This is a genomic window from Loigolactobacillus coryniformis subsp. coryniformis KCTC 3167 = DSM 20001, from assembly GCF_002706425.1.
Classification (GTDB): Bacteria; Bacillota; Bacilli; order Lactobacillales; family Lactobacillaceae; genus Loigolactobacillus; species Loigolactobacillus coryniformis.
Window position 1 is genome coordinate 865072 of the sequence record NZ_CP017713.1, and the last position, 230686, is coordinate 1095757.

At 42.8% G+C, this 230686-nt stretch carries 227 protein-coding genes, 1 other RNA gene, 2 pseudogenes, 2 riboswitches and 4 other annotated features (2 of these 236 running past the window's edge); of the genes and pseudogenes, 182 read left to right on the forward strand and 48 right to left on the reverse strand.

What is annotated here, in order from left to right; genetic code table 11:
- The 37 genes from LC20001_RS04295 to LC20001_RS04475 form a co-directional block, all read left to right on the forward strand.
- Positions 1-722 carry the 3' portion of an aldehyde dehydrogenase family protein gene (locus LC20001_RS04295; protein ID WP_003677110.1) on the forward strand. It extends 694 nt beyond the left edge of the window, so 722 of the gene's 1416 nt are visible here — the last part of the coding sequence; its start codon lies beyond the left edge, outside the window; it ends in the stop codon at positions 720-722.
- A 1-nt stretch (position 723) separates the two neighbouring features.
- Positions 724-1848 (forward strand): 1-propanol dehydrogenase PduQ, encoded by a 1125-nt coding sequence (locus LC20001_RS04300; protein WP_003677109.1) that lies wholly within the window; start codon positions 724-726, stop codon positions 1846-1848.
- A gap of 18 nt (positions 1849-1866) precedes the next feature.
- Entirely contained in the window at positions 1867-2571 is a 705-nt protein-coding gene (locus LC20001_RS04305) for an MIP/aquaporin family protein (protein WP_010010194.1), read from the forward strand.
- A 142-nt stretch (positions 2572-2713) separates the two neighbouring features.
- Entirely contained in the window at positions 2714-3907 is a 1194-nt protein-coding gene (locus tag LC20001_RS04310) for an acetate/propionate family kinase (RefSeq protein ID WP_010010193.1), read from the forward strand.
- A gap of 199 nt (positions 3908-4106) precedes the next feature.
- Positions 4107-4556 (forward strand): EutP/PduV family microcompartment system protein, encoded by a 450-nt coding sequence (locus tag LC20001_RS04315; RefSeq protein WP_003677106.1) that lies wholly within the window; start codon positions 4107-4109, stop codon positions 4554-4556.
- A 219-nt stretch (positions 4557-4775) separates the two neighbouring features.
- Positions 4776-5342 (forward strand): cob(I)yrinic acid a,c-diamide adenosyltransferase, encoded by a 567-nt coding sequence (locus LC20001_RS04320; RefSeq protein WP_003677105.1) that lies wholly within the window; start codon positions 4776-4778, stop codon positions 5340-5342.
- A gap of 131 nt (positions 5343-5473) precedes the next feature.
- The gene (locus tag LC20001_RS04325) at positions 5474-5974 is read left to right on the forward strand and encodes an ECF transporter S component (RefSeq protein WP_003677104.1); all 501 of its coding nucleotides are present in this window, start codon (positions 5474-5476) and stop codon (positions 5972-5974) included.
- On the forward strand, positions 5971-7053 hold the full coding sequence (cobD, locus tag LC20001_RS04330; RefSeq protein ID WP_010010190.1) for a threonine-phosphate decarboxylase CobD: 1083 nt from the start codon (positions 5971-5973) through the stop codon (positions 7051-7053). The genes LC20001_RS04325 and cobD overlap by 4 nt, the downstream gene beginning before the upstream one ends.
- A complete protein-coding gene (locus LC20001_RS14375; RefSeq protein ID WP_010010189.1) occupies positions 7050-7916 on the forward strand; it encodes a GHMP family kinase ATP-binding protein in 867 nt (288 codons plus the stop codon). The genes cobD and LC20001_RS14375 overlap by 4 nt, the downstream gene beginning before the upstream one ends.
- Positions 7886-8073, forward strand: a riboswitch (cobalamin riboswitch). Its footprint overlaps the gene before it by 31 nt.
- A 131-nt stretch (positions 8074-8204) precedes the next feature.
- On the forward strand, positions 8205-9575 hold the full coding sequence (locus LC20001_RS04340; protein ID WP_003677102.1) for a cobyrinic acid a,c-diamide synthase CobB: 1371 nt from the start codon (positions 8205-8207) through the stop codon (positions 9573-9575).
- The gene (gene cbiB / locus LC20001_RS04345) at positions 9562-10515 is read left to right on the forward strand and encodes an adenosylcobinamide-phosphate synthase CbiB (RefSeq protein WP_010010188.1); all 954 of its coding nucleotides are present in this window, start codon (positions 9562-9564) and stop codon (positions 10513-10515) included. Before LC20001_RS04340 ends, cbiB begins: the two co-directional genes overlap by 14 nt.
- 38 nt (positions 10516-10553) lie before the next feature.
- The gene (locus LC20001_RS04350; RefSeq protein WP_010010187.1) at positions 10554-11207 is read left to right on the forward strand and encodes a cobalt-precorrin-8 methylmutase; all 654 of its coding nucleotides are present in this window, start codon (positions 10554-10556) and stop codon (positions 11205-11207) included.
- A 1-nt stretch (position 11208) separates the two neighbouring features.
- On the forward strand, positions 11209-12339 hold the full coding sequence (gene cbiD / locus LC20001_RS04355; protein ID WP_003677097.1) for a cobalt-precorrin-5B (C(1))-methyltransferase CbiD: 1131 nt from the start codon (positions 11209-11211) through the stop codon (positions 12337-12339).
- Positions 12336-12935: a cobalt-precorrin-7 (C(5))-methyltransferase gene (locus tag LC20001_RS04360; protein ID WP_010010186.1), complete on the forward strand. Its 600-nt coding sequence runs from the start codon at positions 12336-12338 to the stop codon at positions 12933-12935. Before cbiD ends, LC20001_RS04360 begins: the two co-directional genes overlap by 4 nt.
- On the forward strand, positions 12928-13482 hold the full coding sequence (locus LC20001_RS04365) for a decarboxylating cobalt-precorrin-6B (C(15))-methyltransferase (RefSeq protein WP_010010185.1): 555 nt from the start codon (positions 12928-12930) through the stop codon (positions 13480-13482). The genes LC20001_RS04360 and LC20001_RS04365 overlap by 8 nt, the downstream gene beginning before the upstream one ends.
- Positions 13483-13512: 30 nt before the next feature.
- Positions 13513-14277, forward strand: a complete 765-nt coding sequence (locus LC20001_RS04370; RefSeq protein WP_003677092.1) for a cobalt-precorrin-4 methyltransferase — start codon at positions 13513-13515, stop codon at positions 14275-14277.
- On the forward strand, positions 14274-15329 hold the full coding sequence (locus LC20001_RS04375; protein ID WP_010010183.1) for a cobalt-precorrin 5A hydrolase: 1056 nt from the start codon (positions 14274-14276) through the stop codon (positions 15327-15329). Before LC20001_RS04370 ends, LC20001_RS04375 begins: the two co-directional genes overlap by 4 nt.
- A gap of 9 nt (positions 15330-15338) precedes the next feature.
- Complete coding sequence (gene cobJ, locus LC20001_RS04380) at positions 15339-16064, forward strand: precorrin-3B C(17)-methyltransferase (RefSeq protein WP_003677089.1); 726 nt, start codon at positions 15339-15341, stop codon at positions 16062-16064.
- A complete protein-coding gene (gene cobK, locus LC20001_RS04385) occupies positions 16061-16810 on the forward strand; it encodes a precorrin-6A reductase (RefSeq protein ID WP_010010182.1) in 750 nt (249 codons plus the stop codon). Before cobJ ends, cobK begins: the two co-directional genes overlap by 4 nt.
- 16 nt (positions 16811-16826) lie before the next feature.
- Entirely contained in the window at positions 16827-18227 is a 1401-nt protein-coding gene (gene cobA / locus LC20001_RS04390; RefSeq protein WP_010010181.1) for a uroporphyrinogen-III C-methyltransferase, read from the forward strand.
- Entirely contained in the window at positions 18224-19012 is a 789-nt protein-coding gene (locus LC20001_RS04395; RefSeq protein WP_010010178.1) for a sirohydrochlorin cobaltochelatase, read from the forward strand. Before cobA ends, LC20001_RS04395 begins: the two co-directional genes overlap by 4 nt.
- Before the next feature lie 4 nt (positions 19013-19016).
- Positions 19017-19724, forward strand: a complete 708-nt coding sequence (locus tag LC20001_RS04400; RefSeq protein ID WP_003677085.1) for a cobalt-factor II C(20)-methyltransferase — start codon at positions 19017-19019, stop codon at positions 19722-19724.
- A gap of 36 nt (positions 19725-19760) precedes the next feature.
- The gene (locus tag LC20001_RS04405) at positions 19761-20507 is read left to right on the forward strand and encodes an energy-coupling factor ABC transporter permease (protein WP_003677083.1); all 747 of its coding nucleotides are present in this window, start codon (positions 19761-19763) and stop codon (positions 20505-20507) included.
- Positions 20504-20818 (forward strand): energy-coupling factor ABC transporter substrate-binding protein, encoded by a 315-nt coding sequence (locus tag LC20001_RS04410; RefSeq protein WP_010010177.1) that lies wholly within the window; start codon positions 20504-20506, stop codon positions 20816-20818. Before LC20001_RS04405 ends, LC20001_RS04410 begins: the two co-directional genes overlap by 4 nt.
- Before the next feature lie 67 nt (positions 20819-20885).
- Complete coding sequence (gene cbiQ / locus LC20001_RS04415) at positions 20886-21593, forward strand: cobalt ECF transporter T component CbiQ (protein ID WP_003677080.1); 708 nt, start codon at positions 20886-20888, stop codon at positions 21591-21593.
- Positions 21586-22416 carry an energy-coupling factor ABC transporter ATP-binding protein gene (locus LC20001_RS04420; protein WP_003677079.1) on the forward strand — a complete coding sequence of 277 codons (831 nt, stop codon included), beginning with the start codon at positions 21586-21588 and terminating at the stop codon, positions 22414-22416. Before cbiQ ends, LC20001_RS04420 begins: the two co-directional genes overlap by 8 nt.
- A 79-nt stretch (positions 22417-22495) precedes the next feature.
- Positions 22496-23995 (forward strand): cobyric acid synthase, encoded by a 1500-nt coding sequence (locus LC20001_RS04425; RefSeq protein WP_010010175.1) that lies wholly within the window; start codon positions 22496-22498, stop codon positions 23993-23995.
- A gap of 75 nt (positions 23996-24070) precedes the next feature.
- Positions 24071-24532 carry a precorrin-2 dehydrogenase/sirohydrochlorin ferrochelatase family protein gene (locus LC20001_RS04430; RefSeq protein ID WP_003677074.1) on the forward strand — a complete coding sequence of 154 codons (462 nt, stop codon included), beginning with the start codon at positions 24071-24073 and terminating at the stop codon, positions 24530-24532.
- Positions 24532-25821: a glutamyl-tRNA reductase gene (gene hemA / locus LC20001_RS04435; RefSeq protein ID WP_010010173.1), complete on the forward strand. Its 1290-nt coding sequence runs from the start codon at positions 24532-24534 to the stop codon at positions 25819-25821. The genes LC20001_RS04430 and hemA overlap by 1 nt, the downstream gene beginning before the upstream one ends.
- Positions 25818-26735, forward strand: coding sequence for a hydroxymethylbilane synthase (gene hemC / locus LC20001_RS04440; RefSeq protein ID WP_010010172.1), 918 nt, complete (start codon positions 25818-25820; stop codon positions 26733-26735). The genes hemA and hemC overlap by 4 nt, the downstream gene beginning before the upstream one ends.
- A 124-nt stretch (positions 26736-26859) precedes the next feature.
- Positions 26860-27834 (forward strand): porphobilinogen synthase, encoded by a 975-nt coding sequence (gene hemB / locus LC20001_RS04445; protein WP_003677068.1) that lies wholly within the window; start codon positions 26860-26862, stop codon positions 27832-27834.
- A 57-nt stretch (positions 27835-27891) separates the two neighbouring features.
- A complete protein-coding gene (hemL, locus tag LC20001_RS04450) occupies positions 27892-29184 on the forward strand; it encodes a glutamate-1-semialdehyde 2,1-aminomutase (RefSeq protein WP_003677066.1) in 1293 nt (430 codons plus the stop codon).
- A 6-nt stretch (positions 29185-29190) separates the two neighbouring features.
- Complete coding sequence (locus LC20001_RS04455; protein ID WP_010010171.1) at positions 29191-29919, forward strand: hypothetical protein; 729 nt, start codon at positions 29191-29193, stop codon at positions 29917-29919.
- A complete protein-coding gene (gene cobU / locus LC20001_RS04460; RefSeq protein WP_003677060.1) occupies positions 29919-30509 on the forward strand; it encodes a bifunctional adenosylcobinamide kinase/adenosylcobinamide-phosphate guanylyltransferase in 591 nt (196 codons plus the stop codon). Before LC20001_RS04455 ends, cobU begins: the two co-directional genes overlap by 1 nt.
- A gap of 14 nt (positions 30510-30523) precedes the next feature.
- Positions 30524-31285, forward strand: coding sequence for an adenosylcobinamide-GDP ribazoletransferase (locus LC20001_RS04465; protein WP_010010170.1), 762 nt, complete (start codon positions 30524-30526; stop codon positions 31283-31285).
- The gene (locus LC20001_RS04470) at positions 31282-31866 is read left to right on the forward strand and encodes a histidine phosphatase family protein (protein ID WP_003677055.1); all 585 of its coding nucleotides are present in this window, start codon (positions 31282-31284) and stop codon (positions 31864-31866) included. The genes LC20001_RS04465 and LC20001_RS04470 overlap by 4 nt, the downstream gene beginning before the upstream one ends.
- Before the next feature lie 16 nt (positions 31867-31882).
- Positions 31883-32581 (forward strand): uroporphyrinogen-III synthase, encoded by a 699-nt coding sequence (locus LC20001_RS04475; RefSeq protein ID WP_010010169.1) that lies wholly within the window; start codon positions 31883-31885, stop codon positions 32579-32581.
- Positions 32582-33026: 445 nt separating this feature from the next.
- Here LC20001_RS04475 and LC20001_RS04480 read toward each other — a convergent pair whose 3' ends face one another.
- On the reverse strand, positions 33027-33353 hold the full coding sequence (locus LC20001_RS04480) for a DUF3899 domain-containing protein (RefSeq protein ID WP_157769834.1): 327 nt from the start codon (positions 33351-33353) through the stop codon (positions 33027-33029).
- Between the two features lie 257 nt (positions 33354-33610).
- Between LC20001_RS04480 and LC20001_RS04485 the strand changes: the two genes are divergently transcribed.
- Entirely contained in the window at positions 33611-35086 is a 1476-nt protein-coding gene (locus tag LC20001_RS04485) for an ABC transporter substrate-binding protein/permease (protein WP_010010165.1), read from the forward strand.
- Between the two features lie 44 nt (positions 35087-35130).
- Here the strand turns inward: LC20001_RS04485 and LC20001_RS04490 are convergent, their stop codons facing one another.
- A complete protein-coding gene (locus LC20001_RS04490) occupies positions 35131-36291 on the reverse strand; it encodes a M20 family metallopeptidase (RefSeq protein WP_056943246.1) in 1161 nt (386 codons plus the stop codon).
- Positions 36292-36636: 345 nt separating this feature from the next.
- Here LC20001_RS04490 and LC20001_RS04495 point away from each other — a divergent pair, with 345 nt between their 5' ends.
- Positions 36637-37929, forward strand: coding sequence for an IS4 family transposase (locus LC20001_RS04495; protein ID WP_099267119.1), 1293 nt, complete (start codon positions 36637-36639; stop codon positions 37927-37929).
- 107 nt (positions 37930-38036) lie between these two features.
- Positions 38037-39065, forward strand: a complete 1029-nt coding sequence (locus LC20001_RS04500) for an IS30 family transposase (RefSeq protein WP_169925060.1) — start codon at positions 38037-38039, stop codon at positions 39063-39065.
- A gap of 296 nt (positions 39066-39361) precedes the next feature.
- On the opposite strand, the gene LC20001_RS04505 is transcribed toward LC20001_RS04500, so the two are convergent.
- Positions 39362-40003, reverse strand: a complete 642-nt coding sequence (locus LC20001_RS04505) for a helix-turn-helix transcriptional regulator (protein WP_035457968.1) — start codon at positions 40001-40003, stop codon at positions 39362-39364.
- Positions 40004-40202: 199 nt separating this feature from the next.
- Here LC20001_RS04505 and LC20001_RS04510 point away from each other — a divergent pair, with 199 nt between their 5' ends.
- From LC20001_RS04510 to LC20001_RS04545, 9 genes are all read left to right on the forward strand, one after another.
- Positions 40203-41126, forward strand: coding sequence for an IS30 family transposase (locus tag LC20001_RS04510; protein ID WP_099267120.1), 924 nt, complete (start codon positions 40203-40205; stop codon positions 41124-41126).
- Positions 41127-41128: 2 nt separating this feature from the next.
- Positions 41129-42655, forward strand: a complete 1527-nt coding sequence (locus tag LC20001_RS04515; protein WP_225351583.1) for a molybdopterin cofactor-binding domain-containing protein — start codon at positions 41129-41131, stop codon at positions 42653-42655.
- Positions 42648-43523 (forward strand): xanthine dehydrogenase subunit XdhB, encoded by an 876-nt coding sequence (gene xdhB, locus LC20001_RS04520; protein WP_010009069.1) that lies wholly within the window; start codon positions 42648-42650, stop codon positions 43521-43523. The genes LC20001_RS04515 and xdhB overlap by 8 nt, the downstream gene beginning before the upstream one ends.
- Positions 43524-43525: 2 nt before the next feature.
- Entirely contained in the window at positions 43526-43993 is a 468-nt protein-coding gene (xdhC, locus tag LC20001_RS04525) for a xanthine dehydrogenase subunit XdhC (RefSeq protein ID WP_010009067.1), read from the forward strand.
- Between the two features lie 38 nt (positions 43994-44031).
- Positions 44032-45366 (forward strand): uracil-xanthine permease family protein, encoded by a 1335-nt coding sequence (locus LC20001_RS04530; protein ID WP_010009065.1) that lies wholly within the window; start codon positions 44032-44034, stop codon positions 45364-45366.
- A gap of 18 nt (positions 45367-45384) precedes the next feature.
- The gene (locus LC20001_RS04535; protein WP_010009063.1) at positions 45385-45855 is read left to right on the forward strand and encodes a nucleoside deaminase; all 471 of its coding nucleotides are present in this window, start codon (positions 45385-45387) and stop codon (positions 45853-45855) included.
- A 358-nt stretch (positions 45856-46213) separates the two neighbouring features.
- Positions 46214-47599, forward strand: coding sequence for a uracil-xanthine permease family protein (locus LC20001_RS04540; protein WP_010009060.1), 1386 nt, complete (start codon positions 46214-46216; stop codon positions 47597-47599).
- A 93-nt stretch (positions 47600-47692) separates the two neighbouring features.
- Positions 47693-48067 carry a rhodanese-like domain-containing protein gene (locus tag LC20001_RS14575; protein ID WP_069700396.1) on the forward strand — a complete coding sequence of 125 codons (375 nt, stop codon included), beginning with the start codon at positions 47693-47695 and terminating at the stop codon, positions 48065-48067.
- Positions 47982-48740, forward strand: coding sequence for a sulfurtransferase (locus tag LC20001_RS04545; protein ID WP_081455882.1), 759 nt, complete (start codon positions 47982-47984; stop codon positions 48738-48740). Before LC20001_RS14575 ends, LC20001_RS04545 begins: the two co-directional genes overlap by 86 nt.
- Positions 48741-48843: 103 nt before the next feature.
- Here LC20001_RS04545 and LC20001_RS04550 read toward each other — a convergent pair whose 3' ends face one another.
- Complete coding sequence (locus LC20001_RS04550; protein ID WP_003678580.1) at positions 48844-49554, reverse strand: glucosamine-6-phosphate deaminase; 711 nt, start codon at positions 49552-49554, stop codon at positions 48844-48846.
- A gap of 224 nt (positions 49555-49778) precedes the next feature.
- Here LC20001_RS04550 and LC20001_RS04555 point away from each other — a divergent pair, with 224 nt between their 5' ends.
- From LC20001_RS04555 to LC20001_RS04580, 6 genes are all read left to right on the forward strand, one after another.
- The gene (locus LC20001_RS04555; RefSeq protein ID WP_003678579.1) at positions 49779-51569 is read left to right on the forward strand and encodes a PTS mannitol transporter subunit IIBC; all 1791 of its coding nucleotides are present in this window, start codon (positions 49779-49781) and stop codon (positions 51567-51569) included.
- A gap of 62 nt (positions 51570-51631) precedes the next feature.
- A complete protein-coding gene (locus LC20001_RS04560) occupies positions 51632-53737 on the forward strand; it encodes a BglG family transcription antiterminator (protein ID WP_003678578.1) in 2106 nt (701 codons plus the stop codon).
- Positions 53734-54177, forward strand: coding sequence for a PTS mannitol transporter subunit IIA (locus LC20001_RS04565; protein ID WP_003678576.1), 444 nt, complete (start codon positions 53734-53736; stop codon positions 54175-54177). Before LC20001_RS04560 ends, LC20001_RS04565 begins: the two co-directional genes overlap by 4 nt.
- A 1-nt stretch (position 54178) precedes the next feature.
- Complete coding sequence (locus LC20001_RS04570) at positions 54179-55333, forward strand: mannitol-1-phosphate 5-dehydrogenase (protein WP_003678574.1); 1155 nt, start codon at positions 54179-54181, stop codon at positions 55331-55333.
- 195 nt (positions 55334-55528) lie between these two features.
- Positions 55529-56218, forward strand: a complete 690-nt coding sequence (gene croR, locus LC20001_RS04575) for a response regulator transcription factor CroR (protein ID WP_003678573.1) — start codon at positions 55529-55531, stop codon at positions 56216-56218.
- A gap of 26 nt (positions 56219-56244) precedes the next feature.
- A complete protein-coding gene (locus LC20001_RS04580; protein WP_010009056.1) occupies positions 56245-57396 on the forward strand; it encodes a sensor histidine kinase in 1152 nt (383 codons plus the stop codon).
- Between the two features lie 232 nt (positions 57397-57628).
- Here the strand turns inward: LC20001_RS04580 and LC20001_RS04585 are convergent, their stop codons facing one another.
- A complete protein-coding gene (locus tag LC20001_RS04585) occupies positions 57629-59074 on the reverse strand; it encodes a DDE-type integrase/transposase/recombinase (RefSeq protein ID WP_169925063.1) in 1446 nt (481 codons plus the stop codon).
- Between the two features lie 143 nt (positions 59075-59217).
- Between LC20001_RS04585 and LC20001_RS04590 the strand changes: the two genes are divergently transcribed.
- The 7 genes and pseudogenes from LC20001_RS04590 to LC20001_RS04620 form a co-directional block, all read left to right on the forward strand.
- Positions 59218-60474: a serine hydrolase gene (locus LC20001_RS04590; RefSeq protein WP_069700339.1), complete on the forward strand. Its 1257-nt coding sequence runs from the start codon at positions 59218-59220 to the stop codon at positions 60472-60474.
- Positions 60475-60742: 268 nt separating this feature from the next.
- Entirely contained in the window at positions 60743-62290 is a 1548-nt protein-coding gene (locus LC20001_RS04595; RefSeq protein ID WP_010009054.1) for a UDP-N-acetylmuramoyl-L-alanyl-D-glutamate--2,6-diaminopimelate ligase, read from the forward strand.
- Positions 62290-63552: a carboxylate--amine ligase gene (locus LC20001_RS04600; RefSeq protein WP_010009053.1), complete on the forward strand. Its 1263-nt coding sequence runs from the start codon at positions 62290-62292 to the stop codon at positions 63550-63552. Before LC20001_RS04595 ends, LC20001_RS04600 begins: the two co-directional genes overlap by 1 nt.
- Positions 63552-64265 (forward strand): amino acid racemase, encoded by a 714-nt coding sequence (locus tag LC20001_RS04605; protein WP_003678568.1) that lies wholly within the window; start codon positions 63552-63554, stop codon positions 64263-64265. The genes LC20001_RS04600 and LC20001_RS04605 overlap by 1 nt, the downstream gene beginning before the upstream one ends.
- Positions 64266-64469: 204 nt before the next feature.
- Positions 64470-65264 (forward strand): annotated as a pseudogene (locus LC20001_RS04610) (IS4 family transposase); the annotation flags it as partial.
- 105 nt (positions 65265-65369) lie between these two features.
- A complete protein-coding gene (locus tag LC20001_RS04615; protein ID WP_145955953.1) occupies positions 65370-66743 on the forward strand; it encodes an IS701 family transposase in 1374 nt (457 codons plus the stop codon).
- Between the two features lie 9 nt (positions 66744-66752).
- A pseudogene (locus LC20001_RS04620) lies at positions 66753-67310 on the forward strand (transposase); the annotation flags it as partial.
- Between the two features lie 112 nt (positions 67311-67422).
- On the opposite strand, the gene LC20001_RS04625 reads toward LC20001_RS04620, so the two are convergent.
- Together LC20001_RS04625 and LC20001_RS04630 are read right to left on the reverse strand one after the other, a co-directional pair.
- Positions 67423-68220 carry a 2-keto-4-pentenoate hydratase gene (locus LC20001_RS04625; RefSeq protein WP_010011938.1) on the reverse strand — a complete coding sequence of 266 codons (798 nt, stop codon included), beginning with the start codon at positions 68218-68220 and terminating at the stop codon, positions 67423-67425.
- A 68-nt stretch (positions 68221-68288) separates the two neighbouring features.
- Positions 68289-68525 (reverse strand) — a binding site (T-box leader).
- 95 nt (positions 68526-68620) lie between these two features.
- On the reverse strand, positions 68621-69814 hold the full coding sequence (locus tag LC20001_RS04630) for an SAM-dependent methyltransferase (protein WP_010011936.1): 1194 nt from the start codon (positions 69812-69814) through the stop codon (positions 68621-68623).
- A gap of 558 nt (positions 69815-70372) precedes the next feature.
- Between LC20001_RS04630 and LC20001_RS04635 the strand changes: the two genes are divergently transcribed.
- The 3 genes from LC20001_RS04635 (at position 70373) to LC20001_RS04645 (ending at position 73179) form a co-directional block, all read left to right on the forward strand.
- A complete protein-coding gene (locus LC20001_RS04635) occupies positions 70373-71644 on the forward strand; it encodes a pyrimidine-nucleoside phosphorylase (protein ID WP_235804473.1) in 1272 nt (423 codons plus the stop codon).
- A 135-nt stretch (positions 71645-71779) separates the two neighbouring features.
- The gene (locus tag LC20001_RS04640; RefSeq protein ID WP_010011933.1) at positions 71780-72427 is read left to right on the forward strand and encodes an ABC transporter ATP-binding protein; all 648 of its coding nucleotides are present in this window, start codon (positions 71780-71782) and stop codon (positions 72425-72427) included.
- Positions 72424-73179, forward strand: coding sequence for an ABC transporter permease (locus tag LC20001_RS04645; protein ID WP_003678562.1), 756 nt, complete (start codon positions 72424-72426; stop codon positions 73177-73179). The genes LC20001_RS04640 and LC20001_RS04645 overlap by 4 nt, the downstream gene beginning before the upstream one ends.
- 696 nt (positions 73180-73875) lie before the next feature.
- Here the strand turns inward: LC20001_RS04645 and LC20001_RS04650 are convergent.
- Positions 73876-75324 carry a DDE-type integrase/transposase/recombinase gene (locus LC20001_RS04650; RefSeq protein ID WP_056943358.1) on the reverse strand — a complete coding sequence of 483 codons (1449 nt, stop codon included), beginning with the start codon at positions 75322-75324 and terminating at the stop codon, positions 73876-73878.
- A 175-nt stretch (positions 75325-75499) separates the two neighbouring features.
- On the opposite strand from LC20001_RS04650, the gene LC20001_RS04655 reads away from it, so the two are divergent.
- Genes LC20001_RS04655 through LC20001_RS04680 form a run of 6 tightly spaced genes read left to right on the forward strand, consistent with a single transcriptional unit; the run spans position 75500 to position 80701 of the window.
- Positions 75500-76303 carry an SDR family oxidoreductase gene (locus LC20001_RS04655; protein ID WP_010011932.1) on the forward strand — a complete coding sequence of 268 codons (804 nt, stop codon included), beginning with the start codon at positions 75500-75502 and terminating at the stop codon, positions 76301-76303.
- Positions 76304-76355: 52 nt separating this feature from the next.
- Complete coding sequence (locus LC20001_RS04660; RefSeq protein ID WP_010011931.1) at positions 76356-78215, forward strand: BglG family transcription antiterminator; 1860 nt, start codon at positions 76356-76358, stop codon at positions 78213-78215.
- Entirely contained in the window at positions 78215-78703 is a 489-nt protein-coding gene (locus LC20001_RS04665; RefSeq protein WP_010011930.1) for a transcriptional regulator GutM, read from the forward strand. The genes LC20001_RS04660 and LC20001_RS04665 overlap by 1 nt, the downstream gene beginning before the upstream one ends.
- 1 nt (position 78704) lies before the next feature.
- Positions 78705-79268, forward strand: a complete 564-nt coding sequence (srlA, locus tag LC20001_RS04670) for a PTS glucitol/sorbitol transporter subunit IIC (RefSeq protein WP_003680535.1) — start codon at positions 78705-78707, stop codon at positions 79266-79268.
- A 26-nt stretch (positions 79269-79294) separates the two neighbouring features.
- Positions 79295-80302: a PTS glucitol/sorbitol transporter subunit IIB gene (gene srlE / locus LC20001_RS04675; RefSeq protein WP_010011929.1), complete on the forward strand. Its 1008-nt coding sequence runs from the start codon at positions 79295-79297 to the stop codon at positions 80300-80302.
- Positions 80303-80326: 24 nt separating this feature from the next.
- Positions 80327-80701, forward strand: coding sequence for a PTS glucitol/sorbitol transporter subunit IIA (locus LC20001_RS04680; RefSeq protein WP_010011928.1), 375 nt, complete (start codon positions 80327-80329; stop codon positions 80699-80701).
- Between the two features lie 29 nt (positions 80702-80730).
- Here LC20001_RS04680 and LC20001_RS04685 read toward each other — a convergent pair whose 3' ends face one another.
- The gene (locus LC20001_RS04685; RefSeq protein ID WP_010011926.1) at positions 80731-81870 is read right to left on the reverse strand and encodes a helix-turn-helix domain-containing protein; all 1140 of its coding nucleotides are present in this window, start codon (positions 81868-81870) and stop codon (positions 80731-80733) included.
- A 355-nt stretch (positions 81871-82225) separates the two neighbouring features.
- On the opposite strand from LC20001_RS04685, the gene nagE reads away from it, so the two are divergent.
- The 6 genes from nagE (at position 82226) to ltrA (LC20001_RS04715) (ending at position 89712) form a co-directional block, all read left to right on the forward strand.
- Entirely contained in the window at positions 82226-84202 is a 1977-nt protein-coding gene (nagE, locus tag LC20001_RS04690) for an N-acetylglucosamine-specific PTS transporter subunit IIBC (RefSeq protein WP_010011925.1), read from the forward strand.
- A gap of 482 nt (positions 84203-84684) precedes the next feature.
- On the forward strand, positions 84685-86067 hold the full coding sequence (ltrA, locus tag LC20001_RS04695; protein ID WP_099267123.1) for a group II intron reverse transcriptase/maturase: 1383 nt from the start codon (positions 84685-84687) through the stop codon (positions 86065-86067).
- A 187-nt stretch (positions 86068-86254) separates the two neighbouring features.
- Positions 86255-87244, forward strand: coding sequence for a zinc-binding alcohol dehydrogenase family protein (locus LC20001_RS04700; protein ID WP_010011924.1), 990 nt, complete (start codon positions 86255-86257; stop codon positions 87242-87244).
- Between the two features lie 149 nt (positions 87245-87393).
- Positions 87394-87588 carry a hypothetical protein gene (locus LC20001_RS04705; protein WP_010011923.1) on the forward strand — a complete coding sequence of 65 codons (195 nt, stop codon included), beginning with the start codon at positions 87394-87396 and terminating at the stop codon, positions 87586-87588.
- A gap of 27 nt (positions 87589-87615) precedes the next feature.
- Entirely contained in the window at positions 87616-87846 is a 231-nt protein-coding gene (locus LC20001_RS04710; protein WP_010011921.1) for a hypothetical protein, read from the forward strand.
- A gap of 477 nt (positions 87847-88323) precedes the next feature.
- On the forward strand, positions 88324-89712 hold the full coding sequence (gene ltrA / locus LC20001_RS04715; protein WP_010011919.1) for a group II intron reverse transcriptase/maturase: 1389 nt from the start codon (positions 88324-88326) through the stop codon (positions 89710-89712).
- A 102-nt stretch (positions 89713-89814) separates the two neighbouring features.
- On the opposite strand, the gene LC20001_RS04720 is transcribed toward ltrA (LC20001_RS04715), so the two are convergent.
- Together LC20001_RS04720 and LC20001_RS04725 are read right to left on the reverse strand one after the other, a co-directional pair.
- A complete protein-coding gene (locus LC20001_RS04720; protein ID WP_010011918.1) occupies positions 89815-90936 on the reverse strand; it encodes an NAD(P)-dependent alcohol dehydrogenase in 1122 nt (373 codons plus the stop codon).
- A gap of 207 nt (positions 90937-91143) precedes the next feature.
- Positions 91144-92136 (reverse strand): AraC family transcriptional regulator, encoded by a 993-nt coding sequence (locus LC20001_RS04725; protein WP_010011917.1) that lies wholly within the window; start codon positions 92134-92136, stop codon positions 91144-91146.
- 130 nt (positions 92137-92266) lie between these two features.
- On the opposite strand from LC20001_RS04725, the gene LC20001_RS04730 reads away from it, so the two are divergent.
- The 7 genes from LC20001_RS04730 to LC20001_RS04760 all read left to right on the forward strand — a co-directional run bounded on the left by LC20001_RS04730 (position 92267) and on the right by LC20001_RS04760 (position 98977).
- Positions 92267-93571, forward strand: a complete 1305-nt coding sequence (locus LC20001_RS04730) for an MFS transporter (RefSeq protein ID WP_010011916.1) — start codon at positions 92267-92269, stop codon at positions 93569-93571.
- A gap of 20 nt (positions 93572-93591) precedes the next feature.
- On the forward strand, positions 93592-95046 hold the full coding sequence (gene rhaB, locus LC20001_RS04735; protein WP_010011914.1) for a rhamnulokinase: 1455 nt from the start codon (positions 93592-93594) through the stop codon (positions 95044-95046).
- Between the two features lie 43 nt (positions 95047-95089).
- Entirely contained in the window at positions 95090-95404 is a 315-nt protein-coding gene (rhaM, locus tag LC20001_RS04740) for an L-rhamnose mutarotase (protein ID WP_010011913.1), read from the forward strand.
- Positions 95405-95478: 74 nt separating this feature from the next.
- On the forward strand, positions 95479-96744 hold the full coding sequence (locus tag LC20001_RS04745) for an L-rhamnose isomerase (protein WP_010011911.1): 1266 nt from the start codon (positions 95479-95481) through the stop codon (positions 96742-96744).
- A 287-nt stretch (positions 96745-97031) separates the two neighbouring features.
- Positions 97032-97883: a rhamnulose-1-phosphate aldolase gene (gene rhaD, locus LC20001_RS04750; RefSeq protein WP_010011909.1), complete on the forward strand. Its 852-nt coding sequence runs from the start codon at positions 97032-97034 to the stop codon at positions 97881-97883.
- Positions 97884-98033: 150 nt separating this feature from the next.
- Entirely contained in the window at positions 98034-98750 is a 717-nt protein-coding gene (locus LC20001_RS04755; protein WP_050781709.1) for a YczE/YyaS/YitT family protein, read from the forward strand.
- A gap of 35 nt (positions 98751-98785) precedes the next feature.
- The gene (locus tag LC20001_RS04760) at positions 98786-98977 is read left to right on the forward strand and encodes a hypothetical protein (RefSeq protein WP_010011907.1); all 192 of its coding nucleotides are present in this window, start codon (positions 98786-98788) and stop codon (positions 98975-98977) included.
- 90 nt (positions 98978-99067) lie between these two features.
- On the opposite strand, the gene LC20001_RS04765 is transcribed toward LC20001_RS04760, so the two are convergent.
- The gene (locus LC20001_RS04765; protein ID WP_010011906.1) at positions 99068-99256 is read right to left on the reverse strand and encodes a hypothetical protein; all 189 of its coding nucleotides are present in this window, start codon (positions 99254-99256) and stop codon (positions 99068-99070) included.
- A 12-nt stretch (positions 99257-99268) separates the two neighbouring features.
- On the opposite strand from LC20001_RS04765, the gene LC20001_RS14580 reads away from it, so the two are divergent.
- Positions 99269-99493, forward strand: a complete 225-nt coding sequence (locus LC20001_RS14580) for a group II intron maturase-specific domain-containing protein (RefSeq protein WP_225358755.1) — start codon at positions 99269-99271, stop codon at positions 99491-99493.
- A gap of 249 nt (positions 99494-99742) precedes the next feature.
- On the opposite strand, the gene LC20001_RS04775 is transcribed toward LC20001_RS14580, so the two are convergent.
- The 5 genes from LC20001_RS04775 to LC20001_RS04795 all read right to left on the reverse strand — a co-directional run bounded on the left by LC20001_RS04775 (position 99743) and on the right by LC20001_RS04795 (position 102620).
- On the reverse strand, positions 99743-100501 hold the full coding sequence (locus LC20001_RS04775) for an ABC transporter permease (RefSeq protein WP_010011903.1): 759 nt from the start codon (positions 100499-100501) through the stop codon (positions 99743-99745).
- Between the two features lie 3 nt (positions 100502-100504).
- On the reverse strand, positions 100505-101422 hold the full coding sequence (locus LC20001_RS04780) for an ABC transporter ATP-binding protein (protein WP_010011901.1): 918 nt from the start codon (positions 101420-101422) through the stop codon (positions 100505-100507).
- An 11-nt stretch (positions 101423-101433) separates the two neighbouring features.
- On the reverse strand, positions 101434-101766 hold the full coding sequence (locus LC20001_RS04785) for a DUF1048 domain-containing protein (protein WP_010011900.1): 333 nt from the start codon (positions 101764-101766) through the stop codon (positions 101434-101436).
- Between the two features lies 1 nt (position 101767).
- Complete coding sequence (locus LC20001_RS04790; protein WP_010011899.1) at positions 101768-102094, reverse strand: PadR family transcriptional regulator; 327 nt, start codon at positions 102092-102094, stop codon at positions 101768-101770.
- Between the two features lie 121 nt (positions 102095-102215).
- Complete coding sequence (locus LC20001_RS04795) at positions 102216-102620, reverse strand: VOC family protein (RefSeq protein WP_010011897.1); 405 nt, start codon at positions 102618-102620, stop codon at positions 102216-102218.
- Positions 102621-102790: 170 nt separating this feature from the next.
- Here LC20001_RS04795 and LC20001_RS04800 point away from each other — a divergent pair, with 170 nt between their 5' ends.
- The gene (locus LC20001_RS04800) at positions 102791-103549 is read left to right on the forward strand and encodes a MerR family transcriptional regulator (protein ID WP_010011895.1); all 759 of its coding nucleotides are present in this window, start codon (positions 102791-102793) and stop codon (positions 103547-103549) included.
- Between the two features lie 68 nt (positions 103550-103617).
- Here the strand turns inward: LC20001_RS04800 and LC20001_RS04805 are convergent, their stop codons facing one another.
- Complete coding sequence (locus LC20001_RS04805) at positions 103618-104439, reverse strand: LysR family transcriptional regulator (protein WP_056943282.1); 822 nt, start codon at positions 104437-104439, stop codon at positions 103618-103620.
- Positions 104440-104784: 345 nt separating this feature from the next.
- On the opposite strand from LC20001_RS04805, the gene LC20001_RS04810 reads away from it, so the two are divergent.
- From LC20001_RS04810 to LC20001_RS04820, 3 genes are all read left to right on the forward strand, one after another.
- Positions 104785-105360, forward strand: a complete 576-nt coding sequence (locus LC20001_RS04810; protein WP_010011892.1) for a UbiX family flavin prenyltransferase — start codon at positions 104785-104787, stop codon at positions 105358-105360.
- The gene (gene lpdD, locus LC20001_RS04815; protein WP_010011891.1) at positions 105357-105773 is read left to right on the forward strand and encodes a prenylated flavin chaperone LpdD; all 417 of its coding nucleotides are present in this window, start codon (positions 105357-105359) and stop codon (positions 105771-105773) included. Before LC20001_RS04810 ends, lpdD begins: the two co-directional genes overlap by 4 nt.
- A gap of 39 nt (positions 105774-105812) precedes the next feature.
- Positions 105813-106042 (forward strand) — a binding site (T-box leader).
- Positions 106043-106096: 54 nt separating this feature from the next.
- Entirely contained in the window at positions 106097-107212 is a 1116-nt protein-coding gene (locus tag LC20001_RS04820; protein WP_010011890.1) for a vitamin B12 independent methionine synthase, read from the forward strand.
- A gap of 102 nt (positions 107213-107314) precedes the next feature.
- Here LC20001_RS04820 and rsgA read toward each other — a convergent pair whose 3' ends face one another.
- The 4 genes from rsgA to LC20001_RS04840 form a co-directional block, all read right to left on the reverse strand.
- A complete protein-coding gene (rsgA, locus tag LC20001_RS04825; protein ID WP_010011889.1) occupies positions 107315-108307 on the reverse strand; it encodes a ribosome small subunit-dependent GTPase A in 993 nt (330 codons plus the stop codon).
- A 241-nt stretch (positions 108308-108548) separates the two neighbouring features.
- Entirely contained in the window at positions 108549-109115 is a 567-nt protein-coding gene (locus LC20001_RS04830) for a PepSY domain-containing protein (RefSeq protein WP_010011887.1), read from the reverse strand.
- Positions 109116-109141: 26 nt separating this feature from the next.
- A complete protein-coding gene (locus tag LC20001_RS04835) occupies positions 109142-110980 on the reverse strand; it encodes a monovalent cation:proton antiporter family protein (RefSeq protein WP_010011886.1) in 1839 nt (612 codons plus the stop codon).
- A gap of 89 nt (positions 110981-111069) precedes the next feature.
- Positions 111070-111708: a VTT domain-containing protein gene (locus tag LC20001_RS04840; RefSeq protein ID WP_010011885.1), complete on the reverse strand. Its 639-nt coding sequence runs from the start codon at positions 111706-111708 to the stop codon at positions 111070-111072.
- A gap of 472 nt (positions 111709-112180) precedes the next feature.
- Between LC20001_RS04840 and helD the strand changes: the two genes are divergently transcribed.
- From helD to LC20001_RS04875, 7 genes are all read left to right on the forward strand, one after another.
- Entirely contained in the window at positions 112181-114484 is a 2304-nt protein-coding gene (gene helD, locus LC20001_RS04845) for an RNA polymerase recycling motor HelD (protein WP_010011884.1), read from the forward strand.
- A 41-nt stretch (positions 114485-114525) separates the two neighbouring features.
- Positions 114526-114631: riboswitch (TPP riboswitch) on the forward strand.
- Between the two features lie 480 nt (positions 114632-115111).
- Entirely contained in the window at positions 115112-116494 is a 1383-nt protein-coding gene (ltrA, locus tag LC20001_RS04850; RefSeq protein WP_099267123.1) for a group II intron reverse transcriptase/maturase, read from the forward strand.
- A 110-nt stretch (positions 116495-116604) separates the two neighbouring features.
- Positions 116605-117411 carry a hydroxyethylthiazole kinase gene (thiM, locus tag LC20001_RS04855; protein ID WP_010011883.1) on the forward strand — a complete coding sequence of 269 codons (807 nt, stop codon included), beginning with the start codon at positions 116605-116607 and terminating at the stop codon, positions 117409-117411.
- Position 117412: 1 nt separating this feature from the next.
- Positions 117413-118234, forward strand: a complete 822-nt coding sequence (gene thiD / locus LC20001_RS04860; protein ID WP_010011881.1) for a bifunctional hydroxymethylpyrimidine kinase/phosphomethylpyrimidine kinase — start codon at positions 117413-117415, stop codon at positions 118232-118234.
- Positions 118225-118869, forward strand: coding sequence for a thiamine phosphate synthase (thiE, locus tag LC20001_RS04865; protein WP_010011880.1), 645 nt, complete (start codon positions 118225-118227; stop codon positions 118867-118869). The genes thiD and thiE overlap by 10 nt, the downstream gene beginning before the upstream one ends.
- A gap of 59 nt (positions 118870-118928) precedes the next feature.
- Positions 118929-120104, forward strand: a complete 1176-nt coding sequence (cytX, locus tag LC20001_RS04870; protein WP_010011879.1) for a putative hydroxymethylpyrimidine transporter CytX — start codon at positions 118929-118931, stop codon at positions 120102-120104.
- A 102-nt stretch (positions 120105-120206) separates the two neighbouring features.
- Positions 120207-120605: a hypothetical protein gene (locus tag LC20001_RS04875; protein WP_010011877.1), complete on the forward strand. Its 399-nt coding sequence runs from the start codon at positions 120207-120209 to the stop codon at positions 120603-120605.
- A 44-nt stretch (positions 120606-120649) separates the two neighbouring features.
- Here the strand turns inward: LC20001_RS04875 and LC20001_RS04880 are convergent, their stop codons facing one another.
- A complete protein-coding gene (locus LC20001_RS04880) occupies positions 120650-121516 on the reverse strand; it encodes a DegV family protein (protein WP_003678668.1) in 867 nt (288 codons plus the stop codon).
- 444 nt (positions 121517-121960) lie between these two features.
- On the opposite strand from LC20001_RS04880, the gene LC20001_RS04885 reads away from it, so the two are divergent.
- From LC20001_RS04885 to LC20001_RS04910, 6 genes are all read left to right on the forward strand, one after another.
- Positions 121961-122428 carry a hotdog domain-containing protein gene (locus tag LC20001_RS04885; RefSeq protein ID WP_010011876.1) on the forward strand — a complete coding sequence of 156 codons (468 nt, stop codon included), beginning with the start codon at positions 121961-121963 and terminating at the stop codon, positions 122426-122428.
- Between the two features lie 111 nt (positions 122429-122539).
- Positions 122540-123463 (forward strand): type I pantothenate kinase, encoded by a 924-nt coding sequence (coaA, locus tag LC20001_RS04890; protein WP_003678667.1) that lies wholly within the window; start codon positions 122540-122542, stop codon positions 123461-123463.
- Between the two features lie 125 nt (positions 123464-123588).
- Entirely contained in the window at positions 123589-125145 is a 1557-nt protein-coding gene (gene guaA / locus LC20001_RS04895; RefSeq protein WP_010011875.1) for a glutamine-hydrolyzing GMP synthase, read from the forward strand.
- Positions 125146-125476: 331 nt separating this feature from the next.
- Complete coding sequence (locus LC20001_RS04900; protein WP_002816285.1) at positions 125477-125728, forward strand: IS3 family transposase; 252 nt, start codon at positions 125477-125479, stop codon at positions 125726-125728.
- Between the two features lie 17 nt (positions 125729-125745).
- A complete protein-coding gene (locus tag LC20001_RS04905; RefSeq protein WP_268871832.1) occupies positions 125746-126624 on the forward strand; it encodes an IS3 family transposase in 879 nt (292 codons plus the stop codon).
- Between the two features lie 468 nt (positions 126625-127092).
- Positions 127093-129627: a M1 family metallopeptidase gene (locus tag LC20001_RS04910; protein ID WP_010011874.1), complete on the forward strand. Its 2535-nt coding sequence runs from the start codon at positions 127093-127095 to the stop codon at positions 129625-129627.
- Positions 129628-129734: 107 nt separating this feature from the next.
- On the opposite strand, the gene LC20001_RS04915 is transcribed toward LC20001_RS04910, so the two are convergent.
- On the reverse strand, positions 129735-129956 hold the full coding sequence (locus LC20001_RS04915) for a hypothetical protein (protein WP_010011872.1): 222 nt from the start codon (positions 129954-129956) through the stop codon (positions 129735-129737).
- A gap of 245 nt (positions 129957-130201) precedes the next feature.
- On the opposite strand from LC20001_RS04915, the gene rpmG reads away from it, so the two are divergent.
- The 8 genes from rpmG to rplL all read left to right on the forward strand — a co-directional run bounded on the left by rpmG (position 130202) and on the right by rplL (position 134490).
- Positions 130202-130351 carry a 50S ribosomal protein L33 gene (rpmG, locus tag LC20001_RS04920; protein ID WP_010011871.1) on the forward strand — a complete coding sequence of 50 codons (150 nt, stop codon included), beginning with the start codon at positions 130202-130204 and terminating at the stop codon, positions 130349-130351.
- 9 nt (positions 130352-130360) lie between these two features.
- Positions 130361-130543, forward strand: coding sequence for a preprotein translocase subunit SecE (gene secE, locus LC20001_RS04925; protein ID WP_010011870.1), 183 nt, complete (start codon positions 130361-130363; stop codon positions 130541-130543).
- Between the two features lie 146 nt (positions 130544-130689).
- Positions 130690-131238 carry a transcription termination/antitermination protein NusG gene (gene nusG / locus LC20001_RS04930; RefSeq protein WP_003678663.1) on the forward strand — a complete coding sequence of 183 codons (549 nt, stop codon included), beginning with the start codon at positions 130690-130692 and terminating at the stop codon, positions 131236-131238.
- Positions 131239-131255: 17 nt separating this feature from the next.
- The gene (locus LC20001_RS04935; protein ID WP_010011869.1) at positions 131256-131774 is read left to right on the forward strand and encodes a hypothetical protein; all 519 of its coding nucleotides are present in this window, start codon (positions 131256-131258) and stop codon (positions 131772-131774) included.
- 190 nt (positions 131775-131964) lie between these two features.
- Complete coding sequence (gene rplK, locus LC20001_RS04940; RefSeq protein WP_003678662.1) at positions 131965-132390, forward strand: 50S ribosomal protein L11; 426 nt, start codon at positions 131965-131967, stop codon at positions 132388-132390.
- Between the two features lie 87 nt (positions 132391-132477).
- Positions 132478-133167, forward strand: a complete 690-nt coding sequence (gene rplA / locus LC20001_RS04945; protein ID WP_003678661.1) for a 50S ribosomal protein L1 — start codon at positions 132478-132480, stop codon at positions 133165-133167.
- 212 nt (positions 133168-133379) lie between these two features.
- Positions 133380-133528 (forward strand) — a sequence feature (ribosomal protein L10 leader region).
- 52 nt (positions 133529-133580) lie between these two features.
- Positions 133581-134090: a 50S ribosomal protein L10 gene (rplJ, locus tag LC20001_RS04950; RefSeq protein ID WP_003678660.1), complete on the forward strand. Its 510-nt coding sequence runs from the start codon at positions 133581-133583 to the stop codon at positions 134088-134090.
- Positions 134091-134121: 31 nt separating this feature from the next.
- Entirely contained in the window at positions 134122-134490 is a 369-nt protein-coding gene (gene rplL / locus LC20001_RS04955) for a 50S ribosomal protein L7/L12 (RefSeq protein ID WP_003678659.1), read from the forward strand.
- A 77-nt stretch (positions 134491-134567) separates the two neighbouring features.
- Here rplL and LC20001_RS04960 read toward each other — a convergent pair whose 3' ends face one another.
- Positions 134568-135272, reverse strand: coding sequence for an EAL domain-containing protein (locus LC20001_RS04960; protein ID WP_010011867.1), 705 nt, complete (start codon positions 135270-135272; stop codon positions 134568-134570).
- Between the two features lie 234 nt (positions 135273-135506).
- Between LC20001_RS04960 and LC20001_RS04965 the strand changes: the two genes are divergently transcribed.
- The gene (locus LC20001_RS04965; RefSeq protein WP_145955954.1) at positions 135507-136880 is read left to right on the forward strand and encodes an IS701 family transposase; all 1374 of its coding nucleotides are present in this window, start codon (positions 135507-135509) and stop codon (positions 136878-136880) included.
- Between the two features lie 68 nt (positions 136881-136948).
- On the opposite strand, the gene LC20001_RS04970 is transcribed toward LC20001_RS04965, so the two are convergent.
- Positions 136949-137686, reverse strand: a complete 738-nt coding sequence (locus tag LC20001_RS04970) for an EAL domain-containing protein (protein ID WP_010009402.1) — start codon at positions 137684-137686, stop codon at positions 136949-136951.
- Positions 137687-137896: 210 nt separating this feature from the next.
- On the opposite strand from LC20001_RS04970, the gene LC20001_RS04975 reads away from it, so the two are divergent.
- The 8 genes from LC20001_RS04975 to LC20001_RS05010 all read left to right on the forward strand — a co-directional run bounded on the left by LC20001_RS04975 (position 137897) and on the right by LC20001_RS05010 (position 146426).
- Positions 137897-138988, forward strand: coding sequence for a competence protein CoiA (locus LC20001_RS04975; protein ID WP_010009403.1), 1092 nt, complete (start codon positions 137897-137899; stop codon positions 138986-138988).
- A gap of 287 nt (positions 138989-139275) precedes the next feature.
- Complete coding sequence (locus LC20001_RS04980) at positions 139276-140925, forward strand: peptide ABC transporter substrate-binding protein (RefSeq protein ID WP_010009404.1); 1650 nt, start codon at positions 139276-139278, stop codon at positions 140923-140925.
- Between the two features lie 197 nt (positions 140926-141122).
- Positions 141123-142058, forward strand: coding sequence for an oligopeptide ABC transporter permease (opp3b, locus tag LC20001_RS04985; RefSeq protein WP_003677853.1), 936 nt, complete (start codon positions 141123-141125; stop codon positions 142056-142058).
- Complete coding sequence (gene opp3C / locus LC20001_RS04990; protein ID WP_003677855.1) at positions 142058-143080, forward strand: oligopeptide ABC transporter permease; 1023 nt, start codon at positions 142058-142060, stop codon at positions 143078-143080. Before opp3b ends, opp3C begins: the two co-directional genes overlap by 1 nt.
- Positions 143081-143085: 5 nt before the next feature.
- A complete protein-coding gene (locus LC20001_RS04995) occupies positions 143086-144177 on the forward strand; it encodes an ABC transporter ATP-binding protein (RefSeq protein ID WP_010009405.1) in 1092 nt (363 codons plus the stop codon).
- Between the two features lie 18 nt (positions 144178-144195).
- A complete protein-coding gene (locus LC20001_RS05000) occupies positions 144196-145152 on the forward strand; it encodes an ABC transporter ATP-binding protein (RefSeq protein WP_003677859.1) in 957 nt (318 codons plus the stop codon).
- Between the two features lie 129 nt (positions 145153-145281).
- Entirely contained in the window at positions 145282-146061 is a 780-nt protein-coding gene (gene aroD, locus LC20001_RS05005) for a type I 3-dehydroquinate dehydratase (RefSeq protein ID WP_244901113.1), read from the forward strand.
- Positions 146058-146426 (forward strand): PTS sugar transporter subunit IIA domain-containing protein, encoded by a 369-nt coding sequence (locus LC20001_RS05010; RefSeq protein WP_010009410.1) that lies wholly within the window; start codon positions 146058-146060, stop codon positions 146424-146426. Before aroD ends, LC20001_RS05010 begins: the two co-directional genes overlap by 4 nt.
- 54 nt (positions 146427-146480) lie before the next feature.
- On the opposite strand, the gene LC20001_RS05015 is transcribed toward LC20001_RS05010, so the two are convergent.
- Positions 146481-147230, reverse strand: coding sequence for an amino acid ABC transporter ATP-binding protein (locus tag LC20001_RS05015; RefSeq protein WP_010009412.1), 750 nt, complete (start codon positions 147228-147230; stop codon positions 146481-146483).
- The gene (locus tag LC20001_RS05020; RefSeq protein WP_010009414.1) at positions 147227-148675 is read right to left on the reverse strand and encodes an amino acid ABC transporter substrate-binding protein/permease; all 1449 of its coding nucleotides are present in this window, start codon (positions 148673-148675) and stop codon (positions 147227-147229) included. The genes LC20001_RS05015 and LC20001_RS05020 overlap by 4 nt, the downstream gene beginning before the upstream one ends.
- 178 nt (positions 148676-148853) lie before the next feature.
- On the opposite strand from LC20001_RS05020, the gene LC20001_RS05025 reads away from it, so the two are divergent.
- Positions 148854-149417, forward strand: a complete 564-nt coding sequence (locus tag LC20001_RS05025) for a GNAT family N-acetyltransferase (protein WP_010009416.1) — start codon at positions 148854-148856, stop codon at positions 149415-149417.
- Between the two features lie 76 nt (positions 149418-149493).
- Here LC20001_RS05025 and LC20001_RS05030 read toward each other — a convergent pair whose 3' ends face one another.
- From LC20001_RS05030 to LC20001_RS05045, 3 genes are all read right to left on the reverse strand, one after another.
- Complete coding sequence (locus LC20001_RS05030; protein WP_010009417.1) at positions 149494-149868, reverse strand: hypothetical protein; 375 nt, start codon at positions 149866-149868, stop codon at positions 149494-149496.
- Positions 149869-150033: 165 nt separating this feature from the next.
- Complete coding sequence (locus LC20001_RS05035) at positions 150034-150555, reverse strand: LURP-one-related/scramblase family protein (RefSeq protein ID WP_010009418.1); 522 nt, start codon at positions 150553-150555, stop codon at positions 150034-150036.
- Between the two features lie 240 nt (positions 150556-150795).
- Complete coding sequence (locus LC20001_RS05045) at positions 150796-151668, reverse strand: Cof-type HAD-IIB family hydrolase (protein ID WP_010009419.1); 873 nt, start codon at positions 151666-151668, stop codon at positions 150796-150798.
- A gap of 249 nt (positions 151669-151917) precedes the next feature.
- On the opposite strand from LC20001_RS05045, the gene LC20001_RS05050 reads away from it, so the two are divergent.
- The 4 genes from LC20001_RS05050 (at position 151918) to LC20001_RS05065 (ending at position 155009) form a co-directional block, all read left to right on the forward strand.
- The gene (locus LC20001_RS05050; protein WP_010009420.1) at positions 151918-152616 is read left to right on the forward strand and encodes a uracil-DNA glycosylase; all 699 of its coding nucleotides are present in this window, start codon (positions 151918-151920) and stop codon (positions 152614-152616) included.
- A 68-nt stretch (positions 152617-152684) separates the two neighbouring features.
- Positions 152685-153659 (forward strand): phosphate acetyltransferase, encoded by a 975-nt coding sequence (gene pta, locus LC20001_RS05055; RefSeq protein WP_003677876.1) that lies wholly within the window; start codon positions 152685-152687, stop codon positions 153657-153659.
- A 355-nt stretch (positions 153660-154014) separates the two neighbouring features.
- Complete coding sequence (gene tsaE / locus LC20001_RS05060; protein WP_010009422.1) at positions 154015-154482, forward strand: tRNA (adenosine(37)-N6)-threonylcarbamoyltransferase complex ATPase subunit type 1 TsaE; 468 nt, start codon at positions 154015-154017, stop codon at positions 154480-154482.
- A complete protein-coding gene (locus LC20001_RS05065; RefSeq protein WP_010009424.1) occupies positions 154479-155009 on the forward strand; it encodes a GNAT family N-acetyltransferase in 531 nt (176 codons plus the stop codon). Before tsaE ends, LC20001_RS05065 begins: the two co-directional genes overlap by 4 nt.
- Before the next feature lie 37 nt (positions 155010-155046).
- Here the strand turns inward: LC20001_RS05065 and LC20001_RS05070 are convergent, their stop codons facing one another.
- Complete coding sequence (locus LC20001_RS05070; RefSeq protein ID WP_010009426.1) at positions 155047-155583, reverse strand: 3'-5' exonuclease; 537 nt, start codon at positions 155581-155583, stop codon at positions 155047-155049.
- An 81-nt stretch (positions 155584-155664) separates the two neighbouring features.
- Positions 155665-156429 (reverse strand): exodeoxyribonuclease III, encoded by a 765-nt coding sequence (locus LC20001_RS05075; RefSeq protein WP_029507957.1) that lies wholly within the window; start codon positions 156427-156429, stop codon positions 155665-155667.
- 260 nt (positions 156430-156689) lie between these two features.
- Here LC20001_RS05075 and murB point away from each other — a divergent pair, with 260 nt between their 5' ends.
- Together murB and LC20001_RS05085 are read left to right on the forward strand one after the other, a co-directional pair.
- Positions 156690-157604 (forward strand): UDP-N-acetylmuramate dehydrogenase, encoded by a 915-nt coding sequence (gene murB, locus LC20001_RS05080; protein WP_010009428.1) that lies wholly within the window; start codon positions 156690-156692, stop codon positions 157602-157604.
- A 254-nt stretch (positions 157605-157858) separates the two neighbouring features.
- Positions 157859-159985 carry a cation:proton antiporter gene (locus LC20001_RS05085; RefSeq protein ID WP_010009430.1) on the forward strand — a complete coding sequence of 709 codons (2127 nt, stop codon included), beginning with the start codon at positions 157859-157861 and terminating at the stop codon, positions 159983-159985.
- A gap of 40 nt (positions 159986-160025) precedes the next feature.
- On the opposite strand, the gene LC20001_RS05090 is transcribed toward LC20001_RS05085, so the two are convergent.
- Complete coding sequence (locus tag LC20001_RS05090) at positions 160026-161012, reverse strand: YhdH/YhfP family quinone oxidoreductase (RefSeq protein ID WP_010009431.1); 987 nt, start codon at positions 161010-161012, stop codon at positions 160026-160028.
- 280 nt (positions 161013-161292) lie between these two features.
- On the opposite strand from LC20001_RS05090, the gene LC20001_RS05095 reads away from it, so the two are divergent.
- The 4 genes from LC20001_RS05095 to LC20001_RS05110 are packed head-to-tail and all read left to right on the forward strand — an operon-like array spanning position 161293 to position 165089.
- Positions 161293-162396 carry an ABC transporter ATP-binding protein gene (locus LC20001_RS05095; protein WP_003677891.1) on the forward strand — a complete coding sequence of 368 codons (1104 nt, stop codon included), beginning with the start codon at positions 161293-161295 and terminating at the stop codon, positions 162394-162396.
- The gene (locus LC20001_RS05100) at positions 162383-163195 is read left to right on the forward strand and encodes an ABC transporter permease (protein ID WP_010009432.1); all 813 of its coding nucleotides are present in this window, start codon (positions 162383-162385) and stop codon (positions 163193-163195) included. Before LC20001_RS05095 ends, LC20001_RS05100 begins: the two co-directional genes overlap by 14 nt.
- Positions 163192-164019, forward strand: coding sequence for an ABC transporter permease (locus LC20001_RS05105; protein ID WP_003677894.1), 828 nt, complete (start codon positions 163192-163194; stop codon positions 164017-164019). The genes LC20001_RS05100 and LC20001_RS05105 overlap by 4 nt, the downstream gene beginning before the upstream one ends.
- Positions 164016-165089, forward strand: coding sequence for an ABC transporter substrate-binding protein (locus tag LC20001_RS05110; protein WP_003677896.1), 1074 nt, complete (start codon positions 164016-164018; stop codon positions 165087-165089). Before LC20001_RS05105 ends, LC20001_RS05110 begins: the two co-directional genes overlap by 4 nt.
- 497 nt (positions 165090-165586) lie before the next feature.
- Here LC20001_RS05110 and LC20001_RS05120 read toward each other — a convergent pair whose 3' ends face one another.
- Positions 165587-166279 carry a DUF1361 domain-containing protein gene (locus LC20001_RS05120; protein WP_010009435.1) on the reverse strand — a complete coding sequence of 231 codons (693 nt, stop codon included), beginning with the start codon at positions 166277-166279 and terminating at the stop codon, positions 165587-165589.
- 206 nt (positions 166280-166485) lie between these two features.
- On the opposite strand from LC20001_RS05120, the gene cdaA reads away from it, so the two are divergent.
- From cdaA to glmM, 3 genes are read left to right on the forward strand one after another with little or no spacing between them, the layout of a single operon-like run.
- Positions 166486-167325 (forward strand): diadenylate cyclase CdaA, encoded by an 840-nt coding sequence (gene cdaA, locus LC20001_RS05125; protein ID WP_010009436.1) that lies wholly within the window; start codon positions 166486-166488, stop codon positions 167323-167325.
- Positions 167322-168443, forward strand: a complete 1122-nt coding sequence (locus LC20001_RS05130) for a CdaR family protein (RefSeq protein WP_010009437.1) — start codon at positions 167322-167324, stop codon at positions 168441-168443. Before cdaA ends, LC20001_RS05130 begins: the two co-directional genes overlap by 4 nt.
- 29 nt (positions 168444-168472) lie before the next feature.
- Positions 168473-169834 carry a phosphoglucosamine mutase gene (glmM, locus tag LC20001_RS05135; protein WP_003677903.1) on the forward strand — a complete coding sequence of 454 codons (1362 nt, stop codon included), beginning with the start codon at positions 168473-168475 and terminating at the stop codon, positions 169832-169834.
- Between the two features lie 97 nt (positions 169835-169931).
- On the opposite strand, the gene LC20001_RS05140 is transcribed toward glmM, so the two are convergent.
- Positions 169932-170957, reverse strand: coding sequence for an IS30 family transposase (locus tag LC20001_RS05140; RefSeq protein ID WP_056943364.1), 1026 nt, complete (start codon positions 170955-170957; stop codon positions 169932-169934).
- A 286-nt stretch (positions 170958-171243) separates the two neighbouring features.
- Between LC20001_RS05140 and LC20001_RS05145 the strand changes: the two genes are divergently transcribed.
- From LC20001_RS05145 to LC20001_RS05220, 16 genes are all read left to right on the forward strand, one after another.
- Positions 171244-171645 (forward strand): pyridoxamine 5'-phosphate oxidase family protein, encoded by a 402-nt coding sequence (locus LC20001_RS05145; protein WP_003677904.1) that lies wholly within the window; start codon positions 171244-171246, stop codon positions 171643-171645.
- Between the two features lie 587 nt (positions 171646-172232).
- Positions 172233-174047, forward strand: coding sequence for a glutamine--fructose-6-phosphate transaminase (isomerizing) (gene glmS, locus LC20001_RS05150; RefSeq protein WP_003677905.1), 1815 nt, complete (start codon positions 172233-172235; stop codon positions 174045-174047).
- A gap of 145 nt (positions 174048-174192) precedes the next feature.
- Positions 174193-174711: a VanZ family protein gene (locus LC20001_RS05155; RefSeq protein ID WP_003677907.1), complete on the forward strand. Its 519-nt coding sequence runs from the start codon at positions 174193-174195 to the stop codon at positions 174709-174711.
- 93 nt (positions 174712-174804) lie between these two features.
- The gene (locus LC20001_RS05160; RefSeq protein ID WP_003677909.1) at positions 174805-175545 is read left to right on the forward strand and encodes a YebC/PmpR family DNA-binding transcriptional regulator; all 741 of its coding nucleotides are present in this window, start codon (positions 174805-174807) and stop codon (positions 175543-175545) included.
- Between the two features lie 107 nt (positions 175546-175652).
- Complete coding sequence (gene comGA / locus LC20001_RS05165; RefSeq protein WP_003677910.1) at positions 175653-176609, forward strand: competence type IV pilus ATPase ComGA; 957 nt, start codon at positions 175653-175655, stop codon at positions 176607-176609.
- Entirely contained in the window at positions 176521-177600 is a 1080-nt protein-coding gene (comGB, locus tag LC20001_RS05170; protein WP_225358909.1) for a competence type IV pilus assembly protein ComGB, read from the forward strand. Before comGA ends, comGB begins: the two co-directional genes overlap by 89 nt.
- A complete protein-coding gene (comGC, locus tag LC20001_RS05175) occupies positions 177600-177890 on the forward strand; it encodes a competence type IV pilus major pilin ComGC (RefSeq protein WP_010009442.1) in 291 nt (96 codons plus the stop codon). The genes comGB and comGC overlap by 1 nt, the downstream gene beginning before the upstream one ends.
- Positions 177887-178300, forward strand: a complete 414-nt coding sequence (locus tag LC20001_RS05180; RefSeq protein WP_010009444.1) for a hypothetical protein — start codon at positions 177887-177889, stop codon at positions 178298-178300. The genes comGC and LC20001_RS05180 overlap by 4 nt, the downstream gene beginning before the upstream one ends.
- Positions 178293-178580 carry a type II secretion system protein gene (locus LC20001_RS05185; RefSeq protein ID WP_010009446.1) on the forward strand — a complete coding sequence of 96 codons (288 nt, stop codon included), beginning with the start codon at positions 178293-178295 and terminating at the stop codon, positions 178578-178580. The genes LC20001_RS05180 and LC20001_RS05185 overlap by 8 nt, the downstream gene beginning before the upstream one ends.
- Positions 178561-179013, forward strand: coding sequence for a competence type IV pilus minor pilin ComGF (gene comGF, locus LC20001_RS05190; RefSeq protein WP_010009447.1), 453 nt, complete (start codon positions 178561-178563; stop codon positions 179011-179013). The genes LC20001_RS05185 and comGF overlap by 20 nt, the downstream gene beginning before the upstream one ends.
- Positions 179010-179303, forward strand: a complete 294-nt coding sequence (gene comGG, locus LC20001_RS05195) for a competence type IV pilus minor pilin ComGG (protein ID WP_010009448.1) — start codon at positions 179010-179012, stop codon at positions 179301-179303. Before comGF ends, comGG begins: the two co-directional genes overlap by 4 nt.
- A gap of 101 nt (positions 179304-179404) precedes the next feature.
- Entirely contained in the window at positions 179405-180415 is a 1011-nt protein-coding gene (locus LC20001_RS05200; RefSeq protein WP_010009450.1) for a class I SAM-dependent methyltransferase, read from the forward strand.
- A gap of 125 nt (positions 180416-180540) precedes the next feature.
- Positions 180541-181743, forward strand: a complete 1203-nt coding sequence (locus tag LC20001_RS05205; RefSeq protein WP_003679478.1) for an acetate/propionate family kinase — start codon at positions 180541-180543, stop codon at positions 181741-181743.
- A gap of 247 nt (positions 181744-181990) precedes the next feature.
- The gene (locus LC20001_RS05210; RefSeq protein ID WP_010009451.1) at positions 181991-183367 is read left to right on the forward strand and encodes an amino acid permease; all 1377 of its coding nucleotides are present in this window, start codon (positions 181991-181993) and stop codon (positions 183365-183367) included.
- 102 nt (positions 183368-183469) lie between these two features.
- Positions 183470-184921 carry an ABC transporter permease gene (locus LC20001_RS05215; RefSeq protein ID WP_010009452.1) on the forward strand — a complete coding sequence of 484 codons (1452 nt, stop codon included), beginning with the start codon at positions 183470-183472 and terminating at the stop codon, positions 184919-184921.
- A gap of 52 nt (positions 184922-184973) precedes the next feature.
- Positions 184974-185630, forward strand: coding sequence for an ABC transporter ATP-binding protein (locus LC20001_RS05220; protein WP_010009453.1), 657 nt, complete (start codon positions 184974-184976; stop codon positions 185628-185630).
- A 107-nt stretch (positions 185631-185737) separates the two neighbouring features.
- Here the strand turns inward: LC20001_RS05220 and ssrA are convergent.
- Both ssrA and LC20001_RS05230 read right to left on the reverse strand, forming a co-directional pair.
- Positions 185738-186108, reverse strand: a transfer-messenger RNA (tmRNA) gene (gene ssrA / locus LC20001_RS05225).
- Positions 186109-186161: 53 nt separating this feature from the next.
- Entirely contained in the window at positions 186162-186608 is a 447-nt protein-coding gene (locus tag LC20001_RS05230; protein WP_010009456.1) for a nucleoside 2-deoxyribosyltransferase, read from the reverse strand.
- 199 nt (positions 186609-186807) lie between these two features.
- On the opposite strand from LC20001_RS05230, the gene LC20001_RS05235 reads away from it, so the two are divergent.
- The gene (locus tag LC20001_RS05235; protein ID WP_010009458.1) at positions 186808-187719 is read left to right on the forward strand and encodes an N-acetylmuramoyl-L-alanine amidase family protein; all 912 of its coding nucleotides are present in this window, start codon (positions 186808-186810) and stop codon (positions 187717-187719) included.
- 45 nt (positions 187720-187764) lie between these two features.
- On the opposite strand, the gene LC20001_RS05240 is transcribed toward LC20001_RS05235, so the two are convergent.
- On the reverse strand, positions 187765-188646 hold the full coding sequence (locus LC20001_RS05240; protein ID WP_010009459.1) for a LysR family transcriptional regulator: 882 nt from the start codon (positions 188644-188646) through the stop codon (positions 187765-187767).
- A gap of 360 nt (positions 188647-189006) precedes the next feature.
- On the opposite strand from LC20001_RS05240, the gene LC20001_RS05245 reads away from it, so the two are divergent.
- The 9 genes from LC20001_RS05245 (at position 189007) to accA (ending at position 199165) form a co-directional block, all read left to right on the forward strand.
- Entirely contained in the window at positions 189007-190638 is a 1632-nt protein-coding gene (locus LC20001_RS05245) for a malolactic enzyme (RefSeq protein ID WP_010009460.1), read from the forward strand.
- A 149-nt stretch (positions 190639-190787) separates the two neighbouring features.
- Complete coding sequence (locus LC20001_RS05250; RefSeq protein ID WP_164512712.1) at positions 190788-191816, forward strand: IS30 family transposase; 1029 nt, start codon at positions 190788-190790, stop codon at positions 191814-191816.
- 166 nt (positions 191817-191982) lie between these two features.
- Positions 191983-192945 (forward strand): AEC family transporter, encoded by a 963-nt coding sequence (locus LC20001_RS05255; protein ID WP_003679484.1) that lies wholly within the window; start codon positions 191983-191985, stop codon positions 192943-192945.
- 215 nt (positions 192946-193160) lie between these two features.
- A complete protein-coding gene (locus tag LC20001_RS05260) occupies positions 193161-194579 on the forward strand; it encodes an APC family permease (protein WP_010009462.1) in 1419 nt (472 codons plus the stop codon).
- Between the two features lie 288 nt (positions 194580-194867).
- Positions 194868-195842 carry a beta-ketoacyl-ACP synthase III gene (locus LC20001_RS05265; RefSeq protein WP_010009464.1) on the forward strand — a complete coding sequence of 325 codons (975 nt, stop codon included), beginning with the start codon at positions 194868-194870 and terminating at the stop codon, positions 195840-195842.
- Between the two features lie 56 nt (positions 195843-195898).
- The gene (locus LC20001_RS05270; protein WP_010009466.1) at positions 195899-196297 is read left to right on the forward strand and encodes an acetyl-CoA carboxylase biotin carboxyl carrier protein; all 399 of its coding nucleotides are present in this window, start codon (positions 195899-195901) and stop codon (positions 196295-196297) included.
- Positions 196297-197622 (forward strand): acetyl-CoA carboxylase biotin carboxylase subunit, encoded by a 1326-nt coding sequence (locus tag LC20001_RS05275; protein WP_010009468.1) that lies wholly within the window; start codon positions 196297-196299, stop codon positions 197620-197622. Before LC20001_RS05270 ends, LC20001_RS05275 begins: the two co-directional genes overlap by 1 nt.
- On the forward strand, positions 197619-198398 hold the full coding sequence (locus LC20001_RS05280; protein ID WP_010009470.1) for an acetyl-CoA carboxylase carboxyltransferase subunit beta: 780 nt from the start codon (positions 197619-197621) through the stop codon (positions 198396-198398). The genes LC20001_RS05275 and LC20001_RS05280 overlap by 4 nt, the downstream gene beginning before the upstream one ends.
- Before the next feature lie 8 nt (positions 198399-198406).
- Positions 198407-199165, forward strand: coding sequence for a carboxyltransferase subunit alpha (gene accA, locus LC20001_RS05285; RefSeq protein ID WP_003679489.1), 759 nt, complete (start codon positions 198407-198409; stop codon positions 199163-199165).
- Between the two features lie 361 nt (positions 199166-199526).
- Here accA and LC20001_RS05290 read toward each other — a convergent pair whose 3' ends face one another.
- Positions 199527-199814 carry a hypothetical protein gene (locus tag LC20001_RS05290; protein ID WP_010009471.1) on the reverse strand — a complete coding sequence of 96 codons (288 nt, stop codon included), beginning with the start codon at positions 199812-199814 and terminating at the stop codon, positions 199527-199529.
- A 331-nt stretch (positions 199815-200145) separates the two neighbouring features.
- Between LC20001_RS05290 and LC20001_RS05295 the strand changes: the two genes are divergently transcribed.
- Complete coding sequence (locus LC20001_RS05295; protein WP_010009473.1) at positions 200146-201087, forward strand: AEC family transporter; 942 nt, start codon at positions 200146-200148, stop codon at positions 201085-201087.
- 38 nt (positions 201088-201125) lie between these two features.
- Here the strand turns inward: LC20001_RS05295 and thrB are convergent, their stop codons facing one another.
- Positions 201126-201995 carry a homoserine kinase gene (gene thrB / locus LC20001_RS05300; protein ID WP_010009476.1) on the reverse strand — a complete coding sequence of 290 codons (870 nt, stop codon included), beginning with the start codon at positions 201993-201995 and terminating at the stop codon, positions 201126-201128.
- A 231-nt stretch (positions 201996-202226) separates the two neighbouring features.
- On the opposite strand from thrB, the gene LC20001_RS05305 reads away from it, so the two are divergent.
- Positions 202227-202907, forward strand: coding sequence for a 2,3-bisphosphoglycerate-dependent phosphoglycerate mutase (locus LC20001_RS05305; RefSeq protein ID WP_010009477.1), 681 nt, complete (start codon positions 202227-202229; stop codon positions 202905-202907).
- 57 nt (positions 202908-202964) lie between these two features.
- On the opposite strand, the gene LC20001_RS05310 is transcribed toward LC20001_RS05305, so the two are convergent.
- On the reverse strand, positions 202965-204302 hold the full coding sequence (locus LC20001_RS05310) for a C1 family peptidase (protein WP_010009478.1): 1338 nt from the start codon (positions 204300-204302) through the stop codon (positions 202965-202967).
- Positions 204303-204411: 109 nt separating this feature from the next.
- Positions 204412-204720 (reverse strand): GNAT family N-acetyltransferase, encoded by a 309-nt coding sequence (locus LC20001_RS05315; protein WP_333782715.1) that lies wholly within the window; start codon positions 204718-204720, stop codon positions 204412-204414.
- Positions 204721-205021: 301 nt separating this feature from the next.
- Here LC20001_RS05315 and LC20001_RS05320 point away from each other — a divergent pair, with 301 nt between their 5' ends.
- The 9 genes from LC20001_RS05320 to LC20001_RS05360 all read left to right on the forward strand — a co-directional run bounded on the left by LC20001_RS05320 (position 205022) and on the right by LC20001_RS05360 (position 213887).
- On the forward strand, positions 205022-205558 hold the full coding sequence (locus LC20001_RS05320; RefSeq protein ID WP_003679328.1) for a dCTP deaminase/dUTPase family protein: 537 nt from the start codon (positions 205022-205024) through the stop codon (positions 205556-205558).
- 112 nt (positions 205559-205670) lie between these two features.
- Complete coding sequence (radA, locus tag LC20001_RS05325; RefSeq protein WP_010009481.1) at positions 205671-207041, forward strand: DNA repair protein RadA; 1371 nt, start codon at positions 205671-205673, stop codon at positions 207039-207041.
- 15 nt (positions 207042-207056) lie between these two features.
- A complete protein-coding gene (locus tag LC20001_RS05330; protein WP_003679331.1) occupies positions 207057-208196 on the forward strand; it encodes a PIN/TRAM domain-containing protein in 1140 nt (379 codons plus the stop codon).
- Positions 208197-208316: 120 nt separating this feature from the next.
- Complete coding sequence (gltX, locus tag LC20001_RS05335; protein ID WP_003679332.1) at positions 208317-209807, forward strand: glutamate--tRNA ligase; 1491 nt, start codon at positions 208317-208319, stop codon at positions 209805-209807.
- Positions 209803-210011, forward strand: a binding site (T-box leader). (Overlaps the previous gene by 5 nt.)
- 90 nt (positions 210012-210101) lie before the next feature.
- On the forward strand, positions 210102-211508 hold the full coding sequence (gene cysS, locus LC20001_RS05340) for a cysteine--tRNA ligase (RefSeq protein ID WP_010009484.1): 1407 nt from the start codon (positions 210102-210104) through the stop codon (positions 211506-211508).
- The gene (locus LC20001_RS05345; RefSeq protein ID WP_010009486.1) at positions 211508-211927 is read left to right on the forward strand and encodes a Mini-ribonuclease 3; all 420 of its coding nucleotides are present in this window, start codon (positions 211508-211510) and stop codon (positions 211925-211927) included. The genes cysS and LC20001_RS05345 overlap by 1 nt, the downstream gene beginning before the upstream one ends.
- Positions 211911-212693 carry a 23S rRNA (guanosine(2251)-2'-O)-methyltransferase RlmB gene (gene rlmB, locus LC20001_RS05350; protein WP_010009487.1) on the forward strand — a complete coding sequence of 261 codons (783 nt, stop codon included), beginning with the start codon at positions 211911-211913 and terminating at the stop codon, positions 212691-212693. The genes LC20001_RS05345 and rlmB overlap by 17 nt, the downstream gene beginning before the upstream one ends.
- Positions 212690-213217: an NYN domain-containing protein gene (locus LC20001_RS05355; protein ID WP_010009489.1), complete on the forward strand. Its 528-nt coding sequence runs from the start codon at positions 212690-212692 to the stop codon at positions 213215-213217. Before rlmB ends, LC20001_RS05355 begins: the two co-directional genes overlap by 4 nt.
- 91 nt (positions 213218-213308) lie before the next feature.
- Positions 213309-213887: a DNA-directed RNA polymerase sigma-70 factor gene (locus LC20001_RS05360; protein WP_010009490.1), complete on the forward strand. Its 579-nt coding sequence runs from the start codon at positions 213309-213311 to the stop codon at positions 213885-213887.
- Positions 213888-213991: 104 nt separating this feature from the next.
- On the opposite strand, the gene LC20001_RS05365 is transcribed toward LC20001_RS05360, so the two are convergent.
- The gene (locus LC20001_RS05365) at positions 213992-214198 is read right to left on the reverse strand and encodes a hypothetical protein (RefSeq protein WP_010009493.1); all 207 of its coding nucleotides are present in this window, start codon (positions 214196-214198) and stop codon (positions 213992-213994) included.
- 188 nt (positions 214199-214386) lie between these two features.
- Here LC20001_RS05365 and LC20001_RS05370 point away from each other — a divergent pair, with 188 nt between their 5' ends.
- The 6 genes from LC20001_RS05370 (at position 214387) to LC20001_RS05395 (ending at position 222051) form a co-directional block, all read left to right on the forward strand.
- Positions 214387-214839, forward strand: coding sequence for a CopY/TcrY family copper transport repressor (locus LC20001_RS05370; RefSeq protein WP_010009494.1), 453 nt, complete (start codon positions 214387-214389; stop codon positions 214837-214839).
- Positions 214840-215096: 257 nt separating this feature from the next.
- Positions 215097-217142 carry a heavy metal translocating P-type ATPase gene (locus LC20001_RS05375; RefSeq protein WP_010009495.1) on the forward strand — a complete coding sequence of 682 codons (2046 nt, stop codon included), beginning with the start codon at positions 215097-215099 and terminating at the stop codon, positions 217140-217142.
- A gap of 218 nt (positions 217143-217360) precedes the next feature.
- On the forward strand, positions 217361-219577 hold the full coding sequence (gene nrdD, locus LC20001_RS05380; RefSeq protein ID WP_010009497.1) for an anaerobic ribonucleoside-triphosphate reductase: 2217 nt from the start codon (positions 217361-217363) through the stop codon (positions 219575-219577).
- A 104-nt stretch (positions 219578-219681) separates the two neighbouring features.
- Positions 219682-220263, forward strand: coding sequence for an anaerobic ribonucleoside-triphosphate reductase activating protein (gene nrdG, locus LC20001_RS05385; protein WP_010009498.1), 582 nt, complete (start codon positions 219682-219684; stop codon positions 220261-220263).
- A 339-nt stretch (positions 220264-220602) separates the two neighbouring features.
- A complete protein-coding gene (locus LC20001_RS05390; protein ID WP_164512712.1) occupies positions 220603-221631 on the forward strand; it encodes an IS30 family transposase in 1029 nt (342 codons plus the stop codon).
- Between the two features lie 120 nt (positions 221632-221751).
- Positions 221752-222051, forward strand: coding sequence for an FtsX-like permease family protein (locus LC20001_RS05395; protein ID WP_145955955.1), 300 nt, complete (start codon positions 221752-221754; stop codon positions 222049-222051).
- Between the two features lie 280 nt (positions 222052-222331).
- Here the strand turns inward: LC20001_RS05395 and LC20001_RS05400 are convergent, their stop codons facing one another.
- Positions 222332-222835: a monooxygenase gene (locus tag LC20001_RS05400; protein ID WP_010009500.1), complete on the reverse strand. Its 504-nt coding sequence runs from the start codon at positions 222833-222835 to the stop codon at positions 222332-222334.
- A 193-nt stretch (positions 222836-223028) separates the two neighbouring features.
- On the opposite strand from LC20001_RS05400, the gene LC20001_RS05405 reads away from it, so the two are divergent.
- From LC20001_RS05405 to LC20001_RS05415, 3 genes are all read left to right on the forward strand, one after another.
- Positions 223029-223772, forward strand: coding sequence for an MBL fold metallo-hydrolase (locus LC20001_RS05405; RefSeq protein ID WP_003680740.1), 744 nt, complete (start codon positions 223029-223031; stop codon positions 223770-223772).
- Between the two features lie 382 nt (positions 223773-224154).
- Complete coding sequence (gene spxA / locus LC20001_RS05410; RefSeq protein ID WP_010009501.1) at positions 224155-224553, forward strand: transcriptional regulator SpxA; 399 nt, start codon at positions 224155-224157, stop codon at positions 224551-224553.
- A gap of 208 nt (positions 224554-224761) precedes the next feature.
- On the forward strand, positions 224762-225475 hold the full coding sequence (locus tag LC20001_RS05415; protein WP_010009502.1) for an adaptor protein MecA: 714 nt from the start codon (positions 224762-224764) through the stop codon (positions 225473-225475).
- A gap of 92 nt (positions 225476-225567) precedes the next feature.
- On the opposite strand, the gene nrdF is transcribed toward LC20001_RS05415, so the two are convergent.
- The 3 genes from nrdF to nrdH form a co-directional block, all read right to left on the reverse strand.
- A complete protein-coding gene (nrdF, locus tag LC20001_RS05420) occupies positions 225568-226554 on the reverse strand; it encodes a class 1b ribonucleoside-diphosphate reductase subunit beta (protein ID WP_003678413.1) in 987 nt (328 codons plus the stop codon).
- A gap of 57 nt (positions 226555-226611) precedes the next feature.
- On the reverse strand, positions 226612-228783 hold the full coding sequence (nrdE, locus tag LC20001_RS05425) for a class 1b ribonucleoside-diphosphate reductase subunit alpha (protein ID WP_010009504.1): 2172 nt from the start codon (positions 228781-228783) through the stop codon (positions 226612-226614).
- A gap of 134 nt (positions 228784-228917) precedes the next feature.
- Complete coding sequence (nrdH, locus tag LC20001_RS05430) at positions 228918-229145, reverse strand: glutaredoxin-like protein NrdH (protein WP_010009506.1); 228 nt, start codon at positions 229143-229145, stop codon at positions 228918-228920.
- A gap of 274 nt (positions 229146-229419) precedes the next feature.
- On the opposite strand from nrdH, the gene LC20001_RS05435 reads away from it, so the two are divergent.
- The 3 genes from LC20001_RS05435 to LC20001_RS05445 all read left to right on the forward strand — a co-directional run.
- Positions 229420-230028 (forward strand): class I SAM-dependent methyltransferase, encoded by a 609-nt coding sequence (locus LC20001_RS05435; RefSeq protein ID WP_010009507.1) that lies wholly within the window; start codon positions 229420-229422, stop codon positions 230026-230028.
- Between the two features lie 71 nt (positions 230029-230099).
- The gene (locus LC20001_RS05440) at positions 230100-230444 is read left to right on the forward strand and encodes a hypothetical protein (RefSeq protein WP_010009508.1); all 345 of its coding nucleotides are present in this window, start codon (positions 230100-230102) and stop codon (positions 230442-230444) included.
- Positions 230445-230509: 65 nt separating this feature from the next.
- Positions 230510-230686, forward strand: partial view of an aldo/keto reductase gene (locus LC20001_RS05445; protein WP_010009509.1) — the 5' portion only. Its footprint extends 663 nt past the window's final position; the window shows 177 of its 840 coding nt (coding positions 1-177); its start codon is at positions 230510-230512; the stop codon falls past the right edge of the window.

A 230686-nucleotide genomic window follows, 5' to 3' on the forward strand; every position in this document is an offset into this window, starting at 1 on the left:
GTGGCAAGAAGACGATCGGTGCCGGTGCTGGTAACCCACCTGCAATGGTTGATGCAACGGCTAATATTGATTTGGCTGCACATAACATCATTGATTCAGCTTCATTTGATAATGATATTTTATGTACTGCTGAAAAAGAAGTTGTCGTTGAAGCTTCGGTTAAGGATGAATTAGTTCGTAAAATGCAGGCTGAAGGTGGCTATTTAGTTACTGACCCAGCAGCAATTCAGAAGTTAGTCGATATGACGATCACTGATAAAGGTACACCTGATCGTAAATACGTTGGTAAAGATGCCACTTATATCATGGACGCTGCTGGCATCAGCTATACCGGCAAGCCAAAAGAAATTTTGCTTGAAGCTAAAGCTGATCATCCATTGGTTACAACTGAAATGTTGATGCCAATTCTACCAGTTGTGACTTGCCCTGATTTTGATAGTGTCTTGAAGACAGCCGTCATTGTTGAAGGCGGCAATCATCATACGGCTTCGATCCATTCAGAAAACTTACCACACATCAACCAAGCAGCACATCGGATGAATACATCGATCTTCGTTGTAAATGGTCCTACGTACTCTGGTACTGGTGTTGGTCATACTGGTGCCTCGGCCTTAACAATTGCAACACCAACTGGTGAAGGTACGACTACAGCTAAGTCATTCACTCGTCGTCGTCGTTTGAATTCACCGGAAGGATTTTCATTGAGAAGCTGGAGGGATTAGTATGGAAAAAATTTCAATTCCAACAACGATCTACTCTGGTGACGATAGCCTAAACGTTTTAGAAACAATCAAGCAAACTGCAGTTTTGTTGGTTTGTGATCCATTTCTACCAGGGACACCTGGTTTGAAATCGATTGAAAGCAAATTGGACAGCAGCAACCAAGTCACGATCTTTTCTGACGTTAAACCAAATCCGCCATTAACGAATATTATGGCTGGCGTTGAAGTCTTCAATCAAGTCAAACCACAAGTTATGATCGGTGTTGGCGGCGGTTCTGCGATCGATACTGCTAAAGCGATTCGTTTCTTTGGTGAAAAGCTAAATAAATGTGAAGTTAAGTGCTTTATTGCCATTCCAACGACTAGTGGGACTGGTTCTGAAGTGACGAATACAGCCGTGGTTTCTGATGAAAAGAATGCGACTAAGATGCCGATCATCAAGGATCACCTGACACCAGATATCGCGTTACTTGATCCACGATTGGTCATGAGTGCACCGGCTAGCGTCACTGCTTTTTCTGGCTTGGACGTTTTGACCCACGCACTAGAGTCCTTAGTTGCGGTTGATCCAGGTGCTAATGTTATTTCAACTGCGCTTTCTGAAGAAGCAGTGGATATCATTGTGCATAACTTGGTTCAGTGTTATCAACATCCAGATGATTATGCAGCTCGTAAAATCGTTCATGAAGCTTCTAATGCAGCTGGGATCGCCTTTAACACAGCCGGTTTAGGGATTGCCCATTCGATCGCCCATCAATTAGGTGCGCAATTCCATATGCCGCATGGCTTAGCTTGTGCCATGATGTTGCCATTAGTGATCGAATTTAATGCACAAGATCCTAAGGTGCGGGCGAAGTACTGTAAAGCTGCCGTTAAAGCTGGTATTGGTAATGCTAACTTAAGTCCACGCTTAGAAGTAAAACGGCTACAAAACACGATCTACAAAATGATGGATCAAATGAAGTGCCCGCATAATTTACGTGCCTTCGGTGTTGATCCAGCAGAAGCCAAAGCAAAGACAGATGTCGTTGTTAAGGCTGCACGTGCGGATGGCACCTTCCCAGGTAATCCAATCGTGCCAACTGATGAACAGTTAGCGGCCGTTTATCAAGCGGTGATCGGCTAGCAAGAGGAGGGTAATGTTATGGATGCTTACCTAGGTGAGTTTGTCGGCACGATGATCTTGATCATTTTAGGTGCCGGTGCTGGTGCAAGTATCAACTTGAATAAAGCTTATGCTAAAGGGCAAGGTTGGTTGTATGTGGCCTTTGCCTGGGGTATGGCGGTGGCATTTGGTGTCTATGTGGCTGCATCGTTTGGTGCGCCTGGGCATTTGAACCCAGCCTTTACCATTGCTGCAGCAATTTCAGGTATGATAAAATGGTCGCAAGTTGTTGGTTTTATTATTGCGCAAATGTTGGGGGCTTTTGTGGGTGCAGCGATCGTTGTCATTCACTTCTATCCTCATTTCAAAGCAAGTAAAAGCGAAGCAGAAGGCAATACAGTTGGAATCTTCGCAACAAAACCGGCGATCAACAGTCCAGTATTTAACTTTCTAAGTGAAGTCATTGCGACATTCACATTTACTTACATTACGTTTAATTTAGGTAACTTTACTGAGGGTCTAAAACCATTTATCGTTGGTTTCGTTATCTTTGCGATCGGTGCCAGTTTAGGATCGACAACTGGGTATGCACTAAACCCAGCGCGTGATTGGGGTCCGCGGTTTGCTTACACGGTATTGCCAATTCCACACAAAACAGCGGCCCATTGGGAATATGCATGGGTACCAATGTGTGGTCCAATCGTTGGTGCAGCTATTGCAGCATTATTATTCAATCTACAGTAATTAAAATGTGGGGTACCAGGGAATCACAGCTCAAATCTAGTCTAGATTGGTAGCAACCAATCCTCGCTTAATGGGCAGCCTGGGCCCCACTTTTTTGTTTGGCGCAGTCATGCGTCACGTGATTAAAATTTGAGGTGATTCGATGTCAAAAAAAGTTATGGCAATCAATTGTGGTAGCTCATCATTAAAGTTTAAATTATATGAAATGCCTGCAGAGACCGTAATGATCGAAGGCGCGGTTGAACGTGTCGGTAAGGATGATGCTATTTTTAGTTATGATTATCAGGGAAAAAAGCACCAAACCGTACAGCCAGTTGCTGATCATGATGTGGCAGTGCACTTAGTGTTAGATACATTATTGGCAGAGCAGATCATTGCTGATTATAGTGAGATCGCTGGTGTCGGCCATCGAGTTTCTAATGGTGGTCGTTATTATAGTGATGCGACGTTGATCAATGCCGATGTTGAAAAAAGGATCGATCAATTAAGCGTATTATCACCATTGCATAATCCGGTTAATTTAACTGGGATCCAGGCAGTATCAGCGGCGTTGCCAGATGCAAAAGAAGTGGCAGTATTTGATACCGCCTACCATCACACCATGCCAGTCGTTGATAAGATCTATGGCATTCCGTATAAGTATTATGAAAAAGATGGCATTCGGCGGTACGGTTTTCATGGACCTAGCCACCAATATATTGCCTTGAAAACCGCGGAGTTATTTCCGAACAACAGTCAACGAATCATTTCGTGTCACATTGGTAATGGCGCTAGTATCACGGCGATCAAGGATGGTAAGTCAGTGGTCAATTCCATGGGCTTTACTCCCTTGGCTGGGTTAGTGATGGGTACCCGCAGTGGGGATGTTGATCCGCAGATCATTCCTTACTTAGAACAACAAGAAGGCATGTCGGCACAAGATGTCAAAGATATGTTGAACAAAAAATCCGGCTTACTTGGCTTGTCAGGCATTTCTAATGATGTCCGTGACTTAGCCAAAATTGCCGGCGACCAATCTGATGAACGGCATGAGCGGGCGGACCTAGCGTTAAAAGTCTTTGCTCATCAAATTCAGTTTTACATTGGGGCTTACGCTGCTGAGCTAAACGGCGTGGACAGCATTGTCTTTACAGCTGGGGTCGGCGAGCATTCAGCATTAGTCCGGCAACTGGCTTGCCAAAACTTAGGCTATTTAGGTGTTAAAATCGATACGGCCAAGAATGCGGCTAATGCTTTGTCGATCGAAACCGCCGACAGCACGACCAAAGTTTTAGTCATTCCAACGGATGAAGAATTAATGATCGCTCGCGATGTTGTACGGGTGGCACAACTTTAATTTGATTTAAAAGATCCTGCACGGTGAAATAGTGCAGGATCTTTTTGTATTATTTTGTGATTAACACTATTTTGTGCTTTTAGATACTAGATGGAAGCGCTATAAAATGGCGTGTTTTTTCTAAGCGAGATAGTGTATGATAAATGTGTCCGCTAATTATGAAAGTGAGGTGGGCGATCGAATCAATGATCGCCAAACGATGAAAAAACCAATTTTTGTTGGGGCAATTGGCTGCGGTAAAACAACACTTTGCCAACGTCTGCAAGGAGCGGCCCTTGATTATCGGAAGACACAAGCGGTAGAATTCTATCAGGACATGATCGATACGCCCGGTGAATTTGTTGAACACCACCAGCTCTATAATGCGTTGACGGTCACGGCTGCAGAAGCTGATGTGATCGTCTTATTGCAAAGTGTTAGTGACCGCCGGCAAACCTTTTCGCCTGGCTTTGGCAGCATGTTTCCTAAACCAAAGATCGGCATTGTGACCAAGATCGACTTAGCCAGGGATCAGAAGGATATTGATTGGGCAGCAACGCAACTTGAATTAGCTGGTGCCAAGAAGATTTTTTCGATTTCTGCAGAAGATGACGAGGGTATTCAAGCTATCGTCGATTATCTAGGTATAAGTCAATCACAAACGGCATAATGCATTATATAAACCATATTTCTTGTGGTATGATTTTTGCCACAAGCATGGTTATTGTTCGTAGCATCGGAAGCTTTTGATGCAAAAATTATCCACTATTGTGGAGTAGGGCCATGTTTCTTGCGGTACGGTCTTGGCCACAAGAATGGTCATCGACCGAAACATCAGAAATTTTTGATGCAAAAATTATCCACTATTGTGGAGTAGGAGGTACCCTTTATGGTACGAATTTATACAAAAACAGGTGACAAAGGGCAGACGCGGATCATTGGCAAGCAAGTTGTTGATAAGGATAATGTTCGGGTCAATGCTTATGGCTCAGTTGATGAGCTAAATTCCTGGGTCGGTTATGCAGACAGTCAATTGACTGAGAAAACGGTGGAACTGCACGCTGAATTACAAGAAATTCAGCAATTATTATTTGACGCAGGGACCGATTTAGCCACACCAGCTGACGATCCGAAGCATGATTTTATTTTTGATGCTAAATCAACTAAATGGCTGGAAGGTAAAATTGATCATTATACGGAAGTGGCACCACCAGTCCAAAAATTTATTTTACCTGGAGGCTCACAAGTTGCCAGTGCCTTACATGTTGCTCGGACGATCACACGGCGGGCTGAACGTGAAGTCGTTACATTGCAAGGCACTGCTGAGATCAATAAGGACGTTTTGGTCTTCATTAATCGATTATCCGATTATTTCTTCGCCGTTGCTCGTTACGCCAACGTTTTAGAAGGTACTGAAGACGTCTTGTATCGTAATAGTCGGCCTGTTTTCCGTTGATTTATCTTATTTTGTGGTCAGCGGTAATATATTGAATATTGTTCAATCACTCACTAGTAAGCACAAGGCTAGTGGGATGCAGTATAATGAAAGCGTCATAGTTTTAATGATCGGAAAGGAGAAATAAGCAAATGAAGATTCGTAAACTGACTACCGTGGCTGTTTTGCTAGCCTTATGTGTTGTTGGGGCTAACGTTAAGCTAATGGGCTCAATTGCCTTAGATTCCTTTCCCGCCTTTTTAGGCGCGTTATTATTTGGTCCTTGGGTAGGTGCCTTTTTAGGGGCATTTGGTCATCTGATCTCATCGATGTTATCTGGTTTTCCGTTAACGTTGCCAATTCATTTGATCATTGCGGCGTTGATGGCACTTTGCATGGGTGTATTTGGTTTTATTCGTCAGCGCCTAGGCAAGTCACGTTGGTATAGTGTTTTGTTAGCGGATGTCTGTGGTTACTTGATCAATGTGCCACTGGATCTGTTGATCTTATATCCAATTATGCATCAAGCCGTTATTGCACTATTTGTACCGTTGACGGTGGCGACTGTGGCTAACCTAGTTTTAACTGAAGTTGTCTACGTGGCCTTACCACAACGGATCAAATCGTTAAGCTTTCTTGGGGTGACAAGATGAGAGTTGCACATCATGGCGGTAATTTAGCTGCGATCAGACGTACGCAGACAGTGGCACCGCAACAATTACTTGATTTTAGTGCGAACATCAACCCTTTAGGTTTAGCGCCTGAGCTACGCCAACTTTTAACTGCAGGGTTAGATGAATTGACCCGCTACCCAGATACCACTTATTTAGCACTGCGGCAGCAATTAAGTCAGCATTTTCAAGTGCCGGTGGATTGGGTATTTGTTGGCAACGGTGCAGTACAACTATTGTTTGACGTTGCTGCGACCTTGGCCGTCAAAAACGTTTTACTATTAGCGCCGGCGTTTGCGGAGTATGAGCGCGCGTTTACGCGGATCAATGCCAAAATTACTTATTTTGATTTAGCGCCAGCCCAACAATTTCAGATCGATGTGCCTGCGCTGATCGCAACCTTGCAGCAACACCCGGAAATCGAAGCGGTTTGCTTAGGTAATCCGAATAATCCAACTGGGCAAGTATTAGCACGCGAACAAATGCAGCAGTTACAATCATATTGCCAGCAACAACATATTTGGTTGTTGTTGGATGAAGCGTTTATGGACTTTTTGCCAAATGAAGCGGCGATCAGTTTAGTGCCTAGTTTGCAGACGGATGATCAGGTGGTGATCGTGCGCTCAGCCACTAAGTTTTTTGCGATCCCGGGGTTGCGTTTAGGTTATGCGATCGTGCCTCATGTGCAATTAGGCCAACGGCTGCTGGCTTTTAGTGAGCCGTGGGCGTTGAATAGTTTAGCGGCGATCGCGGGGCAGCATATTTATCAATTAACTGATTATATTCAGGCGACGGAACAATGGTTTGCTCAGGAACAGCCGTGGTTGCAGCAACAATTAGCGCAAATACCACAACTAACCGTTTTTCCTAGTCAGGTCAATTACATTCTTTTGCGGGCAGCGCCAACTGATTTAGCTGAGCGGCTGCTGCAATTCGGTATCGTGATTCGGACTTGTGCGGATTATCGGCAATTAGACGCCCATTATTATCGGGTGGCGGTTAAGGATCGTGCGGCTGATCAACGTTTATTGGTGGCTTTAAAGCAGGTGCTTAGTCAGTGAGTTTGCAATCGGCGGTGGCTAGTTGTCCAGCAACTTGTGGTGAATTATTGCAAGGCTGGTTAGCCGGCTCGGAAAAATTAGTTGCTTATGGTATTGATTTATCCAGTCGCGTGACGGCAGTTTTGGTACCCAGCTGGCCAGCCATACCGGCGACGCAAGTCAAAATGTATCAGTTGTGTCGTTTGTTGCTAACGCACTTTGGTCAGCCACAAGTTAAAATTAAATTAAGTCGGCAAAGTGAGATTCCGTTAGGCAAAGGCATGGCTAGTAGTACGGCAGATCTAGTGGCAACTTGTCGTGCGGTTGCACGGTTGTTTGGTCGTTCATTGTCGGCTGCGGAGATCACTCGGTTTTGTGTTCAAGTTGAGGCCAGTGATGCCTCGGCGTATCTGGCGCAAGGATTGACTGTGATCGATGCACGGACTGGGCAGGTTTATTGGCAGACCAAGTGGCGGCCACAATTTGCCAGTTTGGTTTTGGAACCAGCCACACAATTATCAACTGCATTGGTTCATCGGCAGTTGACCGTGTTACAATTAAAACAGCAAGCGACCGAATTTGCACAAGTCTATCAGGCTTTTATGACCGCGGTGCAGACGCAGTCATTAACATTATTAGGCGCAGCTGCGACGCAAAGTGCCTGTTTACGGCAGCAATTATTACCGAAGCCGTATTTTACGGCGATCCAGCAATTTATGCAGACACAACCGTTTTTAGGCTTAAATGTGGCCCATTCAGGCACGGTGATCGGGCTAATGTTTGACCCGCAACGATTGGCGGCAAATGATTTATTGCAACAGATACGCCAACAGCCATTTAGTGCTTACTATCGTGCTTATATTCAAGCAACAGAATTTAAATAAATGTTGATCAGAACCGGGAAAAAGGTGCAAAGCCTTTACAGACCCTAGCTACTGTGATGTGGACGAACGCAATAAGACCCACTGATAATTCTTATCGGGAAGGGCTGCTAGTAGGATGAAACTAAGTCAGAAGACCGGCTGATCAACTACATGTTCGGGAAAACTTCTGAGGGTATTAGTTTTGCTATTTCTGGCGTACAGTCAAAAACTGTCATGCTAGCTAAAGCGCTTATCTCTCAACAGATAAGCGCTTTTAATTTTAGAAATTTTTGATGGGTGGTGGCTAATTTGCGTAAATTAATGATTGCTGGCGTAACCAGTGGTGCTGGTAAAACCAGTGTCACACTTGGGTTATTGAAATTATTAGTCCAACAAGGCTTAAATGTTCAACCCTACAAAGTTGGACCAGATTACGTTGATACTAAATTTCATACACGGATCACTGGCCGGCCGTCGCGTAACTTAGATAGTTTTTTAACGCCGCAACGGGCGACACTCGCTTATTTATTCAAGCAAAATACGGCACTGATCGATTATGCCGTTGTTGAGGGCGTCATGGGGCTATATGACGGTTTAGGTACCGACAAGGATTGTGCTTCGAGTTCAGCGATCGCTAAGCTACTTGATCTCCCAGTAGTTTTGGTGCTGGATGGCAAAGCGACTTCCACCTCTACGGCCGCAATTGTCATGGGCTATGTCAATTTTGATCCGGCAGTCAATATTGTTGGGGTGATCATCAATAATGTGCTTAGTGCGAATCATTTTCAATTGATCAAAGGCGCGATCGAACGTTATACCACTGTACCAGTACTGGGTTACTTGCCGCGTGATCCGGCAATTAGTTTACCGTCACGGCAGCTAGGCTTAGTGCCCGATTCAGAGTTACCACAGATCGACCAAAAGATTGAACGCATCGCCGAATTATTAGGTGCACATTTAGATTTGCCCCAGCTATTAAGCTTAGCTGTGCCGGACCAGACACCGGCTAAGTTGCCGTTTAAATTACCGCAATATCAGTTGCGCTTGGGTATTGCGCAAGATGATGCGTTTAACTTTTATTATCAGGATAATTTGGAGTTACTTAAACGCTGTGGGGTGACATTGGTGCCCTTTAGTCCGCTGCATGACGCCCAATTACCAGCTGTTGATGCCTTGTATCTTGGGGGTGGCTACCCTGAAGAGTTTGCCGCAGAATTAGCGGCCAATCAGTCGATGCGGCAAGATATTGCTAGCTTTTCTAAGCAAAATCGGCCGATCTATGCTGAATGTGGTGGCCTAATGTACCTAGGTGAAACGTTAAAAACGGCCGCTGGCGAATTTCCGATGGTCGGCGTGCTAGCTGGTACAAGTGAAATGACACCGCGCTTGAAAAGATTTGGTTATTGTTATGCCACGGCGCAACAAGATACCTTGTTGGTGGCGCAAGGCCAACGAATTGCTGGCCATGAATTTCATCATTCAATTTTTAAAGCCACCGGGGCGCAACCGTTGCTTAAGTTGACTAAGGAGCGCGACGGTCAGATCGTTGATCAGTGGACTGGCGGCTATCAAGTTCGCCGGACTTTTGCCGGTTACGTGCACGTTCATTTTTACCAAAATCCACAGCTACTGCAGCATTTGTTGCAGGAAATGGGGGCGGTGACCCGTGGTGCTGATTAGTATGATCGGCTTGGCTTTTGTGTTGGACTTATTGCTAGGCGATCCGTATAGTTGGCCGCATCCGGTCAAGGTTATGGGCCAGGCGATCGCCGCTTATGTGAAAAAATTTGACCAAACCACGCGCTCGGCGCGGCAATTATTTTGGTTGGGCGTACTGTTATGGTTTGTGATCGTCGGTGGAACGGCAATTATTGCTGGCGCCATTATGGGTCTAACACAACGGTGGTTCTGGTTACATTACGTGGTAGGGGTCTACTTGTGTTACACCACCTTATCCATTCGCGGCCTGGCGCATGAAGGCCGCAAGATCCAAAAAAGTTTGCAGGCGCAGCGGTTAACCCAGGCGCGACAACAGGTAGGGATGATCGTTGGTCGCGATACCCAGCAGTTATCCGCGGAAGCCGTGTGCAAGGCGACCATTGAGACGATCGCGGAAAATACCAGTGACGGGGTGATCGCACCATTATTTTACTTATTTATCGGTGGTCCGGTGCTGGGCTTAGTTTATAAGGCCGTCAATACATTGGATTCAATGGTTGGTTACCGCAATCAGAAGTACCGCAATATTGGTCGCTTTTCCGCCCAATTAGATGATATTTTCAATTGGCTTCCAGCGCGGCTAACGTGGTTATTTTTACTTGCAGCTAGCTGGTTATTGCGACTCAATAGCCGCGGCGCCTGGCAAATTGGTCGGCGCGATCGGCGGCAGCATTTAAGCCCTAACAGTGCGCTATCGGAATCGGTGGTTGCTGGCGCGCTTGATCTGCGCCTCGGTGGCCCGCACCAATACTTTGGTGAGCGTGTCGATAAGCCTTTTATTGGCCGCACCGATGCCCGACCAGCCAGCAGCGCGGATATCGGCACAACCAACCGCATGTTGTACGTAAGTGCGATTTTAGGCCTATTGTTTTTTGCCGGTTGCCGCTGGTTGCTCATTTAAACAGTCCCTTAATCGTGAAATATAAGGAGGAATTTCCTTTGGCAGAATATATTACGACACCTAACTTAATTACCGAAAAAAGTTTTCGGATGATCCATGAAGAAATCGCGGCAACCCGCCCCGATTATAAATTTAATGATCCTGTAGAAAAAGCGATCATTACACGGGCAATACATACGACTGCTGACTTTGAGTACCTTGACAGTTTAACTTTTACCCATGACGTGATCCGGCAAATCAAAGACGTGATGACCCAAGGTGGCACAATTTATACCGACACACACATGGCCTTGTCAGGAATTAATAAGCGAAAATTAGATGAACTAGGTTGCCACTATCATTGCTACGTCAGTGATCCAGAGATTTTCACTTACGCTAAGGCCCACGATATTACCCGGTCAATGGCTAGTATTGAAGTGGCCGCGCAAGGCGATACTAAAAAGTTATTCGTGGTTGGTAACGCACCGACTGCCTTGTATAAAATTCTGGAAATGCAGGCAGCGGGTCAACTACACGCTGACGCGGTGATTGGCGTACCAGTGGGCTTCGTTGAGGCCAAGGAAAGTAAGGAAGCTTTGTTTGAAAGTGATATTCCGGCAATTGTTGCCCATGGACGTAAGGGTGGCAGTAACTTAGCGGCGGCGTTGACTAATGCGGTTTTATACAATTTAGATCAGATTGCTGGTGATTAAATTGGCTAAAGAAGAAGATTACGTTTATTACAATGGTCGAGCATTGCGCAAAGGTTTTACCACCGGGACTACAGCAACTGCAGCCGCCGTGGCGGCAACCAAAGCGTTACTTGATCAAACCGCACAGGATACCGTGCGGGTGACCGCCGCTAATGGTCAACAAGTTGATTTTGAAATTAAGGAATGTCACTTTGATGAACACGAAGCCAGCATCGCGATCCAAAAAGATGGTGGTGATGATCAAGATGCCACTGATGGCATGCTGATCTACGCCACCGTGACGTTGCGGGATGATGATCAGATCGTGCTTGATGGCGGGAAAGGTGTCGGCCGCGTGACTCAAGCCGGTCTAGCCAATCCGGTGGGCATGGCGGCGATCAACCCAACGCCACGGAAAATGATCAAGCAAAGCGTTCGCGCAACGTTAGGGCCTGACCGCGGCGCTAATGTGATCATTTCCGCGCCAGAAGGTGAAAAGGTCGCGAAGCTGACTTACAATCCTAAATTAGGCATTGTCGGCGGCATTTCGATCCTCGGCACCAGCGGTATCGTCACGCCAATGTCAGAAGAAAGCTGGAAACATTCGATCACCATCGAAATGAATATTCACCGCAAACGCGGCGACAAGGATTTGATTTTAACGCCGGGTAATTATGGTGAAGATTTTCTGAAAGATCAAATGCACATTCCAGTTACGAAGCAGGTCCAAATGAGTAACTTTGTCGGCTATGTACTACATGAAGTGCAGCGGTTGGAATTTGAAAAGTTATTGATCGTCGGTGATCTAGGTAAGCTGATCAAAGTTTCGGCTGGTATTTTTTCGACCCATAGTAAGGACGCCGATGCGCGGGCTGAGATCATGGTGGCTAATTTGGCTTTAATGGGCGCACCAACTGAATTATTGCAAAAGGTTTATAAGTGCCTGACCACGATCTCGATGATCGAAGTGATCAACGCGGCCGGTTATCAAGGCGTGTACCAAATGATCGTTGATAAGATCAAATTGCGGGCAGACAAATTATTAGCTCACCGTAAGCCACACGTTGATATTGACGTGGTGATCTTTTCCAATAAAACCGGCTTTTTGGCGGCGACTAAGCCGTTGGCTGAAATTGAGGGGCAATGGCAATGATCAATATCGTGGGGATCGGCCCCGGTGCGGCTAAATTAATGGTGGCGGAAGTGGCAACGGTGGTCGCACGGGCTGAGGTGGTCGTTGGTAGCCAGCGCCAATTAGCCTTGTTTGATCTACCAGCCGCAAAACGCTATGTCTTACCTAAATTAAGTGAATTAAAAGTATTTTTGCAAAATAATCAGCAACGGGAGATCGCGGTGTTAGCTTCTGGTGATCCATTACTTTATGGCATCGGCAATTGGGCGCTGCATCAATTTCCCCGTGAACAGATCCATATCGTACCCGGAATCAGCGCAATCCAATATTGTTTCCATCAGATCGGTTTGCCAATGAATGATAGCTATTTGACCAGCAGTCATGGCCGGGTGCCGGATTTTGATTTTCTATTACAACATCAAACGGTGGCCATGGTTACCGATACGCAAATCGGGCCGTACCAAATTGCCCAAGAAGTTTTACAACGTGGTCAGCAGCGGCTAATGTATATTGGCGAAATGCTCAGCTATCCCGAAGAAAAAATAACTTGCTTACCGGCGGATCAAGTCGTTAAGCGCGAATATGCCTTGAATGTGGTGGTGATCACGAATGCGTGATGAAGAATTTTTACGGAGTAAAGTACCGATGACCAAAGCCGAAGTACGCGCGATCAGTATTACGGCGTTACAACTAAGTGACAAACACACGTTGCTCGACGTTGGCGCTGGTACTGGTAGTATCAGCGTGCAAGCGGCCCATGATTTCCCACAGTTGCAAGTGACGGCGATCGAACAAAAGCCAGCCGCCATTGCGATCATGCAACAAAATATTGAAAAATTTCAGTTGACTAACGTTGAGTTGATCAACGGTGCCGCACCGACGGCCATTCCGCAACAGACTTACGACGCTATTTTTGTTGGTGGCAGTGGGCAGCAGTTGGCGGGGATCGTTGATTTTGCTGCGGCCCAGCTGACTACTGGTGGGCAACTGGTGCTGAATTTCATTTTATTCGAAAATGCCTTGGTGGCTTATCAATTAGTTGAGCAGGCCGGGTTTAAGCAGGTCGAAATGATTCGCGCGGAGATCTCTAAATGGCACGCCTTGGGCCCAGGTCATTATTTTAAGCCCCAGAATCCGACGATGATCCTCACCGCGACTAAGTAACATCAAATCAAAGAAAAGAGACGAGCAAATATGGCAATTGTAAGTTTTGTTGGCGCCGGTCCTGGCGATAAAGAATTGATCACGTTGAAAGGGTACCGTTTGTTGGCGGCGGCCGACGTTGTGATCTACGCTGGTTCGCTGATCAATTTAGATTTATTGGATTACTGCAAGCCGGACGCTGAAAAGTTCAATAGCGCTGGCATGACTTTAGGCGAGATCGTTGAGCAAATGGCAAAAGCAGTTAAGGCTGATAAAAATGTGGTCCGGCTACAAACCGGCGATTTTTCGATCTACGGGTCGATTCGTGAACAAATCGAAGAACTGAAAAAGCGCGACATTCAGTATGACTGCATTCCTGGTGTTAGCTCATTCTTAGGTGCGGCTTCCAGCCTAGGCGTGGAATATACCGTGCCCGAAGTCTCCCAAAGTGTGATCATTACCCGGATGGCTGGCCGGACGCCAGTTCCTGATCGTGAATCGTTGCAATCATTTGCTGCGCACCAAACCTCGATGGTGATCTTCTTATCCGTGCAGGGCATGCGTAAGGTGGTCAAAGAATTGATTGCTGGTGGCTATCCTGAAACCACACCAGCAACGGTTATTTACAAAGCCACTTGGCCGGATGAACAAAGTGTTTCTGGGACTTTGGCCGATATTGCTGGCAAAGTTAAGGACGCTGGTATCCGGAAGACGGCCTTGATCATGGTCGGCGAATTCTTAGGCGAGCAGTACCATTATTCGCATTTGTACGATGCCCATTTCACCCATGAATACCGCAAGGCCAGCGAAAAATGAAGCAACGCTTTGCAATCGTGACCGTGACCGCAACTGGTCAAAAATTGGCCCAGCAGATCGCAGCGGTTTGGCCACAACCAGTTACAATTTATGCGCCGGCCAAAATTGCGCTAGCACCGACGCAATCAATTGCCCGTGGCGAATTTAGCACGGTGTTGCAACGGCTATTTAAACAAGTCGATTGTTTGATCTGTATTATGGCTAGTGGCATTGTTGTGCGAACGTTGGCGCCGGTGATCGAAGATAAAACCACTGATCCGGCGGTGTTAGTTTTGGATGAACAAGGCCAACACGTGATCAGTTTATTGTCCGGCCATATTGGTGGTGCCAACCAGTGGACCAACGAACTAGCAACATTGCTAGTTGCTGATCCAGTGGTGACTACGGCAACTGACACTGAGCAAGTGCAAGCGCTGGATCTACTCATGAAGCAATTAAATGGTTGGTATCCGGAGTTTAAACGCAACACTAAATGGATCAACGGTTTATTGGCGGCCAAGGCACCCGTTTACTTGTACATCGAGCCGTATTTACGCGGGTATGTCGATCATTTGCGGGGCTTTACGGAAGTTGCCGACTGGCATGCGCTACCAACGGCTGGACCGGCGGTGATCATTTCCGATCGGACGGTTTTCCCCAAGCGAGCGCAGACGGTGCAATTGATTCCCCGCTGCAACGTGCTGGGCATTGGTTGCCGCAAAAATGTGACCATTGCGCAAGCGCAGCAGGCCTGGTTAGAATTTTGCCAACAAGAACAGTTGGCGTGGCAGTCGGTAGCCCAAATTGCCAGTATTGATAAAAAAGCGCATGAACCGGCGCTGCATTATTTGGCGGCGACCTTTAACTGTGAGCTCACTTTTTATTCTGCCGCTGAATTGGCTACCGCCGCCGAGCATTACCCGCAATCGGCGTTTGTTAAAAAAACGGTCGGTGTTGGCAATGTGGCTGCGGCTAGTGCTGAAGTGGCTAGTGGTCAACTAGCGCTTACGCCACGCTTTGCTAGCCAGGAAATGACCTTTACGTTAGCGCGTTTAAAACAATTACAGAAATGAGGAAATTACATGTTATATATTGTCGGAATTGGACCAGGTTCACGTGACCTGATGACCCAGGAAGCCCTAGATGTGATCGCAAAAACGGATATTATTGTCGGCTATTCTACCTATATCCGCATCATTCGTGATTTGATCAAGGATAAGGAGATCGTGTCGACCGGGATGCGTGGTGAAGTGGCGCGTTGTCAAAAGGCCATTGAGATCGCTCAAACCGGTAAAGATGTTGCCATCGTTTCTAGTGGCGATGCTGGGATTTACGGCATGGCCGGCTTGGCCTTAGAATTAGCGGCCAAGGCTAAAGCGAAGATCGATATCAAAGTTGTCCCAGGGGTAACGGCTAGTATTGGGGCCGCTGCTGCTTTAGGCGCACCGTTAATGAACGATTTCTGCCACATCAGCCTAAGCGACTTGATGACACCGTGGGAAGTGATCACGAAACGAGTTGACGCTGCGGCCAGCGCTGATTTTGTCATTTGCTTGTACAATCCTCGTAGTAAAGGGCGGCCTAATAACTTACGTGAAGCCTTAGACATTATTTTGAAATATAAATCACCAGAAACCGTGGTTGGCATTGGCAAAGATGTGGCGCGGCCAAAAGAAATTGAAAAAATAACCACGATCAAAGACTTGGACGAAGAAGACGTTGATATGACGACGATCGTTATTATTGGTAACAAGAATACCTACGTCGCTGATGGCCATATGATCACACCAAGAGGGTATACACTATGATTTTATTGATGGGTGGTACGACGGAAAGTCTGACCATTGCCGATTTTCTCACCCAGCAACAACGGCCATTTATTTTGTCGGTGGTCAGTCAGTATGGCGCAGAGTTGGCGCATGAACACGCCGCGATGGTTTCTGAACAAGCTTTAGATGCGGAACAGTTACCGGCGTTTTTACGGCAGCAAAAAATTACGTTAGTGATCGACGCGACGCACCCCTTTGCTAAGGTTGCTTCTGAAAACACGATTGCTGCGACTAAAATAGTCGGCATTCCGTATGTACGCTTTGAGCGGGAGCAAGTTGCCGAGGCCGGCCAAGATCTGCGTTTTGTCGATGATTTGGAGCAGGCCTGTGCCATTCTAAAGCAGCTTGACGGAACCGTCTATCTGTCAACTGGTAGTAAAACCGTTGGTGATTACATTGCTGCCTTAGGGCTCGAACGTATTCACGTTCGCGTCTTGCCGGTTACCCGGGTGTTTGAAAAGTTGACCGCGTTAGGCTTACGAGCAGAACAGGTCGATGGTATTCGCGGACCGTTCACTACGGCGTTGAACGTTGAATTATTTAAGCGTGTCAACGCCTGTGCAGTGGTGACTAAGGAAAGTGGTCGCCAAGGCGGTATTCAGGAAAAAGTCGCCGCGTGTGCAGCGCTAAATATTCCCTGCATTATTATCAAGCGGCCAGCGGTTGATTATCCAGCAGTGGTCAAAACGATTCCTGAACTAGCAACAACGTTAGCACAACTTTAAAGAGGGGAGTGGCAGCATGAGTGGTTTAGTTTCATTAATTGGTGCCGGTCCCGGCGCACCAGAATATTTGACTCGGCTAGGGGCGCGGCGTTTGCATGAAGCCGATGTGGTTTTTTATGATCGCTTAGTCGATCCAGAATTGCTACACTTAGCGCCACAAGCTGAGCTGATCGACGTCGGTAAGTTGCCCCGTTTTCATAAGGTCAAACAGGGACGGATCGAGCAACTATTGATCGAATACGCCCAGCAAAATAAACGGGTAGTCCGCTTAAAAGCAGGTGATCCGTATGTCTTTGGTCGTGGTGGCGAAGAAGGCGAACGGTTGGCGGCGGCTGGTATTGATTTTGAGGTCGTACCGGGAATCACCAGTGCAATCGCTGGTCTAGCGGCTGCTGGCATTCCGATCACACATCGGGACTATGCCTCCAGCTTTCACATTATTACCGGTCACCGGCAGAAAACAAATGGCGGCTTGAATTGGGCAAACATTGCGCAACAAGAAGGCACGTTGGTTTTTCTGATGGGGATGAGTCAGTTACCACGAATTGTGGCCGAATTACGTCAACATGGTAAAGCAGCAACGACACCGGTAGCCATTATTCAATGGGCGACACATTGGAATCAGCGTGTGGTCACGGCGCCATTAGCTAAAATCGTCAGTACGGTGCGGCAACAAAAAATTGGTGCGCCTAGTCTGATCGTTGTCGGTGATGTGGTTAAATTGCGTACGGTTTTACAAGCGCCAGCGACACCGTTGACCGGCAAACATATTTTGATTCCTGCCGCACAACCATCACGCTTAGCTCAATTATTAACTGATCGGGGAGCTTTTGTCGGTCGTTTTGAACGTAGCACCCCGCAGCCACTGCCCATAAAATCACCTAATTTTACGGCTTATCAAACACTAGTCGTGACCGATATTGTTGCTTTCGCAGAATTACAGCAGCAATTGTTAGCAGCTGGACAAGATCTGCGTGTATTGGCACATTTACGCTTGATTGCAACTAGTCAACGCGTTGCTAAAGGGCTACAAAAATATGGTCTGTTAGTTGATGATTGTATGCCATTAGCGCAGCTTGATTTAACGGCACCGTCCCTATTGATCATCAGTGCTGCACCAGCACAATCAACTCAGGGGGCAACTTGGTTAGCAACCTATCAACATCGCTTGCCGACCCAAGATCAGCTACGGCTGCGGCAATATCAGGCGGCTATTTTTCCCAGCACACAAGCGGTCGCTGACCTATTTAATAGTGTTCGACCGAGTCAGCGCCAGCAGTTACAACAGTTGCCTAGTTTTGCTATGGGCGAGCAAGTGGCGGCAGCGTTGATCGCCCAAGGCGTGCAACGGGTTTATGGCAGCCAACCCAGCTATACCGCAGTTTTAGATAAAATTGAAGGATGGTGTCAAGCATGACCAAAACAGCTATTTTAGTTGTTAGTTTTGGAACGACTTTTCCGGAAACGCGACAGAAAACAATTGCAGCAACCGAAACGGCGATTCAGCAGGCTTATCCTGATGCCACTGTTTTCCGGGCGTTTACTTCTAACGTTGTAATCAAACGGATCCGCGAAAAAGAACAAATTAAAATCGATACGCCTAGCCAGGCTTTGCACAAGATTCAGCAGGCCGGCTTCACCCGCGTGCTCGTTCAATCATTGCATATTATTCCCGGCATCGAATATCAGCGGTTATTAAGTCAACTAGCGGGTTATCGTGATCAGTTTGCGGAATTGATCGTGGGCCAGCCGTTGTTAAGCGACTACAGCGATTATCAATGGTTAGTGGCCCAGCTGCCTAAGTTGACGCCTAATTTGGCGGCCGATGAAGGGGTCTTATTTATGGGCCACGGTACCGCGGATAACCAATTCACGGCTTATGCGTGCTTGGATCACATGTTAATGGGCACGCGCCATTATGTGGGGGCAGTGGAAAGTTATCCTGATTTAACCCTGGAGCTTAAGCGAATGCAGCAAGATGGCATTAAAAAAGTGCATCTATGGCCGTTAATGTTAGTTGCGGGCAACCATGCGACTAATGATATGTCATCGACTGAGCCGGCTTCGTGGCGGTCACAACTAGAGGCACAAGGGTTTAAGACTGAAAGTCACTTAGTTGGTTTAGGTGAGCTTCCGGCGGTCCAACAGCGGTTCACGCAACATTTACAACAGGCGCTCGACAAGAGTAATGAAGGGAAGTAAACAAATGGCGAAATTTTATGGTATTGGCGTTGGTCCTGGCGATCCTGATCTATTGACCGTCAAGGCAACTAAGCTGATTCAACAGTTAGACGTTTTATATACACCTAAGGCGCATCACGGTGGGGTCAGTGTGGCCGAAAAAATTGCCCAGCCGTATTTGCCAGCTGATCTAGAAATCAAGCAGCGTCATTTTCCAATGGTTAAAGATTTGGCGACCAAGGAAAAAAGCTGGACCGCGATCGCTAGTGAGATCGTTAGTGACGTCCAAGCTGGGCGCGACGTTGGTTTTCTGACCTTAGGTGATCCGTCCGTTTATAGTACTTATAGTTATATTTTAGCGCGGGTCCAGGATCAAATCGCGGTGGAAACGATCGCCGGGATCTCGTCCTTCTCACAAATTGCCGCTAGTTTATCGATCCCGTTAGTATTAGATGATGAATTATTAACGGTGGTACCGGCAACAACCGATGAAGCAACGTTAAAAAGTGCCTTAGCTTTAAACGATAATTTAGTGATTATGAAAGTCGCCACACATTGGCAAATGGTGTATCAACTTTTAGCGGCTGCTGGGTTATTAGATCAAGCGATCGTGGTTGCCAATGCGTCAATGGCCGGCCAGGAGATCACGCCAGTTCAACAGTTAACGGCCGACAGTAAGTTGCCTTATTTTGCCACGATGTTGGTTAAAAAACATCAACGTTTGGTTGAATGAGTTGGCTAAAAATATTTTATGAGTGGGAGGTACAGTATGTTATCAGCAAAAAAGTTTAAACGTTTATTGATCATCGTCGGGGTGGCGGTGTTGCTGGTCAGTCTGAATTATCCGATCACCGTTCACGCCATGCATATTATGGAAGGCATGCTGCCGCCAGGCTGGTGTATTTTCTGGTTTGCCATCGCCACGCCGTTCTTCATTTATGGTCTATACCGGATGCGGCAGATCGTACGTGATTCTAATCAAAATGCGAAAATTATGTTGGCGCTATGCGGTGCATTCGTTTTCGTTTTATCATCATTAAAGATTCCTTCAGTTACTGGGTCGTCATCGCATCCAACTGGGGTAGGTTTAGGAACCGTGTTGTTTGGTCCCGGAGTGCTCAGTGTGCTAGGCGCGATCGTGTTGTTATTTCAGGCCTTGCTTTTAGCTCATGGCGGTTTAACAACGTTAGGGGCCAACATGGTTTCGATGGTGATCGTCGGTCCGTTTGTCGGTTATGCGGTTTGGCGGCTTTGTCGCGCATTGCGGATGAATCGGGCAATTTCAATTTTTCTCTGTGCGGTTTTCGCTGATTGGATCACTTACGTCACGACTTCTATTCAGTTAGCAGTGGTGTATCCGGACCCGAATAATGGGGTGCTCGGCGCTGCGATCAAGTTTTTGAGTATTTATGCGGTCACGCAAATTCCGTTGGCGATTGCCGAAGGACTACTGACAGTGCTGGTTTATAACTTAGTGATCAGTAATCATTTATGGGAGGAGTCAGCCTTACGATGAAACGAAAAACAGTGCAGAACTTAATTTTAGTCGCTTTAGTCATTGTCTTGTGCGTGATTCCGTTTTTCGTTGCCAAAGGTGGCAGCTTTACTGGTAGTGATGACCAAGGTACCGCGCAGATTCGTAAAAATGATCCCAGCTATAAAGTATGGATCCATCCGTTATGGACGCCGCCTTCTGCTGAAGTGGAAAGCTTCTTGTTTACCGTACAAGGCAGTATCGGTACAGGGATCATCGCGTACATCATCGGCAATGCTCATGGCAAGCGTAAGGCACGGCAGGAAATGCAGGCGCAAAAACACCAAGAATAGCGTGTCGGCGATAAAATTCAGCAAAATACTGAACGATCGTTTTTCAGTGAGATAGGAGGAACGCATTATGTTAGTGATCGATAAATATGCTTACCAAAATAAAATCGTTCACTGGTCACCGGTTTTAAAAGGCTGGTTGTGGTTACTAGGAATGGTTTTAGCGTTCCAGCCGATCATTTGGTTAAAGGTTTTATTATTGGTCGGCGTCATTGGTGCCACATTATACGTGACCGGAGTCGGTTTACATCAATATTTGCGTTGGTATTATGGCATATTGCCGTTCCTGCTGTTAAGTATTTTGGGAATTATTTTGACTGTTGGGCCGACACAACGGACCTTGTATTGGTCGATTCCAGTTTTTGGCCAATATTTTGGCATCTCAAAGACGATGCTGCCACAAGGATTAACGATCGGTTTGCGGGCACTAAGTGCGATCACGTGTACGTATTTTTTGGCCTTAACAACGCCGTTTCAACAAATTGTTTATTTGTTAGTTAAGCTACATCTACCGCGCTTATTGATCGAAGAAACCATGTTGATGTACCGCTTTATATTTATTTTTATTGCGGCGTGGGAACAGATCTATCATGCACAGCAATTGCGGTTTGGCTACCGTAATTTTCATACCAGCATTCATTCGCTTAGTTTGTTGATCAAGTTGCTATTCGAACAGATCATCTATAATTATCGGGAAATGGATAATGCGCTGGCAGTCAAACTTTATCATGGCGAATTTCCAATTATGACAAAAGAACGGAGCGGCAATAATGCTTGAACTACAACATGTGAATTTTAGTTATGAACCTGGCAAAGAAGTGCTGCATGACATCAACTTAAAATTAGATCAGGCGCAGGTTATCGGCATCATTGGACCAAATGGGTCAGGAAAGTCGACTTTGTTTTTAAACTTGGTTGGCATTCAGCGACCAGATAGCGGGCAAATTTTGCTAGACGGACAACCATTACGCTATGATAAAAAGTCTTTATTGGCTTTGCGCAAACGGATCGGCATTGTTTTTCAAAATTCGGAGCAACAAATTTTTTATTCATTGGTAGAGGACGATGTGGCCTTTGCCTTACATAATCTTGGGCTACCACAGGCTGAGATCGATGCACGGGTGGATCGCGCCTTAGCTAAGCTGGATATTAGTGACTTACGCCAACGGCCGATCCAATATTTAAGTGGCGGTCAGAAAAAGCGGGTCGCCATTGCCGGTATCTTAGTTTTAGATTCAGAGTGGCTATTGCTGGACGAACCAACGGCGGGGCTCGATCCTGATGGCCGGCGGCGGATGGTGATATTGATCCAACAGTTGATCGCTAACGGACAGAAAATAATTTTGTCTAGTCATGATATGGATTTTATGTATGAAGTCGGGCAATATTTTTATATTTTACAAGATGGGCGTATCGTTAAAAGTGGGGATAAGCAGACCGTATTCAAGGAACGGGCAGTTATTGAACAAGCTAAGCTAGAGCAGCCCTGGTTGGTACGTTTGCATGAAGATCTACATTTGCCGTTATACAACACACCGGCTGACTTATTTGCCGATCAGGATCTGCAGGAAAAATTAAAGCAACTGCATCTGCCGGACTAGCGGGGCCTGGTGTGCATAATTATGTGAGTGAACTGGTTAGACAAGGTTCCATTGTTAGCTATGAGGGAGGAAAAATAAAATGACGCAAGCAATTATGTTTCAGGGAACGGCTTCTGACTCAGGTAAAAGTTGGTTGGCTGCCGGGCTCTGCCGAATTTTACGCGATGATGGCCTACGGGTGGCACCGTTTAAATCGCAAAATATGGCGTTAAATTCTTTTATTACTAAGGAAGGTAATGAAATGGGCCGCGCGCAAGTATTTCAGGCCGAAGCCGCTGGGGTGGCACCGGATGTGCGAATGAACCCGATTTTATTAAAACCCTCCACCGATAAAGCCTCACAAGTGGTATTCTTGGGTAAAGTCCTCACTGATATGGACGCAGTCGATTATCAAGCATTCAAACCGCAATTAAAGGATAAAGTGAATCAAGTTTATCAAGAGTTGGCGGCGGAAAATGATGTGGTCGTGCTGGAAGGGGCCGGCAGCCCAGCAGAAATTAATCTTAATGAAAATGATTTGGTCAACATGGGGATGGCGCGGATGGCTGATGCGCCGGTTATTTTAGTGGCCGATATTGATAAAGGCGGTGTATTTGCCGCAATTTACGGTACAATTAAGTTAATGCCGCCGGCCGATCAAAAGCGGGTCAAAGGCATTGTGATCAATAAATTCCGTGGCGATGAAACTTTGTTAACGCCGGGTAATAAAATGATCGAGGATCTGACCGGGGTACCGGTGCTAGGTGTGATTCCAATGAGTGACGTCGATCTGGATGAAGAAGATAGTGTGGCCTTGACCGGTAAATCGCGGCAAATGGATACCAACAAAGCTTTGGATGTGGCGGTGATCAGCTTAACTAAGATCTCTAACTTTACCGACTTTCATAGTTTAGAATTGCAGCCTGACGTTTCAGTACGCTATGTGCTTAAAGCGGATGAACTAGGCCAACCGGATCTATTGATCATTCCAGGTAGTAAAAATACCAATGAGGATATGGCTTATTTAAATCAAACTGGGTTGGCGGCAGCAATCAAGCAGGCCCATCAACAAGGCAGTATGGTCTGTGGCATTTGTGGGGGCTATCAAATCATTGGTCGTCAGTTGCACGACGAACAACAAGTTGAATCACCGATCAAGCATCAGGCCGGCTTAGGTTTGATCGATGCCGCGACTTATTTTAATCCAACTAAAACGACCACCCAAGCGGAGGCCTGGCATGATGGGTTTAAACTAACCGGCTATGAGATCCATATGGGCACGACTAAATTAGGCCCAGCGGCACGGCCGTACACCAAGATTGTTGCCAATAATGGGGTTAAAACGGCGCGGGATGATGGTGCGATCAACGATGATGGAACTGTTTTTGGAACGTACCTACATGGTATTTTCGATAATCAATTATGGACGCGCCATTTGTTGAACCAATTGCGGGAGCGTAAAGGCTTGGCACCGATTTATACGCCAGGCGTGTCACTGAATGCCTATAAGGAGCAGCAGTATGACAAATTAGCAGCAACCTTGCGCCAACATCTTGATATGGCCGCGATCTATCAGATTTTAGCTGATAGTGCACATTAAAATATTTTCAGTTATGTTGTCGTGAAGCGCTGCTGTAATCTTTGGTGGCGAACTTTTTAAGAAGTGGGGAATTTCATGTATCCAGTTATGTTGAACTTACAGGATAAACAGGTGATCGTTGTGGGTGGCGGTCGTGTGGCTGCACGTAAAATCAAAATGCTGCAAGCAACTGGCGCGGTGATCACAGTGATCAGTCCGACGTTGGCGCCAACAATCGACCGTCAACAACTTAATTGGGTGGCACGCGCGTATCAAACAGGTGATTTAGCGCAAGCTGATTTAATCATTGCCTGTACCGATGATTTGGCCGTGAATGCGCAAGTGCGTCAAGACGCCGGGCCAGGTCAATTGGTCAATAATACCAGCAATAAATATGCTTCTGATTTTTATAATATGGCGATGGTGTCACAAGATGATGTTGCGCTAGCGGTCTCGACTCATGGCAGTTCCCCTAAGCTAGCTAAAAAAATCCGGCAACTTTTAACGATTTGGCTGCAGGCCAAGCCGTGGCAAAAAGGAAGGAATGAAACCAAATAATGTTTATTATTTATGTCAATCTGGACTATCATCGTTTGCCGCTGGCACTTCGTGAGCAATTTTCATTTGCGGCGGAGCAACTGGCGCAAGCCGATCAAAAATTAAATCAGGAAAAAAGTATCCTGGAAAATGTCATTTTATCAACCTGTAATCGTACCGAAATTTATGCGGTCGTTGATCAGATCCACACGGGCCGTTATTATTTGAAGCGTTTCTTGGCCAACTGGTTTAATGTCGACTTAGCGACGATCAATACCTATGTTATGATTGAAGAACAGGACGCTGCAGTGACCCATTTATTCCGGGTTGCTAGTGGTTTGGAATCATTGATCGTTGGTGAACCACAAATCTTAGGTCAAGTTAAACGGGCTTTCTTTGCGGCTCAAGCCAATGCAACGACTGGCGCAATTTTCAATCATTTATTCCAAGAAGTGATTACTTTTGCCAAACGGATGCATACAGAATATAAGATCAGTGAACATTCAATTTCATCGAGTCAGGCCGGCTTACATCAGATTAAATCCCATCTACAAGCTTTACAGGGTAAACAATTGGCAATTGTTGGCTTAGGTGAAATTGGTCGCCAAGCGTTGGATAATGCCTACAATATGGGCTTTAGTCATATTGTTTTAGTCAACCGAACTTTAAGTAAAGCGCAACATTTAGCGGCTAATTTTGGTCAGCAAGTCAGCGCTGCGCCGTTGACTAACTTAACTGAGGTTTTAGCCGATTCTGATGCGGTGATCACTGCGGTGGCGGCACGTGAACCGGTGATTACTGAACAAACGTTGACAAAACGGCGGCCAAATTTGGTATTGATTGATCTGGGAGTTCCGCGCAATATTCGTTTAACCCCACAATTAGCGGATCAATTGCATTATTACAATATTGATCAACTGACAGAGATCGTTCAATCCAATAATGAATTACGCCAGCAGTTAGTCAAAAAGATTGCCGCGGAAATTCCCGTTGCGGTACAGGATTACTATACCTGGCAACGCCAATTACATATCGTTCCGGTGATCAAGGAATTACGTGAATCAGCTTTAGCGGTGCAGGGTACCGCCTTGACTAGTCTGCAGCGTAAGTTACCTGAGTTAGACGAACATGAGCTAAAAGTGATCCGTAAGCATATGAAGAGCATTGTGAATCAGTTGATCAAGCAACCGATCAAAACGATCAAAGAGTTATCGGTCACAACCGATGCAGAGGTCGACATTGATTTCTTTAAACAGATTTTCGGTTTAGATGAAGATGAAGCGACTGCTAAGAAGGAGGTTGCTAAATGAAAACAACGTTTATTATTGGCACACGTAAAAGTAAACTAGCTTTATGCCAATCCCAATTAGTGCAAAAACAATTACAAACACGATTTCCGCAACTGGAATTTAAGCTCCAGCCGATTGTAACTGAAGGCGACCGTAACTTACATGACAGTCTACAAAAAATCGGTGGTAAAGGTGTTTTTGTTAAAGAAATTGAACACGAACTATTATCCGCAAAAATTGATTTTGCAGTGCATAGTTTGAAAGATGTACCACCGGTTTTACCGCAGGGTTTAACGATTGGCGCAGTGCCAAAACGAGCTTCAGCATTTGATTGCCTGATCACGGTGGCACCCATCAAATCGTTAGCTGATTTACCCCAAAATGCGCGTATCGGCACCAATAGTTTACGTCGTGAAGGGCAGTTATTGCACGCACGGCCGGATTTAGTGATCGTACCAATTCGCGGTAATGTCGATACTCGCTTAGCTAAAATTGCTAGTGAAAACTTGGCCGGCATTGTTTTGGCTGAGGCTGGTTTAGATCGTTTGGCCGTTGATATTGCGCCTTATTATCGTTACTCCTTACAAGACGTAATTTTGCCAGCCACTGGTCAAGGTGCATTGGCAATCGAATGCCGGCAAGCGGATACCGATACTTTGGGACTATTAGCAGCGATTCATGATGCCCAAACTGCTAGCTGTGTCCAAATTGAGCGCGCCTTTTTAAAGGCACTAGGCGGAAGTTGTAATTTTCCAATTGGAGCTTACGCCACGCAAAATGCACTTGGGTATGAGTTTAAAGGTTTAGTCGCAGCGCAAGATGGGACCGCATGGTATCCAATTGAGAATCGCGGTCCCTTAACCGCTAAATTAGGTAAAACGGCGGCTGATACATTGATCGCTCAAGGTGCATTGGCAGCATTAGCAGTGGATTAGTAAGTGTTGTTTATTGTTAATTTAGCGGAAAATATTGTGCTTGCTTAACTAGGTATACGTCATAATTCAGGCGTTTTTTCAACGCAGGTTACAAAATTAATTTAAGGAAAGAAGTTAGATATTTATGATTCAATTTGATCGTCATCGTCGTTTACGCACAACTCCAGCATTACGGGACCTCGTTCGGGAAAATCGGGTGACTCGCGATGATTTGATCATGCCGGTTTTTGTCGTTGAGGATTTTAATGGCAAAAAAGAAATCAGCTCGATGCCAGGGGTTTATCAATTTGGCTTAGATACGATTTTGACTGAGATCAAGGCTATCACTGATTTAGGTATTAAAGCAATTATCTTATTTGGCCTACCTAGCCATAAGGATGATGTTGGTACTGGTGCTTGGTCAGACGATGGTATCGTGCAACAAGCAACACGCAAGATCAAAGCCGCTTATCCTGATTTGATCGTTATTGCGGATACTTGTTTGTGTGAGTATACGTCTACTGGTCATTGTGGTGTCGTGGATGAAAATGGCTACGTCTTAAATGATGAATCATTGAAGTTGTTGGCTAAAACTGCGGTCAGCCAGACTAAGGCGGGGGCTGATATTATTGCGCCATCTAATGCAATGGACGGCTTTGTTGCGGCAATCCGTCAGGGCTTGGATGAAGCGGGTTACGTTAATACACCGATCATGTCCTACGCCGTTAAATACGCTTCTAGCTTCTATGGCCCATTCCGCGATGCGGCCAATAGTGCACCAGCTTTTGGTGACCGTAAAACTTACCAAATGGACCCAGCTAACCGCTTAGATGCATTGCGCGAAGTTGCTAGTGATGAAAAAGAAGGCGCCGATATGGTGATGGTCAAACCGTCAATGGCTTTTGGGGACATTATGCGTGACGTTCGTGAACAAACATTGTTGCCATTAGTGGCCTACAATGTTTCTGGTGAATATTCAATGGTTAAAGCTGCCGCCGCTAATGGGTGGATCGATGAAGCCAAAATCGTGGATGAAATTTTAACTGGGATGAAGCGTGCTGGTGCCGACTTGATCATCACTTATTTTGCCAAGGATGTTGCGGCCCGGCTGGTCAAATAACGGAAAACTTTAATATTAAATTAACCACGATTGTGAAGTAGGGGGAATTAGGATAGTATGCGTGATTTTACAAAATCAAAACAGGCTTTTGCTGAATCTAGTCAATTAATGCCTGGCGGGGTCAATAGCCCAGTTCGTGCTTTTAAAAATGTCGGTGGTGATCCATTATTTATCGATCATGGTAAAGGATCACATATCTATGATATTGATGGTAATGATTATATCGATTACGTCATGTCATGGGGGCCATTGATTCTTGGACACGCTGATGATCAAGTGGTTGCTGATTTACAGGCAGCTGTGACTAAAGGAACCAGTTACGGTGCACCGACTTTGTTGGAAAGCCAATTGGCGAAAATGATTCAAAAAGTGGTGCCGTCGATCGAAATGATGCGGATGGTTTCTTCAGGGACGGAAGCCACGATGAGTGCGATTCGTTTGGCTCGTGGCTACACGAAACGTGATAAGATCGTTAAATTCATTGGGAACTATCATGGCCATAGTGATTCATTATTGGTCGATGCTGGTTCTGGATTGGCAACGTTTAATATTACCAAGTCTCCTGGTGTACCTGAAGCTTTAGCGTATGATACTTTAACTGTGGCTTATAATGATGAAGCGGCGATCAAAAAAGTCTTTGCGGCGCATGGTGATGAAATTGCCTGTGTGATCGTTGAACCCGTTGCCGGTAATATGGGCGTTATTCCAGCTAAGAAGTCATTTTTGCAGACGCTACGCCAAGTCACTAGTGATCATGGCGCTTTATTGATCTTTGATGAAGTTATGACTGGTTTCCGTGCAGCCTTCCATGGTGCTCAGGCTTTATATGGTATTACACCAGATCTAACGACTTTAGGTAAAGTTGTTGGTGGTGGCTTACCGGTTGGCGTCTTTGGTGGTCGGCGGGAGATCATGCATGAGATCACGCCTGATGGTCCAATCTATCATGCTGGGACTTTATCTGGTAATCCATTAGCGATGACGGGCGGTATTAGCACAATCAAGCAATTAAATGAAGACTTGTATACTGCGATGGATCAAAAAGTGACGCGCTTGATGGCTGGAATTGCGGCTGCTGCAAAGCAATATCAAGTGCCAATAGTCACGCATCATGTTGGCACGATGTGGAGTTACTTCTTTAATGAACATGAAGTTGAAAATTTTGCGGACGTTCAAAAAAGTGATCAGGCATACTTTGCCAAGTTCTATAAGGCGTTATTGCAAGAAGGTATTTACACTGCGCCATCGCAATTTGAAACGAATTTCATTTCCACTAAACACACTGATGCTGAGATCGACCAAACGATTGCAGCATTTGAACGTGCCTTTGCTGCCGTTAGTCAGGGGTGAGTGGCGATGAGTCAATTTCGTGATTTAACATTACTGCCATTATCGACAACTGAACAATTGGTAATTGCCTGTGACAGTAGTGCAGGAATTGGCGCTAAACAAGCAGACATGGTTTCGGTTCCCACCGAAGTTATGTCTGCTTATTGTTTACGCGTCCCATTATTAGAGCTGTTGTGCTTTGGTGCACAGCCATTAATGGTGATCGATACCGTTGGAAATGAAATGCAGCCTACTGGTGAAAAGGTGATCACCGGGTTGCGGCAAGAATTAGCTAAAGCTGATTTAGCGACGTTGCCATTAAATGGCAGTACCGAGGATAACATGACGACGATCACAACCTCAGTCGGTGTAACCGTGATCGGTAAAAGTGCGCTAAAACAACGTAAACAGTACTCGTCGCTGCTAGTTTATCAGCTGGGTACACCATATGTTGGTGAACAGGTCGTGGCGCACCTAGATACGATTTTTGCTTACCAAGAAGTGCGACGGTTGCAGCAAATTGTTGGCGTTGTCGATTTATTACCGGTGGGTTCAAAAGGAATTCGTGATGAAATGGGTCAACTAGCGACCACGCAAAAATTAACGCCTAAATGGGTGGTGACTGATGATGCAGAATTTAGTCAGTCAGCTGGACCGGCGACAGTCTTATTGATTGCAATCGTCCCGGCAGCACAAGCAGAACTACAATGCGCATTTCCTACCGTGCGCTTGATCGCAGAATTGGAGGCGAAATGATGGCACAACTTGAGTTGATCACTGGCGGTGCACGTAGTGGTAAGTCAGCATTTGCGGAGCAGCGCTTTACAGCAGCTGAAGCGATTTGTTACATCGCCACTGGAGTGATGTTGGCACCTGATCAGGAGATGGCTTTGCGGATCGAACGTCATCAAGCTCGCCGTTCAGCTAATTGGCAAACGGAAGAACGTTATTTGGATGTAGCGCTTTTTATTCAGCAGCATCATTTTGCTGGTTATTTATTGGATGATGTGACTATGTTGACGACTAATCTGTTTTATCATTTAGTTGCGCAACAAGGTCAAGTTCAACCGGCAGCTTATGATGATTATATTGAGCAAATGACTAACCCGCAGATCAAAGAAATCGAACAGCAGATTTTAACCCAGTGGCATGACATTGTGAACGCCGTTCGTACCACGAAACAGCGTTTATTGGCGGTGACGAATGAAGTTGGTTTAGGCGTCGTACCCGCCACGCGGCAAGCACGATTATTGCGTGATATTTATGGCGATGTCAATCAATATTTAGCTCAAGCGGCTGATCAGGTTTATTTCGTGATCAGTGGTTTGCCACAACAAATTAAATGATCGGGGGTAGCAGTTTGGGACAAGCGTTAATTTTATTTATTCAGTTTTTTACCCGGATCAATGTTCCAATGATGATCGATGACGTAGAAGAAAAGTTCCGGCGTAATATTCAATACTTAACTGTTTTTGGTTTATTGTTGGGTATTTTAGAAGCGGTGATTTTTTGGTTATTGCAATTAATATTGCCAGTTTGGTTGGCGTGGGGATTATTTTTAGTCAGTGATGGTCTGCTGACTGGCGGATTTCATTTGGATGCCTTAGCGGACAGTGCTGATGGTTTGTTTTCTTCACGAACACCCGATAAAATGCATGAGATCATGAAGGATAGCCGGATCGGTACCATGGGCACTCTAGCGTTGCTCTATTATTATGGAATAATGATCGGTGGTGGCGTGGCCCTCAGTCAGCAGGTAACACCATTGCAATTAGCATTTATTGCTGCCATTACAACGATGTTGGCTAAAACCGGCTTATCATTATTGTTCTATAAAATGGTTTATGCAGGTGCACCCCATGGCTTAGCCAGTATCTGGGTCAAAGTAAAAACGTGGCAGATCGTTGTTGCTCAATTATTCTCATTGGTCGTTATGGCGCTAGCACTAGGGCTTAGTGGTATTTTAAGCTATTTAGCGATTTTGGTAGTAGCCTATGGTTATCGGCGGCGGATCATCCATATTCTCGGTGGCTTTTCCGGCGACACGATTGGTGCTTTTGCTGAATTAGCTCAAGTTACTTTTTTACTAGCTTATTTGATCTTTAGTCGGTGGTTAGGATGAAGATTTATTTAGCTCGTCACGGTGAAACGCCGTTGAATCAGCAGCGGAAGTTTTATGGTTCGTTAGACGTTGCTTTAACGGCTAAGGGGATCGCTCAGGCACAGCAATTAGCGGACCACATCGTGTTAATTGGCACCACAACGTTTTGGTGCAGTGGTCAACGTCGCGCTCGGCAGACGTTAGAACCACTGGCTACTAGATATCAGCAGCCACTGCATCAGCAAGCAGCATTTAATGAGAAAGGATTTGGGGCTTGGGAGGGATTAGATGCTGATGAGATTCAGGCTGCTTATCCCCAGGCCTGGCAGGCGTGGTTAGCAGCCCCATTGAGTTATACACCGCCGGCAGCTGAGTCGTTTGCAGCTTTTCGTCAGCGCGTACTTACCGGTTGGCAGCAAATAATTACCAATACAACAACAACTAATTTGGTTTTGATCGCACATTTAGGCACCTTACGCGTATTAGATCAGTATTTATTTGCCAGTGACCGAGTTTTTTGGGATATTCGTTTTAATGCCGGAAAATATACCGTGCTTGATTGGCAAGCGGGACAGGTCAAACTATTAGCGCGGAATTTGTAGAAATGAGGTAATTATGATGGCGATTTTGATCACTTATCCACAGGCTAAAATAGCGGAGAAGTGGCAGCAGCGCTTAGCAACGATTGCACCGGTGATTTATTATCCGTTGCGTAAACTGACTTTTTGCCCATTAAGTCCAGCACAGCAACACGAATTACAGCGAGCCGATTACGTTGTGTTGACAAGTGCCTTTGCGGCAAAAAGTTTGGTGGCGCATTATGCAGAATTAGTGCAAACCACCACGCTAGTCGTGCTTAGTGATAAAATAGCGCAGTTAGTGGCTGGTTGTGGGCAAAGAATTTTAGTTGCACCAGAACCGCATCAGCAAGCTTTAATTGACTATTTAAAGTTGCTACGTCAACCACAAGAGCAGGTTGTTGCTTTAGTGGGAAATTTGACTAAATTGACCGTGCAAGAAGGCTGGACATTAATACCGTTGTATCGAAATCAATGGACTGCAGCTGATGTTGCCTGTGCACAAGCTAAATTAGCGCAACTACCGATCAGTCGAGCGCTAGTTACTAGTCCATCCAACTTTAACCGTTTTTGGCAAATTTATCAGCAAACGACGATTCCTAAATTTGTTGCACTAGGTGAAACAACCGCTAAAGTAGTACGTCAAAACGGGTTGACCGTTCAAGTACCTGCGCCGCAACCGCAATTATTAAATGCCGCTTTGGCCATACTAGCGGCACCAGAATTTGCAGCAAACTAAAAATGTGCTACAATGCAGGTATAATAAATAAATCCTAAACGAAAAGGAATGAAGGACGATGAAATCTGACCAACCCAGACCGCCCCACATACGCATCACAATATCGATTTTACAGCTGTTTATACTTTTAGCTAGCCTTTACGGGATCTTAGCGTTTCAGTCTCCGATGATCTTTGTACTTAGTGCAATCGTAATGGCGGGATCGATATTGTTATTGATGAATACCTTAGGATTTTATTCGCATGCTCGGCACAGACGTAATTTAAAAATTAATCGAGAATAAATAAAGAGTGTAACATAAGGTGCTCAGCTACTACGCCGCTAATAAGGTTGAGCTATTTGCAAAAGCTACCTTATGGTTACGCGTTTTAGCTATGTTGTTCGGAAGTACAAAGAAAGAGTTGTGACATAAATGTCTTATGTCACAACTCTTTTTTGTGTACATTTATAAAAATGAGATCACAATACTAGCAACGATCTCGCCTAAGCCGATCCATAGAAAACTACGCCGTAATTCAGTATAGAACACTGGCTGATCAGTTGCGACAGATTCATTATCATCGTCCGTTTGGTGATGGCGAAAGAACAGATGACGAAATAAATGAGCATCATATAAATAAAGAATGATGGCAATAATCAAAATGAACAAACCAATCAAAAATAAATTATTGGAAAGATTCAATAGTGGTGTTCCTTTGTTGGATAAGAAGGCGAGCATTAAGGCGAAAGCAAGTGAAATAACCAGACTAACAATATTAATTTTTTTGACCACCATGATCACTCCCCTCTACGGCCACTGAGCAGTTATTTTTTAATGAACGTAATCACGCACATCTAAAAATGATTTTGTCCCAGTTATCGCTGCACTTATTTTACCAGTGTCTTCAGAAAATGCCAAATATACATTTTTAATGAATAAAAAGAATTAATAAAGCTTATATTATGAAAATACTTGCATAAATATTTTTAAATGCGTATAATATGGCTAATCATTAAAAAAAGATGAAGAAATTACGGAGGACTTTACGCATGAAAAGTAAACTGGGGCGGCTGTTGATGGTATTGTTTGTTGTCCTGTCGGTTGTATTGCCAATAGCAAGTACAGCTAATGCAGCCACAACACAAAATACCACATTAACTGATAAACATTTAAGCGCAATCAAGAAAAAAGGGTACATTACGGTTGGTCTTTCAGCGGATTATCCACCGTATGAATTTCATCAAACGATCAAAGGTCAAGATAAAATCGTTGGTTTCGATATTAGTATTGCTGAGAAAATTGCGAAGGATCTCGGTGTTAAATTGAAAATTAATGAGATGGGCTTCGATGCGTTACTTGGCGCTTTAAAAACTGGTAAAATCGATATGATCATTTCTGGGATGTCAAAAACACCAGAGCGGGAAAAAGAAGTTACATTTTCTAAATCATACCTTGATGTTAAGCAAGTCGTTATGGCGAAAAAGGAAGACGCCGCTAAGCTTAAATCATCCAGTGATTATGAAGGTGTCAAAGTTGGGGTACAAAAACAATCATTTCAAGAAGAACTAGCTCAGAAAGAATTATTTGGCGCTAAAGTTACTTCATTACAGAAAATGACTGATTTGGTGTTGAATTTACAGAATAATAAAATCAAGGCAATCGTAATCGAAAAGCCAGTGGCTGATGCTTATATTGCTCAAAATAAAGACTTTGTTTTAACCAAAACAACGTTTGCGCAAGCAACTAAAGAAACAGCCGTTGCATTACCTAAAGACGCACCAGCACTAACTGCAGCAGTTAATCGGTCGATCACTCAGATCAATAAGCAAGGTCTGCTGAAGGGTTATCAAGCTAAAGCCAATAAATTAATGTTCCAGAAAAATAGCTTTTTCAGTCAGTACGGTAGTTACTTTGTCAAAGGCACATTGTATACGATCGAGTTAGCCGTTATTGGCGTTTTCTTTGGGGTTGTATTGGGGACTTTATTAGCTTTCATGAAACGGTCGCGTAACTGGCTCCTTAAGGCAATTGCGATCGTCTATATTGAATTTATCCGTGGGACACCTTTACTGATCCAAGTCTTCATTGCTTTCTTCGGGGCGCAAATGTTAGGATTGGGGTTGTCGGCATTGATTTCCAGTATGATCGCAGTTTCATTGAATTCAGCGGCCTATGTCGCTGAAATTATCCGTTCAGGGATCAACTCAGTTAAACCGGGACAGATGGAAGCAGCACGTTCATTAGGACTAACGCAAACTGCTAGTATGCGTTATGTGGTGTTACCGCAGGCAATTAAAAATATTTTACCAGCCTTAGGTAATGAGTTTATCACGATCTTAAAGGATTCCTCAGTGGTTTCAGTAATCGGGGTCAGTGAATTGATGTTTGAAACTGGAGTTGTTCAGGGGGCTAGTTTTAAGCCATTTTATCCATTGATTATTGCTTCATTGATTTACTTTGTATTAACATTCGGTATTTCACGCGCGTTAGCCGTCTTTGAAAAACGGTTAGCCGCTTCAAATTAAACTAGGGCACCACCAACTTAAATTGTTCAGTTGGTGGTGCCTTTTTAAGCGGTTAAATTTTGTTCAGCCAGTTTTAATAAAACCTGATAACAACGAGCAATATCGGCAAGGTCAACGTATTCATCGGGTTTGTGGGCCAACTCTAAATTACCGGGACCGTATGACAGGCAATTGTGGTTATTTAATTGCCCGGCGATCACGGCCGTATCGGTATAACCGGTGAACACACCAACTTGAGCTGTTGTCTTTGTGACAGCAGTGATCGCTTTTTTCAGATTCAACAAAAGCGGACTGGCTAGATTTTCTTCAATTGGTGGTCGATCACCATCAATTGTTAACTCAACGTTTAAACCTGGATATTGTTGTTTAGTGGTTGCAATGATTTGTTTGAAAATAGTCAGTACCTGTTGCGTATTTAGCGGTGGGACTAAACGTAGGTCGATCCAGACTTGTGCATGATCTGGAACAACATAAGGTCGATAGCCACCTTTGATCAGTCCAAATGTGATCGTCGACCTACCAAGCTTAGTGTGCGTTGGTAACGCCGCAATCGCGTCACGGGCCTTAGTGATGATTGCCGCCAGTGCTGCCACAGCATCAATTCCTTTCTCGGGGGTACTAGCGTGTGCGGTGATTCCCTGCGTGGTCAATTTAAGCCAAGTACGACCTTTGTGAGCCATGCGAATTTGGCCGTTAGTCGGTTCACCATCTAAAACCCAGTCTGTGGCAGTGACCCAATTAGTGGCAATTGCCTGTTCGACGCCGCGCATATAGTCTTCTTCATCAACTGTAGCAATCAAAACTAAATTACGCATTAATTGTTTACCAGCAGCCACTTGTTTGGCGATTGCAGCAAAAGCACTCAGCGCACAAGCTAGGCCGCTTTTCATATCACACGCACCACGACCGTATAAGCGTTCAGCGTTTATTTTACCTGCCAGTGGTGTACTTTTTTGCCAATCACTGCCCAGTACAACTGTATCCAGGTGACAAATGTAGACTAGTGCCGGGTGCGCGATTTTTCCTGGTAGAACTGCTCGAATATTATAGCGTTGGGGTAAAACGGCGTCTTGTTCAATCGTTGCTGTTGGCGCATTAACGCGCAACCATTTAGTGACAAAGTCACCAATGGTACCTTCATAAGCGCCAGGATCAGAACTATTTATTTTGACTAATTGACTGGTTAGAAGTGTAACTGGATCCATACTGGAGGCCTGCTTTCATATAAAATTAAAAAAATTTTGTTCAAAATAATTTTAATTTTAGAATAGACGGATACTTGAAGTAAGTCAACCTAGTAGTAATGAAAAACCTTCAGGATAGAGAGCTTCCTGAAGGTTTACAAATTGGTTTATTTTTTTGCAATCAAAAAGACTGACTGTTCCGCGTAGCCCAAAATAATAAATTCACTATCTAAAGGTTGAAAGTTAATATTTCCACTTAAGCCCTGATCTGTTAGGACTTTTTTGCTACAAAAATAGACATGAAACCATCCACATCTGTATACTTAAAGCGTCTAAACAAAAACCATACAGAGGAGTTTCATGCCTATGTCTACTATACAATACAATGACACTGATATTCATCATTCTTTTGCTCATTTTTCAAAATTGGTCCATCTCTCCGCTATTTTGCGTCGTGTCAATATCCATAAATCGCGCGGTATTAAAACTGAACGCTTATTTGAATGGTTATTGACCACCATCTTTAATCGCTACTCCATTTTTAGAGCAGAAAAGGCTAACGATTTTTCAAAACGAACTGTTCGCAATTGTCTAAATGATCCACATATTAATTGGCAACGACTGGTTCAGCTATTAGCGATCCATTTGATCCAATACGTGCAACATTTTACCGATCCAAGACGGCGACAAGCTTTGATCATTGATGATTCATTGTTTAAACGTGAATTTTCACGCAAAACTGAATTATTAGCTCGTGTTTTTGACCACGACAAACAGCAGTATTTTAAAGGCTTTAGGACACTAACTTTAGGCTGGAGTGACGGCAATACTTTTTTACCGCTGAACTTTGCCTTGATGTCATCAAGCCACGTCAAAAATCGGTTTGGGCACCTTAAGTCCAGTGATCAACGATCACTGGCCGCGAAACGACGTACACAGGCAACCCGTAAAATGACCGATGTCGCTTTAGAATTAGTAGATGATGCAATCAAATCCGGCATCAAGGCCAAGTACGTCTTATTCGATAGCTGGTATGCATCACCGCGTATGTTTGCGGCATTGCTAAAACGTCATTGTCATGGGATTGGTATGTTGAAAAAAACTAAAAAAGTCTATTTTCGTTATCGTGGCCGAGAAATGGATATTAAGACTTTATACACTAACTTACGGCGCAGTAAATGGCCAATTAAGGATAGCTATCTATACAGTCCAATCGTCACATTTGAAGTTGATGGCGAAAAAATCCCAATGAAGTTAGTCTTCGTAACCAAACGTGGCCAGGCTGATCAATATCTTGTGTTGGCGACCACAATGACTGACCTAAGACCAGAAGCAATCATTCAGATGTACGGTCGGCGTTGGCAGATCGAATGTTATTTTAAAGTCGCTAAACAATACCTGCAATTTGATCAGACTCAAGTCCAAAGCTATGATGGGCTTTGCGGTCACCTAGCAATGGTCATGTTAAGCTATGACGTCCTTGCATTGGCGCAACGTGAAAATACGGACGACAGGACGCTGGGTGACTTATTCTTCGATTATGGACGACCGTTGCCTGATATTAAGTTAGTAAGTGCGTTGAATTGGCTGATACAAACAATTACTGGTCTAGGTGAAAAACTCGACATGGCGGTTGAAACATTAACGCGCGTTTTATAATCAAGTTAGCCAATTAGATCCAGCTAATTGAAAAAATAAAAAACACCAAGACAAATCTCTGTTATCATTGATGTTCCAACACAAAAATGAAAGAGGTTATTGTCTTGATGCAAGAACAGAATACCACAGTCCGAGAAAAAGGTCACCACCTAACTTCATTTGAGCGCGGCAGAATCGCCACGCTACACAGCCAAGGATACTCTAACCGCGCAATTGCTAGAGTTATCGGCGTTTGTCATCAAACAATCAGTAATGAACTACGCCGTGGTGAGATCGACCAAGTTAAAAAAGTGAACGGTCAACGGCAATATCACCGCGAATACTCGCCAGAAGCGGCACAGGCCAAATACGAAGCTAACCGAATGTCCTGTCATCGACCTTTGAAACTCGCTGGTGTCGCTGACTTTATCCACTACTTTACGGCCCATTTGCACCAAGACGGTTGGTCGCCTGATGCCGCGGTGGGCCGTGCTAAACTTGAAGGCTTATATCAACCTGAGGAGATGGTTTCGACCAAGACGTTATACCACTATATCGATGCGCAACTACTTGAAGTCCGTAATCTTGATCTGCTCGAAAAAAACCGGCGCCGCACCAAACACCACCATTCACCCAAGCATAAGCGTCTGGCCGGACGAAGTATCGAAGAGCGACCTAAAAGTATTGATCAGCGCCAAGAGTTCGGTCACTTTGAGTTGGATACCGTAGTCGGTAAACGTAACGGCCAAGAAAGTGTTATTCTAACGCTGATCGAGCGCCAATCTCGCTGTCAGATCCTGCGTTTGATTGATGGCCGTGACACCGATTCAGTCAACTACGAACTGGCTAAGATCTGCCAAGAATACGGGCACATCATGAAGTCCGTTACCGCTGACAACGGGGCAGAGTTCGCAGCGGCGGGGACGGTGCTTGACGGCGTTGCCGACCTTTATTATGCCCACCCTTACCGCTCTTCAGAACGAGGCACAAATGAGGCGCATAATCGAATGATCCGTCGTGATGTGCCTAAGGGCCTGTCCATGGATACTTTAGGCCCTAGTGATATCCAAGCAGTGGAAGCCAAGCTAAACAACTTACCACGCCGGCAGTCAGGTTACCAAACCCCAAAAGAGCTTTTCTCCGCTGCCGCTGGCTAAAGATTGAATCTTTAAAATATGAATATCAATGAAAATACTGTCTTGCCGGGATTTATTGCGTGGCTAATTTGTTCTTGCAATTTGGGGTTGAAACATTAACTATTATTTTTGACGAATTTATAAAAGCATTACCGAATAGCCTGGCCAGGCTACTCGGTAATGCTCAATGAAGTGGAAACTAGTAATATACCGTGCCATAACCGTTTGACATCAATGGTTACGGTCTATTTGATACTTTCAACCTTTAGTTCACTATTTATTAGCTTAGGTTAGGCTCAGAATCAGGGGATTGATTGCTATTTTTTCGCATCAATATAGCTATACAAGGTATATTTTGAGATGTTGAAGTATTGTGAAACCTTGTCACCTGACTTAGTAACGAGAAAAGCGCCTTTACTGTTCAGGAATTGGATACTTTTGACTTTGTCTTCTTTAGTCATCAATGAAACTGGCTTACCCACTAATTTTACTGACTCTTGGATCAAATCGTCCAATAATTCATTGACGTTTTGGGGAATGAAGTTTGGTTCGTTAGGGTCTTCTTTTGTTTCAACAGCTGTGAATGAATGTAACACGTTTTCTGCCATGATCAGATTAGAAACATCATAATTGATGGCAAAGATGGCTTCCAGTTCACCCTTTTCGTTTTTTAAATAGAGTGTACTGGACTTAAGTACACGACCGTCATGGGTGTGCGTAATATAGTTGATATGATCATGCAATTCTGCTGGATCTTTTTTTAATGTTTCTAAAACGATTTGTGAAGGACCATCGCCTAATTGGCGCGAAGAGACTTGGCCATTTTCAATCGAAACGATCGTATGATTCATATCATTAGGATCAATACGATGGATCACGATTTCACAATTTTCGCCAAATTGTCCGGCTAGAGCTTTACCAACTTGACTTAGAAAATTAAGCTTTTCGTCTGTTAACATTGTGAATACCTTCTTTTTTTATGAATGTAGAGTCACCAATAAAATTTATTGGTGATTTCGTACTTATAAATTCTATTATAGCAATAATCTTAGAAATCGGTAGATTGTAAAATTTAAGTTGAACATATTAGTGGACAGAAAAACCCATAAAGGTCTTTAATGGTGTCACCACAACATTCCACTAGAAAGAAGGACCTTTATGGGCACCACTATTTTATCATTTGAAGACCGCGTTGTCATCGAAACACTTCATCATGAAAAGCACTCACTTCAATATATTGCCGATTATTTAGGCTTTAGTAAAACCACTATCTTTAATGAGGTTCATCGCTTAGCTGGTGAGTATCACGCAGTTAAGGCTCAAACTGACCATGCAGTTAAACTTAGTCATCGTGGTCGTAAAACCATCTTAACGACTAACCTAAAGCGATTGATTGAAGAAAAAATCAAGATCCAAAAATGGTCAATTGAACAAGTGGCTCATGTAGTTAGAATTGCCTACAAAACCATCTATAACTGGATTGATCAGGGACTACTGGATATTAATGTGACTGATTTACCTGACCATGGTATTCGTCGCAAACGATCTAAAGAAACCCGTGGTAGTTTTAGTCATGGACGTTCCATCGAAGATCGTCCAGCTGAAATTTCTGATCGTAATACTTCAGGTCACTTCGAAGTTGATACAGTTTTATCTGGAAAACGTAAAGGTCAAGCAGTAGCTACGTTTGTCGAGCGTAAGAGTCGGCTTACCATCGTTAAACGGCTTAATGGACGAGATAGTACTTCAATGACCAAGGCTATTTTAGAATTGGCTAACCAGTTAGGAGATAATCTCAAGACCCTTACTGTTGACCATGGGAAAGAATTCGCCAACTACAATTTGATTGAAGAACAGGCCGGTGTTCCGCTGTACTTTGCGCACGCTTATTTGCCACATGAACGAGGCAGTAATGAAAATCGCAACCGAGTACTACGCCGCTTCATTCCCCAAGGTCAACCGATTGATGAGATTACCGATGATGAATTGATTCAAATTAACTGGTATTTGAATTCCCGACCACTCAAATGTTTAAATTGGCGAACACCGATTGAGATCTTTTTGCGTAATCTGCGTTACTAAATTTGTTCAAGTTATTTCTTGCAATCTGCCATGGCCAACCGATCCAATTAGCTTTGACGCGGGAAGAATCAATTGGTAATACGCGGACGCGCCACGCAATTGACTACAATTTCTCGATTGGTGTTAAAAAAGATGGTACGATAACAGCAATTGATTGTGAAGTCTTCTCTAATCAGGGTGGCTACGCTTCACACGGGCATGCCATCGGTGGTAAAGGTGGAACTTTTATTAACGCAATCTATAAAATGGATAGTTTACATTATGCTGCTAAAACTGTGTACACCAATATTGCGACGGCTGGTGCAATGCGGGCCTACGGAATGCCGCAAGTAGTCTTTGCGTTGGAGTCGGTGATTGATGATGCTGCTGAAAAGATTGGCATGGATCCGATTGAGTTTCGGTACAAGAATCGGCGTCCTGATGGCTTTTACAATGAAATGAGCCACGTTAAGCAAATTAACTTTAAGGTTGGAGAATGCCTAGAAAAAGGGCGTAAAGAATTCGCCTGGGATAAAAAATTAGCTGCCAGCCAGGCATATAAAACAGGGACTAAACGGCGTGGGGTAGGGATTGCTGCCTTTTCGTTTGGCACTGCAGTTTATCCGTTTGGGCTTGAAGTTTCCGGTGCACGCTTGATTTTAATGCCGGATGGTTGCTTTAAATTGATGTTAGGATCCACTGAGATCGGGCAGGGTGCCGATACGGCAATGAGTCAGATGGCTGCTGAGACGATTGGGGTTCCCTTTAAGAATATTATTCGCGATTCTTTCACGGATACTGATATTGATCCTTATGATACTGGTGCTTATGCATCACGGCAAAGTTATGTAACTGGTTTTGCCGTAAAGGAAGCGGCCGAGAAGATGAAGACGAAGATTTTAGCGCGTGCTGCCCAAACTTATGATGTTCGTGCCGAATATATCGATATAATTAACGGTGAAATCATCTATATTCCTAATGGAGAGCGGTTAGCTACCTTAGAAGAGGTGGCGATGGCTTCATATTTTGATATGAAAGATGGTAAAACGATTACTGCTGATTCAGCGGTCAATATTCATCAAACCACCTATGCTTCTGGCTGTACTTTAGCAGAAGTAGAAGTTGATATTGAAACGGGCCGAGTAAAACTGTTGAGCATTATGAATGTTCATGACTCTGGTAAAATTATTAATCCACTATTGGCCACTGGTCAAGTTGAAGGTGGGATGGCAATGGGCATTGGCTATGGTTTGAGCGAAGGCTTGCGCTATGATAAAACGGGTCGGCCATTAAATAATAATTTGTTGGATTACAAGTTGCCGACCACGATGGACTTACCTGAACTCAAACACACCTTTGTTGAGACCGATGATCCATTAGGGCCGTTTGGCAATAAATCATTAGGTGAGAATCCGACTGTTTCACCAGCACCGGCGATTCGTAATGCAGTTAAGAATGCGATCGGTATCGGCATTAACAATTTACCATTGTCACCAGAAAATGTTTATGAACATTTACAAGTGTTGAAAGAAGGTGGTCAACATGTTTGATATTACTGGCTATTACGAGGCACAGGATTTGGCCAATCTTTTTGAACTACTAGCCAAGGAACCGACGGCTAGAATAATTGCTGGAGGAACCGATGTTTTAGTTAAAACGCGAGCGCGACTCAAAGGATTCGTAGATACACCTTTAATCGGCATCAGTCGAATTACCGCAATGAAAGGAATTACGAGCGACGATACAGGTACGATCAGTATTGGGGCTTTAAGTACTTTTGATGAGATTGAACATAATTTAATCATTCAGCAGAATATGCCATTACTGAGTCAAGCGGTATCATTGGTTGGTGGACCGCAAACACGTCGTATGGGCACATTAGGTGGTAATGTTTGTAATGCAGGACCGGCTGCAGATGGCGCTCCAGCTTTATTTACTTATAATGCGATTTGTGAGATTCATTCAGCAACGACGATTAGAAATATACCGATTACTGAATTTTATCAAGGAGTCGGTAAAGTGAGATTACGGCCGGGCGAAGTCTTAGTTAAGTTTAAAATAGCTCAAGCCGATTATCAGGATTATCGTGGCTATTACATCAAATTTGCACAGCGGGCAGCTTTAGATATTGCTAATTTAAGTTGCGCTGCGTTGATCAAACTTGATTCAACTAAACAAATTCAAGCGTTGCGGATTTGTTTTGGTGCTGCTGCAGCTACACCGATTCGCATGCCAGCAGCCGAAACGTATGCAGTTGGTAAAATAGTAACGAACGAGACGCTGCAAGCTATTGGTAAATTATGCTTGAGGGATACGCAAACCATTGCTGATTGGCGAGCTTCCAAGGAATATCGTGATCATTTGGTGACTGTTTTGCCAGTCAGAGCTTTGGCCTTGGCTTTAAAGGATGGTGAATAGCGATGCAACAAGAAGTACAGTTCACATTGAATGGTGAAGCAGTCACCTGTATAGTTGACGTTCGTAAAAGCTTATTGGAAATGTTACGAGAAGATTTTGCGCTGATCGGACCCAAAGAAGGTTGTGATGTTGGCGAATGTGGGGCTTGTTCTGTTTTAATTGATGGGCAGGCAATTGATTCCTGTATTTATCTGGCTGCTTGGGTAGATGGTAAAACAGTGACGACGATTGAAGGTATCACAAACGCGGATGGTTCCTTGGCTGATATTCAGCAAGCCTTTGTTGATGCCGGTGCGGTACAATGCGGCTTTTGCATTCCCGGCATGATTATTTCTAGTCAGCAGTTCCTTAAAGAAAATCCTCACCCTTCACGAACAGAAGTGCGGCGTGCATTATCCGGAAATATGTGTCGCTGTACAGGGTATCAGAAAATAATTGAGGCGGTTGAATTGGCGGCTAGCGAAAAATAAATTGACTGAAACAGAAACCAACGAAAGTGGGTAGGCAAATGGCAAAAGAACCATTATCGCAGGTTGATAAAAAATTACCCTTAGTTCAGAATTTATCGTTAGGTTTTCAACATGCAGTTATTGCTATTCTAGCGGCGATTCCTGTGCCATTGATTGTCGCGGTTAGTACAGGAATGTCACTGGGCCAAACAAGATTCTTTATTAGTGCAGTTATTTTTACGGCTGGTTTGTCGTCAATTTTGGCAGCGTTAGATCTGGTCCCCCGTATAAGTCCCAAGTTACCAATGATCATGGGAGCCAGCTTTGCGGTGGTGCCAGTGGCAATTGCAACTTTAAAAGCAGCCTCATCGATCTCAGTTGGCTTTCAAATTATGGCTGGGGCAACGATGGTGTCGGGATTTTTATGTTTTTTAGCAGCGCCGTTTTGGGCGAAGTTGCAACGATTTTTCCCGCCAATTGTGATTGGGACTAATTTAATGGTGCTGGGGACAGCCTTATTACCCAATACGTTTCATTGGATGATGGCCGATCAAGCCTATCATTTAACTGCTAGTGTGGTACCCAAGGCTTTTTATTTAACCGTTGGCGTTTTTCTCTTTTATGTTGTTATTAGTAAATATTTGAAGGGCATGTTGGGCAATATTACGATTTTGCTTTCTTTAATTGTAGGAACAATTGCCGCAGCATTTATGGGAATGATGAATTTTGCAACGGTTAAAGCAGCGCCCTGGTTTGCAATCAACATGCCACTTAACTTTGGTTTACCCAAGTTTGATTCTGAGGCAATTTTAACTTTTTTGATCGTAATGGTGCTGGGAATGGTTGAAGTATCGGGAACGGCGACTGGAATTCATAATATTGTCCATAAACCGATCAATCGGGTGCAATTTGGTAAGATTCTGAAGACACTAGGCTTAGGAACCTTGCTCTCCGGTTTATTTAATTCAGTTCAACCGACCTCATTTGTGCCGAGTGTCGGTGTACTAGATCTGTCAAAGGTGCATAGTCGCTTTCCAATAGCAACTGCTGGTGGTATGTTGATGGTAATTGGCTTCATTCCTAAATTTTCCGCATTGATCGCAGTGATCCCGAAACCAGTTTTAGGTGGTATTGGTTTTGCAATTTTTGGTGTTATCATTGGTAGTGCCGTTGATATTCTGAAGCAAGTCGATTTTAATGGTAATCAGAATAAGCTAATTATTGGTTTAAGTATGGGGATTACGATGATTCCAGCGACTTATCCTAATTTTTACGCGCATTTCCCGTCACTAGTCCAGAATATTATGGGTAGTGGTATTTTGTCGGGGGCGTTGACGGCGATTTTATTAAATATCTTCTTTAACTTCAGTGATTTACGGTCAAAAATTAATTGATGAAAGGTGTGCGACAAAATGAATGCGGATTTTATGAAAATAGCTGCGGCTGAGGCGACAAGTAATCTAACTTCAAAAGCTGGCGGTCCCTTTGGTTGTGTTATTGTTCGCGCTGGAAAAATTATTGCGCAAGCACATAACCAAGTATTGTTAGACCATGATCCTACCGCCCATGCAGAGATCACTTGTATTCGTAAAGCAACTAAAAAGTTGGGGACCCATGATCTAAGTGGTTGTGTCCTGTATACGTCATGCTATCCGTGTCCAATGTGTCTTGGGGCGATCATTTGGGCAAATATTAAACAAGTCTACTATGGTAATACTGCTAAAGATGCGGCGGCAATCGGTTTCCGCGATGACTATATTTATGATTTTATTAAACAAGGTGGCCAGGATCAACGGGTTTTAGCTCTGAAACAAATTGCGCGGGATGAGACGTTACCAAGCTTTACCGCCTTTGCGGCACAGCAAGATAAAGAATTATATTAGCATACTAAAATTTAAACACAGCCAGTGTACTTGATGGTTGTGTTTTATTTATAAACAATTTTGGGTGATTCATAATTGAAAATTAATTATTATTCTAGCCAATCGATTACAGCAGTTGTGATTGTTTTTAGTAGACGGTCATGCTAAAATTTAGGCATCTAATAAAACGCTTACATTAAAAATGTGCTTAAATGCACATATTATTTTGCAGTCGCGTAGAATAATTTTTTTTTGAAGGAAAAAATATTATTAAAAGCTTGACGCTCAACTGTTGTGAAGGAGGGGATATGGTGGCTTTGATAACACAAATTATTGTCCGTCAGTCTAGTTCAAGTGCATAGAAACGGAGGATTTTTTCATGAAGACTGTGAAAAATAACAAAGATGATGGCGTATCAGATATGGAACTTATTTATCAATTAGAAGGACGACCGAAATTTTCCGTGGCTTTTCCGTTGGGGTTACAACATGTGCTAGCAATGTTTGCAGGCAATCTAGCGCCAATGTTGATTATTGCAGCAGTTGCTAAAGCTAGTCCGCTGGATACGGTCGTTATGGTGCAGGCGGGTATGTTGATCTCTGGTTTAACAACATTCATTCAGCTTTATCCGATTAAAATTGGTCGTTTCCAGATTGGCTCAGGCTTGCCAATTGTGATGGGAACTAGCTTTGCGTTTGTACCGACTGCTTCGGCGGCCGCCGCTTTAGGTGGGATTCCGTTAGTGTTAGGTGGTGCTTTGGTTGGCAGTCTTGCTGAAGGTTTTATCGGTTTGTTTTATAAATACTTAAAGTACTTTTTTACGCCATTGGTTATTGGTAGCACATTGATCGCAATCGGAATTAATTTATTAGGTGTTGGGCGTGATTATTTTGCTGGTGGTGCTGGTGCTAAAGATTATGGTTCTTGGCAGAATTTGACGATTGCCTTTGCTACTTTTTTGTTTGTGATTATTTTGCAGCGTTTCGGTAAGGGCGTCATCAAAACAGCAGCCTTATTATTTGGCTTACTATTTGGTTACATTATTGCTTTACTTTTCGGAAAAGTTGACCTGAGTGCTGTCGGAACTGCTGCATGGGCCACTGTACCGTTACCATTACACTTTGTACCGACTTTTCGTGCACAGACAATTATCAGTTTTGTGATCATTTACATCACCGTTGCGATGGAGACAATTGGGAATACTTCGGGAATCACCATTGCAGCATTCGATCGCCCAGCCACTGAAAAAGAAACCGCGGGGTCCGTTTTAGCTGATGCAATTGGTTGTGCGGTGGCTTCAATTTTTGGTTCAATGCCTAATACTGCCTTTGGTCAAAATGTTGGGATCGTTTCAATGACTAAGGTTGTTAACAAATGGTGTATTGCTTTAGGTGCAAGTGTTTTAGTCATTTGTGGTTTCTTGCCTAAATTAGGCTCAGTATTTGCTTCGATTCCTGCACCGGTACTAGGCGGTGCTTTGATCTCTGTTTTTGCAATGATCACGTTAAATGGCATTAAAATGTTGGCGCAGGCGGGTTTTAGTGGGCGAAATGTTACAGTCTTAGGAATTACATTTGCCTTGGGAATCGGCTTTGCTGGTCACGCTGATGCGATTGCTGGAATGCCGACTTGGTTGAAGTTTATTTTTGAAGACAGCATTGCGGCAACAACTTTAGTCGGCATTGTGACTAACTTAGTTTTCCCCAAGCCTAAGCAAATTGAAGTTATCACAAAAGACACCGCCGCTGTGCATATCGCAAAGTAGTTTTCACACTTGGGGTGGGTTGATTACGAAAACAATATTGGGTTAAGTAAAATAGACTAACAATAATACGATATTTTTATGGGGATGATTCTAATGTTAAGAAAAATTATGCAACGAAATTTAATTGGGTACCTATTACTAGCAGTGAGTTTTTTCTTATTTGGTGGGGTGTTTACATCTAAAGTAAATGCTGCTTACTATGCACAAAAGGACGATACGACAAAAACTGAAGGGCCACGGATTTTTGTTAGTCCGCATTGGGTCAATCAAGTGATCCATAACAAAACCGCAGTTAAAGATTATCGTATTATTGAAGCTTCTTACGGCAATGATAAGAACTTTCGCAAGGGCCATATTCCCGGGGCAACGCATTTAAATACCAATGCAGTTGAATCTGAAGCCAATCAATGGAACTTATTATCGGCGCAACAGATCAAAAAAGTACTATCTAAAACGTGGTGTAACTAGCAAAACAACTTTGATCGTCTATTCAACGGACATTAATGCAGCTTCACGTGTGGCGTTTGCTGCGCTATGGACGGGCGTCAATAATATTAAAATTATTGATGGTGGATATAAAGGCTGGACAAAGAGTGATTATCAGGTGAAAACGGGCAGGGCAACGTTGCCAAAAACCGCAACTGACTTTGGTGTCGAAGTGCCGGCTAATCCACAATATGAAATTAAAACACCGGCTGAAGTGGTGGCACAACAAAAGCAAGATCCAGATTTAGTTTTGGCTAGCACCCGTTCATGGCAAGAATTTACCGGTGTTGTTAGTGGTTATTCCTATATTAAAGATAAAGGTGAACCTAAAGGCGCTGTATACGCTAAATCTAGTTTGACCAGTGCTGATGTTGCCTACCTATTAAATAAAGATGGCACGATAAAAGACGTCAGTCAAATTGCGCCGGCTTGGGAAAAATGGGGCATAAAGTCTACCAGTAATATTGATTTTTATTGTGGCACTGGTTGGCGAGCTGCAACTGCTTTCTTCATAGCTTACCAAGGTGGTTGGAAGAATATCCATCTTTATGATGGTGGTTGGTACGCTTGGGATAAGGCCAATAAGAAAGATGCTGCAACTTACCCAGTTCAAGTCGGTGATCCGCACTCTGATAAGGTTAAATATTTAGATTAGTAAAACAAGGATCGTGTCATAAATATATTTATGACACGATCCTTGTTTTGTCACCGACTAAAAAAGCAACCCACTATGGAGTTGCTTCAGTAATTATTTTAATTTATTTGTTGCTTAATTTGGATGCAGCAGCTTCGTCAACGATAACTGTTACATTGTCTTTCTTTTGTAAGATACTTGCTGGGCAATCTGGTGTTACGGGGCCTTCGATCATACCTTTAACGGCATCAGCTTTTTCAGTACCCCAAGCCATCAAGATGATGTTGTGTGACTTCATGATTGAACCGATCCCCATTGAATAAGCAAACTTAGGAACATCTTCTTCATGTTCAAAGTTACGGGAGTTAGCTTCAATAGTAGATTCAGTCAAAGCAACTTTACGAGTTTGAGCATCAATTGGGGAACCTGGTTCGTTAAAACCAATATGACCGTTACGGCCTAATCCTAATACTTGTAGGTCGATTGGGTTATCAGCGATAACTTTATTGTAACGTTCAGTTTCTGCATCAGCATCTTTAGCTAAACCGTTAGGCACATAGCTCTTAGCAAATGGCTTAGCATCGAATAAATGTTTTGCCATGAAGTAATGGTAGCTTTGGTCATCATCTGGTGCAAGGCCAACGTATTCGTCCAAGTTGATTGAAGTCATTTTAGTAAAGTCAACATCACTGGCGATTAAGTCCTTATACATGGTTTCTGGTGTGCTACCAGTTGCTAAGCCTAATACCTTAGCACCATTTTTAACGGCATCGATTACCATATCTGCTGCTTTACGGCCGCCTTCAACTTGATCTTTAACAATAATTACGTTCATTACGTTAGAACCCCTTTTCATAAGTTATCTTGCCTTTATTGGTATAGTCCAATTATAAATCGTATTCTGAATTAGTCAAGTCATTTGCGAACTTTTTTCAGAAAAGTCGGTTAAAACCAAGTTTTTTAGAAATGGCACAGAATAGTGTGCCAAAGTTCTAGTTGATGTGTTTTTTGTGTAAGCGCTACAATGGATTTATACAAAAGAGAGGAGCGTTTTAAGTTATGGAAGCGACAGCAAATAATTCAAAAAAGAAAACTTCACTTAAAACGAGAGTCCAGCGTTTAGGTAGTGCCTTATCGAATATGGTCTTACCTAATATCGGAGCGTTTATCGCTTGGGGACTAATGACAGCTTTATTTATTCCAACTGGTTGGTTACCTAATGCAGATTTAGCGAAGATTGGGACACCAATGGTTACGTATTTATTGCCATTATTAATTGCATATTCTGGTGGTAAAGCAATTGCTGGACATCGTGGTGGTGTTGTTGGTGCAATCGCAACAATGGGGGTCATCGTTGGTGCGAACATTCCAATGTTTATTGGTGCGATGGCCTTAGGTCCTTTAGGGGGCTGGTGTATTAAGAAGTGGGACGACAAAGTTCAGCCACATATCCGTCAAGGCTTCGAAATGTTAGTTAATAATTTCTCAGCTGGTATTATTGGGATGATCTTGGCGATTATTGGTTTTTATGCGATTGGCCCAGTCGTTTCAACCGTTAGTGGTTGGTTAGCAACAGGTGTTGATTACATCATTTCAATTCATTTGATTCCGTTGGCTAATATCTTCATTGAACCAGCAAAAATCTTGTTCTTGAATAATGCAATCAACCAAGGTATTTTAACGCCATTAGGGATTCAAGCTGCTGCTAAAGCGGGTAAATCAATTTTATTCTTGCTTGAACCTAATCCAGGTCCTGGTCTTGGTGTTTTGTTGGCCTTTGCATTATTTGGTAAGGGCAACGCCAAGTCATCTGCACCGGGTGCGATTATCATTCAGTTCCTAGGTGGGATTCACGAAATCTACTTCCCATACATTTTAATGAAACCGATGTTATTCTTATCCGTTATCGCTGGTGGTGTTACTGGTACATTTACCTTCAATATGTTAGGTGCTGGGTTAAAAGCTTCACCATCACCTGGTTCAATTATTTCAATTTTATTGATGACACCAAAAGGCTTAGGCAATTTTGTAAGCGTGTTACTTGGTGTTACAGCCGCTGCAGTGGTTTCGTTCTTGATCTCAATGGTTATTTTACGTCGTGATAAGACGCCAGAAGTCAGTTTGGAAGATAGCCAAGCACAATTACAATCGATGAAGAGCGATGCTAAAGGCACAAGTACTAAAGATGCCAAAGCAATTTTAGCTGGCGGCGAAGTTAACAAGATTATCTTTGCTTGTGATGCCGGAATGGGTTCATCGGCAATGGGTGCTTCAATTTTGCGGGATAAAGTTAAAAAAGCTGGTTTAGATCAATCAGTTACTAATACGGCTATCAGCAATTTGAAGGACGAACCTGGTTTATTAGTTGTTACACAAGAAGAATTAGCTGATCGGGCGTTGAAACAAACACCAAATGCGGTTCACGTTGCAGTTGAAAACTTCTTGAATAGTCCAAAGTATGATGAAATCATCACTAGTTTGAAGACTAAAGACGTCACAACAACTGAACAAACAGCAGCTGCTAAAGCGCAAACTACAGATGGTACCACTGATTATGCAGTTGATTTCAGTCAGGTTGAAGAAGTTAACTTTGTTCATCATGATCAAAATGTTGGTTCCGCAACGATGGCAATGGCAACTTTCCGTAGCGCTTTACGTAAAGCTGGTAAAGAAATCACTGTTCGTAACGTTGCTGTTAACGAATTAAATGATCAGCCACAAGTACTAGTTCTTGCTAGCAAGGAAACTGCTAAACGGATCAAGAGTCAATTTGGTAATTTACAAATTATTGTCGTAGCAAACCTGTTAGATGACGCAGAATATGCTAAAATTATCTCGAAATTAAAATAAGCACATTTAAAAGCGGTGGTGATTAAACCGCTTTTAAACGTTGCCAGAAGGGTTGGTTAGTCGTGTACTTCTCCAATCGTGAAGCAGAGATAATTTTCCTTTTACTAAGGCATGAAGCGGGTTTGACTCGTGAAGATCTATCCAAAAACTTAAATGTTAGTCGGCGGACGATCTATCGTGAGTTATCCAGTCTGGAATCTACATTAGCTCGGGTACAAATACAATTGATCAAACAGCAGAATCGTTATCGTTTAGTTGGTGAACCATCAGCGCTAAAGAAGTTGCAACAGCAGATCACAACAGCTGAACATCCTGAATATTTTGATGTTCATCGGCGGCAAAGCGCTGAAACTTGTCGTTTGTTGTTGCGTGATCAAGTGATCACCATGAAGCAACTGGCTACTGAGTTTGGCGTCAGCGTGCCGACGATTTCACAAGATTTGACGGCGATCGAAACGATTTTGACTGATTATCGTTTACAGTTATTACGTAAAAAAGCGCAGGGCGTTCAGGTTACTGGCAAAGAAAGTAACTTGCGTCGAGTGTTAAGTGGGGTGCTTAACAGTGAAATCAACGAGTATGAGTTCTTTGAGTATTTAGAACAACATTCTTTATCGGTGACCGAGACGGAATACAGTTCCCGTTATTTCATTAATTTATTAGATCCCAATTTGTTAGCCACTAGTTATCAGGCGATTCAAAAGTATCAGCGGCAATCCTTTAGTCAGTTTTCTGACAGTCAGTTGCAGCAGTTAGTCATTGTATTAACGATTTCCGCTATGCGGATCGCTGCACATCAAACACTGAACGAACTAAAGCATGTTGATAAGAATGAGCTATTTAAATACCAACAAGTGGCAATCGACATTTTTAATCAATTTCCGGCACCGATCCGGGATCACGTTAATCTGTTAGAGCTAGAATTTCTAGCGTTACAAATTCAAGGTATGAGTTTTGCGTTACCAAAGAATGTCTTGCTGGAGAATTATGATTTAGCGTTGTCTTATCAGATTCGTGAGTTGGTGCAAAATGTTTCTACTGCTTTCAAATGGGATTTTCGCCAAGATGATCAGCTATTCACTGATTTAATGGCTCATTTGGCGGCAGCGTTGAAACGGTCACATTCACAGTTACCAGAATTGAATAATCCGGTATTACAGCGGATCAAGACTGAATATGCGCAATTGTATAAAATAGTGGCGCAGGCGCTAGCAACAGTATTTCCACAAGTTGAATTTATAGATAGTGAAGTTGCTTATGTTGTGATCCACTTTGCATCATCGTATGAAAAGCGAGTCAAACGTTCCAGCCTGTCAGCACTGGTTGTTTGTGCTAACGGAATCGGTACCGCCAAAATTTTGGAAACACGTTTACGTAAGAACATACCGGAGTTAACCAAGATCCACGTATCGCGAGTGGCTGATTTGAACCATTTAGATCCTAATCAATACGATATCGTGCTATCAACGATTGTACTGCCAGGCTTTCCGTTGAACTATAAAATGATCAGCCCGTTATTGCTAGGTAGTGAGATCAAGGAAATCACTGAGTATTTGCAGACTTATTATGGCAAGGTCGAGACTAAGCCAGCACCGCCGCAGCCACAACTAAATGAACGGGCGCATGATTTTAAAGCAGCTTATGAAGCAATGAAGACGGCTAATGATATTTTGGAACGGATCACGGTTCAAAGTATCGATAATCAAACGCAAGATTTACTGGGGACCTTAGGGCAGATCACAACGAGCTTAACTGGGGTGATTTTGACTGAACCTCAGCGTATCGCAGAAAAGTTATTGGCGCGGATGCAGCAGGCACCGGTGGGAATTCCTAACTCACCGTTGGCGTTGATCCATACCACGGATAGCAGTATCAAACGACCATTTTTCTCGATTTATGACTTAAGTACGACTCTAACGATCACTGCGATGGATGGCCAAACGATTGGCCTAAGTCGGGTGTTGTTAATGCTAGGACCGGAAAAAATGACCTTTGCGGAAAATAGTTTGATGGGGAAAATTAGCGGCTCAATTATTGAAAGCGATTTGAATTTAGCAATTTATAAAACTGGCAGTCAACAGATCGTTTATCAGTTGATCAGCAGTTTATTCTTAGATGAAATTAAATACCTTAACCAACAATCGATAGAAAAGGGTGACCTTGAATGAAGGGACTAGACGAAAAACTGATTCGCATCAATCAGTCGGTGAAGACCAAAGAAGATGCAATTCGGATGGCCGGCCAACTGCTGGTTGATAATGGAAACGTTGATGCGCCATATATTGATTCAATGCTGGCGCGTAACCGCGATGTTTCCGTGTATATGGGTAACTTTATTGCCATTCCGCACGGGACTGAGGATGGCAAGCAGTATATCAAAGAAACTGGGATCTCAGTGGTTCAATTGCCATGGGGCGTCGATTTTGCTGACGATCCAGCCGATGAAAAATTGGTCACAGTGGTTTTTGGTATTGCTGGTTTGAACGGGGAACATTTGCAATTATTATCGCAAATTGCATTATTCTGTAGTGACATTCATAATGTAGAGAAGTTAGCTGATGCCCAATCAGCAGCAGAAATTATAGATTTATTGAAAGAGGTTGAGTAGTGTGAAAGCAGTACATTTTGGTGCAGGTAATATTGGTCGTGGCTTTATTGGTGAAACATTAGCCGCAAATGGATTTAGTATTGATTTTGTTGATGTCAACAGTACGATCATTGATGCGTTGAATCAACGTCATGAATATGATATTGAACTAGCCGCAGCTAGTCATGAAAAGATTCATGTTGCCAACGTTGATGGCTTAAATAACAAAGATCATCCGGAAGCAGTCGTTGCAGCAATTGAAAAAACTGATTTAGTTACGACTGCGATCGGTCCGAAAATTTTGCCATTTATCGCACCATTGATTGCTGATGGGATCAAGGCACGGGCTAAAGCAAATGATGAAACTAAACTTGATGTGATTGCTTGCGAAAACATGATCGGTGGTAGCCAGTTCTTAAAGTCTGAAGTCTACAAGCATTTAGCTGGTGCTGATAAAGATTATGCCGATACCCATGTTGGTTTTCCTAATGCCGCTGTTGATCGGATCGTACCATTACAACATCATGACGATCCTTTAGCCGTTTCCGTTGAACCATTTAAAGAATGGGTCGTTGATGAATCACAAATGGCACGGCCAGAAATTAAATTAGATACCGTTGTTTATGTACCTGATTTGGAACCATACATCGAACGTAAGTTGTTCTCCGTTAACACTGGTCACGCTACTGTTGCCTACACTGGTAAGTACAAAGGCTACAAGACAATCGGTGAAGCAATCGCCGACCCTGATATCTTCAAACAATTGGAAGGTGCGCTAGCCGAAACGCGGGACTTACTTAGTCACAAGTGGGACTTTACCGTTGAAGAATTAAAGGCTTATCAAGATAAAGTTGCTAGTCGTTTCCAAAATACGTATATTTCTGATGATATTTCTCGAGTTGCCCGGACACCAATTCGTAAATTAGGCTTCGACGAACGTTTCATTCGTCCAATTCGTGAATTGAAAGCACGCAACTTAAACTATGATGTCTTGTTAGACACGGTTGGCATGATCTTCACCTATGACGAACCAAGTGATGAAGAAAGTGTTAAATTGCAACAGTTGTTAAAAGATAATGACTTGACAACTGTGATCAAGCAAGTCACTAAATTAACTGACGATGAATTGATCGCAGCGATCGCTAAAAGTTATCAAGCCAAATTAGCGGCTAAATAAAAATAGCGGATTGAAGAATTGCACTGTAACGGTGCAATTCTTTTTTTATGCGCCGATTTTAAAGAAAAATCAAGATTAATTTGCTACACTTAAAAGAGTTAGACACGTATTATTGAGTGTGACGTCAAATAATAAAATAGATGCTGAACAAATAATTATATTAATTAACTCGCCGAATTTAGGAGGCCGAATTTGATGAAGATTTTAGTCGTTGATGATGATAAAGATATTGTTGAATTATTAAGTATTTACATTCAAAACGAAGGTTATACCCCATTAAAAGCTTATGATGGCAAGGAAGCATTAACCAAATTAGCCACCAATCCGGATACCGGTTTGATGATACTAGATATTATGATGCCCAATATGGATGGGATGGAAGTTGTGCGCGAAGTCCGCAAAGATTCGCAGATCCCGATTTTGATGTTGTCCGCTAAAACGGCCGATATGGATAAAATCCAAGGTTTGATCAGTGGCGCTGACGATTATGTTTCAAAACCATTTAATCCATTGGAAGTTATGGCGCGGGTCAAGTCATTACTGCGCCGTAGCCAGCAGCAAGTGACCAATGATACTCCTGACGTGTTAGAAGTTGGACCATTAGAGATCAAAAAAGATTCGCATGAAGTGACCACCTTAACTGGTCGGCAAATTCAATTAACGGCGCTGGAATTTGGTATTTTATACTTGTTGGCTAGTCACCCTAATCGTGTCTTTTCTGCGGATGAGATTTTTGAACGGGTTTGGCAACAGGAAAGTATCGTTTCAGCGAAAACGGTCATGGTCCATGTCAGTCATTTGCGCGATAAGATCGAAGAAGCAACTGATGGGGAAAAAGTGATCCAAACAGTTTGGGGCGTCGGCTATAAAGTCGTAGCCCATTAGGTTTGTCAGTGGAGGCGGAACATAAATTGAAGTTAACCGGCCGAGAAAAAAGTGCCTTATTTATTGAAGGCGTCGTGACAGTGATTTTGTTATTATTGCTTAACTTATCGGTGATCGTGATTTTGAATCAGGCGATTCAAACTAATCAGGCTTTAAATGATGGTATTTTTCAGATCAAAAACGCCATTGCAATTGGTCCTAACGGTTTTCATTTAATGAGTTGGCAAAATATCTTTACCTTTTTGATGCTGTTATTTGATGCGGCGGTCGTTTATTGGCGTTTGATCCGGCGTTATCATCAAATGCAATTAAGCCACGTTATTGCGGAGCTGCATTATATTGCCGATGGTCATTTTGAGCACCGCATCTCGTTTAAGTTAAGTGGTGATCTGCAACGAGTGATTTTAAGTATTAATGCACTGGTTGCTTCAACCGTTCAATCAATGGAAGAAGAACGCAAAATCGAAAACTCGAAGGATGAACTGATCACCAATGTGAGTCACGATATTCGGACACCGTTGACTTCGATCATCGGTTATCTTGGTTTGATCGAGGAACATCAATATAAAAATGAAAAGCAATTGCTGCAGTATTCGCATATTGCTTTTGAAAAAGCGAAACAAATGCAAAGTTTAGTTGAGGATCTATTTGAATACACTAAAGTGCGGCAAACAACAACGCCGTTGACGATCACCAAGCTGGATATGGGCCAGATGTTGGAACAGGTTGCGGCTAGTTTTGAACTAGAAGCAACTAAAAAGCAAATGCAGATCAGTGTGACTTATCGGCCTGATCCACTGATCATGATGGCCGATGCGGAAAAGCTCAGTCGAGTGTTTAATAATTTGATCAGTAATGCGCTGAAATACGGTAGCGGTGGTCACCATATTTATTTATCAGCTATTGCTCATGGTCAAGAAGTGGTGATCAAGGTCGCTAATGATGGTAAACCAATTCCGCAAGCGGCGCTAAAGCAATTGTTTGATCGGTTTTATCGGGTTGAAGAATCACGTTCGACTGCGACTGGCGGAACTGGCTTGGGTTTGGCGATTGCTCAAAGTATTGTTGCTTTACATGATGGCGAGATTTATGCGACCTCAGAGCAAAAGCTGACTAGTTTCATTATTCGGCTGCCGTTAAAACACGGGGAAAAGTTACCGGCGCGCACAGAGGCTTGATTATCACGCCGAGATCATTAATTGATCAATTACCGATTTGGTAACGTCTAAAGTTCCATGAAACCCAAGTTCAAAACCGGATGTTCAAGGGGGGATGACGATTAATATATGGAATCACCGTTCACGGATGAATCGAACTTAATTCAGGTGTTGCTTCTCACTGGATCTTGCCTATTTTATGTGTTCTAGGGTACACAAATTAAGCCTTAGTTAGTCTGATTTTTCAGAATATCTAGGCTGCTGTTGGTAATTGAGACTGCGCTAGTTCAATTAGCGCCAGCCATTTGTCCGGCATTCGTTCAAACGGTTTGAGTTGTGGTAACTCAACAGGAATGCGGTAATGCAGTGCTTCATGAGGCCGCAAGAAGTTATAGGCCGCTGAATAAAGTGCCGTGTAACTCGCTGAACCTGTGGCAGAGCCAAAGCCGGTACTGGAACGATAATTTTCTTTGTAGGAACGATTCAAGCGCTCAATGGTTTGCTTTAAGAAGCGGTACTCACGACTGATCTCATCTTTGTTTTCAAGACCAACAACCTGGTGAATGCCAAACTTGATGCCCTGTTGTGCAAAATAGATCTGGGCAACTTGGTAGATCGGATTCGCGTCAACGACGAAATTAAGCTTCTCAGGGATCTGAGGCATCTTTTGGAGGACTTGGTTGATCGCAATGACCGCTGATTCGGTTGTGCGATTAGGGGTCACGTAGTCGGCGAGAATGAGCTTACACTTGGCGTCGTAGAAGTAGAAGATATAGTGCCACTTGCCTTTCACGCGCACGTAAGTCTCGTCACCAACAATCTGATCGGACAGTGCGTAAGGATAATTCGCCCAGAAAGGCCGGACAACAGCGGCTACCGCCATTTCGTAGTTATGGATTGTCTGGTGTGAGATTTTAACGCCATGGATATCGTACATGATCGCCGCGGTTCGCCGCGCTGACAGACCATAGTTGGTGTGATAGGTCAGCACCAAGCCCAGCACTTCAGGGCTGGCTTGAATCCGATCGAGGTCTACCGGTGCTTGGATCGGCGATTCTGGCGCAATGCCTTTAAGTTCAAAGTTGTAGGTTCGCCAAGTGTAGCGCACCTTGTGGGCAGTTGGATGGACGTTGAAGTCAGCGACTTCAGCGGGTGACATTGCGGCGATCGCACCAAGGCGAAATGCGCACTTATCGTTGTAACAACACCAGACGTCGAACTTGGTCCGACGGTTGTGAATACTCAGGCGATTCTGGCAATAAGGACAACGTAAAGCGACCGTCTTATTCTTCTCGGCGTGACCATCTTGAAACTTGAACTGACAGACCTTGCACCGTAGCTGACCGCCAGCACCGTTATTGGCGTAAAGATAGTCCTGTGGTGCCGAGCACCGCGGACAGTCTTGCGCCGCAAAGCTGATTGGTTTACGCCGCCTGACTGGCAGTATCGGCTTACCGTTCTTTTCAAGCGACTCAGCGATCAACTGCTGGTAGTCGAGGGCTTCAGAACCGATATCAGCTTGAAGTAGTGGGACTTTCTCATCGACCTGAAATTGGTTAAAACGCTTGAATACCGGTTTATCAGCGCTTGGCAGCCGTGAATGATCAAAGATCTCAGCCAACTGAGCTAAAAGGATCAAAATAATTTGTCTTTGGAGCTTGATTATTAGAACTAAATAGGCTATTAATGGTGTATGCACTCGAATCCTTCTTTCTGGATTTTCTTGTTGGTGGCACACCAAGAATACCAGAAAAAGACGTTCGGGTGTTTTTTAATATTCGGAAATTAATAACAAAAACGAGGTACGTTTGACAGTACCACCGATTTAGTGAAGGAGAAATTATGTTTAAAAAAGTTATTATACGTGTCACTTTGATTTTTGGGATGTTGCTGGGTAGCGCTGTACCCACTTTGGCAGCAGACACAGTCGATGCCACAGCTGGATTAGCAGTGGACGCACAAAGCGGTCAAATTCTTTTTGATCAGAATAGTAAACAGGTGCTGCCAATTGGCTCAATGACCAAGCTATTGACCGTTTATCTAACGTTAAGCGCAATCAAGCAAGGCAAAATCAGTTGGGACACACAGGTACCGGTAAGCGCATTGGCTTACAAATTGACCCAAAATAAGGAACTGACCAATGTACCGCTGACTGAAAACAGTAAGTACTCGGTACGTGATCTGTATGATGCGTCCTTGATCCAGTCGGCGAACTCGGCGGCAATGATGCTTGGTGATGCGTTTGCTGGTTCACAAACAGCAGCAGTTGAGCAAATGCGTGTGCAGTTGCAAAAATGGGGCATCACTGATGCTCATATCGTTAATTTAAGTGGATTGAATAATAGCTACCTAGATGGCGAAGTTTATCCTGGTTCCAGCACTACTGATGAAAATAAAATGTCCGCACAAGATATGGCCATCGTGGCCCAACACTTGTTAAAAGATTTTCCTGAAGTGTTGAATACTACAAAAAATGCGAGCATGGAATTTGCCAGTGGAACTAGTTCAGCTACGACTTTGAAAACTTGGAATTATATGTTGGCTGGTCAAGCTGCGGCTGATTCTAACTTACCGGTAGACGGTTTAAAAACGGGGACTACCGATTTAGCTGGTGCGTGCTTTGCAGGGACAGTCAAAAAGAATGGCCGACGAATCATTACGGTTGTGATGCATGCTAACCAAAATGATACCAATGCTAATGCACGGTTTATTGAAACGGCTAAAATCATGAATTCAGTTTATGACACACAAAGCTATCAAACTTTGGCTAAGGGAACGGCACCAAATAAGCAGGACCGCTTGACCGTTAAGTTTGGAACCCAACTTCAAGTGCCTGTTGGCTTGGCGCAAACAATTGGTTTCTGGTTACCAAAGAATCAAACTAATACGCAAATTACGTATAATAAGAGTGCAAAAACGCCGTTGACTGCGCCAATCACAGTTGGTCAAACGGTTGGTACGGCACAAATTAAAACGCCGGTAACCTTGAACTACTTGCCTGGACAAACTCCGCAAGCAACTAAGATAACCACACAAAAAGCAGTTGCAAAATTAACTGGTTTTTCATTATTTAAGGCGCAAGTGGCCGATTTCTTTTAAGCCGTGGTAATAAGCAATAACTATCAATGTACGGTGGAAAAGTGACTTTTTGAACTACGCTTGGACTACATTAACGCTAAAAATTAACATTGTATTCTTTTCGAAACACACCCTAGTATGCAGCGTCATTGCATGCTAAACTGGAAACCGGTGGTCGTATTTAAGGCCATCGGTTTTGTGCTATAATTAAGAAGCTAATTTTGTGTACTTAGTTACATTCAAGCCGACTTAATTTAATGAAAAAAGCAAGAAAGAGGCAGTTAATCGTATGCAGTTACAATTTGCCGAAATAACTAACTTACTGAACGAACATCAATTACTGGTCAAGTCAGTGATCCCGGATGCGGTTACGCCGCAAGTGAGCGCCATTGCGTATGATTCTCGTAAAAGTAGTGCTAACTCACTTTTCTTCTGTAAAGGTGCCTTCAAGCCGGAATACTTAACGGCAGCACGACAAAAAGGTGCTAGCGCCTATATGGCGGAGCAAGAATTTACCGAAGGAGCAGGCTTAGCTGCGTTTGTGGTTACGGATATCCAAAAAGCGATGGCACTGATCAGTGCGGCGTTTTATGGTTTCCCACAAAATGACTTGTTCATCATTGCTTACACTGGAACTAAAGGGAAGACAACCTCGAGTTATTTTACCCATAACATTTTAAAAACCGCGACTAATAATCAAACCGCATTGTTTTCAACGATTGATCGGATCGTTGGACCGCGTCCAGAACAGGAATTTAAGTCACACTTGACGACGCCGGAGTCATTAGATCTATTTCACGATATGCGTACCGCGGTTGATTCTGGCATGACTCATTTGGTGATGGAGGTCTCTTCACAGGCCTATAAAAAGAATCGAGTGTATGGCTTACATTTTGATGTTGGGGTCTTTTTAAACATTACCCCTGATCATATTGGACCAACTGAACACCCTAATTTTGCCGACTACTTACATTGTAAATTACAATTGTTAGTCAATTCGCGTATCTGTGTGCTTAACGCGGAAACCGACCATTTAAATGAAATTTATCGTGCGGCGCAAGCAACTAGTCAACCTGAAGATATCTATTTGTTTGCTAAGCAAGATTTTCAACCGAATCAGGCGTTGCCGACCATCGATTTTCGCTATCAAAGCGAGGAAGCTGATTTGACGGCGAGCCAATTTAAATTATATGCGCGCACCGATAAGGCCCGTGCTTTAGCGGCTAATGGTCAATATGAGTTAAGCTTGCCCGGTAATTTTAACGAAAGTAATGCGGTGGCTGCAGCCATTACGGCTAGTCTAGCTGGCGCAACGACGCCAGCGATTGCGACAGGCTTAGCCACTGCTTATGTTCCTGGACGGATGGAGTCTTTGCAGACGGCTGATCATGGCACGATCTATGCTGACTACGCGCATAACTATGCCAGCATGAAAGCTTTGTTGAGTTTTCTTGAGGGCCAACAGCCGGATGCAAAGGTTATTGTAGTTGTTGGTAGTCCTGGTAACAAAGGGGTATCGCGCCGTGCTGGCTTTGGTAAAGTCTTAACTGAGTACGCTGACGTGGCCTTTTTGACTGCGGATGATCCGGGGTTTGAGGATCCCTTAAAAATTGCTCAAGAAATCGATGCACATATTGACCATAGCAAAGTAAAGGTTACGATTGAAGTTGATCGGAAAAAAGCAATTGCTGCGGCAATTGCGGCTAGCACTACTAATGATATTGTCGTATTAGCAGGTAAGGGCGACGATGCTTTCCAGAAGGTTAATGGTGTTGATACACCGTATCCAACTGATATGGTCGTTGCGAAAGAAATAGTGAGAGGATTGCAAGCATAATGGATAGTGAGATGGATTTTATTCCTGTACTTTTAGGGAGCGATATTAACGTTTACGGGATGGCACGGGCGTTTTATGAGCGTTATGGCATTAAATCGACCGCGTACGCCAGTGTACAATTCGCACCAACTAAATACAGTAAGATCGTTAATGTGGAGACATTCCCTGGTTTTAGCGAAGATCCTGGTTTTATTGAGAACATGACTAAGATCGCTAAACGTTACGAAAACGTTAATAAGAAAGTCGTATTGATTGCTTGTGGTGATGGTTACGTTGAATTAGTCTCTAAGCACAAGGCCTTTTTGGAGAAAACTTTCGTTGTCCCATACATTGACTATGACTTAGTTGAACAATTGATCAGTAAAGAAGCTTTTTATGAAATGGCTGATTGGTATGATCTACCGCATCCGTTGACTAAAATTATCAGTAAGGCCGACTATGAAAATGGCGTTGCTAAAATTGAAGTACCTTACGAATATCCAGTTGCCTTAAAACCATCAAACGCGGTGGAATGGTTGGATATTAAATTTGAAGGACGTAAAAAAGCTTTCCGGATCAAAGATCGGGCTGAATTTGACGATATCGTCAGCAAGATTTACGATCATGGTTATACGGCTGATCTGATTTTACAGGACTTTATTCCAGGTGACGACAGTAATATGCGGACCTTGAATTGTTATGTGGATCAATATCATCACGTCAAGCTGATGTGTTTAGGTCATCCACTATTGGAAGATCCAACCCCAGCTGACATTGGGAACTATGTTGCGATTTTACCTGAATACAACCAACAAGTTTACGATCAGATCCAGCATTTCCTTGAAGCTATCAAGTTTACTGGCTTTTGTAACTTTGATATGAAGTATGATCGTCGTGACCAAACGTTTAAACTGTTTGAAATCAATTTACGCCAAGGCCGTAGTAGCTTCTTTGTTACATTGAACGGGTATAACTTAGCTGAATATGTCGTTGAGGATCGTGTTACCGGTGCGTTGAAAGACAAGCCAACGGTCTACGGTAACCAAAACGAAAGCCAACAGAAACTTTGGTTAGGCGTGCCAGTTAAGGTCTTTAAAGAATATGCACGGGATAATGCGGATAAACAACGGGCCCTAGAATTGTTGGCCGCTAAACGTTATGGCACCACTGTTTTCTATAAACAAGATATGAATTTGAAACGTTATGTTTTGCAAAAATACGCCTTTTACCTTTATAATGGTCGTTTCAAGAACTATTTTAAAGAAAATAAGGGGGACATGTAATGCGCCATTTCTTTTCTGTATTAGGTGGCATGGGCACAATGGCCACCGAAAGTTATATTCGTATTTTAAATCAACGCACACCAGCGAAAAAAGACCAAGATTACTTAAATTATATTTTAGTTAATCACGCTACTGTACCTGATCGCACGACTTATTTGCTAGATCATAGTCAGCCCAATTTTTTACCTGACCTATTGGAAGACGTGCAACAACAGAATTTATTGAAGCCTGATTTTATGGTCATGGTTTGCAATACCGCACATTATTTCTATGATGAATTAGCGGCCGCTAGCGATGTGCCATTTTTGAATATGCCCCAAGAAACTGTACGGGCACTCCAAAAACGGTATCCACAAGCTAAACGCATCGGTTTAGCAGCAACTTCTGGTACGATCAACAGCCAGGTTTATCATAAATATATCGCTGATGCCGGCTTAACTGAGGTTGATCCAACACCAGCAATCCAGGAAAAAATCAATCGGTTGATCTATCAATCGATCAAAGAAGAACAAGGTGCAGTCGATGCGACCCTGTATCACGAAATTCTGGCTGATATGATGCATGATTTGAATGTGGATGTGATTATCCTCGGTTGTACGGAATTATCATTAGCACAGGAAAAAGCACCTAATCATCAATATCCAGTTGCTGACTCACAATCGATCATTGCTGATCGGAGTTTAGAATTAGCGTTGGAACTGCGGAAAAAATAAAATAGTATGACCTAAAAAGCTACCTAAATGGGCGATCATCGCCATTTAGGTAGCTTTTTGTAATATACTAAAGGTTGAAAGTTAATATTTCCACTTAAGCCCTGATCTGTTAGGACTTTTTTGCTACAAAAATAGACATGAAACCATTCACATCTGTATACTTAAAGCGTCTAAACAAAAACCATACAGAGGAGTTTCATGCCTATGTCTACTATACAATACAATGACACTGATATTCATCATTCTTTTGCTCATTTTTCAAAATTGGTCCATCTCTCCGCTATTTTGCGTCGTGTCAATATCCATAAATCGCGCGGTATTAAAACTGAACGCTTATTTGAATGGTTATTGACCACCATCTTTAATCGCTACTCCATTTTTAGAGCAGAAAAGGCTAACGATTTTTCAAAACGAACTGTTCGCAATTGTCTAAATGATCCACATATTAATTGGCAACGGCTGGTTCAGCTATTAGCGATCCATTTGATCCAATACGTGCAACATTTTACCGATCCAAGACGGCGACAAGCCTTGATCATTGATGATTCATTGTTTAAACGTGAATTTTCACGCAAAACTGAATTATTAGCTCGTGTTTTTGACCACGACAAACAGCAGTATTTTAAAGGCTTTAGGACACTAACTTTAGGCTGGAGTGACGGCAATACTTTTTTACCGCTGAACTTTGCCTTGATGTCATCAAGCCACGCCAAAAATCGGTTTGGGCACCTTAAGTCCAGTGATCAACGATCACTGGCCGCGAAACGACGTACACAGGCAACCCGTAAAATGACCGATGTCGCTTTAGAATTAGTAGATGATGCAATCAAATCCGGCATCAAGGCCAAGTACGTCTTATTCGATAGCTGGTATGCATCACCGCGTATGTTTGCGGCATTGCTAAAACGTCATTGTCATGGGATTGGTATGTTGAAAAAAACTAAAAAAGTCTATTTTCGTTATCGTGGCCGAGAAATGGATATTAAGACTTTATACACTAACAGCACTTTACAGCTTTTTAAAAAAATTTGGATATAAAAAGGCACGAATGCCTATTCTTTGCTAAAATGAGTTCGACAAAAAACCATTTAGAAAGAAGGATTCGTGTTGAACTCATTTTATCAAAAATCATCACTTTTAACCACCCTCCACGCCTATTTTTCTGATTTAAAAGCGGCTGGCTTGTCTAAGCCAATGGGCCTTAACTATTTTTGGTTGTGTCTAGCGTTGTTAGTGATCGGTGACCGCCACTCGATCCGCCACTTATTTGAACAATTTCTGGGCCGGGTGACGAAGCATTCTTTGAACACGTTTTATCGGGCTTTGGCAGTGATCGGTAACCACTTGCCACAGTTAGAAGTGCGCAACTTGACGTATTTACTGACCTTGATTCCCACTACTTGTCAGGACTTGCCCTTATTATTGGTTCTGGATGACACGGTCCAACCCAAGTTCGGCCACAAATTTACCGGCGTCAAATATCTATTCGATCACGCCGCACATACGGGTAAGCGGCTCGTCAATGCCCATGATTTCGTTACTTTAGGTCTGATGATCCCAACACAGCGGGACCAAGATGACCAGCCAGTTTATACGTTCTTGCCGTTAGCCACGCACCTTTATCAGGCGGAACAGGCGACCAAATACCAGCAAGCGGCGCAAATGATCAAGACGACTTTGAAATCGATCGCCAGCGACCAACAAGTGTTCCTACTGTGTGACAGTTGGTATCCCAAAGCTGAGATCAACCAACTGGTCATGACGCAACCTAATCTAGCTATGATCGCCAATGTGCGTAAAGATACCGCCATGTTTGGCTTACCCAAACGCACCGGTAAGCGCGGTCGGCCGCGGAAATATGGTGACCAGATCCATTTGGGAAATATTGCATTAAATCTTTGTTCGGCCGGAGATCAGATCGGTATAGTGCGGTGTCTGACACGCTTGATGCCCCAGCCAGTTTACATGATCCGCGTACAACGCAAGACGACTTGTCGTCTGTTCATGGCGACGAGCGCGCCCGAAGAATTAGCGGCGATCACAACCGAAACCCTAGCCGTTGATCCGACCCAGCTCACCTATCGGACGCCGGAGACCAGCGCCCCTGCGCCAGCGCTACGAGCGTTGGCCTACTATCAAAAACGTTGGGCGATCGAGACCTATTTTTATGAAATGAAAACATTCTGGCACTTCGGTGATTACGCCGTGCGTTCAGTAGCCAAGATTGAAGCCGATCATCATTTATTGAATACGGCGTATACCTTGATGATCGTATTGCCATTGACCCAACCTAGTTTAGCTTTTTTGGTAACCAAAAGTTTGCGTGAACGCAAACTCTGGTTAAGTCGGCAAATTCAAGCGGCGCTGTTTTTGGCTAGTTTAGCGCGGCAAGTGCAAAGGCGGTTAAAAACAACACCGGCCAAAGTGGTGATTCAGTGGTTGGCTTCTTGTTGGTCGGGGGTCAGTGAAAAGCTGTAAAGTGCTGACACTAACTTACGGCGCAGTAAATGGCCAATTAAGGATAGCTATCTATACAGTCCAATCGTCACATTTGAAGTTGATGGCGAAAAAATCCCAATGAAGTTAGTCTTCGTAACCAAACGTGGCCAGGCTGATCAATATCTTGTGTTGGCGACCACAATGACTGACCTAAGACCAGAAGCAATCATTCAGATGTACGGTCGGCGTTGGCAGATCGAATGTTATTTTAAAGTCGCTAAACAATACCTGCAATTTGATCAGACTCAAGTCCAAAGCTATGATGGGCTTTGCGGTCACCTAGCAATGGTCATGTTAAGCTATGACGTCCTTGCATTGGCGCAACGTGAAAATACGGACGACAGGACGCTGGGTGACTTATTCTTCGATTATGGACGACCGTTGCCTGATATTAAGTTAGTAAGTGCGTTGAATTGGCTGATACAAACAATTACTGGTCTAGGTGAAAAACTCGACATGGCGGTTGAAACATTAACTATTATTTTTGACGAATTTATAAAAGCATTACCGAATAGCCTGGCCAGGCTACTCGGTAATGCTCAATGAAGTGGAAACTAGTAATATATCGTGCCATAACCGTTTGACATCAATGGTTACGGTCTATTTGATACTTTCAACCTTTAGTAATATATTTTAGTAGCGTTGAAGCATCCGGTAATTATTTAACCTCGACTTCTACATCCGCAAAGTACTTGCTAAAGTGAGCAACGTAATGACCCTTTTGTAAATGTGGTGGCAAGAGGAAGGTACCGCTAGAAACTTTAGTACCGGCGGGATAAGCAACGCCTTGTTCAGCCAATTTACCAACTAGCCATTTTAGTGAGTTTAAAGGGTTGCCTAAAACTTCGGATGATTTACCAGTGCCTAATTCTTTGCCGTCTAAAGTTAGGGTACAATCAACGGTTGCTAAATCGGCAACTGTAACTTTTTCGGTCGTATCAGCTCCGTAAACAACGCGGCCACCAACAGCGCCATCGGCCACGACCAAGTATTTAGAAAGGGCTGGGAACCAATCACTGAAACGAGAATCAGGTAATTCAACACCAGCAGCGACGCCAACTTTAGCTAGTAATTGTTCCAGTGTATCACTAGGTAAAAGGGCTTCTTTAGCAGTGAAAACCATTTCGACTTCTAACAATGGATCCATTAAATCACTGAGTGGCAACTGGGCTGGGCTACTGAGCCAAGCTGATTTAGTTTCAGCACCGTAAAAAGGTGAGTCAGAGTCGAACATTTTTTGCGTTTCCTCAGAAGTTAGACTGACTTTATAACCAGCTACTGGTTCTTTTTTGAGTTCAGTAAAGGCATGTTGGACACGATAAGCAGTATCAAAGTCAGGAACAGAAGCTTCCCAGTCACTGGCCTTTAGGGGCTTTTGTGTGGTTAAGGCCTGATGTAAAGCGTTAGCGACCTTAGTTTCAGTTGCGGATTGAACAGTTAATGTATTTTCACTCATAAAAAAGATCTCCCTAAAGATAGATTTAAACTTGTTACTAAAAAAGCGCCCCAGAAATACAATTGTATTTCCGGGACGCTACGGCGCGGTACCACCCAAATTCTTACTGTTATTACTAACAATAACTTAGTCACGTACGGTTATTCACGATACGCTAGCAGGGTAATGGCTGCAGCCAATGGGCGTTACTTAAATTCGACCCATAACTCAGAGGTGATTTTCATTGATTGATGACTAATTCCCTTTCACCTAACGGAACTCGCTGCTAGTCGAAATCAACTACTCTTCCTCTTCTTAGTAACTCATTTATTTTTAATTTAAATCTAATATAGTCGCCTTTAATCGATCTGTCAAGCATAAAAAAATAACTGACGTAGAAGCTCACGTCAGTTATTACTTGTTATTTAATTTCTTTTTCGTAAATATAATCACGGGTCATCGGTAAGTATTTACCAGAAGCACCTTTTGAAATTAAGAACTGAATGACATCGATATTACCGGATTCGAATGAAGCAGCAGCCGCTTGGAGATAAACATCCCACATGCGGATAAAGCGTTCATCTTGTAATTTGGCAATTTCATCACGGTGTTCGTTGAAATTCTTGTCCCAAATTTCTAGCGTGTGTTGGTAGTGCCGGCGTAAAGGCTCAACATCATCAATTTGTAAACCAGCATCAATGATATGTTGCGTATTTTCAACTAAGCCAGGAACGTAGCCACCAGGGAAGATATACTTAGTTAGCCAAGCGTTAGTGGCACCACCTTGTTGCCGCGTGATACCGTGGATCAAAGCGACACCATCGTCTTTAAGGTATTTGGCAACTGTTTTAAAGTAAAGTTCCAAATTTTCTTGACCAACGTGTTCGAACATCCCAACTGAAGTGACGTAATCAAATGGTTCGTGCTTCAATTCGCGATAGTCGACTAATTGGACATCAGCCACATCCTCTAAACCACGATCAGCAATTTGTTTAGTGACGTAGTTGTATTGTTCTTGGCTCAATGTGATCCCAGTAACTTTTAAACCATATTCTTCAGCAGCCGTTAACATCAAAGTTCCCCAGCCACAGCCAATATCTAATAATGTCCGACCAGCTTGTGGGTCTAACTTGTTGATGATATGGCGAACTTTATTCATTTGAGCTTGCTCTAATGTGTCTTCAGGTGTTTGGAAATAGGCACAAGAGTAGGTCATGGTTGAATCCAACCATAATTGGTAGAAGTCATTACCGACATCATAGTGGCTCTGCACGTCTTCTTTACTGTGCTTTTCGTTATGTGATTGTTTTGGTAAGAAACGAATGTACTTCGAGTTGCGCATAAAACTATCTGCGTTCTCGTAAGCTGCGGTTAGTAATTTTTGAATACTATATGGGCCGCCAGTGATTTCGATCTTTCCATCCATATAACCTTCACCTAAAGCCAGCGAAGCGTTGTTCAAGATCTCTTTCATCGGGATTGCTTCTTTAAGCGTGATCGTAACTTCGGGCTCACCATCGCCGTAAACCGTGCTCTTACCATCCCAATAATTAACTTTAACTGGAATGTTGAATGAATGACCGAAAAGAGTCTTATAGAACGTTTTTTCAAGCATTGAAACTATCCTTCCTCTCGTAAAAAATGCTTATAAAACATAAGCATAAAAACAGTATACGCTTATTTTTTAGCGCTGATAAGTAAGTTGCAGAAATTATTGTGCGAAAATGGTATACTTGCTAGCAGAATAGTAAACGAATTATCGCTGGCTAATAAGAAGAAACTAAATTTTGTGTGGCTATAATTTGCCATAAGAGTGAATGCTATCGATTAGACTAGGCCAAAGAGCGGCAAGTCTAAGTCGCATCGGCCGTAACAACAAATTTATTAGCGCACTTGGCTAATAAATTACCTTAATTGTGAAGTAGAGCCATGTTTCTTGCGGTAAGTATTTTGCCACAAGAATGGCCATCGTCCGTAACAACAAAATTTATTAGCGCACTTGGCTAATAAATTACCTTAATTGTGAAGTAGAGCCATGTTTCTTGCGGTAAGTATTTTGCCACAAGAATGGCCATCGTCCGTAACAACAAAATTTATTAGCGCACTTGGCTAATAAATTACCTTAATTGTGAAGTAGAAAGGTAGGCTAATTAATTTGCAAGTGCTTGATTTAATGAATAAACGTCGTCGTGGTGAAAAACTAACTACGGCAGAAATTACTTTTATTACGAAAGCAATTGTCGCCAAAGAGATGACGACTGCGCAGGTGGGGGCCTTTTTAGATACGTTTAGTTATCACGATATGGAAACTACGGCGGAGCTGACTGATTTAACGATGGCGTTGGCATATTCTGGTGGAATCTATGATCTTAGTGATTTGCCGGGGATCAAAGTTGCGCCGTTAACAACTGATGGTTTAGGCGACAAAACTAGTTTAGTTTTATTACCGTTGGTTGCTAGCTTAGGCGTACCGATTTTGCAAGTTGTGACACCTTTGGCTGAAGAAATGACTAGTCCTTTGGCGCGCTTAGCTGCAGTGCCGCAGTTACGGACTAAATTGGCCGCTGATGAATTTGTGACGACTTTGAAAAAAGTTAACGCAGTAGCTGCGGCACCAGTGGCTGAATTAGCGCCGTTACAGCAACAACTTGCTAAACTAGAAATAGAAACAGACACGACTGCGGTACCGGCATTACTGACGAGTCACTTACTTAGCCTAGCAATCGCTGCTGGTGTCGATGCATTGGTCGTTGATATTAAGACCGGCAATAACGGCTTGTCACTGAAACAAGCGCAACAAGTCGCAAAATTAGCGGTTGCGGTTGGTGCTGAAGTGGGCCGGCGAACTTTAGCGGTGATTTCCGATCTTAATCAACCGATCGGTGATGCTGTGGGTGCCAGTTGGGAAATTCGTGAAGTGATCGCTACCTTAAAAGGTGGTGGTCCAGCTGACCTACGTGAGTTAGTGCTTTCACTTGGAGCACAATTAGCTGTCTTAGGAGGCTATCTTGGGACCGTTGCTGATGCACGTGAAGCTTTGAGTGCCAATTTAGAAAACGGTCAAGCACTAGCTAAATTCCATGAGTGGCTAGTTGCCCAAGACGGCGATGCCAGTATTGTGGAGCAACCTGATTTATTAGCAACTGCAGAATTTACGGCAACAGCGCGAGCACCACGCTCAGGCTATATAGCAGCATGGGATATGGCACAATTAAAGCAGTTGCGGCAATTACTTGGGCAAACCGCTGGTGTTGGTTTTGTTTTGAATAAGAAAATCGGCGACTCAGTTGAAGCCGGTGAAACCTTGGCAACTGTTTATAGTGCGGCGGCTGATATTCAACCGGTATTAAAATTAGCACAGCAGGCGGCCACGATTGCGGATAAGGCGCCGGAACATCGTTTATTGTACGATGTGATCGATAGTGCCTTGGAACAAACTGATTAAACTGAAGCTCGGCAAATTTTGCTGGGCTTTTTTATATTTATTAATAGATGATAACGGTTACAGGCTGTGCTATAATGGGGCATCATCAAGTGCTGTGTTTTATAGATCAAATAGCTTTGAAATAGGGGTGGGGGAATGACATTATTAGAATTACAAGATATTGGTTATCAGGTTGCGGGGCAAAATGTGTTGCAGCACATTGAACTCACTGTAGCAGCACAGGATTATATTACGATCACAGGTCCGTCAGGTAGTGGTAAAAGCACGTTATTACGCGTAATTGCCGGACTTTTAACTAGAACTAGCGGCCAGTTATTGTTGGCTGGTAAAGAGTGGGCGGAATATGATCCGATTTTGTATCGACGCGAGGTTTCATATGCGGTACAACAGCCGCAATTATTTGGACAAACTGTAGCCGATAATCTCCGGTTTCCGTTTCAAATCCGGCAGCAGGATTTTGATCAAAAACGAGCCGTTGCGGCGCTGGCCAGTGTGAACTTACCAGCCGCTTATCTAGATAAGCCGATCAATGATCTGTCCGGTGGGGAGCGCCAGCGGGTCGCTATTTTACGCAATCTACTTTTTCCACCACAAATCTTGTTATTAGATGAGATCAGTACAGGACTAGATAATGAGAATAAAGCGATCCTGCATCAGGAAATTATGCGCGTCAATCAGGAAAATGGGGTAACGATTTTGGCGGTGACCCACGATAATGAGGAGATCAGTGGTGCCAATCGATTGATCAAAATCGTGGCTGGAAAAATGGAGGCGAATCAATGAATTTAGCGGTCAGTAATACTACTTTGATTTTTGCCGCTTTACTCGTTTTTGTGGCGTTGTATATCGGCTATCGTGAAAAGTTAGGCGTCGATAAAGACATTATAATCGGCGTCGTGCGGGCAATTATTCAACTGGTTGTGGTTGGTTACTTATTGAAATACGTTTTTCGCATCAATAATGTGTGGCTGACTTTGATTTTGATCTTGATTATTATTTTTAACGCCGCATATAATGCCAATAAACGGGCTGCTGGTATTCGGCATGCATTGCCAATTTCATTGTTGGCGATTTTATCAAGTACCGGATTAACCTTAGCGGTGCTGGTTTTTTCGGGTTCAATTCGTTTCATTCCATCACAAATGATTCCCATCTCTGGTATGATCGCCAGTAATTCAATGGTGGCGATCGGCCTTTGTTACCGTAACATGAATAGTAGCTTTCGTGATCGGCGTCAACAGGTGCTAGAACGTTTGGCCCTAGGTGCTGATTTACGACTAGCTTCGATCGATATCGTTCGTGAAAGTATTCGTACTGGGATGGCACCAACAATTGATTCAGCTAAAACTGTAGGTATTGTGAGCTTGCCAGGGATGATGTCCGGTTTGATTTTTGCTGGCGTCGATCCTGTACACGCAATTAAATACCAAATTTTAGTGACGTTCATGTTATTGTCGGCGACCAGTATTGGGTCGGTGATTGCTTGTTACTTGGCGTATAAGCAATTTTATAATGAACAGAAGCAGTTGTTGTAGGCATAAAAGATTGAATGGTTCAGCGGTAAGCTTTGCGGCTTACGCTGGACTTTTTTAATTGAACATGAATCAGAAAATTAAAATTGGTTAAGCTAGGGGTTGTGACATAAGTAATTTATGTTCAACTCCTTTTTGCACTTATGAATAATATTGTTAAAACTATGCCACAAGGCAAATTTTTTCGTTTAGCTACGGCCAACCAATAATCCACTGTGTGCATTTGTACGCCGCCTTAGGCTAATTTCTAAAAAATGGACGCTTGATGGCACACGTTTATTTTTGTTCTACTTTCTATATTTTTATTCTATTAAATCGTATTGAGACTCACTATACTATAACTGTAGTAAAGCTAGACCAGTTAACTTTAATTGCGATTAAAATAATATTTCTACTATATACCAATTGTATCTGATACTATTCCAATGCTTTTTTTAAACTTGACCAGTAAATAACGAGCTTAATCAATGTTAGCGTTTTCGTTATGCTATAAGTATAGAAAGCGGTAACGTCAAAAGTTCTATGAAAACCGTGGTTCAGAAGGTGGTGTAGATGCAACTGTAGAAATCGACTTAAGGATTGAGTGGTCTAGTTGGTTAGTTCTGTACGCGCACAGTATTAATCCGGCCAATCGCCCGTTTCGAGGCAACACAAAGTCAGCTTAGACAAGTTTGATTCTAGTCCTAAACTAATGCTTGCTTATGCAGTTGGTAATTGGCTTTGTGCTAGATCAATCAAGGCCAACCATTTATCGTACATGCGCGGTTTATTGTCCAGCTCTGGTAGGTGTACCGGCACCTTATAATCTAGCGCTTCGTGCGGGCGTAAAAAGTTATAAGCCGCTGAATATAAGGCGGTATAACTGGCTGAACCGGTTGGTGAGTTAAAACCAGTGGCCGACCGATAATTGCCCTTAAAACTACGGTTTAAACGCTCAATTGTTTGTTTCAAGAAACGATACTCTTTACTGATTGGATCTTTGTTGGTCAACCCTACTACTTGCTTGATTTTAAAATTGATCCCTTGTTGAGCAAAATAAAGTTGTGCTACTTGATAAATGGGATTGGCGTCGACTACGAACTGTAGGTCGGCTGGACGTTCGGACATCTTCTGTAGGACTTGATTGATGGCAACGACCGCTGATTCAGTTGTGCGGTTGGGCGTTATATAGTCGGCTAGAATTAGCTTTTTAACCGCGTCGTAAAAGTAAAAGATATAGTTCCACTTACCTTTGACCTTGACGTAAGTCTCATCACCAACTAATTGGTTGGAAAGTTCGTAAGGATAGTTAGCCCAGAATGGTCGAATAACGGTCGCTACCGCCTCTTCGTAGTTGTGAATGGTTTGGTGGGAGATCTTAACGCCGTGAACGTCGTACATGATGGCTGCGGTACGACGGGCCGACAGGCCATAGTTAATGTGATAGGTCAGGACAAGCCCTAAAACCTCAGGGCTGGCTTGGATCTTACTCAAATCGACCTTGGCTTGAACTGGCGAACTAGCCGCTAAGCCTTTGAGATCGAATTTAAAGTTACGGAAAGTGTAGCGTACTTTGAAGCTAGATGGCTGTTCCTTGAATTGTTTGGCTTCAGCTACGGATAACTGCTTGATTTGTTTTAAACGAAATGAACATTGGTCATTAGGACAACGTAACACATCGAAGTTACTACGGTGGTGATGAGCTTCCAATCGATGTTGGCAGTATGGGCAACGAAGTACCACCGCTTTCTTCTTCTGCGCATCACCATTTTGGAAGCTAAAAGCGCAGATCTTACACTTAAGCTGATTACCTTTACCGTTATTAGCGTATAGATAGTCGCTTGGGGCATTACAGCGTGGGCAACGTTGGTTCTGGAACGTGATCACGGTGCCTTGTCGGCGCCGAATTGGTTTTAGATCTTTGCCGGTTTTGGTCATGTAGTCAATGATCAGTTGCTCATAATTAAGTGATTCTGGACCAATATCGGCTGCTAAAATTGGTAATTTATCGTCAACTTGAAATTGATTAAAGCGTTTATAGGTTGGTTTATCGGTGCTGGGCAAGCGCGAATGGTCAAAAATATCAATCAGCTGGGCCAACAAAAAGATGATCAATGCACGTTGGAACTTGATTATTTGGACTAAATAAGTTAATAATGGTGTAAGCACTCGGATCTCCTTCTTTCTTGGAATTCTTGTTGGTTGCACACCAAGGATAACAGAAGAATTGGTCCGGGTGTTTTTTAATTTCACTTAGATAATACAAAACCATTAGAAACAATAATTAAAACTAGACAAAATCGGGTACGTTTGACAGTACCTAGAAAGCAAGGAGGTAATTAGTATGTTAGCAAATTGGTTAGAATTACAAGGTAAAACGGTGGTCGTAACGGGTGGCTCTTCTGGTATTGGTGATGCGATCGTGCGTGAGTTAGTCACACAAAATGTAAACGTTGTTAATGCTGATTTAAAAGAAGGCAAATTTCAGGCTAAGAACCTAATGTTTGTCCAAACAGATGTCACTTCACCTGCAGCAGTTGAATCTTTAGTTGAACAAGTTGTGGCTAAATATGGAACAATCGATGGATTGGTCAATAATGCTGGTATTAATTTGCCACGGCTATTGGTAGACGATAAACAACCAAAGGGACAATATGAATTAACTGAAGCTGCCTTCAATAAGATGTTTGCGGTCAATGTTAAAAGCGTTTTCTTAATGAGCCAAGCAGTTGGGCGGATTTTAGTGCACAAGCACGAGGGCGTCATTGTTAATATGTCATCTGAAGCAGGACTTGAAGGCTCGATTGGTCAAAGTGTTTATTCAGCTACTAAGGGCGCGATTAATAGCTTTACGCGGTCATGGGCAAAGGAACTTGGCCAGTATAATGTGCGCGTAGTTGGGATTGCACCAGGAATCATGGAAGCAACTGGTTTGCGCACACCGGCTTATGAAGAAGCTTTAGCCTATACACGGCATAAAACGGTTGAACAATTACGTGCTGGCTATAAGAGTACAAGTACGACACCACTTGGCCGTAGTGGGCATTTGTCAGAAGTTGCTGATTTAGTTTGTTACTATTTATCCAATCGTTCCAGCTATATTACTGGGGTAACGACAAATATTGCTGGCGGGAAATCGCGTGGTTAGATGGTTGATTTAAGCTAGCAATATTAATTTATAGAAATGAGGCGTAGCGCGAATGGACAATCAAGATTATCGTTTATTGAAGCGATTTATCACTCGTGAGTCAATTCCCGTGGCTGAATTGATTGCTAGTGAAAATATTTCGCAGAAAACTTTACAGAAACGTTTGGCAAAGTTAAATGAGAATATACATGGTATTGGCCAAATTAAGGAACGGCATGGTCGCTATTTTCTTCAAGTTATTGATTATCATGGCTTGAGTCGACTGCAATCCGGTTATTTACGTGAATCACTAGACTTTAACGATAGTGAAAAACGGCAGGCCTATATTATTCAGCAATTAGTAACGACAACCGGCTATGTTGTTCAAGATGATTTAGCTGATACATTAATGATCAGTCGCAGTACCTTAAGCAAGGATTTAGACAAATTACGGCGTACGTTACGTGTTTACGATGCAGAAATTGTGGCGCAATCTAATCATGGTATTAAGTTAGTTCTAGACCAGGCTTATCAATTGCCATTACTATTACTCAATGAGGTCTATGATTATTTTGCGGCTAATTATCCGTTAACGCCTGCGGTGCAGCAAGCGTTAGCCGCTGTTTCAAACCAGATCAATGATCAAACGACCGCCACACGTTTACAGAAGTTGACCGCTATTATGTCGTTTTTGTGGCGGGATGATCGGCAAATTGATTTACATGTAGCCCATTATCAAAATTTAGTAAGATTAACGCCAGAGTGGCAGCAATTATTTCGCGCTTTATCGGCGCAACGCCAAACTAATTTGACGGCAACTGAACAGGACTTTATTTGTTTTCCTGTTAATTTAAAGTACTCCTCGTTGTTATCTCATTCCTTAGTCGCGCAACAATTAGATAAGAATCAAGCTTTATTACAGCAAATCAAGCGCCAGATCGAGGTACATGTTCAAGTTGAATTAGATTATGCTGAATTTTATACGCAAGTCAAATATCATTTACTTTTTCTGTGTTATCGTAGTTTGTTTAACATGCCTGCTAGCGAAATTTTTACCAACGAGATCATTAAGAATTATCCCGTTGCGGCCGAATTGGCATTGATTGCACTGAATACATTAGAGCAGGGATTAGGTGCCATTATTCCGACCACAGAAGCGACTTATTTAACGGTATATTTTCAGTTAGCTTTGGATGCGGTTCAAGATCAACAGCATGTCGCACAGCAAGTTGGAATCGTCGGTAACATTGGCTTAGGTGCTCAGCACTTTTTGAAAAAGCAGCTAGCGGAGGTCTTTGCTGATCAAATTAAGGTAGTTGCCATAACCGATAAAGCGCAATTGAAGCAACCTGATTTACCTTTCTTATTAATTTTTTCTGATCAACCATTGGATTTAGGGGATAATCGGATTCCAGTGATTCGAATCGATGATTTATTTAGAACTGAAGAGTTGACCACTAAAATCACTTTATCGCTAGTCCATAAAGCAATTATGGCGCAAGCATGTCATTTGCAAATAACTTATTTGACACCGCAAGCTGATTATCAAGCAACCGTTGATCAAATGATTGAACAGGCCACACTTAAAGGCGAATTGGCTCCTAGTTTTAAGCAGATGTGGCATCAACGCGAACTTCAGGGCAGTAGTGTTTTCGAAAATGGGATTGCATTGCCCCATACGATCAATGAAATCGCCAAACCAGTCATTTTTCTACAAATTGGTATCTTACAAAAGCCATTGCTGGTAAATAAGCGCAAAGTACATTTGATTTTCTTACTAGGTATTCCGCAACAGTTAAATCAACAGCTGAATCGAGTATTGGATACGTTGTATGATTTCATTTTTAGTGTGGTCCGTCAGGAAAATGTCTTACAAAATCTGTTGCATTATCGTCTGGATCAACCGATTGAACAACTAACGGAGGGGATTTAATGCTGATTATTATTTTGATTATTTTCGTTGCCTTTATTCTACAGGCCGGACTGGGATTTTTACAGTTACGAAATTTTACTCACCATTATCAGGCTCTTCGGCGGCAAGGACGAGTGTTGATTGGACGCAATCCTAAACGATTGCAAGCGGGCACGTTACTTTTGATTGCTTTAGATCAAGATGGCGTGATTCGCGCTTGCCAATTAATGAAAGGGGTTACTATTTTTGCTCGTTTTCAAACGGTGACTCGCTTCAATGGGCAGTCCTTTCTGGAAGTAGCTACAGATTATAAGCAGCTAGCACGTGAGTCCAGATTATTAAGACAATGTTTATTGAATGCTTATCAAACGTTGATCAAATATCACAGTGGTCAGTTAAACGAGCATGATTTTAGCGGTCAAACGAACTTTTTTGATTTGCCACTAATCACTTATATTCGTAATCAACTACAACACTTTGGCCATTATCTAAAGAAAGTAGGCAGTTAATATGCATTATATTACAGATTTTGCATCAGGTTTTATGAACTTATTCCAGACTGGTGCTAAGACTTTTATTAGTTGGATGTCAACGATCGTACCAGTGGTTTTGTTATTGTTGGTTTTAATGAATACGATCATTGCCTTTTTAGGCGAAGAGCGAATGGAAAAAATCGCTAAGGCATCGTCAAGAAATGTTTTGACTCGTTATATGTTATTACCATTTCTAGCGGCATTCATGCTAGGCAATCCAATGTCGTTTACGCTAGGTCGATTTATGCCAGAGTTTTACAAGCCCAGCTATTATGCGGCAATGGCGCAGTTTAACCATACCAGTAATGGGGTTTTCCCGCATATTAATCCAGGTGAATTATTCATTTGGATGGGCATTGCACAGGGGGTCCAAAAATTAGGCTTGAATACGATGGATCTAGCCATACGTTACTTGTTAGTTGGTTTGATTATGAACTTCATTGGCGGCTGGGTCACCGACTTGACGACTGCATATGTTTGCAAGTCAAGCGGCGTGACCTTATCCAAACAAGTTGCACTTAATTCTAAAGCCACTGAATAATTTCGAACATCAAGGAGGTTTGCATCATGAGTTGGCATAGTATTCGTATTGTAAAAGGTAGTGGCGGCTACGGCGGACCACTAACCATTACCCCAACTGAACAGAAGCATAAATTTATCTATGTTACCGGCGGCGAACGCCCAAGCATCGTGGATAAAATTGAAAAATTAACCGGTATGAAAGCAGTCGACGGCTTTAAAACCGCAATTCCTGACGAAGAAACTGCGCTGGCTGTTATTGACTGTGGTGGTACCTTGCGCTGTGGTATTTATCCCAAGAAGGGAATCTTGACGGTGAATGTATTGCCTACTGGTAAAAGCGGTCCCTTGCAACAATTTATTCATCCCGAAATTTATGTTTCAGCAGTTGGCGATAAACAAATTACGTTAGTTGATGAGACTACTACTGAACCAGCCACTGCTGAAACTGAAACCGAAAAGGCGGCCGTAACTGAGACTCCTAAATACGAAACCGGTAAAAATATTACTGACCAACTACAACATAAAAGTATTATCGCCAAAATTGGGATCGGTGCTGGTAAAGTCGTTGCAACGTTTAATCAGGCCGCAAAGGATTCTGTCCAAACTGTGATCAATACAATTATTCCTTTTATGGCATTTGTTGCCCTATTAATTGGTATTATTCAAGGATCTGGGATCGGCAAGATCTTTGCTAAGCTAATGTCGCCTTTAGCTGGTAATGTGATTGGTTTATGTGTGATCGGATTCATTTGTTCCTTACCGTTCTTGTCACCATTGTTAGGTCCTGGTGCAGTTATTGGTCAAGTTGTGGGTACATTAATTGGTTTGGAAATTGGTAAAGGCAATATTCCACCGCAATATGCTTTACCAGCACTATTCGCAATCAATACGCAAAACGCTTGTGATTTTATTCCAGTTGGTTTGGGGTTAGAGGAAGCAGAAGCTAAAACGGTTGAAGTCGGTGTGCCGTCAGTGCTTTATTCCCGCTTTATCAATGGGGTGCCACGGGTGATCGTTGCTTGGTTAGCTAGTTTTGGCTTATACGCGAAGTAATAAATTAATCGGGAGGAATTCAATATGGATCAGACTAAAACAGTTGTTTTTGAAACGCACGTGAATGAGATTGGGACTGAAGCTAAAGACTTTGCTGCAATTAACATGATGATTTTCTTCGGTAATGAAGCACCAGCAGCTTTGCGTCCTTCGTGCTATTTAATTGATGTGGTGCCAGTACAACAGACCATTGTCCCTGGCATGGTGTTGTTAATTGATCAGCAAGCTTACAAAGTAACCGCGGTTGGCGGCGAAGTTCAGACTAATTTAAGCAATTTAGGTCATATCTCTGTTGTTTTTAATGGCGCAACTAAACCAGAGCTAGCAGGGACAATGTATGTGGAAGCTAAGGATTATCCTGTTGTCAGTGTTGGCAGTCAAGTCCAATTATTAGCCTAATAAAAATGAGCCGCTTTTGGGCTCATTTTTTAGTGGCGAAATTTAGAAGGAGTAGTACCAGTATAGTGACGAAAAACCCGGGTGAAGTGGCTTGGATCAGCAAAATTTAACATAGTGGCGATTTCTTGAATTGGGCGGTTGGAAAACTTTAAGAGATAACGGCCTTCGACTACCTTACGTTGTAAAATAAATTGTTTTAGTGATAAGCCAGTGGCTTGTTTGATCGTGTGTGATAAAGTCGCCGGTGCACAGTTTAATGCCGCAGCCACTTGTTCAACGCTTAGTGGCTGATAAATATGTTGTTGCAGGTACTGTTCTACTTGGTAGACAGTAGTGGGTAGTTGTTGGCGTTGATAACGTTGTACCAAGTGTGTGTAGTAAGCGATGATTTGTCGAGTAAAATCTTTGTAATTTTTTAAATCAACTGATTTTTCTGCTTCGCGAATCAACTTATCGCCTTTGAAATAAGATTCGCCAGCTGGGACACCACCAGCATTAGCAGCACGAGAAACGATAACGACTGTGACAATAATAAATTCCTTAATGCGTCTAAGCGGATCATTGCTTAACATACCAATATATTCCGGGATCGCTAATAATTGATCACCTAAACTGGTTGCACGATTTAAATTACCGGCAGTAATTGCGGCGAGTAATAACTTTTCGCGCTCATAAATACTGTTCATTTCTTGATAATGCGTGACTTCGTTAGTTTTTAATTCCTCTAATAGTAAATCACGTAATGAATAATCGGCGATCAATTTATCTAATTTTGGTGTTAAATGGATTTTTGGCGTGGCTGCCTTATGATATAGCGCTAAATAAATCGTTGTGGCTAATTTGCGGACATAATCTTTATCAATGGCAGTATGACTAATACTTGGTGCGTCCAATGAAATAAAACACAGCCAAAAGCCATTCCAATGGTGTTCTGTTAATTTAGGCATACATAAAATTAGTAGTTGCCAATGCGTCACTGTGAATAACTGTGGTTGGGCTGATTTAAATAATGGCAGTCGCTGCACCACTTGGGTTGGGTGTAAGGTGACGGCCATATCGCGTTGCACTTGGGTGATCAATTGTCCAGAGCTAGTAAATTCACAAAACGAAAAATTTAATAACTGGCTAAATTGTTGCATTAAACTAAGCTGTGGATTTGTTTGTACCATGAATGTACTCCTTTGTTCGTTAAGTAGTATAAACTTATTATAACGGTTTCAGCCGTTTTGTTTTCAATAAAGTCGGTTGTAACTTTTTTATAATAAACAGAAATGCTTTCTGCAAATAGTTTTATTTAATAAGTTTTTCATGAAAGTAATCGTTTTCTGAAAAATATACCAAAAAACTCTGTTATACTTAATGTACACACTAGATTAGATAAGCATTGACTTTTAGCGATTAGCTTTGATATATACCAATTTCAATAGTGGTATTTATGCTACTTAATTTTAATAGCTTATTTCAGGAATACAGGTGTGCAATTTTGGCTAGAACGTGATTCGTGAGTATATTGGAGGTCTTTGGATGAAAACTTATTTTCAGCGTATGGGTCGCTCGCTAATGCTGCCTGTTGCAACTTTACCGGCGGCAGCGATCTTAGTTGGTATTGGTCATTGGTTACCAGAAAATTGGGCCGCAGCGCAGTTTTTACAAGCTGGTGGTAACGCAATTTTGACTAATTTGGCGTTGTTATTTGCCGTTGGGTTAGGTTTAGGAATGTCGCAAGATAAAGATGGTTCAGCTGCTTTAGCTGGTGTCGTAGCGTTTATTGTTCCTACATATGTCTTGGCTCCAGCGCAAGTATCAACTTTATTAGGCATTACAACAGCGAAGGTTGATCCGGCGTTTGCGGCGATTTCTTCTAACGTATTTATCGGTATTATTGCCGGATTAGTTGCGGCGACGATGTATAATCGTTTCCATGAAGTTAAGCTGCCAATGGCGATCTCATTTTTCAGTGGGAAACGTTTGGTGCCGATCATGGCTGCTTTAACGATGTTGGTTATTTCGTTAGTCTTACTATTTGTTTGGCCGCCGATTTATCAGGCGTTAGTTGCCTTCGGTAAATTTATTGTTGGTTTAGGCGCAATTGGCGCTGGTTTATATGGTTTCTTCAATCGTTTGTTGATTCCAACCGGCTTACATCAAGCATTAAACTCAGTTTTCTGGTTTAATGTTGCCGGAATCAACGATATTGGCAATTTCTGGGCTAGTAAAGGAACGCGTGGCATTACCGGGATGTACATGGCTGGTTTTTTCCCAGTGATGATGTTTGGTTTGCCTGCCGGCGCGTACGCAATTTATCGCAATGCACGGCCAGAACGGAAAAAGGAAACCGCGTCATTAATGTTGGCCGCGGGCTTTGCTTCCTTCTTTACTGGGGTCACTGAACCGCTAGAGTTTTCCTTTATGTTTGTGGCTTGGCCGCTATATGTGATCCACGCAGTTTTCACTGGTTTATCATTAGCTTTCGCGGCTGCCATGCACTGGACCGCTGGTTTCACTTTTAGTGGCGGCTTGGTCGACTTTATCTTGAGTTTGAAAGTACCGATTGCCAATCAACCATTGATGTTGTTGGTACAAGGTGTTGTGATGGCAGTGATCTACTACTTTGGTTTTGATTTTGCCATTAAGAAATTTAATTTAATGACGCCGGGACGCGAAGCGATAGCTACCAATAATGATGCCACTGTGGGCGTCGCTATTGGGGATGACGATGACAAATATTCGATTGCCGCCAAGAAAATTTACGCAGCGATTGGTGGCACCGATAATATTAAGGTAGTCGATAACTGCACGACTCGCTTGCGCTTACAGCTAAATGATACGGCGAAAATCGATCAAAATGCGATCAAGGCTGCAGGCGTTGCTGGCTTAAACGTTTTAGATAAAACTAATCTGCAGATTGTTGTGGGGACGGAAGTTCAGTTTGTTGCCGCTGCTTTGGCTAAAATAAATCAAGCCAAGGTACCACTTGATCAAATTGAATCAACAGCAGCTCCGGTGGCAATGCCAGTCACTGGTGATGTAACTGTTGGGGCGACCGAAACTTTGTACAGTGTGGCTAACGGACAATACGTTGCAATCGAGGATGTGAATGATTCAACGTTTGCACAGAAAATGTTAGGTGATGGTTTTGCCATTGAGCCGGATAGTGGTGAAATTGTGGCTCCAGTTGACGCTAAAGTGATGTCGGTTTTTCCAACTAAACACGCGATTGGTTTTAAAACTGCAGCGGGCTTGGAGATCTTGCTACACATGGGCATTGATACGGTACAACTAAACGGTGAACCATTTGAAGTAACTGTTGCAGCAGACCAAGAAGTTAAGCACGGGGATGTTGTGGCTCACGTTGATTTAGATGCCATCAAAGCTGCCGGAAAGCAGACAACGATGATCGTGATCATTACCAATATGGCGCATGTCGGCTATCTAAAGGTAGCACCAGTGACTGCAAAATTAGTAACGAATACAGCAGTAGCCCAGGTGACAACTAAATAAGGTTTAAGCACACTCAGATCTGAGTGTGCTTTTTTGGTGCGCCCGGCATGGGCGTCAACTAGGTGGTGAAAGTCCACTGCGGGCCGTAGTAGTCGGAACCGCTAGCCAAAGGCAAGGCCTTTATCGTGAGGTGAAGACTGAAGGAAGCCTGATGAGCAAAGTACTGCACCGATGAACAAGAAGCAGCTATAAGGCCGGAAGTAACTGGATAAGGTGGCCAAACACACTGAAGTCCGATACTACCCGAAGTTACGACAGTAAAGCTGACGGTGACATGGTACGAAAGTTGACGTTCTTACCCGGGGAGACCTGTACACACAATCCTGATTTTCTTAGGGAATACCCAAATGACAAGGAAATATGAGTTCAAAGCAAGTCAGAAATGGCTGGTTAAGTGTACAGGAGTCAGCCGAGGTCATAGTAGTGGGTAACCATGAAGGACCAAACAATAATAACTCATATTGCGACTGGAAGTGAAGACGATGCGAAAATCGCAGAAAACAGAACAAGCTGACCGCCAGCGGATGATAGGTCTGGAAGACCAAAGACAAACTGGGGCGCGTAGTATCGCCTCCGGTGAAGGAGAAAAGATGAGTGGCACTCAGTTTCAAGCATTAGTTTTGGCCCGCAACAACCTGAATTTGGCTTATCAACGTGTGGTTAGGAACAAAGGGGCGGCCGGAGTTGACGGTATGACCGTTGATGAATTGAAACCGTACCTGAAAGTACATCGCGAAGAATTACTCGCAGAATTGGCCAATGGGACTTATAAACCGGCACCAGTCAAGCAAGTCTCAATTCCAAAGCCCAACGGTGGAACGCGTAAGCTTGGCATTCCGACCGTGATCGACCGGCTAGTCCAGCAGGCCGTGGCCCAGGTCCTTTCGCCGATATATGAACAGATCTTCGCCAACAATAGTTTTGGTTTTCGACCCCAACGCAGTGCACATGACGCAGTTCAACAGGTCGTTCAGCTAGATAATGCGGGTTATCACTATGTGGTTGATCTGGATTTGAAGGCCTACTTCGATACGGTTAATCATGACATGCTTATGAAGTTTCTCAAGCAGCGAATTAGTGACCGCTGGGTACTACGGCTCATTCGCCGTTTTCTGACTAGTGGCACCATGAATGGGCAATTGTTTGAACGCAGTGAGAAAGGCACACCGCAAGGCGGGCCGATCTCGCCACTGTTAGCGAATATTTATCTCAACGAATTCGACCAAGAACTAGCTAGGCGCGGTCATGAATTTGTCCGTTACGCCGATGACTGCAATATCTTTGTTAAAAGTCCACGCGCGGGCCAACGAGTCCTCGCTAGTGTGACTCGTTTTCTCGAGCATGAGTTAAAACTCATGCTCAATCAGGAAAAGACACAAGTGGTCGCCACCAACAGAATGAAGTTCTTAGGGTTTACGTTGGGCCACACTAAAGGTAGGGCTTTTCCCTATCCGGTGTGGTCAGCGAAGCAGCGAGTTAAACAAGCATTGAGGCGGCTGACTAAGCGTAATCGTGGTGTATCCGAAGACCAAATAATGGCAGAGATTCGTCAAAAGATGCGCGGTTGGTTGCAGTATTACAGCTTGGGTAGAATGAAGCGGTTCATCACGGAATTAGATGCGTGGCTGCGGTCACGTATTCGCCAGTACATTTGGAAACAATGGAAGAAAGCCAAAACTAGAGAGAACAACTTGAGCGGATTAGGATTTACGAAAGATGAAGCTAAGCTATCCGCTAACACGCGTAAAGGGTACTGGCGGACAGCGCATAGTAAAACGCTGTGCCGTACCCTAACTAACAAAGAGCTGGAACGTCGTGGACTCATTAACTTGAGTCAGACGCTCCAGCAAATTCAGAGTGCTTAAATTATTGAACCGCCGTATACGGAACCGTACGTACGGTGGTGTGAGAGGACGGTAACTTACAATTACCTCCTACTCGATTGTTAATGCTTGACCTAAAGGCAGCACCAGCCTATATTACTTTAGTATAAGGGGCTAAGCTGTATTTAACGCTTTTTACCTTGATTACGGAATAGGAGCGATTATATAGATGACAACAATTAAAACCATTGAAATTGATCAGGGTCAGTTTATTGACGGACAAAAAGAAAGTGAGTTAGCGCAAGGCCACGATTTACTCGTAAAGGTTGCGGCAGTTTCACTTAATCCAGTTGATCTAAAGCATGTAGCGACTTTTAAAGCTGGTGATCTGCGCATCGTTGGTTATGATAGTGTGGGTACGGTGATCGGTGTCGGTGAGCAGGTGACTGATTTTCAAATTGGTGATCAAGTTTACTATGCCGGGACGACCACGCGTGATGGCAGTTTTCAGGAAGCACAATTGATCGATGAACGGTTAGTTGCCAAAAAGCCGGCACAACTGGCGGTTGCGGAAGCGGCGGCTTTTCCGCTAGTTAGTTTAACAGCGTACGAATTATTGTTTGAAAAATTTAATTTTATTGCTCAAGCTGGTGCGAATAAAGGTAAATCAATCCTACTCGTCAACGGTGCTGGTGGCGTTGGTTCGGTGGCTAGTCAATTGGCTAAATGGGCAGGGTTAACCGTATATGCGACTGCTAGTCCGCGTAATTTTGATTGGTTGACCCAGCATGGCGTGGATGTTCCAGTTGATTATCATGCGGGACAACCGAATAGTTTAGAGCAATTTGCTGATAACCAATTCGATGCCATTGCGGTATTTTATAGCATTGAAAGTTATCTACCGCGGATGGTCGAGCTGGCTAAACCTTTTGGACATATTGGTACGATCGTCGGCACACAAAAGCCGATTGATATCGCACTATTGAAAAATAAGGCGTTATCCTTTGATTGGGAGTTTATGTTTACCAAAGCACGCGAGCAATACCGCATGGCTAGTCAAGGCCAGATTCTCAGTCAAATAACTGATCTACTAGCTGCTGGTGATTTAAAATCGATCACAACTAAAACTTATCAAGGCTTAAATGCTGCTAATTTAAATGCCGCCAGTGAATTACTTGCTGCTGGCCATACGGTTGGTAAAATCACCTTGATTGTATAGTAGAGATGCTCACCTTAGGGCTTATCCTAGGTGAGCATTTTTTAGACTTGATCATAAGCATAACATGCTGCAAAGTTTAGTTGCTGATAGCGAGATGCTACTATTAGGGTAGGAATGAGAGTCCCCTTATTGGAAGGAGTCGATCAAACATGGTATTAGAAATAATCACGCTACCGGCACAGATCATTATTGGGTTAGAAGCGGTGGTTCCGGTGACTGATTTAGCAGGGATGAGTGAAGCTAAGACTGAGTTGATTGCCAAATTAAAGGCGGAACAGGCAGCTTTGACTTCCACTGCAGTTGATGATGAGTTTTATGGGGTTAATTTTGCAACGGATGAGTAGAATTATTTAGTTGGTGTCAAAGTAGCGATGACTGATCCATTGGAGACCAATTATTTGGTGGCTGCTGGTTTGTATGCTGTATTTACAACTACAATTAAGCAGCGAGCAGCGGCTGATCAATTTATTGCTGATGCCTATGGGATTTTAGCACAGTCAGCCGAATATGTAGTGGCGGCCAATCATAATTTAGAGGTGATCACGCCACTGATCACTGGAACGGGCGCTTTTCGTCTCTATATTCCGGTTGCCGCTAAATAGCAGCAAACAAAAAAGTCACCGACTATTTTGTGGATGGCTTTTTCGCGGTGCGCTCGGCATGGGCGTCAGCTAGACGGTGAAAGTCCGTTGCGGGCCGTAGTAGTCGGAACCGCTAGCCAAGGGCAAGGGTGTCCATCGCGAGGTGGAATCTGAAGGAAGCCTGATGAGCAAAGTACCGCACCGATGAACAAGAAGCAGCTATAAGGCCGAAGATGACTGGATAAGGTGGCTACACACACTAAAGTCCAATACTACTCGAAGTCATGACGGTAAAGCTGACGGTGACATGTTACGAAAGTTGACGTTCTTATCCGGGGAGGCCTGCTAGTCAAGTTATAGCGCGACGGAATATGGCAAACCCAGCAGTGATGGTGGGCTGAGATTAGCAGGAGTCAGCCGAGGTCATAGTAAGTCTATCTTTGGTAGACCGAAGGGCTGAACAATAGTAAATCAACTGAGATTATGGAGGTGACAATAGTGCGAAAATCGCAGAAAACAGAATTAGCTGACTACCGACAGAGGAATAGGCTGGAAGCCAAAGGTTATGCCGGAGCGCGTAGTACTATTGGCGGTGAAGTAAATCAGTTGGTTGGTGAAACCAAATTAATGGACGCTATCTTGAAACGTAACAACCTGAATGACGCCTATCTGCGGATTAAGCGAAATAAAGGTGTTGCGGGAATTGATGGTATGTCGATTAAGGCGATGTTACCTTACCTAAAGGAACACCGCGAGTCGCTAATTGAAGCAGTTAGAACGGGCCATTATCAGCCTAAGCCAGTCAAACGGGTACGAATCCCGAAACCGAATGGTGGGCAGCGTAAGCTGGGCATTCCTACGGTTATTGATCGGTTACGGCAACAAGCGGTGGCGCAAGTTTTGAATCGAATCTACGAACCAAAGTTTATCGATAATAGTTATGGCTTTCGCCCACAACGCAGTGCGCATCAGGCGCTATTACGTGCCTGTCGGTACTACAATGAGGGCTACAAAGTAGTCGTGGACTTGGATATGAAACAATACTTTGACACGGTGAATCACGATAAGTTAATGGCAATTCTAGCACGAGATATTCATGAATCAATGGTTCTACGGCTCATTCGCCGCTTTCTGACCAGCGGTATCATGGTCAACCAACTGCTCATTGCCAATGAACAAGGTACACCACAAGGTGGCAATTTGTCGCCGTTGTTAGCGAATATTTACCTAAATGAATTTGACCAACTGCTTAAAGCGCGGGGCCATAAATTTGTGCGTTACGCCGATGACTGTAATATTTATGTCAAAAGTAAACGTGCGGGTACGCGCGTGTTAGCCAGTTGTACCAAGTACCTAGAGGGCAAACTGAAACTAACCGTCAACCAAGTAAAGAGTATCGTTGGCAGTCCAACTAAACAGAAGTTTTTAGGTTTCTGTATTTCACCGACTAAGCAGGGAGCGCGGTTGCGCCCCCATCGCCAAGCCAAGTTACGAATCAAGGCTAAACTAAAGCAAATCACCAAACGTAATCGCGGTCGTAGTCTTGACTTGATTATGCACGAAGTTCGCCAAGTAATGACTGGCTGGCTCAACTATTATGGCATTGGTCGCATGAAGGAGTTTATCCATGGGCTGAATCAGTGGCTCAAGCACCGATTGCGCCAATATGCTTGGAAACAGTGGAAGAAGATTGGTACGAAAATTGTCAATTTGATCAAACTAGGTATTTCCAGACACGATGCCTGGATTTGGGCCAATACCCGTAAGGGCTACTGGGCCATAAGTGGTCACGGTGTCGTCAACTATTCGATGAAAAACGAAGTGCTCGCCCGTTGGGGATATCAAGATATCGCCCAACAGTACGAGCACATTCACTCAAACTATTGAACCGCCGTATACGGAACCGTACGTACGATGGTGTGAGAGGACGGTAATTGAACTAATCAATTACTTCCTACTCGATTCTATAGACTATGAAGAAAATTTAAGTTATTTACCTGGTTGGTAGTCAGGATCAATGACCAAAATTGGCTTGATCGTTTTGCCGCTGATGGAATCAGCGTTAGCTTGGTTGATTTCTGCAAACTTGTAGAACTTTTCAGTTTTATCGAAGTCAAACATTCCTTGACGATAAAATTCAAGTAAACGTGGGATATCAATTTGTGGAATTGAATCGCCCATGTTAACACCAATCACAGATTTGTCATCAACACAAAGATCATTCCAAGTGTCAACATCAATGTGGTGTGCAGTAACGGCGATACATGCAGAGACACCGCCTTGTGCCAATGCTTTAATAGAAGATTCCATTACGGCAGTGACCCCAGTTGTATCAACTGCATAAGTGACCCCATGACCGTTTGTCAGTGCTTTGATAGCTGCAACTGGATCTTCATTTTTACTGTTGATCGTGTTAGTTGCGCCTAATTCCTTAGCCAAGGCCAAACGTTCGTCAACGATATCAACGGCGATAACGCGAGTACAACCAGAGATCCGGCCGGCCATCATGGCAGCCAAACCGACGGCACCAGTACCGAAGACCGCGATCGTATCACCAGGACGTGGTTGTAGTGTGTTCAAAACGGTACCACTACCAGTGACGTAACCACAGCCTAAAGGTCCTAATTTCCGTAGGTCTAGATCCTTAGGAACTTTGACTGCATTACGTTCCCGAACAACCGTGGTCGTGGTGAATGAAGACTGATCGAACATATCAGCAATTTTTTCACCATTTTCAGTAAAGTGTGCAGTTCCATCAGGGCGGACACCGGAAAGGTTGTTATCCGCATAATGTAAACATTGAGTTGGGATACCTTTTAGACAATTTTCACAATTGCCGCAAGCATAAAACGACATGATCACATGATCACCAGGCTTGAAGTTTTGTACATGGGAGCCGACTTTTTCAACGATCCCAGAACCTTCATGGCCGAGAATGATCGGGTAACCAATTGTAGCATCACCTTTACGCAATGCTTCATCAGAATGGCAAACACCACTTGCTACCATGTGGACTTGAATATCGTCGTCTTGCATTTCCGCAAGTTCGATATCATTCTTCATTGTGAATTGTGCACCTTGTTTATCAACAACAGCTGCCTGAATTTTCAATATATGTCACTCCTTGATGGACTAAATTTGTTTTCATTGAGAATTATTTCACATAAATATTACGAATGCAATCACTCAAGGACTGATTAAGCTAAGTGGTGAAGATATGATAACGTTATCTAATTTATAAAGCGCTTTATAATAGCTGCTTCATGAAACTGACAGCATCTATTCATAATTTTTAGTATCATATATACATATTAACAGTTATTTGCTGGCCTGTTTGCGTGCAGCACTGGGCATGATATGGTATTGCTTTTTATATTTATCATAGAAAAAATTTTTGTTTGAAATCCCAACTTTCTCAATAATATCAGTGATCGGTAGGGTCGTTGAAGTGATCAAAGTATGGGCTTGGATCATGCGTTCTTGTGTTAATGCTTCAGAAAAGGTTTTGCCAACCTCTTGTTTAAAGATATTGCTCAAATAGTTCTTATTATAATTATATTTCCGAGCAATTTTATCTAAAGTAATATTTTGGTAGTTCTGAATGATGTCACGTAGGATCTTGATCATTAACTGTTGGCTGGACGAGGCCTGTTTTGTTTGAATGGTATAGTTACGAACCAATTGTGTCAATAAAATCGAGAGGTAACTCTTAATGATTGAATCGGAAAATTCGCGATTGGAAAAATATTCCTCAATGATTGTATCTAAAGTCACGCGAACTTCACTATTTTCGGCCTGTTTATGGAAGATCAAATAATTGTTTTGTGGATCACCATCCTTATTAGTTACCCGATTAATTAGAAATTCATAAAGAATACTTTTATTGCGGCGCAGATCGTTTAACAAGTTGATGCTGATATTTTGATCTCTAAATAGCAGGTTGATCAAAATATCATTGTCGCCAAGATAACCGATCGAATGCTGGCTACCAACATCTAATAACACTAAATCACCAGCTTTTAAATGGACCTTCTTACCATTGATTATTTCATCGGCCTTACCAGACAACATATAATTCATTTCGAGAAAAGTGTGGGTGTGCGTCGGGTAAGGGGCGTAGCGATTATGCTTGCTAATATAAATATCTTTATTGCGGAAAAAATAATTATTTAAAACTGGTATATGTCGTGTTGCAGATAAACCGGTATTAATGGCCGAGGTTGGAATGTCATCGTGAAAAATATCACTATTTTTTTGCTCTTGTTCAATTAACGTGGGTTCTTTAAGTAAATCAAGGATACTTTGCTTCAAAACGAGGTGCCTCCTGTAAATATGATATTTTTGTTCAGACTTTATGATATTGCCATCATATCATGAAAGCGGTTAATATGAAATTGCAATTAAGTCATTATTATTTATTATTCTTTTAGGAGGTTAAGGCATGGCTGAAGGATCATTAAAGTCCACGGTACGTGTTTCAATCACAAATTTCCTTGATTCGGGTTGTATTGTTGCCGGATCAGTTGGGATGGCGTCTTGGAGCTCACACTTTGGTCTTAGCACATTTCAAATAGGTATTTTAGGTGCCTTGTCGGCTAACGCATTTGGGGCCGCTTTAGGCGCACTGATCGGGGGACCTTTATCTGATAAGTATGGCCGTCGTTTCATTTATGTTTATGACATGTTAGTTTATATGGTCGGTTGCTTGATGTGCGTATTTGCTAATAGTTTTGCGTTCCTGTTAGCAGGTTTCATCATCACTGGGATCGCCGTTGGTGCTGGGGTTCCAGCATCCTGGTCATATATTGGTGAAACAGCTGCAGGTAATGAACGGGCAAAAAATATTGGGGTTTCCCAGTTTGCTTGGTCACTTGGTCCAGCAGTGATTTTCATTGCGGCATTATTGGTCGCACCATTAGGCTTGTTAGGTTACCGCTTGATTTTTGTTGGTTTGGCTATCGTTGCTTTTATCGCTTGGAACTTGCAGCGGACATTGCCAGAATCACAAGATTGGTTGGATCAGAAGGCGGAAGAAAAGAAGACTGGACATAAGAGCAAGGCAGATGCCCATCCGTACCGCACCTTATTCTCCAACAAAACTTCCATCAAATGGTTATTCTTCCTGATCGGTGTTTACGCTTTATGGAATTTAGTTGCTGGTTCTCAAGGTATGTTTTTACCGTATATTTTTGAAAGTGTTGTTAAGCTTGATGCAACACAATCTAGTTTGTTGAATATTGTGATCTGGGTATTGACCGCTTGTGGCACTTACTTTGGTTTTGCCAAGTATGGCGATAAAGTTAATCATCGTTTGTTCTTCGCAATCGGTGCAACAATGGCATTACTTTCCTGGATTATCTTGACCCTCTTTGGGATGAGTCAATCATGGGCATTATGGATTTTCGCCGCACTTTGGGGGATCTCAGCCGGGATCGGTGCTCAAGCTTGGTATGCGCTATGGGCAACTGAGCTTTTCCCGACCCAGTTCCGGGCTGGTTCTCAAGGTATTATGTTCTTTATTGTTCGTGCTTCTGCCGGTGCTTATACGATTTTTGTTCCAACTATTATGGAAAAACTTGGTTTCAGTGTTGGTGGTTATATTATGATCGCAATTCTGATCGTATCCTTGCTAGTTGGGATCATTTGGACACCGAAGACCCGCGGCAAGAGCTTGGAAGAGATCACCAAGGAACAATATGGGGAAGACTTCCTGACACAAAGTCAACGCGATACACTGAATAAATAATGAATTTGAGGTGTTAACGAATGAATACGTATGTAGCAGTTGATATCGGTGCTTCAAGTGGTCGCTTGATCCTCGGCACGGTTGCTGAAGGTCGGTTGAAACTTGAAGAAGTGCATCGGTTTAAAAATGGATTTAATAGTGAAGATGGCCATGATTGTTGGCAGATCGACCATCTTGTTGATGAAATATTAGCCGGTTTAGTCAAAATCAAAGCCCGCGGCATTAATCGCGTTAACTTAGGTATTGATACTTGGGCAGTTGATTACGTGCTAGTTGATGAAGATGGCAATAAATTACATGATCCGATTGCCTATCGTGATTCGCGAACTAATTCAGCGATCACTAATTTAACTTCAACCTTACCAAAAGAATATATTTATGAAAAAACGGGTATTCAGTTCCAGAATTTCAATACCTTATATCAGCTTTATACCGAAGATAAGGCCGTTCTTGAAAAGACGGATAAGATCATGATGATCCCAGACTATTTAGGCTATATTCTGACCGGTAATGCAGTTACTGAAGTCACTAATGCGTCAACCACGCAGATGTTGAATTTACGGCAAGGGCTGTTTGACAAAGATCTGATGAGTGAAGTTAATGTTGAAGCTGATCAGTTCCCGCATTTAGTTGAAGCGGGCACCTTATTAGGGGCTGTCCGGCGTAAATGGCGTAAACGTTATGATATTCCGGAAACTGATGTGATTACGACCGCGACCCATGATACGGCCAGCGCAGTTGTTGGTACGCCAGGCTTTGGCGATAACTGGGCCTTTCTAAGTTCAGGTACTTGGTCATTGCTGGGGGCCGAACTTAATACGCCAGAAAATGGGTTGGCTGCTTTTCGTGAGAATTACACCAATGAGTGGGGTGCTTACGGGACTTACCGTTTCCTGAAAAATATTATGGGCCTGTGGATCATCCAAAAGGTAAAAGAAGAACTGAACGATCAGTATTCCTTTGCTGAATTGGCGGCACTTGCGGAAAAGGAGGAATCGTTTAAAGTCTTCATTGACGTTAACGATCTGCGTTTCCAAAATCCGGAGAATATGATCCAAGAATTACAGGCTTATGCTAAGGAAACTAACCAATTTGTACCCAAAACACCAGGTGAAATTGCGCGGGCGATCTACGATAATTTGTCCTTATATTATGCGGATTCAGTCCATAAACTGAGTACGATCATCGGGCATCCGATCACGACCTTGAACATTGTCGGTGGCGGCTCTAATGTTGCTTTGATGAATCAGTTGACCGCGGATCTTGGTGGCGTGACGGTGGTTGCTGGGCCAGGTGAAGCAACTGCTATCGGTAACATTATCGTACAGATGATCACCAGTGGTGAGCTTAAGGATGTGGTTGCCGGGCGGCATTTGATCGCCGATTCATTCAACTTAAAGACCTTTGTGCCCCAGGCAGATGCCTATCAAGGTGTTTTAGCTAAATACCAAGCATTCTTGGCCAGTAACCAATAATTTAGGTCATAAATCAAAACTTGTAAGGAGAGGTGTGTAATTGATGAAGCGGATCGCACAAGTGATGTACATTAATCCAGATTCTTATGACGAATACGCTAAGCGGCATGCAGAACTTTGGCCAGAAATGAAAACTGCGCTTAAGGAACATGGGGCTACCAACTATTCGATCTATCTCAATCGCGCTAACGGTCAGACTTTGGCGTACTTGGAAGTACCTGATGTTGCTGCTTATAATGCCATTGCTAATACTGATATTTGTAAGAAGTGGTGGCACTATATGGCGCCGATCATGAAGACAAACCCTGATGAAAGTCCGGTAGCCGATGATCTTGAAGAAGTCTTTCATTTAGATTAATGCCGGCGTAAGTTGTATTAATTAAGGATTTAAATTTTAAAAAACTAATCTTAGCAAAAAGAGGAGCTATTATAATGGTTCAAAAACAATCAGTTGATCAAGCTTATGAAATTGCCAAGGCACGTTATGCTGAACTTGGTGTTGATACCGAAGCAGTTATGGCAGAATTAAAGAAAGTTAAATTGTCACTTCATTGCTGGCAAGGCGATGATATCCATGGTTTCCTATTCCCAGGTCAAGCCTTAACTGGTGGGATCGGTGTCAGTGGTAACTACCCTGGTATTGCCCGCACCCCAGATGAATTATCTGGCGATCTACACGAAGCATTGTCATTGATTCCTGGTAGTCATAAAGTTCAATTACATGCTATTTATGCAGTTACTAATAAAAAGAAGGACTTAGACGAAATCGAACCAGAAGATTTCAAGTATTGGGTCGACTGGGCTAAACAAGAAAGAATTGGCTTGGATATGAACGGCACCTTCTTCTCTCATCCTAAGGTCAAGGAAAACTTTACTTTAGCTAGCCCTGAAGCAGGTATCCGTGATTTCTGGATCGAACATGGTAAACGGACTCGTGCAGTTGCTAATTACTTCGGTGAACAATTAGGCCAACAATCAGTTAATAACTTGTGGATTCCAGATGGCTTTAAAGACAATCCAGTTGATAAAGCAACACCGCGTTTGCGCTTAATCAAGTCATTAGACGCGATTGACGAAAAACAATATGACGAAAAGAACACGATTGAAGCCTTCGAAGGTAAATTATTCGGGACAGGGATCGAATCTTACACGGTTGGTTCACATTTATTCTACAATAACTATGCCATCACCCGGAACAAGTTATGGACGATCGACGCTGGACACTGGCATCCAACCGAAGATGTTTCGGATAAGTTCTCTGCCTTCTTACCATTTGGTAAAGGGTTGATGTTACATGTTTCTCGTCCTGTTCGTTGGGATAGTGATCATGTTGTTATCTTCGATGAAGCATTGGTTCGGATCACACGTTCATTGGTTCGGGACAACGAATTAAGCAAGACTAATATCGGCCTTGATTTCTTCGATGCAACGATCAACCGGGTTGCAGCTTGGGTCATTGGTGCGCGCGCAACACAAAAGGCTTTATTACAAGCTATGCTCGAACCAATTGATCAATTGAAGAAAGCCGAATTGAACTACGACTTCACCCAACGTTTAGTTGAAACTGAAGAATTGAAATCTTATCCATTTGCCGCTGTTTGGGATAAATTCTGCCAAGACAATGGCACACCTGTTGGCATGGACTGGATGAAGAATATTCGTCAATATGAAAAAGACGTTCAATTCAAGCGTGACTAAACTAAGAAGGTGTCTGGAAAAGCGTTCAGATTTTGCGTACTAGCTTACTACTACGCAATAGCTCCCTCTATTGTGAAGGAGTAGGCTAGGCGACAAAGGGCTCTGGTTTGCGAATTAGTAACCCTGTCTGGTATTTGTTAGATAGAGTTGTTAAGAACAAACGACAATGCTTTTTCAACCTCGTTTTAACCTAAAAGATTATTGCTCCGTGTAAAGACGGAGCAATTTTCGCTGAAACAGATTTAAAAAATACAAATCCTTAAGTAACGAAAAGGAGATCATTGATCTTGACTAAAGAAAAATTTATTAATTCACCATATGCTGACGAAATGCGTAAAATCACCCTCGGTTTGTACACTCACGGCTGGGACGAACGGAATGGCGGTAATGTTAGTTATCGTTTGACCAAAGAAGAAGTCAGCCAATATGCTGATGTTGACACAGTATTGCGTAACGTAAAAATTGATTTTGATGCTAGTGAATTAGCGGGTCAATACTTCTTAGTTACTGGTACTGGTCGCTACTTCAAGAATGTTTATGATCATTGTGAACGCGATGCTGGCTTGGTTCAGATCGCCGCAGATGGCCATAGTGTCGACATTCATTGGGGCTTCAACGATGGCGGCCAACCCACCAGTGAATTCCCAGCACATTTGATGACCCATATCAATCGTCTAAAAGTAGATTCTGACCAACGCATCGTTATGCATTGCCACCCAACTAATTTAGTTGGCATGAGTTTCACGGTACCGTTAGATGAAAAAACATTTAGCCGTATTTTATGGAAAATGCAAGCAGAATCAATCGTTGTCTTCCCTGAAGGTCTTGGTGTGATTCCTTATATGACACCTGGTACTAATGATATTGGTGCAGCAACTGCGGCTAAAATGAAAGACTTCCGGGTTGTTTTGTGGCCACATCACGGGATCTTTGCCGCTGGTGATTCGATGGATGAAACCTTTGGCTTGATCGAAACAGTTGAAAAAGCTGCTTTGATCTATACAACTGTTCAAGCACAAGGCGGCCATTTCTTACAAGAAATTACGGATAAAGACTTGGCTGATTTGGCGGCTCGTTTCAGTATCAAACCAAATCCTGATTTCTTAACTGGGAAATCGTTGGTAGAAGGTAAAAAATAGTCTACTTTCAATGGTAAGTGAGTTTTATAAAGTGGTTAAAATTACTTTATGGAACATGCTTCAACGCTAATGTTCGAAAAACAAAGAGGTTGTGACATATGTAATGTATGTTGCGACCTCTTTGTTATTTAAAGCTCAATTGGTTAGGGGATGAGCAACATCGATGAGCGACGATCAAATGATTTAATGATGCGCTGGGGGTATCTTGGTTTATCACTATTGATCAATGCGACTGGCCATTCATTGACCATTGCAACTAATTTAGGAAGCGCCGTTTGGACTGCTTCGGCGGTGAATTTATATCATTTATGGCCCTTAAGTTTGCGGCTGACCTTATTTATTTGCGGTGTTTTAGTGGCCTTAGCAAATATGGTTTTGACCCGCAAACTTTCGTGGCGGCGTTTTTTAGGTAATTTACTTTTTATCACGCCGTTTAGTTATTTAATTCAATTATTTACGCAGGCTATTGTGCATTTAGGTATTAATCAGCTACCATTAGGATTAAGAGTTGTTGTGGATATTTTTGGTATTCTTTGTGTTGCTTTAGCAACGTCGATTTATCAACGGGCCAATATTGTGTTGCATCCCAATGATGATTTCATGCAAATATTACGCTTCCGCTACTTAAAAGGCAGTGCGACGATTGCCCAAATGGTCCATTATATTCCGCCAGTATTGATCATGCTCATAACTTTCCTTGTGTCCGGACATTTATTTGCTGTCAATATTGGCACTGTGGTTTGTTTGTTTTTTCAGGGGACGTTCATTGGCTTCTTTGATGGACATACTTTTAAGCGTTTAAAGCATTATGGTATTAGCGGGCTGTCACGGGTCACTGCAGTTCAATCGGTTACCGGACATAAGTAGATAAGGACAGTCGCTTGAGCAGGGAGGTCAAGCAAGTGCGAAGTTTTAGTTACAAAGGTCTAAAAAGTTACTTAACAACGTTAGGCGATTTTAGTGAAATCGATGTTTATGTGATGGAAACGCCTAGTCGGTGCTACCATGTGTATGTCCATCAGTTACAAGATCTAGAGCAACTGACACGACAAGCTATTTTTAATGTTGATAATAATAAAATTGAGCATGGTTGACAAAAAAACTAGTAGCGCTGAGGTTTAATTCAGCGCCACTAGTTTTTTACTTTTATTATTTTTAGATTAAAGGGTAGCACCACCAGCGTATTATTTACCGGTGTACTCTTGATCCTTAGTTGCGACGGTTAAACCGACAATGTTTTTGTGATAGCCAGGTGTGAAGAGACTGACGACATAGCTGATAACAAAGGCCGAGATAAAGGAAACACAACTAACAATAAAAGGTGAAACCGCGGCTGCCTGAACAAAATAAGTGATGATCGCAGCTGCGATCAAGCCAAATTACGAATCAAGGCTAAACTAAAGCAAATCACCAAACGTAATCGCGGTCGTAGTCTTGACCTGATTATGCACGAAATTCGCCAAGTAATGACTGGCTGGCTCAACTATTATGGCATTGGTCACATGAAGAAGTTTATCCATGAGCTGAATCAGTGGCTCAAGCACCGATTGCGTCAATATGTCTGGAAACAGTGGAAGAAGATTGGCACGAAAATCGTCAATTTGATCTAGATATTTCCAGACACGATACCTGGATTTGGGCCAATACCCGTAAGGGCTACTTGGGCCATAAGTGGTCACGGTGTCGTCAACTATTCGATGAAAAACGAAGTGCTCGCCCGTTGGGGATATCAAGATATCGCCCAACAGTACGAGCACATTTACTCAAACTATTGAACCGCCGTATACGGAACCGTACGTACGATGGTGTGAGAGGACGGTAATTGAACTAATCAATTACTTCCTACTCGCGTTTTAAAGTTATGCGTGGCGGTAGATTCGTGTACCAAGCAAGTAAGAAACAATAGTGATACCGACTAACCAAGCTAATGCAATCCAGCCATGATCACCGATCGGCTGGGCCGCCAGTAATTGCCGGAGTGCTTGGATCACATGGGTCATTGGTTGGTTTTCCGCAAAAATACGGACGAACTTGGGCATCCCCGTCACGGGTACAAAGGCCGAACTGATAAATAACAGTAACAACACTAAGTAAGAGAAGGCACTGGCGCCGTCAATACTGTTGGCTGCCAAGGCAAAGGGGACTGATAACCAAGTGACAGCAATTGCAAAACCAATTAGCAGTAATAGTACCAGCAGCCATTCACCTAAGGAAGCATCGCTACGAAAGCCGACTATGAACCCAACTGCTAAAACAATCAAAGTTGAAGTCATCATAAAAACGACTGAAGCTACTGCTTGACCGTTGAGCACAGCTGATTTTGAGATTGGTAGTGTTTTGAAGCGGTCAAACATACCGGAAGTTTTGTCCATATTGATCCGTAGTGCAGTATAAGCAGAGCCAGTGGCGACTGTCATTAGCAAGATGCCCGGTAATACATAGTTGACGTATTGCGCGTGGCTGATGCCATCGATCTGAATTGCGCCACCAAAAATATAAACCATTAATAGCAATAAAGCGATTGGCATCAAAACAACGGTGATGATCGTATCCAGACTGCGTAGATTATGTTTGATCAGCCGTCCAGCCAGTGTGAAAGTATCGCTAATAAAAGTCATCACTTAAGCCTCCTTGGTTAATTGCAAGAAAACATCATCCAATGTTGGTGCGGTGACTTGGAAGTTTGTCGGTTGCAAATCGTTTTTTGTTAAAAGAGAAAGAACTTCTAATGCAGTGGTAACACTATCGGGCAGCACCACTGTCATTGTGACCTCGTCAGTCGTTTGTGGTTGGGAATTTTTGAGTAGCGGTAACGCTAATTGTAATTTGTCCGGTGTTACAAAGGTCAGTAGCATTTTTTCTGGTCCCGCTAAATGTTTCATTTCTGTTGGTGTGCCGGTAGCAATGATCGTACCTTGACCAAGAAAACCAATTTCATCAGCCAATTGGTCAGCTTCCTCTAGATATTGTGTGGTCAAGAAAATCGTTTTGCCTTGCTGTTTTAGACCACGAATTGCTTGCCATAGATCGTTGCGACTAGTCGGATCCAGGCCGGTGGTTGGTTCATCGAGAAAAAGAATCTCCGGATCGCCGACTAAACTCATCGCCAGATCTAGTCGCCGCCGCATTCCGCCAGAATAATCAGCAACTCGTTTATTAGCCGCAGCGGTCAATTTAAATTGTGCTAAAAGATCGTTAGCAACTTGTTGCGGCTGTTTGATATGCCGTAGCTTGGCAATCAAAACTAAATTTTCGCTACCGGTCAAAACATCGTCGACCGTTGAATTTTGTGCACTAAAACTGAATAAACGTTGGATCTTACGTAAATCTGTTTTGACATCTAGTTGGTTAACAGTGACTGCACCCGCATCTGCATCAAGTAATCCTGTAATGATTTTTAGTAAAGTGCTTTTACCACTCCCGTTGGCACCAAGTAAGGCGTAGATACTGCCACGAGTGACATCGAGGCTGACCCCAGTTAAGACTTTTTGTTCTTTGAACTGTTTTTGAATTCGTTCAATGGTGATGATTTTAGGCATGGTGGGTCCTCCTAACTATTTTTTTTATAACTTTTACGCAATTGATTACGTTTTTTATCGATCCAAGTTTCTTCAGGGTATTCGCTGAGTAGATTATCAGCAAAGTCGGCGATATCAGCACCGACGACATCTTCAACGCTGGAGCCATCAGCAGCTGCCGCTTCGAACATTTCCAGGACTGAGCCTAATATATCGTAAATACCACTGCCTTTAGCCCAATTCATTAGATACTTTTCTAAAGCATCCTGTGCTTGTTTGAACTCTGGTGGTAAAGCGTTGACTCGTTTGCGATAATCACGATAAGTTTTCTTTTCTGCCCGCATTTTTTTTAAATAATTGATCATATTAATCATCCTCCCCTTGTAATTTAGCCATTTGCGCGGATAGAAAAGCCCAATGCTGCCAAAAAGTGGCTAGGGTAGTTTCACCAGCGGCATTTAAGCGATAAAACTTACGTGCAGGCCCTAGACTAGACTTTTTCTTTTCGACTGTGACCAGTTGATGTTTTTCCAAACGCATTAAAATAGTATAAACAGTTCCTTCGACGACATCTTCAAAGCCGTGATCATTAAGGTATTTGGTGATCTCGTAGCCGTAGGTTTCGCCGGTGCTGATTTTTTGCAGAACGATACCTTCGAGAACACCTTTTAGCATTTCCGTCGAAATTTTCATCTTTTGATAACCCCCACTACTTTGTATTAATGAGTACTGCTACATAGTATAACGAGGTAGCTATGTTGTCAACTCATTTAAATAAAAAAATATCGTAGTCAAATTGACTACGATAAGAAGATTATGCAGCGCGATGAACTAATTGCCACGTAATGCCGAATTGATCAGTGACCCAGGCGGCTTTATCAAATTGAGCGATTGGTTCAGGTCCCATCAAAACGTGACCAGAACTAGCCAATGTTGTGAAAATGCGGTCAAATAGGTGAGTGTCACTAAATTCAATGAATTGTGACGTCTGCCAGCTGGCAGGCGGCGCTTCTTTTGGAGTGAAGTCGAGGGCGTAAAATGATTGCCCCATGAGTGTAAAGCTGGCGTTGTAAACTTTACCGGTCAATTCTGGTTGCTCGTCACCGAAATAAGTTAGTTCGATCAATTCGCTATTGGGAAAAAGTTGCACATAAAAATTCACAGCGGCTGCAGCGGTGCCGGGGAAACTAAAAAATGAAATTGGCCGATCTTGTTCCATGCAAATACACTTCCTTAAATAACTTATTTTATTTTTAGTTTATCATGGTAACGCTAACATAAAAACTTTTTTGCGTAACTGGAAAAAGCCTTGACCTTGACGTTACGTTAACCTGTAAGCTAACTTATAAGCAAGTGATTTACGGAATAAATACAAATGGAGGTGTTCAAGTGTATACGATTCAACAATTAGCACAGTTAGCTGGGGTCAGCACGCGAACCTTACGTTACTATGATCAAATTGGCTTGCTCAAAGCACCGCGTGATACAAACGGCTACCGGTTATATGGTGAAACCGAGGTTGATCGTCTACAGGAGATCTGTTTTCTCCGTTTGTTTGAACTGAAATTAGACCAGATCCAGCAGATCATTCAGCAGCCAGCAGCGACGCGCATGCAAGCCCTGCGGCAACAGCGTACCAAAATTGTGCATGAGCAAGCGCGTTTAGCACGTTTACTGCAGACGCTGGATCAGGTATTGGACACAGAGAAAGGAGTCACCACAATGACTGATCAAGAAAAATTTGCGGCTTTTAAAGCCGAACAGGTCGCAACAAATGAAAATAACTATGGTAAAGAAATTAGAGCTAAGTATGGTGAAGAAGCGGTCGCGCAAAGTAATCAGCGATATTTGAACTTAACCGCCGCTGAAATGGGCGCGATGGAACGCATTGATGCGGAACTAATGGTAACGTTGGCTGAAGTGATCGCTAGTCAGCAGCTTAATAGTCCAGCAGCAAGGCGTGTTTTTACGCGCCATAAAAAATGGCTCAGCTACTCTTGGTCCACTTATTCTGCTGCAGCTCATCGGGGATTGGGCGAAATGTATATCAATGATCCACGGTTTGCAAAATACTATAATGAGGGCGCTCATTCACCGGAAGCGGCAAACTGGCTCAACCGAATTATTCAACAATATGCTCACGACTAACATCATTGGATTGCCGCGCGTAGGTAGCGTAGGAACTGATTGATGGCCGCATTTTGCGGCTGGCGTGGTTAGATCAATTGTAGTTCGCTAAAAATAGGTGTCGTTAACGGCCGCAAATTTAGCTTAGTCGTCATGAAAGGTGCAGCTGAACGTTGAAATAGTAGCGTGACTTGTTGCAAATTTTCAACGACACTTAGGATCGTTTCAATATGAGTGCTTTCAAAGCGCACATTGGGTGTGAAACCAGCGTGCTCGCACAAACTGATCACTTGCTCATAAACACCAGAACCAGGCGGTAATAAAGTAAACTCGAAATCAGCTAATTCAGTCATGCTGATTTCTTTTTTTTGCGCTAAGGGATGAGTGACCGGTAAAATAACCATCAACTGGTCGCGATAAAGATTTTCACTTTGGTAGGACTTATTTAAGTGTTCCGTTTGCAGGTCGCGAACAATGGCGATATCAAAGCTGTTCGTTTGTAATTTTTCGACCAACTGATCACCCTCTAATTCTTGTAAGCGTAAATTGATCTGGGGATAATCAGCCATGAATTTCGTTAATGCCTGCATTAGCCCGTATTGCGAGAGAATAGGGACTGTGCCGATCAGTAAACTACCTCGCTTAAGTGTTTGATATTCCTGCAATTCAGTTTGCATCAGGCTGTACTGTGTCGTGATCAGCTTGGCATAGCGATAAAAGGATTCGCCTGCCTCCGTGATCTCAAGCTGACGCCGATTTTGTGTGCTGACCAAAGTGACCCCAACGATATTTTGAATGGTGTGCAAACGCTTGGATAACGCTGATTGAGTCATATTTAGTTGCTCAGCGGCGCGGGAAATATTTTTCGTTTGGTAAATCTGGATGAAAGCTTGTAGGTCTGCGAGATTCATCGTCTTGTTCCTCCTGTTCTACAAATAAAATTTCACGATTATTTGTTCTTGATTTAGTAGGTGTAGGTCATTAAGGATAACTAACTTGTCTAAACGCGAACTGTTTTGGTCAGCGTTGAAGATATGTGCTAATAGTCCATTTAGGAATAATAATAAGCCTAACCCGATTTGTTCGCAATTATTGACGCTGGTAAACTAGAGAGTGTTGAAGAAGCGCCAATCATGCTTTTTTAACATGTTTGCGCAAATTCAGTTATGGCTTACAATAAACAGTAAGCAATAGACAACTTTTTTAAACGCAATTAGACTAACGAAACGATAAAAATAAAAAACGGAGGCTTTAACATGCGGCGTATTATTATTGGTGTTACGGGTGCTTCAGGGACAATTTATGCGATCGATCTATTGCAAAAACTAGCGCAGATCCCGGATGTTGAAACGCATTTAGTTTTAAGCCAGTGGGCGAAACAAAATTTGGCTTTAGAAACTGATTTTTCTTTAAAAGAAGTTCAGGCAATGGCCGATGTGACTTATAACATTAATGATCAAGGGGCGGCTATTGCTAGTGGCTCGTTTCTTAACGACGGCATGGTGATCGTGCCGGCCAGTATGAAAACTGTTGCGGGAATTGCCACCGGTTTTGGGGATAATTTGATTTCGCGGGCGGCCGATGTCGCTTTAAAGGAACAACGTAAATTGGTGATCGTACCACGGGAAACGCCTTTAAGTGTGATCCATTTAGAGAATTTAACTAAATTGGCACGATTAGGCGTCCAAATTATTCCACCGATTCCAGCTTTTTACGATCATCCACAAACGATACAAGATCTAGTTAATCATCAAACAATGAAATTATTGGATGCACTGGCGATCCCCAATCATGCGGCACCACGTTGGCAAGGGGATGGGGTGACCAAATGAGTCAAGCTACCTTTAGTGTTACCACAAGTGAGTATACAATGGCTGCCCAGGTGCAGCAGATTGGCCCTGACGTTATGATCAATATTACTGGTGGTGATCATCCCCATATTGGCACGGTGACTACCTTTGGCGTGACCACCGCTTTAGCCACGGTACGTTTTCCTAGCCACGATGGGCGTGTGCACAAGGATGATGTGCTGGCAACAATGGTCGCACAACAGATCAAACCGCAAATTACCGGCAGTTGTACGATCACAGCTGGTGTACACGTTGATCAGATCAGCCAGGAGCAGATCAATGCCGCCGCGGGGATGGCGCAAAAGCTGGGTCAGCAAATCAGCGCGTGGCTGGTGGCCCATCCAGTGATTGGCAGTGGACCACAATACTACAGTGATAACGAACAGCCAAAATAAACGACGGTTGACAGTTCTACTTTTCCGCGGTAATCTTTAAATATTGATTAGAAAAAGATGAGTAGATTGTGACGTCGTTTAGTGAGCTTCTGGCAAGTGGGAAGAAGTCGACTTAGCAGTTGAAGATGGTCTTTGGATCGAATCAGTGGTGAGCGTAAGGTAAGCCACTGACGGAATGCGTTCGTTATTACGCAGAGCTAAGTAAGCTCACTGAGGAAATAATTATTATTTCGTATTTAAGGTGGTACCGCGATTTCGTCGCCCTTGACATTTAGTCAGGGGCGTTTTTTTATTTTAAACGTTATTAAGGGGAGGAATTTTTTATGGCAACAGCACCATATCGTTTTGATCAGGTTGGGAGTTTATTACGGACAGCACCACTTAAGCAGGCTCACGAGCAGTTTAAAGTAGGTGACATTGACGCAGCGGAATTACAAAAAGTTCAGCAAGCAGAGATCAAAAAAATTGTCGCTAAACAGGTAGAACTAGGCTTGCATGCAGTTACTGATGGTGAGTTTAGCCGTTCGTGGTGGCACCTTGACTTTTTATGGGGATTAACCGGCGTCGATAAATATGATTATGAAAAAAGTTACAAGTTCCACGGTAGTAAAACGCGGACGGATAACGTCACCTTGACTGGTAAAGTGGCTTACAATCCGGATCATCCGTTTTTTGCCGCATTTAGTTATTTGCAGTCATTAGTTCCTGATGGCGTAGTGGCTAAACAAACGATTCCGTCACCAAGCATGTTGTTCCGTGACAACCGCAGTGATAACGCGGAAAAATTCTATGCCAATCATACCGACTATTTAGATGATCTGGCTACCGCTTATCATAAAACTTTATTGCGTTTTTATTCATTAGGTTGTCAGTACATTCAATTAGATGACACCACCTGGGCCTTTTTGATCGATCGATTAAACGCCACTAAAGATGACCCGGCAGCACATAAGGAATATGAACAAATGGCAGAAGATATCGTGTACGTTGTCAATAAATTATTAACCAATTTGCCAACTGATTTAACGGTTACAACGCATATTTGTCGCGGTAATTTCCGTTCAACCTTCCTGTTTTCTGGCGGTTACGATGTTGTTGCCGATTATTTAGGCGAATTAAACTACGATGGTTTGTTCCTTGAATACGATAACGATCGTGCCGGTGACTTTGCGCCTTTGGCAAAAATCTGGAATCATGAACCGAAGAAACGGATCGTATTGGGCTTGGTGACTTCTAAATTTCCTGAATTAGAAGATCAAGCAACGTTGATCAAACGAATTCATGAAGCGGCACACCACGTACCGTTAGCTAATTTAGCGTTGTCGACGCAATGTGGTTTTGCCTCTACTGAAGAAGGTAATCAACTGACTGCAGAGCAACAGTGGGCTAAATTAAAGCTAGTTATCACGACCGCAAAACAAGTTTGGCCCGAAGCCTAACTAGCACTGTCTGTGTGCACTAAGCCATAGGGCAGAAAGAATTGCAAAAGAAGCTCCTACGTCACTGAATTATGGCGTGGGAGCTTCTTTATATTGATAAGTTTAACGACGGCGTAAGTTTTTCTTGTTACCGACCATCCGCTTAATTTTAGCGGCCGTTATCTGGCGGCTATTCATCGTTGAATATTCAGTTTCACGCAATAATCGCCGATAATCAGCTAAACGCTGGGCACTTAATTCACCGTTGGCGATCGCAGCCTGTACTGCGCAACCAGGTTCTTGTTCGTGCTGGCAATCGTTGAAGCGACATTGCTGCGCTAAACTAGTAATGTCAGGAAAACTTTGCGCGGTGGCAGTGGTAGTACTGCTGGCGACACCAACACCACGGATTCCTGGTGAATCGATCAACGCCGCACCGTTAGGCAAATAGAAAAGCTGCCGTGCAGTCGTTGTGTGCCGACCTTTGTCATCGCCACCACGGACTGCTTTGGTACTTTGTAGCTGTTGCGCGGCGAGGATATTGAGCAGGGTCGATTTACCAACACCAGAAGAACCAACAAAAACGGCGGTGGTCGTTGGTTGTAGATAGGCATTCAATTGTTCACGTGCTACTAATGGTGTCGTACTAGTCGTGGTAATGATTGGTACACCAAAAGCAATCGCTTCTAATTCGAGCTGACGTTGGACCAATAATTCAGGTTCTAAATCAGCTTTAGTCAAGACGATCACTGGCGTTGCCCCACTATCCCAGACTAAGGTCAGGTAACGTTCGACACGGTTAGTACTGAAGTCGGCGTTGAGCGACATTGTAATAAAAACCGTCGTCACGTTGGCAGCAATCGCTTGATCTTGTTGGTTACTCGCTCGTGTTAGTAAGGTTTGTCGTGGCAGTAAAGTAGTGATCAAAAATTTATCTTGATCATAGACTTGACCGCTGACAAAATCACCAATTAGCGGTAACGTATCAGCGAGCTGCATCCGTCCAGCTAAGGTGGCTTGGTGCACACTACGGTCAGCAAAAATCACTTGATATTGATCGTGACTTTGAAAAATAATTTGGGCAGTATTTAATGAATCGTTGGGAAAATTAAGCATGTTTAGTCCTCCAATGTTTTTTTAGTTCGACGTATTGGAGGCGTCACTACGACTATTTGTGCGCAGTGTCCTCCCTAAACATAACTTCTTCTGGCTTTAACATATTGCATTGCTCGCTTTCTGATTAAGATGGATTTAGTATAACAAATTTGGGGGCAAATAGCAGGGCTTTGAATGGCTAAAAATTAAACCTATAGAAAAAGTGAGCCATCCAAATGAATGACTTGGATGGCTCACTTTTTCATTCGTCAACTTGTTGCCGTTCTAAAATGTTGCCTCGTTTAGCATCGATACGCATACGTACTGTATGGTGCGCGCGACTATGAATCAGCAGTTCATAATAGGTGATCTGCCGTTGGCGGGCTAAAGTATAACCAACAATGTGACCATCGTTGATCTCACTAATAGCGATCTGCTTGATCGTAGTCAATGATTTCAAGCCGTTTAAGTTGAGTGTTGCGCGTTCAGCGTTTTGCTTGGTCAATTTAGTGTGTGTTTTCTTGGTGATGATCGGCTGCATTGCGTTGACCGCTAAGTGGTAATAGCGCTGATGCTGTCGTGCTTGGACGTGGTACTGATAAAAGCGTCCATGCTTGGTCAAACTAATTTGTAACAACTGGGCGTGGGGAAGTTCTTTGTGAACTAGCCGCGCGACTTGTTTGCCAGAAACTTTGGCGGTGAAGATCCCCTGACTAGGATCTTGGCGATAAGGTGCTGCCGCTTTTTTAGCGGTGTTAGGTTGGACGATACCGCAACCGCTGAGTAGCAGTAAAACTAAAAACAGCGGCCATAAACGTTTGAATTTCACAAATGAATTCCTTCCTGATCGTTAATTTAATTACGAATGCCGAGCAAACGGCGAATCTCTGGCACTGCACTTTTATCGCCAGTGAAAATTAAGTGATCGTCTTGTTCGATAAAAGTATCACCGTGTGGAGCGATAAAATGGCCGTTGCGGTAAATCCGACTGATCGTGATATTTTCAATGAAAGGTAATGATTGTAGTTCGCGACCGGCGAAGCGACGGTTGTGCACAGTCACTTCATACAAGCCGGCGTCGTTATCGGTCAATAATTTCAGTGTTGATGGTGATTCGATCATTTCACGCAGCATACTGATGTTGATGTCAAAACTATTATAGATCTCAACCCCTTGTTCGGCGAGTACATCGTAACGATCATCAGCGACGTCACGGGCTTCAAAGCGAGCAATGACCCGCGGCACTTGTTGTTTGATGGCCGTCGTGGCTAGCCGAACGTTGACGTCATGATCGAGGTGACCGAGTACTAAAATATCGGTAGTAAAGGCATCGGCTTTTTGTAGCGTAGCTTCAGTTAGATCTGGTAGTAAAGTTACGTTGTTAGCTTCACTATTATAGGTCCGGTAATTTTTGGGCTGATCGGTCAGCATGCGAATATCGTACCAACCTTGCGATAAACGTTGTGCAACCGGGATCGTTAGGATATTTGTGCCAATAAAGGTAACTCGTGTTTTGACCAAGTCTTCCTTTTCTGGCTGGTAAAGTTGGTTAAAAATAATTGGTGAAAAAATACAAGTTAATACGGCGGCTAAAACAAAAGCACCTGATTGTTGCGTGGTAATCACATGTAAGTTTTGTGCTACCTGCAAGGTTGGTAAAACTAAGGTAATCGTAGTTGAGGTCAAAAACCCACTCGCAATCGCATTCTTCATGGTAAAGCGTTGCCGGAAGATCAGCACAGGGACTGCTTTGGCCAGTAAGAAACAAATGAAAAAAATTGGGATCAGAATCAGCGAGTCACGATCAGCCAGCAAGGTGCGTAGATTTAATTTGGCACCTGTAGTAATGAAGAAAATCGGAATGAAGAAGCCATAACCGATCGAAGTTAATTTATCCCGCGTGACTTTGCTTGGTTGTAATAATTTCATTACGATACCTGCTAGAAAGGCACCGAGAATATTTTCAGCACCGACCTGTTCGGCAATCGTCACTAAGGTGAAAATCAGGAAAAAGGCCAAACGAATATCTAATTGCGTGGTCGTTTTATCAATTTTAGCAAAGAAACGATAGATACTGCGAAAACGCATTAACAGAATAATTGCGGCAAGAAAGATCAATAAAACTAACCATAGACGTGCAGAATGGCCACCGTTTAACGCAGCATATGCCGTCAAAGCTAGTAATGGAATGATTTCACCTAGCGCAGCAGTTAGTAGAATCGTTTGTCCCAGCGCCTTGCTGAGTAATTCCTTTTCGGTTAACGCCGCGATCACAACACCTAGTGCAACAGTGGAAAATAGAATTGTGGCTAATAAAATATCGCTGAACAGACCGGTAAGCTGTAACAACCAACCAAGTAGACCGGCGACCAGTAAAATACTAGCGTAACTACTGATCGCTAATTTTAAGGGAGACCACTTTGCCGGTGGGGCACCATTTAAGCTTTTTTGCGGTTTAAATAGATCAAAGTCGATCTCCATACCGGAGAGGAAGATCAAAATGATCACACCTAAAGTTGATAGTTGGTTCAAACTGGCGGTCAGTGAAACCCAATTAAGTAGACTTTTACCTAAAATAATACCGACGATAATTTCGGCAACCGCAGTCGGGACGACAGAAATTTTAAAACGTGCCATGACTAGTGGCGTCATTAGCGCCGCCAATAAAACGATCAATAATGATAATTGGACCATGAAGCGGCCTCCTTTAGCTTATATGTGAAAATTAATTGTTGCGATGAAAAGCACTGTCGCTGGTTTTCACAATACCTTTGTAACTCACGCTAAATAAATTTACTTTTGATGAAATTATATAAACCAACACTAACACTTGGCAAGAGGGCTACGATAACGATACTTAATAAAATCAACGAAAAATGGGCTTGAACAAATGGTAACGCACCAAGGTAATAGCCTAGTAAGCTACCAGCACTGACCCATAGCGCAACGCCGAGAAAGTTGTAAAGCGCAAACCGCGGATGCGTCATTTTAAACATGCCTGCGATCAAAGGGACGAATGTGCGAATCATTGGGACGAAACGGCCAAAAATCACTGTTTTACCACCATGACGCACAAAAAAATCGGTTGCGTTTTGCAAACGATCGACCCGAATGTGACGTTTGAAAAACTTCCAGCGACCTAAATGACGACCAATTTCAAAATTAACCGTGTCGCCGATCAAAGCAGCAAAGAAAAAAGTTAGGCTCAACAACCAGATATCCAGAAAAAAACCATGTCGTGCCGCTAGCGTGCTGCTAATAAAAATAATTGATTCACCAGGTAAAAAGGGGAAAATTACTAAGCCAGTTTCGGCGAAGATCATTAAGAATAAAATAGCGTAACTCCAGCGACCAAAATATTGAAAAATCGGTAATAATAACACTTCTAAATGGGTTAGCCCATAAAGGATGGTGTGCAACATCTGTGATCCCTCGCTTATTTGTTACTCGTAATACTCTTAGAGCGTGATTGAAAAAGCATCCAGATTTTAAGCACTAGCCTAGCAAGACACAGAAATCTGCCTTTTCAACCACGTTTATACCAAATTATTGGTAAAAACTAATCTAGCATTAAGTTATAAACAGTTCTTAGTTTACGCTTTGCCATTGCTTACTGCTAGTATTGACTTTTGAGCTTTACGTGAATTTAAAAAACACCATGTAGCCGCTTAGTTGTATCGCTTTCGTTGAAGTGCTAAAATGGTTTATCCGAAATTATTTAATTTGGTTAATAACGAGATAGAAAACAGTGAATTGTTTTCAGACTTAGCGACAAACTAAGATTTTCCTATTTTGGTATAAAGGTGTTTTTGTAACGAGCTTTGCAGCAATGACACAATTCACGATTATGGAGTGGAAACTTGTTTTTAATTGAGAGAGAGGTTGGCAGGACTTATGGCTGATACGGAAAAACAACGAGAACAAGCGCGTGTTGACGATGTGATCACGAAAATCAAACGAACGGAAGCGGAGTTAGAAAGTAAAATTGCCGCTGCTAAGACTGATGAAAAACGAATCAATGACAATTTTTACAACGATGTGCGGTTGAACGTTGGTTCATATGAATCGATGATGGATACCGCGTTATCCATTCGCCAGCAACAACAAATGCTGAATGAACGGAATAATAGTTGGCGCCACTCGACTCAACAATTGGACGTCTTACAACGATTAGAGAAGACCCCTTATTTTGCGCGGATCGACTTTAAGGAGACCAGTGCTAAGGCAGCAGAAACAATCTATATTGGCTTAAGTTCCTTTACCGATAAGCAGGATCATTTTCTGGTTTATGATTGGCGAGCACCGATCTCCTCGATCTACTACGATGGTAATTTAGGCCGCGTTACTTACCAAACACCGGATGGTGAACAGGCAGTTGATATCACCTTGAAGCGGCAATTTCTGATTGCTGATGGTGAGATCAAAACGATGTTTGATACTCAAGAAACCATTGGCGATCAAATGCTGATGGAAGTGTTAGGTGAGCAAGCGGACACGAAGATGAAGAGTATCGTGACTACGATCCAACGGGAACAGAACCAAATTATTCGTGATACCAGTGCGCGGCTATTATTTGTGCAGGGGGCTGCCGGTTCCGGTAAAACGTCAGCCATCATGCAACGGGTGGCGTATTTACTCTATCGTTATCGTGGCAATCTAAATTCTAGTCAAGTGATCATGTTCTCGCCGAACCAGTTATTTAATGATTATGTGTCCAACGTCTTGCCTGAACTCGGCGAACAGAACATGGTGCAGTTGACTTACTATCAATACGCGGCGCGGCGGATTCCTAATTTAAAAGTCGAGGACCTGTTCACCCAATTTGAAAAAAATGAATCAGCGGTCGATAGGCGGATCAATCAACTTAAAGGTAGCTTAGCCTTTTTCCGGGCAACTAAAAAGTATGCTAACAGTTTAGGTAAAAGTGGCATGCGTTTCCGCGATGTTAAGTTGCGCAATGAAGTGTTCATTGATCATAAACGGATCGAAAAAACTTACTACAAATACAATAGTAATTACCGCCTGGGCAATCGGTTGAATGCTACCAAAGAAGAGTTACTGCGTTATTTTGGTCATCGGATCGACACCGAAATGAAGGCTAAATGGGTCAGTGAATTCATTCAGAACTTGGATGAAGAAGGCATGCGCAAATGGTATGGCAATCATCCCCGCAATTTTGAAAACGGGGATAAAGAATTTCGTTTCTTGGCGCGGCGTGTGGTGACATCTGCTTTCGATAGTGTCCGGCGTGGCGTAATCCGCAATCGTTTCTTAAATATTAAAGCGCAGTATATTGACTTCTTGCGGCAAATTCCACAAATCATTAATTTGAAGCAATTCGGGTTGACTGAAGAAGAATGGCAACTAAATGTAAATCAAGTTTTAGCGCAGTTACGCCAAAAACAATTGGCAACCGCTGATGTTACACCATACCTTTATCTGTACGATTTAATGACGGGCAAACACGGTGATCGCGAGATTCGCTATCTGTTTATTGATGAAATTCAGGATTACACACCTTATCAATTAAGTTTCTTGAAATTCAGCTTCCCGAACGCGCGCTTTACTTTGTTAGGTGATCTGAATCAGGCTATTTTCACACAAGAAAGTAGTCACAGTTTACTGAAGGAGTTAGCAACGATGTTCAAACCGGAGGAAACGCGAGTCGTTCAGTTGACCCAATCTTATCGGTCAACACAGCAGATCACCGATTTTACCAAAGCCATTTTACGCAATGGTGAGGCAGTCACGGCCTTCAATCGCCAAGATGCTTTGCCGAATGTGCTGATCGCACAAACCGAGGAAAGATTACTCGCTGCAGTACAAAAACAATTAGCCGAGAATACTGCGGCTAAGCGTGTTACGGCAATCATTACCAAAACTTTACCTGAAAGCAAAGACCTATACGAAAAATTGCGGGCGCAAGGTGAAAAGGTAACTTTGATTCGTTCAGAAAATCAGCGTTTAGCTGCTGGAACGATTATCGTGCCTTCATATTTAGCCAAAGGTTTGGAATTTGATGCGATCATTGCTTGGCAAGTGACGGCTGCAAATTACGGTGCTGATGATCAACGGCAATTGCTGTACACGATTGCTTCACGCGCGATGCATCGCTTGACAATTCTGGCACAAGGTGAACTTTCGCCGCTATTGGCAGAAGTACCTACCGCTGCCTATACGTTGACCAAGTTAGACTGAGCTAAGTTGCTTTTCTAGTGAAAACGGTTATAATTTAAATTAATTGAAAGCAGGGGAGCTGTTGTGAACAGCTGAGAGGAAAATAAATTTTCGACCCTTTAAACCTGATTGGTTAAGACCAGCGTAGGGAGCTATTTAGACGGTAGAAGCACATCCTAGGCAATGGGATGTGCTTTTTTTGGTGCGCCCGGCATGGGCGTCAACTAGGTGGTGAAAGTCCACTGCGGGCCGTAGTAGTCGGAACCGCTAGCCAAAGGCAAGGCCTTTATCGTGAGGTGAAGACTGAAGGAAGCCTGATGAGCAAAGTACTGCACCGATGAACAAGAAGCAGCTATAAGGCCGGAAGTAACTGGATAAGGTGGCCAAACACACTGAAGTCCGATACTACCCGAAGTTACGACAGTAAAGCTGACGGTGACATGGTACGAAAGTTGACGTTCTTACCCGGGGAGACCTGTACACACAATCCTGATTTTCTTAGGGAATACCCAAATGACAAGGAAATATGAGTTCAAAGCAAGTCAGAAATGGCTGGTTAAGTGTACAGGAGTCAGCCGAGGTCATAGTAGTGGGTAACCATGAAGGACCAAACAATAATAACTCATATTGAGACTGGAAGTGAAGACGATGCGAAAATCGCAGAAAACAGAACAAGCTGACCGCCAGCGGATGATAGGTCTGGAAGACCAAAGACAAACTGGGGCGCGTAGTATCGCCTCCGGTGAAGGAGAAAAGATGAGTGGCACTCAGTTTCAAGCATTAGTTTTGGCCCGCAACAACCTGAATTTGGCTTATCAACGTGTGGTTAGGAACAAAGGGGCGGCCGGAGTTGACGGTATGACCGTTGATGAATTGAAACCGTACCTGAAAGTACATCGCGAAGAATTACTCGCAGAATTGGCCAATGGGACTTATAAACCGGCACCAGTCAAGCAAGTCTCAATTCCAAAGCCCAACGGTGGAACGCGTAAGCTTGGCATTCCGACCGTGATCGACCGGCTAGTCCAGCAGGCCGTGGCCCAGGTCCTTTCGCCGATATATGAACAGATCTTCGCCAACAATAGTTTTGGTTTTCGACCCCAACGCAGTGCACATGACGCAGTTCAACAGGTCGTTCAGCTAGATAATGCGGGTTATCACTATGTGGTTGATCTGGATTTGAAGGCCTACTTCGATACGGTTAATCATGACATGCTTATGAAGTTTCTCAAGCAGCGAATTAGTGACCGCTGGGTACTACGGCTCATTCGCCGTTTTCTGACTAGTGGCACCATGAATGGGCAATTGTTTGAACGCAGTGAGAAAGGCACACCGCAAGGCGGGCCGATCTCGCCACTGTTAGCGAATATTTATCTCAACGAATTCGACCAAGAACTAGCTAGGCGCGGTCATGAATTTGTCCGTTACGCCGATGACTGCAATATCTTTGTTAAAAGTCCACGCGCGGGCCAACGAGTCCTCGCTAGTGTGACTCGTTTTCTCGAGCATGAGTTAAAACTCATGCTCAATCAGGAAAAGACACAAGTGGTCGCCACCAACAGAATGAAGTTCTTAGGGTTTACGTTGGGCCACACTAAAGGCAGGGCTTTTCCCTATCCGGTGTGGTCAGCGAAGCAGCGAGTTAAACAAGCATTGAGGCGGCTGACTAAGCGTAATCGTGGTGTATCCGAAGACCAAATAATGGCAGAGATTCGTCAAAAGATGCGCGGTTGGTTGCAGTATTACAGCTTGGGTAGAATGAAGCGGTTCATCACGGAATTAGATGCGTGGCTGCGGTCACGTATTCGCCAGTACATTTGGAAACAATGGAAGAAAGCCAAAACTAGAGAGAACAACTTGAGCGGATTAGGATTTACGAAAGATGAAGCTAAGCTATCCGCTAACACGCGTAAAGGGTACTGGCGGACAGCGCATAGTAAAACGCTGTGCCGTACCCTAACTAACAAAGAGCTGGAACGTCGTGGACTCATTAACTTGAGTCAGACGCTCCAGCAAATTCAGAGTGCTTAAATTATTGAACCGCCGTATACGGAACCGTACGTACGGTGGTGTGAGAGGACGGTAACTTACAATTACCTCCTACTCGATTTGGGCTTTCAAGAAAAATAAGGAGGTAGAGTATGCAACTTTCATTATTAACACAATTGCGTCAGCAAAATCCAGTGGTGCTGAATATTTCTAACTTTGTGACTGTACAGGATGTCGCTAATGGATTGAATGCAATTGGCGCTTCACCGATCATGTCCGAGGAGGTCGCAGAGGCTGAGGCTTTGGTGCAAATGAGCGGCGCAGTAGCATTAAATTTAGGTGCTTTTACGCAGCAACAATTAACCCAGATACGGCAAACGGGTAAGTTGGCTAATCAATATCATAAGCCACTGATCGTGGATCCCGTTGCGATCGGCGCAGTGGCTTATCGGCGCACGATTGCCACCCAGTTATTGCAGGATTTTCAAGTCGATATTATTCGTGGTAATGCTGGTGAGATTGCAGCTCTTGCTGATGTAACGTGGCAGGCCAAAGGAATCGATGCTGGAGCCGGTGACGGTGATTTAGTTGCGATCGCGCAAGCAGCTGCACAGAAACAGCATTGTGTCGTGATCTTAAGTGGACCGACTGACGTGATAACGGATGGTCAGCGAGTCGTTCAAATTCAAAATGGCACGCCGTTATTTCAACTGCACGTGGGTTCCGGGGATATGCTGTCTAGCATTGTTGCTGCATTTGCGGCGGTAAGTGCTGGTGATTACTTTACAGCGGCGCAAACGGCTTGCTTAGTTTTTGCGAGTGCCGGTGAGCGTGTGGCGGCGCAGTTATCTCAGGAGCGACCAGGTACTTTTGCAGCGCAATTGATCGATGAACTACATTTGATCACCACGGAAGCGGTGGTGCAGATTGCACGCTATACGGTGAGAAAGGATGAATAGAATGACAGAAATTAATGCATTTCCACAAACCTTGACGATCGCCGGGACTGATTCCGGTGGTGGTGCGGGTATTATGGCGGATATCAAAACAATGCAAGAACGGCATACATTTGCGGCAGCAGTTGTGGTCGCAGTTACGGCGCAGAATACTTTAGGTGTACAGGACTTTATGGCGTTACCTACTAAATTGATCGATGAACAATTTGCTTCATTGGCGGCGGATTTAAAAATTAGTGCATGCAAAACAGGCATGCTGGCTGATGCTGAACACGTTAAAATTGTCGCTGCTAATTTGCGTAAGTATGATTTTGGTCCGTTGACGGTTGATCCAGTGATGATTGCTAAAGGCGGGGCACCACTATTAGCAGCGGATGCAATTGACAGTGTTAAGCAATTATTATTGCCGTTGGCGACATTAGTAACGCCCAACCTACCGGAAGCACAACGTTTGACGGGGATGACGATCTCTAACGCGGCCGAAACGGAAGCAGCAGCGCACTATTTACAACAATTAGGCGCTAAAAATGTTTTGATCAAAGGTGGTCACGCTGACCAAAGTGAAGTTCGTGATTTTGCATTATTGGCGTCAGGGGATTCGTTCTGGGTCAGCGCACCACGTGTGGCGACAAAGCGAACGCATGGTACTGGTGATACGTTATCATCCTGCATTACTGCGGAATTGGCAAAAGGAAAAACAATGGCACAAGCAATTCGGCTGGCAAAAAAATTTGTGGCTGCGGCAATTGCAGAGACAATTCAAGTTGGCCATGGTCACGGGCCGCTTAATCATTGGGCTTATCGGGGGGCAGAAGCATGGGATTAACTTTTAAAACGACACAATTACAAGCCTATTTTGTTTGTGGTAGTCAGGATGTACCTGGCCGCGATTTAGTTATGGTAGTTAAGAACGCAATCGCAGCTGGAATCACGGCATTTCAATTTCGGGACAAAGGAGCTGGTTCACAATTAACCGCCGCACAACGATTGGTGACTGCACGGCAGTTAAGAACAATGTGCCAAGCAGCGCAAATTCCATTTATTGTGGATGATGATGTTGAGCTTGCTCTAGCGGTAGCGGCTGATGGTATTCATGTTGGCCAATCAGATGAGCAAATTCAACGAGTCGTGCAACAAGTTCAGGGGCAATTATTTATCGGTTACTCCTGCTCAAATCTAGCCGAGATCACAGCAGCTAATCAAATTGTTGGGATCGATTATTATGGTAGTGGACCAGTGTTTCAAACTGGATCAAAAGCAGATGCGAGCCCAGTAATTGGTTTAGATGGTTTAACTCAATTGGTGGCTGCGGCTAAGCGGCCGGTGGTTGCCATTGGCGGTATTACTGAATCACAATTAACGCCAATCCGCCAAACCGGTGCTGCCGGCTCAGCAGTGATCTCCATGATTGCACAAAGTACTGACTTGAAACGAACTGTAAAAGCAATGCGCCAGGCTTGAATATAGCCACGTAATTGCGCGTATTTTAATGGTCATCACTTTAAAATAGGGGGAGACAGATGACAGAAGGGGAAATTTTACGTAGTCAATTTTTATTGTGGGTCGGGGCAGCTATTTCGATTGCCGAAATGGTTACGGGAACGTTGCTGGCACCTTTAGGATTAGCTAAAGGTGTGGCGGCAATTTTAGTTGGTCACGCCATCGGCTGTTTATTATTTTTGTTACCAGCAGGCTATATTGGTGCGAAAAAACAGCAAACGGCGATCCAATCAACTGCCGACACCTTTGGTCAACAGGGCGTATGGGCCTTTTCACTGCTAAATGCTTTGCAGCTTTTGGGATGGACGGCAGTAATGATCGTCAATGCTGCACAGGCAATGAATGGGGTCGCACGTCAATTGTTTAATTTTCATAGTTTTTTAGCAATGAGTCTTGTGGTGGCCGCCTTTATCGTACTTTGGCTATTAATGGATACACAGTTATTGTTGCGAATCAATAATTTAGTGGTCAGTCTGTTGTTTTTAGGGACATTATTGATTCTCTTTATTATTCTACGTGCACCAACAATGGCTATTCATTTAAGTGGGACAACAATGTCATTTGGTGCGGCGGTTGAGCTAAATGTAACAATGGCATTGTCTTGGTTACCATTAATTGGCGATTATACGCGCGCTACTAAGCAAGCATTGCCCATTGCTTTGACCAGTTCGCTGGGTTATTTTTTAGGTAGTTCCTTTATGTTCTTGATCGGTTTACTGATAGTTACATGCACTGGGGCGACTGACGTAACTAAGCTATTAGCAACTAGTGGTCTTGGATTAGTGGCATTATTGATCATTATTTTTTCGACAGTGACAACGACTTTTATGGACGCATATTCGGCGGCAACTAATATTGGTCAACTAGTGCATATTCAGCACACTAATTTACTTGCTATTGGGGTGACCTTAGTTGGTCTAGTAATTGCGCTGGTGATTTCAATGACTCGTTACGAAAATTTCTTATATTTCATCGGTTCAGTGTTCACGCCGCTATATGCGATTGTGTTCACGACTTACTTTGTGACTAAGAAGAGTTTGCCTAAGGTGGTCAATTTAATATTATGGTTGCTAGGTGTATGGGGCTATTATCAGTTGCAAAAAGTTGATCTGGAGCTAGGTACGACCTTCTTATTGTTAGTGGTCATGGCGGTGTTAGTTGTCATTTGTAGTCGAATTCAACAATACTGGGCATAACACGCGCATATCGTCGAATAAGTTGCCCCCAATCAAACGTAAAATTGTGCTAGAATATCTGTAAGGTATACAGGCACTATTATGGTTGGGGGGATGATATGGATGGAAAATTATCAAATCAGCTTCAATAATAAGATCAAACCTGATACGGTGACGGTGGCTTACACGGCGACACATAAAGAGTTGGATGGTCGGCAACGGGTTTTATATCGTGGAGAAGCAGTTTTTCAACGCGACGTGGTACCGCCGTTATTACTTAAAACTGGGGAAGTTGCGATCCATGCGATCGAGCAAGTAATGATCGGTTTGAAAAAGAATTATCAATTAGTTAAAGTAACGTTTGCGCAACCACAGAATTCAACGTTACTAGGTGTACCTAATTTTGAAACGTTTAGTCGTTATCTAGTTGAGCGTAAGTTACTGCATTGTGTACCGACACATACGGTTTCTGGAGAGACCGTAGTTGATATAAAATTTGAACAAGAATTACGAATTGGGTAAATAAAAACGAGTTTAGCGTGAATAAACGCCGAACTCGTTTTTATTTAGTCAATATTTTCAAAGTCACGTGACCACACAACACCCATGACTTTGCGGCCGGTGTGGACGCCGAGTACTGGGCCTAAGCTGCTGGTATCAATGGTTGCTTCCGGAAAAGTTTGCTTGAGGTCAGCGACCCATTCATCACTTGTTGCTTGATTATCACCGTCGATCACATCAATGCGGACAGGGTAATCGACCGTATTGATAAAATCATTGATGTCTGCTTTAATGTGGCTGAATGCCCGCCGCATGGTCCGTTCCTTGGCCGCCGCGATGATTTGACCAGCATCGTTAAACCGTAGGATTGGTTTGATTCGCAGCATATTACCGAGAATTGCCGAAGCATTACTTAAGCGGCCAGTACGGACTAAATGACTAAGATCGTCAACCACGAAGTCAACGTGCTGGGTCGCCCGTAATTCTGCTAGTGCGGCCATGATCGTTTCAACTGACTTACCTTCACGAACTAACTTGGCGGCTAGCATCGCTTGATTGGCTTCTGCAGCAGTAGTCAATTTAGAATCGAAGGGGTAGACCTTGATATTGGTAATATTAGGCAAATAAGCTTCAAGATTATTGATAAAGCTAGTGATACCACTGGAAAGGTGAATACTGATCACTGCTTCATAGCCTTGGGCAGCCAGATCGTCGTAGACGGCTTGAATCTGACCCATGGAGATCTGTGCAGTTGTGGGCAATTCTTTCTCATTAGCGAGTTTTTCGTAAAATTCTTTATTGGTAATATCAACATTTTCTTTATAAGTATGTTGGCCAAAAATGACAGTAATGGGAACAACAGTAATGTTATTGGCAGCAGCTTGTTCTTTAGTTAAATAACTGGCACTATCAGTAACAACAGCAATTTTCATTTTAAACTCCTTTTGACGTAAACATTAAATTTAAGTTTAGTGGACTGCTATATTTATATAGCCTAATTATTTTTATTGTAGATTATAAAAAGTGTGTAGCCTTATTTTACGCTAGTTGTTAAAGTATTGCGACTATGTTTTCTGGGTAAACGTGATGGTACCGTTTTAAATCTTAAAAAGAGGCTATATATTTTAACATGGTATATTTTAATAGTGAAAAGTGCCTAGTTTGAAAAGAACTTTTACAGGATTTTGTAACTGTTTAGGTTGAGATAAAATCAAGTGGTGTATCGATTCGTTGGGGATTATTACCACTGAGTTTTGTTTTAGTATGCAGCACTGATTTGCGATTAAATTTAATGAAAACCTGTGCTATAATTCTGGTAATGCTTACACGACATAAAAACTCGTTACGCGGGTAAAATTCTGTATGGGGGTAGTCAAATGTCTACGAAAAGTTGTCAATCATCGCTGGTAACGCACCAACATCGTGTTCGCTACCAAGATCTGAATTCACATCAGACTTTGCATGGTGGGCAATTACTCCATTTTGTGGATGATCAAGTCGCAGAATCAGCGCGTCGTTTTGGCCATCACCGCGTTGTTACTGGTAGTGTTGATCGTTTTGATTTTATTCTACCGCTACAGTACGGGGAACAATTTACAATCAGCAGTTTTGTCAGCGGTGGTACTCAGCGTTCGCTGGAAGTGTATGCGTATGTGCTCAATGCACAACATGAGTTAGCTGCGGAGGCTTTTTTGTCATTGATCAGTATGGTGCAGCAGCCAGATTGGCCGCAAGTGCGCCCGGAAAGTCAATTAGAGCAGGTTGTTTGCGCGGGCTATGCTCAACGCTATGCAGCTAACCTTGCACAGCGCCAAGCAATCGCTGCTAGGCAAGCTTTATTGTAAGTCGTGTTTGGAAAATGATGCAAGGTTAGCATTTACCGTGGATTCAACCTGAACATGGTTGAAAATTCTGAGCGCTTTTCCCAACACACTCTATTTTCGGAGGAACTTGGTTTGCAAAATGAAATGAATTATTACAAGATTGAACGCCATGAATGGAAAAAGTTTTATCGCAATGGTATGGCGCCATTATCGCAAGCGGATTTGGATCAGGCTAAGTCGCTGAATGATCGGATCTCTTTAGCTGACGTTAAGGAAATTTATATGCCACTACGCCATTTGATCCACGTTTACTACAATCAATATCAAAGCCAACAGCAGGATCGAGCGGACTTTCTCAGATTACGCTCACACAAAGCACCATTTATTGTTGGTATTGCCGGTAGTGTCGCTGTTGGTAAAAGTACGACGGCGCGTTTGTTGGAGATCTTATTGACGCGGGCTTATCCGACTAAGAAAATTCAAAATATTACAACGGATGGCTTTTTGTATTCAAACGCGGAATTAAAAAAGCGTGGTTTGTTAGCGCGCAAAGGTTTTCCAGAAAGTTACAACATGAAACGATTGATTGCGTTCATGAATGCAGTCAAAAATAATTTAGGGCCAGTAAAAGCACCGAAATATTCGCATCAAAGTTACGATATTATTGCGAACAAGTACGATTTGATCGATTCGCCGGATATTTTGATCGTTGAAGGCATCAACGTTTTACAATTGCCCAGCAATCAACAAATCTATGTCAGTGACTTTTTTGATTTTTCGATCTATGTGGACGCCGATCCAGTGTTGATTGAGCAGTGGTATTTGGATCGTTTCAAGGTATTGTTGGATACCGCTTTTACTGATCCGACGAATTACTATTACCCATACGCGATCGGTGACCGTAAGGCTGCGATCGATATGGCGAAGAATGTGTGGATGACCAACGATCTACCGAATTTGCGTGATTATATCTTACCGACCCGTAGCCGTGCTGATGTGATTCTACATAAAACGAATAATCATCGGATCAACGAGATCTATTTACGCAAGTTTTAATTTTTTGAAACGATTATTGAAAATGAGAGTCTTCTTCAAACAGTTGACCTAGAGCGTTGCAATCAGTAGAATAGGTTTATTGAAAAAAGTTATGAAAGTCAATATATTATAATGAGGTGAATTTGTTGGCAACGACGAACATGCAAGATTTTGATAAAATTATCGTGCTCGATTTCGGTAGTCAGTACAACCAATTAATCACCCGGCGGATTCGTGAATTCGGGATCTATTCCGAATTAATGTCGCATAAAATAACTGCGGCGGAGATCAAGACACTGAATCCAAAAGGCATTATCTTTTCTGGTGGACCCAATAGTGTTTATGATGAAGGGGCCTTCCAAGTTGATCCAGAAATCTACCAATTGGGTATTCCAATCTTAGGTATCTGTTATGGTATGCAATTAATGGCTCAGGACCTTCCTGGTGGTGTGGTCGAAAATGCTAACAATAGTGAATATGGTCGCGCCGATATTCATGTGACTGATCCAGATGCCGTTATGTTCAAGGATTTGCCAACAGATCAATACGTTTGGATGAGCCACGGCGACTTAGTGACTAAGGTACCTGATGGTTTTGTGCAGACAGCAACTAGCAAGAACTGCCCAATCGCAGCAATGGCTGATGATAAGCGTAAGTTCTACGGTTTACAGTTCCATACTGAAGTGCAAAACACAGAATTTGGTTCTGAAATTTTACGTCACTTTGCCTTTGATGTAGTAGGTGCGCGCGATAATTGGTCAATGGATGATTTTATCGACTTGCAGATTGAAAAAATTCGCAAACAAGTCGGTGACCGTAAAGTCTTATTAGGCTTATCTGGTGGGGTTGATAGCTCCGTTGTCGGCGTATTATTGCACAAAGCAATCGGCGACCAATTGACCAGCATTTTTGTTGATCATGGCTTGTTGCGTAAAGGTGAAGCCAAACAAGTGATGGACAGTTTAGCCGGCAAATTCGGTTTAAACATCATCAAGGTTGACGCCCAAAAACGCTTCTTGGATAAATTAACTGGCGTTTCTGATCCAGAAAAGAAACGTAAGATCATCGGTAATGAATTTATCCAAGTCTTCAATGATGAAGCCACTAAGTTAAAAGGCATCGACTTCTTAGCTCAAGGCACGTTGTATACTGATGTCATCGAAAGTGGTACTGATACGGCCCAAACAATCAAGTCACATCATAACGTTGGTGGCTTGCCCGAAGACATGCATTTCCAATTGATCGAACCATTGCGGACTTTATTTAAAGATGAAGCCCGTGAATTAGGTGAAAAATTAGGTATGCCTGAAGATTTAGTTTGGCGTCAACCATTCCCTGGCCCTGGCTTAGGGATTCGTGTGATCGGTGAGATTACTGAAGATAAGTTAGAAATCGTGCGCGATAGTGATTTGATTCTCCGCGAAGAAATCAAAAATGCTGGCTTAGACCGCGATATTTGGCAATACTTTACTGTCTTGCCAGGTATCCGCAGCGTTGGCGTCATGGGTGATGGCCGGACCTATGACTATACAGTTGGTATCCGCGCCGTTAACTCGATCGACGGGATGACCGCAGACTTTGCTCGCATTCCATGGGATGTGTTACAGAAAATCTCTGTGCGGATCGTTAACGAGGTCGATCACGTTAACCGTATCGTGTATGATATTACCTCCAAGCCGCCGGCGACTGTAGAATGGGAATAAAAGGTACATGTAAATTGAACCCAGAATGTTGATTTAACGGCATTTTCGGAAGATACAAAGGATACGATTGGCGGGGTAATTGTTAGGTTCCCCGCCAAAATCCCCGCCAAGTTTTGGCCGAATGAGGGCTGAGCTGGCGGGGATTTTTCGTAAATTATAAAGCTATAATTCGTGGTAAAATTAGTGAAACTGATTGATGGCGGTGACGATTGGGATGTCCTCTGAAAGAAAAAGTGTACTTGAAATGACGTGGATGTAAGCTGATTCCTGAGACAACTTTTAAGAGAGGGTATAATGAATAAATCATCTCTCAAAAGGAAGGAATTTTTACATGCCAACTCGTTACGACAAAGAATTCAAACAAAACATTATCAACCTATATAAGCAAGGCGAATCAGCCGCCCAACTGGCCAGAGAATATGGCATTGGCTATTCAACCGTTCATAAGTGGATCCAGGGCCAAGCCAAAACTCAATCCGGTAAATCGCCAGACGAAATTAAAGCGATGGAAAAGCGGCTGGCTTCCCTGTCTGAGGAGAACGAAATCCTAAAAAAAGCCCTGGGCTTCCTTGCGCAGAAGTAACCAATATTTTTGATTACATTCACCAAGAAAGCCATAACCACCAGGTAACTAAGATGTGCCGAATCCTCGGTGTTTCCAGAGCTCAGTATTATCGTTATCGATCCCCAAAGCCTTCAAAACGCCGGGCCGAAGATGCGGACTTAAAACAACGGATTCTGCGGATCTTTGCGGAATTCAAGCAGCGATACGGCGTTATGAAGATCCACCATGAATTGAATCTGGAACTTCAACCACTGCAGCGTCGGTGCAGCCCAAGACGGATTTCCCGGCTCATGAAGGAACTGGATATCCACTCCGTTACCGTCAATAAATGGAAAGCGGCTTCGGCTTCCAAAACCAAGGTTGAACAGCGTCCCAACTTGCTTAAGCAGGATTTCTCGACCACTGGTTTAAATCAAAAATGGACCGCTGATATGACCTATATTCAAACGAAGCGTAATGGCTGGTGTTACTTATCAACCATCATGGATCTGCACTCAAGACGAATTATCGACTATTCATTCTCAAAAAAGATGGCTACTGATTTAGTCTTAAAGACCCTGGAAAGCGCGGTTAAAAATCGAACCATTACTGGGGACCTGATTATCCACACAGACTTAGGATCACAGTACACCAGCGATGATTACAACCAACGGTTAACAGAACTACATATCCGCCACTCTTACAGCCGTAAGGAGTGTCCATACGATAATGCACCAATGGAATCTTTTCATGCTTCCCTCAAAAAGGAATGTGTTTATCCAGTGCCGGTCTTTGAGAATTATGAAACTGCCGCTGCTGTCCTTTTTGAATATGTGCATGCTTTCTACAATAGGAAGAGAATTCATAGTTCACTGGGCTACCAGACCCCTTTACAAGTTGAAATCGCAACACTTACGAGCCAAATGGCCGCCTGATTTAATGCTTTCCAGGGTTCAAATAAGTTATTAATCGCGATTAATGATTTATTTGAGCTGTGGAAGGTAAACGCGGTTCTGAATGTCTCTTAAAATCTGTCTCAAATATTGACTTCAATCCAGTATTTAAGTATTAATGGGATTTACACTACTTAGAAAAACATAAGTTATCTATTTTTTCCAACATTTTGGCTTATACGGCGGTCATTAGAAAAATCCAAAGATTTGCTTGAATATACACTATTAACCTTATGTTATTTGTTGAAAATGACAAGATGGCTGTTCGTGACAGTAATAAATTACAAATTCAACTTTAACCAATGTGATAACAATTGCTTATCACGTCCTAGCACAGAAGTTAACGATGATAATCTGTTGGTTAACGACTATTTTTGGTACTTTGGTCGCGACAGACATCCAGGGAAAGTCGTATAATGAAATTATGCTTACAAAATCGGAGGTAACCTTATGGCAGAATTGACGCATTTTTATCAGACTTTCCAGCCAACACATTATGATGTTTATTTAGATATTGATCGGGCTGCAAAAACAATCACCGGTAAGACAACGATTACTGGGTCAGCACAAACCTCAGCAATTGCGATCCATCAAAAAGATTTAGCGGTTGCGGCGGTGCAAGCTGACGGTCAGGCTGTACCGTTTACGATCGATGCCGCTGCAGAAGCCATTCGTATTGAACTAGCTAAGGTGGGACAAACCACTTTGACGATCGAGTACACGGCACCGCTAACTGATAGTATGATGGGCATCTATCCGTCTTATTACGAAGTCGCCGGAGTTAAAAAGCAAATCATTGGCACGCAGTTTGAAACGACTGCGGCGCGCCAAGCTTTTCCTTGTGTCGATGAACCAGAAGCCAAGGCGACCTTTGATTTGGCCATTAAATTTGACGAACGTCCTGGTGAAACGATCTTAGCGAACATGCCTGAAAATCGTGTGGCTGATGGTGTTCACTATTTTGATACGACTGTGCGGATGTCCACTTATTTAGTTGCGTTTGCCTTTGGCGAATTACAAAGTAAAATCACGACCACTAAAAGTGGCGTCAAGGTCGGCGTTTTTGGCACCAAGGCACATCAAGCTAATGAACTAGATTTTGCATTAGATATCGCTAAACGTTCGATCGAGTTCTACGAAGATTTTTACCAAACACCTTATCCCTTGCCACATTCTTGGCAGTTAGCCTTGCCTGATTTTTCGGCTGGGGCGATGGAAAATTGGGGCTTAGTCACTTATCGGGAAGCTTATTTATTGTTAGATCCGGATAACACAGCCTTGGATACGAAGCAACGGGTGGCAACTGTGATCGCCCATGAGTTAGCGCATCAATGGTTCGGCGATTTGGTGACGATGAAGTGGTGGGATGATCTTTGGTTGAATGAAAGTTTTGCCAATATGATGGAATATGTTGCTACCGATGCCTTAGAGCCTGATTGGCATATTTGGGAATCCTTCCAGACGTCTGAAGCCGCTGCGGCTTTGCAACGGGATGCTACCGATGGGGTACAGTCCGTTCACGTGCAGGTGGAAGATCCTGCTGAAATCGATGCCTTATTTGATAGTGCGATCGTTTACGCTAAAGGCGCACGGATGTTGGTTATGGCGCGTGCTTTGGTTGGCGATGACGCCTTACGGGCTGGCTTGAAGAATTATTTTGCGGCACACCAATTTGGTAATGCCACTGGGGCTGATTTGTGGGCGGCTTTAGGCGCCGCTGCACAGCTCGATGTTGGGGCGATCATGAATTCTTGGCTGGAACAGCCAGGCTACCCAGTCGTTACGGCAGCAGTCGTGGATGGACAATTAACCTTGACGCAACAACAATTCTTTGTTGGTGAGGGTCAGGAAGTCGGCCGGCAATGGCAGATTCCATTGAATAGTAATTACGCGGCCGCACCTGCTATTTTCAAGGATAAAACGGTCACGCTAGGTAATTATACGGAGCTACGTGCGGCCAACGGTAAGCCATTCCGCTTAAATGTTGGCAATGAATCGCATTTTATCGTTAAATACGATCAAACTTTGTTGGCTGATATTTTGGCTAATGTGACTGATTTAACGGCAATCGATCAACTACAATTATTGCAGGATCTACGCTTATTAGCCGAAAGTGGTCAGATCTCGTATGCAACGGTAGTGCCATTGTTACCAAGATTTGCCAATAGCCATTCGAAAGTGGTTAACGAAGCTTTGTATCAAGTCGCTGGCAATTTGAAAAAATTCGTTGTGCCCGATTCAGCGGAAGAGAAAAGCTTAAAAGCGTTCTTTGATCAATTAAGTGCTGAACAGGTAGCTCGTTTAGGTTGGGTCGCTCAAGCTAACGAGAGTAATGATGACCAATTGACACGTCCTTACGTTTTGAATGCTGCATTGTATGCAGAAAATAAAGCCACAATTACGGCAGCACATGAGCTATTTACAACGAATCGAGATCATTTGGCGGCTTTATCGGCAGCAGTGCGCGTGTTTGTTTTGACTAATGAAGTGAAGCACTTTGGTAGTGCGGAATTATTTACCGAATTGTTACAGGCTTACCGGCAATCAGCTGATGCGAGTTATAAAGCTGACATTTGCGCTGCCTTGACCAGCACACCTGATGCAGCATTGATCGCACAATTGATTGAAAAGTTCGAAGATGCAACTACGATCAAACCGCAGGACTTGCGTGCTTGGTTCCGGGGCGTTTTGGCTAATCATGACGGACAACAAGCTGCCTGGGATTGGATTCGCAACGAGTGGGGTTGGCTTGAAGCAACGGTTGGCGGTGACATGGAATTTACCACTTACATCACGGTGATCGCGGGTATCTTCCGGACACCAGCACGTTTAGCTGAATTTAAGGCGTTCTTTGAACCGAAAATCAACACTCCTGGCTTGACGCGTGAGATTACTATGGATATTAAAGTGATTACAAGCCGGGTTAATTTGATTGCACAAGAACAAGCAGCCGTTAATACGGCTATCGCTGAAGTAATCAAATAAAGCTGACAATGGTGGTTAGTTTTTGGATATAGTTCGACCTTAATTGTTTAGAAAAATAAAGCAGGAGTTTGCGACATGTAGTCCATGTCACAGCTCCTGCTTTATTATTACTTTTCAACAACATCTGCACTAGCAATATCTTCAGCAGCAAAAACTTTGTGTTGGCTGCCTTCATAGGTAATATCATATTTGACGGCTCGACCGATGTTGAGAAAGTCATGGCTGGTGGTTTCGATCACTGCATCATTAGTCGTGACAGCAACGGTGGAGACTTCGTTAAGCGTGATCGTTTGGCCGTTGGTTAATTTGATCGTTAAAATGTTATCCATAATAATATCCCTTCTATTAATTATTTACTCACTGTAAATTGTAGCACCGGAATGAAAGTACGACGTATGAGTTGCTAAAATTAGCTAAATTACATTAAAATTGGACTAATTAAAATATATTTAACCGTATAGTTGATTTGACGCCAGCGGTTGCACATGCTAAAGTTATGAACGTAAAGTGCAGTTATTCTGCGGTGCGATCTAATTTGAGATCACGGCGCTGACGTTTAAAAGGGGTGCGGTTGATGGCAAGTGTCAAAGTAAGCTTAGCCTGCACAGTCTGTGGCGCACGTAACTATACAGTTCGGGTTAAAGCACAACACACAGAACGTTTGACCTTAAATAAATATTGCAAACATTGTCAAAAGGAAACTCAGCATCAAGAAACGAGGTAAGTTACTTTAATGAAATTATTCCGTTACTTAGGTTCGGTTCGCCAGGAAATGCGCGATACAACTTGGCCCACACGTAAAGAATTACGCCATGATACTAGTACTGTTGTTTGGTTATCGATCCTGTTCGCTGCTTATTTTGCAATCATCGATAATGGCATCCAATGGTTACTGAATCTGTTCATTTTTAAATAATGACGTGTATCTAGGCTTATTTTCTGGTATACTTTTAACCAGAGACGAAAACTTCGCGTGGCGAGGTTTTTTTATTTGTCGTTAATTTTAGGCGCAGTATTTTTGCGTTATCAGAACACTATCAAGATAGATGGAGGAGCAATAAAATGGAAACTGAATCAGCAGAAAAACAATGGTATGTTTTACACACCTATTCAGGTTATGAAAATAAGGTTAGAGGCAATCTGGAATCACGGGCCCAATCTATGGGTATGGAAAATAATATTTTCCGTGTCGTCGTTCCAGAACAGGAATCACGGGAGATCAAGGATGGTAAAGAAAAAGTTACCATGCAAAAAGAATTCCCTGGCTATGTTTTAGTTGAAATGATCATGTCTGATCAGGCTTGGTTCATTGTACGGAATACCCCCGGTGTTACTGGCTTCGTTGGTAGCCACGGTGCTGGGAGTAAGCCAGCACCACTTTTACCCGAAGAAGTTGAACGGATCTTACGTCAATTAGGGATGAGTGCTCGACATACCGATGTTGACTTTAACGTTGATGATACAGTAACAATCGTTGATGGTGCCTTTTCTGGTCTTTCTGGTAAAATCACCGAAGTTGATGCTGAAAAACTGAAGTTGAAAGTTAACATTGATATGTTTGGTCGCGAAACCAGTACCGAATTAGATTACGACCAAGTCGATAAGATTTAAGCTTTGGGGTGAGTGGTGTGGCGCAGCAGCTTAAAATATCGCGGCATTACACTCAATCAGTTAGTTTTACTAATGAATTAACGGTGGTCGTTACACTATCAGGTTCAGCGTATTTTATGGCGGCACGGCAAGTGCATCGTTTAGCCAAACAGGGGCTAGCTGGTTGGCAGCGAACGGTTTATCTTGGTCGGTCAACTGAAATTATTACAACGGCGAATTTAGATAATCCACTGGTTTTAGTGGTCGTGCCACGATGGTGGTCACAGGCTAAAAAAGTTCAGCGATTGCAACAACTGATTGCTCAATTGCTACAGCAGCAAGCCACTATAAAATTAGTTTGTGCGCTACCCTTGAAGTTTACGCCCAACCAGCGGCAACAAATAAGTTGTTGGTTGGCAATTACTATGCACACCAAATCGTGGCTGACTGAATATTTTTGGTCGCCGCGGCACACCCGAGTGAGTCGTGATTCAACTGGGCGGATTACGCATGCTAGTTATCAACGATTATGGCGTGCCGATATCTTTTCTAGCTGACACGTTCCGAGAACTGCCTTTTTAATGAGGCAGTTCTTTTTGTTAAGCACGGCTTGCTTCTATTAAGGGAGCGTGCTATACTACTTGGGTGCGAATTTTCGCATCGTGGCACATTGGTGTCGCGTTAAGTGGGAGGCCAAAATCAGCTTGGCCAAATTACCACAGCACGGACTTAAGGAGGTTTTGTCTCGTGGCAAAAAATGTCGTAAATGTCGTTAAGTTACAAATTCCTGCCGGTAAAGCAACTCCAGCTCCACCAGTTGGCCCAGCATTAGGGCAAGCAGGTATCAATATCATGGGCTTCACTAAGGAATTCAACGCACGTACTGCTGATCAAGCAGGCATGTTGATTCCAGTTGTGATCAGTGTTTATGAAGATCGTTCATTCGATTTCGTAACTAAGACCCCACCTGCTGCAGTTTTACTCAAAAAAGCTGCTGGTGTTGAACATGGTTCCGGCGAACCTAACACGAAAAAAGTTGCTACTGTAACCAGCGACCAAGTACGTCAAATCGCTGAAACTAAAATGCAAGACCTAAACGCTGCAGACGTTGAAGCTGCAATGCGCATGGTTGAAGGTACTGCACGTTCAATGGGCTTCACTGTCGAAGGCTAAAGCGCGCACGGATTTTCAATGAAAATTGTCTAATCAAGTGGGAGGAATTGCTTCCTGTGACCACATTTGCAAGGAGGAAAAACACAAATGGCTAAAAAGAGTAAAAAATACGCAGCAGCTTTAAAGCAGGTTGACGCTGACAAGAAATACAGTGTTAACGATGCAGTTGCTTTAGTTAAAAAAGTCGACTTCGCAAAATTCGATGCAACGGTTGAAGTTGCCTACAATTTAAATGTCGATCCTAAACAAGCAGACCAACAGATCCGTGGGGCAGTTGTTTTGCCAAACGGTACTGGTAAAACACAAAAAGTGATCGTTTTTGCCCAAGGCCCACAAGCCGAAGCCGCAAAAGCAGCCGGTGCTGACATCGTCGGTGCTGAAGACTTAGTGCAAAAAATCCAAGATGGCTGGTTGGACTTTGATGTTGCCGTTGCAACACCACCAATGATGGCCCAAGTAGGTCGTTTAGGCCGTGTCTTAGGTCCTAAAGGCTTAATGCCTAACCCTAAGACAGGTACAGTAACGATGGATGTTACTAAGGCTGTTAACGATATCAAAGCTGGTCAAGTTGCTTACCGTGTTGATAAGGCTGGTATTGTCCATGCCCCAATCGGTAAAGTATCATTTGATGACGCTAAATTAGTTGAAAACTTCCAGACGATGCAAGATACCATTACTAAAGCTCGTCCAGCTTCAACTAAAGGAACTTACATCAAGAGCTTAACGGTTACTTCAACCTTTGGCCCTGGTGTTAAAGTTGATCTTGCTTCTTTCTAAGCAATTGAGGACACAGTCAGTTATACTGACTGTGTTTTTTTTGTAATTTGCGTTGAAAAGACATTAGGTTTTTGAATATTAGCCTAGCAAGACAGCAAGTTACTTTTGCAACCAGATGTATGCTAGTTCGGTTGTTAAATTCAGCTTTTCTTGAAAAAAGCAATTTTAGTTACGAAGCTGCTTGACGGGTGCCGTTATTCATGATATATTAGTTCTCGGTTATATTTCTACCTAAGACTCAGGTGGCTTTGCCTTAAACGTTTAGTTTCACTAAACGGCCCGCCGAGGAGAAAGTTTGTACGGTTTAAACAGACTCTCTGCGGCGTTGTGTCTTTGGACACAGCGTTTTTTTATTAGGAGAAATCCACCAACAGGGTGTTCGCACTCTGATTCTAACAGGAGGTGAGATTCTCGTGAGTGAAGCAGTTATTGCACAAAAAGCGAAAGTTGTTGAAAGCGTCACTGAACAGTTCAAAAATGCAGCATCAGCTGTCATTGTTGACTCTCGTGGCTTAACAGTTGCGCAAGATACAGATTTACGTAAGCAATTACGTGAAGCTGGTGTTGAATTACACGTCATCAAAAACACGATTTTACGTCGTGCCGCTGATAAAGCTGGGTTTGAAGGTTTAGACGATACATTCGTTGGCCCTACAGCCGTTGCTTTTTCAAACGAAGACGTTGTTGCACCTGCACGTATCTTGGCTAAATTTGCCGAAACAGCAGACGCACTTGAAATTAAAGGTGGCCTGATCGAAGGTAAAGTTGCTACTTTGGATCAAATTAATGATTTATCGAAGTTACCAGACCGCGACGGTTTACTTTCAATGTTACTTTCTGTATTACAAGCACCAGTACGCAACGTTGCGTATGCAGTTAAGGCTGTTGCTGATGCAAAACCAGCTGAAGAAGCTGAAGCATAATAATAATTACCTATTCTAGGAGGAACTTAAAATGGCATTAGATAAAGATGCAATCATCGCACAATTAAAAGAAGCAACAATTCTTGAATTAAGCGACTTAGTTAAAGGAATCGAAGACGAATTTGGCGTAAGCGCTGCTGCTCCTGTAGCTGCTGCTGGTGCTGCTGGCGGCGACGCTGCAGCTGCTAAGACTGAATTTGACGTTGAATTAACTGGCGCTGGCTCAGCTAAAATCAAAGTCATCAAAGCCGTACGTGAAATCACAGGTGCTGGCTTGAAAGACGCTAAAGACATGGTCGACGGTGCACCTACTGTCATCAAAGAAGGCGTTTCTGAAGACGAAGCTAACGAACTTAAAGCTAAGCTTGAAGAAGCTGGCGCAGAAGTTACTGTTAAATAGTCATTCATCTATTTTAAAGGAGCTAAATGCTGTTAGATCAGCGTTTAGCTCCTTTTTTACAACCAAAAACGACGGACTTAGTGGAATTTATTCACTTTGTCCGTCTTTTTTTGAGTTTGAGTGCAGCCGATTGAAATCAATTGTGGTCGACCAAGATAGTAACCTTGCATGACATCAGCATGATAATGGGAACCAATACTTAACTCAGCTTTAGTTTCAAAGCCTTCGATTGCAAAAAATTTATGATGAATCTGGGCATATTGGCGCCAGAATTGTAACAACGGACTAATGATAGAACTAAAATCCGTATATTGGCGGAAATTTTGTAATGCAAATTTATATTCAGTCACATATGGATCTAGTGCATTAGCTAGTCTGATCGTATTATCACCGGTGCCGACATCATCCAAACAAACCCATAGTTGGTTTGCTTGATATTGTCGTGCGGCGTCGATAAGGTCAGAGAGGGGCACCTTTTGTGGGCGTTCGGTCAACTCAATGACGACTTCTACGGGATAGCAGGCTTTCTGAACTTGGGTCATGCCAGCGATAAAATCAGGACGAATAAACTGAATTTGATCAAGGTTGATTGATACTAAGGCAACGTTTTTAGGTAAAGCTTTGATTGAAGCAATCGCCAAATCTCGAATCTGTTGGGCTGAGAATTGATTAAAGTTTTGCGGAAAGACCCAATTACCTTGATGATATTGACGAATAAAGAATTCATATCCCAAAGTGTCATTAGCGGTCGAATATTTAGGTTGACCGAAGAAGCGGATCATAAACTAGCCTCCTAATACTACTAAAGTAAAAAGGCCCGTACTCGAAGCTGATGAGTGTGGGTCAGTTATTTATTCATGTGTATTCACTACTAATATTAGCTTAAATAAATACTGATATCTTTAGTAATCATCAGCACTTTACAGCTTTTTAAAAAAATTTGGATATAAAAAGGCACGAATGCCTATTCTTTGCTAAAATGAGTTCGTCTAAAAACCACTCAGAAAGAAGGATTCGTGTTGAACTCATTTTATCAAAAATCATCACTTTTAACCACCCTCCACGCCTATTTTTTTGATTTAAAAGCGGCTGGCTTGTCTAAGCCAATGGGCCTTAACTGTTTTTGGTTGTGTCTAGCGTTGTTAGTGATCGGTGACCGCCACTCGATCCGCCACTTATTTGAACAATTTCTGGGCCGGGTGACGAAGCATTCTTTGAACACGTTTTATCGGGCTTTGGCAGTGATCGGTGACCACTTGCCACAGTTAGAAGTGCGCAACTTGACGTATTTACTGACCTTGATTCCCACTACTTGTCAGGACTTGCCCTTATTATTGGTTCTGGATGACACGGTCCAACCCAAGTTCGGCCACAAATTTACCGGCGTCAAATATCTATTCGATCACGCCGCACATACGGGTAAGCGGCTCGTCAATGCCCATGATTTCGTTACTTTAGGTCTGATGATCCCAACACAGCGGGACCAAGATGACCAGCCAGTTTATACGTTCTTGCCGTTAGCCACGCACCTTTATCAGGCGGAACAGGCGACCAAATACCAGCAAGCGGCGCAAATGATCAAGACGACTTTGAAATCGATCGCCAGCGACCAACAAGTGTTCCTACTGTGTGACAGTTGGTATCCCAAAGCTGAGATCAACCAACTGGTCATGACGCAACCTAATCTAGCTATGATCGCCAATGTGCGTAAAGATACCGCCATGTTTGGCTTACCCAAACGCACCGGTAAGCGCGGTCGGCCGCGGAAATATGGTGACCAGATCCATTTGGGAAATATTGCATTAAATCTTTGTTCGGCCGGAGATCAGATCGGTATAGTGCGGTGTCTGACACGCTTGATGCCCCAGCCAGTTTACATGATCCGCGTACAACGCAAGACGACTTGTCGTCTGTTCATGGCGACGAGCGCGCCCGAAGAATTAGCGGCGATCACAACCGAAACCCTAGCCGTTGATCCGACCCAGCTCACCTATCGGACGCCGGAGACCAGCGCCCCTGCGCCAGCGCTACGAGCGTTGGCCTACTATCAAAAACGTTGGGCGATCGAGACCTATTTTTATGAAATGAAAACATTCTGGCACTTCGGTGATTACGCCGTGCGTTCAGTAGCCAAGATTGAAGCCGATCATCATTTATTGAATACGGCGTATACCTTGATGATCGTATTGCCATTGACCCAACCTAGTTTAGCTTTTTTGGTAACCAAAAGTTTGCGTGAACGCAAACTCTGGTTAAGTCGGCAAATTCAAGCGGCGCTGTTTTTGGCTAGTTTAGCGCGGCAAGTGCAAAGGCGGTTAAAAACAACACCGGCCAAAGTGGTGATTCAGTGGTTGGCTTCTTGTTGGTCGGGGGTCAGTGAAAAGCTGTAAAGTGCTGTAATCATTTTAATACTTATTTTAGTAATTTGGTATACCTAGGATTGTTATATTTTAAGTTTCTATTGTAAGTTACGCCGACGATCTTCATGCGAATGAAAATCGATAATTTTATGCGTGCCACTATTATTAAGGGCGGTGGCATCGATTTGAACGAGTTCAGGATAACCCAAATAATAACCTTGCAATAAATTGGCATGATAATGTTGACCAATCGCAATTTCGGTAGCGTTTTCAAATCCTTCAATAGCAAAAAATTTATGATGGATCTCGGCAAACTTGTGCCAGAACTGCAATAAGGGGCTGATGATCGTACTGAAATCAGTGTGTTGGCGGAAGTTCTGTAGTGCAAACTTATATTCAGTGATATAAGGATCTAATTGTTCAGCTAAGGTTGCTATATTATCACCAGTTCCTACGTCATCTAGGCAGACCCACAAATGGGCGTTTTGGTATTGTTGTGCGGCTACGGCTAGTTTAGCGATAGATATATTGTGGTGATGTTCTGTTAACTCGATGACCACCTCAACTGGTTCGCATTGTTTCTGAACTTGTTGCATACTGGCAATAAATGTATCATCAACAAATTGATCTTGATCTAAATTAATTGAAACCATATTGGTTCCTTTAGGTAATGCTGTTATCGTTGCAATTGCTAGTTTTTCAAGTTGAAGGGCGGTGAATTGGGCGAAGTTTTTGGGGAAGATCCAATTACCATTGCAGTATTGACGAATAAAAAATTCATAACCAAGTTTTTCGTGATCGAGAGAATATTTGGGCTGAGCAAAGAAACGAATCATAAGGCTGCCTCCTAACTGGCAAACTATAAAAAAAGCCCCTACTTGTCTGGCACAAGTACGGGTCGTATCCACAGATCGTGGTTGAGCAATCTTTGCATTAATTTACCTTAAGTATAACATTTTCAAGCTTAAATAAAAGGAAACAGCTTATTTTTACGTAGTTTAAAGATGGAACCTGTGAGTTAAATCAATAGTTATGAGGTGAGTGAAATGTTGATTGCACAAACACGGCAGCAGATATATATAAATAGTTTGGATTATTCGCGAACGCAATTAAAAAAATGGCGCCAGCAAGTTTTTTACTGTCCCGTTTGTCATGAACAGGTCACTTTAAAAATTGGGACCACCATTCAGCCACACTTTGCCCACTTGGCGCATTCAAAGTGCACAGTAACAACAGAAGGCGAAACGGCTGAACATTTAGCTGGTAAAGCCTTGCTTGGTGAATTTTGTCGTCACTGGCAGGTCAATTTTGAGTATGAGGTTTATTTGCCATCGATCAAGCAGCGACCAGATTTACTGGTTAGTACTGGTGTCCGTCATATTGCAATCGAATTTCAATGTAGTCCCTTATCTATTGAGCGGTTACGGGAACGAACGAGTGGTTATCGGCGCATTGGTTATGAAGTGGTGTGGATCTTGGGACAACGTTACCAGAGACAACATTGGACGGCCAGCAACCACGCTTTTCTACAATATTCGCGGCAGTGGGGGTGGTATCAATGGCAGCTTGATGTGAGTCAGCACAAACTATGGTTATTACATCATATTGTGCATTATGGTTACCCACAGCAAGTTGGTTATCAGCGCTGTTCAGTCGAGCAGATAAAATCACTTTATAAAACACAGCACCAGCAGTTAACGCCAACTAAATTGTTAGCAGAAGCACAGCAGTTATATCGATGTTTAGTTCAGTCAGCTCCAGAATTGTTATCGCTGCAAAAGTCTTGTTATTTAGCGGGACACCATTTGGCCGGCGCACCGCTTTGTTGTCATCAAGCTAGCACATTACCGATAAATCAGCAGGCTAGTATTTTACTAGCAGTACGTTTGCTATTATTTTGCGAAAAACAAGGTTGTGTGACTGCTGCACAGTTGGAACAATTCTGCTGGACATATGCGACCGCATTTTATCAACTACCTTTGGTCAATGAGCATTCATGGCAATTACAGTGGTGTCGGAAGATTTTACAACAATGGCAATGTCAGGATGTGCTGCGGTTACAGGGTGCTGTTCTGCACTATCATGAGGCCAAATGGTATCCAGATTATTTTTCTAAGCAAAAAGCGATCAAAAAATAAGAAAAATGATGAGATAATACTCATTTGCTTCGAAAGTTAAGTAGATATTGTGAAGTTATGAGTGGTGCTTTTCATGTAAATTACGCAGAAAGTTCATAATATATGGTGATTAATTAGTGAAAGCACATTATTATTTAATTGAATTTTAATAAAAAAACGATATTTAGCTTAAAATGAGATTTTAACGTTTACTTTAATTTATTTTTAATATAGAATGACAACAAGTTAAAAAGTAGTGATACTTTTCAGTGAAAGCCATAATAAATGATCAAGGTGGGGATTTTATGATGTGGAAGCAAGCAAAACGTATCGGCTTAGTTGCTGCAGCAGGTTTAATGGTCGTACCATTAGCTGGTAATGCTGGAACAGCTAAAGCAGCAACATTGGCAAAAAACCAAACGTTCAAAATGATGGTGCCATCTGAATTAACAACAATGGATAATTCTAAGATGACTGATATTTATGCCGCTACCGTATTAAACAATACCAACGAGGGGTTGTATCGTTTAACCAGTAAAAACAAAGCGGTACCAGCTTTGGCAACATCAGTCGTTAAGTCAACAAACAATGGCTTGGAATATACTTTCCATTTACGTCATTCTAAGTGGAGCAACGGGGATCCAGTAACGGCTAAAGATTTCGTTTATTCTTGGCAACGGACGGTTAATCCTAAGACGGCTTCACAGTATGCATTCTTGTTCGAGGGGATCAAAAATGCAACGGCAATCGCTGATGGTAAGAAACAACCTAGTGAATTAGGTGTTAAGGCAGTCGATGACTATACCTTGCAAGTTACCATGGAAAAGCCAGTTCCTTACTTTGATTTATTGATGGCTAATCCAACTTTCTACCCACAAAATCAAAAAGTGGTTGAAAAGTATGGTTCAAAATACGGGACAACTTCAGCTAAACAAGTTTATAACGGACCATTTAAGTTAACTAAATGGAACGGGACCAGCTTGAAGTGGACCTTAGTTAAGAACAAGGACTATTGGGATAAGAGTAAGGTCAAGTTGAATAAGATCGAGTATCAGGCAGTCAAAGATCCTTCAACCGCGTTGAACTTATACCAAAGCAAGGACTTAGATGATGTCACATTATCTAGTGAAATGGCTAAGCAATCAGCTAATAACAAGGATAAAGTGATCCGCAAGATGGCTTCGACATTCTATTTGGAATATAACCAGAAGAAAGTTAAAGCCTTCCAGAATAAGAAGATTCGTCAAGCAATCTCTTTGACCGTTGATCGGCAGAAGTTAGCTAAAAACGTCTTAGCTGATGGTTCTACAGCGGCTAAGGGCTATGTGCCAGATGGTTTAGCTAATGATCCAAAGAATGGCAAAGATTTTGCTTCTGAAGCCCAAGGTGCTACAGAAAAAGCCGCAGTTGATTATAACATGAAGAAAGCCAAGAAGTTATGGGCTGAAGGTAAGAAAGAAGTCGGCATCAAGAAACTTAACGTTGAGTTAATGGGTGACGATACTGATGCTTCTAAGAAGATTTTGGAATACTTACAAAATGGGATGGAAAAATTGCCTGGTTTGAAAGTTACTAACCAAAACTTACCATTTAAGACACGGTTATCACGTTCTGAAAGCGGCAAGTTCGATATGGTCATGACAGCTTGGAACGGGGACTTTGGGGATCCAATCACGTTCATGGACTTATTGACCAGCACCAACTCTTACAATAACGGTAAATGGAGCAATGCTAGCTACGATAAGGACGTTTCTGCTTCCAAGAACGAAAACGCTGCTAATCCAGATGCACGTTGGCAGAACTTGCTTGATGCCGAAAATACTTTGATGAGTGATGAAGGGGTCGCACCAATTTATCAGAAGAACGAATTCCATTTAGTTAATTCTAAAGTTAAGGGTATCGTTTATCATCAAACTGGCGCAAGCTATGATTACAAGACGGCTTATATCGCTAAATAAGTTGTTTATCGAAACAAGTAGGGTTAGGTTAAGGTTAGGGGGAGATCAGCTAATCGCGGCCAGCCTTACTTGTTTTTTGTGCTAAAGTCATTAATTGAGCTGATTGCCTAATTCGATGTTTTGGTGTAATAAATTAGGTTTATCAGAAGTACGTTTTCGGTTCAGAAACTAACTTATATTGAATAGGAGCATTGCCCATGCGTAAGTATATTGTGAAGCGGGTGCTGTATATGATCTTGACGTTATTCTTGATCGCCACCATCACCTTCTTCTTAATGAAACTCCTGCCCGGCACACCGTACCAAAATCAGGATAAAATGAGTGCGTCACAGATTCATATGATGAATGAACAGTATGGCTTGAATAAGCCAGTGTGGCAGCAATATTTGATCTATATTTTTGGGATGGTCCATGGTGATCTAGGAATTTCTTTCCAATTTTCAAGCCAGCCAGTTTCGTATTTGATTGCCACTCGGATCGGGCCATCATTACAATTAGGCCTTCAAGCAATGATCGTCGGTTCTGTTCTAGGGATTTTACTAGGAGCAGTGGCCGCAATTCGTCGAAATACGTGGGCCGATACTTTGGCGACGTTATTAGCGATTTTAGGGATGTCGATTCCTAACTTCGTCTTTGCCGTCTTGCTGCAGTATATTCTCGGCTTTAAGTTGAAATTATTCCCGATCGCATTGTGGAGTAATTTTAGCTCGAGTATTTTACCGACAATTGCCTTGGCGATGATGCCATTGGCTGAAACAGCGCGGTTTATGCGGACCGAAATGATCGATGTTTTGAGCAGCGATTATATTATGTTGGCTCGTGCCAAAGGTTTAACGCAGTCAGGGGTGGTTTGGCATCATGCGTTGCGTAATAGCTTGATTCCAGTCATCACGCTAGCTGGCCCGTTGGCAGTCAACTTGATGACTGGCTCAATGGTTGTCGAAAATATTTTCTCGATCCCAGGGATTGGGGAACAATTCGTTAAGTCGATCACGACTAACGATTATCCGACGATCATGGGTGTAACGATGGTTTATTCCTTTATGTTAGTCGTAGTAATTTTAATTGTGGATATTCTCTACGGAATTATCGATCCGCGGATCAGACTTAGTGGAAGCGAGGTTAGTGCATAATGGCAGATGAAAAAATGAATTTACCTAAAGATGCCTTTGAGCCACTAAAAGCGGACGAACAGCTAAATAATGAACGAATTGCGGCACCGTCATTAACCTTCTTACAGGATGCTTGGCGCCGGCTAAAGAAAAATAAGGCTGCTGTGATCTCTTTGTGGGTCCTAATTATTATAATTGTTTTAGCCATCGGTTCGATTTGGTTCTCACCGCGTAACCCAAACGCGCAAAATGCGTCCTATGCCAATTTACCGCCTAAGATCGGTAATGGTTTCTGGGGTTTTGATGGTAAGGCGAAGGTTGCCGGGACACTTGTTGATTCCTACAAACAAGCTGGTGTTCCTAAAGGCACTTATTATGTGTTAGGTACTGATTATTTAGGCCGTGATCTATTATCCCGGATTTTATTTGGGACGCGGATCTCGTTATTGGTTGCTTTTGTTGCCACATTCTTTGATTTGGTGATCGGGGTCGCTTACGGTATGTTTTCTGGCTGGTACGGTGGCCGCGTTGATAATATCATGCAGCGGGTGCTGGAAGTTATTTCCTCCGTGCCTAACTTAGTTGTTGTTATCTTGATGATCGTCGTCTTCAAGCCAGGTATTTTCTCGATCAGTATGGCGATCGCCATCACTGGTTGGATCACCATGGCGCGCTTAGTTCGAGCGCAGACCTTGAAAATGAAGGATCAGGAATTTATTTTGGCGGCGCGTACTTTAGGCGAGTCGACTAAGAAAATTGCCTTGAAACATTTATTGCCTAACTTATCGAGTACGATCATCATTCAATTGATGTTCACGATCCCAACGGCAATCTTCTTTGAAGCCTTTCTAAGTTTTATCGGTATCGGGATCAGTGCACCAAACGCTTCGTTAGGGACGTTGTTAAATGATGGTTACAAGACCTTCCGCTTCTTACCTTATCAAATGTGGTATCCAGCGGCAGTACTGTCGATCATTATGATCGCCTTCAACTTATTAGCTGATGGTTTACGTGACGCATTCGATCCACGGACAAGGGGGTAACCAAATTGGATAATATTTTAGAAGTTAAAGATCTAGCCGTCAATTTTGGCACCTTTGCCGGGGATGTTCAAGCAGTACGTGGCGTCAGTTTTAATCTGCGTAAAGGTGAAACTCTAGCTATTGTTGGTGAAACTGGTTCAGGTAAAAGTGTCACCACCAAGGCAATCATGGGCTTGCTGGATAGTAACGCAAAAATTAAAAGTGGATCGATCATGTTTGCTGGTCAAGACTTGTTAAAAGCATCAGCGCACGAAATGGCTGAAGTTAATGGGAATAATATTGCCGAGATCATTCAGGACCCCATGACATCGTTGGACCCAACGATGTCGATCGGTAAGCAAGTCTCGGAACCGCTACGGATTCATAAAAGTATGTCGAAGGAAAAAGCAATCGCGCGGACCAAAGAAGTTTTGGAATTGGTTGGGATTCAGAATGCTGAGGCACGGATGAAAGATTATCCACATCAGTTTTCTGGTGGGCAACGCCAGCGGATCGTAATCGCGATGGCCTTAGTTAACTATCCGAAAATTCTGATTGCTGATGAACCAACGACTGCCCTGGATGTAACGATCCAAGCTCAGATTCTGAATTTAATGAAGGAATTACAGCAAAAAATCGATACATCGATCATTTTTATCACTCATGATCTGGGTGTCGTTGCCGGAATGGCTGATCGGGTAGCAGTGATGTATGCGGGTAAGATTATTGAAGTTGGTACCGTCGATGAAATCTTTTATGATCCCAAGCATCCATACACCTGGGGCTTGATCAACTCGATGCCAACGTTAGATACTAAGGCTGATCGGCTGTACGCGATTCCTGGAACGCCTCCTGACTTACTCGATCCACCTAAGGGTGATGCTTTTGCGCCCCGAAATGAATATGCGTTAAAGATCGATACAGAAATGGAACCCCCATTTTTCCCGATTACAGCGACCCATGCGGCAGCCACTTGGCTATTGCATCCTGATGCACCGAAAGTCACACCGCCACCAGAAATCGTTCGGCGGCAGAAGATTTACCAAGATATGGTCGCTAAGGGGCTAGATCAACCAAATAATCCTGCTGTGAAATTAAATACGCCGGCAACGGACTAAAGATAAGGGGATAAAATATTGGCTGAACGTAAGAAGATATTACAAATCAAAAATCTAAAACAATATTTTAATATTGGTAAGCCGGATGAAGTTAAAGCAGTTGACGATGTTTCGTTTGATATTTATGAAGGCGAGACGTTTGGTTTAGTCGGTGAATCAGGTTCCGGTAAAACGACTGTCGGCCGGAGTGTTATCCATTTATACAATCCCACTGCTGGTGAGATCATGTTCAACGGTCGTAATATTCGCCAATTGAAATCGACTAAAGATCAGTTGGAGTTTCGGCGCGAAATGCAGATGATCTTTCAAGATCCATACGCATCATTAAATCCGCGGATGAAGGTCAAGGATATTATTGCTGAAGGCATCGATATCCATCATTTAGCTAAGGATAGTCAAGACCGTGATGCGCAAGTTGCTCACTTATTGGAAGTTGTTGGCTTGAACGCTGATCATTCGACTCGTTACCCGTATGAATTTTCCGGTGGTCAACGGCAGCGAATCGGGATTGCCCGGGCTTTGGCCGTTCAACCAAAATTCATCATTGCGGATGAACCCATCTCAGCATTGGATGTTTCGATTCAGGCACAAGTGGTTAACTTGTTACAGGATCTACAAGAGCAGCATAATCTGACTTATTTGTTCATCGCCCATGATCTTTCGATGGTCAAATATATTTCTGATCGAATCGGCGTTATTCATTACGGTCGTTTGATGGAAATTGCTACCTCTGACGAAATTTACGCTAATCCGTTGCATCCATACACGGAAAGCTTACTTTCGGCAGTGCCGGTGCCAGATCCGCAGTATGAGCGCAGTCGGAAGCCAATTCCGTACGACGCTGCAGCTCATGAAGGCGACGATAAAGAGCGGCACTTGGTTGAAGTGGTGCCAGGACATTTTGTTCGCGCCAGTGAAGACGAATTACCAGCTTATCGTGAAAAAGCTGAGCAGTACCGCGCACAATTAGTTTAGACTGAATTTAGAGTGTCGTCATATTAATTTATGGCGGCATTTTTGTTATAAAAATACCAATGTTAGCGTAAACTTTGCTAAAATAGAGCAGATGGGATCATGATCGTATAGTAGAGAAGGAGGGGTTTGTTGTTGCCAAAAGTAACTTATATCCGCCGGTTACCGCTCGGGGATGGGGTTCCGAAGACGTGCGTGCCGTTGACCGCGACTAGATTAGCTGATGTGTTGCCGCAATTGGCGCCAATATTAGCAGCGCAACCAGATTTGATTGAGTGGCGCTTGGATTATTTAGCTGATTTTACAGCGAAGACAGCATTGCTTGCAACTTTGAAACAAGTGCGTCAGCAGTTGGGTGAAGTCCCATTATTAGTGACTTTTCGTAGTCAGGCCGAGGGCGGTAATGCAGTCTTAAGTTCAACTGATTATCAGATGTTATTGCAACAGTTGATCAATAGTGGGCACGTCGATGCTGTGGATATTGAATTAAGCCGTGGTGAGTGCGTTGCGGCTCTGTGTGCACAGGCACGTGCCGCTCAGGTGCAGTCGGTAGTCAGTGCCCACTTCTTCCAAAAAACGCCGCCAGTTGACGATATGGTGGCATTATTAGCGCAAATGGGGCAGCAGGGGGCAGCGATTACTAAAATTGCGGTCATGCCAAGTTCAGCGCAGGATGTACTGAACTTATTGCAGGCGACCTTAACTGCCACTCAGCAGCAAACACAGCCGGTGATCACGATGGCGATGGGGCAGTTAGGTCAGATCACGCGGTTGGCAGGTGGTACCTTTGGTTCAGCAGTTACTTTTGCAACTGTCGCTGCCGCATCGGCACCAGGGCAGTTGCCATTAGCAACATTACAACAGATACTACCGCTTTTGAATGGCGATTCAGGAAAGGAATTAGACAAATGAGTTTAGGTATAGTGGTTGTCGCGCATGTACCCGAAATGGCGACTGGGTTGGCTAAGTTATTACAAAATATTGCACCAACGGTGAGTACAACAGCTGCTGGTGGTAATAGTGTTGGCGCAGTTGGTACTAGTATGGATCGTATTGAACAAGCTTTTAAAGCTAATCAAGCAACTGAGTTGTTGGTTTTTTATGATTTTGGTGGTGCGCGGCGCAATATTGAATTAGCTGCGGCGTTTGGGGATAAAAATACATATATTTATGATACTGCCTTTACCGAAGGCGCGTTTACAGCAGCAACGATGTTAGAAGCTGGGCAAGATCGTGCTGCGATTAACGAAGCGATTCAACGGTTAGTCATTAAATAGAACACAAAAACAGCCCTAACGATATTTTTACCGTTAGAGCTGTTTTTATTATAGTTAAGCGTTAAGTACTTTACGTAAGAAGTCTTGGGTCCGTGGATTTTGCGGATGGTCAAAAATCTGTTGCGGATCGCCTTCTTCCATGATGTGACCGTCAGCCATGAAGACAACGCGATCAGCGACTTCTTTGGCGAAGCCCATCTCATGGGTGACAACGATCATGGTCATACCTTGTTCGGCTAATTTTTTCATAACGTCTAAGACATCACCGACCATTTCGGGATCAAGTGCTGAGGTTGGTTCGTCGAACAACATGATGTCCGGGTGCATGGCTAGTGCGCGGGCAATCGCCACTCGTTGTTCTTGCCCACCAGATAAGGAAGTTGGGTAAGCGTCAGCTTTTTCAGCTAAACCAACTTCAGCTAATAGGGATCGTGCTTCTTTTGCGGCCGCTTCTTTAGTTGCTTTTTTAAGCTCAATTGGTGCCAACATGACGTTTTCTAACACAGTTAGGTTTGGGAAAAGGTTGAAGTGTTGGAATACCATGCCAATACCTTCGCGCACCTTATTCATATCGGTTTTAGAATCAGAAATATCATAACCGTCAACGACAACTTTGCCAGAAGTAGGGTCTTCCAACTTATTGAGGCAACGGAGAAAGGTACTTTTACCGGAGCCAGAAGGACCAATCATACAAACAACTTCATTATTTTTAACGGTTAAATTTAAGCCTTTGAGAACTTCGTTACTACCATAACTTTTGACTAGATCAGTAACGACAACACGATTATTTTCTGCAGCGCTCATTTGTTGATTCTCCTTTCAACGGCTTTAGACAGCCAGGTCAATAGGGTGATGATAACGATATACATGATCGCGACGATCGTCCAAACTTTAAAGCCTTGGAGGTTACGGGCGATGATGATTTTACCGGTTTGGGTCAATTCGAGGATACCAATAACAGATAAGATCGAAGTATCCTTTAAGGTAATAATAAATTGATTGATAAATGATGGAATCATGATCTTGATCCCTTGTGGTAAAATGACGCGCCGCATAGCTTTGCCATAAGGGAGGCCTAAACTACGCGCGGCTTCCATTTGACCACGATCAACGGCTTGAATCCCACCACTGACAAAAGCTGCAGTATACGCGCCTTCGTTTAGTGTTAAGGTAATGATACCCGCGAGAAATGCAGAGATCTTGTTACCCGTTAAATTAGGGACACCAATGTAAATAAATAAGGCCAACACCAGTAATGGCATACCACGGAAAATATAGATCAATGTACTGGAAGTCCAGTTAGCCCATTTTGCAGGGACGACTTGCATTAAGCCGATGATGACCCCAAAAATTGTCGCAAGAATAATTGAAATAACAGTAAGGTACAAGGTTTGTAACAAGCCACTACCTAAAGCACTTTTATTTTGCTTTACTAAGCCCCATAAACTATTGTCTTGTTTCTTAGCAGTTGCGGTGGCTTTAGCAACACTAGCTTTGCCTAAATATTTGGCGATGATCTTGTCGTACTGCCCATTCTTCTTTAATGCTTTTAAACCGTGGTTGAATTTGGCCAGTAACTCAGGATTTTCACCTTTTTTAACGGCAAAGCCATAATTACCACCGGCCGCTGGTTTGGTCACGATTTTCAGATCAATACCATTCTGAATCCCGTAAGCCATAACTGGATAATCTTCAAAAGCAGCAACAGAATTGCCGGTGACAACATCATTATACATATCATTTGATTGATCAAATTCAGTGATCTTAAAACCGTACTTCTTTTGCAACGACTTGGCGTAGACCGCGCCTTGCGTCCCAACTTTTAAGGCGACGTTTTTGCCGCGGAGATCTTTTAGTGACTTGATGTTACTATTTTTAGCAACGGCCATGACTTCACCGGCGTAGTAATAAGGATCAGAGAAGTCAAATTGTTGCTTGCGTTCGCTGGTGATCGTCATGCCGGCAATGACACCATCCATCTGATTGGCTTCGACGGCTTGGACAGCAGCATTAAAGCCGACTGGTTTAAGCTGGATCTTGATATTTTCTTCCTTAGCGATCGCTTTGATCAAATCAATGTCGATCCCAGTATATTTACCATTAGAACCCTGAAAATCGAATGGGGCGTATGTAATATCCGTTCCAATGGTATATGTTTTTTCTGCGGCTTGGCTGGAAGTGGTGGTCGCCAATATCGCGCCGAATACGGTGGAACATAACAGCGCGAACCAAATTAACTTTTTACGCATAATGGACCCTCCATAAATGATGTTATATTTAATAACACAGATTCATGTTATTAAATATAACATAAAAAAGGAAGGCTGACCATGAAATCGACATAAAAAATGACCATTTTTTGACAGTAGCGCTTAGGTAACGTAGACTTTTAATATGCACAACTGTACTGAAAGGAAGTTATTAGTTATGATTCGACCAGCTGAAAAAAAGGATGCCGCAGCGGTAGTCCCGATTATTAACATTGTCTTAGAAGAAATGGAATTACCATTTTTAGACCACGTTGACCAAGCAACGTTTTTTAAAGTGTTGGCGCAAGCCTTTCAAACTGAAGATTATCGTTATAGTTACCGTCACGGTTTGGTCAATGAACGTGAAGGCAAAGTTGTTGGAGTGGCTTTTGGATATCCAGAGACTGCAGAAGCGCATATTGATGATGCGTTACAGCCATTTTTACCGCAGCTAGGAGTTGCTGCTGATGACAAAGTGTTCGCTGACAAAGAAGCGTTTCCTGGTGAATGGTATTTAGATACGCTATCAGTCGCCAGTGAGCATCAGCATCAAGGTGTTGGTAGTGAATTATTAAAGGCTATACCAGCGGTAGCACGCCAACAAGGGCTGACTAAGGTGGGCCTAAATGTCGACGTGGCTAATCCGAATGCCCGTAAATTATACGATAAAATGGGTTTTCAAGTAGTCGGTCAGGTTAAGTTGGCCGGGCATGATTACGAACATATGCAATTGAACGTTTAAACGGTGAACAAAAAATACTCGTCAGGCAAAACTTGACGGGTATTTTTTGATTCTATCTCTTAAAGTAACTGCCTTGTTAATTAGGCGTTCTAAACTCTTTACCGAATTTTTTTAGATACATTTTTTCTAACGAATCTTCCAATAAATATAATTTCTTTTGCGGTATATAAGCTTTATCCCATTTCCAATCATTTAAGTCATATTTATCAATATTTACAATATCTCGTACTTCCTCAATTGATAAACCTAATGTTTTGCTCAGTCTATCAATTTTTTTTCGACGTAAAATCGCAGGTAAGTTAGTGAAACTAAAGAACATCAATAGAAAAGTAGCAGTCCATTCAAAGTGTAAATTGAAAAGCTTACATATGAGTAGGAAAATAAGCCATATTAAAACTAAAATAATTGAATAGAGAATATCTATTTTTTCATTTATAAATATTTTATTCATCAATCATTCCTCCTAAGATTGCCTGTTGTGTAGGCAACTGGTCATTTCCTATAGTTTGCTTCTTTCTCCAATTTCTGGCGATTTATTGAGCTTTTTAAAGTGATCATTCCACTAACGATTTAGCGCAATATTTGACTAACTATAAAAAACGCGTGCTTTTTGTCGTTAAACATCATAAATTGGATTGGTTACACCACGTTTTAGTGGTGATTTATCACGTCGAATGGACCAATGATCTAAGACCAAACTGAGTAGCAGGCAGATTGGTGCGTCCTCGGGATGGGTAATTGCCAATTCATAGTAATCACCATCGGCTAAAATTACTTTATCCAATACCAGTAACGTTTCGGTGCGGTGATAGATTTTGTAATGATGATTGGTCAGATCACCCATAATGATCCAATTCAGTTCGCTGACGAACTGAAATTGATGCCAGACACCATACATTTTCTTGACTGCACCGACTTTTTCTTTACCCAGATAAAGGTCGAAACGAGGGAATAGGCCTAAGGTCGTTTGTTTGATTTCAGCGACGTAACGACCGCCGATCGTATACAAAGTAAAGGCGTCTTGGCGTAAGCCCCAACGACCAGTGATCAAGTACACGGGATTATTTTTTTCATCGCGAACGATCAACGGTACACCTTTAGTGGCCATCAATTGTTCTTTGATGTATAAACGCAACAAGCAACCTCACCTCTATCTCACTGCTTCGGTTATTTTGGTAATAACAAAAATTTTGATGTTCGTGGCGCTACAACCTGGATTCACTGCACTTGGACTTACTATTTTCTTGGCGCACATGATTGCCACTACAAAAATGGTCAACGTCCGAAACATCAGGGATTTTCAGTATGAAAATCAACTGCAACTGTGAAGTAGTAGCTGGGCGCTTTATGTCACACTCTCATTGTCAGATTACGCGTACTAGCTTAAATTCTCGGTGATCGCCCGTTCGATGGCTTTGCCGACACCATGATTAACGTTAGTATCTGTCAGGTAGCGGGCAACTTCTTTGATTTCTTCAGTTGCATTACCCATAGCAAAACTCACGCTGGCTGCTTCCAGCATTGAAGCATCATTTAAATTATCACCGATCGACATCACTTGCGTCATCGGAATGTTTAGACTTTTAGCGTAAGTTTCTAAGGCAATACCTTTTTGTGCGTTGCTGTGATTGATTTCGATATTGCTGGCTGAGCTAGCAGCAATTGCTAAATTACCTAGGGTCATTAACTCTTTAGTGACCGGCTGTAGTACCTTTTGTTTCTCTGCGCTGAAGGCAATTACCTTCAGAATCGTCACTTTAGGGTCGTCCAATAGTTTTTCGTAGGAATCAACGTAAGTGATATTCATTAACTCCAAGCGCGCTGAGGCCAGTGAGACCGCAATCTTAAAGCTATCGGTTGTTTGCAGATCGACTAACAGTGATGCAACGTTTTGAATGCGGCGCATTTTACTGTCAGAGACAGTGCCTTGATTGGTCATCACTTCAAAGTATAAGCCCTTTGATTTGAGCAAATGAAAGATCTTGCGAATAACGGTTTTATTGATGCTAACGGTGCTAATAACCTTGCCTTGTTCATCAAAAACTTGTGCACCATTCATGGCAATGATTGGTGCCTCGATACCAACGCTCTCGATCAAAGGTTTTGCTTCACCATAGCTACGGCCAGTGGCAACAATAAATTTGATCCCCCGTTGGGCTGCTTTTTTGATTGCAGCGGCATTTTCTGGTGGGACGGTCATTTTTTCGTTAAGTAGGGTACCATCCATATCGGATGCAATAAGTGAGATCACAGCAGATTCCTCCGTTTCTGTTCATCTTAGTTTAGCATATTTTGGGGTCGAGGCGAAACCGTTATCGCTTGGGTACAAACTGGCAATTGCTAGTGGCAATCTAGTTGGAAAATCGGTAAACTAGATAAGGAACCATGTTTCTTGTGGTACGATTTTTACCGCATGAATGGCCAGCACTATGAACAGCAGAAGTTTATTAGTGAACTTTGGTTAAAAAACGATTATTTAAGTGAGATAGAGGCGTTGAGTATGAAAACAATTATTCATAATGATTGGCAAACTGTTTTGGAGCCAGAATTTGAACAGGCGTACTACGCACAGTTACATCAATTTTTAAAACAAGAATACGCTACACAAACGGTTTATCCTGACATGTATCACATTTTTACAGCTTTTGAATGGACGCCGTTTAGTCAGGTCAAGGTGGTTATATTAGGCCAAGATCCTTATCATAATCCAAATCAGGGGATGGGGGTCAGTTTTGCGGTGCGTCCTGGTGTCCGCTTACCACCATCGTTGCAGAATATTTATAAGGAATTGCAGGATGATCTCGGTATTGCGCCGGTGGAACACGGCTATTTGAAATCGTGGGCCGATCAAGGCGTGCTGCTGTTAAATTCTGTGTTGACGGTTCGGCGTGGTCAGGCTTTTTCGCACAAAGGTAAAGGTTGGGAACAGTTGACCGACAAAGCAATTGAAAAATTATCGCAGCGCGGGAAAGTCGTCTTTATTCTCTGGGGTAATGCCGCTAAAGCTAAGCGTGCTTTGATCGATGAGACGAAAAACGTGGTACTGACGGCGGCACATCCGAGTCCGTTTTCTGCTCGGTATGGTTTTTTTGGTTCGCACCCATTTTCACAAACAAATGCGGCTTTAGAAAAATTTGGCGAAACGCCGATCGACTGGCGTTTACCGGCACATGTGGACGAAGATCAGCCAACAGCTTAAAAATTTAGCTGTTCTTTTTAATGTAAGCGTTGTATCATCGAAGTATCAAGTGAAATGGAGGCATGATTGTGGATTTATTTGAAAGTTTGACTGCAAAAGTTACAGGTAAGCAAATTAAGATCGTTTTCCCTGAAGGTGCGGAGGCGCGTGTTTTGGGAGCAGCTGTACGATTACAGCACGACAATCTGTTACATTCAATTGTCTTAGGTGACCCAGCTGAAATTGAAAAAGTTGCTACTGCCCATCATTTTGATCTTAGCGGCGTTGAAACTATCAACCCAGAAACTGCTGCTAATTTTGATGACTTAGTGGCCGCATTTGTTGAACGGCGCAAAGGCAAAAATACGACGGAACAAGCTGAAAAAATGCTCAAAGATCCGAACTATTTTGGTACGATGTTGGTTTATACTGGCTTAGCTGATGGGATGGTTTCTGGTGCGGTGCATCCAACTGGCGATACTGTTCGGCCAGCTTTACAAATCATCAAAACTAAACCCGGTGTTAGCCGCACAAGTGGTGCGTTCATCATGCAAAAAGGTGAACAACGCTACTTATTCGCTGATTGCGCGATCAATATTGATCCTAGCGCTGAAGAGTTGGCTGAAATTGCCGTTACTTCAGCCAAAACAGCCGAATTATTCGATATTGAACCACGAGTTGCAATGTTGAGTTTCTCAACTAAAGGCTCAGCTAAAGCTGACGCGGTGACTAAAGTCCAAGAAGCCACTAAGTTAGCTCAAGCTTCAGCACCAGCTTATTCGATCGATGGTGAATTACAGTTTGATGCTGCTTTTGTACCGGCGGTCGCCCAACAAAAGGCGCCTGATTCTAAAGTTGCGGGTAACGCAACCGTCTTTGTTTTCCCTGAATTACAATCAGGTAACATCGGATATAAGATTGCCCAACGTTTTGGCGGCTTCGAAGCAATCGGTCCAGTGTTGCAAGGGCTGAACAAGCCAGTTTCTGATTTATCCCGGGGTGCTAGTGAAGAGGATGTCTATAAATTAGCCATCATCACAGCAGCGCAAACACTGATCGACTAAAGACTTAACTAAGCACGTTGCCTTCGCGGTGACGTGTTTTTTGTTATAATGAAGACAAATTTAACGGAACAGATTGGGCACAGAACTTTTGTGTTAACAAAAGTAACTTAAATTGTGAGATAGAGCCATGTTTCTTGCGGCAGGAACTTTGCCACAAGAATGGTCATTGTTACCCGTTTTCAACAACGTTTTTTAGCAAGTATTGGATATTAATGTATTCGCCTAACAGTACTTGCTTCCCGATGTCGATTGGACTAATGCTAAAACCAAGCAAGTCCAAGTCGCATTGCCACGAACATCAGAACTTTTGTGTTAATAAAAGTAACTTAAATTGTGAGATAGAGGACGTGATTACATGTTTAAATATAAGGTAGCCAGTGATGCCGCAACACAGCAAGTGGGCGCGGCTGTTGGCCGTTTAGTCCAGCCAGGCAGTGTGATTTTTTTGCAGGGTGACTTAGGTGCTGGCAAAACCACCTTCACTAAAGGCTTGGCCAGTGCGTTAGGTATTCAACAATATGTCAAAAGTCCCACATTTACGCTGATCCGCGAGTATACTGCGGGCCGAATTCCGTTGTACCACATGGATGTTTATCGTTTAGAAAATGGTGGCGGAGACGAGCTTGGTTTAGAAGAATATTTTAATGGCGACGGTGTTTCAGTGGTCGAATGGCCTCAGTTCATTGAAGATGAGTGGCCAGCAGAGTATCTGCAGATCACGATCAATAAAAGTGCAACTAATGATGAGCAGCGGGAACTTGTTTTTCAGCCGCAAGGACAACGCTATGAGGCTTTGGTTACACAACTGGCGCAAACGCTATGAGTGAAGAAGTGACATTACGTGCCGTTAAGCCGGCGGATGCCGCGGCTTTATTAAAATTATTGCGGCAATTAGACCAAGAAACGCCTTTTTTATTAGCTGATGCGACTGATCTAGATAGTTCAGTAAGCGCAGAAGCAGCCCAACTACAACAATTAAGTCACACCGCTAATAATTTATTACTAGTGGCGGAGTTTGATGGTCAACTGGTCGGTATGGCGCGGGTTGCGGCTAGTTTAGCGCCAGAAATTCAGCATATCGGAGAAGTCGGCGTGGCTGTACTTCACGAATTCTGGGGGTACGGACTGGGGACTGCACTATTAGAAGAAGTTTTAACTTGGGCACAAGCTAATCCATTGATCCGCCGGTTGGAATTGACAGTGCAGGAGCGTAATCAACGGGCCTATCAACTGTATCAAAAGCTAAATTTTCAGGTAGAAGGCCGATCTGAACGTGGTTTTTACGATGCACAAGATGGCTTTCAAACGGTGATTCACATGGCAAGATTAATTGATCATCAGAGCAAGTAAAAAACGTTGTCACACTGAAAGTGGCAACGTTTTTAGCTTAAACGATAACTTTTACAAATGATTTGAGCCGCTCAGGACCAAATTGTCGTGCCTCGTGTAATAAAATGTTGGCGCAGGCCCGACTATCATCCAAGGCGTTATGATGGTGATTCAATTCAATGTTGAGTTCTTGACACAGAGTGTCTAATTTATGGTTAGTGAACTCAGGATAAAATTTGCGGCTCGTCCGGACCGTATCCAACGCTAAATATTGTGGTGTTGGTAGCTGGTAATGTTCTAAACTACTACGTAAAACGCCAATATCAAAATTAGCGTTGTGCGCAACAATCAAGCGATCACGTTGGAATAACGGCGCAATGTGCGGCCATAAAGTTGGAAAATCAGGTGCATCGGCCACATCGGCGGTATGGATACCGTGAATCTGAGTGTTACGCCAGAAAAACGGCGTATCAGGCTTGATCAACGAATAAAATTCATCAACGATCTGATCATTGCGGACAACAGTCAAGGCTAGCGAACACGCACTGTAACGTTTACTATTGGCAGTTTCAAAATCCATAGCCACGAAGTTCATTTTTTTCACCTATTTCATTAAAATACTCATACTTAAACTTGTGTCGCTATTATAGGAACAAATCTTGGCTTTGTAAAGCAACTATGCCTGTAGTTCTGGCTTAGTGGTTAGCATGACGGGGCAGTGATCGGAACCAAGAACATCAGTTAAGATAGCTGCATCCGCTAATTGCGGTTGTAGTTGATCGGCAGTGACAAAATAGTCGATTCGCCACCCAGCATTGTTTTGGCGGGCATTAAAGCGATAGCTCCACCAAGAATAAGTCACTTGATCAGGGTAGAAATAACGGAAGCTATCGGTAAAACCGGCGGCAAGCAGCTGACTGAACTTTGCGCGTTCTTCATCGGAAAAGCCAGCGTTGTGATGATTGGTTTTATCGTTTTTCAAATCAATTGGTTCATGGGCAACGTTTAAATCACCGCAGAAGATCACTGGCTTTTTCTGATTTAGTGTGCTGATGTAGCTGCGAAAAGCATCTTCCCATGACATCCGATAATCCAGCCGTTTTAATTTAGTTTGTGAATTAGGTGTATAGCAGGTGAGTAAGTAAAAATCTTTATATTCTAGGGTGATCAGGCGGCCTTCTTGATCATGTTCGGCAACACCCATGCCATAGGTGACGTTCAGTGGCTCGTGTTTGGTGAAAATGGCGGTGCCGGAGTAGCCTTTGCGTTCGGCATAATTCCAATATTGGTAGTAGCCCGGCAAGGTCAATTCAATTTGACCGGCTTGTAACTTAGTTTCTTGAATACAGAAAAAGTCGGCATCCTGTTGTTCAAAAAATTCCATAAAGTTCTTTTTAACGACTGCACGTAAACCATTGACGTTCCACGAAATAAATTTCAAAGCGTTCACTCCCGTTTAGTTTTACTATCCCCCCTCATTCTACAAAAGATTAAGGTGAAACTAAAGGGACAGTTGCAGACTATTAAAAGGTTTTTTTTCATGCTAAAATATAAATTAGAGCGTGGCGCAACAGGGCCCAGATTTTGATCACTTTGTGTGATGGATGGATGATCTGGCGTGGCAGTCTGATTTTTGCGCCATATTGACGTTAAATTAAATATAAGTGATTTACTTTAGTTCACGAAAGGAATGCGTGCAGGATGTTGCAAAAAGAACCAACCTTAGCCGAATTATTTCCGCATATTGAAATTAAATTGGCGGAACCGTTAAGCCGCTATACGTATACTAAAACGGGTGGAAAGGCTGATATTTTAGCGTTTCCGAAAAGCATTGCTGAGGTGCAGTCGCTAGTCACTTACGCGCACACTGCACATTTGCCTTTGACGGTAATCGGTAACGCCAGCAATCTGATCGTCAAAGATGGCGGTATTCGCGGTTTAGTACTGATCCTGACTTCAATGGCTGTGATCAAAGTTACCGGCACGACACTTTATGCACAAGCTGGTGCAAAATTAATTGATACTACGATTGCGGCGGCTGATGCTAGTTTGACGGGAATCGAATTTGCTGCTGGAATTCCCGGTAGTGTGGGTGGTGCCATGTTTATGAATGCTGGTGCCTATGGTGGTGAAATGAGTGATGCAGTAGCCACGGTTACTGTTCTGTTACCCGATGGCACCGTCAGTGAGCTAAGTCGAACTGCTTTACATTTTGCATATCGGCATAGTATTATTCAAGAAAATCATAGTATTGTTTTAGCCGCAACTTTTGCCTTGGCGAAGGGTGATCAAGCAACGATCAAAGCCCAGATGGCTGATTTCAACGCACGGCGCTCGGCTAAGCAACCTCTGGAATATCCTTCTTGCGGTAGTGTTTTTAAGCGACCTACCGGCTACTTCACTGGTAAATTGATCCACGAAGCCGGGTTACAAGGCCATATTATTGGCGGTGTCCAAGTTTCTACTAAGCACGCCGGATTTATGGTCAACTTAGGCAACGGCACAGCAACGGATTATATTAATTTGATTCGTCACGTGCAAACGGTGGTGTTTGACCAGTTTGGCGTTGCGTTGGAACCTGAAGTCCGCATTATCGGCGAAGATTTGATTGGATAGTTAACAGCTGACTTCAATGTGAGGTCAGCTGTTTTTGTGAAAATTAGCGATAGGTGGTATTACGCCAGTAAAATTACGGTGTTGCTGGTGATACTGTGCCAGGTGAAAGTATCTATTTTGGTTGGTTTTTTCAAGTACTTTTGTCTAATTTTTGTCAAAAAAGCCACCGTCAGTATCAGGTATTTAAGCAGTAAACATTTAAGCTAGTAGAAAGTTACATTACTTGTGAAGTTCATTTAAAGGAGTTGGTGCCATTGAACATATTAGAAGCCGTTATCATGTTAGTCAGCGTCGTACTTATTTCCAACGTGATCAGCCATTATCTGACGTTTCTGCCAGTTAGTTTGATTCAAATTACGTTGGGTTTATTGTTGGCATTAGCCTTTAAAGTAACGATTCCACTACGGACAGATTGGTTTATGCTCTTGTTCATCGCACCGTTACTGTTCAACGATGGTCGCCATTTTCCCAAACGCGAATTATGGGCGTTACGCGGACCCATCATTATGAACGCGATTTTCTTAGTCTTTGTGACCATGTTTGTTGGTGGCTGGTTTATTCATTTTTTGGTGCCAGATTTACCGTTAGCCGCCAGTATTGCCTTAGCGGCGATTATTTCGCCAACCGATCCGGTGGCCGTGCAGTCGATTTCCGAGCAGGCTAAATTGCCCAGCAACGTGTTACATTTGGTTAGTGGGGAGAGTTTGATCAACGACGCCAGTGGTTTGATCGGTTTTAAATATGGAATCGCAGCGGCAGTGACCGGGGCTTTTTCTTGGCAACAAGCTGCTGGTGATTTCTTCTATATTTCCATTGTGGGAGCGCTGATGGGGATGTTACTGATGGCGTTGATCCAAGCCATACGGACATTTATGTTGCAACAGGGCATCAATGATGTGGTACTGCATACAGTACTGCAGATCGTGACTCCGTTTATCGTTTATTTGGTGGTCGAAGAATTGCTCCACGCATCTGGCGTGATTGCAGTGGTCAGCGCGGGAATCGTGTATAACTTTTCCCAACCAGCATTGTTGGATTATTTGCCCGAACTGAAAATTGTGACCGAACGGACATGGGATATTGCCGTGTACTTATTAAACGGGATCGTCTTCTTGATTCTTGGTATCGAGCTACCTTTAGCAATGACCCAAACAATTCGCAATCCCAGCGATAATACTTGGGTAGCAATTGGCGATATTATTTTAGTTTGGCTGGTCATTTTCTTGATTCGCGTATTGTGGACGCTGGCTAACGTGACCATTAAATGGTTGAAGGACAAAAAAAATCAGCATCAACCTAATTTAAGTGTGGCGTTATTGTCAGGTTTGTCCGGTGTTCGTGGTGCCATCACCATGGCTGGTGTTTTATCAGTACCCTATACGTTGGCCACTGGTGCTGCATTCCCTGAACGGGCGTTAATGCTATTCATCGCTGCCGGAGTGATCATTTTAAGTTTGTTGATGGCCGTTGTCTTTATTCCATTACTGACGCGCAGTCATGTTTCGATCACGACTCGGGGGACCGAACCAGCAGTCGATAGTGACATGGATACGGCAGCAGTTGCAACAGCTGACTCGAAAATGTCGGAGAGTGAGGCGCGTATTTATACGCTACGCTTGGCGATCAATCGGTTGGAAAGCGAACGGCGTCCTGAAAATCAGCGGGTCGTCTACGATCTGATCACTGAATATCAGGAAATGGTGCGACGGTTGCAGGCCGCTTATCAGCCGGAAGAACAGCTTGCGCCATTTTTAGATGAAGAGTTAACCTTGCGGCGAATCGCGTTGCAAGGTGAGAAGGATGTTTTGGACCAGCTGTGGCAGGATGGTAAGATCCAGGAACGCAGCTATCAACAATTCCAAAAGCACCTAACGCAACGATTGCAAATGGTCGCTAATTTGCCCCATAAATTACAGCGACCAAATTTCTTTACCCGAATTCATCGGGTGGGAACTTGGTTTAGTCACGTTCGGCTGAAGTTAATCCGAGTACGTTTTAATGGACCGTATTATAATGAACGCTTGTTTATTGAAAAAGAAACAGCTAAAGGTGGTATCAAGGCGTTGTCAACTTACTTGAAACAACCTGCGGCTAAGGCAGCTCACTATAATCGTCAAGTGATCTACCAGATCATTGTTAGTTATCGCAATCGCATCGAACAGCTCAAGCATTTGCACCGCGAACAAACTGGCCAGCACTCGCGGCGAGCTGATTATGATCGTACTATGCGTGGTCTGCGTTTTAAAGCATTGGCGGCGGAGCGCAGCGGTATCCAGAATATGGTCGAGCAAGGTTATATTTCTTGGGCATTAGCGGCCAAATTACGGCAGTATGTCAATTACTCAGAAAATGCATTGCTATTAGGTGAAGATGTGGAATAAAAAATCAGCAGACCGACAAAAATTACGGTCTGCTGATTTTTTAGATACTAACTAAGGTACGTCCTTGATGCTTTTCAGCTAAAAAGTTAGCTAAAATTATGGGTAATTGATTGAAATCAATGGTTTTATATTGTAACAATTCCCGATTGGCAGGTTTAAAATCAGTTGCTAATTGCTGCCAGACTGCATCACGTTTGTTTGCTGGGTAGCTAACTGAATCAATCCCCTGTAGGCGAATGCCACGTAGAATAAAGGGTAACGTGGTGGTGGCTAATTTATTACCACCGGCATTACCGGATAAAGCGACGATGCCGCTGTAACTAACTTGCGGTAAGATCTCGGCTAACAAATCGCCACCCACTGCGTCGACCACACCACTGAATTTTTGCTTTTGTAGCGGTTTGTGCCGTGGATCAGCCAATTCGTCTGGCGTGATCACCGTAGTGGCGCCTAACTGATATAGATAATCGGTAGCAGCTTGATTGCGGCTGACAGCAGTTAGATTACGATAGCCTAATTGATGTAAAATTGCGGTAGCCCAGCCACCAACCCCACCAGTGGCGCCGGTGATCAGTAAGGGAGCATCCAGTGAAAAATCGTATTTAAGCAATGCACGTACTGATAATGCGGCGGTAAAACCGGCGGTACCATACCACATGGCTTCTTGCGGTGTTAGCTTTTCGGGTAAAGCAACCAACCAGTCTGCCGGCACCGTGATAAATTCAGCATAACCTCCGGGTGCACTAATACCAAAATCAAAGCCGGTGATCAGCACTTTCTGATCAACTTTAAATGCAGTGCTCTTACTGGCCACCACAGTACCAGCGGCGTCGATCCCGGGAATCTGTGGATAATTACGTAAAACTCCACTACGTGCATTCAGCGTCAACGCATCCTTGTAATTGATATCTGAATAGGCAACTTTAACGGTCACTTGATCTGCTGCCAGTTCTGGCAATTGCTGTTCAATAAAGGTTGGTATTACTTTAGTATCGTTTAGTTGTAGTTCAAGTGCTTGATATTTCATCAATGCGCCTCCTAAAAGTGTGAACAAATATTTTAAAACGTTTTCTAATGTATGGCGTGAAAATGGCCAATAATTTAGGGAATAACTGTACTTATAATTGTAACCCTTTTCATGACGATTTAACAAGTGATTAAATGGTTTAAAAAAATAGCAGCTTAGATTATAATTGATGATGCTGTTCAAAGCAGTGATAAAGCGTTAACGTTAAATTATTCAATCAGTTTTTATAACTTATAATCAATTATATAACGTGTAAACAAAAGGGAGCGTGACAGTTAAGTTGGCCAATACAATTATCAAGTTTAGTGGTGTAAACAAGCGTTATGGGGAAACGATGGCGTTAAAGCAGATTGACTTTGAATTAGAGCAAGGTAAATTTTATACGTTGCTGGGCCCATCTGGATGTGGCAAGACCACGATTTTGCGTATTCTGGCAGGCTTTACTGACGCAAGTGCCGGGACGATCGAATTTAAAGGCAAAAAAATTAATGATCTACCAGCAAATAAGCGTAAAGTTAATACTGTTTTTCAGGATTACGCTTTATTCCCACATTTAAATGTGTTTGATAATGTAGCGTTTGGCTTGGCGTTGAAAAAAACAGCTAAGAAAGTCATTCAAGAAAAAGTTTTAGAAGCTTTGCGGTTGGTACAATTATCGGGTTTTGGCGACCGGGAGATCAGTGAGTTATCCGGTGGTCAGCAGCAGCGAGTGGCGATTGCACGGGCAATTGTCAATGAGCCTGAAGTGTTGTTATTAGATGAGCCATTATCGGCGTTAGACGCTAAATTACGGACGCAAATGCAAGTTGAATTACGCCAGTTACAGCAACGCTTAGGCATTACCTTTGTTTTTGTGACCCATGATCAAGGTGAAGCTCTAGCGATGAGTGATGAGATCTTCGTCATGAATGACGGGGAAATCTTGCAACAAGGTGATCCTGTCGATATTTATGATGAACCAATCAATCATTTTGTCGCTGACTTTATTGGTGAAAGTAACATCATCAAAGGTCGTATGATCGCCGATTACCAAGTAGAAATTTTAGGCCATCAATTTGAATGTGCTGATGCCGGGATGCGGTCTAACGAACCGGTTGAAGTAGTTTTGCGGCCGGAAGATTTAGTTCTGACTTCGTTGGAAAAAAGTAAATTAACAGTGACCGTAGATACGCAGGTGTTCCGCGGTGATATTTATGAGATCATGAGTCACGATGCGGTCGGTAATGAATGGTTGATCCATTCAGTACGTAAATCGGAAGTTGGTCAGCAAGTGGGGATTTATTTTGAACCAGAGGATATTCATGTTATGCGCTTCGGTGAATCGGAAGAGGACTTTGATGCCCGGCTAGAAAGTTACGAGGGGGACGACGATGAAGAAGTATAATGCTTTTTACAGCGTGCCCTATGTTCTGTGGTTGTTACTGTTTGTGATCGCGCCATTGGTGCTGATCGTTTATCAATCATTTTTTAACATCAGTGGCCAGTTCACATTAGGTAATTATCAGGATTATTTTGGTTCAGGGACTTATTTACGGATGACATTTAACTCGATCTGGTATGCTTTTATTATTACCTTGGTGACGTTACTGATCAGCTATCCGACGGCGTATTGGCTAAGTCAAACGCGCCATAAGCAACTGTGGCTACTATTGATTATTTTGCCGACTTGGATCAATTTATTATTAAAAGCGTACGCGTTTATTGGTATTTTTAGTCAAGCCGGAGCAGCAAATCGTTTCTTTGAATTTATCGGCATTGGGCCGCAACAGATCTTATTCACCAAATCAAGCTTCATTTTTGTGGCGGCATACATTGAAATTCCATTTATGATCTTGCCGATCTTTAACGCAATCGACGAATTGAACCCATCGTTGGTCAATGCCAGCCGTGATCTTGGCGCGACTAACTGGCAGACGTTTTCTAAAGTGATTTTCCCGTTGACATTAAACGGGGTCAAAGCTGGTGTGCAGGCTGTCTTCATTCCGTCACTGTCACTCTTCATGTTGACGCGCTTGATTGGTGGTAATAAGGTCATTACTTTAGGGACGGCGATTGAAGAACATTTTCTGGTCACACAAAACTGGGGTATGGGTTCAACCATTGGGGTTGTTCTGATCGTAGCGATGGTTGTGATCATGTTTGCGACTGGTGAGCGGCGCAAGAAGGGGGGCCACCACGAATGAAACGTAAATGGTATGATTGGCGCAATGTTTATTTGTGGTTGGTTTTCTTATTGTTGTACGCGCCAATTTTTTATTTGATTTTTTACTCGTTCAATTCAGGAACGACGATGACGCGGTTTAGTGGATTTTCTTGGCAGCACTACGCCGAGTTATTCGCCGATACACGGATGATCGAAATTGTATTGGATACGCTGTTGATTGCCTTACTATCCTCATTGTTGGCGACAATCATTGGCACATTAGGTGCACTAGCTATTTATAGCGTAAAAAAAGTCTGGCTGAAAAATTCGATTTTATCGCTAAACAATATTTTGATGGTTTCACCAGATGTCATCATTGGTGCTAGTTTTTTGATCTTCTTCACCTTTTTAGGTTTACGTCTCGGCTTTAGCTCAGTGTTGCTCAGTCATATTGCTTTTTCGATCCCAATCGTTGTCTTGATGGTTTTACCTAAGTTAAATGAAATGAATCATTCATTGATCGATGCTGCCACTGACTTAGGGGCCACTAATTTTCAGGTACTGACGCGGGTTATTTTTCCTTTTATCACACCTGGCATTTTGACCGGCTACTTTATGGCGTTCACCTATTCGTTGGATGATTTTGCCGTCACCTTCTTTGTGACTGGTAATGGCTTTGAAACACTATCGGTTGAAATTTACGCGCGCGCACGGCAAGGAATCAGTCTTGAGGTCAATGCTTTATCAGCCCTGATGTTCTTGTTCTCGTTATTGTTGATCGGTGGCTATTACTTCATTGAACAGTACAATAGCTCGAAAAAAGAGCGCCGGCGTAATCGAATGGGGGCGAAGTTGATCAAATGAAACGTTTAGTCAGTTTTGCTTTAGCCATTATTGCTTTTTGTGCTTTATTAGCAGTAGGGAGTAGTCAGTTACAAAAATCGCAAGGCGCGACCAGTAGTGGTACGTTAACGCTCTACAATTGGGGCGATTATATTGATCCAGCATTGCTGAAAAAGTTTCAAAAGCAAACGGGTTACAAAGTCCAAGTGGAAACTTTTGACAGTAATGAAGCGATGTTCACGAAAATTCAGCAAGGCGGTACCAATTATGATCTGGCAGTGCCTTCTGAATATATGATCGAAAAAATGCGTAAAGCCAATCTATTGGTGCCAATCGATCACAAGCGGCTCAAAGGCTTTGATAACATCGATCCTTATTTCCGTAATCTTTCGTTTGATCCGCAGAATCGCTATTCGGTACCGTATTTCTGGGGCACACTGGGAATCATTTATAACGATCAAATGATCAATGGGTCGCAGATTCAACATTGGAATGATCTATGGTCACCTAAATTGCGTAATAACATTATGTTAGTTGATAGTGCCCGTGATATTATGGGGATGGCGCTGATCTCACAAGGCCATTCAGTCAATACGACTAATATTGCTGAGCTGGAACAGGCTAAGCTGAAGTTGGAAGGGCTGATGCCTAATGTTAAAGCAGTTGTGGCTGATGAGATCAAAATGTACATGGCACAAAATGAAGCGGCAGTGGCTGTGACTTGGTCAGGTGAAGCTGCTGAAATGATGGCCAATAATTCACATTTGCATTACGTTGTGCCAACAGAAGGCAGCAACCTGTGGTTTGATAATTTAGTGATCCCGAAAACGGCCAAACACTATAAGGCAATTTATGCGTTCTTGAATTTTATGCTTGAGCCGGAAAATGCTGCCCAAAATGCAGAATACGTGGGTTATGCCACACCAAACGGGCCGGCCAAAGCGTTGTTGCCTAAAGCAATTGCTGATGATAAGCAATTTTATCCTAGCAATCAAGTGATCAGCAAATTACAGGTTTACGCTGACCTAGGTAATCGGATGGTCGGTATTTATAATGATAAGTTCTTAGAATTTAAAATGTATCATAAATAAGTGCAGAAAGTTTAATTTAATTACCACTGTATAAGGTGATTGAATTAACTTTCTTTTTTTACAATCTACCATTTACATTGCTATGATGCCTAAATTAGGTAATGGTGGAACTAGTGGCTATGCTGATTTTCAACCTTCAGAATTTAAAAAAGCACGCTTTTATGCGTAGTTTCTTTTATAACTTTGGCTCGCGTCTGTCTATTCATCGTGCTATCGATCAGGTGTTATGGATTCTAATATTATTAGGTGTTATGTTAAGTTTCTTAGAGCGTACTTTTCTATTTCGTGTTTTACGGATGACCTTTTTTGGGTTATTAATATTCTTACTCTTCTTTGAAGGAGGGCGTTCACGCTACATGATTCAATTTTTACCAGTGATCTACATTTTAGCAGTTTTTGTACACTAATCAATTTATTCAATTCTCTGGATCAAAAACATTGTGGCAAAGAATAAACAAAAAAGTTAAGCTTGAGAAAAAAGAAGCAGACAATCAAGGTTAATCCTTGGTGGTCTGCTTCTTTGCTGGTTCTAACATGTTTGGTGTACTTAATTTAAATAACTGTAAACAAACATAAATGATCAACTGAATCAAGGTCATCAAGAAGACGAAGACCAACATGCGTGGCTGCCACATGTCCAATAAAGGCTTAATGAACTTCGTTGGCTCCAGAATTAAGTAAATTGAATGCATGCGCAGGAAGCGACCGATAAAAATACCGATCGAGGTTAAGAGCGTCACGCCGATGGTTAGGCTGGTTTTAACCAAGGTGGTGTCGGGTAATTGTAAGCGACTGACGACTGCTTGAATCGTATGCGCCATACTCCAAAAGCCCAGCAAGGTACAGCTAAGCGCCGCGACAATCAAATTTGCGTAGGCCAGCCACATACGTAGACTAAAGCGGATCAAGCCGGTAGCCGGGTCATAAGGGCGCAACATGGATAAATGAAATAAATCGGTCAGCATATATGGTGCGTTGGGATAGAAAAGTAACCAGAGCACGACTAATAGCCAGAATAAAATTGCTGATTGCGGCTTAAGCTGATCAAAATGAAACGCCAATTCAATCGGAATATAACCGAGAAACACATTTAATAAAATAAAGCGAAACGGTGCGACCGCAAAAAAGTAGAGATAAATAAAAAATAGTAAAAAAGAAGCGCGCACAAACCATTGATACCGTTGTGCCATACGATCATCACCTCCATGAATGGACCTATTCTTATTCTACCAAATTTTCAGCGACGTAGCGTTGTTTGTGCAGTTTTCTTGATTTAATGCCAAATTGGCGTGTTTTTCTTTATGCTAACTTAGTGTGCATTCAAATAATTGCTCAGCATTGGGCAGCCGTTCGTGCTATAATAATACGCGAGTTTATAAAAATGGAGGTAGCCTGCATGTCTTTTAATTGGAGTGACTTGCTGACCTGGGGTAATTTCGTCAACGTACTCGATATTTTGGTCGTTTGGTATTTTGTTTACAAATTGATCATGCTGGTTCGTGGCACCAAGGCCGTCCAATTACTCAAAGGGATCGTCGTCATCGTCGTGATCAAATTGATCAGCTGGGGGATTGGCCTCCGCACGGTGTCGTACATTATGGATCAAGTCATCAACTGGGGCGTGATCGCAATTGTGATCATCTTCCAACCAGAAATTCGTCGTGGCTTGGAACATCTGGGTCGGGGATCGATTTTTACCCGTAATCGCAATCAGAATGAAAAAGAAAATCAGATGATTGCTGCCTTGGATAAGGCCATTCAATATATGTCTAAACGTCGCATTGGGGCGTTGATCACCATTCAAATGAATACTGGTCTGGAAGACTATATTGAGACGGGGATCGATTTGAATGCAGATGTAACTGGCGAATTATTGATCAATATTTTCATTCCGAATACGCCGCTGCATGATGGGGCGGTGATCATTCAGGATGGTAAGATCGCCGTGGCTGCCGCGTATCTACCACTTTCGGAAAGTAACTTGATCCCGAAGGAATATGGCACGCGGCACCGAGCAGCGGTGGGCATCAGTGAGGTTACTGACGCTTTAACGATCGTTGTGTCCGAAGAAACTGGTGGTGTGATGATCACCCGTAACAGTGAAATGCTTCAAGAATTGACGCAAGAAGATTATTTGAAATATTTACGGCGAGCCTTGGTTCAGCCAGAGACACCACAGCGAAATGGCATTCAAGAATTTATTGACGGCATTATCAAAGGGGGGACTCGCAAATGAACGGGTTCAACAAGTTCTTTAACAGTCCCTTAGTCTACCGCATTTTAGCGCTAGGTTTTGCAATCATGTTATTTGGTTATGTCAATATTGATCGGATTAATTCAACCCGGCAGGCAACGACTAGCAGTACAACTATGTTATCTAATAAAAGTCGGACCTTAAAAGTACCGTTACAGATCAATGCTGATACCGATAAGTACTTTATCACTGGGTATCCTGAAAAAGTTAAAATCAATATTGAAGGTCCCAGCGCTTTAGTTACAGCTACTGCAAATACACAAAATTTTAAGATCATGGCTAATTTAGAAAAATTAGGTGTGGGTAAGCACACTGTACGATTGCGCCAAGAAGGGTTAAACAAAGAACTTGGTTATCGGATCGTGCCTAGTAAAATCACAGTCAATATCCAGACACGCGCAACAAAACGCTTCCCGATTCAGGTTAAGTTTAATAAAGCTAACTTAGCGCAAGGCTATACTAGTGGTGATCCAGAATTGAGTCAGTCGACAGCTGTCGTAACCGGATCAAAAGCAGAAATTGCGGCAATCGATTCGGTTGTGGCTAATGTGAATACTGAGAATAATTTAACCAGTGATATCACACAACAAGCTGCTTTGCAGGCTTTAGATCAGCAAGGTAACACCGTTAATGCTCTATTAGATCCACAATCCGTTAAGGTCACAATTCCAGTTATGCGGCCAACTAAGAAAGTGCCGCTCAGCTTGAAGCAAACCGGCGAAGGTGAAGAGGATAAGACTTACCATCTCTCCAGTGATGTGCATAACGTTACTTTAACTGGCTCGCAAGCTAGTTTAGATAAAATTTCGACGTTAGAGCTTAGTGTTTCAATCGCTGATGTTGATAAAACAACGACTAAAACAATCACAGTTCCAACTAGCGACGGTGTTCAGGCTGATCCAAGCACAGTATCCGTCAAAATCACAGTTAGTGATAGCGAAGCTGAATCAACAACTGAATCAAGTAGTGAGAGCAGTACAGAGGCAACTAGTGCAAGCAGCGAGAGTAGCAGTAATAACAGTAATAGTGAGAGCGCCAGTGATCGCTCAAGTAGCGCTAGTACCAGCGAAAGCTCTACTAGTTCATCGAGTAGTAACTGATATTTGAATATGAAATGAGGAATTTTAACATGGGTAAATACTTCGGAACAGATGGCGTACGTGGCGTTGCTAATCAGGAATTAACACCTGAACTTGCTTTTCGCGTGGGGCGGACTGGTGGCTACGTATTGGCCCAAACCCAAGAAGATCAAGATAAAAAACCATTAGTATTAGTTTCCCGCGATACGCGTATTTCTGGTCAATTGTTGCAACAATCGCTGATCTCCGGCTTACTTTCAGTTGGGATCGAAGTGTTGGATCTCGGCATTATTTCAACACCAGCCGTTGCTTATTTAACACGTATCCAGGGGGCGGCCGCTGGGGTACAGATCACAGCGTCGCACAATCCTGCTGAGTATAATGGCATCAAGTTCTTTGGCCCTGATGGCTTCAAATTGCTGGATGAACAAGAAGATCAAATCGAAGCTTTGTTGGATGCACCAGAAGATAAGTTACCACGCCCAGCAACTGATGGCTTGGGAACTTTAGCCGACTATCCGGAAGGCTTATTAAAATATACGCAGTTCTTAGAACAAACTTTGCAAGAAGATTTATCAGGACTTCACGTTGTTCTAGATGCCGCTAATGGCGCAACTTCTGGAATTGTGACGCGTTTATTTGCTGATTTAGAAACAGATTTTACAACTTTAGCAACTAAACCAAATGGTGTTAACATTAATGACGGTGTCGGTTCAACACACCCAGAAAAGTTAGCCGCAGCGGTAGTTGAACAACAGGCTCAGGTTGGTCTAGCTTTCGATGGCGATGGCGATCGTTGTATCGCAGTTGATGAGTTAGGGAATATCGTCGATGGTGACAAGATCATGTTTATCTTAGGCCAATACTTTGCCGGTCGTGGTCGCTTGAAACAAGATACAGTTGTAACTACCGTGATGAGTAATTTAGGATTGTACAAGGCCTTAGCTGCAGCAAATCTGACTTCAAAGCAAACTAAAGTTGGTGATCGTTATGTTGTCGAAGAAATGCGCGATCATGGCTATAATCTGGGTGGCGAACAATCTGGTCACGTCGTATTATTTGATTACAATACAACTGGTGACGGGTTATTAACTGGGATTCAGTTATTGAATGTGATGAAACAAACTGGTAAAAAATTATCCGAATTGGCGGCACCAGTGACGACTTACCCACAACGTTTGGTCAACATCAAAGTAGTCGATAAAAAACAAGCCTTAGCCGATCCAGAAATCAAATCAGTGATCGATACGGTGGAAAAAGAAATGAACGGTGACGGCCGTGTACTTGTGCGTCCAAGCGGAACAGAACCTTTGTTGCGTGTTATGGCCGAAGCGGCAACCCAAGAAAAAGTCGATCAATATGTTGAACGCATTGCAACCGTCGTTCGTGAGCGAGTTGGAATTAACGAGTAGCTAGAAAAAGTAATTTTAGATTGTTTAAAAAGGTCCCGAATTGTCAAATCAAGTGCAACACTTGCTAAACTTCACTTATAAGTGGTCTAGGTGGTGGTCATGCGAGTAGCTGCTCAGCCATGAATTCATTGGCTGATTTATAACCAAATAGTTTACGTGGCCGTTGGTTAAGTGCCGCGGTCGCTTGCTTAATATGATCATCACTGAAATGGGTAATTGATTGACCTTTAGGGATAAATTCTCTTAGTAGCCCATTAAGCTGTTCGTTACTGCCCCGTTCTGACGGCGTATAAGGATGAGCAAAATATAGGTTGGTCCCAGTGACCTCACTCAGCGCAGAAAATTCTGCACCATTATCAAAAGTGAGTGACTTAACCACCTCAGCATCAAGTTTATTCACAAACTGTTGAACTGCAGCCTTACAGGTTTCAGCCTGATAGTTGGGGATTCTGATCACGACTTCGTAGCGCGTCATTCGTTCAGTTAGGGTGAGCAGTGCCGGTTGATCGCTGGTTCGCTTGCCTTTGACTAAATCACCTTCCCAATGACCAAATTCAGAACGATCATTAGCCGCTACTGGTCGCTGTTCAATTGAAGTCCCCAAGATCTTTTTATTTTGGCGTACACGACCCGTACGGTGCTTTTGGTGACGTTTGACCTGTTGTGGTAAATCGATATTGGCGACAGCTAGTAACCCACGATCAATGTAACGATAAACAGTGGGTGTTGCGGGGCAATATTCAGCTGGATGGTGACGTTTATAAGCACCGACAAAGCTATCTACACTGTGCACCCGGAACTTAGCTTTAAGCGCAGTGGTCAATTGGTTAAAGAATTCCGGATTATGTTCGAGTAGACTTTTGCGATGGCAATTTAAACGGCGTTGTTCGTATTGAATTTGACCGCTATCGGCAAAATAACGCTGGGTATAAACGCCATAACTGGACATTTGCGTCACGGTGCCGCGCTTGATTTCACGGCTGATCGTGCTGGGATCGCGGGCTAATCTTTTAGCAATCGCCCTGATCGAATAATGATCTTCATAAAGACTCTGGATTTGGCCACGCTCCTCACTTGATAGTTGCTTATAAGATTTTTTGATGGTATCTTTAGATTGGGTCATGAAGTCCGTCCTAACTTATTGGTTTTGTCACTTATAAGTTTAAGGCTTCATGGCCTTTTTGGTCTAGTTATTTTGGTGTTGCACTTACATTGTAAATCCGGCTTGTTTAAAAAGGTGCAGAAGAAGTGGTGCAAGTGTTGACTTGTCACCGCTTTTTTTGATTAGTGAAAAAGGCAGGGTGCAATCAGTCAGTTTGAGTTCTATTTGCTTGCTTTTATAGGCTTTCCAGCTATACTAACTTTAGTATAGCTAATGAACAAATGATTTATAGATTGGAGACATTATAATGGCAACTTTGACTGACGAAATGAAGGCTTATATCAGCAATAATTTGGGTTATATTGCAACCGTTGATGCTAATGGTGAGCCAGATTTGGGGCCTAAGATGAGTATTCGTGTTCTCGATGATCAGCATTTGATTTACAATGAAATGACCGGGAAAACGATTATGGCTGACATCGAAGCAACTGGCAAGGCATTAGTTGCTTTTGCCAACCTTGATAATATGCGTGGGTACCGCTTTGGTGGTAAAGCTACCGTTTATCGTGCTGGTAAGTATTTTGAAAATGCTCAGCAATGGGCTACAAGTGGTAATCACCCTGCACCAAAAGCGGCTGTTGTTATCGAGATTGAGACAATTTGGACCCTTGATGCTGGGCCTAAGGCTGGCGAATTGTATCAAGCTTGATCGATATAGCCCGATTATAAATGATATAAAATAAGACGTAGCGCTGGAAAAGTGAGAGCTTTATTTTTCTAGTGCTACGTTTTTTCTTAACTATGCGATACGACATGTATTTTGATAATTCTGAATAAATTTTATCGGACTTTTATGTTGAGTAGCGGCGTGGTATGTAACCGTAAAATAAGTGTTACGTTAATTTGTCTATGGTTACGTTTTTATATAAATGGAACTTTGTTAGACCAATTTATAAAATTTATAAAAATAATTAGTGAAACCATTGACAATGGCTATTTAATCGACTATATTTATACCTGTTTCCAATAATAATGTTCGAAAGGAAGTCTATACCAATTTAAAATCGGAAAAGCGCCTGGACCATTTTTGTGGTTGACGAGGATGGAGTCTATCGATAATCGGCGGGTGACTCCAGGGTCTGCACTCTACAGAGCGACTGTTAAAAACAAGTGTAAGCTTGCAACAGAGCAGCGTTCACGCAGTTGGAAACATCTGATCTAAGCGGCAAATGTCGCTGTGCAACACAAGTGATTGTGTTAGCCGCTAATAAATTTAACGAGAGAAGGATGTTATATATGTGTGGAATTGTTGGTGTCATTGGTAAAGAAAATACGGTCGATATTTTACTCAATGGTTTAAAGAAACTGGAATACCGTGGTTATGATTCGGCCGGTGTATACGTGAATGATCAAGACGGCCATGACTATTTAGTTAAAACTAAAGGTCGGATCGCTGCACTAGAAGAAAAAATTGGGCCTGAAGTTAAGGGGACAATGGGCATTGGTCATACACGTTGGGCCACACATGGTGTACCAAGCGATTCAAATGCCCATCCTCATGTTTCCGCTGATGGGCGCTTCTTCTTAGTTCATAATGGTGTGATCAACAATTTCGCCCAATTACGTGATCAATATTTATCTGATGTTGATTTGGTTAGCCAAACGGATACCGAAGTCGTAGTGCAATTGATCGCTCATTTCGCGGCAACAGAAAATCTATCCGGCAAGGAAGCTTTTCGTAAGACATTGACTTTGCTTGATGGCTCATATGCATTCTTGCTGGTTGATCGCACGCAAGCCGATAAATTATATGTAGCGAAAAATAAAAGCCCATTATTGATCGGTGTCGGTGATGGTTTCAACGTGGTTTGTTCCGATGCAATGGCTATGTTAGCTGAAACCAAAGATTTCATTGAATTACATGACGGTGAAATGGTTACAGTGACTAAAAATGATATCGCCATCGAGACGGTAGCTGGTGAAGCGGTTACTCGGGCGTCATACCATGTTGATATGGATGCTAGCGATACCGAAAAAGGCCCATTCCCATTTTATATGTTAAAAGAAATCAATGAACAACCTGCTGTATTACGGCGTTTAGTTCAGGATTATTTAGATGAATCCGGTAAGCCAGTGATCGAAGCTGATTTATTAGCAGCCTTAGATCAAGCTGATCGGTTGTATATTTTAGCTGCTGGTACTAGTTACAACGCTGGTTTGGCTGCTAAATCGGTATTTGAAAATCTAGCGCATATCCCAGTTGAAGTAGGTCTGGCGAGTGAATTTGGTTATAACACACCGCTATTATCGAAGAAGCCATTCTTCCTGTTCTTATCTCAAAGTGGTGAAACTGCGGACAGCCGCCAAGTATTGGTCAAAGTTAACCAATGGGGTTACCCAAGCTTGACCATGACCAATGCTCAAGGATCGACGTTATCTCGTGAGGCGACTTACACTATGCTGCTTAACGCTGGCCCTGAAATCGCCGTTGCTTCAACGAAAGCATATACTGCACAGATTGCTTTACAAACGATCTTGGCAAAGGCTTTAGGTGAAAAGCGGGGCGTGCAAGCAGCAATCGACTTTGATGCGCGGACGCAATTAGGTTTGGTCGCTAACGGGATGCAAACAATTATTGATGAAAAAGACTTCATCAATCAGTTGGCGCAAAATTATCTAGCGACCACGCGGAACGCTTTTTATATCGGTCGTGGTTATGATTATGCGGTTTCCTTAGAAGCTGCTTTAAAGCTGAAAGAAATCTCTTATGTGCAGGCAGAAGGATTTGCCGGGGCTGAGTTGAAACATGGTACGATCTCATTGATTGAAGATGGGACGCCTGTCTTGGCGATCATCACCGATAAACGAGTTGCCAGCCATACCCGCGGTAATGTACAAGAAGTGCGGGCTCGTGGTGCGCATGTTCTGACCATCGCTATGGAAGATGTTGCTGAAAAAGACGATAACATCATTTTAGACAATATTGACCCATTAATTTCACCATTATTAAGCGTGGTACCAACCCAATTGTTGGCGTACTACACGAGCTTGAATCGTGGTTACGATGTTGATAAACCACGTAACTTGGCTAAAGCCGTTACAGTTGAATAGTTATGACTCAAAAATCGAGCGTTACTGCTCGATTTTTTTGTTGGCTAATTTGCCGGATAATTGAGCCTGATAGGATAAGTAAGGTATAATCTTTAAAGGTCAATTATTTAAATTTCAGCGATAATCGTAATTGTGCAATAGAGGAGTGGTCAGTATTAAACGATTTTCACGCAATGATTGGTGGTTAGTTTTATCACTAGTTATCATGATCTTACTATTTATTAGCTCTGGCGAAACTTATAAACAACAAACTTCGGTACCTTTTTTAGAACGATGGTTGGCTAACGAGCCATTTAAACAACAATTAATGGGGATCTCCTTTACTTATGTCGATCAAAAAGTCAGTATTGCTAGTAGTGGTTATTTTAAATTTGTTGAGTTTTTTATCCGTAAAGGTGCGCATTTTGGCAGTTACTTTCTAATTGGGCTTGGTGGCTACATGGGGTATAAAGAACGAATCAAGCAGACAGGTTTAACTATGGTCGTTGTCTGGTTAGCGGCCACAGGCTATGCGGCGTTAGATGAGTTTCATCAAAGCTTAACTGGTGGCCGTACGCCATTGTTCCAGGATGTTTTACTGGATGCTAGTGGTGCTTTGACAGCGATCATTCTTGCTTGGCTGGTAACAACATTTTGGCGCCACCGAGGTAAAAAAGCTGCTTAAGCGCTTGATTGCGACTTGTTCATCTGCTACTATATATTAGGTGTCTTTTAAGTAGACACACTATTTTTAAGATAAAGGAAAGAGGGACATAACATGTCAGGACATTCAAAATGGCATAATATCCAAGGCCGCAAAAACGCCCAGGATGCTAAGCGTGGAAAAATTTTCCAAAAAATATCTCGCGAGTTATTCATGGCTGTAAAAGCTGGGGGTCCTGACCCTTCATCTAACCCCCAATTACGCTTGATCATGGATAAAGCTCGAGCAGCTAATATGCCTAAAGATAACGTTAAACGGGCTGTCGATAAGGGCTCCGGCTCAGATACAGCAAACTATGAAGAAGTAACTTATGAAGGCTACGGCCCCGGTGGTGTTGCAGTTTTAGTTCATGCTTTAACGGATAATAAAAATCGGACTTCATCCAGTGTACGGGTGGCTTTCACTCGTAATGGCGGCACGATGGGTGCTGCTGGTTCTGTGGCTTACATGTTTGATCGTCGCGGTTTGATCGTGATTGAACGTGAAGGCTTAGATATTGATGAAGATCAAATGTTAGAAGACGTTCTTGAAGCCGGTGGCGATGATATGCAGACCAGCGATGAAGCTTTTGAAATCTATACTGATCCTAAGCAATTAGCGGCTGTTCGCGATGCTTTGGAAGCTAAAGATTACAAATTAGCAACGGCTGAACTAACTATGATTCCTGAAAATATCACACCAATTCCAGCAGAAAAAGCTGAACAATTTGAACGAATGATCGATCGTTTAGAAGACGACGATGACGTTTCGGAAGTTTACTATGCTGGTGAATTACCAGAAAATACTGAAGCTTAAAACAGATTTTTCAATACACTGCAATTTTGCAGTGTATTTTTTTGCAAAAATTTTAGTGGTTAGACTGCGTATATTAAATATAGACAAGTAAAAATGGAGGTGAGTGCTTGTCAATTACAACAGAAGTAATCCACTTATTACGCGAATGTATTGCTGCACAGGCGAGTGATTTATATTTTTTACCCTATCAGTGCTCGTATCAGTTACAAATGCGCACCACTAATGGTATTACCTTGGTTCGTACTTTACCCGTTGAGCAGGCTAAATCGTGGCTAAATCATTTAAAATTTACTGCAAAAATGGCGTTAAGTGAAACTCGTCGGCCACAGTTAGGCGCTCGCCAATTGGAAATAGACGGCCAAACAATATTTTTGCGGTTGTCGACAGTCGGCAATTTTCAGAATCAAGAATCACTAGTTTTACGGTTTATTTACGTGCAGTCTACTCACGCCAAATACGTTTTACCTGAGCAGTTTATGCAACTGGCTACTTTATGCCAGCGGCGTGGCTTAGTTGTTTTTGCTGGGCCAACGGGTTCGGGTAAAACAACGACGTTATATGAGTTAGCGGCACAACTTGGTGTTGGAAAAATGGTGATGGCGATCGAGGATCCAATTGAGATTTTTCAGACGGATTTTTTACAATTACAGATCAACGAAGCAGCGGGGATGAGCTATGCTGCCTTGCTTAAAGTTGGTTTGCGCCATCGTCCAGATATCTTGATTGTCGGCGAGATTCGTGATGAGCAGACGGCTAATGTTGCGGCACGGGCAGCATTAAGTGGTCATTTAGTTTTAAGCACCGTTCATGCTCGCACAGCGCGCCAAGTCCCAACCCGTTTGGCTGAATTAGGAATTGCGCCAGCCACACTTAGTGCTTGCTTGACGGGGGTTAGCTATCAGCGTTTGTTGCCGACCAAGCAAGGTAATGCAGTGTTATTTGACATTTACGATCCAATTGAAGGAGGCGAGTCTGATGAATCGACTTGGCAGCAGAATTTGGCCCATGCCGTTAAGCTGGGTCAAATCGATTTGGCCACGCAGCAAGCGTTCGCTCAAGGGTAAACAGCGTCAAGTCAATTTCCAAGCGGACTTTTTTAGTTTATTAGCGGATTTATTGTTAGCTGGCTTTTCAATTGCTCAGAGTATTCAGTTTATGCAAGTACTGCTACCACAATATGCGGAGCGCTTAGATCAATTAAGTGAAGTCTTACGTAACGGCGCTAGTTTAGCGACTGGATTTCAGCAGATCGGTATTGATCAAGAAATCGTCAATCAGATTCGAATCACGCAAGAACATGGTGATCTAACTGACGCTTTAACCCAGATTGGACAATTATTAGCTGAAAAGCTACGTCAGCGTCAGCAGCTCAAACGACTTTTGCGCTATCCACTACTATTACTATCGTTGGTAGCTAGTTTATTGTTAGTAGTTCGCTATTTGATTGGGCCCGAATTACGCCAGTGGCAACTGAACTTAGATAATGAAGTGTTGCTTTATTGGTTAGCTTTTGGCGGTTTATTAATACTGCTATTGTTGGTGTTAGCAGGTCGTTTATTGCAGGTTTATTTACAACGTGATCCGTTAAAAAAAGCACAAGCTCGAATTCATTTACCAGTACTAGGTAAGACCTATCGCTATTACTATCACTATTATTTATTATTCAATTTGGCGATTTTACTAAAAAGTGGTCTGAATCTACAGGCGATTTGCCAGTTACTTAAAACACTAGCGCCAAATAGTCTGTTATATTGTCTTGGCCAACAAATTGAGCCGCAGTTGGAGGCTGGTGTGTCGTTGAACGAAATTATTAGACAGCAACCAATACTGCCAGCACAACTTGATTTATTTGTCCACAAAGGTCGTTCCCTAGATCATCTCAGTGAAGAGCTGCTGATGGCATCGCACTTGACCTATAAGAAAATGTTAGCAAGTTTGGCTAAGCTTGCGACTTATGTTCAGCCGTTATTATTCGGCATCATCGCTTTACTGATCATTGGAGTTTACTTGAGTTTATTATTACCGATGTACCATATGATGGAGGGACTTTACTAATGAAAATTGATAGTCAGAAAAAGCCGGCATTTACGTTGATTGAAATGGTAGTTGTACTGTTTATTATTACTCTGCTGATTTTAATAATTTTACCAAATGTTGGGGCACAACGTAAAAATGCGCAAAAGACAGGTGATGAAGCGTTTGTCAATACAGTTGAAACCCAGCGTGAGTTGTATCGTAATGCTCATGATGATAAAACACCTAGCTTGACTGAATTAAAGGAGCAAGGCTATTTAACTGAGCGGCAATTTAAACGAGCACAAGAACTTCCGGAATTAAAGCCATGAAACGACCAGCATTCACCTTATTAGAATCAATCGTCGTGCTTAGTTTAGTCGTTGGTTTTGCATTGATTCCAGTGACTCAATTCGGTCCGATCAAGCAGCAACATGTTGAACAACTTTTTCTGAGCCATTTTGATCAGGAGTGGCGTTATTTACAGGCTTATGCTTTGTTGCGTGGTGAGCGAGTACAGATCCATGTGCAGCGACAACAGGTCGTTTTTCGTATTTTTAGTGGCCAAGATTGGGCCACACAAAAAATATTGGCTATGCCACCGGGGATGCACGCAGATGGTCATGCCATTTTAATTGATCCTTCTGGACATATCGGACCGACAACAATTAATTTTAAGTCAGAATATTTTCAACGAGTGACCAGCATTAAACCGCAAATGGGGTGGGGAACTTATGAATAAACCACGGGCATTTATCTTATTAGAAAGTTTATGTGCATTAGTGGTTGTAACGATTGGTATTTATGCGTTTAATTCAACGTTTCAGCAGTTTATTGGTAAGTTACGTTGGCAAAGGCAGGCGACTGATCAGGCACAGGTTTTATGGGCCACAGCTCAACATAAGCAGTACAAAACTGGTTTGTCGCAATTACAAATGAACGATCGAGTTTATCGTATTCAACAACAATCGCATAAAATCTGTGTTGACCAAGGAGTTCATCATGCAGAGATCACTTGGTAAGTCGCATGCGGCTTTTACATTATTAGAAACCCTTGTCGCATTACTGGTATTCAGTTTGACGCTCAGTTTAATACAAACAGAATTGAAGCAATTACCTAAAGTGTTGACCGGTACTTTCGTTGAAGAAGATATTCGCTGGCATTTAGCGAGCCAACAGGTGGAGGCTTTTTTAACTGGGGCAACTTTTGAGAAATGTGAACATAACAAAGTTTATTTTTATCAATCAGCTAACCAAAAACATTATCGAATTGAACCATATAAACAGATGATTCGACTGATGGGAGATAAACAAGGGCATATGCCGGTATTATTAGGAATCAAAGCAGCAACGCTTAATTATCACGCACCTTTTATACAATTAACGGCCACTACGACTAGTGGTCAACACTATCAGAGTGAATTTTATTTAGCACCAATGGAGAAACAGCCATGAAAAGAAAACCCGCAAGTTTATTATTATCAGCGTGCTTATTCTTGAGCTTACTATTATTACTTTTACAAGGTTACTTACACGTTTATGAACGACAAATGCGCACCTTACAATTAGCAGAAGAAAATTATCAGGTTAAAAGTTTGATTGCATTGGCACAAATGCGAAAAGCACAAGGTGAAGACTGTGATTGGTATATGTTTAATTTAGGACGTGTTCATTTAGATAAAACGCATGCAAGGATTAAATTAAAGATACGAACAAAGACGATTGTTAAGCCGATAGCAGAATGAATAAGTTGATTTGTTCGCGCTATCACGCAAAGAAAGCGCTTGAAATAAAACGACGTATTGGTTAGAATAGTAAAGTGAACAATTTTATTTGAGGTGAAAAAATGGGACAAGCAAATGTTGGTGAATTGTACAAGCACCTTGATACAACGACCGCATTGTTAAAAGAAGATCTAGATGTGTCCTATATGGATGCCTTAATCGAGACCAGTGAAAATATTTTAGATGGTGGCCGCGTCAAAGTTGAAGATGGCTTACCGCACCAGCAGGTTCGTGACCAGTTGAGTGAACAGTATAACCAGATTAAATTGGCACAGCTAACAACTGATGAGATACGCCAAGCAATGCAACTCGCAATTTTACGGGGTGAACGGACAGATTTAATTCAAGCTAATCATCAAATGACACCCGATTCAATTGGCTTTTTAGTAGCATATTTACTAGAAGCGCTAGCTGACTTGCCGTCTGATGCCACTTTATTGGATCCAACTGTGGGGACAGGGAACTTGTTGTATACGGTTTTGAATCGGTTACAAGTTGCTGACGAGCCAGCTTTAACTGCTTATGGCGTTGATAATGATGATACAATGTTAGCTTTAGCGGGCGTTAGTGCGCGTTTACAGCAGCTTAATGTTGAATTGTACCATCAAGATGCGATTAGTGATTTGGTTGTTCCGCAGGTATCTGCAAGCGTAGCTGATCTGCCGATTGGCTACTATCCGGTAGATGAACGGGCGGCAACTTTTGCGACTCATGCGGCAACCGGTCATTCTTATGCGCATCATTTATTGATCGAGCAAAGTATGCGGTATACTGTAGCCGGTGGTTTTGGTTTCTTTGTGGTACCAAGCATGATTTTTAAGTCAGAAGAAGCCAAAGGTCTGACAAAGTGGATGACTTCTGCAACGTATATGCAGGGGCTACTGAATTTACCACGAGAATTATTTAGTAGCGAGGCAGCCCAGAAAGCAATTCTAATTTTACAGAATAAGGGCGAGCAGGCCAAACAGGCTAAGCGGATTTTACTTGGTGAATTTCCTTCATTGAAGAATCAAGCTGGTTTCCGACGCTTTACCGCTGAGTTAGCGCAGTGGAAACAACAAAACCTTGCCTAAAGCGCAATAAAATTGTGGTGACAGTATATGCTGAGAAGTTCAGCAAGTCTAAGTCGCGGCACGTGTAACATCAGAGTTTTTGATATAGAAGTAACCATTATTTGTTGAGTAGAGGAGTGTTCGTCATGACAAAAGTAATTGCAATTAACGCAGGTAGTTCAAGTTTGAAATGGAAGTTATTTGAGACGCCAGCGGAGACCGTTGTCGCTGAAGGCATGGTCGATCGGGTCGGTTTAAAGGATTCAGTCTTCACAGCTAAGTATGGCCCTGATGAAAAGGAGCGTTTTAAGGCAACCTTGGATATCAAAGATCAAACTGCAGCTGTTGACATGCTATTGAAGAAGTTGACTGATTTAAAAATTGTCACTGATATTGCTGAAATTACTGGTGTCGGCCATCGGGTCGTTGCTGGCGGTGAGATTTTTAAAGAATCAACTGTGATCAATGACGAAGTTATCCAGCAGATCGATGACTTAGCAGAATATGCACCATTGCATAATCCAGCCGAGTTACAGGGGATTAAGGCGTTCTGCAAGTTACTGCCTAATGCTTTGAGTGTTGCGGTATTTGATACTTCCTTCCATCAAACGATGCCAGCAGTTAATTACTTGTACAGCATTCCCTATGAATATTATGAAAAATACGGTGCGCGTAAGTATGGTGCTCACGGTACCAGTCACCGTTATGTTGCTACACGAGCAGCCGAAATTTTAGGTAAGCCATTAAATGAACTTAAGCTGATTACCTTGCACTTAGGCGCTGGTGCTTCGATTACGGCCATTGATGGGGGAAAGTCAATCGATACCTCAATGGGCTTCACACCACTGGCTGGGGTCACAATGGCGACCCGTTCAGGGGATATTGATGCGTCGTTAGTCGCTTATTTAATGCAGAAATTACATCTGTCTGATCCAGAAGATATGATTGATATTTTAAACAATAAGTCAGGTATCTTTGGTATTTCCGGTGTTTCTCCGGATATGCGTGATTTGGAGAAGACACGTGATACTAATCCGCGTTCGCAATTGGGTATCGATATTTTCGTTAATCGGATTCAAAAATATATTGGCAGTTATGTTGCAGAAATGGGTGGTATTGACGCCTTGATCTTTACTGCTGGTATTGGTGAGAATGATGTGATCATGCGTAAGCGGATCATTGATGGACTAAGCTATTTTGGTGCTAAAATCGATGACGAACGCAACAATGTCCATGGGGTTGAGAAAATCATCAGCACGGATGATTCAAAATTAAAGGTCTTGTTAGTTCCAACTGATGAGGAATTAATGATCGTACGTGATGTTGAGCGTTTACGGCGCGAACAGTAATAAATTAAGGATTTGGTCGCTGTTTTAAGACCAAGTCCTTTTTTATAATGTTAAAGGCCCCAAATAACTGTCCAAACTATTATTAGACGTTTTTGATTAGTGTCATTTGTTCACGATAAATTAGCTGAGTGAAATAAATTCACTTTCATTTGAATAAGTTTCAGTCGCTTCACCTTAGAAATAAAGATTTCTGATGTTATAATCAATCTTGTTACAGAAAATTTATTTAGTCTGATAGGAGTAAATTATGACACGGAAAGCAATTGATGCACCACAAGAATTAGAACGTAACCTTAAAAGTCGCCATGTACAATTGATTGCGATTGGTGGCACGATCGGAACGGGCCTATTCTTGGGTGCGGGTAAGTCGATCCATTTAGCTGGGCCAGCAATTATCTTTGCGTATTTGCTGACGGGGCTTGCTTGTTTCTTATTGATGCGTGCGCTAGGCGAGTTACTGTTATCGGATCTTAAATTAAATTCATTTGTTGATTTTATTAAGCGTTACTTAGGTGAAAAAGTTGGCTTCGTGACTGGTTGGACCTATTGGATCTGTTGGATCACGATTGCGATGGCTGACGTCACGGCAATTGGGCTATATATGCGTTTTTGGTTTCCTAATTTACCACAGTGGTTACCTGGATTAGTGGTGTTGATCATATTGCTAGGGGTTAACTTAGTAACGGTCGGCGCTTTTGGTGAAGTCGAGTTTTGGTTTGCTTTGATTAAAATTGTGGCGATCGTTGCTTTGATCGTTGCCGGAATCTTTATGGTGATTGTTGGTTTTCAAACACCAGTTGGAACGGCTAGTGTCGGTAATTTAGTTAACTTTGGTGGGATCTTTCCCACCGGCTTAAAGGGATTCATTCTCTCATTCCAAATGGTTGTTTTTGGGTTTATCGGGATCGAGATGGTGGGGATCACGGCTACTGAAACCGAAAATCCCAAAAAGGTTATTCCTAAGGCAATCAATGATATTCCTTTGCGGATCATTTTATTTTATGTCGGTGCGCTGACGGTAATTATGTGTATTTATCCGTGGAATGATTTGTCGGCTTCGCAAAGCCCATTTGTGCAAGTATTTAAAAATATAGGTATTCGTTCAGCTGCTGGAATCATTAATTTTGTGGTGATCACTGCTGCAGCTTCTGCCTGCAATAGCTCGTTGTTCAGTACTGGCCGGATGTTGTTCTCACTGACTTACGATAGCAAAAATCCGCGGTTGCGCAAATTAAGCAAGTTGTCGCGTAGCCATGTGCCAGCGACAGCATTATTATTTTCAACGGCAATCATCGCTATTGTGGTGTTATTGAATTTATGGATTCCTGACGTTGTGTTTACGCTAGTTTCTAGTGTCGCAACGACCTGCTTCTTGTTCATTTGGGGCGCAATTATTGTCGCTCATATACGCTATAAAAGAACAGCAGCCGCGCAGAACAGCCAATTTAAGGCACCACTTTTCCCCTTAGGTGATTACTTTGTGTTAGCTTTCTTGCTATTTGTAGCAGTGGTTCTATGTTTAGCTCAGGATACGTTGATTGCGCTAGTCTTGGCACTGGTTTGGATCATCGGTTTATATGCATTTAGATCATGGCACGAGCGTCGTGTTGAAGTTGAAGCGTGATTCTTGTTTTCGACCACTGCAAATTGCGGTGGTCTTTTTTTAACCTTCATTTAAGTTAGACTGCGTAAAATGCAGCTTAATGAAGTTAAGGAGATGAGAACCATGAATTATTTAAAGCGTGCGCGACTATATTTGACCCATAAGAAAGGGCAGAGTTTATTGATGCTCTTGATCATGTCGGCCATTTTAGTTTTTGTTCTATCAGGTATTATTATTCAAAATGCGGCGATTATGGCGACTAACAATGTCACTAAGTCCGCTGGCTCAACAATCACGGTTTCGGCTAACCGGAATAAAATGTTTTCGCAAATGCGGTCAAGTTCCGCGAAAACCAAAACGCTAAAGACGCCAACCGTTGCTAACACTAAAATTGCTAAAGCCGGTAAACTTAGCACGGTCGCATACTATAACATTACCAATACCGCTTCGGTCAATGCCAGTTCATTTGATGCCATTTCCACCAGTACTGGCACCAGCAGTATGGGTGGCGGCATGGGTGGCCCAGGTGGCGGAACTAATGCTAGCAGTGGTGATATCTCGCTTAGTGGGGTTTCCAGTGCAGCCCACACCACAACATTTACCAGTGGCGAAGCTAAATTAGTTTCTGGTCGCAATATCACAGCCAGTGACGCGAATACGAAAAATGTGGTGATCGAAAAAGAACTGGCCAGTGATAACAGCATCAAAGTCGGTGATACGATCACCGTTAAAACCACAGCGACTAACGCCACGAAGATCAAATTAAAAGTAGTCGGGATTTACAAGGCAAAGTCCAGCAGCACGACCATGCCCGGCAGTGACCCTAGCAATACGATCTACACTAGTTACACTTTGCCAGCCAGTATCAGTGGTACGGCCGGTAAATCAAGTTCAGTCACTTATACACTGGAGGATTCCTCTAAAGAAAAAGCGACCACGAAACAGATCAAAAATATTATTGACAGCAGTTCATTCTCTGTCAGCTCCAATAATGAAAGTTATCAACAATTACTACAACCCATGAAAAACGTGCAATCTTTTGCTAAGAAAATCGTTTGGTTAGTTGCCATTGCCGGAACGATCATTTTAGGCTTGATTATTATTTTATCGGTGCGTAATCGGCAACGTGAGATCGGCGTTTTAGTTTCACTAGGCGAGTCGAAATTGCATATTGTTGGTCAATTATTCACTGAGATGTTTATGATTTTAGTCGGTGCTATGGTCGTCGCGTTATTGCTAGGCAGTTTTGTCGGTAATAAAGTCGGCAATCAGTTGCTATCACAACAACAAACGACCTCTGTTTCTTCGACCGCAGCTAGCGGTGCTCCTGGTGGCGGTGGTGCCCCAAGTGGTAATATGCCTGCCGGTGGGATGCATGGTGGTAGCATGATGAATTCACAGACAACCACTAGTGCAGCTAACAAGAAAGCCTTGAAAACATTGAATACCAGCATTACACCAAGTTCAGTCATTAAACTTGGTGGCATGGGCCTAGTGATCATCGCGCTAGCTGTTTGCCTCTCCGCGGTCAGCATTTTACGCTTACGGCCAAAGGATATTTTGATCGGTGAATAAATTGGATCATATTTCTATAACAACAAAAGAGTGAGAATAGGGAGGCTGTAATATGTTAACCGTAAAAAATTTGGCCCATTGGTATGGTAAAAGTGAGAAACCACTATACGAAAACGTGAATCTTAGTTTTGCGTCCGACAAAGTTTATACGATCATCGGTGCTTCTGGTTCAGGTAAAACGACTTTTCTAGCCTTTATCGCTGGTTTAGACAAACCGCAGGCTGGGGAGATCTTTCTTGATGGTGAAAACATTGAAAAAATTGGCGCCACTAATTATCGTAAACATAAAGTGGCCATCGTTTTTCAGCAATACAATCTATTAGTCTATATGTCAGCGCTGGACAACGTTTTGACTGCATTGGCGGTCACTGATTCTGAGCATAAAAATGATAAACAATATGTACTCGATGCACTAAAAAGCGTTGGTATTGACGAAGCTGATGCCAAGAAAAATGTGCAACAACTGTCTGGTGGTCAACAACAGCGAGTAGCGATTATTCGTGCAATGTTAGTTGATGCGAATATCGTGATCGCTGACGAACCTACCGGTAATTTGGATGATGAAAATTCAGCGATGATCATTAAGCTATTTCAAGATCTAGCCCATGAGCATCATAAAACTGTGATCATTGTTACCCATGATACTAAAATTGCCCAAAAAGGGGATGTTCAGATCAAATTAACTGATCACCAGTTTGTGGCCAGCTAAGCAACTAAAAGCGTTAGGCAGTGCCCGTTTTACGGCTATGACCTAACCTTTTTAATATAAAAAAGTAGCCGCTAAAACCCAATTGGATTTTAGCGGCTACTTTTATTTTATGGAGGCGGCGGGAGTCGAACCCGCGTCCAAGCATATTGCCTCTAAGATATCTACGCTCATAGTCATCCTATTTCGAAATTCACCTAACACAAACGCCAGACAACACGGCAACCAGCATTAGGCTAACCTGATGATCTCTTGCAAAAACTCCAGGTGGAAGTCTTTACCGTAGCCCACTTAATTTGAGACCCGTATCCAGCACATGGGCGATACTAGGCGGATCTACGCAGCTACTGTTTAGGCAGCTAAAGCGTAAGAGTTGTTATTGTTTTTTGCAGTTATATTAACTGTTAACGTTTTAACGTAGTCGTAACCTACGAAGCGCAATCTTAGCTCAAACTACACCTGTCGAATCCTAAACGTCCCCATATATTACTTTCATAGTATAACATCGATTCGGTTAGGCGCCAAGTGGTTTGATCAGAACACTTCACCGGTAAATGGCTTCTCTGGCAACGTGACAAAATTTAATTCACGCAGTTCAGCGAGTTGATGACAATAATAGGTCAGGCCTTGTGCGATCATCAAATTCACGCTTTGATGATTTTCATAATAAACCAACACGGGGATCTTGTTAGCAACTGCGTAGCCAATCTCGAACATCGTTCCAGGATCGCTGTAAGTTGCTTCGTAATCGTAAACAGCAACGACGACATCGGCATTAGTTAAACCAGCTAGATCTTCATGGTACGCAAGGTCACGCCACTGCGGAGTGCCGAATTCTAATCCTGCAGCGTTGGTGTCATTCATAGGAACGAAAACATTGCCGACACTAGGATTAGCGTTTAAGACTTTTTCGACCGCCTGTAAACGCTGGATTTGTTCATCATTGAAAAAAGGTGCTGCTAGATAGATATTAGCTGCCACGATAAATTGCCCCTAACTGAATTAATAGTGTCATTATTATACGTTAAACGCGAATAAAGTTCAATTTTAAATCTGCTTCATTCGGTTACGCACAAGCGCGTAATCAACTGTACAATTTTTGTAGCGTGCAGGTTAATTCAATAATTACGATTATTAATTAAAATTTTAAGGTTAATTTTAGCTAGGATAGGTAAAATAGATGTTACGAATTAAATTAGATGATGAAAAGGTGACTGGTTTGAAGCGAGCACAACAACGACGTAAAAAGCAATTAATGACGCTGAGAATAGCGGAGATCATGCTACTGATCTTAATTTGTGGTGCGATTTGGCTAGGCATCCGGCACTTTACGCAACCTAAGGTCACTAAAATGATCACTATAACAGCACCGGCGTTAATCATACGTCAAGCACCTAATTCGAGCAAAGCGGTGGCGACAGTGAAAAGTGGCACTGAAGTCGGCTATCTGAGCACCAAAAATGGTTGGGATAAGGTCAGCTATAATGGCAAAGTTGGTTGGCTACCAACCTGGTTGATCAAGAGTACTTATGATGCCACTAAAGCAACTAACCGTTTAGCTGAGCAAACGATCGTGATCGATGCTGGTCATGGCGGCGTTGATTCGGGAGCATTAGCTAATAATGGTAACTACGAGAAAAAATACACTTTGCAAATGGCGTTGGCTTTGAAAAATCAACTCGCTAGTAGTCATGCCCGTGTAATCATGACCCGTAGTGGCGATCAAACAGTAGCCTTGGCATCGCGGCCTAAGTTAGCTAATAAGCGTGGTGCGAGTCTGTTCATCAGTTTCCATTTTGATTCAACGCCAGTTGCGAACACGGCTTCTGGATTCACGACTTATTACTATCATAAAGCTAGTAAATCGTTGGCCAGGACATTATCGCAGTCGCTGAATCCATTGACCTTGGATAATCGCGGGATCGATTATGGTAATTTCCAGGTTATCCGCGATAGCACCATGCCAGCAGTGTTATTAGAAATGGGCTACATTAATGATTACACTGATTACCAATATATTAGTTCCAGTAGTTATCAACAACAGGTCGCACAGTTAGTTTATAAAGGGTTAGAAAATTACACAACTAATTAAATTAATAAAAGCTTTGAAAAATGCATCCCATTTTTCAAAGCTTTTTTAGTCTAAAGGTTGTTTTAGTTGTTTGATCAGATTCTGTTGGAGGTGTGATTGTAACTGGTTTTTACGATAGGCTAGTGAAATTAAAAATTGTGGTTGGTGGGCATCAGCTAGCTCTAATGCGATCACATTATCTGTAGGTGAAATGGCGAGTGCCGCTAAAAAGCCAATACCGATATTTTCGGCGACCATGCTTTTTAGTACGCTGATGTCTGGTGTCGTATAGGCGACGTTTGGGGTGAAACCCGCAGTCTGCGCTAATTCACGTAAGGCAGCCGGGTGAACAAAACCTTCTTTTAGGGTAACAAATTTTTCATCGGCTAATTCTGCGAACGAGACTTTTTTGGCATTAGCTAGCGGATGAGTGGGGCTAACGATAATTTTAAACGTCTGTTGAGCTAGAATTTCGGCATTGATCAATTGATCAGTCAGCGGCGTGGTGGAACCAAGTAAGGCAAGATCAAGTTCGCCGGTACGTAGTTGATCCAATAATGTAGTTGAACCTGCTTCCATAGTATTTAAATGGCTGATCAGATCATGTTGCGCTAAGCGCTGTGCTAATTTAGGAAAATAATACGTACCGATAATTGGTGGTAAGCCAAATTTAACTGTTTGTTGAGTGCTGGCCGCAATCTCGGTGGCGGCTAATTTTAATTCGTGCAGAATAATTGTGACGTGTTGCTCAAGTTGGCGACCATTAGCGGTTAATTCGATTTGGTGATGCGAGCGATCACGAATCAATAGCTGTGTATTCAATTCGTCTTCTAGGCGTTTGATCGCGTAAGTGATCGTTGGTTGGCTAACGTTAAACTGTTGCGCTACGGCGGTATAGTTTTTCAGCGTCGCCAAAGCGTCAAAATAAGTTAAATCACGGAAATTCATAGTGGCCTCCTTATTCCACAATGATAGTTAATTTTTGTACCAAAGATTTCTATCGATGATTATTTTTGTGGTTAAAGATCGCGTCGTAAAAAAATATTAGCAAAATTTTTATAACCAATCGTAGGCTCAATTTATGGTCTAGTTTAAAATGCTGATTTATCAAGCTTTATTGTGATCATATAAATATAGTTTATCACAACCCAACTGTTTGACTATAATATTTGCTGCCGTGTAAACTGTGATCATTCACTTATTTAAAAGAAGTATTTAGAAAATACTGCCTTCCAAATAAGCTTAAGTAGTAAAAATCTTGATATAAAAATGCGCGATTTAATTATGGCGCAGGAGGAGCGATTTTAAATGACAACACCACAAAATATTTTAAACGATCCATTCTTAAACAAAGGGACTGCTTTTACAGTAGCTGAACGGCAAGCACTTGGTTTAACTGGTTTGGTTCCACCGGTGGTCCAAACTTTAGAACAGCAAGCAGAACAGACTTACGGGCAATACCAATCAAAATCATCCGACCTTGAAAAACGCTTGTTCTTGATGGAAATCTTCAATACTAACCGCGTTTTGTTCTATAAATTATTCAGCCAGCACGTAGTTGAATTTATGCCGATCGTTTATGATCCAACGATTGCCGATACGATTGAAAATTACAGTGAACTTTATGTTCAGTCACAAGGCGCTGCATTTTTATCGATCGATGAAGACGATGCAACAATCAAAGAAACTTTGCGTAATGCTGCAGCAGGGCGCGATATTAAATTGATCGTGGTTACTGATGCAGAAGGGATTCTGGGTATTGGCGATTGGGGTACCAACGGTGTTGATATTGCGGTCGGTAAATTAATGGTTTATACCGCTGCTGCTGGGATCGATCCTAGCTCAGTACTACCAGTTGTGTTAGATGCTGGTACTAATAACCAAACTTTATTAGATGATCCATTGTATTTAGGTAACCGACATGAACGTGTTCGCGGTCAACGTTACGATGATTTTGTTGATCATTTTGTAGACGCCGCCGAAGACCTATTCCCAGAATTGTACTTGCATTGGGAAGACTTTGGTCGTAGTAATGCCGCTAACATTCTGAATCGTTACCAAGATAAGATCACGACTTTCAATGATGATATTCAAGGAACAGGGATCATTGTTTTGGCTGGTATTTTAGGTGCTTTGCAGATTTCTAAACAAAAATTCACTGATCAAGTTTACTTGTCATTTGGCGCCGGAACTGCTGGTGCTGGGATCACCCAACGGATTTTTGATGAAATGGTTGAACAAGGCCTCACACCTGATGAAGCGCGCAAGCATTTTTATTTAGTTGATAAGCAAGGGCTATTGTTTGCTGACGACCCAACTTTGACACCAGAACAGAAATTATTCGCTCGTGATCGTGCTGAATTCAGTAATGCTGCCGAATTAACTAATTTAGCCGCAGTGGTTAAAGCCGTTCAGCCAACTATTTTGGTGGGAACTTCGACGCAGCCAGGTGCCTTTACCGAAGCAATCGTAAAGGAAATGGCGGCTCATACTGAACGGCCAATCATCTTCCCATTATCTAATCCAACTAAATTAGCTGAAGCCAAAGCGGCTGACTTAATTGAATGGACTAACGGTCAAGCCTTGGTCGCAACGGGGATTCCTGCTGCTGATGTCACTTACAATGGTGTGACTTACCAAATCGGTCAAGCCAATAATGCCTTGGTTTATCCTGGTTTAGGTTTAGGCACATTAGCCGCGACTGCAACGCGCTTAAATGATACGATGATCTCCGCAGCAGCGCACTCATTAGGTGGCATTGTGGATGCTAGCCAACCAGGTGCAGCTGTATTACCACCAGTTTCTAAATTAGCTGAATTTTCACAAACTGTTGCCGAAGCAGTTGCTAGTAGCGCTGTCGCACAACAATTAAATCGTGAACCAATCAGTGATGTAACCGCAGCAGTGACAAACTTAAAATGGGTGCCTGAATATAAATAGATCAAATCGATCAGTGCCCGTTTTTAATCGCGCGTTTTATAATCAAGTTAGCCAATTAGATCCAGCTAATTGAAAAAATAAAAAACACCAAGACAAATCTCTGTTATCATTGATGTTCCAACACAAAAATGAAAGAGGTTATTGTCTTGATGCAAGAACAGAATACCACAGTCCGAGAAAAAGGTCACCACCTAACTTCATTTGAGCGCGGCAGAATCGCCACGCTACACAGCCAAGGATACTCTAACCGCGCAATTGCTAGAGTTATCGGCGTTTGTCATCAAACAATCAGTAATGAACTACGCCGTGGTGAGATCGACCAAGTTAAAAAAGTGAACGGTCAACGGCAATATCACCGCGAGTACTCGCCAGAAGCGGCACAGGCCAAATACGAAGCTAACCGAATGTCCTGTCATCGACCTTTGAAACTCGCTGGTGTCGCTGACTTTATCCACTACTTTACGGCCCATTTGCACCAAGACGGTTGGTCGCCTGATGCCGCGGTGGGCCGTGCTAAACTTGAAGGCTTATATCAACCTGAGGAGATGGTTTCGACCAAGACGTTATACCACTATATCGATGCGCAACTACTTGAAGTCCGTAATCTTGATCTGCTCGAAAAAAACCGGCGCCGCACCAAACACCACCATTCACCCAAGCATAAGCGTCTGGCCGGACGAAGTATCGAAGAGCGACCTAAAAGTATTGATCAGCGCCAAGAGTTCGGTCACTTTGAGTTGGATACCGTAGTCGGTAAACGTAATGGCCAAGAAAGTGTTATTCTAACGCTGATCGAGCGCCAATCTCGCTGTCAGATCCTGCGTTTGATTGATGGCCGTGACGCCGATTCAGTCAACTACGAACTGGCTAAGATCTGCCAAGAATACGGGCACATCATGAAGTCCGTTACCGCTGACAACGGGGCAGAATTCGCAGCGGCGGGGACGGTGCTTGACGGGGTTGCCGACCTTTATTATGCCCACCCTTACCGCTCTTCAGAACGAGGCACAAATGAGGCGCATAATCGAATGATCCGTCGTGATGTGCCTAAGGGCCTGTCCATGGATACTTTAGGCCCTAGTGATATCCAAGCAGTGGAAGCCAAGCTAAACAACTTACCACGCCGGCAGTCAGGTTACCAAACCCCAAAAGAGCTTTTCTCCGCTGCCGCTGGCTAAAGATTGAATCTTTAAAATATGAATATCAATGAAAATACTGTCTTGCCGGGATTTATTGCGTGGCTAATTTGTTCTTGCAATTTGGGGCCCGTTTTTAATAGCAGTGATCAGCAAAAAGCTTTGGACAAAAATTAACCTTTTAAGCGAGGTATAGTGGGGTGTTAACATGACTGCATTTATGACGTCAGTCGAAAGTGTTGTCGAAATTATTTTAGTGATTGCGTTAGGTTTTTACCTGCGTAAGAAAAATAAATTTGATGAAAAGTTTAAAACAAGTATTTCCTTTTTGATCATGAATATTGCGTTACCAGCTTCAATCTTTGTTTCCGTCTTAAAATATTTAACACGGGATAAATTAGTTAGCTTATCTGGTGGCCTATTGTATGCACTTGGTAGCTTTGCGTTAGGCTATTTAGTAGCATGGCTGTTAACGAAGATTTTACGGATCCGGCCAGGACGGCGGGGCACGTTTATCAATATGTTTGTTAACGCTAATACGATTTTCATTGGGTTACCATTAAACTTAGCGTTGTTTGGTGAAAAGAGTATGCCATACTTCCTGATTTATTATGTCATGAATACTGTTTCCACCTGGGCAGTTGGCGTCTTCTTTATCTCAAATGATGATCCAACTAAAGATAAGAGCCACAAGGAACCATTTAACTGGCGGAAGTTATTGCCAGCGCCATTGATTGGTTTCTTGGTTGCCTTGGTATTCTTATTGTTGGCCATTCCAGTACCAGCTTGGATCAATAGTACTTTATCAATGGTTGGTGGTATCGTAACTCCAATGTCCTTGATTTATATTGGGATCGTTCTAGCGGATGCTGGTTTAGCTTCCATTCATTTTGATGGTGACACGATTTGGGCATTATTAGGTCGTTTCATCATTGCCCCAGCATTGATGATCTTAATGTTAGTCATCGGTAAAAGTGGCGGTGCACAAGTTCCTAGCTTGGAATCAAGTACTTTGATCATCCAAGCTGCAGCACCAGGCTTAGCAGTATTACCAATTTTAGCGGGCCAATCACATGGTGACGTTGAGTACGCAACTAATGTTGTTACTACAAGTACAGTCCTCTTTGTGATCGTTGTGCCAATTTTGATGCAATTAGTACAATTTATTTAAATCCGAAAATCGCCGTTTAGCGGCGATTTTTTTGTTTTCTGCAGCAAGAGGATTCTTAGAAAAATTGACACTGAATAAGAGATGCATTAGAATTAAATGGCTAAACAATGAAATTGACGAGGGTATCGTAAGTGGTCAAAAGCCAGCACAACGGGTGTGGTTGCGTAAAAGCGATACTTCGCCATTTTTTTGTGAGTGACAGGAGGAAATTAATATTGAAGTTTACATTAAAGAATTTATTTGTCCGCAAGCACATTGACCTTAATGCAATCACGGACTCCAAGCAAGGTTTGGAGAAGAACCTGTCAGCGTTTAGCCTAAGCATGATGGGTGTCGGTGCCATTGTTGGTTCAGGAATCTTCATCTTGCCAGGAATCTTAGCTGCACAATACACAGGTCCAGGAGTCATGTTTTCTTTCTTATTAGCAGCGGTGGTTTGTTCATTGGCGGCGCTTTGTTATTCTGAATTCTCGTCGACGATTCCGTTGGCGGGAAGTGCCTATACTTATATTTATAGTATTTTTGGTGAATTTTTAGCCTGGATCTTAGGCTGGGCCTTGATTTCTGAATATTTGTTTGCGGTCTCGTCAGTAGCAGTCAGTTGGTCCGCATATTTCCAAAATATTTTATCTGGTTTTGGCTTGAAATTACCAGTGGCACTAACGGCAGCTGCCGGAACCAGTAGCGTGCCGGGTGCGGTTTTTAATTTACCAGCGTTCATCATTGTATTATTGATCGCATTGTTGTTGACTGGTGGAATTACTGAATCAACTCGCGTCAATAATGTGATGGTGTTGATCAAAATTTCAGTGATCGTTTTGTTCGTGGTAGTTGGCGCTTTTTATGTCAAACCTTCCAACTGGCATCCGTTTTTGCCATTTGGTTTCCATGGGGTTCTAACCGGTGCTTCGGTAGCATTCTATGCCTATATCGGCTTTGATGCCGTTTCAACAGCTTCGGAAGAGGTTAAAAATCCGCAGCGGGATATGCCGATTGGGATCATAACATCGCTAATTATTACGACACTGTTATACACTGTGCTATCAACGGTTTTAACTGGGGTCGTCCATTATACGAAATTAAATGTCGATGATCCAGTGGCTTTTGCCTTAGGTTTGATGAATCAAAATTGGGTCGCTGGGATTATTTCTGTTGGAGCAGTTGTAGGGATGACGACTGTGTTATTGGTTATGTCCTACGGGGGAACCCGGTTGTTATTTGCTATCAGTCGTGATGGCTTATTACCTAAAGCGTTAATGAAATTGAACCGTAAAACGCACGTGCCAGTATTGAATACTTGGATCTTTGGTTTAATTGCCGCTGTTTTTGCTGCGATTATTCCGTTGGATCGCATCGCTGAGCTGGTCAATATTGGGACACTGTTTGCCTTTGCCTTAGTCTCGGTTGGCGTTGTTTTCTTACGGAAGGATAAAGTGCTTGGTAATGCACCGAAGTCGTTTAAGGTACCATTATATCCGTACTTGCCGTGGTTATCATTTATCTTTTGTATTGTTTTAATGACGCAATTGCGGTTATTCACGTGGGTTGCTTTTGTGATCTGGTTGATCATTGGGTTGATCGTTTACTTTAGTTACGGTTATTGGCATAGTTTAACGCGCCAAGAAGAGGAATAAGCAAAAGTCGCTGACACTAGTTGGCGGCTTTTTTGCTGCACAGCAGAATATGTTATAATAACAATTCGAATTAACGCCTAGCAAAATTGGCCAAATTTCTTAATAAAATTTCAAGTTCATGGCAGATAACTTGTTTATGGACGAACAGCTCATTATAATTAATCTGTTTGGAATCAATTGCTAGAAGAGGTAGCTTTAAATTGCGGCCAGTCGTGCGGCAATCATTTAAATAAAATTTCAGTACCACCAAAATTATAAATAGTATTAAAAATGAAAAGGGGTTCCCCAATGTCCAACTATGTAACCATTGCGGCCAGTGCACAGTATGTACCTGATCGAGTCGTGACCAATGATGAGTTGAGTCAACTGATGCCAACCAGTGATGAATGGATCCAAAGCCATACTGGAATCAAGACACGCCATATTGCGCTGGATCAGAATACATCGGTTTTAGCTAGTCGTGTTGCGGCGGAGTTATTAACTAAAAGCGGTGTGGCGGCAAGTGAGATCGACTTGATCATTGTGTCCACAATCACACCTGATTATTTAACGCCGGCAACAGCTTGTTTAGTTCAGGAACAGATCGGCGCCACAAACGCGATGGCGTTTGATATTAGTGCTGCTTGTGCGGGCTTTATTTTTGCGGCTGACACAGCAGAGAAGTTCTTACGTCAAGGAAAGTTTAAGCATGCCTTGGTGATCAGTGCTGAAACTAACAGTAAGATGTTGGACTGGCAGGACCGCACGACCGCAGTTTTCTTTGGTGATGGTGCCGGTGGGGCATTGTTATCAGCGACGGATGATCCGCAAGCGGAAAGCTTTCTTGATACTTTATTACAAAATGATGGTAGTCAACATGAGGCAATTATGAGTGGCGCCGTTGCACCCTTAAATACAATTCAAGCCGTGCATAAACCAGAGATCGAGCCATTCACGATGCAAGGACGCGCTGTTTTTGAATTTGCGACTAAAACAGTGCCACAACAGATCAATGCATTATTAGCGGCCAATCAATTAACGGTAGATGATATTGATTTATTCATTTGTCATCAGGCCAATCTGCGCATTATTGAAAAAATTGCTGCAACGTTAGAACAGCCGATGAGTAAGTTTCCAACCAATGTTCAGCGTTTTGGGAATACGTCATCCGCTGGGGTACCGATGGCTTTAGCTGAGGTTCAACCGCAAGCAACTGGTAAATTGGCAGTATTGTCCGGATTTGGCGGCGGTTTAGCCTATGGTAGTTTATTAGTTAGACTTTAAGAGCTAACTTGTTTTGAGACTAATTAACTACTTTAAGAGTAGAGGAGGATTTGGGGATGGACGCAAAAAAAGTTGCTGATTTATTGGCGGTGTTAGCAAAAAGTGAATTTGCTGAGATCGAGCTAAAAGATGCGGACTTATATTTACATGTTAAACGTGACGCTGCACCGCAAGTTAGTCCCACTGTGACAACAAAATCTGAGCCAGTAGCTAAGGGTAAAACGGTCAATAGTCCAATGGTCGGCATCGTGCATTTATTAGATGATACGAAGCAGCCTTTTGTTAAATTGGGTCAACGAGTGGATACTGAAACCACACTGGCACAAATTGAAAGTATGAAATTGTTTAATGATATTAAAAGCCCGGTGACGGGTACGGTGACGGCAATCAATGTTAGTGATGGACAAGGCGTTGAGTTTGCCACGCCGCTATTTGAAATTTCTGAGGCTGACTAATGTTCAAAAAAATTCTGATTGCAAATCGCGGCGAAGTGGCGTTGCGTATCATGCGAGCTTGTCGACAATTGAATATTGCGACCGTTGCTGTTTACGCTCAAGTGGAACAGCAAAGTTTATTCGTGCAACAAGCAGATGAAGCTTACTGCGTTGGTCCTGATACTGCGCCTTCCAGTTATTTGAATCGTGAAGGAATTTTGATGGCAGCATTATTAAGTGGTGCTGACGCGATCCATCCTGGGTATGGTTTTCTAGCAGAGGATGCGTTGTTTGCTAAAATGTGTGCTGAGTGTGGTCTGACCTTTATTGGTCCGCAGCCGGAAACAATCGCGTTGTTAGCTGATAAAGCAGCGGCGAAAACTTATGCGCAACAACAGAATGTGCCAGTCATTCCTGGCGGGAGTGGCCTAAAAGATGAAGCAGCGCTACGCCAAACGGCAGCGCGTCTGGGCTATCCGGTCATGCTGAAGGCAAGTTTTGGCGGTGGCGGTAAAGGAATGCGCGTACTTTCATCAGAACGTGAATTACAACACCAATATCATTTAATTCAAGAAGAAGCGCGGCAAGCCTTTTTAAATGACGCGGTTTACTTAGAAAAATACTTGACACGGGCGCGCCATATTGAAGTTCAGGTACTACAGGATCAGGCGGGGCATCTGCAATTATTAGGTGATCGCGAATGCAGTTTACAGCACAACCATCAAAAAGTTGTCGAAGAAAGTCCGGCGGCTATTTTGACGACGGCTGAGCGGGAAAACTTATACCAATTGGCGCGTCAGATCATGGCAGGATTAGATTATGTTGGCTTAGGGACGTTGGAATTCTTATTTGCTGAGCATCATTTTTACTTCCTGGAAATGAATACGCGGTTGCAGGTTGAACACGCAGTCACCGAGTTGACCACGGGGATGGATCTTGTGGTCACACAGATCGAAGTGGCGGCTGGAAAATTGATCAAACCTGGTGTGCAAACTTTTAAAGGACATGCGATAGAAGTTCGCTTAAACGCGCAGGCACAAGGTGCTTTATTGGCTACTGGTCGCTTAGAGACGTTTCGCTTATTTACCGGTGCGCGAGTAGACACCGGTTATCGTGAAGGTGATCAGATTCTGCCTTATTATGATGCTTTAGTGGCCAAAATTTTAGTTAAACAGCCAACACGAAAAAAAGCAATTGAAAAATTACAACGCTGTTTACAACATGTCCAGATCAAAGGGATTGGCACTAACTTAGCGACTTTGACCCAAATTATGGCGTTGCCTAGTTATCAAGCTAATTTAGTGGACATTCACTTTTTAGCTCATTTGGCAGGTGATGCGCAATGAGTCATTTACCAGTTGCAGGAACTTGGCGACAGTGTCCGCAGTGTCAACGCCACGTACATCAATTAGAGTGGGGTCAGTTACAGATTTGTCCTCATTGTGGTTATTACTTACGTTTGACGGCGGCTCAGCGGATCCAGCAATTGACGGAGACGTTTCAATCATTATCAGAGATTAATGCAGCAACACCGTTTGCTTTTCCCGGTTATCAGGAAAAATTAGCTAAGGCACAACAAAAAACAGGAACAACTGAAGCCTTTACTGCTGGTGTTGCGACATTGAATCAGCAGCATTTTATTTTAGGCGTGATGGATAGTCATTTCATGATGGGAACCTTGAACACAATTGTTGGGGCCCGTTTACGGCAAGCAATTACGGCGGCACAAACGCAGCGATTGCCACTGGTGCTGGTGATTGCTTCCGGTGGTGCCCGCATGCAGGAAGGCATTTTGTCGCTGTTACAAATGAATACGGTTTTGGCAGCGTACGATGCGTTAAATGCCGCGGGCAACTTTACGCTGAATATTTTAACCGACCCCACAATGGGTGGGGTCAGCGCGAGCTTCGCCTTTGCCGCTGACACGGTAATTGCTGAAACAGGTGCAACGATTGGCTTTGCTGGTAAGCGGGTGATCGAGGAAACCAGCCGTGAACCACTACCACCAGATTTTCAAAGCGCAGCCAGCTTGTATGCCCATGGCCAACTAGATGCGGTAGTGGCGCGGCCTGATTTAGCAGCGACAGTCACACAATTATTGCAATTGCACCAAAGAAAGTGAGCTTGGCAATGTTAGAAGAACAATTAAAAAAGATTCGCAGCGCGCAACGAATTAGTGCGGCTACGGTGATTGGTGCACTGACGACTAACTTCTTTACACTACACGGTGATCGTTTGCAGGCTGATGATCCGGCGGTAACAGTCGGTTACGGGACTTTTGGCCAGCAAACGGTATTGTTCGTTGGTGTTAATCGTGGGGCTACCTTGCAACAACGGCTCGATTATCATTTTGGCGCGTTAAGTCCAGCTGGTTATCGTAAAGTTTGTCGCGGGTTAACGCAAGCGGAAAAATTCGGCTGGCCTGTGATCACGTTGATCAATATGCCCGGCGCGGCAGCCGATGTAGCGGCTGAACTTAACGGTCAAAGCCAAGCGTTGGCTGCAACCATCAGTCAAATGGGGCGTTTAACGGTACCGAATATTGCTTTATTCTTAGGCGAAGGCGAAAGTGGCGGGGCATTGGCATTAGCCAATAGTAACCGGATCTTGATGCTGACCAATAGTATCTATTCAGTTGCTTCGCCAGAGGCTGTCCAAGCGATCCTAAAAGGAGCGCAACAAGATCTAACCAAATACTTGCCGATGACGGCAGCACAATTAGCCGAGATTGGTTTAGTTGATCAAATTATTCCCGAAGACGAACAATTACTTGAACAAATCAAACAAGCGTTACAACAGCAATTAGCTGAATTAGGTACATGGTCGGCGACTCGTTTGCAGCAACAGCGGACGGAAAAATATTTAGCGGTGCTGGCTCAGTTTGAATAATTACAAAAGGATTATCTCTGCAAAATTAGTGCTTTCTGCAACATGATGATTAAGTGCACGAGGACAGAGCTAATTGGGTTTCATTCTGGCAGTGGTATTCGCTAGTTTAGTTAGTTCAATTGAGTATGAATGGCAATTTCAGTAATTGGTAATTCTAAAATTAAATCGGCTACACCAATAAAAAGCACCGATGAAAGTAGTGAAAATTCACTTTCTCATCGGTGCTTTTTGTATGATGAATTTGAACGGTTCAACTAAGGCTGCCACTACACTAAAAATAGCTTTAAGTCCACTATCAGCTGTAACGTATTCTATAGGTTTTTAACAGGAAACTGCAGAATTCGTGGCGCCACCTTTTTACTTACAACCCAATATTAGCTAAGGAATTGACGGTATTGAAGAATTGATCTTGCCGCCGAGCTCTTTTTTCTAGTGGCGTGTCTAATTCAGTCATGTCAATACGGACGATATGATGACGAACTAGGTTAACTAAAGTTTTGTCGTTCATCATGATGTAGAGATTATCTGCTTCGACTTTTTCGCAAGCATCCTGCCACACTTTAGTTGCCGGTAGATCAGAAGCCACATTACGTTTAATGAATGCTTTACCATCGATCGTGTTAAAGGTCACATCATAATAATTAGCCATTTCACTCAGCTCCTCTACTCCACAATAGTGGATGATTTTGTACTAAAAACCGCTGCTGTTTCGGACGATGCGACTTGGGCTTGCTGGGTTTCGGTTTAATTCAATCGACAGCGGAAAGCCGTTCTATTTAGCAAGTAAGGTCCCGTACTTGCCAAATAACGTTGCCTAAAATAAGCGCCAAGTATCGCAGGAAACATAGCTTTTAATTAACTTACAAGTTTAGTATAACGCATTTCATGCAAATGTAACCGTTTTATGTCTGAATCGACACTTTGGAAAAAGTTATGAAAGTGGTAAACTGATAGCTATTATAATGATAAGGTGTGGTTTGATGGGCATATTTTTACAAAGTATCGAGGGTGTTTTGGTCATCCTAGTTATGATCGTGCTTGGTTACTGCTTGGCACGCGCCGGCTGGTTCGACGAAAAAAGCAGTAAGCTGATCGCACGTTTGGTTACACAAGTCGCGTTACCTTGTTACATGTTAGATACGATTACGCGCGATTTTACAGCTAAAGAATTATTCCGTTTACTGCCGGATCTGAAGTTTCCAGTTGTTTCAATGCTAATTCTTTTTGGTATTTCGGTGGCAGTAGCACGGATCATTCGCATTCGTAAAGAACGCCGTGGTTTGTTCGAATCAATGTTTTTTAATTCGAATACGGTGTTCATTGGCTTACCAATCAACATGGCGTTGTTTGGTGCCAAAAGTTTACCGTACGTGTTGGTGTATTATATGGCCAATACGACGTTTTTCTGGACGTTAGGTGTGTATTTGATCAAGCGTGATGGTACCAGCACCGAGCAATTCAGTTGGTGGGCGACGATCAAAAAAGTTTTCTCGCCGCCGTTGTTAGGTTTTATCGTGGCCGTTATTTTAGTGTTGTTACATATTCAGGTTCCGAAGTTCTTGATGTCTGACTTCAGCTATATCGGTGGGTTAACGATTCCATTATCAATGCTTTTTATTGGGATTGCGATCGAGAATGCTGGTTTAAGTCAAATGCGGTTATCACGGCATAGTATCGGGATCTTAGTTGGTCGTTTTATTTTAGCGCCGGTACTCATGAGCTTATTAGTTTTGCCAGCACCGGTACCATTGTTAATGAAGCAAGTCTTCATTCTCCAATCAGCAATGCCAGTTATGACTAATGCACCAGTGGTGGCCAAGTTATATGGCGCTGATGCTGATTATGCAGCATTGATGGTAACTGAGTCGACCTTGTTGAGTTTAGTTGTGATCCCAATCTTAATGACGATTTTACGCCAATAGAAAAAAGTGTGGCCCAGTATAATTAGGGTCACACTTTTTTAGAAGACTTGAATGCCATCTTTGTCGGCTGATAATGAAATGACGGTGCCAGTGGGATGTTTTTGCATTAGCGCAGCTTTGATATTTTCGGTTGCTTCTTCGGGGCACATGGTGATGATTGCTGGTCCAGCACCGGAGATAAACGTGCCATAAGCACCGAGTTCTTTTGCAGTAGTACGCATTTGCCTTAAAAAAGGGACAAAATTATCGCGGTAACGCTCTTGCAGTAGGTCATGTTCCATCATGTCGCCAGCTAAGTTGAGATCACCATTTAAAATTGCAGCGATCATCACGTTGGCAATGGCACTACCAGCAACAGCTTGGTTGTAATCCAGTGATGTTGGCAGCACTTCACGACTTTTAACAGCGGCTAACTTTTCGCGCGGAATATAGATCACAAAATCTGAATCAGGAAATAGGTGCCGCACCGAATAAACTTGCTGATCAATCATTGCTGCAGTAACAAAATTACCGCGGATTGCTGGGGCCACGTGATCGGGGTGCTGTTCGAATTTAGTGGCTAACGTAATTTTTTCATCAATGCTTAGGTTTAAGTTGGCTAAGCGATTAGCTAGCTCAATGCCACCGACAACAGCCGCCGCGCTGCTACCAAGGCCGCGTTGTACGGGAATATCCGACATCACGCTGAGTTGGTGGGGTGCTATTGGTTGCTGACCAGCCACAGTCAAAGCAGTTTTGACGATCAAATTTTCCTGGTCATTGGGAATTTGTGGGCCTAAATTATGCTGCACCTCCCAATGCGCACTTTCAGCACCGATCTGGATCCGTAAATAAAGTGCCAACGCAAGACCGCATGAATCAAAGCCAGGACCTAGATTCGAAGTCGTCGCAGGAACTTGAATTTTCATGAGTAACCTCCATAGTAGAACGAAAAATTAAAATTCAATTAGATAATTATTTAATTTTAATTATAACGAATTCGGTGACCGTTGAAAATAGGAAAATTAGCCTAGCGCTGTTTTTTTCAGGTTAATTTCGGTAAACTAGAGGATGATTGAAAAAATACCTAGATTAAATGTCATCATCTATTTTTTCAGCTACGTTTAAGGCAATAATCAGTTTTGAGGAGTGATTAGTAAATGGCACGATTGGTTTTGTTACGCCATGGAGAAAGTACCGCTAATCGTGACAATATCTATACTGGCTGGTCAGATGTTCCGCTGACGTCAGCAGGGATCACGGAAGCACAGCAGGCGGGTAAACTTTTAGCAGCACTTGACTTTGATTTTACCGCAGTGCACACATCACTATTACAACGCGCAATTATGACGGCTAATATTGTTATGGAACAACTGGATATTTTGGCAGTGCCTCTGAACAAAACTTGGCGCCTGAATGAGCGCCATTATGGTGCATTACGGGGACAGAATAAAGACGCAACCCGTCAAGAATATGGCGCTGAACAAGTGGCCTTGTGGCGGCGTAGTTACACGACTGTGCCACCTAAATTGGCGCAGCCGGATTATGATCGGCGCTACACACGTTACGGCTATCGTTTTGAACCACTGGCTGAAAGTTTGGCCATGGCGTTGACGCGGGTTGTTCCTTATTGGCTAGATCATATTGGCCCCGCGTTGATCAATGGGCATGATCAATTAGTGGTTGCTCACGGTAGTACGATTCGTGCCTTGATCAAATATTTAGAAGCTGTTTCAGACAGTGGTATCAATGGCGTCGAAGTGGCTAATGGTGAGCCAATTGTTTATGACCTCGACGCTAAATTACGTATTAAAAATAAAACAATTATCCACAAACAATAAAAAGCATTCAGGTTGCCACTTTTACGGTAGTAACCTGAATGCTTTTAAATTAATTGATTAATGTGAAGCTAAAGCGCCCATTGGGTCCCAAGGAGCTAAGACTTTTGGATCTTCTTTAGTTGCAGCTAATAAGTCGGCTGGCAAATACTGCTTGTTGATTACGATTTGGTAAACATATTGGTCTAACCAAGCATCACTCATGACGAAGTAGCCTTTTTCGCCGACTTTGTCACCCCAAGAGTTTTCAACTTTCCACTTAGTTGGTTTATCGTCAACTAAATCAACGCCAGTGATCACCATGGCATGAGTCATCAGACTTTCACCGTAATCTAAGCGTTGGGCTTTCGTCATGCTTAAACCAACGTTGAAGAGATCATCTTTATTGTAAATGGCAGTGTCCATGATCCCAATTTGACGATCGGAAGCTTGACCAACATCGCTACCGAACCAAACACTTTCACCAGCTTGCAATTGTTTGATTGCCAATTGTTTGAAAGTATCAATGTCTAAGTTCAAATGCCGAACTTGACGGCCACCAACCACATTACCTAACATTTCAACTGTGTATAAGTGATTGTACGGTTTGTCATCTGTTGGGGCGTTGATTATCGATTGATAGTTATCAAGATCCCAACCCACATATTTCTTAAAGAATGTTTGCGGGGTTAGATCACGATCAATATGATAAGCTTTATCACCATCACGATATTCAAAATCAAATTTTACTGGTGGTTCGCCTAATGTATAGACTAGGATCCGGTAAACTTCACTTAAAAAGCGTGACTTTGTAGTGGCAATTTCTTGTTCACTGGCTTTGTCAGCAACCATTTGCCGTAATGTAACGGCATCTTTGCGCAACTTCAAGTTAAGGACACTATTAAGTTCGCTAGACTTAGAACTGTTATAAGTTTCTGGCATAACGTACTTCGGCACGATCCCATATTTGTCGATCAAGGCCGTCAACATATCCCATTGACCACCATCTTGTTGTGGTGTTGCCAATAAGAAAGCAACTTTACGGCTTTCTAAAGGTTCTGTTGCGGTTGCTAAGATATTTTCGTAGAAGTAATTTGATTTTTCAAATTTATCCCAAAAGTTCGTATAATTCTGTGATAATTCAAAGTCTTTCAAATTAAACTGATCAGCGATACTGCGGCGCATAGTGTTTAATGCGGCAAACATCCAGCAACGACCACTTTGTTTTTGGTTAGCAACTTTTTCTGCGCTTAGATCAACGGAGAAAGTTTGGTTCATTGCAACTTTTGAATCAGTGTTTTCACTAGCCGCTAGGATACCATTATTCATGACCGCCCGTTTGATCGTCGCGGATTGTGGTAATTGTTGTAGCTGTGACTGATAGTCGGCAATTGCAGCAGAGGTAATTTCTTGACTCAATTCATTCACTCCCCATTATTAATGACGTACATACGTCTGTTCTTATTTTAGTACAAGCAGTAGCGATTAGTAAATAAGCGTGACCCAAAAGTCGGATCACGCTCGTACTTTATTCAGCCACGATATCAGCATATTCAGGCTTACGCTGGAAAAAAGCCTTCGCGTACGTACAGAGTGGCAGAATTTTGGCCTGATGTTTTTGCGCGTGTGTGATCATTGTTTCAATCAATTGACCAGCGATGCCCTGACCACGATGATCTTCGCGAACAAAAGTATGATCAACGGCTAGAACACGCCCATTTTGTAGTGTTTGAAAAGTGACTTCAGCGACGAGACGACCATCAGCATCATTGTGATAGTAACGGCCGGGTTCATAATCGAATTCCATTAGTGGATCCCCCTTAGATTGATGGTAAATATTACTGAAGTTGTATTGTCCGATTATTGACGGATGACAACAATTAATTTTATTGTAAAGTTTGACCGTATAAAAGGCAAGAAAACGATTTCTTGCTGTTGTAGCAATATTGTATGGTCAGACTAAGTTAGTTACCCATTTACATGAATAAATGCTATCATTATAGACAAGAATAAGCGTAAAACTAAAATAATTTAAGTACAATGAGCTAACAATAAAATAGAGTGGCGTTAGGTATTGTTATGTGAATATTTTACAAGCTAAGATTAATTGTCTTCACTATTAGGAATGGAGTTTATTTATGAAACGAGGATTTGAAACGGTTGATCGTTACCGTGATGCCGGATTACAATTACCCCAACGGGCAACGCAACAAGCAGCAGGCTATGATTTTCAGGCTGCAGAAGATTTTACTTTACCGTCGATTTGGCGGGGAGATTTTTTGCGACTGTTATGGCGTGTTCGTCATGGTCAGACATTGACCGATGCCGATTATACAGCTGCCAGTAAAACATTAAAGCCATACTTAGTGCCAACGGGGATCAAGGCTTATATGCAGCCGGATGAATATTTATTGCTTGCGAATCGTTCTAGTGGGCCAATCAAGCGTGGACTGATCTTACCGAATGGTGTTGGTATCGTTGATGCTGATTATTACAACAACCCAGAAAATGAAGGCGAGATTTTTTTCCAGTTGGTTAATCTTGGGGTGCGCGACGTGACGATCAAAAAAGGTGAGCGTATCGGCCAAGGTATCTTTATGCCATTTTTACGGAGTGATGCTGATCAAGGTGGCGTCGCGCAACGAACAGGCGGTTTTGGTTCTTCCGGGCGTTAGTTCAGACTTACGGCGGATTTAGTTTGGGGTAAAAACGACTAAACTAGGGCATATCTTGAAACTGGTTGCCAACTAATCACGCGAATAAAAATTATAGAAAAGGATGTATTTTGTGGCAAAAGCAAAAACACAGTTTGTTTGTCAGAATTGCGGTTATAATTCACCACGCTATCTAGGCCGTTGTCCTAATTGTGGGGCTTGGAACCAAATGGTTGAAGAAAAGATCGCAACTAAAAAAGAGACCACTAATGCGCAGGCTAATATAGCCGGCCATGTTGCCAAACCAGAGTTAATGGCAAAAGTCAGTATCGAAAAGGAACCGCGAGTGCAGACCCAGCTAGCTGAATTGAATCGAGTGCTTGGCGGCGGGATCGTTCCTGGTTCGTTAGTCTTGATTGGTGGCGATCCGGGGATCGGGAAATCAACATTGTTACTACAAGTTTCTGGTCAGCTCAGCCAAGGCAAGGAAAAAGTACTTTACGTTTCTGGTGAAGAAAGTGCGTCACAAATCAAAATGCGCGCAGGACGGCTTGGTGTTGCTGGACAACAATTGTACCTTTATCCGGAAACCGATATGGGTAGTATTCGTCAGCAAATTGAAAGTTTAAAACCTGATTATGTGGTCATTGATTCGATCCAAACGATGCAGGAACCTGATTTGAGTTCAGCAATTGGTAGTGTGGCGCAGGTACGGGAAGTAACCGCATCATTAATGCGGATCGCAAAACAAAATCAGATTACGATCTTCATTGTTGGTCATGTGACCAAAGGTGGTGCCATTGCTGGTCCGAAAATTCTTGAGCATATGGTGGATACCGTTTTGTATTTTGAAGGCGATCAGCAACGAACTTACCGGATCTTACGAGCGGTGAAGAATCGTTTTGGTTCAACTAATGAAATTGGTATTTTTGAAATGCGTGCCGGCGGCCTGCACGAAGTGGCTAATCCATCCGAGATTTTCTTGGAGGAGCGTTTGACTGGGGCTACTGGTTCGGCCGTAGTGGTTTCGTTAGAAGGTACGCGGCCAATCTTGGTGGAAATTCAAGCTTTGATCACGCCGACCGTTTTTGGTAATGCCCAGCGGACGACGACGGGGATCGACCGTAATCGGGCTGCTTTGATCATGGCAGTTCTAGAAAAGCGGGCTAACTTGATGTTACAGAACCAAGATGCTTATTTGAAAGCTGCTGGTGGCGTTAAATTGGACGAACCGGCAATTGATTTGGCAGTCGCTGTTAGTATTACTTCGTCTTATCGTGACAAAGGAACCCAAGCGACGGACTGTTTTGTCGGTGAAATTGGCTTGACTGGTGAGGTACGTAGCGTTAATCGTATCGAACAACGGATCAACGAGGCAGCTAAGCTTGGTTTCAAGCGCGTTTTCATTCCGCATAATAACCTTAAAGGGTTAGAAGTGCCGCCAACAATCAAAGTAATTGGCGTGACTACGGTTGCGGAAGCCTTACAAAAGGCATTTAATTGAAAGAAGGTGAACTAAATGAAAAAAAGAATTACCACATTACTGATCGTTTTGGTTGGGGCGTCGTTGGCGGTCACCTTTCTACCAATGTTGTGGCGAGTATCTGGTCTAACAGCGTTACATTACTTAAATAACTTATTCGTTGATATCTTACTTGGTGCAATTATTTCGTATTTTATTTCGCTATTTTTGGCCGGGCCAATCGTCAGTTTATTTGATCGTTTGATCAAGCAGACAGAAACGATGATCAGTAAACAATCGCCGATCTACCTCTTATTTGGCAGTTTAGCAACGATTATTGGGCTGATTTTAGCCAATATCATTTCAATTCCATTGTACCGGATGAACTTTTTCTTATTTAATACCTTAGCGCCAATTATTTTAATGGTGTTATTGGGGTATATCGGATTTCGAGTCGGCACAACACGAACTGATGAATGGCGTCGTTTGTTTCAGTTGCGTAGTAAGAAAGCCACGGTGGAAACGCCTGAAGAGCAAGGCAAAGTCCTTGAACGCAAAGTCGATGATAATTTCCACAAGTACAAGATCCTTGATACTAGTGTGATCATTGATGGGCGAATCTACGAGATTGCCCAAACTGGTTTTATTGAAGGTACTTTGTTGATTCCTAACTTTGTCTTGCATGAATTACAATTGATCGCTGATTCAGCTGATTCGTTGAAGCGCACGCGCGGTCGGCGTGGGTTAGATATTTTAAATGACCTACAAAAAACCGATGCAATGCCAGTTGAAATGTACGAAGGTGACTTCGAGGATCTGACGGAAGTTGACAGTAAGTTGATCAAATTAGCTAAGTTGTTAGATGGGATTGTAGTGACTAATGATTTTAATTTGAATAAGGTCAGTGAATTTCAAAATGTACCGGTGCTAAATATCAATGAATTAGCGAATACGTTGAAACCTGCGGTGATCCCAGGTGATGGGATGACTGTTACGGTGGTTAAATCTGGGACAGAGCGCCAACAGGGCGTTGCGTACCTTGATGATGGGACCATGATCGTTGTTGAAGATGGTCAATACTATATGAATAAATCGCTGGCGGTCACAGTTACTAGCGCCTTACAAACTGCGGCTGGGCGGATGATCTTTGCTAAACCAGCGCATTCACAGAAAAGTTTGCGTGAACATAATAAATAATTTAGTCAGTTACCTTTACAAGTTTACTTACGACCAGTAAAATTAGAATTGCTGTGTCAGGTCTTTTAAGCTGACAATCAGGATTAAAAAAGGAAAAATTTGAAAGAGGCGGAATTTAAATTGGCAGATAAAAAAATTCGTGTTCGTTATGCCCCAAGCCCAACCGGCCATTTGCATATCGGTAACGCACGGACGGCATTGTTCAACTATCTTTTTGCGCGGCATAATAAAGGTGAATTTGTGATTCGGATCGAAGACACCGATACCAAACGTAACGTTGAAGGTGGCGAAGAAAGCCAATTAACCATGCTTAAATGGTTAGGGATGGATTGGGATGAAGGTCCCGATAAGCCTGGTGAAGTGGGCCCATATCGGCAGTCAGAACGTGGCGCAATTTATGGTCCATTGATTCAACAATTAGTTGATCAGGGTTTGGCCTATGAGTCTTACATTACGGAAGACGAATTAATGGCACAACGGGAAGCACAAAAAGCACGCCACGAGATGCCTCATTATGAAGATGAATTTGCTGGTTTAAACGCTGAAGAAAAAGCAGCTAAGATCGCCGATGCTAAAGCAAAGGGAATCAAGCCGGTCATTCGTTTCCACGTCCCAGTGCATAAGAAATATGAGTTTAATGATTTAGTTAAGGGTCATATTGAATTTGATTCTGATTCAATCGGTGGCGACTTTGTAATCATGAAACGTGACGGTATGCCAACGTATAATTTTGCCGTTGTGGTTGATGATCATATGATGAAAATCACGCACGTTTTACGTGGGGATGATCATATTGCCAACACACCAAAACAATTGATGATCTATGAAGCTTTCGGCTGGGAACCACCTGTTTTTGGTCATATGACGTTGATCATCAATACACAAACGGGTAAGAAGTTATCGAAGCGTGACGAAAATACGCTACAATTCATCGAACAATATCGTGAATTAGGCTACTTACCAGAAGGTATGTTCAATTTCATTACCTTGTTAGGCTGGTCACCGGTTGGTGAAGATGAAATCTTCACACGGAAGCAGTTGATCAAAATATTTGATCCTAAACGCTTAAGCAAGTCACCAGCTAAGTTTGATGCTAAGAAGTTGGAATGGGTCAATAATCAGTACATGAAACAAAGCGACAGTAGTAAAGTGACTGATATGGGCTTATATCAATTGATCAAAGCAGGTCGTTTGCCAGAAGATCCTGATAATAAGACGATCGAATGGGCACGTGCGCTGATCAGTTTGTATCATGATCAAATGAGTTACGCTGCCCAAGTGGTTGAAGAGTCAGCTGTCTTCTTTACTGAACCACCTAAGTTAGATGAAGCGGCGCTGGCTGAATTAGCGGTTGATACAGCACCACTAGTTTTGAATAAGTTTGCTGAATTGATCAAGCAAGTTAAGATTTTTGATGCAGTCGAGATCAATAATGCGATTCAACAAGTTCGTGCCATCGTTGGGGTTAAGGGTCGTAAATTATACATGCCAATTCGGATCGGCACAACGCGGGCAACGCATGGTCCAGCAATTGCTGAATCAATTGAGTTACTTGGCCGTGAGAAGACGATGCATCATTTGGAAGTCACTTTAGCCGAATTAAATCATTAATACGAAGATAGGAATAAGTAGATCGATCAGTTGAAACAGGGAGCGCTTGGTGAGTGAAAAAGCGTCAGTAGATCAATTGAAATGCCTCCTTGAGTGCGCATACGAAATCAAGTAGTGTGCGCCGGATATCATTCACGTTAATGAATGAAAAGGAAGTTCTCTAGCTTCGAATAAAAGTGGAACCACGTGTAAAACGTCTTTTGATCATTCTCTGATCAAGGGGCGTTTTTCGTTTGATTCGGACCGGTTTTAAGTTAGAATAAAGTAAGATTAAAAATTACGGAGGTGCGCGTAATGATTCAAGTCTATAATACGTTGACACGTAAAAAAGAAGTTTTTAAACCGTTGGTGGCAGGCAAGGTAAATATGTACGTCTGTGGACCAACTGTCTATAATTATATTCATATTGGTAATGCGCGTTCTGCTATTGCTTTTGATACGATCCGGCGGTATTTTGAGTTTCGTGGGTTCAAAGTGACTTACGTCTCTAATTTCACTGATGTAGATGATAAAATGATCAAGCAAGCGCAACGTGACGGGATAACGGTGCCAGAATTAGCGGATAAGTTTATTGCTGCGTTTGAACAAGATACGACAGCGTTAAATATTGAACCGGCTACGGCTCATCCACGGGCAACTGAAAATATTCCCGATATTATTGACTTTATCCAAGTGTTGTTGGATAAAGGGTATGCCTATACAGCTGCAGGGGACGTTTATTATCGTGCGCGTAAGTTTACTCACTACGGCGAATTGTCGGATCAGAATATTGATCAGTTAGAGCAAGGTGCTAGTGAACATACTGCTGATGAAGAGACCCAGCGTAAAGAAGATCCAATCGACTTTGCATTGTGGAAAGCAGCTAAGCCAGGTGAAATTGCCTGGACTGCACCTTGGGGTGAAGGTCGTCCTGGTTGGCACATTGAATGCTCAGTAATGGCAACTAAGTATTTAGGTGATACATTTGATATCCATGGCGGTGGCCAAGACTTAGAATTTCCCCATCATGAAAATGAAATTGCCCAGAGTGAAGCTAAAACTGGTCAAAAGTTTGCTAACTACTGGCTACACAATGGTTTTGTGACGATCGGTGATGATGATGAAAAAATGAGTAAGTCGCTAGGCAACTTTGTGACCGTCCACGATTTGATTCAGCAAGTTGATCCACAAACTTTACGCTTTTTCATGGCAACGACGCAGTACCGACGGCCGATTCGTTATAGCGAATCAACCTTAAGTGAAGCGGCGAATAATTTACAGAAATTGCGAATTGCTTATGATAATCTCAGTTACCGGCAAAAAGACGTCTCCGCCGGGATCGATACTGAAGTAGAACAGCAGTTAACTAAGTTGACGAAAGCTTTTACTACAGCAATGGACGATGATTTTAACGTCCAAAACGGGATGACGGAAATCTATGAATTAGCGAAGCTGATGAATATTTATAGTGAACAAAAAATTGTCCGCGAAGCAACGCTTAATCATTTAATGGACAGTTTTACCACGTGGTTACAAATCTTCGGGGTTGATTTTAAGCCAGCTGGTTTGTTAGACGACGAGATCGAACAATTAATACAAGAGCGTATTGACGCGCGCACAAATAAAGATTATCAACGTAGCGATGAAATTCGTGACTTATTAAAAGCGCAAGGTATTGTGTTGGAAGATACCGCGCAAGGAACACGTTGGCGGAGGGAATAATGACAGAAGTAGTAGATTATCGGCAATTGAATGGTATTGCGTTGGCTTATATGGGTGACGCAAGTTATGAGGTTTATATTAGGCGGCATTTGCTGAGTAAAGGAATCACCAAACCAACGCGCCTGCAGCATCAAGCAACTCATTTTGTTTCAGCCAAAGCCCAAGCTGGCCTGATCGAAGCGATGCTAGCACAAAATATTCTTAATGAAGCGGAACTTAGTTTTTATAAACGGGGGCGTAACGCCAATAGTCACACCCATGCGAAAAATACGTCGGTGACGACGTACCGAATCTCAACTGGCTTTGAGGCGTTGATGGGTTATTTAGCGCTTAGTGATCAGCAGGAACGGTTGGATGAATTGGCAGCTTGGTGTATTGCCCAAGTAGAGGAAGGTAAAATTAATGAACAAATCAAATGAACCGCAGACTGACGCTACCGACTTTGTGATCGGCCGCCACGCTGCGCACGAAACGCTGCAGACTGAAGGAGCTAAGCGGGTTAACAAAGTTTTCATTCAAGAAGGCTTAAAATCGGATTCACTGCATGCGTTGCAACAATTAGCTAAGGCTAAACGAATCCCGGTCCAGTCAGCGCCCAAAAATAAGTTGGATACGCTAAGTGATCATGGCAATCATCAAGGCGTTGTTTTAGCAATCACACCCTATGCGTATGCTGAGCTAGACGATTTATTTGCTCGTGCTGAAGCAAAGCAACAGCCGCCATTTTTCTTGATGTTAGATGGTATTGAGGATCCACATAACTTAGGATCGATCATGCGGACCGCGGATGCTGTTGGGGTACATGGAATCATCATTCCTAAACATCGGGCGGTTGGTTTAACCAGTACCGTGGCTAAAACTTCTACTGGTGCGATCGAGCACATCCCCGTTGTGCGGGCAACTAATTTAGTTGCGGTTGCAAAGGAATTAAAGCAACGCGGTGTCTGGTTATTTGGTACTGACATGGCTGGGACTGATTATCGCAAATGGAATGCTAAGGGCGCGATCACATTAGTTATTGGTAACGAAGGCAAGGGGATTGCACCTTTATTGAAACGGGAAATGGATGAAGTGGTGACGATCCCAATGATCGGCCATGTTCAAAGTTTGAATGCGAGTGTGGCGGCTGGCTTATTGCTTTATCAGGCCTACGCGGTAAAGCAAGGAAGTGGTGAATTACCATGATGCACGAAGTCCTGATTATTGATGGCTACAATGTGATCGGTAATTGGCCTGAACTAGATAAACTAAAGCAGGATGATAAGTTAGCTGACGCTCGTGATGATTTGCTGGCGCAGTTGGCGGAATTTCGTAAATATGAAGACGCAGAAATTATTTTAGTTTTTGATGCTATGTACGTGCCAGGAATTACGCAACGGTATGATCAATATAATTTGCAAGTTGTTTGGACTCAGGAAGATCAAACGGCGGACAGTTACATTGAAAAACTAGCCGGTGACTTACAAAATCGATTAACACAAGTCACGGTCGTCACTAGTGATCAAGCCGAGCAGTGGACGATTTTTTCTCGTGGCGCGGTTCGAATCTCATCACGGGAATTTAAAATGGTTATTCAGCGGGCTAAGGCAGAAATTGCCCGCGATGTTCGGCATTATCGTGATACGGATTTACGCCGGCGTTCACCGTGGGATTCTAATCAATTATTATCGTTAGCAAAATTACGCGATGATTTAACTAAAAATGATTAGCGATAACTAAGGGCTGAATAAACGTTAGTTCGCTTGTAAAACGCTTTTATTGTTGTTATGCTAAATCTAAACATGGCAGCCAGTGAAAAAAATGGATAAAAATGAACTTTCAAGATTGATTTCAGCAGCAGCGGCCGGAGATTCTAACGCATTTGAGCATTTATTCTATCTCTATCGACCTATGTTAAAGAAGATCCAGCAACAATATTATCTTTATGAACTAGATGATGATGATTGGGATCAGGAAGCGCGGATCGTTTGTTTTCAAGCTGCGCAACATTATCGGCGTGATACGCGGTTAACTTTTGGCCGTTATTATCAGCGTTGTCTGCTGTGTCGGGTTTACACTTTAATTCGCCATCAAAATGCTAAGAAACGCCAAATTGATCGACATACCGTATCATTGGAAGTTGACGATATCAAGCAACGACTGGAAGCTGAAGGAACGTTGCAGACCGTTAATTGGTCAATGATCCGTGCTAGTGCACCTGATTTTATCAGTCAATTATCAGAGTTAGAGCGTTTTGTTTTTTATCGCCAATTAACAGCCGGTTTTGAATGGACATCTAATTCTGATGATAATGAGATCACGGAAGTGCAAGTACGCAACGCGCTTGAGCGCTGTCGTCGTAAGTTGAAGCGTTACCTAGCAGACCATGTTTTAATGTAGTACTTACAGGGATGAAGCAGAAATTCTGTTTCATCCCTGTCGCCATTTAGAAGTGAAAAAATACGCAACTTTAACTTTTATAAGTTAAGGCTGCGTATTTTTGTTTACTCTGCTTTGATTGATTCGATATCATTAGTGTTGACACCGAATAATAGTGTGGTGTCGTGGAATAAAATGTAGCGCCGTGGTTCCTTAACATCGAGAAACTTATCTAATGGGTAAGCGTTAGAACCAGTTTTGGACATGACCACAACTTGGGTCGCATCGGCGAAACTGTGTTGTTTGCCGTCCTTAGTTACGATGGTAATCACATTTTTCACCTCATTTTTGGTGATATACACTACTTAACTATAACACTTTTAGCCCAATAAAGCTTGTGTAAGTTTAGCCGGGTGTGTCATAAAGTGAGTGCAATTTAGCAGTTAATCAGTTGACAAGTATCGATTACAAACGTAAACTTAAGCTGAAATTAAAATTATCAGCGAAAGGTGAGGCAATAATGGAAGTTAGTACAGCGTTAAATATTTCAGCGGCTGAGTGGCAAGTAATGCGTGTTGCCTGGACCTTAGGCCAAGTCAGTAGTCAGACGGTCAGCGATGTTTTAGCAACAAAAATGGATTGGAAAGCGGCGACAATCAAAACTTTGGTTGGGCGGTTAGTCAAAAAAGGGGCGCTAACTGCTGAGCGTGATGGCAAACGGTACTTATATCGCCCGTTAATTTCAGAGCAACAGGCCATGGATACAGCGAGTGAAGTTTTTATTGGGCAATTATGTCAGCATAAAGTTGGTAAAACCTTGTTGAAGATGGTTGAAGATACGACGTTGAGCCAAGCTGATATTGCGGCGTTGATCACAACGTTACAGGAAAAGCAAAAAACAGCGCCTAAAGAAGTGGCTTGTAATTGTTTACCAGACAATTGTCAGTGTACGGATGGCAGTTGTAATTGCTAACGAATTAACCTATTAAGTGAGGTAGAGCCATGTTTCAACTTGGCAATTTTTGCTGTAGTTGAATGGACATCGTCACGAACATCAAAAGTTTATTAGTGGTTTTTACTAATAAATTAACCAATTAAGTGAGATAGAGCCATATTTCAACTTGGCAATCTTTTGCCGTAGTTGAATGGACATCGACATGAACATCAAAAGTTTATTAGTGGTTTTTACTAATAAACTAACCTATTAAGTGAGATAGAGGAGATGACATCATGGCAGCAAAAGATAACATGAAGATGGCTCATGATATGGAATCAATGGACCACGATATGAGTGGTGACACGATGATGCACGGTGGTCATATGATGCATATGGGTAACCTGAAGCAAAAATTTTGGGTAGCATTGATCTTGACGATCCCAGTTATTCTACTTACGCCAATGATGGGATTGCACTTACCTTTTCAGTTTACTTTCCCCGGTTCTGATTGGTTAGTGTTGATTGTGGCTACTTTCCTATTTATTTATGGGGGTAAACCATTTTTACAGGGTGCACAAATGGAGCTGACTGAGCGTAAACCAGCGATGATGATGTTGATTGCGCTAGGTATCTCAGTTGCTTATATTTATAGCGTTTGGGCGTTTATTGCTAATCACTTCTTATCGACGGTGCCTCACCAGATGGATTTTTTCTGGGAACTAGCCACTTTGATCACGATCATGTTGCTGGGCCACTGGTTAGAAATGAATGCAATCAGTAGTGCTGGTAGTGCAGTTGAAAAAATGGCGGCTTTATTACCTGGTCAAGCGCATGTCTTGCAAGCTGATGGTTCCCTCCAGGATATCGAGCTTGCCGAATTGCAGGCTCAACAGCAAGTCGTTGTCAAAGCAGGTGAAAAAATTCCGGCTGACGGTCGCGTCGTTGCTGGTCAATCGGCCGTCAATGAAGCATTAGTTACCGGTGAGGCAAAGCTTATTGAAAAAACGCCTGGTGCACAAGTGATCGGTGGCGCGGTCAACGGTACGGGGACGTTAACTATCGAAGTTACTGGGACTGGTGAAACTGGCTATTTGAGTCAAGTGATGAAGCTAGTGCAGCAGGCCCAGCAACATAAATCACAAGCTGAAAATTTGGCCGATAAAGTAGCCGGCTGGTTATTTTATGCCGCAACGATTATTGGATTAGTCACGTTTATCGTTTGGCTGTCGTTAAGTGGACTGAATGTGGCTTTGGAGCGTACAGTCACGGTATTAGTCATTGCTTGTCCGCATGCGCTTGGATTAGCGATTCCGTTAGTGGTTGCGCGCAGTACGGCTTTAGGTGCGACACATGGCTTATTGTTACGTAATCGTAATGCCCTAGAAGCGGCTAAACAAATTGATACGGTTTTAATGGATAAAACTGGGACTTTAACGGAAGGGAATTTTAAAGTTAAATCAGTCGTCGCGTTTGGCCAAGAATCACAGGACGACGTTCTAAGGCTGATGGCCGCACTAGAAGCAAATGCGAGCCATCCATTAGCGGTGGGAATTTTAGCAGCGGTCAAAGCTCAAAAATTGGTTCTTCCAACGGCTACAGATGTGAAACAATTATCTGGCGTTGGTCTGCAAGGCCGTATTGATCAAGTTGATTATGCCATTGTGACTGCTGCTTATTTACAGCAAAAACAGCTTGATTTTGAACAGACCGTTTATGATAATTTGGCAGCACAAGGTAATTCAATCAGCTTCTTATTGCGCGGAGAGCAGGTTTTAGGTTTGGTCGCTCAAGGAGATCAGATCAAACCAAATGCAGCCGATTTTATTCAGCATTTGAAAGCCCGGGGGATCCGGCCAGTTATGTTGACCGGCGACAATCAGGCCGCCGCAGCGTTAGTGGCACAACAATTAGGTATTGATGATTTCCATGCACAGTTATTACCGGAGGATAAAACCAAAATGGTGGCGCAATATCAGGCGCAGGGTCAACGCGTTTTGATGGTCGGTGATGGTGTCAATGATGCGCCTAGTTTGGCTGCTGCCGAGATTGGTGTTGCTATCGGCGCCGGAACAGATGTCGCCATTGATTCTGCCGACGTTGTTCTAGTTCGCAGTGATCCAGCTGATATTATAAACTTTTTGAATTTGGCCCAGCGAACGATGCGTAAAATGGTTCAAAACTTGTGGTGGGGTGCGGGCTACAATATTGTAGCTTTACCATTAGCCGCAGGAATCTTAGCGCCGATCGGTGTGTTGCTCAGCCCAGCAGTTGGTGCCGTGTTGATGTCGTTATCAACGATCGTTGTTGCGATTAACGCTTTAACGTTGAAATTAAAATAAAAGTTCAAATGGCAGGTCAGAGTGTTTTTTCACTGGTGGCCTGTTTTTTTTGCGATAAACTTGAATTTATTTTTAATGCGTTTACTACCACATACTATATGTAGCTGTCAAATAGAATATTATTTTAATTTAATCCCTATATATTGATTTACGGTCTGGGACCAAGTAGTATGGAATATATGGTTAAAATGTTCACATTGTGAAAGGGCGTTGAAAATATGCTAGAAACCAGAACTAACCAACCAACTAAACCGCAAACTTTAAAAGTAACTGAAGTCATTAAACGTGACGGCCGCCGAGTTCCATTTACGGCGGCTAAAATTTATCAAGCCTTAGTTAAGGCTGAACAACATATTCATGGTGAACTCGATCCCTTGACCAATCATAAAATTGAAACGGTAACTAATAAAGTGGTTGCTGAAGTACAAGAACGTTTCACTGATGCGGTTAAGATTTATGAGATTCAGAACATTGTTGAACACATTTTATTAGGTGAGCACCAATATGATTTGGCACAGGAATACATCAATTATCGGACACACCGTGATTTTGCGCGCAATCAAGCAACGGACATCAACTTTACGATCCAGAAATTGATGCAAAAAGATGCCACAGTCGTTCATGAAAATGCCAATAAGGATAGTAAAGTCTTCAACACACAGCGTGATTTAACGGCCGGTACCGTCGCTAAGGCAATGGGTTTAAAATTATTACCACCACATGTGGCTAATGCCCATCTAAAAGGCGATATTCATTGGCACGATTTAGATTACCAACCCTACAGTCCAATGACTAACTGCTGCTTGATCGATTTTAAAGAGATGTTGACTAACGGTTTTAAAATCGGCAATGCTGAAGTTGAAAGTCCACATTCGATCCAAACAGCAACGGCACAAATGGCACAGATCATTGCCAATGTAGCTTCATCGCAGTATGGTGGTTGTTCAGCTGATCGGGTAGATGAGTTATTAGCGCCTTTTGCTCAGCTTAATTACGATAAGCACCTTAGCGATGCGGCAGATTGGATCGATGGTACAGAAAAGCAACACGCTTTTGCTAAAATGAAAACTAAGAAAGACATCTATGATGCGATGCAAGCGCTAGAATACGAAATCAATACGTTGTATTCATCGCAAGGGCAAACGCCGTTTACAACGCTTGGCTTTGGCTTGGGGACTAGTTGGATCGAACGCGAAATTCAGCGTTCAATTCTACAAATTCGGATTCAGGGCTTAGGCAAGGAGCAACGGACCGCAATTTTCCCTAAATTAGTTTTTAGTATTAAGCGGGGCTTGAATCTTAATCCTGATGAACCAAATTATGACATTAAACAGTTAGCAATAGAATGTGCTTCAAAACGAATGTATCCCGACGTTTTGATGTACGATAAATTAGTAGAGCTGACCGGCTCGTTTAAGGCGCCAATGGGGTGTCGCAGTTTCCTGCAAGGTTGGCAGGATGAGCATGGTCAGGAAGTTAATTCTGGACGAATGAATCTTGGTGTGGTGACCTTGAATTTACCACGGATCGCTTTAGAAGCCGCTGGTGATCAGGACAAGTTCTGGACTATTTTGAAAGAAAGACTACAGATCTGTAAGGATGCTTTAGTGTTTAAGGTTGAACGGGCCAAGCAAGCTGAACCAGAAAATGCTCCGATTTTATACGAACATGGTGCATTTGGGAAGCGATTGAAGCCAGAAGATTCTGTTGATGAATTATTCAAAAATAATCGGGCAACGGTTTCATTAGGCTATATCGGTTTATATGAGGTTGGCGCAGTTTTCTATGGTCATGCTTGGGAGAAAAATCCAGCTGCTAAAGACTTTACCTTGGCAATCGTCAAGGAATTAGCCGCTAATTGTGAAGCCTGGGAAAAAGAATATGGCTATCATTTCAGTGTTTATGGAACACCAGCAGAAAGTCTAACTAATACGTTCTGTCAGGCTGATCTAAAGAAGTTTGGCAAGGTCAAGGATGTTACGGATAAAGATTACTATACAAACAGTTTTCATTATGATGTGCGCAAAGCCCCAACACCATTTGAAAAGCTAGATTTTGAAAAGGATTATCCTAAATATAGTGCTGGTGGCTTTATTCACTATTGCGAGTATCCTAACTTAAAGCAAAACCCGAAAGCGTTGGAAGCAGTTTGGGACTATGCGTACGATCGAGTTGCTTATTTAGGTACGAATACACCAATTGATCAATGCTTCGAATGTGGTTTCAAAGGTGATTTTAAACCAACTGAGCGTGGTTTTGAATGCCCGCAATGTGGGAATCATAATCCGCAAACCTGTGACGTGGTCAAGCGGACTTGTGGTTATTTAGGCAACCCATTGCAACGGCCAATGGTACATGGCCGCCACAAAGAAATTTCGGCGCGGGTCAAACATTTGGTTTTAGGCAATGATCAAACCACTCAGGCACGGCAATAGTTATATTTTTGTGCTGATTCAGACTATACGACTGTAAGTCAAATTTAGCGCAAGCGTGTGCAGAAGTTTTAGTATCAAAATAATTACAGTGAAGAAGAGGCAGGGTGAGTGAGACGGAGAAATTACCACAGAATCCGCAGCCGCAAGAATGGCAGTCCCAGGAACTAAGTCAGATGCGGATCGCTGATTATAAGCCGTTCAATTTTGTTGATGGCGAAGGTGTTCGTAATAGTCTATACGTTTCTGGCTGTAAGTTTGCTTGTCCTAGTTGCTATAACAAGATCGCCCAAAATTTTAACTACGGGCAACCTTATACACAAGCGTTAGAAGATCGAATTATGGCTGATCTGGCCCAGCCATATGTACAGGGCTTGACGTTGCTTGGTGGTGAACCGTTTCTTAATACGCAGGTTTGTCTAGCTTTGGTTAAACGACTACGCGTTGAATTTGGTCACACCAAGGACGTCTGGTCTTGGACTGGCTATACTTGGGCGGAATTACAACAGGAAACGCCGGATAAGTTAGCGTTGTTGCGCGAACTAGATGTGTTGGTCGATGGTCGCTTTTTACAAGCGCAGAAGGATCTGACATTACAATTTCGTGGTAGCGCTAATCAACGAATTATTGATGTGCAACAGTCACTGAGCCGTGGCGAAGTGACGTTATGGGCTAATTTAATTAAATAATGAACAGGAATAATGCCATGAAATGGGTGCTTTCGCAAGTCTGGTTAAAGACCCGCAGAATACGTTAGATTCCATTTTGATGGCTGTAAATTGGACTTAAAACCATTTTTTGCGTAGAGACAGTTCAAATTCATCATATAAAAAACACTGATGAGAAAGTGAGTTGGTTTTCACTATTTTCATCAGTTTTTTTGTTGATATACGATTCAATTTTAGATCGCGCGTTTTATAATCAAGTTAGCCAATTAGATCCGGCTAATTGAAAAAATAAAAAACACCAAGACAAATCTCTGTTATCATTGATGTTCCAACACAAAAATGAAAGAGGTTATTGTCTTGATGCAAGAACAGAATACCACAGTCCGAGAAAAAGGTCACCACCTAACTTCATTTGAGCGCGGCAGAATCGCCACGCTACACAGCCAAGGATACTCTAACCGCGCAATTGCTAGAGTTATCGGCGTTTGTCATCAAACAATCAGTAATGAACTACGCCGTGGTGAGATCGACCAAGTTAAAAAAGTGAACGGTCAACGGCAATATCACCGCGAGTACTCGCCAGAAGCGGCACAGGCCAAATACGAAGCTAACCGAATGTCCTGTCATCGACCTTTGAAACTCGCTGGTGTCGCTGACTTTATCCACTACTTTACGGCCCATTTGCACCAAGACGGTTGGTCGCCTGATGCCGCGGTGGGCCGTGCTAAACTTGAAGGCTTATATCAACCTGAGGAGATGGTTTCGACCAAGACGTTATACCACTATATCGATGCGCAACTACTTGAAGTCCGTAATCTTGATCTGCTCGAAAAAAACCGGCGCCGCACCAAACACCACCATTCACCCAAGCATAAGCGTCTGGCCGGACGAAGTATCGAAGAGCGACCTAAAAGTATTGATCAGCGCCAAGAGTTCGGTCACTTTGAGTTGGATACCGTAGTCGGTAAACGTAACGGCCAAGAAAGTGTCATTCTAACGCTGATCGAGCGCCAATCTCGCTGTCAGATCCTGCGTTTGATTGATGGCCGTGACGCCGATTCAGTCAACTACGAACTGGCTAAGATCTGCCAAGAATACGGGCACATCATGAAGTCCGTTACCGCTGACAACGGGGCAGAATTCGCAGCGGCGGGGACGGTGCTTGACGGGGTTGCCGACCTCTATTATGCCCACCCTTACCGCTCTTCAGAACGAGGCACAAATGAGGCGCATAATCGAATGATCCGTCGTGATGTGCCTAAGGGCCTGTCCATGGATACTTTAGGCCCTAGTGATATCCAAGCAGTGGAAGCCAAGCTAAACAACTTACCACGCCGGCAGTCAGGTTACCAAACCCCAAAAGAGCTTTTCTCCGCTGCCGCCGGCTAAAGATTGAATCTTTAAAATATGAATATCAATGAAAATACTGTCTTACCGGGATTTATTGCGTGGCTAATTTGTTCTTGCAATTTGGGTTTAATTTTTATCATGGCAACTGGCAGTATTATTATGTTAAAGCAATTAGCGACTGCTGCAGAAAATCGGGAACAGTATATATTGTTGACCAAGTTAGGCGTCAGTCTAAAGGCGATTCGGCGCTCAATTTATGTTCAAACAGGGATGACGTTCTTACTGCCAATTATATTAGGTATGATCAACGCGTACTTTGCGTTACACATTTTAAATGTGTGGCTTAATCAACTTGATTTAACCTTTGCCTACTTGATTGGGCTATTTTATTTGTTGGTTTATAGTATTTACTGCTGGCTCACTGCGCGCATCTATTATCGCTTGATTAGACCAAAATAAAAGGCGTTGTAACATAAATAACTTATGCCCAACGCCTTCTTTGCACTTCCGAACAATATCGTTAAAACGTATGCCATAAGGCAACTTTTTCCGCTTGCCCTGTTTCAACTTGGCGGTTTTCGCCTGAGTTGAATGGACAACGTCCAGAATATTTAAGCTTTTCGGTACGAAAATCAACCACTACGGTGGCGTAGTAGTTACGATCGTCAAATGATCCACTATGTGAATTATTCGCCGCTCTAGGCTAATGCTCAAAAGCTGATCGCCTTATGTCACAAATCTATCGTTGTGCTAAAACGTAATTAGCTTGATGGAATTGTTGGACATAATGACCAGCACCCATATAAGGTTTTATCTGCTTGAAGTCGGTTGAGTTACGCCAATTAAAGTAGTCAGCATCACGTTGCCAAACTGAAAAAATGACGTATTCAATTTTAGCAGCGTCTAAACGCAATAGGAATAAATCATTGAGACCGATAAAGTTTTCGGCTTGCTTGCATAATTGATCAAATTGCGCCAAAAAGACTTTTGCTGCTTCAGTAGTTGCAAAGGTCAAATAGGAAAAGTTGAAAAAACCAGTTAAATCATCAATGCCAGTATGATAGCGTGTGTCGTAACGTAATGGATTATTAAAAAAAGCAGGCTGATCTGAGAGATCTAATAGTTGAAAAGCTTCAGTAGCTTCAGCTGGTTTTAATAATAGCAGTCGCCGCTGGGGTTCCCGGTCTAGGTATTGCGCCAAAACGCTTTGTGAACCAAAAGTTGCAATAATTTTATGAATCATGATTTACACCCCTTAACGTTATTTTCATTCGCCTACACCTATAGCATAACGCAATTTACCAATTATTGGTAATGAGAGCGCTGCGTTTTTTGATATTTAAAATGTTAGCTTATAATAGATGAGATTAGTCAAGCAAAGAACGAAACTGTTATACTGAAGATGGTGAATAATTCTAAGAAAGTGGGTTTTGTGAATGAAATTAACTGTTCTAGGAATGTATGGTGGCTATCCGTATCAAGACGTTGGCACTAGTGCTTATTTGGTTCAAACTGCTAAGTTTAATTTGTTGCTGGATTGCGGTAGTGGGGCACTTTTAAGCTTACAACATTACTTAGATCCTTTACAATTGGATGCTGTCCTATTGTCGCATTATCATCATGACCACATGGCTGATATTGGTGTTTTGCAGTATTATTGGCAACTTCACGAAGGACCGAAGAAGGAAGCACGTTTACCGATTTATGGACATACAGCAGATCCTTTACATTTTGCTTCACTAACGATGCAAGGAATTACTGATGGTGTTGCCTATCAGCCACAGCGTAGAACAAGTTTAGGACCATTTGATATCACCTTTTTACCAACTGTTCATCCGGTACCAGCCTATGCAGTCCGAATTGTGGAACGAGCAACAGGTAAGGTCTTAGTTTATACAGCTGACACTGCTTATTTTGATCAATTACCACAGTTTGCACGCCACGCGGATTTATTGATCACTGATACTAATTTTCTGAAAAGTAAAACAGGGACGATCATGCATATGACGTCAACACAATCAGGATTGTTAGCTAAGGATGCGGCGGTCAAGCAAGTGCTGATCAGTCATTTACCCCAGGACACTGATCTAAATCAATTGCGCCAAGAAACAGCAACGGCGGCTGGACCACAAATTCCGGTGATTTTAGCGCAGAAAGATTTACAAATTGAAATTCAATGAAATATAGTTAAATTTTTAAAAAAAATAATAACTAAAATAGTTTCTGCTATTAGAAATGATGGTGCAACTAAATTAATAAAATTTGTGTATCTTGCAAATGTGATTTATATGAAACTAATCACATGATCTATCCTTTATATAAAGCGATTCACGGAGGATTCAGCTATTTTAAATTAGGCTTGTTAACTTAAAATAGCATGAAAATTAATGAAGTAATGGTAATTATGTACTAATAATCTTAAGTTTCTAATCTTAAGTTTCGTGTCATAAAATACTAAAAAAATTTAAATTACTATAGACTAAAATGTCTAAAACGGTTACAATGGGTTTATAAGTTATTGACACTCACGAGTATTTATTGACGCGGAAAGGATGATTGAATATGGTAATACTTTATACTTCACCAAGCTGTACCTCCTGCCGTAAGGCTCGTGCGTGGTTGAAAGAACACGATATCCCATTTGTTGAGCGTAACATTTTTGCTGAACCACTAACTGTTCCTGAAATTAAACAGATTTTACGGATGACGGAAAGTGGCACTGAGGAAATTATCTCGACACGTTCAAAAACATTCCAAGATCTGCATATTGACCTGGATAGTCTTTCGTTACGTAGCCTGTTTGCTCTGATTCAGCAACATCCTGGCCTAGTCAGACGACCAATCGTCCTCGACGAAAAACGTCTGCAAGTAGGATTTAATGAAGATGAGATTCGTCGTTTCTTGCCACGCCGAGTTCGGGCATTGGAATTACGTTTAATTAAAATGCGGGCAGGCGTCTAACGCTTAAATATCAATAAATTATATTTGACTTTACTTATTGAATCCGAAAGGGACTTACTTACTGAGATTATTCCAGTAAATAGGTCTCTTTTTGCCGACTTACAATGGATTTATAAAAAATAGAGTGCCTTGCTTTACAATCAGCTTAATTCAGGTACAATGTACTTGTAGAGATGTACCTGAATTAGAAAAGCGGGGTGCAACAGTCATGGAAATGGAACGGATTAACGATAATACGATTCGCGTTTTACTGGAAAATGATGATTTATCCGAGCGGGGCATCACGGTGCTTGATTTGCTCGGTAACCATAAACAAATTGAAAATTTCTTCTATTCGATCCTTGAAGAAGTGGATACGGATCACCAATTTCAATCAAATGATGCAGTGACTTTTCAAGTACTGCCGAACAAGAATGGTTTAGAATTATTTATTAGTAAAAATGCACCAACCAGTGGTTTGGATAGCGAGGACTTTACCGATGATGTTGATGGGACCGACGAAGTTTCTGACTTTATCAAGCAACAGTTATTGAGTAGTGATGATAAAGGCAGTCAGCGTAAAACCACATTGAAGGCAGCGGACACTGAAGACGATGATGATTTTAGCACTTACTTGAATGATCCCGATACACCAACTAGGGAAGTCGTCCTCCAATTAAATGAGTTCGAAGATGTGATTCAGTTAGCAAAGATTTTACGCTTAGATGGAGCGGTTTCTAATCTGTTTAGATATAAGGATGCCTTCTTTCTACATCTGATTTTCTTCGTCAATGAAACTTCTGAGGAATCGATCAAGGACGAGCTAGCGATTGCAATGGAATACGCGAACCGGACTAATGTAACGCCGGATGTTTTATCTGAATATGGTAAGAAATTGATGGAAAAGTCAGCACTTGAATTATTGCGTTACTATTTTAAATAACCACAACTAATCGGCGATGATCGTTTATCGGCGGTTTTTTGTTTGCGGTAAAATAAAAATCCATGTCAACTGCGACATGGATTTTTGCGTATCTATTTTGCTTTCGGTTCTTTTGGTGCGCCAATGTTATAATCGCTGTCGTGCATCGCTTCAACTTCACCTAAGCGATAGCCATTGCCGACTTGGGAGAAGAAATCATGATTTGCGGTAGAAGTGGAGATACCATTCATGACGATTGGATTCACATCGCTTTCGGTATCCGGGAATAAAGCATTTTGGCCTAAGTTCATCAGCGCTTTATTGGCATTGTAACGGACAAAAGTCAATACTTCCTCAGTCCAACCGACTTGATCATAGAGCAGATGGGTATATTTTTCTTCATTAGCGTATAGCTTATATAAAAAGTCGAACAACCAATCTTGTAGTTCTTGCTGCTGATTTTGACCTAGTTGATTGAATCCTAATTGAAATTTGTAACCAATATAAGTACCATGAACGGATTCGTCCCGGAGAATCAATTTAATAATCTCAGCGACGTTAGCGAGTTTGTTATTGCCCAAATAATAAAGTGGTGTGTAGAAACCAGAATAAAATAGACAAGTTTCTAAGAACACGTTGGCGATTTTTTTCTTTAAGGGATCGGTTTCGTCGTGATAGATTTGGTTGATCCATTGTGCTTTGTTTTGCAGGTATTCTTCGTTGTCACTCCACTGAAAGATTTCGGTGATCTCAGTGTCAGTATTTAAGGTTGAGAAAATCGTTGAATAACTTTTAGCATGGACTGATTCCATAAACTGAATGTTATTCAAAACGGCAGTTTCGTGCGGGGTACGCACATCTTTGCGTAAAGCCGCTAAACCATCTTGAGACTGGAGCGTGTCCAATAAAGTTAAGCCACCAAAAACGTGGCCAACCAACCATTGATGAGCGTCATCTAAGGTGCGCCAGTCGTCTAAATCATTGGAAACGGGGATTCTGGTATCCAACCAAAATTGTTCAGTCAGTTTTTCCCATGTGGCTTTATCAATTGCGTCTGAAACGGCATTCCAGTTGACCGCCGCGTAGTTATTTGTTGTCATTTATTGTCTTCCTTTCGCCAATGCACTTTTCTATTGAATGTATCAATATCGGTAATGCTAGATTACGCAACTTTCACAGGCGTTTGAGCCGATCTCATCTTCGTCATCGGTGTATGTGCGGATATAGTAAATTGACTTGATACCCTTGTTATAAGCATAATTACGCAAAATATTGAGATCACGCGTAGTCATTTTATCAGTTTCACCATTTTTCCATTCGTACAAGCCAGTTGGAATCGTCGAGCGCATAAATAAGGTCATGCTCATTCCTTGGTCAACGTGTTGTTGGGCAGTGGCGTAAATGTCGATCACGTGGCGCATATCCATGTCATAGGCCGAGGTGTAATAAGGCATCGTATCATTGGACAAATAAGGTGCCGGATAATAAATGGTGCCGATCTTCTTTTCTTGACGGTCTTCGATCCGATTAACGATCGGCTGTAAACTAGCCGAAGTATCATTAATGTAAGAGATCGAACCATTTGGGGCAACGGCTAAACGATTTTGGTGGTAAAGACCGTCGCGCATAACGTCCGCTTTTAGCGCTTGCCAGTCGGCTTGCGTTGGGATGAAAATATCTTTGAATAGTGTCTTGACCTTAGCTGTTTCCGGTTGCCAAGTTTGGTTGACGTATTGATCAAAGTAACTGCCATCAGCGTATTGACTCTTTTCAAAGTTAACAAAAGTTTCCTTACGTTCGCGGGCAATCTCATTGGAAGCTTTCAGTGACCAGTAGTTAAGCAGCATAAAGTAAATATTAGTAAAATCTAAACTAGCTTGGTCGCCATACATCATATGTTCCTTTGCAAAATAGCTGTGTAAGCCCATTGCACCAAGGCCAATCGTATGTGCTTGGCGGTTACCGTTTTGTACTGAAGGGACCACGTCGATGTTTGAATTATCAGTTACAAAAGTTAAAGCACGAACCATCGTTTTAACAGAATGGCCAAAATCTGGTGAATGCATTAAGTTAGGGATGTTAGTTGAACCTAAGTTACAGCTAATATCTGTTCCTAGTTCATCATAGCCTTGTTCATTGTTGACGATCGATGGTCGCTGTACTTGTAAAACTTCAGAACACAGATTACTCATGATGATTTTGCCGTCAATTGGGTTGGCCCGATTGGCAATATCGACGTTGATAATATAAGGGTAGCCAGATTCTTGTTGTAACTTACTGATTTCGTTTTCTAAATCACGGGCCTTGATTTTCTTGTGATGAATTGCTGGGTTAGCGACCATATTATCGTATTCCGCAGTAATATCAACATAAGAGAATGGGGTGCCATAAACACGTTCAACATCGTAAGGACTAAATAAGTACATATCGGCATTTTGTCGGGCTAATTCGTAAAACTTATCAGGGACGATCACACCTAAGGACAACGTTTTTAAACGATATTTTTCGTCAGCATTTTCTTTCTTGGCCCCTAAAAAGGCAATGATATCGGGATGGAAGACGTTTAGATAAACGACCCCAGCACCTTGGCGCTGACCTAGTTGGTTGGAGTAACTGAAGGAGTCCTCCAATAATTTCATAACCGGTAGGACGCCAGACGCTGCACCTTCGACATGTTTGATTGGGTCACCAGCGCCACGTAAATTAGAGAGTGTGATGCCGACACCGCCACCGATACGTGATAATTGCAAAGCGGAATTGATCGTGCGGCCAATTGAGTTCATATCGTCAGTCGTTTGCAGCAAGAAGCAGGAAACTAGTTCGCCACGACGCGCCCGACCAGCGTTCAAAAAGCTAGGGGTTGCTGGCTGATATCGTTGGTGGATCATTTCACTCGCAATATCGCGGGCGATTTGCTCATCGCCATCGGCAAAATAGAGTGCATTGAATAGAACGCGATCAGCGAAATTTTCCAAATAGTAGGCATTATCGTCAGTTTTTAATGCGTATTGAGCATAAAATTTATAAGCAGCCATAAATGATTTAAACTGAAAATTAGCTGCGGCTAATTCATCGTGCAGTGCTTCCATAAAAGTTAGCGAATATTTACTAATAAAGTCGCTTTCCAAATAATTATGTTCTAGCAGGTAATCTAAGCGTGCTTTAAAACTGGGAAATGTTTTTGTGTTGGGTTTAACATTTTCCGCTAAGAAGGCTTGTAACGCTTCTTGATCCTTATTCAGAGGAATTTGACCATCAACGGGAATATTGATCTGATTGTTTAGCGCGTAATAAGACACATTTTGACTATCGATCGTTTTTAAAGACAAGATGATTCCTACTTTCTATAGGGGTGTTGGGGGAAACTATTTGACCAAAAATAAAAAGCACAAGATCAAAGACAACTCAACAGATTTAGCTGAGTGTGCTGGATCATGTGCTAGCAAGAACGGAGAGTGATGACCTAAACTGCTAATTGGCGCAGTTGATCAGGCCGGAAGCCAAAGAAACTAACATTAGGTGCTTCAACCACTGGCGTTGCTTGATAACCCTTTTCCTTTAGATAATCAACATATTCAGGTTCTTGATCAATATTGTGTTCGGTAAAGGGAATATTGTGTTCCTTCAGGAAACGTTCAGTCATGCGGCATTGAACACAGCCATTTTTGGTGTACACAGTTAGTTTATTCATTACGCTCAATCCTTATCTATATTAGTTAAATTATATTTTTGTTTGTGTTATCAGTATAAAGGCTCACTAACAAAAAATCAATAAAAAAACACCATATTTTGTGTTTGTAATATTATCTAAACACAAAATATGGTGTGTGATTGTTTGCCGCTATTTTTCTGTTAAAATAAGTTTAACATAGAATTTTATATACGGGAAAACTTTTGTTGTGCAGTTGGCGCTGTAAATTGATGAAAACAGATCGTAGCGCCACTATACAGGAAGGAAATTAATTTTGGCAAATTATTATTATTCAAAAAATCCAGACGTGGTTCATGATCAGCAAGAATGGAACTTTACCTTGCGGGGACAAGCAATGACTTTTGTAACTGATAACGGTGTTTTTTCTAAGCGAACCGTTGATTTTGGTACGCGAACATTACTGGATACGTTTAGCTTCGCTGATTTACCGGCGGGACCGTTGTTAGATGTCGGTGCTGGTTATGGGCCGATCGGTTTGACGTTAGCGAAAGAACAGCCACAACGACAGGTGGATCTGGTGGACGTCAATGAATTAGCATTGAGTTTAGCACGCGAAAATGCCACACGCAATCAAATCACTAACGTCAAAATTTTCTCATCAGATCAGTATGCAGCTGTTACTGGACAGTACGCGGCCATTTTAACTAATCCGCCAATTCGAGCCGGCAAATCAGTAGTACATGGTATTTTAAGTGGTGCGCATGCACATTTAGTCCCCAACGGTGTTCTAACCGTGGTGATCCAGAAAAAGCAGGGTGCGCCATCAGCACAGCAGAAAATGGAAGAAGTGTTTGGTAACGTTGCAGTGTTGGCTAAAAACAAAGGTTACTTTATTTTGCAAAGTCGACGGCTAGCTAATTAATACGGTTACATGTGATTTTGTGTTAGACTATAGCCATAGCAAGTATCTGATTATTACGAGGAGGCTCACCCATGAAAACAGGACAAAAACTTTTGCTTGGAATTGGTGTTACAGCTGCTGTAGCTGCGGCTGGCGCGTATTTAGCGGCGGATGCATTATTGGATAAATTGCAGAGTTATAAGAATCGTAATCGGGTCAAATCGTACGTCAAAGATAATTTAAATGGCAATCAGCATGTGTTAGATTTTGTTGATCGTTTAAATGATGATGATATTGATCATTTACTGCAAATGGCAGATAAGCTCGGCGATGTACGTGATCGGGTGAGTGATTACTCTGAACGGTTCCAAGATAAGGCCAGTGATTGGCGTGAACTTCTAAGTGATTATATGAAGAAAAAACAAAGTGATGAATAGGCGATCTGCCTATTTATTATTGAAATAACTGTAATATTTATTATGACAATATGAGGTGAGATTAAATGCAGCAAGTTAAATTTGATCAGGTACAGCTACCAGCATTGGGCATGGGTACTTGGCATATGGGGGATCAAGCGGCAAAAAGGGATGCTGAAATCAAGGCATTACGCTATGGTTTAGATCATGGCTTGCGTGTCATTGATACAGCGGAAATGTATGGTTCTGGCCGTTCGGAATCA

Coding starts and splice junctions, on each gene's coding strand:
- rlmB (WP_010009487.1), top strand. CDS start 211,911: ATGAACAAATCAAATGAACCGCAGACTGACGCTACCGACTTTGTGATC.
- LC20001_RS05395 (WP_145955955.1), top strand. CDS start 221,752: ATGTTAAAGCAATTAGCGACTGCTGCAGAAAATCGGGAACAGTATATA.
- LC20001_RS05330 (WP_003679331.1), top strand. CDS start 207,057: ATGAAAAAAAGAATTACCACATTACTGATCGTTTTGGTTGGGGCGTCG.
- LC20001_RS04315 (WP_003677106.1), top strand. CDS start 4,107: ATGAAAAAACCAATTTTTGTTGGGGCAATTGGCTGCGGTAAAACAACA.
- LC20001_RS05400 (WP_010009500.1), bottom strand. CDS start 222,835: ATGATTCATAAAATTATTGCAACTTTTGGTTCACAAAGCGTTTTGGCG.
- LC20001_RS05120 (WP_010009435.1), bottom strand. CDS start 166,279: ATGGCACAACGGTATCAATGGTTTGTGCGCGCTTCTTTTTTACTATTT.
- cobK (WP_010010182.1), top strand. CDS start 16,061: ATGATTTTATTGATGGGTGGTACGACGGAAAGTCTGACCATTGCCGAT.
- LC20001_RS05200 (WP_010009450.1), top strand. CDS start 179,405: ATGGGACAAGCAAATGTTGGTGAATTGTACAAGCACCTTGATACAACG.
- nrdH (WP_010009506.1), bottom strand. CDS start 229,145: ATGAATAAACTAACTGTGTACACCAAAAATGGCTGTGTTCAATGCCGC.
- comGB (WP_225358909.1), top strand. CDS start 176,521: ATGAATCGACTTGGCAGCAGAATTTGGCCCATGCCGTTAAGCTGGGTC.
- LC20001_RS05270 (WP_010009466.1), top strand. CDS start 195,899: ATGGACGCAAAAAAAGTTGCTGATTTATTGGCGGTGTTAGCAAAAAGT.
- LC20001_RS04810 (WP_010011892.1), top strand. CDS start 104,785: ATGCGGCGTATTATTATTGGTGTTACGGGTGCTTCAGGGACAATTTAT.
- nagE (WP_010011925.1), top strand. CDS start 82,226: ATGAAAACTTATTTTCAGCGTATGGGTCGCTCGCTAATGCTGCCTGTT.
- LC20001_RS05255 (WP_003679484.1), top strand. CDS start 191,983: ATGACTGCATTTATGACGTCAGTCGAAAGTGTTGTCGAAATTATTTTA.
- LC20001_RS04360 (WP_010010186.1), top strand. CDS start 12,336: ATGATCAATATCGTGGGGATCGGCCCCGGTGCGGCTAAATTAATGGTG.
- LC20001_RS04655 (WP_010011932.1), top strand. CDS start 75,500: ATGTTAGCAAATTGGTTAGAATTACAAGGTAAAACGGTGGTCGTAACG.
- LC20001_RS05090 (WP_010009431.1), bottom strand. CDS start 161,012: ATGAAATATCAAGCACTTGAACTACAACTAAACGATACTAAAGTAATA.
- thrB (WP_010009476.1), bottom strand. CDS start 201,995: ATGAAAATTCAAGTTCCTGCGACGACTTCGAATCTAGGTCCTGGCTTT.
- LC20001_RS04665 (WP_010011930.1), top strand. CDS start 78,215: ATGCTGATTATTATTTTGATTATTTTCGTTGCCTTTATTCTACAGGCC.
- nrdD (WP_010009497.1), top strand. CDS start 217,361: ATGCTAGAAACCAGAACTAACCAACCAACTAAACCGCAAACTTTAAAA.
- LC20001_RS05185 (WP_010009446.1), top strand. CDS start 178,293: ATGAATAAACCACGGGCATTTATCTTATTAGAAAGTTTATGTGCATTA.
- LC20001_RS04900 (WP_002816285.1), top strand. CDS start 125,477: ATGCCAACTCGTTACGACAAAGAATTCAAACAAAACATTATCAACCTA.
- LC20001_RS05145 (WP_003677904.1), top strand. CDS start 171,244: ATGGCAACTTTGACTGACGAAATGAAGGCTTATATCAGCAATAATTTG.
- LC20001_RS04545 (WP_081455882.1), top strand. CDS start 47,982: ATGCAGTTGAATCTGAAGCCAATCAATGGAACTTATTATCGGCGCAAC.
- LC20001_RS04400 (WP_003677085.1), top strand. CDS start 19,017: ATGGCGAAATTTTATGGTATTGGCGTTGGTCCTGGCGATCCTGATCTA.
- LC20001_RS05215 (WP_010009452.1), top strand. CDS start 183,470: ATGAATTATTTAAAGCGTGCGCGACTATATTTGACCCATAAGAAAGGG.
- LC20001_RS05100 (WP_010009432.1), top strand. CDS start 162,383: ATGAAGAAGTATAATGCTTTTTACAGCGTGCCCTATGTTCTGTGGTTG.
- LC20001_RS04600 (WP_010009053.1), top strand. CDS start 62,290: ATGGATAGTGAGATGGATTTTATTCCTGTACTTTTAGGGAGCGATATT.
- LC20001_RS04475 (WP_010010169.1), top strand. CDS start 31,883: ATGGCGATTTTGATCACTTATCCACAGGCTAAAATAGCGGAGAAGTGG.
- LC20001_RS05390 (WP_164512712.1), top strand. CDS start 220,603: ATGCAAGAACAGAATACCACAGTCCGAGAAAAAGGTCACCACCTAACT.
- LC20001_RS04795 (WP_010011897.1), bottom strand. CDS start 102,620: ATGGAACAAGATCGGCCAATTTCATTTTTTAGTTTCCCCGGCACCGCT.
- LC20001_RS04590 (WP_069700339.1), top strand. CDS start 59,218: ATGTTTAAAAAAGTTATTATACGTGTCACTTTGATTTTTGGGATGTTG.
- LC20001_RS05360 (WP_010009490.1), top strand. CDS start 213,309: ATGGATAAAAATGAACTTTCAAGATTGATTTCAGCAGCAGCGGCCGGA.
- xdhC (WP_010009067.1), top strand. CDS start 43,526: ATGCAACAAGAAGTACAGTTCACATTGAATGGTGAAGCAGTCACCTGT.
- LC20001_RS04780 (WP_010011901.1), bottom strand. CDS start 101,422: ATGCCTAAAATCATCACCATTGAACGAATTCAAAAACAGTTCAAAGAA.
- LC20001_RS04805 (WP_056943282.1), bottom strand. CDS start 104,439: ATGAATCTCGCAGACCTACAAGCTTTCATCCAGATTTACCAAACGAAA.
- cbiQ (WP_003677080.1), top strand. CDS start 20,886: ATGTTAGTGATCGATAAATATGCTTACCAAAATAAAATCGTTCACTGG.
- croR (WP_003678573.1), top strand. CDS start 55,529: ATGAAGATTTTAGTCGTTGATGATGATAAAGATATTGTTGAATTATTA.
- LC20001_RS04885 (WP_010011876.1), top strand. CDS start 121,961: ATGTCTACGAAAAGTTGTCAATCATCGCTGGTAACGCACCAACATCGT.
- cobJ (WP_003677089.1), top strand. CDS start 15,339: ATGTTATATATTGTCGGAATTGGACCAGGTTCACGTGACCTGATGACC.
- LC20001_RS04785 (WP_010011900.1), bottom strand. CDS start 101,766: ATGATCAATTATTTAAAAAAAATGCGGGCAGAAAAGAAAACTTATCGT.
- lpdD (WP_010011891.1), top strand. CDS start 105,357: ATGAGTCAAGCTACCTTTAGTGTTACCACAAGTGAGTATACAATGGCT.
- LC20001_RS04395 (WP_010010178.1), top strand. CDS start 18,224: ATGACCAAAACAGCTATTTTAGTTGTTAGTTTTGGAACGACTTTTCCG.
- LC20001_RS04310 (WP_010010193.1), top strand. CDS start 2,714: ATGTCAAAAAAAGTTATGGCAATCAATTGTGGTAGCTCATCATTAAAG.
- hemA (WP_010010173.1), top strand. CDS start 24,532: ATGTTTATTATTTATGTCAATCTGGACTATCATCGTTTGCCGCTGGCA.
- LC20001_RS05010 (WP_010009410.1), top strand. CDS start 146,058: ATGAGTTTAGGTATAGTGGTTGTCGCGCATGTACCCGAAATGGCGACT.
- nrdF (WP_003678413.1), bottom strand. CDS start 226,554: ATGACAACAAATAACTACGCGGCGGTCAACTGGAATGCCGTTTCAGAC.
- ltrA (WP_099267123.1), top strand. CDS start 115,112: ATGCGAAAATCGCAGAAAACAGAACAAGCTGACCGCCAGCGGATGATA.
- LC20001_RS04550 (WP_003678580.1), bottom strand. CDS start 49,554: ATGAACGTAATTATTGTTAAAGATCAAGTTGAAGGCGGCCGTAAAGCA.
- LC20001_RS04510 (WP_099267120.1), top strand. CDS start 40,203: ATGGGCACCACTATTTTATCATTTGAAGACCGCGTTGTCATCGAAACA.
- LC20001_RS05370 (WP_010009494.1), top strand. CDS start 214,387: ATGGAAGTTAGTACAGCGTTAAATATTTCAGCGGCTGAGTGGCAAGTA.
- LC20001_RS05265 (WP_010009464.1), top strand. CDS start 194,868: ATGTCCAACTATGTAACCATTGCGGCCAGTGCACAGTATGTACCTGAT.
- LC20001_RS04680 (WP_010011928.1), top strand. CDS start 80,327: ATGGATCAGACTAAAACAGTTGTTTTTGAAACGCACGTGAATGAGATT.
- comGG (WP_010009448.1), top strand. CDS start 179,010: ATGAAAAGAAAACCCGCAAGTTTATTATTATCAGCGTGCTTATTCTTG.
- LC20001_RS04420 (WP_003677079.1), top strand. CDS start 21,586: ATGCTTGAACTACAACATGTGAATTTTAGTTATGAACCTGGCAAAGAA.
- LC20001_RS05345 (WP_010009486.1), top strand. CDS start 211,508: ATGACAGAAGTAGTAGATTATCGGCAATTGAATGGTATTGCGTTGGCT.
- LC20001_RS04660 (WP_010011931.1), top strand. CDS start 76,356: ATGGACAATCAAGATTATCGTTTATTGAAGCGATTTATCACTCGTGAG.
- accA (WP_003679489.1), top strand. CDS start 198,407: ATGTTAGAAGAACAATTAAAAAAGATTCGCAGCGCGCAACGAATTAGT.
- LC20001_RS05160 (WP_003677909.1), top strand. CDS start 174,805: ATGTCAGGACATTCAAAATGGCATAATATCCAAGGCCGCAAAAACGCC.
- glmM (WP_003677903.1), top strand. CDS start 168,473: ATGGGTAAATACTTCGGAACAGATGGCGTACGTGGCGTTGCTAATCAG.
- LC20001_RS04960 (WP_010011867.1), bottom strand. CDS start 135,272: ATGATCCGCTTCTTCGGTCAACCTAAATATTCGACCGCTAATGACACT.
- tsaE (WP_010009422.1), top strand. CDS start 154,015: ATGTTTAAATATAAGGTAGCCAGTGATGCCGCAACACAGCAAGTGGGC.
- LC20001_RS05205 (WP_003679478.1), top strand. CDS start 180,541: ATGACAAAAGTAATTGCAATTAACGCAGGTAGTTCAAGTTTGAAATGG.
- murB (WP_010009428.1), top strand. CDS start 156,690: ATGTTGCAAAAAGAACCAACCTTAGCCGAATTATTTCCGCATATTGAA.
- LC20001_RS05280 (WP_010009470.1), top strand. CDS start 197,619: ATGAGTCATTTACCAGTTGCAGGAACTTGGCGACAGTGTCCGCAGTGT.
- thiM (WP_010011883.1), top strand. CDS start 116,605: ATGCAACTTTCATTATTAACACAATTGCGTCAGCAAAATCCAGTGGTG.
- LC20001_RS04640 (WP_010011933.1), top strand. CDS start 71,780: ATGACATTATTAGAATTACAAGATATTGGTTATCAGGTTGCGGGGCAA.
- hemB (WP_003677068.1), top strand. CDS start 26,860: ATGATTCAATTTGATCGTCATCGTCGTTTACGCACAACTCCAGCATTA.
- LC20001_RS04370 (WP_003677092.1), top strand. CDS start 13,513: ATGGCAATTGTAAGTTTTGTTGGCGCCGGTCCTGGCGATAAAGAATTG.
- cysS (WP_010009484.1), top strand. CDS start 210,102: ATGATTCAAGTCTATAATACGTTGACACGTAAAAAAGAAGTTTTTAAA.
- LC20001_RS05295 (WP_010009473.1), top strand. CDS start 200,146: ATGGGCATATTTTTACAAAGTATCGAGGGTGTTTTGGTCATCCTAGTT.
- LC20001_RS05305 (WP_010009477.1), top strand. CDS start 202,227: ATGGCACGATTGGTTTTGTTACGCCATGGAGAAAGTACCGCTAATCGT.
- LC20001_RS04430 (WP_003677074.1), top strand. CDS start 24,071: ATGTATCCAGTTATGTTGAACTTACAGGATAAACAGGTGATCGTTGTG.
- secE (WP_010011870.1), top strand. CDS start 130,361: ATGAAATTATTCCGTTACTTAGGTTCGGTTCGCCAGGAAATGCGCGAT.
- LC20001_RS05240 (WP_010009459.1), bottom strand. CDS start 188,646: ATGAATTTCCGTGATTTAACTTATTTTGACGCTTTGGCGACGCTGAAA.
- LC20001_RS04635 (WP_235804473.1), top strand. CDS start 70,373: ATGAATAAACGTCGTCGTGGTGAAAAACTAACTACGGCAGAAATTACT.
- thiE (WP_010011880.1), top strand. CDS start 118,225: ATGGGATTAACTTTTAAAACGACACAATTACAAGCCTATTTTGTTTGT.
- LC20001_RS04535 (WP_010009063.1), top strand. CDS start 45,385: ATGAATGCGGATTTTATGAAAATAGCTGCGGCTGAGGCGACAAGTAAT.
- cobU (WP_003677060.1), top strand. CDS start 29,919: ATGGCACAACTTGAGTTGATCACTGGCGGTGCACGTAGTGGTAAGTCA.
- LC20001_RS05220 (WP_010009453.1), top strand. CDS start 184,974: ATGTTAACCGTAAAAAATTTGGCCCATTGGTATGGTAAAAGTGAGAAA.
- opp3b (WP_003677853.1), top strand. CDS start 141,123: ATGCGTAAGTATATTGTGAAGCGGGTGCTGTATATGATCTTGACGTTA.
- LC20001_RS04565 (WP_003678576.1), top strand. CDS start 53,734: ATGAAGGGACTAGACGAAAAACTGATTCGCATCAATCAGTCGGTGAAG.
- comGC (WP_010009442.1), top strand. CDS start 177,600: ATGAAAATTGATAGTCAGAAAAAGCCGGCATTTACGTTGATTGAAATG.
- LC20001_RS05320 (WP_003679328.1), top strand. CDS start 205,022: ATGAAACGAGGATTTGAAACGGTTGATCGTTACCGTGATGCCGGATTA.
- srlE (WP_010011929.1), top strand. CDS start 79,295: ATGAGTTGGCATAGTATTCGTATTGTAAAAGGTAGTGGCGGCTACGGC.
- LC20001_RS05020 (WP_010009414.1), bottom strand. CDS start 148,675: ATGCGTAAAAAGTTAATTTGGTTCGCGCTGTTATGTTCCACCGTATTC.
- LC20001_RS04495 (WP_099267119.1), top strand. CDS start 36,637: ATGTCTACTATACAATACAATGACACTGATATTCATCATTCTTTTGCT.
- rplL (WP_003678659.1), top strand. CDS start 134,122: ATGGCATTAGATAAAGATGCAATCATCGCACAATTAAAAGAAGCAACA.
- LC20001_RS04405 (WP_003677083.1), top strand. CDS start 19,761: ATGTTATCAGCAAAAAAGTTTAAACGTTTATTGATCATCGTCGGGGTG.
- LC20001_RS04410 (WP_010010177.1), top strand. CDS start 20,504: ATGAAACGAAAAACAGTGCAGAACTTAATTTTAGTCGCTTTAGTCATT.
- LC20001_RS05210 (WP_010009451.1), top strand. CDS start 181,991: ATGACACGGAAAGCAATTGATGCACCACAAGAATTAGAACGTAACCTT.
- LC20001_RS05070 (WP_010009426.1), bottom strand. CDS start 155,583: ATGAACTTCGTGGCTATGGATTTTGAAACTGCCAATAGTAAACGTTAC.
- cobA (WP_010010181.1), top strand. CDS start 16,827: ATGAGTGGTTTAGTTTCATTAATTGGTGCCGGTCCCGGCGCACCAGAA.
- LC20001_RS04625 (WP_010011938.1), bottom strand. CDS start 68,220: ATGAGTGAAAATACATTAACTGTTCAATCCGCAACTGAAACTAAGGTC.
- nusG (WP_003678663.1), top strand. CDS start 130,690: ATGGAAACTGAATCAGCAGAAAAACAATGGTATGTTTTACACACCTAT.
- LC20001_RS04630 (WP_010011936.1), bottom strand. CDS start 69,814: ATGCTTGAAAAAACGTTCTATAAGACTCTTTTCGGTCATTCATTCAAC.
- LC20001_RS04700 (WP_010011924.1), top strand. CDS start 86,255: ATGACAACAATTAAAACCATTGAAATTGATCAGGGTCAGTTTATTGAC.
- LC20001_RS04685 (WP_010011926.1), bottom strand. CDS start 81,870: ATGGTACAAACAAATCCACAGCTTAGTTTAATGCAACAATTTAGCCAG.
- LC20001_RS04530 (WP_010009065.1), top strand. CDS start 44,032: ATGGCAAAAGAACCATTATCGCAGGTTGATAAAAAATTACCCTTAGTT.
- LC20001_RS04745 (WP_010011911.1), top strand. CDS start 95,479: ATGGTTCAAAAACAATCAGTTGATCAAGCTTATGAAATTGCCAAGGCA.
- rhaM (WP_010011913.1), top strand. CDS start 95,090: ATGAAGCGGATCGCACAAGTGATGTACATTAATCCAGATTCTTATGAC.
- thiD (WP_010011881.1), top strand. CDS start 117,413: ATGACAGAAATTAATGCATTTCCACAAACCTTGACGATCGCCGGGACT.
- LC20001_RS05180 (WP_010009444.1), top strand. CDS start 177,887: ATGAAACGACCAGCATTCACCTTATTAGAATCAATCGTCGTGCTTAGT.
- LC20001_RS04775 (WP_010011903.1), bottom strand. CDS start 100,501: ATGACTTTTATTAGCGATACTTTCACACTGGCTGGACGGCTGATCAAA.
- rhaB (WP_010011914.1), top strand. CDS start 93,592: ATGAATACGTATGTAGCAGTTGATATCGGTGCTTCAAGTGGTCGCTTG.
- LC20001_RS04705 (WP_010011923.1), top strand. CDS start 87,394: ATGGTATTAGAAATAATCACGCTACCGGCACAGATCATTATTGGGTTA.
- ltrA (WP_099267123.1), top strand. CDS start 84,685: ATGCGAAAATCGCAGAAAACAGAACAAGCTGACCGCCAGCGGATGATA.
- LC20001_RS05405 (WP_003680740.1), top strand. CDS start 223,029: ATGAAATTAACTGTTCTAGGAATGTATGGTGGCTATCCGTATCAAGAC.
- LC20001_RS04915 (WP_010011872.1), bottom strand. CDS start 129,956: ATGGATAACATTTTAACGATCAAATTAACCAACGGCCAAACGATCACG.
- opp3C (WP_003677855.1), top strand. CDS start 142,058: ATGGCAGATGAAAAAATGAATTTACCTAAAGATGCCTTTGAGCCACTA.
- LC20001_RS04320 (WP_003677105.1), top strand. CDS start 4,776: ATGGTACGAATTTATACAAAAACAGGTGACAAAGGGCAGACGCGGATC.
- LC20001_RS04485 (WP_010010165.1), top strand. CDS start 33,611: ATGAAAAGTAAACTGGGGCGGCTGTTGATGGTATTGTTTGTTGTCCTG.
- LC20001_RS04645 (WP_003678562.1), top strand. CDS start 72,424: ATGAATTTAGCGGTCAGTAATACTACTTTGATTTTTGCCGCTTTACTC.
- LC20001_RS04790 (WP_010011899.1), bottom strand. CDS start 102,094: ATGAAAATTTCGACGGAAATGCTAAAAGGTGTTCTCGAAGGTATCGTT.
- LC20001_RS05375 (WP_010009495.1), top strand. CDS start 215,097: ATGGCAGCAAAAGATAACATGAAGATGGCTCATGATATGGAATCAATG.
- comGF (WP_010009447.1), top strand. CDS start 178,561: ATGCAGAGATCACTTGGTAAGTCGCATGCGGCTTTTACATTATTAGAA.
- cdaA (WP_010009436.1), top strand. CDS start 166,486: ATGTCTTTTAATTGGAGTGACTTGCTGACCTGGGGTAATTTCGTCAAC.
- LC20001_RS04300 (WP_003677109.1), top strand. CDS start 724: ATGGAAAAAATTTCAATTCCAACAACGATCTACTCTGGTGACGATAGC.
- LC20001_RS05140 (WP_056943364.1), bottom strand. CDS start 170,957: ATGACCCAATCTAAAGATACCATCAAAAAATCTTATAAGCAACTATCA.
- spxA (WP_010009501.1), top strand. CDS start 224,155: ATGGTAATACTTTATACTTCACCAAGCTGTACCTCCTGCCGTAAGGCT.
- LC20001_RS04840 (WP_010011885.1), bottom strand. CDS start 111,708: ATGTTGCACACCATCCTTTATGGGCTAACCCATTTAGAAGTGTTATTA.
- LC20001_RS04305 (WP_010010194.1), top strand. CDS start 1,867: ATGGATGCTTACCTAGGTGAGTTTGTCGGCACGATGATCTTGATCATT.
- LC20001_RS05355 (WP_010009489.1), top strand. CDS start 212,690: ATGATGCACGAAGTCCTGATTATTGATGGCTACAATGTGATCGGTAAT.
- LC20001_RS04365 (WP_010010185.1), top strand. CDS start 12,928: ATGCGTGATGAAGAATTTTTACGGAGTAAAGTACCGATGACCAAAGCC.
- LC20001_RS04540 (WP_010009060.1), top strand. CDS start 46,214: ATGAAGACTGTGAAAAATAACAAAGATGATGGCGTATCAGATATGGAA.
- LC20001_RS05235 (WP_010009458.1), top strand. CDS start 186,808: ATGTTACGAATTAAATTAGATGATGAAAAGGTGACTGGTTTGAAGCGA.
- rplA (WP_003678661.1), top strand. CDS start 132,478: ATGGCTAAAAAGAGTAAAAAATACGCAGCAGCTTTAAAGCAGGTTGAC.
- LC20001_RS14575 (WP_069700396.1), top strand. CDS start 47,693: ATGTTAAGAAAAATTATGCAACGAAATTTAATTGGGTACCTATTACTA.
- LC20001_RS04490 (WP_056943246.1), bottom strand. CDS start 36,291: ATGGATCCAGTTACACTTCTAACCAGTCAATTAGTCAAAATAAATAGT.
- LC20001_RS05050 (WP_010009420.1), top strand. CDS start 151,918: ATGAAAACAATTATTCATAATGATTGGCAAACTGTTTTGGAGCCAGAA.
- LC20001_RS05030 (WP_010009417.1), bottom strand. CDS start 149,868: ATGAATAAAATATTTATAAATGAAAAAATAGATATTCTCTATTCAATT.
- hemL (WP_003677066.1), top strand. CDS start 27,892: ATGCGTGATTTTACAAAATCAAAACAGGCTTTTGCTGAATCTAGTCAA.
- rpmG (WP_010011871.1), top strand. CDS start 130,202: ATGGCAAGTGTCAAAGTAAGCTTAGCCTGCACAGTCTGTGGCGCACGT.
- LC20001_RS04820 (WP_010011890.1), top strand. CDS start 106,097: ATGGCAACAGCACCATATCGTTTTGATCAGGTTGGGAGTTTATTACGG.
- cytX (WP_010011879.1), top strand. CDS start 118,929: ATGACAGAAGGGGAAATTTTACGTAGTCAATTTTTATTGTGGGTCGGG.
- LC20001_RS05130 (WP_010009437.1), top strand. CDS start 167,322: ATGAACGGGTTCAACAAGTTCTTTAACAGTCCCTTAGTCTACCGCATT.
- LC20001_RS05275 (WP_010009468.1), top strand. CDS start 196,297: ATGTTCAAAAAAATTCTGATTGCAAATCGCGGCGAAGTGGCGTTGCGT.
- LC20001_RS05250 (WP_164512712.1), top strand. CDS start 190,788: ATGCAAGAACAGAATACCACAGTCCGAGAAAAAGGTCACCACCTAACT.
- LC20001_RS04730 (WP_010011916.1), top strand. CDS start 92,267: ATGGCTGAAGGATCATTAAAGTCCACGGTACGTGTTTCAATCACAAAT.
- xdhB (WP_010009069.1), top strand. CDS start 42,648: ATGTTTGATATTACTGGCTATTACGAGGCACAGGATTTGGCCAATCTT.
- cobD (WP_010010190.1), top strand. CDS start 5,971: ATGAGAGTTGCACATCATGGCGGTAATTTAGCTGCGATCAGACGTACG.
- LC20001_RS04835 (WP_010011886.1), bottom strand. CDS start 110,980: ATGGTCCAATTATCATTATTGATCGTTTTATTGGCGGCGCTAATGACG.
- hemC (WP_010010172.1), top strand. CDS start 25,818: ATGAAAACAACGTTTATTATTGGCACACGTAAAAGTAAACTAGCTTTA.
- LC20001_RS05105 (WP_003677894.1), top strand. CDS start 163,192: ATGAAACGTAAATGGTATGATTGGCGCAATGTTTATTTGTGGTTGGTT.
- LC20001_RS04980 (WP_010009404.1), top strand. CDS start 139,276: ATGTGGAAGCAAGCAAAACGTATCGGCTTAGTTGCTGCAGCAGGTTTA.
- LC20001_RS05015 (WP_010009412.1), bottom strand. CDS start 147,230: ATGAGCGCTGCAGAAAATAATCGTGTTGTCGTTACTGATCTAGTCAAA.
- LC20001_RS05440 (WP_010009508.1), top strand. CDS start 230,100: ATGAAAACAGGACAAAAACTTTTGCTTGGAATTGGTGTTACAGCTGCT.
- LC20001_RS05290 (WP_010009471.1), bottom strand. CDS start 199,814: ATGGCTAATTATTATGATGTGACCTTTAACACGATCGATGGTAAAGCA.
- helD (WP_010011884.1), top strand. CDS start 112,181: ATGGCTGATACGGAAAAACAACGAGAACAAGCGCGTGTTGACGATGTG.
- LC20001_RS05025 (WP_010009416.1), top strand. CDS start 148,854: ATGATTCGACCAGCTGAAAAAAAGGATGCCGCAGCGGTAGTCCCGATT.
- LC20001_RS04875 (WP_010011877.1), top strand. CDS start 120,207: ATGGAAAATTATCAAATCAGCTTCAATAATAAGATCAAACCTGATACG.
- rsgA (WP_010011889.1), bottom strand. CDS start 108,307: ATGCTTAATTTTCCCAACGATTCATTAAATACTGCCCAAATTATTTTT.
- LC20001_RS04470 (WP_003677055.1), top strand. CDS start 31,282: ATGAAGATTTATTTAGCTCGTCACGGTGAAACGCCGTTGAATCAGCAG.
- LC20001_RS05110 (WP_003677896.1), top strand. CDS start 164,016: ATGAAACGTTTAGTCAGTTTTGCTTTAGCCATTATTGCTTTTTGTGCT.
- LC20001_RS04455 (WP_010010171.1), top strand. CDS start 29,191: ATGAGTCAATTTCGTGATTTAACATTACTGCCATTATCGACAACTGAA.
- glmS (WP_003677905.1), top strand. CDS start 172,233: ATGTGTGGAATTGTTGGTGTCATTGGTAAAGAAAATACGGTCGATATT.
- LC20001_RS04505 (WP_035457968.1), bottom strand. CDS start 40,003: ATGTTAACAGACGAAAAGCTTAATTTTCTAAGTCAAGTTGGTAAAGCT.
- LC20001_RS04595 (WP_010009054.1), top strand. CDS start 60,743: ATGCAGTTACAATTTGCCGAAATAACTAACTTACTGAACGAACATCAA.
- LC20001_RS04605 (WP_003678568.1), top strand. CDS start 63,552: ATGCGCCATTTCTTTTCTGTATTAGGTGGCATGGGCACAATGGCCACC.
- LC20001_RS05245 (WP_010009460.1), top strand. CDS start 189,007: ATGACAACACCACAAAATATTTTAAACGATCCATTCTTAAACAAAGGG.
- LC20001_RS04325 (WP_003677104.1), top strand. CDS start 5,474: ATGAAGATTCGTAAACTGACTACCGTGGCTGTTTTGCTAGCCTTATGT.
- LC20001_RS04975 (WP_010009403.1), top strand. CDS start 137,897: ATGTTGATTGCACAAACACGGCAGCAGATATATATAAATAGTTTGGAT.
- LC20001_RS04755 (WP_050781709.1), top strand. CDS start 98,034: ATGAGCAACATCGATGAGCGACGATCAAATGATTTAATGATGCGCTGG.
- LC20001_RS05065 (WP_010009424.1), top strand. CDS start 154,479: ATGAGTGAAGAAGTGACATTACGTGCCGTTAAGCCGGCGGATGCCGCG.
- srlA (WP_003680535.1), top strand. CDS start 78,705: ATGCATTATATTACAGATTTTGCATCAGGTTTTATGAACTTATTCCAG.
- LC20001_RS04710 (WP_010011921.1), top strand. CDS start 87,616: ATGACTGATCCATTGGAGACCAATTATTTGGTGGCTGCTGGTTTGTAT.
- LC20001_RS04375 (WP_010010183.1), top strand. CDS start 14,274: ATGAAGCAACGCTTTGCAATCGTGACCGTGACCGCAACTGGTCAAAAA.
- LC20001_RS04500 (WP_169925060.1), top strand. CDS start 38,037: ATGCAAGAACAGAATACCACAGTCCGAGAAAAAGGTCACCACCTAACT.
- LC20001_RS04555 (WP_003678579.1), top strand. CDS start 49,779: ATGGAAGCGACAGCAAATAATTCAAAAAAGAAAACTTCACTTAAAACG.
- LC20001_RS05415 (WP_010009502.1), top strand. CDS start 224,762: ATGGAAATGGAACGGATTAACGATAATACGATTCGCGTTTTACTGGAA.
- LC20001_RS04970 (WP_010009402.1), bottom strand. CDS start 137,686: ATGATTCGTTTCTTTGCTCAGCCCAAATATTCTCTCGATCACGAAAAA.
- LC20001_RS04425 (WP_010010175.1), top strand. CDS start 22,496: ATGACGCAAGCAATTATGTTTCAGGGAACGGCTTCTGACTCAGGTAAA.
- LC20001_RS04880 (WP_003678668.1), bottom strand. CDS start 121,516: ATGAAAATTGCTGTTGTTACTGATAGTGCCAGTTATTTAACTAAAGAA.
- LC20001_RS04910 (WP_010011874.1), top strand. CDS start 127,093: ATGGCAGAATTGACGCATTTTTATCAGACTTTCCAGCCAACACATTAT.